This is a genomic window from Bifidobacterium sp. LH_419 (genome assembly GCF_056356955.1).
Genome location: NZ_JBKEVG010000001.1, coordinates 57,672 through 280,522 on the forward strand (window position 1 = coordinate 57,672; position 222,851 = coordinate 280,522).

At 65.2% G+C, this 222,851-nt stretch carries 223 protein-coding genes, 2 tRNA genes, 8 pseudogenes and 1 riboswitch (2 of these 234 cut by a window edge); of the genes and pseudogenes, 114 read left to right on the forward strand and 119 right to left on the reverse strand.

From position 1 onward, the window contains the following. The 12 genes and pseudogenes from AC1AYX_RS00260 to trpE all read left to right on the forward strand — a co-directional run. A protein-coding gene (locus tag AC1AYX_RS00260; RefSeq protein WP_476501621.1) for an AMP-dependent synthetase/ligase crosses the window boundary here: on the forward strand, nt 1-1,383 show its 3' portion. Its footprint begins 714 nt before the window's first position; 1,383 of the gene's 2,097 nt are visible here — the last part of the coding sequence; the start codon falls outside the window, past its left edge; it ends in the stop codon at nt 1,381-1,383. 2 nt (nt 1,384-1,385) lie between these two features. Beyond that, nucleotides 1,386-1,871: a peptide deformylase gene (gene def, locus AC1AYX_RS00265; RefSeq protein ID WP_476501622.1), complete on the forward strand. Its 486-nt coding sequence runs from the start codon at nt 1,386-1,388 to the stop codon at nt 1,869-1,871. A gap of 297 nt (nt 1,872-2,168) precedes the next feature. Further along, complete coding sequence (rpsB, locus tag AC1AYX_RS00270) at nt 2,169-2,981, forward strand: 30S ribosomal protein S2 (RefSeq protein WP_476501623.1); 813 nt, start codon at nt 2,169-2,171, stop codon at nt 2,979-2,981. 131 nt (nt 2,982-3,112) lie between these two features. After that, entirely contained in the window at nt 3,113-3,964 is an 852-nt protein-coding gene (gene tsf, locus AC1AYX_RS00275; RefSeq protein ID WP_476501624.1) for a translation elongation factor Ts, read from the forward strand. A 166-nt stretch (nt 3,965-4,130) separates the two neighbouring features. Continuing rightward, complete coding sequence (yddG, locus tag AC1AYX_RS00280; RefSeq protein WP_476501625.1) at nt 4,131-5,066, forward strand: aromatic amino acid DMT transporter YddG; 936 nt, start codon at nt 4,131-4,133, stop codon at nt 5,064-5,066. A 164-nt stretch (nt 5,067-5,230) separates the two neighbouring features. Next, on the forward strand, nt 5,231-5,980 hold the full coding sequence (gene pyrH, locus AC1AYX_RS00285) for a UMP kinase (protein ID WP_476501626.1): 750 nt from the start codon (nt 5,231-5,233) through the stop codon (nt 5,978-5,980). Nucleotides 5,981-6,064: 84 nt separating this feature from the next. Beyond that, nucleotides 6,065-6,619: a ribosome recycling factor gene (gene frr / locus AC1AYX_RS00290; RefSeq protein ID WP_476501627.1), complete on the forward strand. Its 555-nt coding sequence runs from the start codon at nt 6,065-6,067 to the stop codon at nt 6,617-6,619. A 16-nt stretch (nt 6,620-6,635) separates the two neighbouring features. Further along, a complete protein-coding gene (locus tag AC1AYX_RS00295) occupies nt 6,636-7,622 on the forward strand; it encodes a phosphatidate cytidylyltransferase (protein ID WP_476501628.1) in 987 nt (328 codons plus the stop codon). A gap of 157 nt (nt 7,623-7,779) precedes the next feature. Next, nucleotides 7,780-8,982, forward strand: a complete 1,203-nt coding sequence (rlmN, locus tag AC1AYX_RS00300) for a dual-specificity RNA methyltransferase RlmN (protein ID WP_476501629.1) — start codon at nt 7,780-7,782, stop codon at nt 8,980-8,982. Between the two features lie 82 nt (nt 8,983-9,064). Next, on the forward strand, nt 9,065-9,835 hold the full coding sequence (hisF, locus tag AC1AYX_RS00305; RefSeq protein WP_101623070.1) for an imidazole glycerol phosphate synthase subunit HisF: 771 nt from the start codon (nt 9,065-9,067) through the stop codon (nt 9,833-9,835). A 52-nt stretch (nt 9,836-9,887) separates the two neighbouring features. Next, nucleotides 9,888-10,280 (forward strand): annotated as a pseudogene (hisI, locus tag AC1AYX_RS00310) (phosphoribosyl-AMP cyclohydrolase); the annotation flags it as partial. A gap of 74 nt (nt 10,281-10,354) precedes the next feature. Then, the gene (gene trpE, locus AC1AYX_RS00315) at nt 10,355-11,914 is read left to right on the forward strand and encodes an anthranilate synthase component I (RefSeq protein WP_476501630.1); all 1,560 of its coding nucleotides are present in this window, start codon (nt 10,355-10,357) and stop codon (nt 11,912-11,914) included. Between the two features lie 66 nt (nt 11,915-11,980). Here trpE and AC1AYX_RS00320 read toward each other — a convergent pair whose 3' ends face one another. After that, a complete protein-coding gene (locus AC1AYX_RS00320) occupies nt 11,981-12,964 on the reverse strand; it encodes a cobalt transporter (protein WP_476501631.1) in 984 nt (327 codons plus the stop codon). 235 nt (nt 12,965-13,199) lie between these two features. Here AC1AYX_RS00320 and AC1AYX_RS00325 point away from each other — a divergent pair, with 235 nt between their 5' ends. Further along, on the forward strand, nt 13,200-13,967 hold the full coding sequence (locus tag AC1AYX_RS00325; RefSeq protein WP_476501632.1) for a DUF1287 domain-containing protein: 768 nt from the start codon (nt 13,200-13,202) through the stop codon (nt 13,965-13,967). A gap of 41 nt (nt 13,968-14,008) precedes the next feature. On the opposite strand, the gene AC1AYX_RS00330 is transcribed toward AC1AYX_RS00325, so the two are convergent. Then, on the reverse strand, nt 14,009-15,403 hold the full coding sequence (locus AC1AYX_RS00330; protein WP_476501633.1) for an MATE family efflux transporter: 1,395 nt from the start codon (nt 15,401-15,403) through the stop codon (nt 14,009-14,011). 66 nt (nt 15,404-15,469) lie between these two features. Continuing rightward, a complete protein-coding gene (locus AC1AYX_RS00335; RefSeq protein ID WP_476501634.1) occupies nt 15,470-16,087 on the reverse strand; it encodes an isochorismatase family protein in 618 nt (205 codons plus the stop codon). A gap of 157 nt (nt 16,088-16,244) precedes the next feature. On the opposite strand from AC1AYX_RS00335, the gene AC1AYX_RS00340 reads away from it, so the two are divergent. Then, nucleotides 16,245-17,549 carry an MDR family MFS transporter gene (locus AC1AYX_RS00340; protein ID WP_476501635.1) on the forward strand — a complete coding sequence of 435 codons (1,305 nt, stop codon included), beginning with the start codon at nt 16,245-16,247 and terminating at the stop codon, nt 17,547-17,549. A 56-nt stretch (nt 17,550-17,605) separates the two neighbouring features. On the opposite strand, the pseudogene mscL reads toward AC1AYX_RS00340, so the two are convergent. Further along, nucleotides 17,606-18,022: pseudogene (mscL, locus tag AC1AYX_RS00345) on the reverse strand (large conductance mechanosensitive channel protein MscL); the annotation flags it as partial. Nucleotides 18,023-18,252: 230 nt separating this feature from the next. On the opposite strand from mscL, the gene AC1AYX_RS00350 reads away from it, so the two are divergent. Then, entirely contained in the window at nt 18,253-19,833 is a 1,581-nt protein-coding gene (locus AC1AYX_RS00350; protein ID WP_476501636.1) for a S10 family peptidase, read from the forward strand. 127 nt (nt 19,834-19,960) lie between these two features. On the opposite strand, the gene AC1AYX_RS00355 is transcribed toward AC1AYX_RS00350, so the two are convergent. Together AC1AYX_RS00355 and AC1AYX_RS00360 are read right to left on the reverse strand one after the other, a co-directional pair. Further along, complete coding sequence (locus AC1AYX_RS00355; protein WP_476501637.1) at nt 19,961-22,495, reverse strand: FtsX-like permease family protein; 2,535 nt, start codon at nt 22,493-22,495, stop codon at nt 19,961-19,963. Continuing rightward, a complete protein-coding gene (locus AC1AYX_RS00360) occupies nt 22,492-23,337 on the reverse strand; it encodes an ABC transporter ATP-binding protein (protein WP_476501638.1) in 846 nt (281 codons plus the stop codon). The genes AC1AYX_RS00355 and AC1AYX_RS00360 overlap by 4 nt, the downstream gene beginning before the upstream one ends. 242 nt (nt 23,338-23,579) lie before the next feature. Between AC1AYX_RS00360 and AC1AYX_RS00365 the strand changes: the two genes are divergently transcribed. The 9 genes from AC1AYX_RS00365 to AC1AYX_RS00405 all read left to right on the forward strand — a co-directional run bounded on the left by AC1AYX_RS00365 (nt 23,580) and on the right by AC1AYX_RS00405 (nt 30,079). Beyond that, nucleotides 23,580-24,770 (forward strand): sensor histidine kinase, encoded by a 1,191-nt coding sequence (locus AC1AYX_RS00365; RefSeq protein ID WP_476501639.1) that lies wholly within the window; start codon nt 23,580-23,582, stop codon nt 24,768-24,770. Nucleotides 24,771-24,805: 35 nt separating this feature from the next. Beyond that, entirely contained in the window at nt 24,806-25,486 is a 681-nt protein-coding gene (locus AC1AYX_RS00370) for a response regulator (RefSeq protein WP_476502014.1), read from the forward strand. Between the two features lie 293 nt (nt 25,487-25,779). Further along, a complete protein-coding gene (locus tag AC1AYX_RS00375; RefSeq protein ID WP_476501640.1) occupies nt 25,780-26,181 on the forward strand; it encodes a helix-turn-helix domain-containing protein in 402 nt (133 codons plus the stop codon). A 20-nt stretch (nt 26,182-26,201) separates the two neighbouring features. Beyond that, nucleotides 26,202-26,765: a VapC50 family PIN domain-containing toxin gene (locus AC1AYX_RS00380; protein ID WP_476501641.1), complete on the forward strand. Its 564-nt coding sequence runs from the start codon at nt 26,202-26,204 to the stop codon at nt 26,763-26,765. 106 nt (nt 26,766-26,871) lie between these two features. Next, a complete protein-coding gene (locus AC1AYX_RS00385; RefSeq protein ID WP_476501642.1) occupies nt 26,872-28,098 on the forward strand; it encodes a sensor histidine kinase in 1,227 nt (408 codons plus the stop codon). After that, nucleotides 28,098-28,493, forward strand: a complete 396-nt coding sequence (locus tag AC1AYX_RS00390) for a response regulator (RefSeq protein WP_476502015.1) — start codon at nt 28,098-28,100, stop codon at nt 28,491-28,493. The genes AC1AYX_RS00385 and AC1AYX_RS00390 overlap by 1 nt, the downstream gene beginning before the upstream one ends. Next, nucleotides 28,490-28,786 carry a helix-turn-helix domain-containing protein gene (locus AC1AYX_RS00395; protein ID WP_476501643.1) on the forward strand — a complete coding sequence of 99 codons (297 nt, stop codon included), beginning with the start codon at nt 28,490-28,492 and terminating at the stop codon, nt 28,784-28,786. Before AC1AYX_RS00390 ends, AC1AYX_RS00395 begins: the two co-directional genes overlap by 4 nt. Nucleotides 28,787-28,883: 97 nt before the next feature. Further along, nucleotides 28,884-29,834: an ABC transporter ATP-binding protein gene (locus tag AC1AYX_RS00400; RefSeq protein WP_051922874.1), complete on the forward strand. Its 951-nt coding sequence runs from the start codon at nt 28,884-28,886 to the stop codon at nt 29,832-29,834. Then, nucleotides 29,831-30,079, forward strand: coding sequence for a hypothetical protein (locus AC1AYX_RS00405; RefSeq protein ID WP_476501644.1), 249 nt, complete (start codon nt 29,831-29,833; stop codon nt 30,077-30,079). The genes AC1AYX_RS00400 and AC1AYX_RS00405 overlap by 4 nt, the downstream gene beginning before the upstream one ends. A 47-nt stretch (nt 30,080-30,126) precedes the next feature. Here the strand turns inward: AC1AYX_RS00405 and AC1AYX_RS00410 are convergent, their stop codons facing one another. The 10 genes from AC1AYX_RS00410 to AC1AYX_RS00455 form a co-directional block, all read right to left on the reverse strand. Further along, nucleotides 30,127-30,798: a response regulator transcription factor gene (locus AC1AYX_RS00410; protein ID WP_476501645.1), complete on the reverse strand. Its 672-nt coding sequence runs from the start codon at nt 30,796-30,798 to the stop codon at nt 30,127-30,129. A gap of 2 nt (nt 30,799-30,800) precedes the next feature. Beyond that, on the reverse strand, nt 30,801-32,030 hold the full coding sequence (locus AC1AYX_RS00415) for a sensor histidine kinase (protein WP_476501646.1): 1,230 nt from the start codon (nt 32,028-32,030) through the stop codon (nt 30,801-30,803). Between the two features lie 38 nt (nt 32,031-32,068). After that, nucleotides 32,069-32,332 (reverse strand): hypothetical protein, encoded by a 264-nt coding sequence (locus AC1AYX_RS00420; protein ID WP_476501647.1) that lies wholly within the window; start codon nt 32,330-32,332, stop codon nt 32,069-32,071. A 1-nt stretch (nt 32,333) separates the two neighbouring features. After that, nucleotides 32,334-33,737 (reverse strand): FtsX-like permease family protein, encoded by a 1,404-nt coding sequence (locus AC1AYX_RS00425; RefSeq protein ID WP_476501648.1) that lies wholly within the window; start codon nt 33,735-33,737, stop codon nt 32,334-32,336. Between the two features lie 13 nt (nt 33,738-33,750). Then, nucleotides 33,751-34,512, reverse strand: coding sequence for an ABC transporter ATP-binding protein (locus AC1AYX_RS00430; RefSeq protein WP_476502016.1), 762 nt, complete (start codon nt 34,510-34,512; stop codon nt 33,751-33,753). A gap of 776 nt (nt 34,513-35,288) precedes the next feature. After that, nucleotides 35,289-35,600 (reverse strand): HepT-like ribonuclease domain-containing protein, encoded by a 312-nt coding sequence (locus tag AC1AYX_RS00435; RefSeq protein WP_476501649.1) that lies wholly within the window; start codon nt 35,598-35,600, stop codon nt 35,289-35,291. 37 nt (nt 35,601-35,637) lie between these two features. After that, nucleotides 35,638-35,961: a nucleotidyltransferase family protein gene (locus tag AC1AYX_RS00440; protein ID WP_476501650.1), complete on the reverse strand. Its 324-nt coding sequence runs from the start codon at nt 35,959-35,961 to the stop codon at nt 35,638-35,640. Nucleotides 35,962-35,966: 5 nt separating this feature from the next. Next, nucleotides 35,967-36,623, reverse strand: coding sequence for a cytochrome C oxidase subunit IV (locus AC1AYX_RS00445; RefSeq protein WP_476501651.1), 657 nt, complete (start codon nt 36,621-36,623; stop codon nt 35,967-35,969). Next, the gene (locus AC1AYX_RS00450) at nt 36,620-37,348 is read right to left on the reverse strand and encodes a hypothetical protein (protein WP_476501652.1); all 729 of its coding nucleotides are present in this window, start codon (nt 37,346-37,348) and stop codon (nt 36,620-36,622) included. Before AC1AYX_RS00450 ends, AC1AYX_RS00445 begins: the two co-directional genes overlap by 4 nt. Further along, nucleotides 37,345-38,010, reverse strand: a complete 666-nt coding sequence (locus AC1AYX_RS00455) for an ABC transporter ATP-binding protein (RefSeq protein ID WP_476501653.1) — start codon at nt 38,008-38,010, stop codon at nt 37,345-37,347. The genes AC1AYX_RS00450 and AC1AYX_RS00455 overlap by 4 nt, the downstream gene beginning before the upstream one ends. Before the next feature lie 370 nt (nt 38,011-38,380). On the opposite strand from AC1AYX_RS00455, the gene AC1AYX_RS00460 reads away from it, so the two are divergent. The 11 genes and pseudogenes from AC1AYX_RS00460 to AC1AYX_RS00510 all read left to right on the forward strand — a co-directional run bounded on the left by AC1AYX_RS00460 (nt 38,381) and on the right by AC1AYX_RS00510 (nt 46,308). After that, nucleotides 38,381-39,415 (forward strand): ATP-binding cassette domain-containing protein, encoded by a 1,035-nt coding sequence (locus AC1AYX_RS00460; RefSeq protein WP_476501654.1) that lies wholly within the window; start codon nt 38,381-38,383, stop codon nt 39,413-39,415. A gap of 158 nt (nt 39,416-39,573) precedes the next feature. Then, on the forward strand, nt 39,574-40,503 hold the full coding sequence (locus AC1AYX_RS00465; RefSeq protein WP_476501655.1) for a hypothetical protein: 930 nt from the start codon (nt 39,574-39,576) through the stop codon (nt 40,501-40,503). Nucleotides 40,504-40,523: 20 nt separating this feature from the next. Then, nucleotides 40,524-40,955 (forward strand): annotated as a pseudogene (locus tag AC1AYX_RS00470) (pyridoxamine 5'-phosphate oxidase family protein); the annotation flags it as partial. A 3-nt stretch (nt 40,956-40,958) separates the two neighbouring features. Beyond that, the gene (locus tag AC1AYX_RS00475; RefSeq protein ID WP_476501656.1) at nt 40,959-41,408 is read left to right on the forward strand and encodes an ASCH domain-containing protein; all 450 of its coding nucleotides are present in this window, start codon (nt 40,959-40,961) and stop codon (nt 41,406-41,408) included. Between the two features lie 137 nt (nt 41,409-41,545). Then, a complete protein-coding gene (locus AC1AYX_RS00480) occupies nt 41,546-42,196 on the forward strand; it encodes a GNAT family N-acetyltransferase (protein ID WP_476501657.1) in 651 nt (216 codons plus the stop codon). A gap of 94 nt (nt 42,197-42,290) precedes the next feature. After that, a complete protein-coding gene (locus tag AC1AYX_RS00485) occupies nt 42,291-42,551 on the forward strand; it encodes a type II toxin-antitoxin system RelB/DinJ family antitoxin (protein ID WP_476501658.1) in 261 nt (86 codons plus the stop codon). After that, on the forward strand, nt 42,544-42,825 hold the full coding sequence (locus tag AC1AYX_RS00490) for a type II toxin-antitoxin system YafQ family toxin (RefSeq protein ID WP_476501659.1): 282 nt from the start codon (nt 42,544-42,546) through the stop codon (nt 42,823-42,825). The genes AC1AYX_RS00485 and AC1AYX_RS00490 overlap by 8 nt, the downstream gene beginning before the upstream one ends. 66 nt (nt 42,826-42,891) lie before the next feature. After that, entirely contained in the window at nt 42,892-43,608 is a 717-nt protein-coding gene (locus AC1AYX_RS00495) for a LuxR C-terminal-related transcriptional regulator (RefSeq protein ID WP_476501660.1), read from the forward strand. Further along, the gene (locus AC1AYX_RS00500) at nt 43,587-44,822 is read left to right on the forward strand and encodes a sensor histidine kinase (protein ID WP_476501661.1); all 1,236 of its coding nucleotides are present in this window, start codon (nt 43,587-43,589) and stop codon (nt 44,820-44,822) included. The genes AC1AYX_RS00495 and AC1AYX_RS00500 overlap by 22 nt, the downstream gene beginning before the upstream one ends. 183 nt (nt 44,823-45,005) lie before the next feature. Next, nucleotides 45,006-45,836, forward strand: coding sequence for an EamA family transporter (locus tag AC1AYX_RS00505; RefSeq protein WP_476502017.1), 831 nt, complete (start codon nt 45,006-45,008; stop codon nt 45,834-45,836). Between the two features lie 70 nt (nt 45,837-45,906). Beyond that, nucleotides 45,907-46,308 (forward strand): SdpI family protein, encoded by a 402-nt coding sequence (locus AC1AYX_RS00510; RefSeq protein ID WP_476501662.1) that lies wholly within the window; start codon nt 45,907-45,909, stop codon nt 46,306-46,308. Nucleotides 46,309-46,387: 79 nt separating this feature from the next. Here the strand turns inward: AC1AYX_RS00510 and AC1AYX_RS00515 are convergent, their stop codons facing one another. Continuing rightward, nucleotides 46,388-47,596 carry a histidine kinase gene (locus AC1AYX_RS00515; RefSeq protein ID WP_476501663.1) on the reverse strand — a complete coding sequence of 403 codons (1,209 nt, stop codon included), beginning with the start codon at nt 47,594-47,596 and terminating at the stop codon, nt 46,388-46,390. Continuing rightward, nucleotides 47,572-48,279, reverse strand: a complete 708-nt coding sequence (locus AC1AYX_RS00520) for a response regulator (protein ID WP_476501664.1) — start codon at nt 48,277-48,279, stop codon at nt 47,572-47,574. The genes AC1AYX_RS00515 and AC1AYX_RS00520 overlap by 25 nt, the downstream gene beginning before the upstream one ends. A gap of 167 nt (nt 48,280-48,446) precedes the next feature. Between AC1AYX_RS00520 and AC1AYX_RS00525 the strand changes: the two genes are divergently transcribed. The 4 genes from AC1AYX_RS00525 to AC1AYX_RS00540 all read left to right on the forward strand — a co-directional run bounded on the left by AC1AYX_RS00525 (nt 48,447) and on the right by AC1AYX_RS00540 (nt 49,978). Next, nucleotides 48,447-48,677 carry a hypothetical protein gene (locus tag AC1AYX_RS00525; protein WP_476501665.1) on the forward strand — a complete coding sequence of 77 codons (231 nt, stop codon included), beginning with the start codon at nt 48,447-48,449 and terminating at the stop codon, nt 48,675-48,677. Between the two features lie 4 nt (nt 48,678-48,681). Further along, entirely contained in the window at nt 48,682-49,023 is a 342-nt protein-coding gene (locus AC1AYX_RS00530; protein WP_476501666.1) for a hypothetical protein, read from the forward strand. Nucleotides 49,024-49,153: 130 nt separating this feature from the next. Further along, on the forward strand, nt 49,154-49,453 hold the full coding sequence (locus tag AC1AYX_RS00535; protein WP_476501667.1) for a DUF2316 family protein: 300 nt from the start codon (nt 49,154-49,156) through the stop codon (nt 49,451-49,453). A gap of 33 nt (nt 49,454-49,486) precedes the next feature. Then, entirely contained in the window at nt 49,487-49,978 is a 492-nt protein-coding gene (locus AC1AYX_RS00540; RefSeq protein WP_476501668.1) for an N-acetyltransferase family protein, read from the forward strand. Between the two features lie 18 nt (nt 49,979-49,996). On the opposite strand, the gene AC1AYX_RS00545 is transcribed toward AC1AYX_RS00540, so the two are convergent. The 3 genes from AC1AYX_RS00545 to AC1AYX_RS00555 all read right to left on the reverse strand — a co-directional run bounded on the left by AC1AYX_RS00545 (nt 49,997) and on the right by AC1AYX_RS00555 (nt 52,866). Further along, complete coding sequence (locus AC1AYX_RS00545) at nt 49,997-51,352, reverse strand: MFS transporter (RefSeq protein ID WP_476501669.1); 1,356 nt, start codon at nt 51,350-51,352, stop codon at nt 49,997-49,999. A gap of 326 nt (nt 51,353-51,678) precedes the next feature. Beyond that, the gene (locus AC1AYX_RS00550; RefSeq protein ID WP_476501670.1) at nt 51,679-52,044 is read right to left on the reverse strand and encodes a YccF domain-containing protein; all 366 of its coding nucleotides are present in this window, start codon (nt 52,042-52,044) and stop codon (nt 51,679-51,681) included. A 123-nt stretch (nt 52,045-52,167) separates the two neighbouring features. Next, nucleotides 52,168-52,866 carry an SOS response-associated peptidase gene (locus tag AC1AYX_RS00555; RefSeq protein ID WP_476501671.1) on the reverse strand — a complete coding sequence of 233 codons (699 nt, stop codon included), beginning with the start codon at nt 52,864-52,866 and terminating at the stop codon, nt 52,168-52,170. A gap of 84 nt (nt 52,867-52,950) precedes the next feature. Here AC1AYX_RS00555 and AC1AYX_RS00560 point away from each other — a divergent pair, with 84 nt between their 5' ends. Next, a complete protein-coding gene (locus AC1AYX_RS00560) occupies nt 52,951-53,712 on the forward strand; it encodes a TetR/AcrR family transcriptional regulator (RefSeq protein ID WP_476501672.1) in 762 nt (253 codons plus the stop codon). A 453-nt stretch (nt 53,713-54,165) separates the two neighbouring features. On the opposite strand, the gene AC1AYX_RS00565 is transcribed toward AC1AYX_RS00560, so the two are convergent. Both AC1AYX_RS00565 and AC1AYX_RS00570 read right to left on the reverse strand, forming a co-directional pair. Then, a complete protein-coding gene (locus tag AC1AYX_RS00565; RefSeq protein ID WP_476501673.1) occupies nt 54,166-55,125 on the reverse strand; it encodes an aldo/keto reductase in 960 nt (319 codons plus the stop codon). Between the two features lie 143 nt (nt 55,126-55,268). Then, nucleotides 55,269-55,685, reverse strand: coding sequence for a peptide deformylase (locus AC1AYX_RS00570; RefSeq protein WP_476501674.1), 417 nt, complete (start codon nt 55,683-55,685; stop codon nt 55,269-55,271). 157 nt (nt 55,686-55,842) lie between these two features. Between AC1AYX_RS00570 and AC1AYX_RS00575 the strand changes: the two genes are divergently transcribed. From AC1AYX_RS00575 to AC1AYX_RS00585, 3 genes are all read left to right on the forward strand, one after another. Next, nucleotides 55,843-56,841 (forward strand): hypothetical protein, encoded by a 999-nt coding sequence (locus AC1AYX_RS00575; protein WP_476501675.1) that lies wholly within the window; start codon nt 55,843-55,845, stop codon nt 56,839-56,841. 54 nt (nt 56,842-56,895) lie between these two features. Further along, nucleotides 56,896-57,303, forward strand: coding sequence for a VOC family protein (locus AC1AYX_RS00580; protein ID WP_476501676.1), 408 nt, complete (start codon nt 56,896-56,898; stop codon nt 57,301-57,303). 75 nt (nt 57,304-57,378) lie between these two features. Next, nucleotides 57,379-58,239 (forward strand): deoxyribonuclease IV, encoded by an 861-nt coding sequence (locus AC1AYX_RS00585; RefSeq protein WP_476501677.1) that lies wholly within the window; start codon nt 57,379-57,381, stop codon nt 58,237-58,239. 69 nt (nt 58,240-58,308) lie between these two features. Here AC1AYX_RS00585 and AC1AYX_RS00590 read toward each other — a convergent pair whose 3' ends face one another. Further along, on the reverse strand, nt 58,309-58,593 hold the full coding sequence (locus AC1AYX_RS00590; RefSeq protein WP_476501678.1) for a hypothetical protein: 285 nt from the start codon (nt 58,591-58,593) through the stop codon (nt 58,309-58,311). Nucleotides 58,594-58,798: 205 nt separating this feature from the next. Between AC1AYX_RS00590 and AC1AYX_RS00595 the strand changes: the two genes are divergently transcribed. After that, the gene (locus AC1AYX_RS00595; RefSeq protein WP_476501679.1) at nt 58,799-59,413 is read left to right on the forward strand and encodes an NAD(P)H-dependent oxidoreductase; all 615 of its coding nucleotides are present in this window, start codon (nt 58,799-58,801) and stop codon (nt 59,411-59,413) included. 69 nt (nt 59,414-59,482) lie between these two features. Here AC1AYX_RS00595 and AC1AYX_RS00600 read toward each other — a convergent pair whose 3' ends face one another. Further along, the gene (locus AC1AYX_RS00600) at nt 59,483-61,009 is read right to left on the reverse strand and encodes a sensor histidine kinase (RefSeq protein ID WP_476501680.1); all 1,527 of its coding nucleotides are present in this window, start codon (nt 61,007-61,009) and stop codon (nt 59,483-59,485) included. Continuing rightward, nucleotides 61,006-61,677, reverse strand: a complete 672-nt coding sequence (locus AC1AYX_RS00605) for a response regulator transcription factor (protein ID WP_476501681.1) — start codon at nt 61,675-61,677, stop codon at nt 61,006-61,008. The genes AC1AYX_RS00600 and AC1AYX_RS00605 overlap by 4 nt, the downstream gene beginning before the upstream one ends. Nucleotides 61,678-61,817: 140 nt before the next feature. Between AC1AYX_RS00605 and AC1AYX_RS00610 the strand changes: the two genes are divergently transcribed. The 18 genes from AC1AYX_RS00610 to AC1AYX_RS00695 all read left to right on the forward strand — a co-directional run bounded on the left by AC1AYX_RS00610 (nt 61,818) and on the right by AC1AYX_RS00695 (nt 77,458). Next, entirely contained in the window at nt 61,818-62,636 is an 819-nt protein-coding gene (locus AC1AYX_RS00610) for a hypothetical protein (RefSeq protein ID WP_476501682.1), read from the forward strand. A gap of 169 nt (nt 62,637-62,805) precedes the next feature. Then, nucleotides 62,806-63,639: a hypothetical protein gene (locus AC1AYX_RS00615; protein ID WP_476501683.1), complete on the forward strand. Its 834-nt coding sequence runs from the start codon at nt 62,806-62,808 to the stop codon at nt 63,637-63,639. A 59-nt stretch (nt 63,640-63,698) separates the two neighbouring features. Beyond that, complete coding sequence (locus AC1AYX_RS00620; RefSeq protein WP_476501684.1) at nt 63,699-64,829, forward strand: peptidoglycan-binding protein; 1,131 nt, start codon at nt 63,699-63,701, stop codon at nt 64,827-64,829. Beyond that, a complete protein-coding gene (locus tag AC1AYX_RS00625; protein ID WP_476501685.1) occupies nt 64,826-65,587 on the forward strand; it encodes an ABC transporter ATP-binding protein in 762 nt (253 codons plus the stop codon). Before AC1AYX_RS00620 ends, AC1AYX_RS00625 begins: the two co-directional genes overlap by 4 nt. Then, nucleotides 65,584-66,801, forward strand: coding sequence for an ABC transporter permease (locus AC1AYX_RS00630; protein WP_476501686.1), 1,218 nt, complete (start codon nt 65,584-65,586; stop codon nt 66,799-66,801). The genes AC1AYX_RS00625 and AC1AYX_RS00630 overlap by 4 nt, the downstream gene beginning before the upstream one ends. A gap of 160 nt (nt 66,802-66,961) precedes the next feature. Beyond that, the gene (locus AC1AYX_RS00635) at nt 66,962-69,049 is read left to right on the forward strand and encodes a bifunctional indole-3-glycerol phosphate synthase/tryptophan synthase subunit beta (RefSeq protein WP_476501687.1); all 2,088 of its coding nucleotides are present in this window, start codon (nt 66,962-66,964) and stop codon (nt 69,047-69,049) included. A gap of 39 nt (nt 69,050-69,088) precedes the next feature. After that, entirely contained in the window at nt 69,089-69,961 is an 873-nt protein-coding gene (trpA, locus tag AC1AYX_RS00640; RefSeq protein ID WP_476501688.1) for a tryptophan synthase subunit alpha, read from the forward strand. Nucleotides 69,962-70,030: 69 nt separating this feature from the next. Next, a complete protein-coding gene (lgt, locus tag AC1AYX_RS00645; protein ID WP_476501689.1) occupies nt 70,031-70,972 on the forward strand; it encodes a prolipoprotein diacylglyceryl transferase in 942 nt (313 codons plus the stop codon). A gap of 75 nt (nt 70,973-71,047) precedes the next feature. Beyond that, entirely contained in the window at nt 71,048-71,716 is a 669-nt protein-coding gene (gene rpe, locus AC1AYX_RS00650; RefSeq protein WP_476501690.1) for a ribulose-phosphate 3-epimerase, read from the forward strand. A gap of 68 nt (nt 71,717-71,784) precedes the next feature. Further along, nucleotides 71,785-72,048, forward strand: coding sequence for a phosphoribosyl-ATP diphosphatase (locus AC1AYX_RS00655; protein ID WP_034528235.1), 264 nt, complete (start codon nt 71,785-71,787; stop codon nt 72,046-72,048). Between the two features lie 58 nt (nt 72,049-72,106). After that, nucleotides 72,107-72,958, forward strand: a complete 852-nt coding sequence (gene hisG / locus AC1AYX_RS00660) for an ATP phosphoribosyltransferase (RefSeq protein WP_476501691.1) — start codon at nt 72,107-72,109, stop codon at nt 72,956-72,958. A 61-nt stretch (nt 72,959-73,019) separates the two neighbouring features. Next, nucleotides 73,020-73,670: a CDP-alcohol phosphatidyltransferase family protein gene (locus AC1AYX_RS00665; protein WP_476501692.1), complete on the forward strand. Its 651-nt coding sequence runs from the start codon at nt 73,020-73,022 to the stop codon at nt 73,668-73,670. Next, nucleotides 73,667-74,656 carry a DUF881 domain-containing protein gene (locus AC1AYX_RS00670; protein WP_476501693.1) on the forward strand — a complete coding sequence of 330 codons (990 nt, stop codon included), beginning with the start codon at nt 73,667-73,669 and terminating at the stop codon, nt 74,654-74,656. The genes AC1AYX_RS00665 and AC1AYX_RS00670 overlap by 4 nt, the downstream gene beginning before the upstream one ends. Next, nucleotides 74,656-74,988 (forward strand): small basic family protein, encoded by a 333-nt coding sequence (locus tag AC1AYX_RS00675; RefSeq protein ID WP_101623019.1) that lies wholly within the window; start codon nt 74,656-74,658, stop codon nt 74,986-74,988. The genes AC1AYX_RS00670 and AC1AYX_RS00675 overlap by 1 nt, the downstream gene beginning before the upstream one ends. A gap of 1 nt (nt 74,989) precedes the next feature. After that, the gene (locus AC1AYX_RS00680; protein WP_476501694.1) at nt 74,990-75,835 is read left to right on the forward strand and encodes a DUF881 domain-containing protein; all 846 of its coding nucleotides are present in this window, start codon (nt 74,990-74,992) and stop codon (nt 75,833-75,835) included. A 6-nt stretch (nt 75,836-75,841) separates the two neighbouring features. Beyond that, nucleotides 75,842-76,279 (forward strand): FHA domain-containing protein, encoded by a 438-nt coding sequence (locus AC1AYX_RS00685; protein ID WP_476501695.1) that lies wholly within the window; start codon nt 75,842-75,844, stop codon nt 76,277-76,279. Between the two features lie 51 nt (nt 76,280-76,330). Then, on the forward strand, nt 76,331-76,981 hold the full coding sequence (locus tag AC1AYX_RS00690) for a MerR family transcriptional regulator (protein ID WP_476501696.1): 651 nt from the start codon (nt 76,331-76,333) through the stop codon (nt 76,979-76,981). A gap of 105 nt (nt 76,982-77,086) precedes the next feature. Next, the gene (locus AC1AYX_RS00695; protein ID WP_476501697.1) at nt 77,087-77,458 is read left to right on the forward strand and encodes a hypothetical protein; all 372 of its coding nucleotides are present in this window, start codon (nt 77,087-77,089) and stop codon (nt 77,456-77,458) included. A 337-nt stretch (nt 77,459-77,795) separates the two neighbouring features. Here the strand turns inward: AC1AYX_RS00695 and AC1AYX_RS00700 are convergent, their stop codons facing one another. The 10 genes and pseudogenes from AC1AYX_RS00700 to AC1AYX_RS00745 all read right to left on the reverse strand — a co-directional run bounded on the left by AC1AYX_RS00700 (nt 77,796) and on the right by AC1AYX_RS00745 (nt 87,779). Further along, on the reverse strand, nt 77,796-78,515 hold the full coding sequence (locus AC1AYX_RS00700) for an HAD hydrolase-like protein (RefSeq protein WP_476501698.1): 720 nt from the start codon (nt 78,513-78,515) through the stop codon (nt 77,796-77,798). A 106-nt stretch (nt 78,516-78,621) separates the two neighbouring features. Next, complete coding sequence (locus AC1AYX_RS00705; RefSeq protein WP_034528258.1) at nt 78,622-78,966, reverse strand: RNA polymerase-binding protein RbpA; 345 nt, start codon at nt 78,964-78,966, stop codon at nt 78,622-78,624. 126 nt (nt 78,967-79,092) lie between these two features. After that, a complete protein-coding gene (locus AC1AYX_RS00710) occupies nt 79,093-81,702 on the reverse strand; it encodes a DEAD/DEAH box helicase (protein WP_476502018.1) in 2,610 nt (869 codons plus the stop codon). A gap of 8 nt (nt 81,703-81,710) precedes the next feature. Further along, nucleotides 81,711-82,025, reverse strand: coding sequence for a hypothetical protein (locus AC1AYX_RS00715; protein WP_476501699.1), 315 nt, complete (start codon nt 82,023-82,025; stop codon nt 81,711-81,713). A gap of 47 nt (nt 82,026-82,072) precedes the next feature. Next, a pseudogene (locus AC1AYX_RS00720) lies at nt 82,073-83,155 on the reverse strand (helix-turn-helix transcriptional regulator); the annotation flags it as partial. 119 nt (nt 83,156-83,274) lie between these two features. Further along, nucleotides 83,275-83,989 (reverse strand): annotated as a pseudogene (locus AC1AYX_RS00725) (helix-turn-helix transcriptional regulator); the annotation flags it as partial. A gap of 125 nt (nt 83,990-84,114) precedes the next feature. Continuing rightward, entirely contained in the window at nt 84,115-85,509 is a 1,395-nt protein-coding gene (locus AC1AYX_RS00730; protein WP_476502019.1) for a UTP--glucose-1-phosphate uridylyltransferase, read from the reverse strand. A gap of 214 nt (nt 85,510-85,723) precedes the next feature. Beyond that, nucleotides 85,724-86,278 carry a PLD nuclease N-terminal domain-containing protein gene (locus AC1AYX_RS00735; protein WP_476501700.1) on the reverse strand — a complete coding sequence of 185 codons (555 nt, stop codon included), beginning with the start codon at nt 86,276-86,278 and terminating at the stop codon, nt 85,724-85,726. Between the two features lie 673 nt (nt 86,279-86,951). Continuing rightward, a complete protein-coding gene (locus AC1AYX_RS00740) occupies nt 86,952-87,296 on the reverse strand; it encodes an alpha/beta fold hydrolase (protein ID WP_476501701.1) in 345 nt (114 codons plus the stop codon). 60 nt (nt 87,297-87,356) lie between these two features. Further along, complete coding sequence (locus tag AC1AYX_RS00745; protein WP_476501702.1) at nt 87,357-87,779, reverse strand: alpha/beta fold hydrolase; 423 nt, start codon at nt 87,777-87,779, stop codon at nt 87,357-87,359. 420 nt (nt 87,780-88,199) lie between these two features. On the opposite strand from AC1AYX_RS00745, the gene AC1AYX_RS00750 reads away from it, so the two are divergent. The 4 genes from AC1AYX_RS00750 to AC1AYX_RS00765 are packed head-to-tail and all read left to right on the forward strand — an operon-like array spanning nt 88,200 to nt 90,017. After that, nucleotides 88,200-88,613, forward strand: a complete 414-nt coding sequence (locus tag AC1AYX_RS00750; protein ID WP_476501703.1) for a hypothetical protein — start codon at nt 88,200-88,202, stop codon at nt 88,611-88,613. Beyond that, nucleotides 88,606-88,737, forward strand: coding sequence for a hypothetical protein (locus AC1AYX_RS00755; RefSeq protein WP_476501704.1), 132 nt, complete (start codon nt 88,606-88,608; stop codon nt 88,735-88,737). The genes AC1AYX_RS00750 and AC1AYX_RS00755 overlap by 8 nt, the downstream gene beginning before the upstream one ends. Further along, entirely contained in the window at nt 88,734-89,489 is a 756-nt protein-coding gene (locus tag AC1AYX_RS00760) for a hypothetical protein (protein ID WP_476501705.1), read from the forward strand. Before AC1AYX_RS00755 ends, AC1AYX_RS00760 begins: the two co-directional genes overlap by 4 nt. Before the next feature lie 48 nt (nt 89,490-89,537). After that, on the forward strand, nt 89,538-90,017 hold the full coding sequence (locus tag AC1AYX_RS00765) for a hypothetical protein (protein ID WP_476501706.1): 480 nt from the start codon (nt 89,538-89,540) through the stop codon (nt 90,015-90,017). A gap of 204 nt (nt 90,018-90,221) precedes the next feature. Here AC1AYX_RS00765 and AC1AYX_RS00770 read toward each other — a convergent pair. Both AC1AYX_RS00770 and AC1AYX_RS00775 read right to left on the reverse strand, forming a co-directional pair. Further along, nucleotides 90,222-90,295 (reverse strand) — tRNA-Pro (locus tag AC1AYX_RS00770). A gap of 99 nt (nt 90,296-90,394) precedes the next feature. Continuing rightward, nucleotides 90,395-90,784: a DUF1304 domain-containing protein gene (locus AC1AYX_RS00775; protein WP_476501707.1), complete on the reverse strand. Its 390-nt coding sequence runs from the start codon at nt 90,782-90,784 to the stop codon at nt 90,395-90,397. Between the two features lie 953 nt (nt 90,785-91,737). On the opposite strand from AC1AYX_RS00775, the gene AC1AYX_RS00780 reads away from it, so the two are divergent. Genes AC1AYX_RS00780 through AC1AYX_RS00790 form a run of 3 tightly spaced genes read left to right on the forward strand, consistent with a single transcriptional unit; the run spans nt 91,738 to nt 93,007 of the window. Then, entirely contained in the window at nt 91,738-92,196 is a 459-nt protein-coding gene (locus tag AC1AYX_RS00780) for a hypothetical protein (RefSeq protein ID WP_476501708.1), read from the forward strand. After that, nucleotides 92,186-92,449 carry a hypothetical protein gene (locus tag AC1AYX_RS00785; RefSeq protein WP_476501709.1) on the forward strand — a complete coding sequence of 88 codons (264 nt, stop codon included), beginning with the start codon at nt 92,186-92,188 and terminating at the stop codon, nt 92,447-92,449. The genes AC1AYX_RS00780 and AC1AYX_RS00785 overlap by 11 nt, the downstream gene beginning before the upstream one ends. A 33-nt stretch (nt 92,450-92,482) precedes the next feature. Beyond that, nucleotides 92,483-93,007, forward strand: a complete 525-nt coding sequence (locus AC1AYX_RS00790; protein ID WP_476501710.1) for a hypothetical protein — start codon at nt 92,483-92,485, stop codon at nt 93,005-93,007. Nucleotides 93,008-93,882: 875 nt separating this feature from the next. On the opposite strand, the gene AC1AYX_RS00795 is transcribed toward AC1AYX_RS00790, so the two are convergent. Both AC1AYX_RS00795 and AC1AYX_RS00800 read right to left on the reverse strand, forming a co-directional pair. Continuing rightward, nucleotides 93,883-95,154: an MFS transporter gene (locus tag AC1AYX_RS00795; protein WP_476501711.1), complete on the reverse strand. Its 1,272-nt coding sequence runs from the start codon at nt 95,152-95,154 to the stop codon at nt 93,883-93,885. 177 nt (nt 95,155-95,331) lie between these two features. Then, nucleotides 95,332-95,982, reverse strand: coding sequence for a TetR/AcrR family transcriptional regulator (locus AC1AYX_RS00800; protein WP_476501712.1), 651 nt, complete (start codon nt 95,980-95,982; stop codon nt 95,332-95,334). 181 nt (nt 95,983-96,163) lie between these two features. On the opposite strand from AC1AYX_RS00800, the gene AC1AYX_RS00805 reads away from it, so the two are divergent. Further along, the gene (locus AC1AYX_RS00805) at nt 96,164-96,757 is read left to right on the forward strand and encodes a GAD-like domain-containing protein (protein ID WP_476501713.1); all 594 of its coding nucleotides are present in this window, start codon (nt 96,164-96,166) and stop codon (nt 96,755-96,757) included. 9 nt (nt 96,758-96,766) lie between these two features. Here the strand turns inward: AC1AYX_RS00805 and AC1AYX_RS00810 are convergent, their stop codons facing one another. The 3 genes from AC1AYX_RS00810 to AC1AYX_RS00820 form a co-directional block, all read right to left on the reverse strand. After that, nucleotides 96,767-97,546 carry a class I SAM-dependent methyltransferase gene (locus AC1AYX_RS00810; RefSeq protein WP_476501714.1) on the reverse strand — a complete coding sequence of 260 codons (780 nt, stop codon included), beginning with the start codon at nt 97,544-97,546 and terminating at the stop codon, nt 96,767-96,769. Between the two features lie 131 nt (nt 97,547-97,677). Beyond that, complete coding sequence (gene der / locus AC1AYX_RS00815) at nt 97,678-99,807, reverse strand: bifunctional cytidylate kinase/GTPase Der (RefSeq protein WP_476501715.1); 2,130 nt, start codon at nt 99,805-99,807, stop codon at nt 97,678-97,680. Continuing rightward, the gene (locus AC1AYX_RS00820) at nt 99,804-100,577 is read right to left on the reverse strand and encodes a pseudouridine synthase (RefSeq protein ID WP_101623001.1); all 774 of its coding nucleotides are present in this window, start codon (nt 100,575-100,577) and stop codon (nt 99,804-99,806) included. The genes der and AC1AYX_RS00820 overlap by 4 nt, the downstream gene beginning before the upstream one ends. 149 nt (nt 100,578-100,726) lie before the next feature. On the opposite strand from AC1AYX_RS00820, the gene AC1AYX_RS00825 reads away from it, so the two are divergent. Further along, entirely contained in the window at nt 100,727-101,689 is a 963-nt protein-coding gene (locus AC1AYX_RS00825) for an MIP/aquaporin family protein (RefSeq protein WP_476501716.1), read from the forward strand. Here AC1AYX_RS00825 and AC1AYX_RS00830 read toward each other — a convergent pair. From AC1AYX_RS00830 to holA, 19 genes are all read right to left on the reverse strand, one after another. Further along, complete coding sequence (locus AC1AYX_RS00830; RefSeq protein ID WP_476501717.1) at nt 101,603-101,890, reverse strand: DUF3017 domain-containing protein; 288 nt, start codon at nt 101,888-101,890, stop codon at nt 101,603-101,605. The genes AC1AYX_RS00825 and AC1AYX_RS00830 overlap by 87 nt on opposite strands. 116 nt (nt 101,891-102,006) lie before the next feature. Further along, entirely contained in the window at nt 102,007-103,638 is a 1,632-nt protein-coding gene (purH, locus tag AC1AYX_RS00835; protein ID WP_476501718.1) for a bifunctional phosphoribosylaminoimidazolecarboxamide formyltransferase/IMP cyclohydrolase, read from the reverse strand. Beyond that, entirely contained in the window at nt 103,613-105,166 is a 1,554-nt protein-coding gene (locus AC1AYX_RS00840) for a cell division protein PerM (protein WP_476501719.1), read from the reverse strand. Before AC1AYX_RS00840 ends, purH begins: the two co-directional genes overlap by 26 nt. After that, nucleotides 105,163-106,086 (reverse strand): succinate--CoA ligase subunit alpha, encoded by a 924-nt coding sequence (gene sucD, locus AC1AYX_RS00845; protein WP_476501720.1) that lies wholly within the window; start codon nt 106,084-106,086, stop codon nt 105,163-105,165. Before sucD ends, AC1AYX_RS00840 begins: the two co-directional genes overlap by 4 nt. Before the next feature lies 1 nt (nt 106,087). Then, on the reverse strand, nt 106,088-107,290 hold the full coding sequence (gene sucC / locus AC1AYX_RS00850) for an ADP-forming succinate--CoA ligase subunit beta (protein WP_476501721.1): 1,203 nt from the start codon (nt 107,288-107,290) through the stop codon (nt 106,088-106,090). A 96-nt stretch (nt 107,291-107,386) separates the two neighbouring features. Beyond that, on the reverse strand, nt 107,387-107,968 hold the full coding sequence (locus tag AC1AYX_RS00855; protein WP_476501722.1) for an adenine phosphoribosyltransferase: 582 nt from the start codon (nt 107,966-107,968) through the stop codon (nt 107,387-107,389). A 2-nt stretch (nt 107,969-107,970) separates the two neighbouring features. Beyond that, a complete protein-coding gene (gene yajC, locus AC1AYX_RS00860) occupies nt 107,971-108,375 on the reverse strand; it encodes a preprotein translocase subunit YajC (protein ID WP_476501723.1) in 405 nt (134 codons plus the stop codon). A gap of 48 nt (nt 108,376-108,423) precedes the next feature. Further along, on the reverse strand, nt 108,424-109,506 hold the full coding sequence (ruvB, locus tag AC1AYX_RS00865) for a Holliday junction branch migration DNA helicase RuvB (RefSeq protein WP_476501724.1): 1,083 nt from the start codon (nt 109,504-109,506) through the stop codon (nt 108,424-108,426). A 36-nt stretch (nt 109,507-109,542) separates the two neighbouring features. After that, nucleotides 109,543-110,163, reverse strand: a complete 621-nt coding sequence (gene ruvA, locus AC1AYX_RS00870; protein WP_476501725.1) for a Holliday junction branch migration protein RuvA — start codon at nt 110,161-110,163, stop codon at nt 109,543-109,545. Between the two features lie 80 nt (nt 110,164-110,243). Further along, on the reverse strand, nt 110,244-110,828 hold the full coding sequence (gene ruvC / locus AC1AYX_RS00875) for a crossover junction endodeoxyribonuclease RuvC (RefSeq protein ID WP_034528302.1): 585 nt from the start codon (nt 110,826-110,828) through the stop codon (nt 110,244-110,246). A 7-nt stretch (nt 110,829-110,835) separates the two neighbouring features. Beyond that, nucleotides 110,836-111,591: a YebC/PmpR family DNA-binding transcriptional regulator gene (locus tag AC1AYX_RS00880; protein ID WP_476501726.1), complete on the reverse strand. Its 756-nt coding sequence runs from the start codon at nt 111,589-111,591 to the stop codon at nt 110,836-110,838. Nucleotides 111,592-111,720: 129 nt separating this feature from the next. Beyond that, nucleotides 111,721-113,772: a threonine--tRNA ligase gene (gene thrS, locus AC1AYX_RS00885; protein ID WP_476501727.1), complete on the reverse strand. Its 2,052-nt coding sequence runs from the start codon at nt 113,770-113,772 to the stop codon at nt 111,721-111,723. A 167-nt stretch (nt 113,773-113,939) separates the two neighbouring features. Beyond that, nucleotides 113,940-114,182 (reverse strand): hypothetical protein, encoded by a 243-nt coding sequence (locus tag AC1AYX_RS00890; protein ID WP_476501728.1) that lies wholly within the window; start codon nt 114,180-114,182, stop codon nt 113,940-113,942. A 118-nt stretch (nt 114,183-114,300) separates the two neighbouring features. Next, nucleotides 114,301-114,373 (reverse strand) — tRNA-Asn (locus AC1AYX_RS00895). Between the two features lie 139 nt (nt 114,374-114,512). Continuing rightward, a complete protein-coding gene (tsaD, locus tag AC1AYX_RS00900) occupies nt 114,513-115,556 on the reverse strand; it encodes a tRNA (adenosine(37)-N6)-threonylcarbamoyltransferase complex transferase subunit TsaD (RefSeq protein WP_476501729.1) in 1,044 nt (347 codons plus the stop codon). Then, nucleotides 115,553-116,182 carry a GNAT family N-acetyltransferase gene (locus tag AC1AYX_RS00905; RefSeq protein WP_476501730.1) on the reverse strand — a complete coding sequence of 210 codons (630 nt, stop codon included), beginning with the start codon at nt 116,180-116,182 and terminating at the stop codon, nt 115,553-115,555. The genes tsaD and AC1AYX_RS00905 overlap by 4 nt, the downstream gene beginning before the upstream one ends. Then, nucleotides 116,182-117,012, reverse strand: coding sequence for a tRNA (adenosine(37)-N6)-threonylcarbamoyltransferase complex dimerization subunit type 1 TsaB (tsaB, locus tag AC1AYX_RS00910; protein WP_476501731.1), 831 nt, complete (start codon nt 117,010-117,012; stop codon nt 116,182-116,184). Before tsaB ends, AC1AYX_RS00905 begins: the two co-directional genes overlap by 1 nt. Before the next feature lie 100 nt (nt 117,013-117,112). Beyond that, entirely contained in the window at nt 117,113-117,697 is a 585-nt protein-coding gene (tsaE, locus tag AC1AYX_RS00915; RefSeq protein WP_476502020.1) for a tRNA (adenosine(37)-N6)-threonylcarbamoyltransferase complex ATPase subunit type 1 TsaE, read from the reverse strand. Nucleotides 117,698-117,714: 17 nt separating this feature from the next. Then, on the reverse strand, nt 117,715-118,683 hold the full coding sequence (gene holA, locus AC1AYX_RS00920; RefSeq protein ID WP_476501732.1) for a DNA polymerase III subunit delta: 969 nt from the start codon (nt 118,681-118,683) through the stop codon (nt 117,715-117,717). Nucleotides 118,684-118,761: 78 nt separating this feature from the next. On the opposite strand from holA, the gene AC1AYX_RS00925 reads away from it, so the two are divergent. The 3 genes from AC1AYX_RS00925 to AC1AYX_RS00935 all read left to right on the forward strand — a co-directional run bounded on the left by AC1AYX_RS00925 (nt 118,762) and on the right by AC1AYX_RS00935 (nt 121,667). Next, a complete protein-coding gene (locus tag AC1AYX_RS00925; RefSeq protein ID WP_476501733.1) occupies nt 118,762-119,628 on the forward strand; it encodes a D-hexose-6-phosphate mutarotase in 867 nt (288 codons plus the stop codon). A 102-nt stretch (nt 119,629-119,730) separates the two neighbouring features. Next, the gene (locus AC1AYX_RS00930) at nt 119,731-120,234 is read left to right on the forward strand and encodes a peroxiredoxin (protein ID WP_476501734.1); all 504 of its coding nucleotides are present in this window, start codon (nt 119,731-119,733) and stop codon (nt 120,232-120,234) included. 143 nt (nt 120,235-120,377) lie between these two features. Further along, nucleotides 120,378-121,667 carry an alpha-amylase family protein gene (locus AC1AYX_RS00935; RefSeq protein WP_476501735.1) on the forward strand — a complete coding sequence of 430 codons (1,290 nt, stop codon included), beginning with the start codon at nt 120,378-120,380 and terminating at the stop codon, nt 121,665-121,667. Nucleotides 121,668-121,734: 67 nt separating this feature from the next. On the opposite strand, the gene AC1AYX_RS00940 is transcribed toward AC1AYX_RS00935, so the two are convergent. The 3 genes from AC1AYX_RS00940 to AC1AYX_RS00950 form a co-directional block, all read right to left on the reverse strand. Next, entirely contained in the window at nt 121,735-123,681 is a 1,947-nt protein-coding gene (locus AC1AYX_RS00940) for a DEAD/DEAH box helicase (protein WP_476501736.1), read from the reverse strand. Nucleotides 123,682-123,814: 133 nt separating this feature from the next. Next, nucleotides 123,815-124,522 (reverse strand): SDR family oxidoreductase, encoded by a 708-nt coding sequence (locus AC1AYX_RS00945; RefSeq protein ID WP_476502021.1) that lies wholly within the window; start codon nt 124,520-124,522, stop codon nt 123,815-123,817. Nucleotides 124,523-124,670: 148 nt separating this feature from the next. Then, on the reverse strand, nt 124,671-124,832 hold the full coding sequence (locus AC1AYX_RS00950) for a hypothetical protein (protein WP_476501737.1): 162 nt from the start codon (nt 124,830-124,832) through the stop codon (nt 124,671-124,673). 223 nt (nt 124,833-125,055) lie between these two features. Here AC1AYX_RS00950 and AC1AYX_RS00955 point away from each other — a divergent pair, with 223 nt between their 5' ends. Then, complete coding sequence (locus AC1AYX_RS00955; protein WP_476501738.1) at nt 125,056-126,096, forward strand: AraC family transcriptional regulator; 1,041 nt, start codon at nt 125,056-125,058, stop codon at nt 126,094-126,096. 122 nt (nt 126,097-126,218) lie between these two features. Here AC1AYX_RS00955 and AC1AYX_RS00960 read toward each other — a convergent pair whose 3' ends face one another. The 9 genes from AC1AYX_RS00960 to AC1AYX_RS01000 all read right to left on the reverse strand — a co-directional run bounded on the left by AC1AYX_RS00960 (nt 126,219) and on the right by AC1AYX_RS01000 (nt 135,575). Continuing rightward, nucleotides 126,219-127,520, reverse strand: coding sequence for a uracil-xanthine permease family protein (locus AC1AYX_RS00960; protein WP_476501739.1), 1,302 nt, complete (start codon nt 127,518-127,520; stop codon nt 126,219-126,221). A 111-nt stretch (nt 127,521-127,631) separates the two neighbouring features. Then, nucleotides 127,632-128,462 carry a histidine phosphatase family protein gene (locus AC1AYX_RS00965; protein ID WP_034528342.1) on the reverse strand — a complete coding sequence of 277 codons (831 nt, stop codon included), beginning with the start codon at nt 128,460-128,462 and terminating at the stop codon, nt 127,632-127,634. A 132-nt stretch (nt 128,463-128,594) separates the two neighbouring features. Beyond that, nucleotides 128,595-129,299, reverse strand: a complete 705-nt coding sequence (locus AC1AYX_RS00970) for a L,D-transpeptidase (protein WP_476501740.1) — start codon at nt 129,297-129,299, stop codon at nt 128,595-128,597. A gap of 79 nt (nt 129,300-129,378) precedes the next feature. Then, nucleotides 129,379-130,356, reverse strand: coding sequence for an AEC family transporter (locus AC1AYX_RS00975; RefSeq protein WP_476501741.1), 978 nt, complete (start codon nt 130,354-130,356; stop codon nt 129,379-129,381). A gap of 27 nt (nt 130,357-130,383) precedes the next feature. Further along, on the reverse strand, nt 130,384-130,716 hold the full coding sequence (locus AC1AYX_RS00980) for a branched-chain amino acid transporter permease (RefSeq protein WP_476501742.1): 333 nt from the start codon (nt 130,714-130,716) through the stop codon (nt 130,384-130,386). After that, nucleotides 130,713-131,507 (reverse strand): AzlC family ABC transporter permease, encoded by a 795-nt coding sequence (locus AC1AYX_RS00985; RefSeq protein ID WP_476501743.1) that lies wholly within the window; start codon nt 131,505-131,507, stop codon nt 130,713-130,715. Before AC1AYX_RS00985 ends, AC1AYX_RS00980 begins: the two co-directional genes overlap by 4 nt. A gap of 84 nt (nt 131,508-131,591) precedes the next feature. Further along, nucleotides 131,592-132,140 (reverse strand): TetR/AcrR family transcriptional regulator, encoded by a 549-nt coding sequence (locus AC1AYX_RS00990; protein ID WP_476501744.1) that lies wholly within the window; start codon nt 132,138-132,140, stop codon nt 131,592-131,594. A gap of 241 nt (nt 132,141-132,381) precedes the next feature. Further along, a complete protein-coding gene (locus tag AC1AYX_RS00995; RefSeq protein ID WP_476501745.1) occupies nt 132,382-134,865 on the reverse strand; it encodes an ABC transporter permease in 2,484 nt (827 codons plus the stop codon). A gap of 8 nt (nt 134,866-134,873) precedes the next feature. After that, entirely contained in the window at nt 134,874-135,575 is a 702-nt protein-coding gene (locus AC1AYX_RS01000) for an ABC transporter ATP-binding protein (RefSeq protein ID WP_476501746.1), read from the reverse strand. Between the two features lie 252 nt (nt 135,576-135,827). On the opposite strand from AC1AYX_RS01000, the gene AC1AYX_RS01005 reads away from it, so the two are divergent. From AC1AYX_RS01005 to AC1AYX_RS01015, 3 genes are all read left to right on the forward strand, one after another. Further along, complete coding sequence (locus AC1AYX_RS01005; RefSeq protein ID WP_476501747.1) at nt 135,828-136,427, forward strand: TetR/AcrR family transcriptional regulator; 600 nt, start codon at nt 135,828-135,830, stop codon at nt 136,425-136,427. A gap of 178 nt (nt 136,428-136,605) precedes the next feature. Next, nucleotides 136,606-137,994: an MDR family MFS transporter gene (locus tag AC1AYX_RS01010; protein ID WP_476501748.1), complete on the forward strand. Its 1,389-nt coding sequence runs from the start codon at nt 136,606-136,608 to the stop codon at nt 137,992-137,994. A gap of 83 nt (nt 137,995-138,077) precedes the next feature. Beyond that, complete coding sequence (locus AC1AYX_RS01015) at nt 138,078-138,938, forward strand: LysR family transcriptional regulator (protein WP_476501749.1); 861 nt, start codon at nt 138,078-138,080, stop codon at nt 138,936-138,938. Nucleotides 138,939-138,963: 25 nt separating this feature from the next. Here AC1AYX_RS01015 and AC1AYX_RS01020 read toward each other — a convergent pair. Then, nucleotides 138,964-139,362: pseudogene (locus tag AC1AYX_RS01020) on the reverse strand (cupin domain-containing protein). Nucleotides 139,363-139,485: 123 nt separating this feature from the next. Here AC1AYX_RS01020 and AC1AYX_RS01025 point away from each other — a divergent pair. The 5 genes from AC1AYX_RS01025 to AC1AYX_RS01045 all read left to right on the forward strand — a co-directional run bounded on the left by AC1AYX_RS01025 (nt 139,486) and on the right by AC1AYX_RS01045 (nt 143,768). After that, nucleotides 139,486-140,352 carry a hypothetical protein gene (locus AC1AYX_RS01025; protein WP_476501750.1) on the forward strand — a complete coding sequence of 289 codons (867 nt, stop codon included), beginning with the start codon at nt 139,486-139,488 and terminating at the stop codon, nt 140,350-140,352. Between the two features lie 108 nt (nt 140,353-140,460). Then, nucleotides 140,461-141,045, forward strand: coding sequence for a sugar O-acetyltransferase (locus AC1AYX_RS01030; protein ID WP_476501751.1), 585 nt, complete (start codon nt 140,461-140,463; stop codon nt 141,043-141,045). Nucleotides 141,046-141,118: 73 nt separating this feature from the next. Next, nucleotides 141,119-142,213, forward strand: coding sequence for an aldo/keto reductase (locus AC1AYX_RS01035; protein WP_476501752.1), 1,095 nt, complete (start codon nt 141,119-141,121; stop codon nt 142,211-142,213). Nucleotides 142,214-142,323: 110 nt separating this feature from the next. After that, entirely contained in the window at nt 142,324-142,623 is a 300-nt protein-coding gene (locus AC1AYX_RS01040; protein WP_476501753.1) for a helix-turn-helix domain-containing protein, read from the forward strand. Further along, nucleotides 142,620-143,768: a type II toxin-antitoxin system HipA family toxin gene (locus tag AC1AYX_RS01045; protein WP_476501754.1), complete on the forward strand. Its 1,149-nt coding sequence runs from the start codon at nt 142,620-142,622 to the stop codon at nt 143,766-143,768. Before AC1AYX_RS01040 ends, AC1AYX_RS01045 begins: the two co-directional genes overlap by 4 nt. Nucleotides 143,769-143,774: 6 nt before the next feature. Here AC1AYX_RS01045 and AC1AYX_RS01050 read toward each other — a convergent pair whose 3' ends face one another. Beyond that, the gene (locus AC1AYX_RS01050) at nt 143,775-144,254 is read right to left on the reverse strand and encodes a flavodoxin (protein WP_476501755.1); all 480 of its coding nucleotides are present in this window, start codon (nt 144,252-144,254) and stop codon (nt 143,775-143,777) included. A 142-nt stretch (nt 144,255-144,396) separates the two neighbouring features. On the opposite strand from AC1AYX_RS01050, the gene AC1AYX_RS01055 reads away from it, so the two are divergent. The 4 genes from AC1AYX_RS01055 to AC1AYX_RS01070 all read left to right on the forward strand — a co-directional run bounded on the left by AC1AYX_RS01055 (nt 144,397) and on the right by AC1AYX_RS01070 (nt 147,672). After that, nucleotides 144,397-144,873 carry a GNAT family N-acetyltransferase gene (locus tag AC1AYX_RS01055; protein ID WP_476501756.1) on the forward strand — a complete coding sequence of 159 codons (477 nt, stop codon included), beginning with the start codon at nt 144,397-144,399 and terminating at the stop codon, nt 144,871-144,873. A gap of 97 nt (nt 144,874-144,970) precedes the next feature. Beyond that, nucleotides 144,971-145,495 (forward strand): NAD(P)H-dependent oxidoreductase, encoded by a 525-nt coding sequence (locus AC1AYX_RS01060; protein ID WP_476501757.1) that lies wholly within the window; start codon nt 144,971-144,973, stop codon nt 145,493-145,495. Between the two features lie 114 nt (nt 145,496-145,609). Next, the gene (locus AC1AYX_RS01065; RefSeq protein WP_476501758.1) at nt 145,610-146,305 is read left to right on the forward strand and encodes a LytR/AlgR family response regulator transcription factor; all 696 of its coding nucleotides are present in this window, start codon (nt 145,610-145,612) and stop codon (nt 146,303-146,305) included. Next, a complete protein-coding gene (locus AC1AYX_RS01070) occupies nt 146,302-147,672 on the forward strand; it encodes an ATP-binding protein (protein WP_476501759.1) in 1,371 nt (456 codons plus the stop codon). Before AC1AYX_RS01065 ends, AC1AYX_RS01070 begins: the two co-directional genes overlap by 4 nt. Here the strand turns inward: AC1AYX_RS01070 and AC1AYX_RS01075 are convergent. Next, entirely contained in the window at nt 147,640-149,037 is a 1,398-nt protein-coding gene (locus AC1AYX_RS01075) for an MFS transporter (RefSeq protein WP_476501760.1), read from the reverse strand. The two genes, AC1AYX_RS01070 and AC1AYX_RS01075, sit on opposite strands and share 33 nt — an antisense overlap. A gap of 229 nt (nt 149,038-149,266) precedes the next feature. On the opposite strand from AC1AYX_RS01075, the gene AC1AYX_RS01080 reads away from it, so the two are divergent. Further along, the gene (locus AC1AYX_RS01080) at nt 149,267-149,791 is read left to right on the forward strand and encodes an NAD(P)H-dependent oxidoreductase (RefSeq protein ID WP_476501761.1); all 525 of its coding nucleotides are present in this window, start codon (nt 149,267-149,269) and stop codon (nt 149,789-149,791) included. A 131-nt stretch (nt 149,792-149,922) separates the two neighbouring features. On the opposite strand, the gene AC1AYX_RS01085 is transcribed toward AC1AYX_RS01080, so the two are convergent. Further along, nucleotides 149,923-150,690, reverse strand: a complete 768-nt coding sequence (locus AC1AYX_RS01085) for a potassium channel family protein (RefSeq protein ID WP_476501762.1) — start codon at nt 150,688-150,690, stop codon at nt 149,923-149,925. 112 nt (nt 150,691-150,802) lie between these two features. Here AC1AYX_RS01085 and AC1AYX_RS01090 point away from each other — a divergent pair, with 112 nt between their 5' ends. Further along, nucleotides 150,803-151,477 carry a sugar O-acetyltransferase gene (locus tag AC1AYX_RS01090; RefSeq protein WP_476501763.1) on the forward strand — a complete coding sequence of 225 codons (675 nt, stop codon included), beginning with the start codon at nt 150,803-150,805 and terminating at the stop codon, nt 151,475-151,477. Nucleotides 151,478-151,528: 51 nt separating this feature from the next. Here AC1AYX_RS01090 and AC1AYX_RS01095 read toward each other — a convergent pair whose 3' ends face one another. From AC1AYX_RS01095 to AC1AYX_RS01110, 4 genes are all read right to left on the reverse strand, one after another. Beyond that, nucleotides 151,529-152,197, reverse strand: coding sequence for a GNAT family N-acetyltransferase (locus AC1AYX_RS01095; protein WP_476501764.1), 669 nt, complete (start codon nt 152,195-152,197; stop codon nt 151,529-151,531). A 23-nt stretch (nt 152,198-152,220) separates the two neighbouring features. Further along, entirely contained in the window at nt 152,221-153,552 is a 1,332-nt protein-coding gene (locus tag AC1AYX_RS01100; RefSeq protein WP_476501765.1) for an MFS transporter, read from the reverse strand. Between the two features lie 267 nt (nt 153,553-153,819). Further along, nucleotides 153,820-154,785 carry an L-lactate dehydrogenase gene (locus AC1AYX_RS01105; protein WP_476501766.1) on the reverse strand — a complete coding sequence of 322 codons (966 nt, stop codon included), beginning with the start codon at nt 154,783-154,785 and terminating at the stop codon, nt 153,820-153,822. 53 nt (nt 154,786-154,838) lie between these two features. After that, a complete protein-coding gene (locus AC1AYX_RS01110; RefSeq protein WP_476501767.1) occupies nt 154,839-155,624 on the reverse strand; it encodes a methyltransferase domain-containing protein in 786 nt (261 codons plus the stop codon). A 186-nt stretch (nt 155,625-155,810) separates the two neighbouring features. Between AC1AYX_RS01110 and AC1AYX_RS01115 the strand changes: the two genes are divergently transcribed. Beyond that, entirely contained in the window at nt 155,811-156,359 is a 549-nt protein-coding gene (locus AC1AYX_RS01115; protein WP_476501768.1) for an aminoacyl-tRNA deacylase, read from the forward strand. A gap of 23 nt (nt 156,360-156,382) precedes the next feature. Here AC1AYX_RS01115 and AC1AYX_RS01120 read toward each other — a convergent pair whose 3' ends face one another. After that, nucleotides 156,383-157,657: an MFS transporter gene (locus tag AC1AYX_RS01120; protein ID WP_476501769.1), complete on the reverse strand. Its 1,275-nt coding sequence runs from the start codon at nt 157,655-157,657 to the stop codon at nt 156,383-156,385. 351 nt (nt 157,658-158,008) lie between these two features. Between AC1AYX_RS01120 and AC1AYX_RS01125 the strand changes: the two genes are divergently transcribed. Continuing rightward, the gene (locus tag AC1AYX_RS01125; protein ID WP_476501770.1) at nt 158,009-158,947 is read left to right on the forward strand and encodes a LysR family transcriptional regulator; all 939 of its coding nucleotides are present in this window, start codon (nt 158,009-158,011) and stop codon (nt 158,945-158,947) included. A 60-nt stretch (nt 158,948-159,007) separates the two neighbouring features. Further along, nucleotides 159,008-160,474 (forward strand): serpin family protein, encoded by a 1,467-nt coding sequence (locus tag AC1AYX_RS01130; RefSeq protein WP_476501771.1) that lies wholly within the window; start codon nt 159,008-159,010, stop codon nt 160,472-160,474. 6 nt (nt 160,475-160,480) lie between these two features. Here the strand turns inward: AC1AYX_RS01130 and AC1AYX_RS01135 are convergent, their stop codons facing one another. Both AC1AYX_RS01135 and AC1AYX_RS01140 read right to left on the reverse strand, forming a co-directional pair. Then, complete coding sequence (locus tag AC1AYX_RS01135) at nt 160,481-161,476, reverse strand: sensor histidine kinase (RefSeq protein WP_476501772.1); 996 nt, start codon at nt 161,474-161,476, stop codon at nt 160,481-160,483. Nucleotides 161,477-161,479: 3 nt separating this feature from the next. Next, nucleotides 161,480-162,169, reverse strand: a complete 690-nt coding sequence (locus AC1AYX_RS01140; RefSeq protein WP_476501773.1) for a response regulator transcription factor — start codon at nt 162,167-162,169, stop codon at nt 161,480-161,482. 191 nt (nt 162,170-162,360) lie between these two features. Between AC1AYX_RS01140 and AC1AYX_RS01145 the strand changes: the two genes are divergently transcribed. The 5 genes from AC1AYX_RS01145 (at nt 162,361) to AC1AYX_RS01165 (ending at nt 166,851) form a co-directional block, all read left to right on the forward strand. After that, complete coding sequence (locus AC1AYX_RS01145; RefSeq protein WP_476501774.1) at nt 162,361-163,158, forward strand: ABC transporter ATP-binding protein; 798 nt, start codon at nt 162,361-162,363, stop codon at nt 163,156-163,158. After that, on the forward strand, nt 163,155-163,955 hold the full coding sequence (locus AC1AYX_RS01150) for an ABC transporter permease (protein ID WP_476501775.1): 801 nt from the start codon (nt 163,155-163,157) through the stop codon (nt 163,953-163,955). The genes AC1AYX_RS01145 and AC1AYX_RS01150 overlap by 4 nt, the downstream gene beginning before the upstream one ends. A gap of 189 nt (nt 163,956-164,144) precedes the next feature. Continuing rightward, nucleotides 164,145-165,734, forward strand: coding sequence for a PolC-type DNA polymerase III domain-containing protein (locus tag AC1AYX_RS01155; protein WP_476501776.1), 1,590 nt, complete (start codon nt 164,145-164,147; stop codon nt 165,732-165,734). Nucleotides 165,735-165,868: 134 nt separating this feature from the next. Further along, nucleotides 165,869-165,943: riboswitch (Fluoride riboswitch) on the forward strand. A gap of 60 nt (nt 165,944-166,003) precedes the next feature. Next, nucleotides 166,004-166,477 carry a CrcB family protein gene (locus AC1AYX_RS01160; RefSeq protein WP_476501777.1) on the forward strand — a complete coding sequence of 158 codons (474 nt, stop codon included), beginning with the start codon at nt 166,004-166,006 and terminating at the stop codon, nt 166,475-166,477. A 2-nt stretch (nt 166,478-166,479) separates the two neighbouring features. Beyond that, entirely contained in the window at nt 166,480-166,851 is a 372-nt protein-coding gene (locus tag AC1AYX_RS01165) for a fluoride efflux transporter FluC (RefSeq protein WP_476501778.1), read from the forward strand. A 21-nt stretch (nt 166,852-166,872) separates the two neighbouring features. On the opposite strand, the gene AC1AYX_RS01170 is transcribed toward AC1AYX_RS01165, so the two are convergent. Beyond that, nucleotides 166,873-167,406: a PadR family transcriptional regulator gene (locus AC1AYX_RS01170; RefSeq protein WP_476501779.1), complete on the reverse strand. Its 534-nt coding sequence runs from the start codon at nt 167,404-167,406 to the stop codon at nt 166,873-166,875. Between the two features lie 238 nt (nt 167,407-167,644). Between AC1AYX_RS01170 and AC1AYX_RS01175 the strand changes: the two are divergent. After that, a pseudogene (locus AC1AYX_RS01175) lies at nt 167,645-168,283 on the forward strand (NADPH-dependent F420 reductase); the annotation flags it as partial. A 97-nt stretch (nt 168,284-168,380) separates the two neighbouring features. On the opposite strand, the gene AC1AYX_RS01180 reads toward AC1AYX_RS01175, so the two are convergent. Then, a complete protein-coding gene (locus AC1AYX_RS01180) occupies nt 168,381-168,911 on the reverse strand; it encodes a PadR family transcriptional regulator (RefSeq protein WP_476501780.1) in 531 nt (176 codons plus the stop codon). A 211-nt stretch (nt 168,912-169,122) separates the two neighbouring features. Between AC1AYX_RS01180 and AC1AYX_RS01185 the strand changes: the two genes are divergently transcribed. Continuing rightward, nucleotides 169,123-170,430 (forward strand): MATE family efflux transporter, encoded by a 1,308-nt coding sequence (locus tag AC1AYX_RS01185; protein ID WP_476502022.1) that lies wholly within the window; start codon nt 169,123-169,125, stop codon nt 170,428-170,430. Between the two features lie 39 nt (nt 170,431-170,469). Here AC1AYX_RS01185 and AC1AYX_RS01190 read toward each other — a convergent pair whose 3' ends face one another. The 15 genes from AC1AYX_RS01190 to AC1AYX_RS01260 form a co-directional block, all read right to left on the reverse strand. Then, nucleotides 170,470-170,940: a MerR family transcriptional regulator gene (locus AC1AYX_RS01190; protein ID WP_476501781.1), complete on the reverse strand. Its 471-nt coding sequence runs from the start codon at nt 170,938-170,940 to the stop codon at nt 170,470-170,472. Nucleotides 170,941-171,063: 123 nt separating this feature from the next. After that, entirely contained in the window at nt 171,064-173,625 is a 2,562-nt protein-coding gene (locus AC1AYX_RS01195; protein ID WP_476501782.1) for an excinuclease ABC subunit UvrA, read from the reverse strand. 60 nt (nt 173,626-173,685) lie between these two features. Continuing rightward, nucleotides 173,686-175,404, reverse strand: a complete 1,719-nt coding sequence (locus AC1AYX_RS01200) for a serine/threonine protein kinase (protein ID WP_476501783.1) — start codon at nt 175,402-175,404, stop codon at nt 173,686-173,688. Nucleotides 175,405-175,433: 29 nt separating this feature from the next. Next, nucleotides 175,434-175,883, reverse strand: coding sequence for a helix-turn-helix domain-containing protein (locus AC1AYX_RS01205; protein ID WP_476501784.1), 450 nt, complete (start codon nt 175,881-175,883; stop codon nt 175,434-175,436). Between the two features lie 37 nt (nt 175,884-175,920). Then, nucleotides 175,921-177,420 (reverse strand): hypothetical protein, encoded by a 1,500-nt coding sequence (locus tag AC1AYX_RS01210; RefSeq protein ID WP_476501785.1) that lies wholly within the window; start codon nt 177,418-177,420, stop codon nt 175,921-175,923. Continuing rightward, nucleotides 177,413-178,561: a hypothetical protein gene (locus AC1AYX_RS01215; RefSeq protein ID WP_476501786.1), complete on the reverse strand. Its 1,149-nt coding sequence runs from the start codon at nt 178,559-178,561 to the stop codon at nt 177,413-177,415. The genes AC1AYX_RS01210 and AC1AYX_RS01215 overlap by 8 nt, the downstream gene beginning before the upstream one ends. A 538-nt stretch (nt 178,562-179,099) precedes the next feature. Continuing rightward, nucleotides 179,100-179,663 (reverse strand): helix-turn-helix transcriptional regulator, encoded by a 564-nt coding sequence (locus AC1AYX_RS01220; RefSeq protein ID WP_476501787.1) that lies wholly within the window; start codon nt 179,661-179,663, stop codon nt 179,100-179,102. 137 nt (nt 179,664-179,800) lie between these two features. After that, entirely contained in the window at nt 179,801-180,844 is a 1,044-nt protein-coding gene (locus tag AC1AYX_RS01225) for a zinc-dependent alcohol dehydrogenase family protein (protein ID WP_476501788.1), read from the reverse strand. Nucleotides 180,845-180,987: 143 nt separating this feature from the next. Then, on the reverse strand, nt 180,988-181,671 hold the full coding sequence (locus AC1AYX_RS01230) for an HAD family hydrolase (RefSeq protein WP_476501789.1): 684 nt from the start codon (nt 181,669-181,671) through the stop codon (nt 180,988-180,990). A gap of 15 nt (nt 181,672-181,686) precedes the next feature. Further along, nucleotides 181,687-181,989, reverse strand: coding sequence for a hypothetical protein (locus AC1AYX_RS01235; protein ID WP_476501790.1), 303 nt, complete (start codon nt 181,987-181,989; stop codon nt 181,687-181,689). A gap of 62 nt (nt 181,990-182,051) precedes the next feature. Then, nucleotides 182,052-182,537, reverse strand: coding sequence for a D-aminoacyl-tRNA deacylase (gene dtd, locus AC1AYX_RS01240; protein WP_476501791.1), 486 nt, complete (start codon nt 182,535-182,537; stop codon nt 182,052-182,054). 166 nt (nt 182,538-182,703) lie between these two features. Further along, entirely contained in the window at nt 182,704-183,558 is an 855-nt protein-coding gene (locus AC1AYX_RS01245) for a transporter substrate-binding domain-containing protein (protein ID WP_476501792.1), read from the reverse strand. Between the two features lie 61 nt (nt 183,559-183,619). Continuing rightward, nucleotides 183,620-184,405 (reverse strand): amino acid ABC transporter ATP-binding protein, encoded by a 786-nt coding sequence (locus AC1AYX_RS01250; RefSeq protein WP_476501793.1) that lies wholly within the window; start codon nt 184,403-184,405, stop codon nt 183,620-183,622. Beyond that, nucleotides 184,398-185,132 carry an amino acid ABC transporter permease gene (locus AC1AYX_RS01255; RefSeq protein WP_476501794.1) on the reverse strand — a complete coding sequence of 245 codons (735 nt, stop codon included), beginning with the start codon at nt 185,130-185,132 and terminating at the stop codon, nt 184,398-184,400. The genes AC1AYX_RS01250 and AC1AYX_RS01255 overlap by 8 nt, the downstream gene beginning before the upstream one ends. After that, nucleotides 185,110-185,772 carry an amino acid ABC transporter permease gene (locus AC1AYX_RS01260; RefSeq protein ID WP_476501795.1) on the reverse strand — a complete coding sequence of 221 codons (663 nt, stop codon included), beginning with the start codon at nt 185,770-185,772 and terminating at the stop codon, nt 185,110-185,112. Before AC1AYX_RS01260 ends, AC1AYX_RS01255 begins: the two co-directional genes overlap by 23 nt. A gap of 452 nt (nt 185,773-186,224) precedes the next feature. Here AC1AYX_RS01260 and ychF point away from each other — a divergent pair, with 452 nt between their 5' ends. Both ychF and AC1AYX_RS01270 read left to right on the forward strand, forming a co-directional pair. Beyond that, nucleotides 186,225-187,319 (forward strand): redox-regulated ATPase YchF, encoded by a 1,095-nt coding sequence (ychF, locus tag AC1AYX_RS01265; protein WP_476501796.1) that lies wholly within the window; start codon nt 186,225-186,227, stop codon nt 187,317-187,319. Between the two features lie 375 nt (nt 187,320-187,694). Then, complete coding sequence (locus AC1AYX_RS01270; RefSeq protein ID WP_476501797.1) at nt 187,695-188,441, forward strand: N-acyl homoserine lactonase family protein; 747 nt, start codon at nt 187,695-187,697, stop codon at nt 188,439-188,441. A gap of 11 nt (nt 188,442-188,452) precedes the next feature. Here the strand turns inward: AC1AYX_RS01270 and AC1AYX_RS01275 are convergent, their stop codons facing one another. From AC1AYX_RS01275 to AC1AYX_RS01285, 3 genes are all read right to left on the reverse strand, one after another. Continuing rightward, nucleotides 188,453-189,109, reverse strand: a complete 657-nt coding sequence (locus AC1AYX_RS01275; RefSeq protein WP_163196203.1) for a hypothetical protein — start codon at nt 189,107-189,109, stop codon at nt 188,453-188,455. A 346-nt stretch (nt 189,110-189,455) separates the two neighbouring features. Then, nucleotides 189,456-191,270 (reverse strand): CocE/NonD family hydrolase, encoded by a 1,815-nt coding sequence (locus tag AC1AYX_RS01280; RefSeq protein WP_476501798.1) that lies wholly within the window; start codon nt 191,268-191,270, stop codon nt 189,456-189,458. A gap of 91 nt (nt 191,271-191,361) precedes the next feature. Next, entirely contained in the window at nt 191,362-192,756 is a 1,395-nt protein-coding gene (locus tag AC1AYX_RS01285) for a DHA2 family efflux MFS transporter permease subunit (protein ID WP_476501799.1), read from the reverse strand. Between the two features lie 214 nt (nt 192,757-192,970). Between AC1AYX_RS01285 and AC1AYX_RS01290 the strand changes: the two genes are divergently transcribed. Then, a complete protein-coding gene (locus tag AC1AYX_RS01290) occupies nt 192,971-193,501 on the forward strand; it encodes a TetR/AcrR family transcriptional regulator (RefSeq protein WP_476501800.1) in 531 nt (176 codons plus the stop codon). A 262-nt stretch (nt 193,502-193,763) separates the two neighbouring features. Here the strand turns inward: AC1AYX_RS01290 and AC1AYX_RS01295 are convergent, their stop codons facing one another. Further along, nucleotides 193,764-194,777: an AraC family transcriptional regulator gene (locus AC1AYX_RS01295; protein ID WP_476501801.1), complete on the reverse strand. Its 1,014-nt coding sequence runs from the start codon at nt 194,775-194,777 to the stop codon at nt 193,764-193,766. A gap of 164 nt (nt 194,778-194,941) precedes the next feature. Here AC1AYX_RS01295 and AC1AYX_RS01300 point away from each other — a divergent pair, with 164 nt between their 5' ends. The 5 genes from AC1AYX_RS01300 (at nt 194,942) to AC1AYX_RS01320 (ending at nt 199,823) form a co-directional block, all read left to right on the forward strand. Continuing rightward, entirely contained in the window at nt 194,942-196,165 is a 1,224-nt protein-coding gene (locus AC1AYX_RS01300; protein WP_476501802.1) for an MFS transporter, read from the forward strand. A gap of 53 nt (nt 196,166-196,218) precedes the next feature. Beyond that, a complete protein-coding gene (locus AC1AYX_RS01305; RefSeq protein ID WP_476501803.1) occupies nt 196,219-197,307 on the forward strand; it encodes a glycerol dehydrogenase in 1,089 nt (362 codons plus the stop codon). Nucleotides 197,308-197,784: 477 nt separating this feature from the next. Further along, nucleotides 197,785-198,051, forward strand: a complete 267-nt coding sequence (locus AC1AYX_RS01310; RefSeq protein ID WP_476501804.1) for a DUF4160 domain-containing protein — start codon at nt 197,785-197,787, stop codon at nt 198,049-198,051. 15 nt (nt 198,052-198,066) lie between these two features. After that, nucleotides 198,067-198,378: a DUF2442 domain-containing protein gene (locus AC1AYX_RS01315; protein ID WP_476501805.1), complete on the forward strand. Its 312-nt coding sequence runs from the start codon at nt 198,067-198,069 to the stop codon at nt 198,376-198,378. Between the two features lie 182 nt (nt 198,379-198,560). Continuing rightward, complete coding sequence (locus AC1AYX_RS01320; RefSeq protein WP_476501806.1) at nt 198,561-199,823, forward strand: HipA family kinase; 1,263 nt, start codon at nt 198,561-198,563, stop codon at nt 199,821-199,823. A gap of 168 nt (nt 199,824-199,991) precedes the next feature. Here AC1AYX_RS01320 and AC1AYX_RS01325 read toward each other — a convergent pair whose 3' ends face one another. Beyond that, complete coding sequence (locus AC1AYX_RS01325; protein ID WP_476501807.1) at nt 199,992-200,219, reverse strand: hypothetical protein; 228 nt, start codon at nt 200,217-200,219, stop codon at nt 199,992-199,994. Between the two features lie 184 nt (nt 200,220-200,403). On the opposite strand from AC1AYX_RS01325, the pseudogene AC1AYX_RS01330 reads away from it, so the two are divergent. After that, nucleotides 200,404-201,408 (forward strand): annotated as a pseudogene (locus AC1AYX_RS01330) (zinc-binding dehydrogenase); the annotation flags it as partial. A gap of 77 nt (nt 201,409-201,485) precedes the next feature. Here AC1AYX_RS01330 and AC1AYX_RS01335 read toward each other — a convergent pair. After that, nucleotides 201,486-201,956 carry a hypothetical protein gene (locus AC1AYX_RS01335; protein ID WP_476501808.1) on the reverse strand — a complete coding sequence of 157 codons (471 nt, stop codon included), beginning with the start codon at nt 201,954-201,956 and terminating at the stop codon, nt 201,486-201,488. A gap of 165 nt (nt 201,957-202,121) precedes the next feature. Between AC1AYX_RS01335 and AC1AYX_RS01340 the strand changes: the two genes are divergently transcribed. Continuing rightward, complete coding sequence (locus AC1AYX_RS01340; RefSeq protein WP_034529964.1) at nt 202,122-202,511, forward strand: hypothetical protein; 390 nt, start codon at nt 202,122-202,124, stop codon at nt 202,509-202,511. A 28-nt stretch (nt 202,512-202,539) separates the two neighbouring features. Here AC1AYX_RS01340 and proC read toward each other — a convergent pair whose 3' ends face one another. Together proC and AC1AYX_RS01350 are read right to left on the reverse strand one after the other, a co-directional pair. Next, nucleotides 202,540-203,364, reverse strand: coding sequence for a pyrroline-5-carboxylate reductase (gene proC / locus AC1AYX_RS01345; RefSeq protein ID WP_476501809.1), 825 nt, complete (start codon nt 203,362-203,364; stop codon nt 202,540-202,542). A 73-nt stretch (nt 203,365-203,437) separates the two neighbouring features. Continuing rightward, complete coding sequence (locus AC1AYX_RS01350) at nt 203,438-204,934, reverse strand: alpha/beta fold hydrolase (RefSeq protein WP_476501810.1); 1,497 nt, start codon at nt 204,932-204,934, stop codon at nt 203,438-203,440. 637 nt (nt 204,935-205,571) lie between these two features. On the opposite strand from AC1AYX_RS01350, the gene AC1AYX_RS01355 reads away from it, so the two are divergent. Together AC1AYX_RS01355 and AC1AYX_RS01360 are read left to right on the forward strand one after the other, a co-directional pair. Continuing rightward, on the forward strand, nt 205,572-208,001 hold the full coding sequence (locus AC1AYX_RS01355; protein ID WP_476501811.1) for a sensor histidine kinase: 2,430 nt from the start codon (nt 205,572-205,574) through the stop codon (nt 207,999-208,001). Nucleotides 208,002-208,075: 74 nt separating this feature from the next. Beyond that, nucleotides 208,076-208,852, forward strand: a complete 777-nt coding sequence (locus tag AC1AYX_RS01360) for a response regulator (protein WP_476501812.1) — start codon at nt 208,076-208,078, stop codon at nt 208,850-208,852. A gap of 92 nt (nt 208,853-208,944) precedes the next feature. On the opposite strand, the gene AC1AYX_RS01365 is transcribed toward AC1AYX_RS01360, so the two are convergent. From AC1AYX_RS01365 to AC1AYX_RS01375, 3 genes are all read right to left on the reverse strand, one after another. Further along, nucleotides 208,945-211,608, reverse strand: a complete 2,664-nt coding sequence (locus tag AC1AYX_RS01365) for an ABC transporter permease (RefSeq protein WP_476501813.1) — start codon at nt 211,606-211,608, stop codon at nt 208,945-208,947. Nucleotides 211,609-211,639: 31 nt separating this feature from the next. Next, the gene (locus AC1AYX_RS01370; protein WP_476501814.1) at nt 211,640-212,512 is read right to left on the reverse strand and encodes an ABC transporter ATP-binding protein; all 873 of its coding nucleotides are present in this window, start codon (nt 212,510-212,512) and stop codon (nt 211,640-211,642) included. A gap of 288 nt (nt 212,513-212,800) precedes the next feature. Beyond that, on the reverse strand, nt 212,801-214,114 hold the full coding sequence (locus tag AC1AYX_RS01375; RefSeq protein ID WP_476501815.1) for an O-acetylhomoserine aminocarboxypropyltransferase/cysteine synthase family protein: 1,314 nt from the start codon (nt 214,112-214,114) through the stop codon (nt 212,801-212,803). 368 nt (nt 214,115-214,482) lie between these two features. Here AC1AYX_RS01375 and AC1AYX_RS01380 point away from each other — a divergent pair, with 368 nt between their 5' ends. Further along, nucleotides 214,483-215,355 carry a pyridoxamine kinase gene (locus AC1AYX_RS01380; RefSeq protein WP_476501816.1) on the forward strand — a complete coding sequence of 291 codons (873 nt, stop codon included), beginning with the start codon at nt 214,483-214,485 and terminating at the stop codon, nt 215,353-215,355. Nucleotides 215,356-215,444: 89 nt separating this feature from the next. Here AC1AYX_RS01380 and AC1AYX_RS01385 read toward each other — a convergent pair whose 3' ends face one another. Further along, nucleotides 215,445-216,170 carry a hypothetical protein gene (locus tag AC1AYX_RS01385; protein ID WP_476501817.1) on the reverse strand — a complete coding sequence of 242 codons (726 nt, stop codon included), beginning with the start codon at nt 216,168-216,170 and terminating at the stop codon, nt 215,445-215,447. A gap of 251 nt (nt 216,171-216,421) precedes the next feature. On the opposite strand from AC1AYX_RS01385, the gene AC1AYX_RS01390 reads away from it, so the two are divergent. After that, a complete protein-coding gene (locus AC1AYX_RS01390; protein WP_476501818.1) occupies nt 216,422-217,099 on the forward strand; it encodes a hypothetical protein in 678 nt (225 codons plus the stop codon). 40 nt (nt 217,100-217,139) lie between these two features. On the opposite strand, the gene AC1AYX_RS01395 is transcribed toward AC1AYX_RS01390, so the two are convergent. The 3 genes from AC1AYX_RS01395 to AC1AYX_RS01405 are packed head-to-tail and all read right to left on the reverse strand — an operon-like array spanning nt 217,140 to nt 219,765. Next, a complete protein-coding gene (locus tag AC1AYX_RS01395; protein ID WP_476501819.1) occupies nt 217,140-217,724 on the reverse strand; it encodes a hypothetical protein in 585 nt (194 codons plus the stop codon). Beyond that, a complete protein-coding gene (locus tag AC1AYX_RS01400; RefSeq protein ID WP_476501820.1) occupies nt 217,721-219,061 on the reverse strand; it encodes a hypothetical protein in 1,341 nt (446 codons plus the stop codon). The genes AC1AYX_RS01395 and AC1AYX_RS01400 overlap by 4 nt, the downstream gene beginning before the upstream one ends. Continuing rightward, entirely contained in the window at nt 219,058-219,765 is a 708-nt protein-coding gene (locus AC1AYX_RS01405; RefSeq protein WP_476501821.1) for a response regulator transcription factor, read from the reverse strand. Before AC1AYX_RS01405 ends, AC1AYX_RS01400 begins: the two co-directional genes overlap by 4 nt. Nucleotides 219,766-219,969: 204 nt before the next feature. Between AC1AYX_RS01405 and AC1AYX_RS01410 the strand changes: the two genes are divergently transcribed. Then, nucleotides 219,970-220,311, forward strand: a complete 342-nt coding sequence (locus AC1AYX_RS01410; RefSeq protein WP_476501822.1) for an MGMT family protein — start codon at nt 219,970-219,972, stop codon at nt 220,309-220,311. A gap of 3 nt (nt 220,312-220,314) precedes the next feature. On the opposite strand, the gene AC1AYX_RS01415 is transcribed toward AC1AYX_RS01410, so the two are convergent. Continuing rightward, a complete protein-coding gene (locus AC1AYX_RS01415) occupies nt 220,315-221,766 on the reverse strand; it encodes a DNA-processing protein DprA (RefSeq protein ID WP_476501823.1) in 1,452 nt (483 codons plus the stop codon). Nucleotides 221,767-221,889: 123 nt separating this feature from the next. Then, nucleotides 221,890-222,851, reverse strand: the 3' portion of a protein-coding gene (locus tag AC1AYX_RS01420) for a YifB family Mg chelatase-like AAA ATPase (RefSeq protein ID WP_476501824.1). 589 nt of this gene lie beyond the right edge of the window; the window shows 962 of its 1,551 coding nt (coding positions 590-1,551); its start codon lies off the right edge, out of view; its stop codon occupies nt 221,890-221,892.

The window sequence follows — 222,851 nt, forward strand, 5'->3', positions numbered from 1 at the left end:
TACATCCAGTACGTGGCCATCGGCGGCCACGGCGTCGTCGGCTACATCCCCGGGGCCAAACACCTGCTCGCCGACCTGCGCTCGTTCAAGCCCACCTACCTGCTCGGCGTGCCCCGAGTGTTCGAGAAGGTGTACAACGCCGCCTCGCAGAAGGCCGGCAACGGCATCGCCGGACGCGTGTTCGCCGCCGCCTACCGACACTTCGTCCAGTGGTCGAAGGACACGCAGGCGGGCAAGGCCCATTCGCCGATCGCCCGCATCCAGCACTCGTTCTACATGGGCACGGTGGGCAAGTCGGTGCGTTCCGCCCTCGGCCCCAACCTCGCGTGGCTGGCGTGCGGCGGCGCCCCGCTCAACCCGGACCTCGCGCACTTCTTCAACGGCATGGACGGCATCACGTTCATCCAAGGCTACGGCATGACCGAGACCGCGGCCCCGATGCTCGTCAACTGGCAGGATGCCAACAAGGTCGGTTCCGTCGGCAAGCCCGGCCCCGGCATGGGCGTCAAGCAGGGCGAGGGCGACGAGCTGCTGCTCACCGGCCCGAACGTGTTCCTCGGCTACTACAAGCAGCCCGAGCTCACCGCCGAGACGAAGACCGCCGACGGGTGGATCCGCACCGGCGACCTCGGCACGATCGACGACGACGGCTTCGTGTACATCACGGGACGCAAGAAGGACATCATCATCACCGCCGGCGGCAAGAACGTGAGCCCGGCTCCCATGGAGGAGACCATCGCCACCTGTCCGATCGTCGACCATGCGGTCGTCGTCGGCGACGGCAAGCCGTTCATCTCCGCGCTCATCGAGCTCGACCCGGAGATGACCCGCTCCTGGCTCGCCTCCCAGGGCCTCGACCAAGACGCGCCGATGGCCGAGATCGCGGCGAACGATGCGGTGCGCGCGTTCATCCAGCAGTACGTCGACAAGGCCAACGCGAACGTCTCGCGCGCCGAATCGGTGCGCAAGTTCGCCATCCTCGACGAGGAGTTCAGCCAGGAGGCGGGCACGCTGACGCCGAGCATGAAGGTCGTGCGTCCGAAGGTGCTCAAGCGCTACGAGGACGTGATCGAGCACGAGATCTACACGCCCCGCAACCCCGGCAAGCCGCTGCCCGCCACCGTGCGCATCCTCGACAAGACCACCGAATCGGTCAAGCGCACCGCGGAGACCGTCAAGCAGGCGTCCGAGACCGTCAACACGAAGACGCTGCGCTCCGCCTACGAGCAGGCCAGGGAGAACGTGTCTGATTCGCTTGCTACCGTGTCCGAGAAGATCAAGCGCCAGCCTGACGGCGCGGACGGGAACGACGACGCCGCTTCCCCCGCCGACCAGGCCGACGGCCGCAACGCCACCGACACCACCGACAACGAGGAGAACTAGCCTTGGCAATCCGTGAGATCCGCATCGTCCCCGACCCCGTGCTGCGCACCCCCTGCGACGAAATCCGCGAGATCACGCCCGCCGTGCGCCGACTGGTCGACGATCTGCTCGAGACCGTCGACGATCCGGGGCGCGCGGGCCTGTCCGCCAACCAGATCGGCGTGAGTCTCAGGGCCTTCTCCTACAACATCGACGGCAAGATCGGCTACATCCTCAACCCGGTGCTCGAGGAGACGCGCGGCGAACAGTACGGCGACGAGGGCTGCCTGTCCGTGCCCGGACTGTGGTACAAGACGCGTCGCGCCGATTACGCCCGCGTGCGCGGCATCGACCTCGACGGCAAGGAGATCGTGCTGGAGGGGACCGGGCTCATGGGACGCATGCTCCAGCACGAGACCGACCATCTCGACGGCCACGTCTACCTCGACCGTCTGGAGAAGGAGGAGCGCCGCGCGGCGTTGAGGTACATGCGCGAACACCAGAAGTGAGCCGTGTCCCGCGGGAACGCGGGACGGACGGACATGGAAAAGGCGGCCCGCCGGCGACGATGCGTCGGCGGGCCGCCTTTTCCATGAGGTGTGTTATCTTTGTGCACCGTGCGCCAACCGGCGAGGAGCGGAGTCGCAGCCGTTCCGGACCACCCAATATCGTCAACCGGCGCGCGACGAATTCGCGTCATGTCCGCGACGGCCTGTGTCGGTCGGCCCGAACCCGTGGAGACACGGTCTGGGCTGCACGCAGGTGCGCATGACCAGGCAATAACCGACAAGAAAGGTAGCATCACCATGGCTCAGATCACGATGAGCGAAATGCTGAAGGCAGGTCTGCACTTCGGCCACCAGACCCGTCGTTGGAACCCGAAGATGAAGCAGTTCATCCTCACCCAGCGCAACGGCATCCACATCATCAACCTGTTCAAGTCGCTCGAGATGATCGACAAGGCGTACGACTTCATCAAGACCACCGTCGCCCACAACGGCACCGTGCTCTTCGTCGGCACCAAGAAGCAGGCCCAGGAGGCCATCTCCACCCAGGCCACCCGCGTGAACATGCCGTACGTCTCCGAGCGCTGGCTCGGCGGCATGCTGACCAACTTCCAGACCGTCTCCAAGCGCGTCAACCGCCTCAAGGAGCTCGAGGAGATGGACTTCTCCGACGTGCACGGCTCCGGCCTGACCAAGAAGGAGCTGCTGCTCCTCGAGCGCGAGAAGGACAAGCTGGAGAAGCAGCTCGGCGGCATCCGCAACATGGGCCGCACCCCGTCCGCGATGTTCGTCGTCGACATCAACAAGGAGGCGCTGGCCGTCGAGGAGGCCCACAAGCTGGGCATCCCGGTCGTCGCCATCGTCGACACCAACACCGACCCGGAGTCCGTCGACTACCCGATCCCGGCCAACGACGACGCCATCCGCGGCATCGAGCTGCTGACCAGCCTCATGGCCGACGCCGTCGCCGACGGCCTGCTGGAGCGTTCCGGCAAGGCCGCCAAGGAGGAGGGCGCCTCCGAGCAGCCGATGGCCGCTTGGGAGAAGGAGCTCCTGGAGAACCAGGACGCCACCGCCGCCCCGGCCGCCGAAGGCGAAGCCAAGGCCGAGTGAATCCCCGCTTAAGGATTCGCCGAGCGTGAACCGCGAAGGTTCACCTACCGCTAGGATGGGAGGTGCAACGATGATTGCACCTCCTGTCATAGGGGAACGCAATCGATTTTCATCCCAAGGAGACAAGTTTCATGGCAGCAATTACCGCCGCTCTGATCAAGCAGGTTCGTGAGGACACCGGCGCCGGCATGCTCGACGTCAAGAAGGCCCTGACCGAGGCCGAGGGCGACGTCGCCCGCGCCAAGGAGATCATCCGCGCCAAGGGCATCGCCGCGGCCGGCAAGCGCGAAGGCCGCAAGGCCCAGGAAGGCACCATCGCCTCCAAGGTCGTCGCGGGCGCCGAAGGCGAGACCGGCTACGCGGTCGAGCTGAACTCCGAGACCGACTTCGTGGCCAAGACCCCGAAGTTCGTCGAGTTCGCCGACACCATCCTCGGCTACGCCGTGGCCGCCGACGCGGACAACGCCGACGAGCTGCTGGCCGCCAAGGCCGGCGACGAGACCGTCAAGGAGGCCATCGAGGAGGCCGCCGCCCTGTTCGGCGAGCACGTCAAGGTCGGCCAGTTCGCGAAGATCTCCGGCGAGCACGTCGAGATCTACGCCCACAAGAAGTCCGCCGAGATGCCGCCGAGCATCGTCGCGATGATCGCCACCGACAAGGCCGGCGCCGCCGTCGCACACGAGGCCGCGCTGCAGATCTCCGCGATGGGCGCCAAGTGGCTGACCCGCGAGGACGTCCCGGCCGACGTGGTCGAGTCCGAGCGCCGCGTCGCCACCGAGAAGTCCCTCGCCGAGGGCAAGCCGGAGAAGATCGTCCCGAAGATCGTCGAGGGCCGTCTCAACGCCTTCTTCAAGGAGGTCGTCCTCCTCGAGCAGCCGTTCGTCAAGGATCCGTCCAAGACCGTCGGCAAGCTCTTCGAAGAGGTCGGCGGCAAGGCCCTGGCCTTCGCCCGTGTCGAGGTCGGCAAGGGCGAGGAGGCCTGAGGCCCCCTCCCGTCGGATTCCGTCGGATCGGCCGCTACGGTCCGCTGACGGTCATGCGACACGCTGAATGACGGCGGCCGTGCATCCTGGGTGATGCGCGGCCGCTATCGTATTCCCGGAAAGTCCGCGGACCCGAAGGAACCGGAAGAAACGAGGGGGAACCGATATGGATGCCGACGAGAAACGTCATGGATACGTGCCCGCGACGCGCGCGACCGCCGTGGGACTCCTCGCCATCGCGGTGTGGAGCCTCATGACCGGGCTGGTGCGCGTCGTCGCCGAATCGTTCGGAGCCACGCTCGGCTCGGCGCTCATCTACACGAGCGGCGCCATGCTGCTGCTCGTCTTCCATCGCCCCGCGCCGCTCCACGACTATCCCAGACGCTACCTGGTCGTCGGGGGAGCGCTCTTCGTGTTCTACGAATCCTCCATCTCCCTGTCCATCGGATTGGCGTCCACCGCCGAGCAGTCCGTCGAGGTGAGTCTCGTCAACTACCTGTGGCCCACGCTCATGGTGCTGCTCGCCGCCGCCATCGGCCGGCCGCGACGCAGGGGAGCGGTGCGGCGGGCGCTGCCGGGAGCCGTCGTCGCCACCGCGGGCGTGGCGCTGGCCGTCGGCGGCAACGGCGGGTTGCGTCCCGAAGCGGCGATCGGACATATCATGTCCGATCCGCTGCCGTACCTGCTCGCCTTCCTCGGCGCGTTCGCATGGTCCCTCTACGCGGTGATCACCCCCGCCATGTCCGGCGGGCTGGACGGCACATCGGTCTTCTTCCCCGGGGTCGCGGCCTCCCTGTGGATCATCCACCTCGCATCGGGTGAGGGATTGCCGGCATCGATGCCGGGGCCGCTCGACTGGCTCGCCGTCATCGCCTGCGCCGCCGTCATCGGCGGCGGATACGCGTTCTGGGGGTACGGCATCCTGCACGGGAGCCTCAGGACGCTCGCCGTTGCCTCATACGCGACGCCCGTGCTGTCGGTCGCCGCAAGCTCGCTCATCCTCGGCCTGTCATTGTCCCTGCCGTTCTGGTGCGGCGCGTTGCTCGTCGTCGCCGGTTCGGCGCTCAACCTGATCGCGGAACGGCTGGGCGGCGGACGGTGAACCCCGTGCACCGCCCCCTCGGGACGCTCCCGGCGCATCGCTACACGGTGAGGCCGCACGGTGTCGGGAACGGCGGATAACCTGTCAGATGGTAATTTTCGTGGATGCGCCGCGCGGCGTCGATCCGCCGCACGGCGCATCCGAGAACGAAAGGGTGTAACAGTATGACTGGCAACGAGGCGAAAGACAAGCCGCGCAGGGTGCTGCTCAAGCTGTCCGGCGAGGCGTTCGGCGGCGGCAGGGTCGGCATCGACACCAAGGTGATCCGGCGCATCGCCGAGGAGATCGTCCCCGCGGTCCAGCAGGGCGTGCAGGTCGCCATCGTGACCGGCGGCGGCAACTTCTTCCGCGGCGCCGAACTGCAACAGGCCGGCATCGACCGCTCTCGCGGCGACTACATGGGCATGCTCGGCACCGTGATGAACTGCCTCGCGCTCCAGGACTTCCTCGAGCAGGAGGGCCAGGCCACCCGTGTGCAGACCGCCATCACCATGGGCCAGGTCGCCGAGCCGTACATCCCGCTCAAGGCCATCCGCCATCTGGAGAAGGGTCGCGTGGTCATCTTCGGCGCCGGCGCGGGCATGCCGTACTTCTCCACCGACACCGTCTCCATCCAGCGTTCGCTGGAGATCCACTGCGACGAGGTCCTGATGGGCAAGAACGGCGTCGACGGCGTGTACACCGCCGACCCGCGCAAGCACGCGGACGCCAAGCGCTTCGAGACCCTGAGCTACAACCGCGCCCTGGTCGACAACCTCGCCGTGATGGACGCCTCCGCCCTGTCCATGGCGCGCGACAACAGGAAGCTCATCCGCGTCTTCGGCCTCGAGGAGCCGGGCAACGTGACCCGCGCCCTGCTCGGCGAGGACATCGGCACGCTTGTGTCCACCGCCGAATCGCGCGTGGCGGAATAGCCCGGAACCACGCCGAGACCCTACAATCGGTAGGGAAGCAAACCGTAAACGAACCGTTCGCAGACGAACAGCAAGGAGCACAACATGGCAAACGTCGTCGAGCAGGCCAAGGAGCAGATGGCCAAGACCGTCGAGAACACCAAGGAGAACTTCGCGGGCATCCGCACCGGCCGTGCCAACCCGGCCCTCCTCAATGGCATCGTGGTCGACTACTACGGCGCCCCCACGCCGATCAAGGCCGTCGCCTCCATCGGCGTGCCGGAGCCGCGCACCCTTTCCGTCACCCCGTTCGACGCCTCCCAGGCGGGCGCCGTCGAGAAGGCGATCCGCAACTCCGACCTCGGCGTCAGCCCGAACCGCGACGGCAACGTGATTCGCATCACGATGCCGGAGCTCACCGAGGAACGCCGCAAGGAGTACGTCAAGCTCGCCAAGGCGAAGGCCGAGGACGGCAAGGTCGCGGTGCGCAACATCCGCCGCAAGACCAAGGAAGGCATCGACAAGTCCGTCAAGGACGGCGACATGGGCGAGGACGAGGGCGATCGTCTCCTCAAGGACCTCGACAAGGTCACCAAGTCCGTCACCGACGAGATCGACACCCTGCTGGAGACCAAGCAGAAGGAGATCATGGAGGTCTGAGCCTCCGCACGCCGTTATGGAACGCAACGAACAACTCCACGAAGAGGCCGAAGTCGCACTCGACGAGATCAACAAGAAGACCGGCCGGAACATGCCCCAGGCGGTAGGCACCGCCGTCGTCCTGATCGCCGTCATCCTCGCCGCGATGCTGCTCAGCATCGACCTGTTCGTGGCGTTGATCGTCGTGTTCATGATCCTCGCCCTGTGGGAGCTGCGCGTCGACTTCGCGACCGTCGGGCTGCACATCCCGTTCGTCATGCTGTGCGCGTGCTCGGCGGCGACCCTGTTCGCCACCTACTACGCGCCGCTGCACGTCGTCGCGATGGCGCTGTGCGCGATGGCGTCGATCATGCTCGTCTCCATGACCGCCACCGCCAAGCTGAGCTTCGGCAACCGCCTGTCGCTCGCCGTGGCGGACAAGCTCTCCAACACGGAGGCGGGCGCGCGCCTCGAATCCTCGTTCAACCATGAGGGCGGCGAACAGCACCACTCCCGGCTGAGCCACGTGTCCGTGTCGGTGCTCACCGTGCTGTACATCCCCGTGCTCGCCGCGTGCATCGTCATGCCGCTGACCTTCCACGGGCATCCGGTCGCCCACGCGATTATGCTCGTGTTCCTGCCCGCCCTGTCCGACACCGGCGGCCTGTTCGCCGGCGCATGGCTCGGCAAGCACAAGCTCTCCCCGCGCATCTCGCCGAAGAAGAGCTGGGAGGGACTCGCCGGATCGGTGCTGTTCGCCATGGCGGGCGCGTTCGCCGTCCTGTTCTGCACGTACACGCCGGACGTGTGGGCCGCCATGTGGTGGGTGCCCGTGCTCGAAGGCGTGCTCGTCGGCGTGGTCGGCACGTTCGGCGACCTGTGCGCCTCGATGATCAAGCGAGATCTCGGCATCAAGGACATGGGCCACCTGCTCAAGGGCCACGGCGGCGTGATGGACCGCGTCGACTCCATCCTCATGGCGGCGCCGTTCACCTGCATCCTCCTGTGGTTCACCGGCCTGTGACGCCGTGACGCCGATGACCAGCGGCCGGTGAGGAACCGGACGATCCCCGGGCCGGACAGTCGTGACGATTGTCCGGCCCGTTCCGCGTTTTCGCGGGAGAACCGCGACGAACGACGAACGATGACACGTGATGAACCGTGACGAAAGGAAGCCACCCATGGCCGACCAGAACCCCATCATCGACGGGGACGCCCCCGAGACCGGCATCACGCCGGGAGGCACCACCGGCGCGTTCCGCGACGTGCTGTCCAAGGACCATGCGCGCCGCGGCAAGCCGCCGTTGCACTTCGCCGACATGACGCCCGAACAGCGCGTCGAGACCGCGAAGGGGCTCGGCATGCCGAAGTTCCGCGTCAAGCAGCTCGCCAACCACTACTACGGGCGCTTCGACGTGAACGCCGCCGAATTCACCGACTTCCCGGCCGCCAAACGCGACGAGGCGGCGGCCGCGTTCTTCCCCGAACTCATCCACGAGGTCACCCGCCAGGTGGCGGACGACGGCGCCACCATCAAGACGCTGTGGCGCCTGTTCGACGGCTCCCACATCGAATCGGTGCTCATGCGCTATCCGACGCGCACCACGCTGTGCATCTCCTCCCAGGTCGGCTGCGGCATGGGATGCCCGTTCTGCGCCACCGGCAAGCTCGGACTCACCCGCAACATGTCCGCCGGGGAGATCCTCGAACAGGTGCGCGTCGCCGCGCGCATGATGCGCGACGGCGAGGTCGCCGGAGGCCCCGGGCGCCTGAGCAACATCGTGTTCATGGGCATGGGCGAGCCGATGGGCAACTACCGTTCCGTCCTGTCCGCCGTGCGCCAGATCTCCGCCATGCCGCCCGAGGGCTTCGGCATCTCCGCGCGCAGCATCACCGTCTCCACGGTGGGCGTCGTGCCCGGCATCAGGAAGCTCGCCGCCGAAGGCATCCCGGTGCGTCTCGCCGTCTCCCTGCACGCGCCGAGCGACGAGCTGCGCGACGAGCTCGTGCCGATGAACAAGCGTTTCGACACTACGCAGGTGCTCGACGCCGCGCACGACTACTGGCTGGCCTCCAAGCGCCGCGTCAGCATCGAATACGCGCTGATGCGCGGCATCAACGACCAGGCCGAGCATGCGCGTCTGCTCGCCAAGCGTCTCAACCATTACGGCGACGACTGGGCGCATGTGAACCCGATCCCGCTCAACCCGATCGAAGGCTCCCGCTGGACCGCCTCCAAGCCGGAGGACGAGGCGCGGTTCCTCGAGATCCTGCACGACGCGGGCATCACCGCCACCCTGCGCGACACCCGTGGCCAGGACATCGACGGCGCCTGCGGGCAGCTCGCCGCCAAGACCCGGGAGGCGTTCGAGCGCGCGAAGTGAGACGCCGGCCGCCCGTACGGCGCGCGGCCGGTAGTCTGGGGTGTCGTACAGAAGAAAACCTTGCGAACAGGGGAGTGGAGTTATGTCGCTGGCGGTTCGAGTCATCCCGTGCCTGGACGTCGATGCCGGACGAGTGGTCAAAGGCGTGCATTTCGAGAATCTGAAGGACGCCGGCGATCCGGTGGAGCTCGCCGCCGAATACTACCGGCAGGGCGCCGACGAGCTCACCTTCCTCGATGTGACCGCCTCCAGCTCGCACCGCAACACGATGATTGACGTCGTGTCGCGCACCGCCGAGCAGGTGTTCATCCCCATGACCGTGGGCGGCGGCGTGCGCACCCCGGAGGACGTGGATTCGCTGCTGCGTTGCGGCGCCGACAAGGTGGGCGTCAACACGGCGGCCATCAACGATCCGACGCTCATCAGCCGCGTCGCCGAACGCTTCGGCAACCAGGTGCTGGTCCTGTCCGTCGACGCGCGCCGCGAGAAGGGCGAGCAGCACACGCAGTCCGGTTTCGAAGTCACCACGATGGGAGGCCGCAAGTCCACCGGCATCGACGCGATCTGGTGGGTGAAACGCGCCGAGGAGCTGGGCGCCGGCGAGATCCTCCTCAACTCGATGGACGCCGACGGCACGAAGGAGGGCTTCGACCTCGAGATGATCCGCGCCGTGCGCAAGGAGGTCAAGATCCCGATCATCGCCTCCGGCGGCGCCGGCAAGGTCGAGGACTTCCCGCCGGCCATCGAGGCCGGCGCGAACGCGGTGCTCGCCGCATCGGTCTTCCACTTCGGGCTCATGACCATCGCCGACGTGAAGGCGGAGCTCAAACGCCACGGCTACACGGTGCGCTGAGACACGCGCGGACATGCGCCGGAACACCCAAGGAACCAACGGAAAGACTGCAATGACGGACATCATCTACGACAACACGACCGAACTCGACCCCCGCATCGCCGCGCGGCTCAAGCGCGACGCGAAGGGCCTCGTGGCGGCGGTCATCCAACAGTACGACACGCGTGAAGTGCTCATGGTCGGCTACATGAACGACGAGGCGCTCCGGCGCACGCTCACCACGGGGCGCGTGACCTTCTGGTCGCGATCCCGCCAGGAATACTGGCGCAAGGGCGACACGTCCGGTCACGTGCAGTACGTGAAGGGCGTGTCCCTGGACTGCGACGGCGACGCGCTGCTCGTCGAGGTCGACCAGGTGGGCGCCGCATGCCACACCGGCAAACGCAGCTGCTTCCTCGAAGGCGGACCGCTGCCGGTGGCCGTCGGCCATCGTACGCCGGAACAGGCCGACGGCGCCGACGATTCCAATGGCTCCGACTGCGAAGCACATGCGGACGATAGGGAAACGGAGGCACGGGCATGACCGAGTGCAGCGTCGAACATCTCAACTGGGGCGGCACCTGGCCGAACCGCGAACAGTTCCTCGAACTGGCCGGCGAAGGCTACCGCGTGATTCCGATCGTGCGCCGTCTGCTCGCCGACTCGCTCACCCCGGTCGGCTTCTACGAGCGCCTCGCCGGCGGCCGCACCGGCACGTTCATCCTCGAATCCGCCGAATACGGCGGCTCCTGGAGCCGCTACAGCTTCATCGGCGTGAACTCGATGGCGCAGCTGCGCGCCGACAAGGACGGCAACGCCGACTGGTTGGGCACCGTACCCGCCGGAGTCCCCACGCACGGCGACGTGGTCGAGGTCGCGCACGCCACGCTGAAGACGCTCAAGGCGCCGCGCGTGGAGGGGCTGCCGAACCTCACCTCCGGTCTGGTCGGCACCGTCGGCTGGGACGCGATCCGCCACTGGGAGCCGACGCTGCGCGCCAAGGCCCCGAACGAGACCGGCCAGCCGGAGATGGTGCTCGCCCTCGCCACGGACATCGCCGTCGTCGACCACGTGTCCGGTTCGGTGTGGCTCATCGCCAACGCGGTGAATGTGGACGACAAGCCCACGCGCGCCGACATTGCCTACGACCAGGCCGTCAGGCGGCTTGACCGCATGCAGGAGAACGCGGCCACGCCCACGCCGGGCGAGGCCCGCGTCAGCGCGCTCGACACCAGCGTCAAACAGCCGGAACTGCGTTTCCGCACCCCCAAGGAGGTGTACGAGAAGGCGGTGGAGGCCACGCGGCGGCACATCATCGACGGCGACGTGTTCCAGACGGTCATCTCCCAGCGCCTCGACATCGACTCGCCCGCCGATCCGTTCGACGTGTACCGCGTGCTGCGCACGCTCAACCCAAGCCCGTACATGTACTTCATGGCGTTGACCGACGCCGAGGGCCGCGATTTCAACGTGATCGGCTCCAGCCCGGAGACGCTCATCAAGGTGGACGACGGTCACGCGCTCACCTTCCCGATCGCCGGCTCCCGGCCGCGCGGCAAGACCCCGGAGGAGGACGCGCGCCTCGCCAAGGAGCTGCTCGCCGATCCGAAGGAGCGCAGCGAGCACATCATGCTCGTCGACCTGTCGCGCAACGACCTGAGCAAGGTGTGCAGGCCGGAGACCGTCGAAGTGGTGTCCCTCATGGACATCAAACGGTTCAGCCACATCATGCATATCTGCTCGACCGTCACCGGCGAGGTCAACCCGGACATGACCGCGTTCGACGTGTTCATGTCCGCGTTCCCCGCGGGCACGCTGTCCGGCGCGCCGAAGCCGCGCGCCATCGAGATCATCGACGAGCTGGAGCCCGCCGACCGCGGCATCTACGGCGGCACCGTCGGCTATTTCGACTTCTCCGGCAACATGGACATGGCGATCGCCATCCGCACCGCGTTCCTGCGCGACCATGAGGCGAGCGTGCAGGCCGGCGCCGGGCTGGTGCTCGACTCCGTGCCCGCCAACGAATGGCAGGAGACCCGCAACAAGGCGGAGGCCAGCGTCGAGGCCATCCAGATCGCCGCCCAGTTGCGCGAACTGTAGTCTCCCGGGCTTCTTTCCGGGATTTCCGGCGTTTTTCCGGGATTCGGGCGGGGAACATGGCGAGGGTCACGCGAACGTGACCGTCACCGTGTTCCCCGCCTTCTCGTCGCCGGTCCACGCGGTCGCCGCGCGCGTCCACGTCATGCCGTTCGCGGTGATCGTCGTGACGCCGTAGTGACGTGCGTTGACGACGATCCACGTCGCCGTCTGCCAGACCGCACGACGTGTGTTCCCGTCGCTCAGTCCATTCGGCATGGTGAAGGTGACGGTCGTGGCCGTCGCGCCGTCGCCCGTGGCATTATTCCCGTCCCCGCTTTCGCCGGCGTCATCCGTCGATTTCGATGACGACGATGACGTGACGGACGGATACGCGCCCTGCAGTCCGGCGGTCAATCCGTCCGGATCCGACGACATGACGTCGCCCGGTAGCCTGCACCCCACGCCGGCGGCGACCTCGCCGGTCAACGACTGCGCCCAGGCGCGCGCCAACCCGTCCCATTGCGCGTACGCGTCCGGATAGCCGGACAGCTGCACCGCCTGCGCCGCGTCCTCCACGGGAATCGACTCCCAATCGGACACCTTCACCAGCCCGTCGTAGAACGCATTCGTCGCGTAGGTCTCGTCCATGAGCTGTTCGACCGTGCCCCACCCCTGGCTGGGACGCTGCTGGAAAAGCCCCAGCGAATCACGGTCGCCGTACTCCAGGTTCGTGATCTTCGACTCCTGCATGGCGGTGGCGAGCGCCACCGTGGCCGCGTGGTCGGGCAGTCCGCGCGTCACGCCGATCGCGGTGATGAGGCCCGCGTTGCGCGCCTGTTCGGTGGACAGCACGTAGCTCATCACGCCGTCCGTCTGCTTCGCCATGCAGTATGCGCTCGTGTCCTTCGCAGAGGATGCTGCGTCCCCCAAGCCGGCGAGCCATTGCGCGGAGAGCTTCACGACGCCCACGATCACGGCGGTGACGATGCAGATGGTGGCCACGACGATGATGAGCGCGTGGCGGAGCGCCGTCGAGCCGCGCCGCGCGCCCGGTGCCGTGCGTTTCGTCATATGGGATCGCCCCTTCCGGCTTCCGTGATGTTCTTGTCCGAATCCGTGATGCCGCGTCTCACGTTACCAGTCCGATTGTGGTTGTTCGGCAAGAGAACCCTGGGAACGACCCTGATGGTTGCCCTGAACGAGGTCGGGGGAGGATAATGGGCGGCGAGTGGTTGGTCGGATGTCGTGCAGCGTATGCGGGGAGGTGCCGGTGATGATGGAACAGGACGGTGGACGGCGACGGAGAATGAGGGGAACGCGGTCCCGTCGCGTCGTCGCATGGATCGTGGTGGTCCTGATGGTCGTCGTGCTGGGCGTCGCCGGTTCGATCGCCGTGCGCACACTGACGGGGACGGATTGGCGTTCCGGCGATGCGGCGGGGGAGACGTCGACGGATGCGACGGCTCCGAGCGCCGCCGCCGAAGCGAAGTATCCGAAGGCGGTGAGCCCGGTCGACTACAACGGCAACGGGGTTGACGATTACGCGGACATCGTCGCCGGTGCCCGCAGGGATGCGGAGAACCGGCCCGCCTACGACGACGGCTATTATGAGGGCGGCTATCCGCCGGACGACCGCGGCGCGTGCACCGATCTGGTGTGGCGCGCGTTCAAGACGGCCGGATACGATTTGAAGGCCATGGTGGACGCGGATGTGGCGGCCGATCCGGCGAGCTACGCCGCCGTCGCGCCGAACCCGGATCCGAACATCGACTTCCGTCGCACCGGCGTGCTCGACGTGTTCTTCTCGAAATACGGGGAGAAGCTGACGCTCGACCCGGCCGATCACGCGCAATGGCAGGGCGGCGACGTCGTCGTGTTCCAGAACGTCAAACACATCGGCATCGTCTCGGACAAACGCGACGCGGACGGCACCGCGTTCATCCTGCACAACATGGGCCAGCGGCAGCGTGAGAACGACTATCTCGCGTTCAGGACGCACATGACCGTCACCGGCCACTACCGTTTCGACGCGTCCAAGGTCCCGCAGAGCGTGCTGCGCCAATGGCAGCAGTGACGGTTGCGGTGCGGCGGTCCGCGGGACGAGGATGACCGCGGCTACCTGCCGTTCCGGTCGTACTTCACGCGTAGTTCGGGCAGCATCACGACGAACAGGACGGCCGCCATCACGGCGGTGACGAGGTCGGCGAGCGCCTGCGCGGCGATGACGCCGTCATAGCCGAACAGGCGCTCGCCGGCGACCAGGGTGACGGCGAGGATCAGACCCTGACGGCTGATCGACAGGACGAACGCTCCCAACGCCTTGCCGGTCGACTGGAACGTGCAGGTGGTGACCATGACGATCGCCACGCATACGAGGCTCAGCAGCTGGATGCGCAGCATGCCCGCGCCGAGCGTGACGATCCGTTCGTCGGCGATGAAGAAGCGCATGAGCTGCCGGTCGAAGACGCTCAGCACGACGGTCATGACGAGGGCGAACGAGCAGAGGAACAGGTAAGCGAACCGCATGATGCCGTGCAGTCGGCGCATATTACGCGCCCCGTAGTTGTAGCCGATGAGCGGCTGCGCGCCGAACGCGAATCCGACGAACACGAGCACGGCGATCATGACGACCTTCAGGGCGATGCCCATGGCGGCGACCGTGTCGGTGCCGTAGGGGAGCAGGAACAGGTTGACCATGACCAGGCCGACGCTCTGCGTGAGGTTCGTGATGGCGGAGGGGATGCCGATGGCGAGGATGTTGCGGATCTCGAGCGCGGTGATGTCGAGACGGCGTTTCGCCGTGGCGGCGGCCGCGGTCGCGGTGCCGAACATGAGCCGCGGGTCGATGGACAGGTTGCGGCTGCGTTTCAGCAGGAACCAGACGAAATACGCATCGGTGCAGATGTTGGCGATGACGGTCGCGCCTGCGGAGCCCGCCGCTCCCCAGCCGAGCCCCTGGATGAACAGGGGGTTGAGAATCATGTTGACGACGGTGCCGACGATCGAGCCGATCATGGAGGGGACGGCGTGGCCTTCGGTGCGCAGCAGGTTCGTGGGCGTCATCGAGACGATGATGAACGGCGAGCCGATGATGATGAGCGTGTAGAACTCGGAGGCGTGCGTCCACGTGTCGTCGGTCGCGCCGAGCAGGGTGAGCATCTGCGTGCGGAAGACGAGTCCCAGCACGACGATGACCAGTCCGGTGACGATCGCCCCGTAGAAGCAGAACACGCTCAGACGGCGTCCGTCGTCATACCGTTTCCTGCCGAACAGGCGGGAGACGACGGAGGCGCCGCCGAGGCCGAAGATGTCGCCGAGCGCGATCATCACGGTGAACATGGGCGCGGTCAGGGAGACGCCGGCCACCATGCTCGTGTCTCCGGTGTGCGCCACGAAGTACGTGTCCATCATGTTGTAGACGAGCGTGACGAGCATGCTCAGCACGACGGGCATCGTCAACGCGAAATACGCCTTCGGGATCGGCGCCTTCTCGAACAGTTCGCTATCCACGGATTCCTGCCTTCTCCTCTTTCCCTCGTTTTATGCCACTGCGCCCCGCGTTGTCGGGTCGGCGCGTCACCGGGAGTCTCGCAGGGTGATCCCCGCGGCGGCCATCTCCTTGCGCGCGGCGGCTCCCAGCTCCTCGCTGACCGGCACGGTCAGATCCTCGAACACGGTGACCGGGTAGCCGAGTCCCGCCGCGTCGAGCGCCGTCTCCTTGACGCAATGCGATTCGGCGATGCCGACCACGTCCACCGCTTCGACGCCGGCTTTCCTGAGCGCGTTGGCGAGCGTCAGCCCCTGCTTCTGCGCCGCCTGGACCTCGTCGCGCGACTGGATGCGATCCGTATCGTCCTCGATGCCCTCGAAACCCGAGTAGGCGGCAGCGTACTGGCCCTTCTTGAAATGATGCGCGATGCCGAGTGCGGCGATCGCCGGATGCAGGTCGGCGTTCGGCGTGCCCGCCTTGCCGTGCACCGGCCACGTGTCCACGAAATCCGGATGCTCCGACCAATGATCGCCCGGCTCGATATGCCAGTCCTGCGTGGTCGCGATATACGCGTAGTCGCCGCGATGCGCCTCTACATATGCGGCGATGCGCTTCGCGACCGCGTCGCCTCCCTCGACGCCGAGTTCGCCGCCCTCGCAGAACGTCGGCTGCACGTCCACCACGATCAACGCCCTATCCGCCATGATTGACTCCTTCACTGTCGGTCTCCCCGCCTTGGACGGTGGAGCTGTCCGCATCCACTCTAATGGGCGAACCGGCCACACAGGCGCGCAGTCCATGCATGTGTCCGATTCCGGCGGATGCCGGACGTGTACGAGCATGCTCATAGGATGGTGGCCCATGTGCGAACCCGCGTGTGAGAGGACGGATGAGAGGACGCGCCGCCGCGCCGTCCTCGGCCTGCCGCTGCTGTTCTGGGGCCTGTGGCTGGCCCTGCTGATCCTATGGATGGGCAGGTTCGTCATCTCGTTCATGTCCATGTACCTCGTCAAGGACCTGCACATGGACGCGGGACTCGCCGGCACCATCGTCTCCATGTACGGGTTCGGCGGAATCTTCGGCTGCCTGTTCGGCGGCTCCCTGTCCGACCGGTTCGGCCGCCCGGCCATGATCATCTCCGGAGAGCTCGGCTCGGCGGCGATGCTCGTGCTCCTCTCGTTCATCGACGATCCGACGCTTATGGGCGCGATGCTGCTCGTCTACGGTGCGATCTCCTCCATCCCCACGCCGGCCATCGCCGCGTACATCGCCGACGTGGTGCCGATGCGCGACCAGAAACGCGCATACACGCTGCAGACGTGGGCGGTGAACTTCGGCTTCGCCACAGGACCGATCATCGCGAACCAGCTCGTCAAGATCTCGTACACGCTCATGTTCTACGTGGAGGCCGTCATCCTCGTGGTCGCCACCGGCCTGCTCGCGTTCTTCTTCCACGAGGCGCGCGTGCACACGCCGAAAACCCCGGAAGCCGGCGTCGCCGGGAGCCGCCCCACAGCCGCCGACGGGAAGCGCGGCACGAACGTCTCGATGCTCGGCAACTACCGTCGTGCGCTCGCCGACTGGCCGTTCATGTCGATGGTCGTGCTCATGTTCGCCTACACGATCGCGTACTTCCAGATGACCAGCGGCCTGCCGATCGCGATGACCGGCCTCGGCATGGGCGCGGACCGGTATTCGGTGCTGCTGACCATCAACGGCGCCATGCTGTGCCTGCTGCAGATTCCCGCCATCGCCGTGTTCAACCGGATGAGCAACACGCGCGTCCTCGTGCTCGGCATGCTGATGACGGCGGTCGGATACATGTTCCAGATCGGCGCGACCACATGGCACGCCTTCGCGCTCGCCACCGTCCTGTGGACGTTCGGCGAACTGGGCACGTTCCCGATTGCCGCGACCACCGTCGCGAACCTCGCGCCGGCCGAGGCGCGCGGCACCTACCAGGGCCTGTACAACCTGGTCTGGGCGTTGTCGAACGGGGCGGCGCCGCTGGTCGGCGGATGGATCATCAGCGGATTCGGAAGCCGCGTGCTCTGGATCTGCTGCACGGTGATGTTCCTGCTCGTCGCCGCCGGACTCCACGCCACGAAGGGCGCCCGCGAACGCGCCATCACCCGCAACCTGCGCGCCGCCGACCTGGAAGAGTAGCAGGCGCCGCGTTCCGAATCCTTCTGCGTCTGCGTCGCCACAATCCGGTCCGTGGCGGCCAGCCGGTCGCGAATCTCGGCGAGCAGCGCGACGGCGCGCTCCTCGGGGGAGACCTCGGGCTCCTTCGCCTTCTCGTCCTCCTCCTGCTTGAGCTTCGCCTTGACGAGCATCGCGTCGGTCATGTCACGGAACTTGTTGATCGGCACGAGGATGAAGAAGTACACGGCCACGGCGATGACGAGGAAGTTAAGCAGCGCGCCCAGGATCGCGCCGAGTGAGACGGTCGCTCCGTTGAACGTGAATGCGAGCAGGCCGCTCATGTCCGGTTTGCCGAACACCATCGCGATGAGCGGATTGATGAGACTGTCCACGATCGCGTTCACCACGGAGGTGACCGCGCTGCCCATGACCACGCCCACCGCCATGTCGATCATGTTGCCGCGTGAGATGAACTTCTTGAACCCGTCGATCATGTCCTTCTCCTTCGTGTCGTTCATAGGATCATCCACGCGATTATCCCGATTTCGGCGGACTTCGGGCAATCGTCCCCGACAATGCTCAACATGGTGATCATCGCAAACGACAGAACAATATCAACAACGTGTTGATTAGTGAAATGTCCGGATCGACGCTCCCCACGCACGTATAGTGGACGATGAAACGAACACGATGACGGGGCATCCGCCGAGGGAAGGAAGACATCATGGCTGATACGGCTGACGACAAGCAAGGCGGCGACGCGACGAATCAGCAGGCACCGGCGGCGACGCAGGCGAGATTGCCGGAACCATATGAGAAGACCACACGCCACGTCATCGACATCGACGGACGCACGCTCCATTACGCGGCGACCGTCGGCACGCTGCACATCGACACGCCCAAGGTGAAGCCGGCGGCAAGCGTCTTCTTCACCGCGTTCGCACTGCTCGGCGACGACGGGGAACCCGACGCCACCCGTCCGGTCACCTACATCTTCAACGGCGGCCCCGGATCTTCCACCACGTTCCTGCTCATGGGGTCGATCGCGCCGAAACGCATCGACGTGCCGGATGCGGCACCGGTACCCGCCGCGCCGTACCGTCTCGAAGACAACCCGTACACGCTGCTGCCGGCCTCCGACCTGGTGTTCATCGACGCTCCCGGCGCCGGATTCTCCGAAATCATCGACAAGGCGAAGCCGGAACTGTGGTCGGTGGACGGCGACGTCGCCGGGTTCAGCGCGTTCATCCGCGCCTATTCGAGCAAATGCCATCGTTGGAACTCGCCGAAGTACGTGCTCGGCGAATCGTACGGCACCACGCGCGGCGCGGCCCTCGCATACCGGCTCCAGCAGGACGGGGTCGCGTTGAACGGGATCACGCTGATCTCCAACATCCTCGACTACGCGTACACACTCGACACGTCCGACCAGTTCTACATCGGCTATTTCCCGACCTACGCATCCGTCGCCGAATATCATGGCCGCGCCGCGACGGAGACGGAATCCGCCGATCATCTGCAGGAGTCGCGCGCGTTCGCGAACGGCCCGTTGCGCCTCGCCCTCGCCGCCGGATCCTCGCTGGACGACTCGGTCAAACGCCGCGTCGCCGAGCGGTACGCCGAACTGACCGGTCTGGACGCGAAATACGTCTACGATTCCGACCTGCGCGTCGTGGACATGCGGTTCCGCAAAGAGCTGCTGCGCAACGAGGGGAAAATCGTCGGCCGTTACGACGGACGCGTGGCCGGCTACGACCTCGATCGAATGAACGACGAGGAGACGTTCGTCGTGGACGACGCGTTCCTCGACCCCGCGTATTCGAGCCTCGCCAACGCGTACCTGCGCGACGAACTCGGCTGGGACCGCACACCCGAACGCGTCGGATTCGCCGACTTCGACTGGAACGCCACCGAACCGGGCAAGGGCTGGACCTGGTGGCACAGGCAGCCGGACATGACCAAATCCTCATGGGGGCAGAACATCCCGTTCCCGAACGTCGTACCCGACCTGGCCGCCGCGATCGCCCACCAGCCCACGCTGAAGGTACTCATCGGCAACGGCGTCTACGACCTGTGCACGCCGTTCGGCCAGACCGAATACGACATCGACCATCTCGGCCTGCCGAAACCGCTGCGCGGCAACGTCGCGTTCACGTACTATCCGGCCGGTCACATGCTGTACTCGTCCAAGCCGAGCCTCGCGAAGTTCGCCGACGATCTGAAACGCTTCTACGCGACCGATGTCGCCGGACTGCAGGCCATCGACGAACGTCCCGCCTTGCCCGCGCCGGACATCCGACTGTAGGGGGCACGGCGTTCATCACCATCGGCGTCGGACCAGCGTCAGCAGACCTTCCACATCCAGTTATGTGAGACATAGGGAAGAGGGAGATGGCACCGTAATCACGGTTCCATCTCCTTTACTTATTCTTTCAGCTGGTGAGGCCTTGTGCGGGTTGTATTCGGATGGCGTTGCGCGCGGGGATGGCCGCGGCGAGGAACGCCGCGATGAGAATGACAGGGAGGAGCACGCCGATCTGCGTCCACGGCAGTCGTGTGGTGAATTGGCCGGTCATGCCGCCGATCTGTGCTTTGACACCGGCGATGCCGAGCGGCAGTCCGACGAGCAGTCCGACAATGGTGCCGATGATGGTCAGGGTCAGCGCTTCGATGGCGATTTCCGTGCGGATGACGCCGCGTCTGGTGCCGAGCGCGCGCAGCATGCTGATCTCGTTGGTTCGTTCGATGACGGACAGCGCGAGCTGGTTGGCGAGCCCGGTCAGGCTGATGATGACGGTGATGGCGAGCATCGCGTAGGAGAGCATGAGCAGCATGTTGAGCACGTTGAGGATGTCGTTGCTTTCGGCGATGCCGCCGCCGACCGTGGCGTTCGGATCGGCCACGGCCAGCCGGTTGACCTGGCCGGCGAGCTTGGCGCGGTCGATGCCGGGTCTGGCTTTGAACCAGATCATGCTTGTCTTCAATGCCGGTTCGATGGTGGCGGCGTGCGGCAGTGCGGCGAGTTGGCCGTCGGTGATGATGATCGCGAGTCTCGGCGATTCGGTGAGCTGCGAGGCGTGTGCCCTGACCGTGACGGGAACACCGGCGACGGTGAGCGTGAGTGTGTCTCCCTCCTTGATGCCGATGGTGCTCATGTAGCGCGGGTGGACGAGCGCGACCGGCACGCCGTTCTCCTCTCTGGCGCGCCACTGGTCGTCCTTGGTGAAGACTGCGGCGGCCTTGTCGGGGATGACGTCGAGTACTTGGGGTGTGGTCTTCGCTCCGTCCGGCGTGTGGTCGATGGCGATGGTGCGTATCGGGTAGGAGCCTCGCGCGTCGGTGATTTCATTGGCATGCTGCAGGACCTTGTCGAAGAGCGCATTGCCGTCCGGCGTGTAGAGGGCGGCGCTGACCGGGTAGCGGTGGTCAAGGTCGGCGTTGATGGTGGCGGTTCCGGTGGCCGCGGCCGAGGAGAGCGCGGCGATTAGGCTGATGCCGAACGCGACCGCGGTGACGGTGCCGCCCGCGCGTCGCGCGTTCGCCGTCAGACTCGATGCGGCCAGTCTGCCCGCCAATCCGCAGACGGATAAGACCGCACCGATGACGGGCATGAGCATCGCGACGAGTCCGGGCAGGGCAAGCACGAGACCGAGCGCCAAAGCAAGACCACCGGCCAACGCGATGGGCATGTGGAACCCGGCCGCACCGACCCATAGCAGCGCGACGCCGGCGATCGCGCACACTGCACCGAACACGATGCACGGAACACTGCCGTTATACGTCTTGCCATCCGCCGTCACATCGTCGTTGCCGTCTCCGGACTGCGCGGCTCCGTCCAATGCCTGGATGGGTGGGATGCGCGTGGCGTGGCGTACGGTCGTCCACGCGGTCAATACCGTGGCCAGAATGGTCAGCAGTAGCGTTCCCGCCAGCAGGAGCGGGTTGGCGGCGAACCCGCCGAACGCCTGACCCATCACCGTCATGGCCGCGTAACCGCCGCCCACGCCGATCAGGGCGCCGATGAACGTGCCGGCTATGGCGGTGATCAGCGCTTCGGACAATACCAGCGACCGGATGTTCGCGCGTCTGGCTCCGATCAGACGCAGCATGGCGATGTCCCGCGTGCGTTGCGCAATCAACGTCCGGTAGGTGCTGGAAATCACCATCATCGCGGCACACAGGGCGATGACGGCGAACACCGCCATAATCACGGTCAATTGCGTGCTGCCGCCGGCCATCATCGCCGACGCCTGACGGATCATCTCCACGCCCGTGACCGCCGTGACACCATCCACCTTGGCCGCCGTCGCAAGACGTTGGGTGACCGAATCGATGTCGGAGGGGTCGTTGAGCTTGACGAACAGCTCACCCGGCGTCATGTCACCGAAGTACGACGGATCGGCGTAGATCGCGTAGTCGGTGCCGGTCATCGGCTTGAACCGCACATCATTGATGCCGCTGACCGTCACCGCATGCTTCGTGCCGTCGGACGATTTCAACGTGACCGTGCCGCCGACCCGCACACCGAGCTTGTCGGCCGTATCCTGCGAGACGACGATCTGGTCGGCGGACCGCGGCCAGTCGCCGGACTCCAGTCCAAACCAGCGCAGGGACGGGTCGCGGGAGACGGAATACACGTTCGCCGTGCCACGCGCATCCGCGCCGTACGCGGTGACCGTGGCCGCATAATACGGGGCCGTCGCCTTCACCTTGCCGTTGACACGCGCCTCGGCAAGCACGTCCTCGGCCCACGAGGTCTTCAATGATTTCACTTCGGCGTCGCCGGGATCGATGATGACGTCCACGGGCTTCAACGGCGCTGCCGTGACCGTGGCCATGCTTGCGGTGGACGTGCCCTGGAACACGACCGTGCCCGCCAGCATCCCCGCCGACAACACCACCGCCAACAGGACGGCGAGCAGCCGGGACGGGGAATGCCTGATTTGTGCCCACACCACCCGGATCATCGCGCACCGTCCTTTCGGGGGACGACATCCGACCACCCTCCGTCGCCTGTGGCGACACCTCCCGCCGGCGGGAGGAAAGAACCAGCGTCCTGTTCGAGCACGCGCACCACGTCGGCGGCCGTCGGATGTGCGATGTCCGCCGCGATTAGTCCGTCACGTACCACGAGCGCCCGGTCGGCGTAGGCGGCGGCGTTCGGATCATGTGTGACCATCACGATCGTCTGCCCGCGCCGCGACGCCATATCCCGCAAAATCACCAGCAACTGGCGCGACGACTTCACATCCAGAGCGCCGGTCGGCTCGTCCGCGAACACCACCGCGGGATTCCCGGCCAGCGCGCGGGCGACCGCCACGCGCTGCCGTTGCCCGCCGCTCATCTCCTGAGGCTTGTGATCAAGCCGATTCTCGATGCCCAGCTCGCGCGCGATCCCGCGTATGGCCTGACGGTCGGGCTGTCTGCCGCGCAGCGTGAACGGCAGCTCGATGTTCTGCTCCGCCGTCAGATACGGCAGCAGGTTGAAATCCTGGAAGATGAACCCGATCCGGTCGCGCCGCAGATCGGACAACGCGTCATCCGACAACGTCGAAATATCCACGCCATCGACAATCACCCGCCCCGAAGTCGGCGTATCCAAACCCGCCAGCAGATGCAATAACGTGGTCTTGCCCGACCCCGACGGGCCCACGATCGCCGTGAACCTGCCCTTCTCGAACCGGGCCGTGATGTCCGCCACCGCGACCGTCTCGGCCACGCCGGAACCGTACGTCTTGCGCACGTCAATCGCCTCGACCGCCGCCGGATGCACGGTCATGCCGCCGTCTGTTCCTGCTATGCCTGTCATGCCAGCTCCTTCCTATGTTCCACGGATGATTCGATCGCCGATGCGCCGAACCTTCCGCTCACACAACCAACTTATGGGGATGGAATCGTGCGGGGTATCATCCGGAAGAACCAATCCGCATCCGACCGGTATCGAAGTATGAATGGACCGGTACCTAGGTATGAGTTCTCTGGAACGAGGAGAGTGGGAATCATCATTGCGAATCATGTCATCGGCCAACTGATACGGGTAACGTCGTTGGTATGAAGGTTCGTGCAGAGGATACGGTCGCCTTGTTCGGCGTGCTGTTGTGCATGCTGTTCGGTGCGGCGGGCATGGGCGATTGGGCATGGGCGAGCGTGGCCGTCGCCTCCATCGTGTTCGTGCGACGGCGGTTCACCGTATTCGCCGTATCGGCGACCGTCGTCCCCGCCGCATATACGACCATCTACGGCTCGTTCACGTTGATCGGCCAGCTCATGGCGGTGGTATCCGTGTTTCTGTGCGGGACAGGTCGGGTGAGGCGTTGCCGGCTGGTCGGCTTGACGTCGTGTCTGTTGCCCGTCGTCGCGCTCGGCCTGCATCTGGCGATCGTTCGTTCCTCGGATTGGACGATGCCCGTGGCAGGACTATTCGCGGGCAGTCTGATGCTGTCCGCATGGCAGGCGGGCCGGCTCAACCGTGCCAAGGATATGCGGCTTGAGGCGGAGAAAGAACGCCGGATCATGGCCGAACGCGACAGCGACATGCGTGCGCGGCTGGCCGTATTGGAGGAACGCATGCGCATCAGCCACGAGATGCACGACATCCTCGCCCACACGCTCACCGGCATCACCGTCCAAGCCGAAAGCGGCAGAACAACCACCGCCGATTCCGCAGCGCGCACAGTGTTCGCGGACATCTCCCAAGCCTCGCGCGAAGCCGTCGCCGATTTGCGGGCCCTACTATCCGACATTACGAGAGAAGACCGTTTGCCGGAACCCACGCTCGACCAGTTCGACGCTCTCATCGCCGGATATCGGAAGCAAGGACTGATCATTGACCTGCATCAGGAGGGCGTGAAGACGTCGTGTCTGCCGACGGGACTGTCCCACGCCGTATACCGTGTGGCCGAGGAATGTCTGACCAACGCGCTGCGCTACGCACAACCTCGCTGCGTCGATCTGTCCCTGACCATCACCGGCGATGCGATTCGACTGCACTGCGAAAACCCGTATGCGTCTCTTTCTTGCGCATCGACGTCACCGAATACCACCAAATGGCGACGGCGCGGACACGGTCTTGACGGCATCCGGTGGAGGTGCGAGCAATATGACGGTCACGCCAGCATCAGCATGACGGGTGGGCTCTGTTCAATCGATGCTGTCTGGCCGCTGTCCCATCAGAGAGAACCGGTGGCGGCGGCATTGAACGAGACGGGCGACGGACACCGTCAAGAAGGACGGCGGCAATGACGGAAAACGCACACCGGATGCAGCCCATTCGCGTGATGCTGGTCGACAACCAGTCGCTGATACTCAGCGGGTTCACGCGCATCATCGACGCACAGCCCGACATGACCGTCATCGCCACGGCCGCGGACGGCGAAACCGCGATACGCACGGCCCGCCAATCCAAACCGGACGTGATCCTCATGGACGTGCGCATGCCCGGACTTGACGGCATCCAAGCTGCACGCATCATCATTCACGATCTGCCGGAAACGCGCGTCATCGGCCTGACTTCATACGACACCGACGCCTACGCCATCGGCATGCTCGATGCCGGAGCCAGCGGATTCCTCCTCAAAAACAGCAGTTCGGAACAGTTCATAGACGCCATACGTGCCGCCGCCTCGGGCAACACCGTCATGGACACCGCCACCATGAACCGTCTCAGCCAACGGCTCGCCACCGGTTCCGTCCAGACGCAGTCGGCGATGACGACATTCGCAGACAACGGTGAGACGCCAGTCGGAAGGAACGACGACGATCTTCCCGATTTCACCAGCCGGGAACATGACATCCTCGCCCGCATCGTCCAAGGCGACTCCAACGAGCAGATCGCCGCGAGCCTGGGCATCAGCGTATCCACCGTCAAAACCCACATCGGCAGCATCCTCAGGAAAACCGGCCAAACCAACCGCGTCCGCCTCATCGTCTGGGCTGCGCGGCACCTTCGTGGAATGTGAAAAAAGAGAACCCCCAGTGCATCACGGCTGAGTCGAAGACCGTCCGGAGAGGCCCATTGGGGGAATTCGTGATGCATGATAGTAAGCCATAGTCCGATAGTCAATGCGGCGGAGGTTCAGGGTTGGGTTCGCTTGTTCACTGTATTGGTTGCTTTTTCTCTGCTCTTCCTCGTACTGATAGTGGAATCTCATCGTTGTTTTCGCATGTCGACTGCGGTGTCTGATATGTCCGATATTGCCGAAATGTCTGATCTGGAGTAGGCTGAGTGTAAGGCTTCAGGAAAGGACTCGCCATGACCACATTCGAGGCAATCCCCATTTCCCAGATCGGCAAAGGATCCGCATACATCACTACGGGCGACGGCAAGGCATACCCGTTGGATGCGGAGGAGCTGCGTCGCGCGTTCGCGGCCATCGTGCACGGCGATTCTGCCGAGATGATCACCACCGGTGAGGCCGCTCAGATTCTCGGCGTATCGGCGAAGACCGTCGCTCGCATACTTGACGCTGGAGAGATTCCGTTCGTGCGCTACGGCGCGAAAGGCAACCGTATGGTTTCCCGAGCGCAGGTCGTCGCCTACCACGACAAGTCGGGATCCCACGGCCATGAGGCATTGGAGACCATGCGCGAGGCCGCTAGCCAAGGTGGATTGGACGACATCGACTACTCGGCCTATCTGGCTCGTTACAGCTGAAACGAGAGGGATTTGAGTTGGTGGTCGCTTTTCTCGATGCGAACATCTTCCCGCACACCTGGCTGACGGATGTGCTGCTCACGTTTGCCGACCATCACTTGTTCGACCCCGAATACTCCGACGACGTGCTTGAAGAAGCCCGCCGGGCGTTCGTCGACGACCTCGGCAAAGATTCTGCTTGGGTCGACCGCTATCTGTCCGCCATCCGCAATGTCAAGCCGTATTATCTTGTCTCTCCCATTCCGGAACTGACCGGTGAGGTCGTGTTGCCGGACGCTGATGATCGGCATGTGGCGGCCGCCGCCTATAACGGCGATGCGGACGTGATTGTCACCTTCAATCTGAAGGACTTCCCCGCGAACCAACTCGCCAAGATCGGATTATCCGCCCGCCACCCCGACGAGTTTCTGATCGGCGTCGCCGAGGCGTATCCCGAACGCGCGGTCAAGGCCATGACCGAACTGGTCGCATCGAAAAAGCATCCGCCGCGCACCATGCAGGAAGAACTGGAACGGCTCGAACATTCCGGCATGCCGGGATTCGCCCGTATCATGCGCAGGTTGATGAGTGGGCAACCCGCTTAATTCAGGATTCGACTTCTATGTCACATGCCAACGCTTCGTTCCGCCATGAATGGGATTGTATTGTTGTGCATCTACCGTGTTGTCCGTGGACTTGAAGACAAATCCGATGAACAGTGTTTCGACCAAGACTTTCCATGCTCTCTGGCTCGATGCGCTCGTGACGGGCGTTATGCTGTTGTGTGATTTGCCGTTCGTGTTGCCGTGGTTTTCTTTTGGTGTTCCGTTGAAGGGTGTTGTCGGGTTGGTGTGCGCGGTTGGGATGTGCGCACCGTGGTTGGCGAGACGGCGTTTCCCGCTGGGGTCGTTTTTGGTCTCGTTGGGATTCGCTATCGTTCAAGTGCTGTTTGTTTCGCTTCCGGTTCCCGGTTCGGATGTGCCCTTCAATATGTTCGATGGTGTGGTGACGCCGTTGCCGTCATCGGTGATGGTGGTGTTCGGCGTGTATAACGTGGCGAGTCGTAGTCGCTGGCTGCAGGCGTTGATCGCCGCGTTGCTGGCGCTTGGCTTCGTGGGGGTCGTGGCGGCGTGGCAGGTGCGTGCCGGCTGGGTGTCACGCGATGCGGTGATGCTGGCGGTGATCCTGGTCGGCTGGGTGTGGGGTTGGGGTCTGCTGGTCGGTTCCTTGCGCGAACGCAATCGGCGGTTGGAACGTGAGCGGGATATGCGTGTGCGGCTGGCTGTCATCGGAGAGCGTACGCGCATTGCACGTGAGATTCATGATGCGGTCTCGCATTCGTTGGTGTCGATGACGGTGATGGCGGAAGCCGCAGGTCGTCTGGTCGATTCGGACCCTGCGAAGGCCGGGAAGGTGATGAGCATGGTGAGCGGTACGGGGCGGGCGGCCACGGCCGACATTCGCCGGGTGCTGACCGTGCTGCGCGACGACGATACGAGTGCCGACGATTCGACTCAGCCGAGTCTTGTGAATCTGGATGCTCTCGTCGCCCGGACCCGCGCGGGTGGCGTCGATGTGGAATTGACGGTGCGCGGCGAACGTCGCACTCTGCCTACCGGATTGGATGCCGCGGCGTATCGCATCGTGCAGGAGTCGTTGACGAACGCGGTCAAGCATGGCGGCCCGTCGTTGACCCGCATCGAGGTGACGTCGGATTACGGCGGGGATGCCCTGACCATCCATGTGGATGACGACGGCGCCGGGCCGAAGTCGCATCATGACGGCGGTTTCACCGATGGCGGTCGAGGTCTGATCGGCATGCGGGAACGGGTTGATGCCTATGACGGCACGCTGCGGTTCGGACCGGGCCCTCGGGGCGGGTTCGAGGTGGTCGCCGTGCTGCCGTTCGACGATGCGCATGACGGGGAGATGAAGTGATGGCGATTCGCGTATTGATTGTTGATGACCAGCCGATGTTCCGCATGGGATTGCAGCTGCTGTTGGAGACCGTCGATGGCATTGACGTGGCCGGTGAGTCCGAGGACGGCGGTGCGGCGTTGGCGTTTCTGGGATCCATGCCGGTGGATGTGGTGTTGATGGACGTGCGCATGCCCGTGATGGACGGTGTGGAGGCGACCCGGCGAATCCGCGCGGAATTCAAGGACGACGCGCCTCGTGTGCTGATGCTGACCACGTTCGCGTTGGACGAGTATGTGATCGACGCGCTGGAGGCCGGGGCATCGGGATTCCTGCTCAAGGACGCACCATTGGACGAGCTCGTCTCGGCGATACGGCACGTCGAGGCCGGTGACGCGGTCGTTCCCCACGCATGACCGCGCGTCTGCTGGGGCATTTCCTTTCGAACGGGAGCACGAAGGACAATGCCGGCAACAGGGACGTCACGGGTGCGGTGGCGGCGTTCGACCTGACCGACCGGGAGGCGGAGGTGTTTCGTCTGATCGGCTTGGGATTGTCGAACGGGCAGATCGCCGACCGTCTGCGTATCGCCGAGAACACGGTGCGCGTGCATGTGCGGCATGTGCTGGACAAGACCGGCTCATGCAACCGTGTCCAGGCCGCGGTGTTGGCCTACCGCATCGGCCTTGTCTCCGCCGACGACCGGTGATGGCGACTCGACTAGTCCGAAACGACTAGCGGCACCGGACGCGAATAGTCCATCCGGCCAATGGCGGGGGCGGCGGATCCCGGGAATCATGGATGCCATGAGCAACCAACGACAATCCCGGCAAGGGTATCCATCCGACGCGATGGTGTCCACCCATCATCTGACGAAGCGCTACGGCGATCGCACGGTCGTCGACGATCTGAACCTGCTCGTGCCGCGCGGCAGTGTGTACGGGTTCCTCGGCCCGAACGGTTCGGGCAAATCCACCACGATGAAGATGCTCCTGTCCTTGGTCCAACCCACCGGAGGCGACATCATCATCGACAGGCGGCCCATGAACCGCAGGACCCGGGGCGAGCAGTTGACGCATATCGGCTCGCTGATTGAATCGCCTCCCGGATACGGGCACCTGACCGGCGAGGAGAACATGCGCATCGTCCAACGCCTGCTCTCGCTGAGCGACCGTCAGATCGACGCGGCCGTGCACGCGGTGCGCATGGAAAGCCAGATGGACAAGCTCGTACGCAACTACTCGCTGGGCATGAAGCAACGCCTCGGCATCGCCATGGCACTCGCACGCTCGCCGCAACTGCTGATACTGGACGAGCCGACCAACGGGCTGGATCCGGCAGGCATCGAGGAGATCCGTGAACTGCTCGCCCGCCTGCGCGATCAGGGCGTCACGGTGATCGTATCAAGCCACCTGCTCGGCGAGATCGACAGGACCTGCGACACACTCGGCATCCTGTCACGAGGGCGTCTCCTGTTCCAAGGCACGCGCTCCCAACTGTTCTCCAAGGCCACACCCGACCTGCTCGTCGAAACCGACGACCCGGCGAAGGCGAAGGCCCTGCTGGAATCACGCGGCTACACCGGACTCGCCCTCGAAGACCGGGCACTGGCCGTACCGGGCGTCGGCTCTCACGACACGACTGCCGATATCATCGCATGGTTCGTGAGCCAGGGCCTACGCATCTTCATGGTGCGCCGCCGCGAACAAAGCCTGGAGGACATCTTCATGCGTTTGACGGGAGCGGGAAGCCTATGAGACACGCAACCCCGGGTGCGGCCACGCCCGATGCCGACACCGCGGCCCCGCAGTCCAGGAACGAAGGCATGCTGCGCCGGGCCATCATGATGGGCTCCGCCGCCAGCCGCATCGGCACCTCGTTCCCGGTCGATCCCGTCACGCCCGCCACCATGTGCATCAGCATCGGCACATCCATCGGCCTGACCCTCATCATCATCGCCATCGCCTCCCTCATACTGGAGAAACGAGACATCTATGTCTAACGGCATGGGCCTTCGCCTTTACCTCAGGATTTACGGTGACGAAAAAACTACAACCCTCCGGCCTTGTACCAGCTGACGGCAATCTGAGTGCGATCCCTGAGCCCGAGGGTCGTAAGGATGCGGCTGACTGCGCGTTTGACCGAATTGGATTCGATGACGAGTCTTCCGGCGATCTCCTCATTGCTGAGTCCTTCGGCAATGAGTGAGCAAATCTCACGTTGACGCGGGGTGAGCATGTCGAATGACGCGCGCAATTCCTGTTGCCGTCGGTCTCCCGTGGGATGGGGGAGGCCTCGTTCCAGCACCTGTCTGGTGATACGTGGGGTGAGGATCGCATCGCCGCTGGCGATGGAGCGAATCGCTTCCACCAGTGCGCGTTTGGTGACGTCCTTCAGTAGGAATCCGCTGGCTCCTGCGTCGAGTCCGCCGAAAGCATAGTCGTCTTCGTCGTAGGTGGTGAGGATGAGGATTCTGATGGTGGGCCAGTGCTTGGTGATGTGTCGGGTTGCTTCGATGCCGTCCATGCCGGGCATGCGCACGTCCATGAGAATCACGTCGGGCAATGGCCGGTGATCGGCATCCAACTGGTTGAGCGTGTCGATGGCGGCTTGCCCGTTCTCCGCCGACTTGATGACGGTGATGCCGGTCACGTCGTCGAGCATGAGCTGGAAGCCGAGTCGTGCCAGTCTCTGGTCGTCCACGAGCATCACACGGATCATGGTCAGATCTGCCTTTCAGTCTGCCGTTCCCCGGTCGGGGGAATGACCGCTTTGACCTGCCAGTCGGTGCCATCTATTGGCCCATAGGCGAATACACCGCCGGTGTCTTGCACACGCCGTGACAGTCTGGCCAGTCCGGTGCCGTTATCGGACGTGGCGGTTGGCGTCGCGCCGTCGGCTCCGTCGTTGCTGACGGTGACGGTGACCCCATTCCGAGGCTGGTGGTTCCATGAGACGTTGAGATGCGTGACGTGCCTGCCATGTCGGATGGCGTTGGTGATGGCCTCTCGGGTCACGTCGAAACAGAGATTCGCCTGCGATCCGTCGTCGGCGCGGATGCCGGTTTCGGTGAATACGGTAATGATGCCGAGCGTGCGGGCGTGTGCGAGGATCGGGCGGATGTCGTCCCACGAACGCATGCTCCGGGAGCCCGGTTCGGAGGAATCCTCGTTTTCGGCGGTCGTGTCGGTTTCGGTCAGTGCGCGCACGGCCTTGCGTGTGTCCTCCAGGCTTTCCCGTGCGATCTCGTTGATGCCTTTCAGAGCCTCCTCCACGCGCGGGTCGCCGGTCTTGCCGGTCAATCCTTCGGATAAAGCGATGATCGCGGTCAACCCGTGCCCCACGCTGTCGTGCAGCTGGCCGGCGATGCGCGAACGATGCACCGCGGCGTCACGCTGCTTGATGGCGGTCTGCGCGCGCCGATGTTCCAAGCCGGCGGCGGCCGTGGCGTTCCTGGCTTGGGCCATGCCGCGGCGCGCCAGGGCGATCGCGCCGGCGAGGGCGAGCAGGAGGATGCGGCCGGGCCATTCGCCGAGGAACCGGCTGGCGGGCCATGACATGAACGTCGCCAAGGTCACGGCCAACGTCGTCGCGAGGGACCCGATGTACATGCGGCGTTCCCCGGCCGTGCGCATGAACGCGTAGAATGCCACGACCAGCTGGACCAGCAGGATCGAGTCCGCATGCCAGAAGGACAGCGTCAAGGTCAGGATGAGCTGCGACGCCAACGTGGCGGACGGGGCACGGTAGCGGAACACCAATGTCAGACATGACAGGCACAGGGCTAGCAACAGCATCACGAATCCGCCGGTCTGCTTGGCGAGCGTGTACATCGGGTCCAACGGGGCGCCGATCATGCGCTCCCACGTGAGCATCGCGCCCTCGACCGCGAGCACACATAATGGCATGGCTATGGCAGTGACCCTGCCGACATTCACCGTTTGCCGTTCCATATGATCCACTGTGCCACCTCGTCGGGTCATCGGCATGTTCACTGGGCGAGACAGTCCGCGCCGGGCATCAGGCAGCCGAGCATCGTGACCGAACCGGTGAACAACACAGTGAATACGATGATGATGGCCAGCCATACGAACGGCGAGAACAGCGCCCCGATCCATGCGACGACACGGCCGCCATGCTCCCATCCGTGCCCGTCGCGGCCGATGATCCACGCAATCAGCACGCCGGGCAGAGACAGGAACAGGCCGAGCAGCAGGAAGCCGATAACCGAATCGTTGTGTTGGTGTGATTGCATGTCAACGGCTCCTGATCGCGTCTGCCACGCTACGACGCAGCGCGGGGCGAATCTGCATGTACTGGATGAGGAACAACGCCAGCCAGCAGGCCGCTCCCGCGCCGATCACACCGACCCACGGGATCTCGGCCACCGGAACGCCGACGAGCGTGATGGAGCGTGTGGCGAGCACGAGCGAGCTGACGACCACCGGGATGAGCGCGAGGACGACCGCGCCGGCGGCCAGTTGCAGGCTCTGCCACAGGATCATGCGCGTCACCCGGCGCGGCGACATGCCGATGCTGCGCAGCAGCGCCTGGTCGGCAACCATGCCACGGTTCGACAACGTGATGACGGCCAGGCTCGTGGTCAGGGACACGATGCACAGCATCGCGATCATCAGCAGCGAGTCCGTGTAGTTCAGGCTCGTCGGATGGCCGCCCAGGGCCAGTATCCGCCCGTAGGACCGCGCGCAGGTCAGCAGGGTCGCGGACAATCCCAGGGCCAGTGCGAGCGGGGCGATGGTGTTCATGCTGGACACGGTCTTCGCCTTGGCGGCGCGGGCCGCGAGCACGCCGGTCGCCGACCCGCACAGGCGGCATATGACGCGTCCCGCGTCCAGCAGGATCGGGACCAGCACGCCGGCGAGGACGTACATGCCGAACGACGCGATGATCCCGGCCCATAATGCGCCGTTGAACGTCTGGCCGGCCTCCTGGCCGAACGCTTGGGCGCGCGGCATGCCCATGCCGGAGAACGCCAATACCAATGCCACCGCCATGACGGTCAATCCGAGCGCCCAACGCGCCCAATACCGCCATCCACGCCGCCCGACCGGTACGTCCTTGCCGCGGATCGCCTCGATGGGACGGACCTTCGCCGCGCGTATCGAGGGCACGAACGCGCCCAGCATGCACGTGGCCACGCCCAACAGCAGCGAGCCGAGCCATGCCGTCGCGGACGGTGTGAACGCGGGAGGGACGAACGAGCCGAGCCCGCCGGCGAAGCTCTCTGCGGCCATCGCGTCGAACTCGGGGACCGCGAGCAGGCTGGCCGGCATCGCGATCAGCGAGCCGATCAGCGAGCCAGTGAGGCTCGCCACGCCCACGAGCATCCACATGCCCGCGCGCACCTGGCTCGGGCTGGCGCCCATGAGACGCCATTGCGCGAACGTGCCGCGGATGCGGTCAACCGTGGCCGAACCGACCACCGTCAGCGAGAAGAACGCAAGCAACGCCACCACGACATAGATCGTGACCGACACCATGGTGAACTCGGCCGGATCCAAACCCGCCAGCCGGGCGGCCGACGCGAATGACGGCGACGAGGTCCACACGAACTGGTTCATGCACACGCCCACCAGCGTGGTCACCACCGCGACCACCATGATCGTGGGCACCCAACCCGCGAGATTGTCACGGAACACGCGAAGCACATACCTATCCACGGCGAGCCTCCTGACCGTGCTGCGGCATGGCAGGCTCGAACGTGCGGCGCATGCCCTCGACGATCTGCCCGGCGGTCAGCCTGCCTGCCACGTGGGTGATCCCGCCGTCGCGCAGGAAGACCACGCGATCGGCTAGGGCGGCGGCGTCCGTGTCATGTGTGACCATGACCACGCTGGAACCCGAACCCGCCAGCTCGCGCAGCACCTGCAGCACGAGCCCGCTGTTCGCGGTGTCGAGCGCGCCGGTGGGCTCGTCGGCGAACACCACCGACGGACGCAAGAGCAGGGCCCGGCACAGGGCCACGCGCTGCTGCTCTCCACCGGACAGGGCGCTCACCACGGTCCTCGCCCTCCGGCGCAGGCCGAACCGGGACAGCAGCTGCGTGACATGCACGTAGTCGGCCTTGCGATGGGCGAGCGAGAGCGGCAGCATCACGTTCTCCTCGACCGTCAGATACGGCACGAGGTTGTACTGCTGGAACACGAAACCGATATGCCCGCGGATGAACCGCGAACGACGTTCCTCGTCCAACGCGTAGATGTCGGTGCCGCCGATGACGACCCGGCCCGAGTCGGGCCTGTCCAAACCTGACAACACGTACAACAGAGAGGTCTTGCCCGCTCCCGAAGGCCCGACGATCGCCGTCAACCCGGCACCGGGAATATCCAACGAGACATCGTTGAGAATCACACTCGGACTGGAACCATCAGCGGAAACCACACGCTTGACCAGCCCACGCGCCTGAACCGGCATCGACTTGACCGGTCGAAGACCGTCATCTCGTTGCCAATGGCTTGTTGCAATGGGAGTATTCGGATTTTGGATTGCCACGACAGCCTCTTTCCATAAAGGTTGATCACGTCGTTTCCGACGTATGACTCATACCTTCATGGAAAAGAACACGGAAGTCGAGAGACAAACAAAATCTGTCATCTTAGGGTGACAAACCCCACCGATGACACTCCCGAAAAAAGAGAACCCCCAGTGCATCACGGCTCAGTCGAAGACCGTCCGGAGAGGCCCTTTGGGGGATTTCATGGAATATGATAATGATTCAGGGTTAAGTAAAGAAACGTGGGTCTTAAATCCGGGGTGAGGCTTACTGTGGGTTCGCGTGTCGTGGTGCGATTAACGGTTCGGGTGTTGATCCGGCCGGGTGCTTGACTTTTCGGGTTGACTTGTTCCATCTGCAGAGACGAATCGGCGAGAGCGAGGAAGTGCCCGGTGTGCGGCGGACCGATGGGCAGAAGGTACTCACGAAGGCCGGGCACGTCGATGGAGGTACGACGCGTGTCGGCTGAGCTTTGCTATGAATCGGGAGGATGCGCTCGTCTGGAGGAGTCTCGCTCGTTCATCGCGTGAGTCACGGGCGAGGAATCCATGGACGAGACGGTTTCGACGTCAGGAGGGGTTTGGGTACCATTCTCAGGGACCCCGGCCAAACCAACCGTGTACGCCTCATCGTCTGGGCCGCACGGCATTTTCGGGGAGTGTGAGTCTTCCCTTATGGGCATACGTAAAATGCTTATTCAAGCCAAAGTCTTTCGATAGGCATGCAATGCGTCAATGACTGGCGGAAAATCAAACATGACCGTGTCATACAACACATCCCAGTCAACTTCGCCGTATTCATGAACGATGACATTGCGTAGACCGCGTAGCTCTTTCCATGGAACGTTCTTTACCGCATCAAGCACGGACTCCGAAAGCCGGGCGGCGCATTCCTGCGCCTGTTCGATTTCCTTTGCCGCCGAATTGCGGTCTCTACGGCTCAAGGCTAATTCTTCGGCCTGATTGAATCGGGACACATCCTCATGCGCATATTCAAGATGCTCGATCAATTCGTCCGGCAGGAGCGCATCACGTTCTCGATTATGCTCACATGATCCTTGTCAAATCGTTTTTGATGGCGTCATAGAATCGTTTCCCCGACGCAGTGTGCTGCGCGTTGAACAGTAATGTGCGCATGGACAGCAGTGATACCGGAGCGCCGAGAGCGGATTCCAAATCATCCTTGAGCGACAGAATCGTTCCCGCCGTGGCCCGTTGCCCTTCGTTCAGCCGATAGACGAGATCGACATCGGAAAGAGCGCTGTTGTCCCCGCGAGCAACGGAACCATAGACATACATCTCTCCCACCCCATGGTTCGGGGCGGTTTTCCGTGCGGCGTCTCGCACTTGGCCCAGGGAAAGAACACTCATATCCCTTATGATACATAGTTCCTAATCGTATTGGGAGCCTCGCGTATCACCGCCTTGAGCAGCAGCCATGCGCTTATCGCGGCGACGGTGACGCCGACCGGAATCACATAACCGGCGAATCTCGCCCCCTGCAGTGCCCATGTGGTCGGTATGACGGCGTACAGCATCGGCGCGTCCTCGAATATGCCGGAGCTCACCGTAAGCCCGGCGACGATGAAGAAGGCGACGACGTTCCAGGCGACGAGGGGACTGGCCCAGAGTCGCAGGGCGAAGCATGCAAGGGAAAGAACGACGGCGGCGAACGCAAGCATCACAACGGTATGCGGTGAGAGAGGCCGCTCATTGACGGCAAATCCGATGGCGAATCCATACAGCAAAGTCAGGCAGACGTTGACCACGACGCCGAGCGACAGCGACTCCAAGGTAAAGCGAAGCAGAAGCCGATCGTGGATGCTGAAGGAACGATACGAAGAGGGCACCCTCGCATGGGAGAAGACGAGACCGGCCGTGGCTATGGGAAGCGCCATCACCATCGCCGACTGCACCACCGCGCCCGTGTTCCCGTAACGGAAGAAAAGCAGCGGGAGAAAAAGCACGGCCATGAAGGCGAGCGTCGACCAGCGAATCAGCGACACGCGCTCGATACGGATCAGGGATTTCATTTCTTATCCGCTCCTTTGCAACGGAACCAGCTCAACAGGACATAGGCGACCATGAGCGCCACAATCGGGACGACGACCATCACGGGGCCGATAGGCGATCGGCTCGCCGTTTCCGCCGGCGACATCACGGTGCCGTTCAGGTTCAACCCGACGGTTCGCAGGGCGTTCGCGACGTAGGGCGTCGCATAATCGGGAAGGTCTCCCGGCAGAAGAACCCAGACATAGCAAAGGACGCCCGAGACGATTCCGGCGATTTTGGGATCGGTGATGATCTCGATGATCGAGTAGATCAGGGAAGTCGCAAGGCTCTGCAGCACGACGAAGCACAGGACGGTGGCCAGATGCGGGTGCATTCCGGTACCCGTCAGGATCATGATGGCGTCGAAGCACAAGACGCTCAGCAGGTTCACGGCGGTCAGGATCAGAGCCCGGAACATGGCCCTGAGCGAGCACGGCGTCCACGCGCAATACACGTGGCGGGGCAGGCCCCCATGGTGCGCTTTCGCGACCCTGTCATCGCATGCGAAGAGCAACGTGAGACAAATCAGCGGCTGGGTGCCGGTGAAATAGATGCAATATCCTCCGGTTATCGGGGTTCCGTTCGCCGCGCCTGAGATCCACGCGCCCAGCAGAAGGGACGCTACCACACCGAACGCCGCGGCGAGGAAATACCATGCATTCCAGTAATAGGCGACCAACGCGCGAATGGGAGAAATGGCGCTCACGACTCATGCCTCCCGTAATACAGATTCGCGAGGTTCACCCCGGTCAGATTCGCGACCTGCACGGCCCGGCCATGTCGGATCATGATGCATTCGTCCGGGACTCCCTGGATCTCATGGAGCAGATGCGTTGAGATGACGACGCAGTTCCCCTTATCCCGATAGGCGCGAAGCGTTTCGGACAAGGAGGCGATGCCATCGGGGTCCAAGCCGTTCTGCGGCTCGTCAAGGAACAGGAATCTCGGATGCGGTACGAGGGAGAGGCACAGCTCCAGACGCTCCTTCATGCCCGTCGAATAGTCTTTCGCCTTCCGCCCATGCGCCGCGCGGTCGATGCCGACAGCGTCCAACGCCGTCTCCGGATTCACGTCCAGACCCCAGAACGCGGAGGCCACCTCGACGTTTCGTCTGCCGCTCAGATAGGGGAAGAAACTGGGGTGGTCTATCGCCGCGGACATCTCGTTGATATTCGTCCCAGTGTACGTGACGTTCCCGCTCACGGGCTTGATTCGTCCGAGCAGCGTCTTCATCAGCGTGGTCTTGCCCGCGCCGTTCGCCCCGAGCAGGCAGATGATCCTGCCCGTACGTAATTGCAGGTTGATGTCGCTGACGATCGGGGAGTTCCTGTATCCGATTGAGAGATTCGTCGCCGATATAGCTGGCATGATCCACCTTCCATGAGAAGCGTCCCCGGAGGTCAAGGCCAAGGCTGTCTTGTCTCCACGGGCCGCGCGTCACACGACGCTGCCGACTGTTTGCATCCATGGTCTTCCCGGCCACGCGGGATTTCCATCGGTCACAAGGATGAATACGCATCTCATCCTTGAGGATGAGGTTCCGTGTCCGTTGGAGATAAGCGGGAACGCGATGCGGTTCGGTGAGGTGGGAGACACATGGATTGACGATTCGGCGAGGCGCGTCAATCCGCGGTAGGCTGGAAATCATCCGCTCGGCATCCAAGGAAGGAGCGCAATGATCGAGATACAGGGGCTCACCAAATCATTCGGAGGGGCACGCGGCGGAGGGGCTCGCGGTATGCAGGCAGGGCGCGGTGGAACGGTACCCGGCTCGGCTGCCCGGCGTGGTGCGGCAGGCGGCGCGCGCAAAGCCATCGACCACGTCACCTTCACCGCCGAAGACGGCAAAGTCACCGGATTCCTTGGGCCGAATGGAGCCGGAAAATCCACCACAATGCGCGCCGCTCTCGGCCTGATTCGCCCCGACGAAGGCAGTGCGCTCATCGACGGACGGCCCATCGAACGCATCGAGGCGCCGATGAGAGTCGTCGGAGCCGTACTCGACGCCAAATCGGCCCATCCCGGACGATCCGCCTACGCGCACCTGCGTGCGCTCGCTCTCACCAACGGCATCGGTCGCAAACGCGTCGATGAGATCATCGACATGACTGGACTCGCCGCGGTGAGGCAACGTCCCGCCGGGCAGTTCTCGCTTGGCATGAGTCAGCGTCTGTCCATCGCGGCGGCGCTCCTCGGCGACCCTCACAATCTCGTCCTCGATGAACCCGTCAACGGTCTCGATCCCGAAGGCGTCAAATGGGTGCGCGAACTGTGCCGGTACTACGCTTCACAGGGGCGGGCCGTGCTGCTCAGCTCCCATCTCATGAGCGAAGTGGCCCTCACGGCCGACGATCTCGTCATCATCGGACAGGGGCGCATCCTCGAAACCACCACCGTGAACGCGTTCGTCGCCGAACATTCGCGGCATTCGATTCGCGTCGTCACCCCGGATCCGGCCAAGCTGTACGCCATCTTCGCGCATGCGGCCGGTGTGAGCGTGATGCCTGCGGCGCGTGCCGCAGGCGACCCGGAGGAAGGGCAGGCGTTCCGCATCGTCGGCGCCGACCTCAAAGCCACGGCCGACGTGTTCGCACGCGCCGGACTCGTCATCTACCAGTTCCTCGAGGAGCGCGCCTCGCTCGAGGAGGCGTACATGGCGTTGACGCATACCGCGGTCGAATACGCGTCGACGGTACCGGACGGGAGAAACGTCGCCATAGAGAATCGTCCGCAAGGGAATATGCCGAACCGTCCGCAGGAGGTGACGCGATGAGCAGGGGAGCGCACGCGTCGAAAGGACGCGGACGGCCGGGGACACGGTCGGACAGGCGAACCGTCGGACAGGCGGGACGGGACGGTGCGCGCCTCGCTCGCGCATCCACGCGGACCGGCGGCGTGCGAGTCGGTGGTGCACGCCTCAACGCATGGGGCGTGTTCCGCAGCGAAATCGTCAAAGCGTTGAGCATTCGGTCCACCATCGTGCTGCTCGTCCTCAACCTCGTGCTGCTGCCGGGCGGCGCCGCGCTGTCCGCATGGTCGATGACGCTCATCGCCGGCATGGATCCCGGCACCGGCAAGGCGCTCGCGCATCCGGTGGAATTGCCCGCGAGCCTCATGTGGTCGTCGGTGGGCGGCTTCACCGTCACCTGCATGATCGTCACCGGCATCCTCGGCGTCATGACCGTCACCAGCGAGTACACGACCCGCACCGTGCAGATGTCGTTCGTCGCCGATCCGCATCGTGTGCTGTTCATGAACGCGAAGGCCGCCGTGACCGCGGCGTTGTCGTTCCTGTCCGCGCTGGCGGGGTTGCTGCTGTCGTGGGGTGTCGCGTACGCACTGTTCGCCACATCGGCCGGTGGCGTGGGAACGTTGGATGATTCCGAGCGTCTGCTGCCGTGGGTCACCGTGCTTGGCGGCGCGTGCGTGCTGGCGGTCACGGCCGTCATGGCGTTGGGCTTGGGCGGGTTGTGCCGTTCCACGGTGGGTGGCGTGTTCGCGCTCATCGGCATCGTCATGATCGCGCCTTCGGTATTGTCTCTGGTTTCGCTCGCCGGCGACCGGTTCGCGTGGATCAAGTCCGTCGCGGCGTGCCTGCCCAGTCAGGCGGCGACGACGTTCCTGACCGGTGGCGTCGATGTTACGGGCGCGACGGTCGCGCTGATGGGTGCCACTGGTGGTGGGGCCGTGGGCGCCGGCTCGGGTTCTGGCGGTTCATCCGCGGCTGACACGGTTGCCTCGGTCGCGACCTCGGGCGGCTTCGACCCGACCTGGTGGCAGTCCGGTCTGATGCTGCTCGCCTGGGCGGTGGTCCTCTATGCGATCGGTGTCCTTGTGGTGCGTCGCGCCGATGTGAAATAGGGGTGCGAATCGCGATTCGCGGCCGTCTCGTCCTGTGGATGCATTCGGCCGTGCGCGGGCGCAAGATCGATGCGATCCGCGCCGCCGGCAACCGTCTGCCGGTCGCATTCTCCATGCGCACGGACTGCGGGATCGTCGCGGGACGCATGGCGTGCGGCTGGGGTGAATCGTTCAAATCGATCGTGGGCGAAGGCGTCGCCTCCATCGTCGACGATCTCGACTCGCGCCGACACGGGCTGCGGTCGCTGATGGCGCATCAGGCGCACATGCCGCATGTGGAGTTCACCGACGCGCAGGTGAGAAGCGTCACGGTATGGAGAATCGAATCGGAGCATTTCACCGCCAAAGTGAGATCCAAACCCGTCGCGGCGCAGAGCGGACACGGTAGGCATGGCGTTGTCGCTCCCGACTACGCCGCGGGTGACAACGCCATCGGTGATGCTACGGTCTGAACCATGCCGATGATCGAACACAGTGATGCCGAATCCATCGCGCGGCTGCCGGAGGCGGAATTCGGCTTTCCCGGCCCGGAGCGCGACCGTCTCGTCGCGCTCATTCTCTCCGGGGCGAAGACCGCCACGGCCGCGCTGCTGATGGACTATGCGGAGGACGACGAACCGTTGCCGCACGTTGGCGACCGTTCCGCGCTGGTGGATTCCGCCGATCGTCCCGTGGCCGTATTGGAGACCACGGAGGTCGAGACCGTCCCGCTGGGAAGCGTCACCGACCGGCAGGCCATCGACGAAGGCGAGGGCGACGTCACCGTCGCGCAATGGCGTCGCACGCACGAATCCTTCTGGAATTCGGAGGAATACCGCGGCTGGTTCGCCGACCCGGATTTCGTCGTGGACGACGGCACCATGGTCGTGCTGGAGCATTTCACGGTGACGGAGCGACTGCGGTGATCGTCGCCGATTCATGCGCGATGCGGCGTGCATATGCCGGCGTGACTCGCGCGTGTGCGGTAGGGTGAACGCGTCCGACGGACCCGTATCGGATTCATGCCGGACGCATACATATGATGGGTGATGAGAGGTGCATCATGGACAGAATCGAGACCGAACGGCTGACGCTGCGACCGTGGAGGGTCGACGACGCGGCCGAGGCCGCCTCGCTGTTCCGGTACGCCTCGGACCCGGAGGTCGGGCTGCGTTGCGGATGGCCGCCGCACACCAGCGTCGAAGACAGCATGAACGACATCAGGAATATCCTCGCCGTCGAGAACAACTGGGCCATCACCATCAAGGACGACAGCGAAGCCGCGGACAACGAAACCGAAGCCGATGCGCCGGTGGGCAGCATCGTGCTCAAACCTGTCAGCCACTACACCGCCGACGTCGTCACAGGCAATCCGGAACTCGAAGCCCGCTATGGCCGGTACCTGGGCGATGAGGCGCTGGAGCTCGGCTACTGGATCGGACGCCCGTTCTGGGGCAGGGGATACATGCCCGAGGCGTTGCGCGCGGTGCTCGAATACGCGTTCGGCACGTTGCGCGTGGACGCCGTATGGGGAGGCCATTACACGCAGAACCCGCAGTCCGGCCGCGTGATGTCCAAGTGCGGACTGCACGTCGTCGGCGAATCGAAGCAGGACTACTATCCGCTCATCGACCGCCGGTACGACGGCGTCTACCGCATCATCACTGCCGACGAATGGAAAAGTGTGCGAAATAGCGCGCGAAATGCTCGATGAGCAGACGAAACCGATGCAATGTCTGTCACATCCGTATGACATTCGAATGTGTTACAATGTTAGTACATTGGCACGTTGTGATTGGGGGTGTGTGATGACGGATACCGCGACGATCAGTTTCAGAACCGATCCGCAGGTCAAGCGGCAGGCGAAGGCCCTTTATGAATCGATGGGGTTGGATCTGTCCACTGCATTGAACATGTTCCTTCGGCAATCCATCACCGATAACGGAATGCCATTCCGCGCGACAAGGGAGAATCCGGTCAACGCTGAGGCTCGTCGTCAAGCCGATGCGCGTGAAGGGGCGGCGTTCGACTCCGTGGATGCGTTGATGAAGGATCTGATGGATGCTTAGAACTGTTTTCCGCACCACGCAGTTCAAGAAGGATTTCAAGGCGGTCATCAAGAAGCACTACGACGTTGATAAGATGCGCGCCGCCGTTAAGGCTCTGATGGCAGAGGATCGCGATTTGCTCGCGACCAAGTACCGCGATCATGCGCTGGTGAACAATTGGAAAGGCTACCGGGAGATTCATATCGAAGGCGACTGGCTCCTCATCTACCGTATCGACCGTGATGAACTCCAACTGGTGCTTACCCGCACCGGCTCGCATGACCAGCTGTACTAGTGGGAATCTGCCGCGCGCCGTTTCGGCGTGACGGAACGGCACGCGGGCGTTGTAGTGTGGTGGACCATGTACGACGGGAAACGGTTCGATCTGGCGATGGTGGACAATGATCCGCTGACGCTCGGGATGATGACGCTGCTGATCAGACGGGATCTTCCCGAAGCCAAGGTGATCTGGACGTGCCGTCGTGGCCGGGACGCCGTCGCCCGTTGCCTGTCCGCCGGTTCCCGGCCGGACGTGCTGCTGGTGGACATGTCGTTGGAGGGGATGGACGGTGTCGAGGTATGTCGGCGAATCCGTGAGAAGACGACCGACGTCGCGCTGATCGGCATCACGTCGTTCTCGCTGGAGCATTACGCCGCCGACGCGTTGGCCGCGGGCGCGCAATGCGTGATGGACAAGGCGCGGGTGAAGGAGATCTGCGATGCGGCGGTCGCGTTGGCCAACGGCCGTATGCCGCAGACCCGGTACGTGCCCGATCCGGCGGCCGCCCGGTCTCATGCGCCGCTCGTCGCGTGCGATGGGACCGTCGCCGATGGCGGTTCCATCGCGGGTTCGGGTTTGGGCTCAGGCGTGTCCGCGTCCGTTGCCGTGGTGGCGTTGACGGAGCGTGAACGCGAGGTCATGCGTCTGTGCGCGCAGGGCAGGAGCTCGCGCGAGATCGGCGAACTGCTGCATGTGGGGGAGTCGTCGGTGAAGACGTATGTGATGCGCGCGGCAAGGAAGCTGGGTGCGAGGAATCGGACGCAGGCGGTGGCCGAATGGCTGATGCTGCAGAATTAGTCCGCCGCGCGGGTGAGCGTGTCCGCGCCGCCGGCGTGGGGCCGGTCATGTGGTGCGTCGTGCTGTTGTCCGCCGGCTTGACGGTGTTGGAGATGGTCGAGTATCCCGCGCAGCTCGTGGCCACCACGACGCTGACGGTCATGCACATCCTGTGTCTGCTGGCGTTGCCGTTCCGCCCGTTGCCATTGAGCATGGCGGTCGCCGTCACGTATATGGCGTGCGCCTTCCTGCCGGATATGGGCGGGGCGAGCCTGTTCTACGGCATGTGGGTCGCGTTGGCGGCGATCGGCCGGTACGGGCGGTCGCGATGGTGGTGGCTGCTGCCGCCGTCGATCGCCGCGGTGCGTTGGATGGTCGCGGCGCGCGCCGGTATCCCGTTCGGTGATTACGCGATATTGCTGGTGTCGTTCTTCGTCGTGTATGCGTTCGGCCGTGCGATGTCATGGCGGGCGACGGCCGTGCAGGCGGAACAGAACCGGCTGCGTTACGAGCGGGAACGCGACCGGGTGGAGGCGATGCGCCGCGACGAGCGGGCGGCGAGCCGGATCCATGACGCGGTGACGAACGATCTCGCGTACATGGCCATGCGATTGGATTACGAACGCTCACGTGCGACGGACGACGAGCATGCCGAGCTGTTCGACGACCTGTACCGGCATACGATCGGCACGCTCGGCGAGGTGCGCACGGTCATCGACATGCTCGACGGGAATGGCGGCGACGGGACCGGCGTCGAAGACGATGATGGTCGCGCCGGACAGTGCAACGACAGTGATTCCGCGGCGGCCACGTTCCCCGCACGTGTCCGCGACGTGTTGGACCGGAACGACCGGCTTCTGGCGCGACTCGGCTTCACTGGCGATTCGACGATGATCGACGACCTGCCGGAAGACGAGTCGACGGATGCGGACGATGCCACCCGCGAACGGGAGACCGCTCTCATCGGTCTGCTTCGCGAGCTGTACACTAACATCGCCGTGCATGGCGACCCGTCCGGCGCATACCGGGTGGTCGTGCGCCGCAATGACGACGGCCTGTCCGCCGATCAGATCAACGACATCGCCAGGCATCCGCCGTTGCCGGACAAGCCGCGCTCAGGAAAAGGACTGGCCCTGCATCGCGCGCGGTTCAATGCTCTCGGAGGTTCGATCGTCACTTCCGCCGAAGACGGCACGTGGATCCTGCACGCCGTCCTGCCGTCATGTCGTCCATAGTCGACGTGGCATGTCTTCCGTGTCTTCGTCGGCCGTATCATGGCAACGCGTTGGGTGATAAGGATATCGGCATGATTCGCCGTGCTCCGACGGCTGATTGTGGCCGGCGTGGCGGGATGCCTGTCTTCGGGGGAGTCGAGAGTGGGGAAACGTCGGATATCGCGTTCTGAACGCGGTCGTGTGATGGCCGCGGCGGGCATGGTGATGATCGGTTCGTTGGGCATCCAGATGTCATCATCGCTGTCGGCCTCGTTGTTCGATGCCCTCGGGCCGATTCCGGTCAGTTCGATGCGCATGCTCGTCGCCGCGCTCGCCATGCTCGCGCTCATCCGGCCGAAGCTGGCCGGCCGGTCGAAAGGCGAATGGCTGGGCATCGCGGCCTACGGACTCGCGATGGCGGCGATGAACATCTGCCTGTACTCGGCCATCGACCGCATCCCGATGGGTGTGGCCGTCACCTTGGAATTCCTCGGCCCCTGCGTGGTCTCCCTCGCCGGCTCCCATCATTGGCGCGAAGGCCTGTGCGCGGTGGTCGCGCTGGTGGGCGTGGGCTTGATCTCGTTCACACCGGGCGGCTACTTCAACCCTTCCGGCTACCTGTTCGCATTGGGGTCGGCCGTCTGCTTCGGCCTATATACGCTGTTCGCCGACAAGGTCGGCAAGACGGGCACCGGATTGGACGGGCTCGCCCTGTCGGTCACGGTCGCCGCGCTCGCCACCCTGCCGATATCCGTCAGCCACGCCACGCATGCGACGCCCTCCCAATGGGGCATCATCGTCGCGTCGGCAGTGCTGGGCGTGGCGATTCCCTACACGATGGACACGCTGTCCGGGCGCATCACGTCGGCACGCGTGGTCGGCACGTTGTTCTCCATCGACCCGGCCATGAGCGTCGTCATCGCCGCGCTGATCCTGCGCCAGACCATCACGCCCACAGCCATGCTCGGCGTCATCGTCGTCTCCGTCGCCGGCGCCCTGCTCGTATGGGCGTCCGGCGGTTCAACGGAACGATGATCGTCGCGCCGGTGACGTGAGTGCGGGAGAGCGTATCATTCGCGGGTGAACGTAGGAAAGGATTGGGAACATGCTTCTGGGATTGATTGTTATTTTCCTGTTGACGGCCCGGTGGTGCTTCTCCACGTACCGGTCCGCGAAAGACGGCCGATTGGAGCGGAACTATCAGGTCGGCATCAAGACCCGTTGGACGATCGCCTCGGATGAGACATGGGAATACGTGCACCGCAAGTACGCGTTCGTGTTTCTCGGATGCGGTGTTCTGATTGCGCTGATGACAGTGGAAGTGGCGGTCGGCGTCATCGCGACCCGCGACATCAATAACATGGACATGATTTGGTGGTGGATACTCCTCGCCCTTGCCATCATCCTTGTCATGTGGCTTGTCATATGCGGAGTCATCGCGAATCTCGATGCCAAAAACCATTACCTGGATGGTGTATCGGAATCAGGGAAGGACCATGAGCCGTGATTGGCCTGCGAAGACCTTGTTGCGGGAATAAGCTGACCCACGGCGAGCTGGTCTCTGTCTGATTCTCGGCGGCTGCCGGTCATGTTTCTTGTGTTGTATCTGGTATGGCGGCATCCAGTTGCCAGTGCCCGGCTTGTGCGTGTGTTTCGAAAGTGCCGCCGGCCGTTTCGATGATGGTGCGGTAGCGGTCGAGTCCGCTGCCCATTCCAAGTTTCTCGTCATGTTCGGCGGTGGTGTCGCTGACTGAGATGCGGATTCCGTCGTTCATATCGAAGCTGATGGAGACCGCATACCACTCGACCGGGTCGGCATGCCTGGCGATGTTCGCGTACAGTTCGGTCAGCAATCCCGTGAGCAGTCGCATCATGTCGGGGGAGAGCGGGTGACGGAGTTCGCCGAGCAGGTTGTCGCCGGTGAATCCGAGCGATTCGAGTTTCGTCTCCTCGCCGTCGATCAGGGATTGCAGTTCTCCTTGTTGTACGGTGACGGAATCGTCGGCCGGAAGCGGTGTTGGTGTTCCGTCTCGCGCTTCCGACACTCCCGACTGTAGGTGCTGCGATTCACGTTCCTCGAGTGATTCGATGACCTCATGCGTATGGGTCATGGCGCGATTGGCCGCGTCGCGTAGTTCCCGGAGCTGTTGCCGGTATTCGTGTTCGCTGTTGGGCATGCCATTGGTTTCGGCGTGGTCGATGCGCAGGATGAGGTAGGCGAGGTCATTGCTGATGGTGTCGTGCAGGTCGCGGGCCGTGTCCTCGCGTTCCTGCTGGCGGCGCAGCAGATATGAGTCGTGGTCACGCTGTCGCATCATGTGCAGCAACAGACCGGTCAGTAGTGGGAAGCAGTAGAACGCGAGGTTTTGCAGCGTAGCCACCAGCTGACGGCCACTTCCGGGTTCGACGCCGAACGTGGTGGAGATGAGCAGCATTCCGGTGGCAATTGCACCCGACCATGTGTCCAGATAGGCGAGGAACCCGGTGCAGGTGATGATGATGGCAAGTGGTGTGATCATCGGCATCGCCAGCATGAGCATCTCCCCGGCCACAAGCGCCGCCCAGAGAAACCATTGCGGGCGGAACATGCCGCCGATCAGACCAGCGAGCATCGCCAGAACCAATACAAGATGCTGCACGCTCGTCGTTGAGGAAGCATCTGTCGTGGCCCGGGCCATGTATTCCGCGATGAGGGCCGCAGTCAGCAGCACACATGTCGCCGAGATGACCGGATGGTCGTTGCCCGGACCAATTCGTCCGGCAATCCGGTCTATAGCAGATCGTATCGGGCGCATGCCTCAAGCACCTCCTTGCGGCTGGTCACGCCGAGCTTGCCGGCCGCGCGATGCACGTACGTGAATACGCTGCCTTTGGCGATGCCGAGTCGTTGCGCGATCTCGTCGGTGGTGAGCCGTTTCGCGTACAGGCGCAGGATGTCCTTCTCGCGGGCGGACAGCGAATCCTTCATGTCCTCGGACATCCGCGCCGGCACCGTGTCGGACAGCATCGTGTGAGCCGACGTCGCGTCCCGGAACCCGGTCGCGGCCTGTGCGGCGGTCGGCGAGCCATGAGCCGCCTGCCGTATCGCTTCGGTGATGTCGGTTTTGAGCCGTTCTTTGGCGAACAATCCCTGCGCGCCGGCCGCAATCGCTTCATCCCGGTAGACGTCCGTCGAATACGAGGTGACACAGATGACGCCCACTTCGCTCGTTCTGCGTCGGATGCGCCGGCACACGTCCGCGCCGGTGACGCCGCCCAACGCCATATCCAGCACAAGCACATCCGGTCTGGTACGTGTGTTGTGACAGTGCTCGATCGCCACGGCGGGCGACCCGGTGGCCCACATAATGCGGAAATCCCTTGACATGGCCGAGATCATCGCGCACATCGCGTCCAACGCGAACGGATCGTTGTCCAATACGCCGATGCGAATCGTGCCCGTCGCACCTGTCGTGTCCGGCTCGTTCCCAAGTCCCATGACGTCCACTGTACCGCCGCCAGACTATGGCCTTCCGGCGCGAAACGGCGGCATCGATGATGTCATGCGGTCGCTTGACGTGACGTTGCGGAGGCGATGCGCAGCGGTGTGTAATAGTAATAGCCGGATCACTATGGACAACGGCTCGAAGAAGAGAGGTGATCGCCATGAAGAAGCCCACAGATAACAGGTCGGCGCATGGACGCAATGCCGGACGGCCGGTCGTCATACTGCTGTTCGCATCCATAACGCTGCAGGCTCTCGCATTCGCGGTATCGGAAGATGCCATCAGATTGCTTTGTCGCGCCGTTGGAGTGACGTTGCTCGTCATTGCGCTGTTTTTCGCTTTGAACAATGCGGGATCGCAAGACGGTCCAGAAACTCCGGATACGAGGTGACGCAATGGGATCGGTATTCACCATCATCGACATGCTGCCCGCATACGGATTGCTGTGCTATCTGCTGGTCGCTATATGCATCGTCATCGCGTTCCGGGCCATGATTAGGATAGAGGGCGAGCGCCGTCGATTGCGCGTGGCGGTGGTCGCGCTGCTGGCCGGTTCGGCGTTCGTCGCATTGCTCGCCTACGCGACGTATGCCATCGCGGCGCCATACGCGCAGCTGGACGTGGTCGACTTCTACCACACCTACCGGCCCGTCGTCCCACTCTTCCTCACGGGCCTGTTCTGTGTGCAGGCCGTGTCCGGCGTCGCCGCGGCGACCGGCTGGCGGCGTGGGCGGTGAGGCCGGCAGACGTTCCTGATACCGGTCTCATATCGAATGGTCCCATGCGATTCTCCGATGGGCGAACCACATCCACGGCGGTAGACTCTATGCAGTCGGCATTGTGGCATCAGCAAAGGGGGAGCACGATATGTCATTGACCACCGCACAGCGTGAGGCGACCATCCGCGAATTCCGCGAGAACATAGCTTTGCTCGGCTTGACCGTCGACGGGATCGGCGTCGATTTCGGAGTCGACGGCGAAACCGTCCGACGCATCATCGACCTCGAGTCAGGCGTGCTGGAATATCCGTGGATCGTACGCCGCTACCTACTCGACAAGGCCTCGGCCGCCGGCATCCGCCCGGTGCCGTTCACCGCCCTGCGCGGCGACCCGCACGACTACTGGTTCCTCGACGACCGGATCATCGACGCGAACCTGCTCGACTGACACGAAACACAACCAACGCGACGAAGGGAACCGATGACAATCCGCATAACGCCGATCGAACCACGATGGTTCAAGGAGAAGGCGCAGGTGCAGTCCCGCACATGGCGCGAACTCAACCAAGGGCGCATCCCGCAGGACATCGTGGACGCCATCACCCCGCAGTTCGCGCTGAAACTCACCCAAGCCCACGCCGAAGACCCCGGACAGGCCACGCTGGTGGCGCTCGCGGACGGTCATGTAATCGGGTTCGCGGAGCTGCTGCGCACACCCCGGCCGCCGATCGACCGTCCTGACGCGGCGGAACTGGCTTCGCTGTACGTGCTGGAATCCTGGCATCGACATGGTGTCGGACGCATGCTGGTCGAAGCCGGCAAACAGGCCGTCGGCAACGACCGTCTCGCGCTATGGGTGTTCAGATTCAACGACAACGCGCGCGGCTTCTACCGGCACATCGGCTTCCACGAGACCGGACTGACCCAGACCGAGGATCTGGGCCCCGAACTCGAGATGGCCAACTACCGGTAGAAGCGGCGGATCTTCCGACTACAACTCGACCTGCTCCCATAGCGCGGGCAACGGGATACGCCGCGTCGGAGTGAGGCAGGCGAGCAGCAGTCCGGTGGCGGCGCATAGGACGACGAGCAGCATGACCGCGCGGAAACCGAATCCCGGCGTCTGCAGCAGCCATCCGACCAACGCGGGCGCCAACGCGCCCGGCACGCCGACCGTCGTCTCGAACACGGTGGACACCCTGCCCTGCATGTCATCCGGCGTGCGCCCGAAGATGAACCCGAGCTCGCCCGCGTTCAACGCCGGGAACAGCACCGATGCCACGGCCATGCACGTGACCGCCGCGGCATACGAGTCGGTGAACACGAGCGGCAGCATAGCCGCCGTGAACACGGCGAACGTGAGGATGATGAGCCGGCCGGTCGGCACATGCTCGACCAGCCATCCGGCGGCGAACGAGCCAATCAGCGCGGCGACTCCGGTGGCGGTGCCGACGAGTCCGATGAGCGCCGCGTCCGTGCCGCGTTCCGCCAGCATGATCTGCACGCCGATGATGCTTCCGTAGCAGGCGACGTTCATGACCGCGCCCTGCGCGATCGCCGCGAGCACGGTCCTGCGGGTCAGCGTCCACTGCCAGCCGTCGACGAACTGGGAGAGGAACGACGGCTTGTCGACGTCCGGAGAGGAAGGGATGTCGGCCCCGTCGGTTCCGTCGCCGTTTCGTTCCGGCAACGCCAGCGAGGCGAACACGGATGTCAGGTACAGCAGTGCGGAGGCAAGGAACGGCATCCATCCGGCGATTCGATACAGGAGCCCGCCGATCGCGCCTCCGGACAGTTCGACGCATGACTCGCGCGCCTCGCGGATGGCCTGCGCCTTCGCGAACCGGTCCATCGGCACCAGGGATTTGAGCATCGCGTCGTTCGACGGTCCGAGCAGTCCGTTCACCACCGCGAACAGGACGACCGCCACGGCGAACGTCGTCGCGCGCATAGTCCCGGTGGCGAGCATGACCGTCACCGCGGCGGACAGGGCGGTGCCGATCAGGCCGAGCATGATCATCAGCCGTCGCCGGTCGTGACGGTCGGCGAGCGCCCCGCCGACGGACATGAGCGTCAGCCCGATCGCCGATTCGATGGTGACGAGCAGGCCGGCGACGAACGGCGAGCCGGACAGGGCGAGTCCGAGCAAGGGTATGACGAACGTGCGCAGGCTGACGGCGACCACGTCGGCGGTGTCGGCGGCGAACCAGCGGCGGTATGCGGGGAGCCGCCAGAGCGGGCGGGTGCGTTGCGACGTTTCGGTCGCGGGTACGGCTCCAGTGGTCGCGTTGGGAGGGGAATCGGGGGATTGCGTGTGGATCGGGTTCGGGTGGTCGTCGGCGTTCATGATGGGCCTCGTTTCATGATGCGCCATGATCGGTGCGCGGTCCGCCACTCGTCACCGGTGACGATCGACGGACTGTGTGGTGGATGCTGCGCACCGTTCATGGACGGCGTTCGGAAAGTTCGCATAAAGACGCGTCACGGCCGTATGGTCGCCGGTCGTGACACCGTGATGTGGAAGGCGGGTGGGGACCCGGTTCTCAGCTGTATGCGAAGGATTCCAGAACGACGTACATGCGAGGCTCCTTTGGCTCGACTAATGTTCCGATTTTCCATCCATGATAGTCGACGGTCATGCCGCGCCCCGCCGAGGCGGGGCGGACGGATGGGTCACAGGTCCTGGATCTGCGCGCCGAACGGCCAGAGGGCGAGCTTGGCCATCTTGAACGATTGGATGCCGAACGGGATGCCGATGATGGTCACGCAGTTGGCGAGCCCGGCGATCACGTAGCCGATCGCCATCCAGATTCCGGCGAGCACCACCCAGACGATGTTGGCGAGCGTGGAGCCGAATCCGCCGCCGTAGCGCACGGTTTTGCCGAACGGGGTGAGCGTGAGCCCGGCCATCTTGAACGCCTGGAGTCCCAACGGGATGCCGACGATCGTGATGCACAGTGCCAGACCGATCACCGCCCATCCGAACGCGATGGCGAGCCCGCCGAGCACCAGCCACAGGATATTGCCGATCAGCCTCATGTTCTCTTCACTCCTTCACGTATGGATTCCATGTGCCGCGATCATCCCATTGTCCCATCGCGCGGCGCCGCCTGCCATCGGGGGATTCCCTGATTCCTCCCTGAACGGCTCTCCATCCGGCGTTCAGAACAGCCGGATCGGTTCGACGTGTTCGACCGGCGCGATGAGACGCCGGCCGTCGCCGTCCGCCGGCAACGGCGCGACCTCATGGAACCGCAGCCGGCACGACAGTTCCGTCCCCCGCTCCCGCAACGTGCCGGTCAGACGCGCGCCGTCGATCGTGCGGTCCAGCCATGCCGCGGTCATGTCGTCCGGCACGAGCAGCGGCATGCGGTCGTGCACGCTCGCCGGCCCGTCCACGGCGGGGCAGGTGACGATCGTGGCGGTCAGCCGCCACGGCGAGGCGTCGGAGGCGCGCCACCACGAGTACAGTCCGGCCATCGCCAACGGCTCGTCGCCGTCCGCATGGAAGTAGAACGGGCGTTTGCCCTTCCACTCGTAGTAGCCGCTCGCGGGGATGACGCAGCGCATGGAACGCGTCGATTCGGCGAACGTGGGTTTGGCGTGGATGGATTCGACGCGCGCGTTGTACGTGGGGTAGGGGAGCGTTTTGCTCCGGCTCCACCGGGGTACGAGCGTCCAGTACGCGCCGGTCAGGTGCCGGCGCGCGTCGCGTCCCTGCGCGACGACGCCGATGGCCCGTGTGGGCGCGATGTTGTACGAGGGTCGCGGCAGCCGGTCGCGTCTGATGTCGTCGCTGCCGACGTCGAGCCACCGGGCGACCGCATCCCAATCCAGGTCAAGCGCGAACCTTCTGCACATGCGGTTCAGTCTACGCGCGTCCATCCGTTCGCGGGTACCATGGTGATGTCCGATGGGAGATGCGCGGGATACGAGGAGGAAGCCATGTCCGTTGACGCGAGGAAGAACGACGGCGCGATGCCGCGTCGGAAGTCCGCAGTCGCATCGTCGGACGCGCCCACCCTGTTCGACGTGGAGGACGAGAAGGACCGGACGAGCCGCCGCGGCGTCTCGGTGAAGGCGACCGTGGCACGCGCCCGCTGGCAGCGGCGCAAGAAGATCGCCACGCGCGCGACGATCCGCGAGACCGCGTTGCGCCTGTTCGACGAATACGGCTACGACAAGGTCACCACGCAGCGCATCGCCGACGAGGCGGGCATGTCCGCGATCACCCTGTTCCGGTATTTCCCGTCCAAGGAGGATCTCGTCCTAGGATTCCCGACGGACGGCGAGCCGTTCGCCGACCTGCGTCGGGAGATCAAGGAACGGAAGGGCGGATCCCCGATCGGGTTCGTCCGGCGTATGGTACCGCAGGTGCTCGGCGGACTCGAACCTTCACAGTTGGAGGAACTGGCGCGCCGGCTGCGCATCGTGCGTTCCGACGAGGGACTGCGCGTCGCGTTGTACGCGCGCATACCGCAGTGGGCGGACGCCGTCGCGGCGCTGTGGGGGAGCGACGACGCCGTTGCCGGCGGCGGCGCGCGCGTCGCTTTCCCCGTGCGCCTGTCCGTCTCGCTCATCATCGACTGCATCATCGAATCCCTGCTGGAATGGTCGCGGCGATGCGACGATGGCACCGGCGACGCGGATGTCGTCGACGTGCTCGTCGACGTCGTCTCCGAGGCGATGGAGACACTGTCGCACTGACCCGCCTTCGCGGTTCGCTGCCATTCGGACCGAATGGCTGTCGGCAAGCGCGCGTTTCCGTGCCGAATATTCAAATGATAGTGACTACATTATGAATTAAAACGGCGGAATACAGCCGTTTTCCCGGCTAGTTCGAAGTGTTTGCCGAAGACTGTTTTCTTCCATATGAAAGACGCATACATATGGAAGAAAACAGCCTTGCCATTCATAAGAAATATGCTTTCATATGAATACTCGGAGTGGGGAAGAGCCATGCCGACTCAAACGCATGGACGTTCGGTGGGACGCTTCGTTGCGTCCCACCGATGTGTCGGCCCCGCTTTTTCGATGCCCGGAATGAGAAAGGCGGGTCGTCTTCCGGCCGCATTCGTCATGCGATGTTCGGAAGGCGACCCGCCTTGGCGGTACCTGGTAGTCGTCCCGCCTCATCGTGAGGTCGGGATTTTGGCGACATCACTTCGTGAACGGTTCGGACGCCTTGTCGAGCGCGGCGATCTCATCGGCCGCAAGGTCGAGGTCCACGGAGGCGAGGAGCGCGGGCAGCTGTTCGGGCGTACGCGCCGAGGCGATCGGGCCGGTGACCTGCGGGCGGTGGCGCAGCCAGGCGAGCGCGACCGTGGCGATCGCCACGCCGTGGGCTTTGGCGACCTCGTCCAACGCGTCGATCAGCGCGAAGCCTTCGGCGGTGAGATAGCCGGCGACCATGCCCTGGCGTTCCTTGCCCTCCGCGTCCGCTGCGGAACGGTATTTGCCGGTGAGGAACCCGGCGGCCAGCGAGAAGTAGGGGAACACGGCGAGGTTCTCTTGTGCGGCGAGGGGTGCGAGCGTGCGTTCGTAGTCGCCGCGCGTGACGAGGTTGTAGTGCGGTTCCAGCGCGACCGGCAGCGCGTAGCCGTGTTCGCGCGCGATGCGGAGCCATTCCCCGATGCGGTCCGCCGTGTAGTTGGACAGGCCGATCGCGCGGATCTTGCCCGCCTTGACGAGCTCGTCGAATGCGGCCGCCGTCTCCTCGAGCGGCGTCGTCTTATCGTCGAAGTGCGCGTAGTACAGGTCGATCTCGTCGACGCCGAGGCGCAGCAGCGACTCGTTGGCCGCGGCGATTACGTTGTCGTGCGAGAGGCCCTGGTACTGCGGGTGCTCGCTGACCTTCGTGGCGATGACCACCTTGTCGCGGTTGCCGCGCACGGCGAGCCAACGTCCGAGGATGATCTCGGATTCGCCGCCCGCGTTGCCCGGCGCCCACGCCGAGTACACGTCGGCCGTGTCGATGAAGTTGCCTCCGGCCTCCACGTATTCGTCGAGCACCCTGCGGCTGGTCGTTTCGTTGCTCGTCCAGCCGAACGTGTTGCCGCCCAGCACGAGCGGGAACACGTCCAGGTCGCTGTTCCCCACTTTCACGCGTTTGTCCGTCATGGTCCAGACCATCCTTTTCGTGTCGTCGCCGCGGTCCCTTCGCCGCCGGCGTTCCTCATCATTATGTCGCCGACATGATGCGGCCATGCGGCGGACGCTATAGGCATAATCCATGGCCGGTTGCCCGTTCCCGGCACATGCCGTCAGATGAGGATGCCGTCGCAGTGGTCGATCTCGTGCTGGATGATTTCGGCGGTGAATCCGTCGAACGTCGCGGTCGCCTCGCGCCAGCGTCGCGTGCGGTACGTGACGGTGATGCGCTCGTAGCGGACCGCCCGCCGCACGCCCTTGAGGGACAGGCACCCCTCCTCGGTCTCGTATCGGCCGGACTTCTCGACGATGACCGGGTTGAGCATCATCATGTTCCGGCCGGTCGTCTCGTCATGGAACACGATGATCCGCTTGGCGACGCCGATCATGTTCGCGGCCATGCCGACGCACGAGTCCGCGTGCGCGGCCAACGTGTCCATGAGGTCGGCCGCCACCGGCAGGTCGTCCTCCGTCGCCTCGTCGGACGGTTGCCGCAGGAACGCCTCGGAGGTCATGATCGCCCGTTCCATGATGCTTCCCTTCTTCTCGCCCGTGGTGAACGCTCCGATTGTATCGGCTTCCCGGGTACATGCCGCGTTGCGCGGCGGGAAGCGGGACGGCGTGACCGCGGCTATCATGTTCGGAGAGTCCCGATGATGTCCCACAGATCCGAAAGGCTGGTCCCGCATGCCGGTTTCCTATGAGGAGGCGTTGTTCCACTCGTATTTCGCGTGGCTGATGCCCGACGAGACGATCGTTCAGGGGGATACGGATCAGTTGGACGGCCAGGAGCTCGACATGTACTTCCCCGACCGGAAGGCCGCGTTCGAGATCGGCTCCTGGGGCCTGCACAGCCGGACGCAGGACAAGGACACGCGCAAACGCCGCAAGGCGAAACGACGCGACATCCGACTGGTCACCCTGTTCACCGACCGCGACCGCGCCACCATGCCCAAGGCCGACGGGGAGCCGCTCATGGTCGCGCCCTGCCCGAACAGTCCCAGCATCATCTGGGCCGCGACCTCGATTCGATGGACGAGCGGCCGCAAGGGACGCATCACCCGCACCCGGTTCCTCCAGATCGCCGAACCGGTGTGCGAGGCGCTCGACTTCACGTACAAGCCGGTTCCCGAAGACCAATGGCCCACGATGCGCGACGAGGCGGCCTGCGCCTGCGAGACGCTGAAACTCAGATCCGCCGCGGACGGCAAGCCCGCTCCCGGCAAGCGGGCCGCGGACCCGACGGCGCAACCGGCTGCATCCGCATCGTCGCAGGAGCTCGCCACGGCGGACGGGACCGTCAAGGAACTCCGCGCGCAGCAGGCCGCCGACCTGCCGACGATCGGACGGGTCTGCGAATCCCTGCACCGCGACTGGGTGCTTGTCTTCGCCACCATCGCCGGACTGCCCAACGAGGCGAGAACCGACTATGCGCGCCGGCTCGTCGCCGACATCTTCCCCACGGCGATCGGATACGCGAAATGGCCGCAACCCGTGCAAAGCCGGTTCCAGGCGCTCGGCCAGCGCGCACTGGACGCCATCGCCACGCAGCCGGGCGACACCGACGCGGAACGCACGCTCGCCGTCGTCGCAGCCCTCCAACAGGCGTACCGCCAGTGCCGGGAGCACGCGAGGACCGCATCCCTGGCGATGGGCTCCGCGGCCGCCGCATACCGGCTCGGCTGAACCGGGGGAGCGCGGACGGAACGCACGCCACGCCGCCCGCGCTACAGTGGAGGCATGCTCGACCATCTGACGCTCAAGGTACGCGACATCGACCGCAGCATCGCCTTCTACACGCAGGCGCTCGCCCCGCTCGGCTACATCGTCAAAGCCCACCACGAACCCACGCTCGGATTCGGCGTCGACGACGGCACCCCGCATTCCGACTTCTACCTGTCGCCCGCCGACGAACCGGACACGGCGCGGCAGCCGTGCCCGGTCACCCACATCGCGTTCCTCGCCCCCGACAAGGCCGCCGTGTGCGCGTTCCACGCGCGGGCGCTCGCCGCCGGAGGCCGCGACAACGGCGCCCCCGGCCCGCGCCCCTACCATCCCGGATACTATTCCGCGTTCGTCCTCGACCCGGACGGCAACAACATCGAAGCCGTCACCGACTGGTCCGGCTGGTACGGCGAAGATCGATGACACCCGGGGACAAGCGGGACGAAACCCGCCCGACAGCAAGACGGCCACACGCAACACCACACGAAAGGCGACATCATGACGGGACTGCTCATCGGATCGCACCTGTCCACCGCGGGCGGATGGGACAAGCTCATCGAACGCTCACACGCGGAGCACGGCACCACGTTCGCGTTCTTCCCACGCTCCCCATACTGCAGACGGTCGAAGGCCCTCGACCCGGACGGGGCGGCCGCGTTCGGCGCGCGACTGGCCGCGGAACACTACGGGCCGCTCGTCGTCCACGCGCCCTACGTGTACAACCTCGCCGGCAAGGACCCGGCCAAACGGGTGTTCGCCATCGACGCGCTCGCCGAGGACATGCGCCTGCTCGCGCCCATCCGCGAAACCGGACAGGAGACCTACCTCAACATCCACCCCGGCTCCCACGTGGGACAGGGCGCGGAAACCGGATGCCGGCTGATCGCCGAAGCCCTCGACCGCGTGTCCGAACAGGCGGACGGCACGGGCATCACGATCCTGTTGGAGACCATGGCCGGCAAAGGCACCGAATGCGGACGCAGCTTCGAGGAACTCTCCTCCATCATCGACCGGCTCGACGACCCCACGCGCATAGGCGTCACATTCGACACCTGCCACGTGTTCGACGCCGGCTACGACCTCGTCGACGACTACGACGGCGTGATCCGCCGACTGGACGACGTCATCGGACTCGACAAGGTCAAAGCCATCCACGCGAACGACTCCATATACGGCCTCGCCTCCCACAAGGACCGGCACGCCAACATCGGCGACGGCAAGCTCGGACTGCCGTTCTTCACCCGCCTCGTCAACGACCCGCGCATGAACACGCTGCCGATGATTCTCGAAACCAAGGAGACCACACCCGACACGCACCGCGAGGAGATCGCCCTGCTGCGCGGACTGCGGGAGAACTGACAAGCGGGGGAGAGCCGGCCGACGGCGCGGCACGACAACAGCGACGCACGCCGCCAGCCGGCCACGATATCATCCGACCGCCGCCACATCCCGCAGACCGTCGGTGAACTCCCGGGCCCAACGCTCCGCCTCACCAAGCTCACGGAACGAACGATGATGCACCATCGCCCCGCCCACGATCAACGCACCCGGCGTGGTCTCCCTACGCGACGGAAGCATGCCCTCCGGCACCGTGACGGCCACATCATAATCAAGATGCGGCGTCAGCCGGGTGATCCGGACGCGCACGCCCTCCGGAACATCCGTCGCACGCGAATCATGATCGAACGTCGAATCGACAGCGATGAATCTCATACGAACACTCTCCTGGACAAACAAACAGTCGCCGGAACCCCCAGCAGACGGAACAATGACGGCGACAACCAATGCTTCGAAACGGCTTCCATAGCCGTGGGAACTACTATCCAACACCCGCATGCTACACGACCGCCCCACAAGAAGTCAACCGACGGCCACGCCGCCCGCCCCATCCAGTCCGGCATGGCGGGACAATGGAACCATGAACACAACCACCACACGCACTGCACTCATCATCACATCCAACCCCGAACACCACAGCCTCACCAACGCCGCCGGCAAAGCCTTCGCCGAAGGATTCCGCGCACACGGCGGCGAAACCCGCATCCTCGACCTGTACGACACCGGATTCAACCCCGTCTACACCAGCGCCGACCGCGCCCACTACCTCGGCAAAGCCGACACGCCCGAAGACGTCGCCGCCATCCAGACCCGACTCGCCCAAGCCGACGTGATCACACTCGTCTTCCCCATCTACTGGTACACCATGCCCGCCATGATCAAAGGCCTCTTCGACCGCGTCATCTGCCGCGGATTCGCCTACAACGCCGACGGCACGCCCGGCGCGCTCGCCGGCAAGACGGTGCGCGTCATCATGCTCACCGGCGGCCCGGAATCCTGGTACGAGTCCGACGGGATCGGCGAGGCGTTGGACAACCAGATCCGCCGCCAGACGTTCATGAAGTACTGCGGCGTGAAGGACGTCGAGATCGTCTACGTCGATAACCTCTCGATGGGCGACGACGACCCCGCCAAGCGCGAAGCCGCGGCCAAGCAGCTCGACGGGATCAGGGAGCTCGGCGCCTCGCTCGCCTGAGACGTCTCCATCGGGCACGGGCGGCGTTCCGGCGTCTCCGCCAAGGGTGGGGGGGAGACGCCGGAACGCCTATGCCACGGGAATCCCGACGATTCCGGCGAGGAAACGGTCGGCTCCCTCCCGTTCCTCCCGCGACAGGCGCAGCGTCACGCCCATCGCCTCGCATGCGGCGTCGGCGATGGACAGGCCGAGTCCCACGCCGGAGACGGCGCTGATGCGGGAGTTCACGCCGCGATGGAACGGCTGGACGAGTTCGGTCAGATTGTCGGGCAGTCGCTCCCCGGTGGTGTTGCCGATCGTCAGGAGGAGCCGGTCCTCCTCGCGGTCGAGCGTCACGTCGATCGAGCCTTCGGGGTCCGTGTTGTGCATGACGGCGTTGCGGATGAGATTGTCGACGGCGAGCCGCATCAATGTCGGGTCCGTCTTCGCCGCGACATCGTCATGCCCGCCCGTGTCGATGGTGACGGCGATGCCGCGTGCGGCGATCTCCGCGTCCATGTCCGCCAGGGCGTCTCTCACGCAGGCGGCGACGTCCGTCGACCCGTCCGTGGCGCTGCCGGCATCCGCGGTACCGTTGCCTTCGAGCTTGCCGTATGCGCCGCTTTGGATGCGTGAGAGCGTCAGCAGCGCGTCGACCAGTTCGGCGCCGCGCCGGTTGGCGGCGAGCGCACGACGTACGGAAGGTTCCACGTCGGCGGGGAAACGCCCTTGCGCGAGGGGCGCGTCGAGGTTCGTCTCGACGGCGGCGATGGGCGTGCGCAGCTCGTGCGACGCGTTCGACACGAACCGGCGTTCCGCTTCGGATGCGGCCTGGATGCGGTCGAGCATCCCGTTGATGGAATCGCCGAGCCGGGCGACCTCGTCGTCGTGTGCGCTCCGTTTCGCCGCATCCCCGCGTCCCACGTCGATGCGCGTGCCGAGGTCGGAGGGGTCGAGCGCGGCGGTCTGGTCGCTGATGGATTGCAGACGTTTCGCCATGCGCGAGGTGACGATCCAGATGACGAGGATGCTGATCGCGCCGAATGCGACGAAGATGATGGCGGCGCTGATGCGCAGCCCGTTGGCGATGGTGTTCTGGTTCCATACGGAGACGCCGTAGGGCGTGCGGATGGTGAACGACCCGTCGCCACCCCAGTCGACGCGGTACGGTTCGCCGTTGATCTGCCCGCTGGCGCTTCCCTCGCCCTTCCCGTCGCTCGAGGAGCCGAGGAAGTCGGGGGCGTTCCCGCCCGTGGAACGGTGCGATCGGCTCCATGTGTCGGGATCGGGGTCCGTGGACCAGCCCTGGGCCGACAGATAGTCGTCGTTGTTCGACGACGATTCGTTCGAGCCATTCCCATTCCCGTTCCGGCCGTTTTCATAGGTGATGGTCATCGCGTAGGAGAACATGCCGTTGACGACGAACATCTGTACGATGGTGGCCGATCCGAGGGCGATGAGGAACACGAGGCCGATGGCGAGCGTGAGCTTCGCGCGGAACGTTCTGGGACGGATACGGTCGAGCACCCCTCTGAAGCATGTGGCGACGCGACGCCGGACGCCGGGTCTTCCGCCGGAGCCGGCGACGGGGGTCGTCCTATCGGTTTCGCCGGTCATGCGAGCCGGTATCCTTCGCCGCGGGTGGAGACGATCAGGTCACGGCCGCCGAGTTTGCGCCGCAGCGAGTATACGGTGGTCTTGACCGCGTCGGAGGGTTCTCCCGTGCCGTCGCCGTCCCAGACGTTCCGGTAGAGTTCGTCCACGCCCACGTAGCCGCCGTCGGCGCGCATGAGCTCCAGGAGCACGCCGTACTCCTTGGGCGTGAGCCTGACGAGCGTGCGCCCGTGGTCGCGGAACACGAGCCGTCGCGTCGAATCAAGGGTCAGATTGCCGCGCGTCAGGACCGCCTGTACGGCGAGCCCTTTGCCGGTCCGACGCTGCAGGGCGCGGATGCGGGCGAGCAGCTCCGGGTAGGCGAACGGTTTGGTCAGATAGTCGTCGGCACCCAAATCGAGCCCGCTGACCCGATCGCCGATCTCGGCGGCGGCCGTGAGCATGATCACGGCGACGGGGATGCGGTTCGCGGCGATCGTCGCCATGACCGCGTCGCCGGACAGGACCGGCAGATCCCGGTCAAGCAGCACGATGTCGACATCCGTGTCGGCGAGCGCCGACAGCGCCTCCACTCCGGTCGAAGCCACATCGGTCGCATACCCTTCGTATCGCAGCGCATCATCCAACGCGGCCGCCAGCTCACGGTCGTCCTCGACGATCAGTATCCGCATCCCCGTCTCCTTCCTGTCCCAGGACGGACGTCGTACCCGTCATTATCCTCCCCGAACCAAGGTAAGACGAAAGTGAGAGCGTCGACCACCCGGACGTCACCGCGGACGGTGTTTGATGGATGGTGAAGGAGGGCCGCATCATGGCACGCATAACCGCAGCTTCCACCGGCAAGCCGGGAACGGCCGTACGGCTCGCCGCGGTCATGGCGGCGACGCTGATGACGCTGCCGCTCATGTCCTGCACGGCACCATACGCGCATCCCACCACGGACGACGCCGACGCGACGGATGTTTCGGCGCAAGCCGGCTCCGACGGCACGACCGACACGTATCCGATCCCCACCATCACGCGCCGGTTCGTCGCATGCCTCGTCTCGAAAGGATTCGATGCGCGCGTCGTGGGGGAGCGCAACGACCAGGTCGCCCTGCTGGAGATTGACGCGGCCGGCAACCCCAAACAGCACAAGCTCATCGACGACGGTGACGGCGTCGTCACACGGGATTGGACCACCGATCCGAACCTGTACCCGAACATCACGTCGACAGGCACCATCAGCAACGCCGTCACCGGCGACGATTTCCCGTACATCATCGCCGACGGCGCCGTTGACCTGGCCGGCTCGCCGTACGCGTCCAGACAGGGTGACTACGCGGCGTGCGAACACGCCAACCCCGACTTCGCCCAAGGCGTGGCCTCCACAGGCATTGACGACTCCCACGCCAGCAGGAAGGACAAGGACGCGGCACTCGCATTCGCCCGGAAAGCCCGGGCCAAAGGCTTCACCTGGGTCGCCGACCCGACCGGCGACGAACCCCTGCGCATCATCATCCCCGACACCGTGCCCGAAACCGACGTGCGCCGCTTCTTCAAGGAATGCCCCGCCGACGGAGCACCCGTCATCTTCAGCTGGACCGGCGACTACCCATACGACACCAATGCGGTCCAACAAGGACGATGACCCCGTCCGGTCCGCCGGAACCATCAAACCCGACGGGACGATGAACACGGTAATCCGAAAGTGAGCCGACTCCACACGGACACTCCACGCGTCGCACGCTTGGATGGAGACACGGCAACCACACAGGGGAATGGGACACGCCATCCCCAAGATGACCAAGGAGGACGCTATGACCAGCATCCAACCAATCCTCGCAGCCAGCCGACACATCTTCGCACTGACCGCGGCAGCCGGATTCTGCCTCGCCGCGCTCGCCGGCTGCGCCACACCATCTGTCGCCGGCACGAATGGCGACGACGCGGATTCGGCCGGCACAACCGCACTCGAAACCGATGCCACCGCCAAACGATTCGTCGCCTGCCTCACCGGCAAAGGCTTCGACGCCCAAGTCGCCGCCGGCCCCGTCACCCCCGGCGCCGACGGCAAGGCCAAACGCCCCACCACCAAAAACATGGCCGAACTGCGCATGATCGACCAATCCGGCAACCCCATCCAAGCCAACGCCGACGGCACCAACGTCGACACCAACGACACAAGCCAGCAGCTCTACACCAACGCCATGTACATCAGTCTCGAAGACAACGCCGTCTGGGTGGCGTTCAAGGACTCCACCGCGCTCGCCGGCACACCATACGAGCCGAAACGCTCCGACTACTCTGACTGCGAGAAAAATAACCCCGATTTCAGCCAACCCGCGCAGGACCTCGCCACACCCCAGACCATCTCCGAAGACGACAAACGCGCCGCACTTCACTACGCCCGGAAAGCCCGGGCCAAAGGCTTCACCTGGGTCGCCGACCCGACCGGCGACGAACCCACCACGATTCTCATCCCCAAAACCGTCGGAGAGAACGAACTCAGACGCTTTCTCAAGGAATGCCCCGTAGGCGACGCCCACATCGCCTACGGCTTCGACGGCACGCCCGAAGAATTCGGCTACGACTACACGAAGACGATGAGCGAAATCGACGGCTCCGCCACCTCATCCGTCACGGCCCAATAGACGTACAAACCCCGACCCCGGCCGGAAGAACCGGGAACATGCAACGAAAGAGGCCCGACATGACACGAACCGCAACGAGGAGGACCAGAAGAATCCGCCGTGCCATCACGGGCATCGCGGCACTCGCCGTCGCCGTGGGGCTGGCCGTGGCGTGCGTGGTGGTCAAACCGTGGACGTTCGTCGGGCATACGACCGGCATCGGACGCGCGGCGTCGGCCGCGAAGGTCGATGTGACCACGCTGCGCACCCAGCCGGTCGTCAAGGGCGTCCTCGACGCCGAGACCCGACTGGGAGGGACCCTGCAGTACGACGCGTCATCCGACTTCCAGCCGGCCACCGGCGTCATCACCCGACTGCCCACGCCCGGCACCGAAATCGCCACCGGGCAGCAGGTGTACGAGATGAACGGCACACCCGTGCCGCTCTTCCACGGCGAGCGGCCCTTCTGGCGTACGCTCCAGGTGGATGCGCCGGACGGCCCGGACGTGACCCAGCTCGAACAGAACCTCGCGGAACTCGGATTCTTCGCCGGAACCATCGACGGCCACTTCGACTGGCTGACCCGTGAGGCTGTCCGCCAATGGCAGCGTTCGCTCGGCCTGGCCGGCGACGCCGCCAACGGCGTGTTCGAGCCCTCCTCCGTGGTGCTGGCGCCATCGGCGCCGATCCGCGTCAAGACCGTGACCGCGAGACTCGGAGACAGGGACGCCAGCCCCGGCAGCTACACGGGTACGGCCCTGCACGTGGAGGCCACGCTGACCTCCACGCAGGCCGCCACCTTCAAGGCCGGCGACAAGGTGCAGGTCATCATGCCGGACAACACGACCATCGACACCACGCTTACGGCGGTCGACCAGGGCGGCCAATCCACGGGCAAGGACGGGCAGGTCACCCCGCCCTCCGCGCGCGTCGACTTCCCCGACCAGACCCAGGTGGCGCGCTTTGGCACGACATCGGTGCAACTCATCATCCCGAATACGGCGGATTCCAGGCAGGCGGGCTCCGGCGAATCGCTGATCGTGCCGGTGACCGCGATCATCGCATCCGCGGGCAACACGTACGCGGTCGAAGTGGTGCGCGGAGACACGGTCACGCGCATCCCCGTCGAAATCGGGCTGGTCGCGAACGCGCGGGTCCAGCTGACGAAGGCCGACGGGCTCGAAGCCGGCGACAAGGTGGTGGTGTCATGACGGGCAGCGGAACGGTACGGCCATCGACCATGCCGGCGCCGCTCCTCACCTTGGAGCGGGCGACGAAAAGCCATCCCGGACGGGACGGCGAACCATTGGAGATCCTGCACGAGACATCCCTCTCCATCGGTCACGGGGAGCGCATCGCGATCGTGGGGCCGTCCGGTTCGGGCAAATCGACGCTCCTGTCGCTGCTCGGCACGCTCGACATGCCCACCAGCGGCACGTTGCGCTACGACGGCGACGACGTGGCCGCGATGGGGGAACGGAGACGCAGCATGCTGCGGGCCGCGCGAATCGGCTTCGTATTCCAACAGTTCCACCTCATCCCGACGGTCTCCGCGCTGGAGAACGTGACGACGGGACTCCAATACACACCCACGCCCCGCGCAACGCGCAAGGCACTCGCGATCGAGGCCCTGGAACGCGTCGGACTGAAGGAACGCCTCCACCATCGCCCATCACAGCTCTCCGGCGGCGAACAGCAGCGCGTGGCCATCGCCCGCGCCCTCGCCAAACGGCCGGACATCATCTTCGCCGACGAACCCACCGGCGCACTCGACACCGCCACAGGACACGCGGTCATCGACCTGCTGCTCGAAGCGGCGGACGACGGGGCGAGCCTCGTGATCGTCACGCACGATCCCGACATCGCGACCCGTTTCCCGCGCCGCCTCCACATCCAGGACGGCAACGTACGGGACGACACCCCACAAGACGACTCCATGACGGGACCGACGGAAAGGGAACGACCATGAACGACCGCACCCGGTCCACGCGGCCAATCGGCACTCGCATCATGGACCTCCTGCACACGGCATGGATCGGCGCGACCGGACGGACATCACGTACGACGCTCGCCACACTGGGCATCGCGCTCGGCGTCGCCGCATACGTGGCGCTGTCCGGCATCGCCGCATCAAACCAGGCGGCGCTGCTCGCACGACTCGACGCGCTCGGCGCGAACCTGCAGGTGATCACGCCGGGACAGGACGCCGCACGACAGCCGATCCCATTGCCTCAATACGCGCCGAAGACCATCGCCCGCCAACCACAGGTCGAACAGGTCGGCGTCTTCGACACCCCACCGGAGAACGCCCGGATCTTCAAGAACGAATTCGTACCCAAATCCAACGGCAACGCGCTGGCGTTATCCGTCATGAGACCAGGCGCCCTCGACGCCCTCGGCGCCTCCCTCGCACAAGGCCACGGCATCGACACGGACAACGAGAACCTGCCCGTCACGATCCTCGGCTCCGAAGCCGCCTACCGCCTCGGCGTGACCACGACCGGAGACCGCATCCTCATCGACGACGCATGGTACGGCGTCATCGGCATCCTCGACCCGATGCCGCAAGCGCAACACCTCGACTCATCCGTGATCATCGGATCGAAATACGCGAAAACCCACTACCCGGACCAAACGCAAACCATCAGCCGAATCAGCGCCATCTACGTACGCACGAAACCCGGCGACGCGGAGACGCTGCGCCGCATGATCGCCCACGCGGCGAACCTCACCGGAACCGGCGTGACCGTCAACGCGGCCGCCGACCTATCCGAAGCCCGCAACGCCACCGACGACTCACTGACCGCACTGGGACTCATGATCGGCGCGATCGCACTCGCCATGGGAGGAATGAGCATCGCCAACATGATGATCGTCACCGTGATGGAACGCCGCGGCGAAATCGGACTGCGCCGCGCACTCGGCGCGACCCCCGGCGCCATCCGCATGCAATTCCTCACCGAAGCGGCACTGCTCTCCACACTCGGCGGATTCGCCGGCGTCCTGCTCGGCGCAGGAACGGCGATAGGCGTCGCACTATCCACACGACAACCAATCGCACTGGACTGGACATCCCTGCCGACGGCATGGTGCGCCGCCATCCTCGTCGGCGCGCTCGCCGGCATCCATCCAGCTTCCCGAGCGGCGCGGTTCACCCCTACGGCGGCGTTGCGCGGCGACTGACGGCGACGGCATCACGGAGCCGCGGCGGCGCGGCGGTACGCCGGTGCGGGGGAGCCGGAATGCGTCCCCCATGCCCGGAATGTAGGACGCGCGCGCCGGTTGCGGACATGGTTGGCCTATGGTGGCGCATGGTCAGACTTCAGACATTCAAGGGAGGACCATGTCGGTACTGGACGAATTGGTGGCGGGCGCGCTGGAGGACCAGCAGGCCCGTGAGCGCACCGTGTCGTTGGAGGACGTGAGGAAGGCCGCGCTGGCGGCCCCGGCCCCGATCGACGCGAAACGATGGCTCAAGCGCGCCGACGGCATCCCCGTGATCGCCGAGATCAAGCGCGCCTCCCCGTCCAAGGGCCACCTGAGCGACATCCCCGACCCGGCCGCGCTGGCACGCGAATACGAGCGGGGCGGCGCGAGCGCCATCTCCGTGCTCACCGAGGGCCGTCGCTTCCTCGGATCCCTCGACGATCTCGACAAGGTGCGCGCCGCCGTGCACATCCCGGTGCTGCGCAAGGACTTCATCGTCACCGACTACCAGATCCTCGAGGCGCGCGCGCACGGCGCCGACCTGGTGCTGCTCATCGTCGCCGCGTTGGACGACGCGAAGCTGAGGCACCTGCTCGACCTGGCGCACGAGCTGGGCATGACCGTGCTCGTCGAGACGCACACGCGCGAGGAGATCGAGCGCGCCATCGCCGCCGGCGCGAAGGTCATCGGCATCAACGCGCGCAACCTGAAGAACCTCAGGGTCGACGTCAACAAGTACGCCGAACTGGCCGACGACCTGCCCCACGACGTGATCCGAGTCGCCGAATCCGGCGTGTTCGGCGCGGTCGAGGTCGAGGACTATGGCCGGGCCGGCGCCGACGCGGTGCTGGTCGGCGAGGGCGTCGCCACGGCGGACGACCATGAACTTGCGGTTGAACGACTAGTGAAGGCAGGAGCAAGAGTGAAAGCATCAGAAACCACCCCATTGAGCGAACACCACGGCCCGTACTGGGGCCAGTTCGGCGGCCGATACGTGCCCGAGGCGCTCATCACCGCGCTCGACGAGCTGGAGCGCGTCTACGACGAGGCCAAGAAGGACCCCGAATTCCACAAGGAGTTCATGACGCTGCAGCAGCGCTATGTGGGCCGTCCCTCGCCGCTGACCGAAGCGCCGCGCTTCGCGGAGCTCATCCGCGAGAAGACCGGACTCGACGCCCGCGTCTTCCTCAAGCGCGAGGACCTCAACCACACCGGCGCGCACAAGATCAACAACGCGCTCGGCCAGGCGCTGCTCGTCAAGCGCATGGGCAAGACCCGCGTGATCGCGGAGACCGGCGCCGGCCAGCACGGCGTCGCCACCGCCACCGTGTGCGCGATGCTCGGTCTCAAGTGCCGCATCTACATGGGTCAGATCGACGCCCGCCGCCAGGCCCTCAACGTGGCGCGCATGCGCATGCTCGGCGCCGAGGTCGTCGAGGTCACGCTCGGCGACAAGATCCTCAAGGACGCCATCAACGAGGCGTTGCGCGACTGGGTCACCAACGTCAAGGACACGCACTACCTGCTCGGCACGGTCGCGGGCCCGCATCCGTTCCCCGAGATGGTGCGCGACTTCCAGAAGATCATCGGCGAGGAGGCCAAGCAGCAGCTCAAGGACTGGTACGGCATCGACCATCCGGACGCGGTGTGCGCGTGCGTGGGTGGCGGCTCCAATGCCATCGGCGTGATGAACGCGTTCCTCGACGACGAACGCGTCAACCTGTACGGCTACGAGGCCGGCGGCAACGGCCCCGAATCCGGCAGGCACGCCATCCGCTTCGCCCCTGGCACCGGCCAGCTCGGCATGTTCCAGGGTGCCAAGAGCTACCTGCTGGAGACCGACGAGGGCCAGACGCTCGACACGTACTCCATCTCCGCCGGCCTCGACTATGCGTCCGTCGGCCCCGAGCACGCGTGGCTCAAGGACATCGGCCGCGTCAACTACTCGTGGGCCACCGACGAGGAGGCGATGAACGCGTTCCGCGACCTGAGCCAGACCGAAGGCATCATTCCCGCCATCGAAAGCTCGCACGCGGTCGCCGGCTCCTTCAAGGCCGCCGCCGACCTCAAGGCGAAGGGCTACGACAAGGCCGTGATGATCATCAACATCTCCGGCCGAGGCGACAAGGACATGGCCACCGCCGGCAAGTGGTTCGGCTACCTGACCGACGACCAGGCCGCCGCGCTCGAAGTGACCGGCGCGCACGGGAACACGGTCGCCTGAACGGCGACGGATGCACAGCATCAGGAGGAGATTTTCGATATGACAAACGCAGCAACCACGCCCTCCGGCCAGCCGCTGGGCATCAGCCACCGGCCCAGCCCCACCGAGGCCATGTTCGCGAAGTTCAAGGCCGAGGACAAGCCGGCCTTCATCGGCTACCTGCCGTACGGCTTCCCGGACCCCGAGGTCTCGCTCGACGCCTTCCGCACGATGGTCGAGCACGGCGTCGACGCGGTCGAGATCGGCCTGCCGTACTCCGACCCGGTCATGGACGGCCCGGTCATCCAGGCCGCGTCCTCCATCGCCCTGAACAACGGCGAGACCATCCGACGCGTCTTCGAGGCCGTGGAGACCGTGGCCAACGCCGGCGGCGTGCCGCTCATCATGAGCTACTGGAACCTCATCTACCACTACGGCATCGAGAAGTTCGCCCGCGACTTCGAGAACGCGGGCGGCGCCGGCCTCATCACCCCGGACCTCATCCCGGACGAGGCGGGGGAGTGGATTGAGGCGTCCGACCGTCACGGGCTCGACCGTATCTTCCTCGTGTCGCCCGACTCCGCCGACGAGCGTCTCGAAGTCGTCGCGAGGAACGCGCGTGGCTTCGTCTACGCGGCCGCCCGCATGGGCGTCACCGGCGAACGCGCGAGCATCGACGCGTCCCCCGAGACGCTCGTCGCGCGCACCCGCAAGGCGGGCGCGAAGAACGTGTGCGTCGGCATCGGCGTGTCCACCGCCGAACAGGGCGCGAAGGTCGGCTCCTACGCGGACGGCGTGATCGTCGGCTCGGCACTTGTGCACACGCTGCTCGCCGACGACAACCGTTCGCCGCGCGACACCGCCGAAGGCCTGAAGCTGCTCGCCGCTAAGAGCGAGGAGCTCGCCGCGGGCATCCACGGGGCGCGCGCCTGACGTCCGCCGTTCCGCACGGGCGCGTCGGATCCACGGCGCGCCCGTCGTAGGATGAGAGCGATGAAACCCATGAATCTCGCATACATTCCCTCACCGACGTTCTCGAAGTTCCAGATCGGACCGGTGACCATCCGCATGTACGCGGTGTGCATCCTCATCGGCGTGTGCTTCGCCGTGTGGATCCTCACCCGCCGTTGGAAGCGCGTGGGCGGTACCTTCGACCAAGTGCTCGACACCACGCTCGTCGCCGTGCCCTCGGGGCTCGTCGGCGCGCGCCTGTACCACTGCATCACCACGCCGTCCGCATACTTCCCGCCCACCGGCAGCCTCGTCAATATCCTCAAGGTGTGGGAGGGCGGCATGGCCATCTTCGGCGGCATCGGCGTGGGCGCGCTGGCCGCGTTCCTCTGGTGCCGCCACAAGCGCTACCCGTTCGCCCTGCTCGCCGACTGCCTCGCCCCGGGGCTTCTCGTTGCGCAGGCCATCGGCCGTCTCGGCAACTGGTTCAACCAGGAGCTGTTCGGCTGGCCCACCACCCTGCCGTGGGGACTGAAGCTCAACGATTCGGCGGACGCGATCGGCAGCACCGAAGTGTGCTACCAGGGGACCGCATGCCCTTCCGGCACGCTGTTCCACCCCACGTTCCTGTACGAGATGATCTGGAATCTCATCGGGGCCGCGCTCATCGTATGGATCGGACGCAGGTTCGCCGACCGGCTCAAGGCCGGCCAGCAGTTTGCCATGTACATGATCTGGTACGGCCTCGGCCGCACATGGATCGAGAACGTGCGCATCAACTACTCCACCGTGATCCTGGGCCTCAGGACCAACGTGTGGACCGCCATCCTCGTCTTCCTCGCCGGATGCGTCCTGTTCGCCGCGCTGCACCGCGTCGGACGGGAGACGTCGACGCTCGCCGCCCGTCTCACCGCGGTCACCGCGGACGAACTCGAACGGCAGCGCCAGACCGAGGAACGTTCCGAAGACGAACGCACGAGGAACGACGACTGAACATCCGCCCCGTCCGGCGGCGCAACGCTCCCGGACGCCGGCCATAGTCCCATTTGATGGATAAGGTATGGAACCATGAAGAAGATTGAAATCGCCCCCAGCATCCTGTCCGCCGACTTCTGCAACCTTGAGCGCGACCTCAAGGCGATCGCCAACGCGGACCTCGTCCACGTCGATGTGATGGACCATCACTTCGTCCCGAATCTGACGCTCGGCGAGCCGATCGTCAAGCGCATCTGCGAGGTCACCGATTTGCCGGTCGACGTGCACCTCATGATTGAGGACCCGGACCGCTGGGCCCCCGAATACGCGCGTCTCGGCGCCTCCTCCGTGTCCTTCCACATGGGCGCCACCCACGCCCCGGTCCGTCTCGCCCGCCAGTTGCGCGACATGGGCTGCAAGGCCTGCTTCGCCGTCCGTCCCGCCGAGCCGGTCGAGCCGATCTTCGACATCCTCGACGAGTTCGACATGATTCTCATCATGACCGTCGAGCCCGGCTTCGGCGGCCAGAAGTTCCTCGACAACCAGATGTCCAAGGTCCGTCGCCTGCGTGACGAGATCACCCGCCGCGGCCTCGACACCAAGATCCAGGTGGACGGCGGCGTCAGCCCGAAGACCGCGCACATCGTGGCCGAGGCCGGAGCCGACGTGCTCGTGGCCGGCTCCGCCGTGTACGGCGCCGACGACCGCGCGGCCGCCATCGACTCCATCCGCGAGAAGGCCGCAGCCGCGTACCGCGACTGAGCGTCGACACGCACGGTTTTCCCGCGGGATTCCATATTCCGAAACCAAGAAGAAAGCATCACAGACACATGAAGACGTTCGAATCGCTGTTCGCCGAACTGAGCGAGAAGGCCAAGACCCGTCCGGAAGGCTCCCTGACCGTCGATGAGCTCGACAAGGGCACTCACTTCATCGGCAAGAAGATCGTCGAGGAGGCCTCCGAGACCTGGATTGCCGCCGAATACGAGGGCGCGGACCGCACCGCCGAGGAGATGAGCCAGCTGCTCTACCACGTGCAGGTCATGATGATCAAGCACGGTCTGAGCCTCGAGGACGTCTACAAGCACCTGTGACTGTTTCTGCGGCGCGGGCGATATAGCCCGCGCCGCATCCATGACTAAGGGGAAAACCATGCTGAGAATCGCCGTGCCCAACAAGGGCATGCTGTCCGAACCCGCCTGGAACATGCTGGCGGAGGCGGGCTACCGTCTGCGCACCAACTCGCGTCAGCTCGTCGTCGAGGATCCGGACAACGACATCGAACTGTTCTACCTGCGTCCGCTCGACATCGCCGTGTACGTGGGCCGCGGCACCATCGACTGCGGCATCACCGGCCAGGACCTGCTCAAGAACTCCGGCACCGCCGCGCTCGAGCACATGCCGCTCGGCTTCGGAGCCTCCACGTTCCGCTTCGCCGCGCCGAACGGATCCTCCTTCTCCAAGCTGGAGGACATCGACGGCAAGCGCGTCGCCACCTCCTTCGACAAGCTCGTGCACGACTACCTCGTCGACCACGGCATCAACGCGGAGACCATCCATCTGGACGGCGCCGTCGAATCGTCCGTGCAGCTGGGCGTCGCCGACCTCATCGCCGACGTCGTGTCCACCGGCACCACGCTGAGGAACGCCGGCCTGCGCATCTTCGCCGACCCGATCATGCACTCCGAGGCGTGCCTCATCCGCTCGCCGCGACTGGACGAGAAGGACGAGCGCCTGACCATCCTGAGCCGTCGTCTCGAAGGCGTGATCACCGCGCAGCGCTACGTGCTCATGGACTACGACATCCCCGTGTCCAAGGTCGCCGCCGCCATCGACGTGACCCCCGGCTTCGAAAGCCCCACCATTTCGCCGTTGCACGATAAGCAGTGGAACGCGGTGCGCGTCATGGTGCCCAAGGCGAAGGTCAACCAGCTCATGGACAAGCTGTACGACGTGGGCGCGCGCGGCATCATCGTGACCGCGCTGACCGCGTCGCGCATCTGACCCACGCGGGCGACGACGCCATAATCCCCATACGACCAGAGGCAAACGAAACACCGACAGCATGACCGAACGCAACACCAAGTCGACCTACAGCCCGGAACCGCGCGACATCTATCTCACGATTCCGAACCTGCTCAGCCTGTTCAGGATCATCTCGATTCCGTTCATCGCATGGCTGATGTCGAACCACGAAATGGTGAACGCCCTGATCGTGCTGGCGGTCTCCTCACTCTCCGACGGATTGGACGGCATCCTCGCCCGCAGACTCAATCAGGTGAGCAAGATCGGCCAGATTCTCGATCCTCTGGCCGACCGCTTGCTCATTCTCTGCTCGATCATCGCGCTCGGCGTCGCCGGTATCATCCCATGGTGGATGCTCATCGTCATCGGCATACGCGACCTGTTCATGGCCATCCAGGTGCTGTGGCTCGCGCAATACGGTTATGGCCCGCTGCCCGTGCATTTCGTCGGCAAGACCGGCACCGCATTGCTCATGATGGCGATCGTCTCGCTCACCATCGCCGACCTCGGCACCGGGTCGCTGTTCCGTCTGCTGCATCTGGCGGCGCTGGCCACCGGCATCTGGGGCGTCGCCATGTACTGGCTCGCCGGGTACATCTACTTCCGCCAGGGAGTCACCGTGCTGCGCCAGGAGCTGCCGCAACGGCATGAGCAGCGAGAGCGCGAACGGCGTGAGAAGGCCCGCGCATGAGCGTGGACGAGCCGGTGCCGGCATCATATCCAGCGGGGAGAGGAACGGACGGAGCGCCGACAAGGCGTCGTCGTTCGGCATTCTCCCACGCGTACGGGGGACTCCTATCCCACCATACCGCCCAGGCAACGGCTCCGCTGAGCGAGCGGGAACGCCGCCGACGCATCCGCCAGGACGATTCCTTGAGACTCATCGACGATCTGACCAACCGTCCGCTCGACCCGATCTATCTCGATTCGAACCTCGCCACCCACCGCGAATCGCCGATGATGATGTGGGTGACGCGCGTGGTCTGCTTCATCGTCTGCATCGGCGTCGGATTCCTCGGCAGCCTGTTCGTGCAGCAGCTCCATTCCGATCCGCGCAAGGCGGTGAGGGCGTCGCTCGCCGCCGAACTCGAATCCTCGCAGAAGAACGTCGGCAAGCTCACCGGCGAGGTGAACACGCTGCGCGGCCAGATCGAACGGCAATCGAAACGTCTCGACGTCGCCGGCTCCACGCAGACCGTGTTGGACGACGAGATGGCCAGCGGCCAGGTGAAGGTGACCGGCGAGGGCGTCACGCTCACCGTATCCAACCCGATCGCCGCCTCCAATGGCTCCACGAACGGCGCCACGCCGCGTGAATCCTCCGGCGGGCATCTGCGCGTCGTCACCGACGCCGACCTGCAGCAGCTCGTCTCCCTGCTCTGGCAGTCCGGTGCCGAGGCGATCGCGGTGAACGGGCATCGGCTCGGCATCCAGACCTCGATCCGCACCGCCGGCGGCACGATCCTCATCGGATTGGACGCGGTCGACAGCCCGTACCGCATCGAGGCCATCGGGGACAGGACCGCGCTGTCCCAGGTCGCCGATCCCGACAGGCTTGGGACCCTGTATGACGCCTACAAGGACGCCGGCATCACCCTGCAGATGAAACAGTCGAAGTCGATTACACTGGAAGCGGCCGTAGTCGGAGACATCAGCTACGCGAGGAAGGCGAAGTAATGGCAGCAGTGCTCGGACTGATCATCGGCGTGGTGATCGGCGTGTTCGTCCAACCGGACATTCCCGTATGGATACAGCCGTATCTGCCGATCATGGTGGTGGCGGCGCTTGACGCGCTGCTCGGCGCCGCGCGCGCCTATTTCGAGCGCCGCTTCTCCGATCGCGTGTTCATCATTTCGTTCTTCGCGAACGTCATCACCGCCACGCTGCTCGTCCTGCTCGGCAACCAGCTCGGCGTCGGCTCGCAGCTGCAGACCGCCGTCATCGTCGTGCTCGGCATCCGCATCTTCTCCAACGTGTCCGCCATCCGACGGTTCATCTTCCGAGGCTGACATGGCGAGACGAAGCAGGAAACCCGCACGGAACGGCGGGAACATCATCGGCGAGATGAAGGCGCGCGACGCCGCCGAGAAACGCAACGATTCGTTGGAGACCGGATCGTTCCCCCAGGTCGGCAAACGTCGGGACGGCAAACGTGAGCTCGGCGGGGCCGGACTGAAGACCAAACTCGCCTCGACGCTGCTCGTCGTGCTCATGTGCGCCCTCCTCGGCTTCGGCTACATGACGCAGATCAACAACACGCAGTCCACCTACGAGACGATGAGCGAGGACGAGCTCGTACGCCTCATCAACGAGACCAGCACGCAGGCCACGAACCTCGAACAGCGCAAGAACGAACTCACCAGCCAGCTCACCAGCCTCAAGGCCGCCGCCGACCAACGCGACCAGGCCGAGAAGATCGCCAAGCAGAACGAAGAGACCAGCGGCATCATCTCCGGTAGGCTGCCCGCGCAGGGGCAGGGCGTGATCATCCGCATCACCAAGGGCACGAAGCAGAGCATCGACGCAGCCACGCTGTTCACCCTCATCGAGGAGCTGCGCAACGCCGGCGCCGAAGTCATCTCCATCGGAGACGTGCGCGTCGTCACCTCCACCTCGATCGTCAAAGGCGACGATGGCAAGCTGCAGTGCGACGGCGTCACGCTCGACACGCCGTATGTGGTGCGTGCCATCGGCAATCCGGGGGACCTGCAGAACGCGGTGAACATCGCGGGCGGCATCGGCTCCAGACTCAAGGTCATGTACGGTTCACGCGTCACCGTCGAACAATCCGACGACGTCGTCATCAACGCCGTGCGCGGCGAAAAGCAATATAAGTACGCAAGGACGGTAGAATAGGAAACCATGACAGAACCAATTCCCAGCGCAGGCGAGACGACCATCATCGGTCTGCCCGCAATCACCATTCCCGTAACCGCGACCGGCGACCGTCCGCTCACCACGGAGGATCTCGACACCATCGCCCGACTGTCGGAGGGCACGGCGCTGCTGATCTCCACGCGAGGCGCGGTGTCCGGCTCCCGTTACCTGCTCGATGAGGACGAGGTGACGGTGGGGCGCGACCCGCGTGCCGACATCCTGCTCGACGACTCCACGGTCTCGCGTTCACACGCCGTGTTCCGTCGCACCGGGGGAGTGTTCACCGTCGTGGACGCCGGTTCCCTGAACGGCACGTACGTGAACCGCCAGCGTGTCGACCAGGCCACGTTGAAGAACGGCGACGAGATCATGATCGGCAAGTTCCGTCTCGTCTTCTTCACGAAGTCGGCCGTCATCTCCTGACGATGGTCCACAGGGCGTAGCCGGGCACGGGAACAAGCGAGGGGAGTGACGATGGACGAGGATGATCGTCGGCTTCATCTGCACGTGCGACTCGAGGATCGTACCGATCTCAATGAGGACGCCGTACAGGGGGAACTGTTCGCCACTCCCGACGACGAGGACATCATGCGCGGCTACCGTGGCTCCATCGCATCCAAGATCGCCGGCATCACCTACCGTCAGCTCGATTATTGGGCGCGCAAGCAGATTCTGGAACCGTCGATTACGCCATCGCACGGTTCCGGATCACGCCGTCTCTACTCGTTCAAGGACGTCGTCATCCTCGCCGTGTCCAAGCGTCTGCTCGACGCCGGCGTGAACCTGCAGAACGTGACCACGGCGATCAGCTTCCTCACGCAGCGTTCCGTCGGCCAGCTCGAGCACATCACCATCATGTGCGACGGTCAGCACGTGCACGAATGCACCACCAGCGAGCAGATGCTCGACCTGCTGCAAAGCGGCAAGGCGGTGTTCGCGGTATCGGTCGGATCGCTGTGGCACCAGATCAGAGTGGCGTTGGAAGGGGAGGACTACGTCGATCTGACGAAGGCCCCGGCCAAACGCTCCACCGGTCGCCCCATCGATGATCTGACCGCTGCGCGCATGCGTAGGAAGATCCAGGAGCGGCGTCTCCAGCGGGAGCAGGAGTCCGCGCGGCGCTGAAGCCGTCGTATACGTAGTGGAGAATCAATCTGGCATGACTACGTTATGTCAGATTCGTTGTATTTCGGAGCCGATACCCGGTATTACGACATTCAGGGGGGCCTCATGGTGGACATCCTTCCAGCGGCGCTGTGGTGCGTCGACGTGGTGCTTTCGCTCAACATCATCGTGATCTGCCTGCGTCGAGGCGGCCTGCTGAAACGGTATGCGGGCGGCGTGGCACGGGTGAGCTGGCCGGTGACGATCGCGCATGTGGCATCGGCGCTGTTGGGGTTGACGCCGTATCTTGCGTTCACCTGGTTCGCCGATGGCGGATTCGATCCGGACGTACGTGATTTCTACGTCAGGTACGGTTGGCCGTCCGCAGCCGTGGTGATCCTGCTGATTCTCGTGCAGCTCGTATGCCTGTACCTGCAGGCGAGACGCGCGATGATGAGCGAGATGGATGCGCGGCTGCACCGCGCGAAGCGGAAGTGATCGGGGGAGCGTCCGACGGGGGCGACAATTGGGGATTGCGGCATGAATGTCGGATGATGAGGCATGCCGGGGTACACGCGTACATTGCTAATCTGACATAACGTACATTATCGGATAATTGAGGATAGATATATTGCGGTGCCTTCGCAGGCACGCGCGCCCGCATATACGCCACGCATGCCGCCTGTCGCACCCGTGGTCCCCGTTTCGCCTTTGTCGTTTCCCTATTCGCATCGCGCTGATTGTGATTTACGGCACTACATAAAACGGCGTGCGTGAATATTCAACCGAATATACAGTCGAGTGAATATTCACGCACGCCGTCCGAATAATGAACTTACTTCGCGAAGTACTCGTTCACTGCGTCTCGCAATTCGGACACGTGGTCGATGATGCGGTAGCATCCATGTTCGGCCAGCTCGCCGGGTTCGGCGTAGCCCCAGCCGCAGCCCAGGCAATCGAGCCCGCACGCCTTGGCGCCGTCCGCATCGGTCCAACGATCGCCGACCATCAGCGCACGGTCGCCCGCGGCGGCGTCGAAACCGATGTTCTCGAAGCAGTACCGGATGACCTGGTCCTTGTTGATGCGCGAGCTGTCCTTGCTGGCGCCGTAGATGCCGGACACCAGCGGCGTGACGCCGAAGCGTTCGCAGATCGGCTTGGCCTGGTACTCGGGCTTGCAGGTGGCGACAGCGAGATAGTACCCGTCCTCGTCGCGCAGCTTGATGAGCTGCTCGGCGATGCCGTCGAATAGCTTGTTGACGTAGCATCCGGAGACTTTCTCCCCCGGGTTGTTCGGATCGTCGAACACCTGCTTGTTGCCGTAGTAGTCGCGGTAGGTCTCCACGGCGAAGTCGAGCCTGTCGTCGGGCACGTGGTTGAGCGTGAGCGACGTGCTGATGGCCGGGCCGACGAAGCGATGCAGTGTCTCGTCGTCGGGCACCGCCATGCCCAGCGCCTTGAACGTCTCCGTGACGGCGGCGAGGATGCCGGGTGCGGAATCGGTAAGCGTGCCGTCCAGATCGAGCAGGACCACGTTCTTCGGATGTTCGGCCATTGGTGCCGCTCCCCCTTTGTCGTGCGTAATGATGGTGTTGCCTTTGACTACGTATTATGCCCGGTCGAGTTGACCGGGCATGAAGTTCAGGTGTCGTTCACCTGCATCACTCGTAGTCGGGAATCCAACCTTCGCGATGCATCTTGAGACGCTTCTCCAGAAGCTCCTTGAGCTCCTCCTCGCTGCGGCGTTCGAGCAGCATGTCCCAGTGGGTGCGGGTGGGCTTGGCGATTTCGTTGGCGGAGGCGTCCTCGCCTTCACGGTGGGCGGTGGAACCGCAACGGCACTCCCACTCGTCGGGAATCTCCGCGCCTTCCGCGAACGGCAGGATCGTGCGATGCCCGTTCGGGCAGACGTAGGCGACTTCCTCACGTGCGGCGAAATCGACGTTGCTGTCGGATTCCAGCGATTTCGCACCGATGCTCATACCACGCAGACTGCGTTCGGCCATAGTACGGGTTCCTCCTTGTTTTTCGACATATCCACATTACGCAACAGTTCGGACGTGGCGGTTATTCCATGCCCATCGCGACACCGCGTACATCGCGGGCCGGGCGCATGGCACCGGTCGTACCCGTCAGTCGACGCCCGAGTACGCGACGACGCCGCGGTTGACCATATCCGCCGCGAGACGCGCCCGATGCGCGAGATCGGCGTGCCCCGTACCGATGTACGGTTCGGCGGACGCGATCTGGTGCAGGATGTCCACCAGACGTTTCGCGTTGCGAACGAAATCGCCGCCGGTGAGTTCGGTGCCGTGCAGCACGTCGGCGAGGTCACGGCCGTCCGCCCACTCATACATGACGTCCAGGATTCCGGCGTCGACATCGGGCAGCGGGTCGAGTCCATGATCCTCGCACGACATGTCGATTTGGTCGCGCAACGCCTTGAGCTCGCCCGCCGCGACGGCGATCGGACCATGGATGGACCCGGGATAGTACCGTGGTTCTCCCCCGCCGCCGCGTCTGGCCTCGTAGACCAGCGAGGAGAGGACCGCGGCGAGTCCCGCGGGTGGCAGCAGGTCCAGCGCGCCGGTGAGGATCGCCTGGGCGAGCACCACGTCGAGTTCGCTGTACAGGTGACGCAGCAGCTGGCCGCTTTCGGTAAGTCTCAAATCGCGACCATGCGTCGAACCGGCGTCGACCTCCTCGAGATAGCCGAGCCCGGTGAGGATGTCGCAGATGCGGTCGAACTGGCGTGCGACCGAACCGGTGCGTGAGTCGTACCGTTCCCTGACGCGTTTCAGCTCGCGCATCTCGCGCATCCAACGATGCCCCCATTTGAGGTGCTGCTGCAGGTCGGGGCACTCCCGGCACGGGTGATGCTGATCGGCCTTGCGCAGTTCGCCGATACGGCGGTCGAGATCACGGAACGCCTCGGACCGCTCCTCATCGGAGCGGAACACGGTCCGCTTCAGCCGGTTGCGTTCGGTCTTCTCCAAATCGCTCAGTCGCATGCGCAGATTCATGAATCCGCGGAAGTCCCCATGGTCGCAGGCGAACGCCTTCTCATACCCTTCGATGGCGTGTTCGAGCGTGTCCATCTGCGATTCCAGCTGCCACGCGGAGGCGTTCGCCTCCCACTGCGCGAACGAATGGTCAAGCGTCACGCGCGAGGTCTCGTAGTCGCTGGAGTTCAGAAGATTCACCGCCATGTTGAACGTGGCCTTGAAGCTGGAGTGCAGCGGATAGACGCGCTTGCTGGACAGCGCGGCCGCCGTGGCCGGCACGAACCCGTGATGGTCGACGACGATGGCATGGCCGATGGTGTCGATGCCGCGTCGTCCCGCACGGCCGGTCAACTGGGTGAACTCCCCCGGCGTCAGCGCGACGTGGCCGGTGCCGTTGAACTTCTCCAGCTTCTCCACGACGACGCAGCGGGCCGGCATGTTGATGCCCAGGGCCAGCGTCTCCGTGGCGAACACCATCTTGACGAGCCCCTCCTCGAAGAGCCGTTCGACGATTTGGCGGAACAGGGCGATCATGCCCGCATGATGCGAGGCGAAGCCCTCTTCGAGCGCGAACCGGAACCGGGAGAAGCCCAGCGCCTTGAGATCGGCCTGGGAGAGCTGCCCCTCCACCATTTCGTCCACGATGTGGCGGATGCGGTGCATCTCCTCTTCGGTGGTGAGCTCCAGACCGGCGTTGATGCACTGTTCGACCGCCTGATCGCAGCCGTTGCGGGAGAAGATGAAGTAGATGCCCGGCAGCATGTCGAGATAGTTGAGCTCGTCCACGACCGCCCAACGTCGCGGCACGTGGCGTTCCGGCTTGCGCGCGGGCGCGCCGTTCCGGCCGCGTCCACCGCGTGGATCCCCCCGGCGACCGTGCCTGCGCGGGCGTTCCTCGCCTTGGCGTCGCGCCGCGATGCGGTCGAACTGGTCGAGTCTGTTGGCGAGTTCCGAGTTGAGTTTGGGGGTCTGGTCGCCGTCGCCTCCGCGACGGTACAGGTCGATGATCTCGGGTTCGGTGCGGTCGTCCTTCTGCACGATCACATGCTGTTCCAGCGGCACGGGCCTTTTCTCGGATACGACGAGTTCGGTCTCGCCACGCACCGAGGAGATCCACTGGCTGAAATCCTCCACGTTGGACACCGTCGCGGACAACGCCACGATGCGTACCCGCTCCGGCAGGTGGATGATGACCTCCTCCCACACGGGACCGCGGAACCGGTCGGCGAGGTAATGGACCTCGTCGAGGATGACGTAGCGGAGCGCGTCGAGCGTCGTCGAATGCTCGTACAGCATGTTGCGCAGGACCTCGGTGGTCATCACCACGATGTCCGCTTCCGAGTTGATGGAGGTGTCGCCGGTGAGCAGGCCGACGCGATCCGCGCCGTAGACGTCGACGAGGTCATGGTATTTCTGGTTGCTCAGCGCCTTGATCGGCGTGGTGTAGAACGCCTTGACGTTATGCTCCTGAGCGAGGAAGACGGCGAAATCCGCAACGACGGTCTTGCCGGCTCCGGTGGGTGCGGCCACGAGCACGTTGCGGCCGGCTTCGAGGGCTTCGTTCGCCTGCTTCTGGAAATCGTCCAGTTCGAACGGCAACGTGCCGGCGAACCGTGCGGCGATCCCCGCCTGCCGCTGTTGCCGCTTACGGAACGCCGCGTATCGGGCGGAGGGCGATGATGCCCGTCCGGCGTCGTCGTTGCGGCTGACGTGGTTCGTATGGTGCTTCGAGGCCATGATCGTGTCTACAGAGCGTCCTTCCATCGCTTCCATGCCTGCACATGACGGTCACGCGTCGCCTGACGGCGCGCGATGACTTCGGCGTGGGCGTTCTCATACCGTTCGGCCGCGACCTGCAACGGCTGGGTGAAGATGGGCTTATCGTCTTCGGAGGAGATTTCGACCGGCTCTCCCATGGCGGCCAGCCGATCGGTCACCTGCTCCCCCGTGCGCGAGATGGTACGCAGGGCGGCCATGCCATGACGGAATGCATAGACGCCGCCGATGACGATCATCGCGAGCATGAACAACACCAGCAACAGCCAAACCCACCAAGGCATGGTGACTCCTTCCTCCGTCACGCCGTCATAGCGGCATAGCGTCCGCTTCAGACCGTGTCGCCGTCATGCGTGACGACGCTCAGCTCCCTCTGCGCACGCGCGATGATCATCGAGCGAAGCGTCTCCGGGGCCACGGCCACGATATGGCGTGCATGCGCGATGCAGAACGCCACGAACCATGAATCCGAGGATACGATGAGGTCGACCTTCTCGCCGTCGCCGTAGGGCTCCACGGTGGCACCGGGAAGGTTCTGCACGAATCCGGAGTCCTTGGCATCGGTGATGAACGTGGCGGCGGTGCCGTTGTCGAAACTCCACTTGCGCAGCTCGCTCAACGGCATCTCCGGAATGTCGAGCGCCGTGGTCGGTTCGACCAGCTTGGCCTGCTCGATGCGGGCGATGCGCAGCACCTGCCATGTGCGGGGCTTCCCGTTCGCCCTGTTGACGGCCGGGTTCCTGAGCACCAGGTTGAGTTTGTCCTCCGGGGCGGCCTTGGACACGTCCGTCCAGACGGCCACGTAGTACACGCCTTCATCCACGTAGATCTTGACCGGTGCGACCAGCCGTCGGCGCGTGTTGCCGGCGCCGTCCGTGTAGGTCATGTCCAGCAGCGAACCCGAGTTGATGGCGCGCTTGACGGTGCCGAAGTTATGGGGTTCGAGCTCGTACCCGGTCAGGCTCAGCCATGGCGTCTGCCCCGGCTTGACGTGCTGATGCAGACGATGGTAGAGGTTCTCGGCCTGGGCACGCTGATCGTCCGGGAGCAGCGGCGAATGCGCGAGATAGCTGACCGATGCGGTCAGCATGCTCAGATACTGCGGCGAAATGCCCGCAAGACGTTCCAGACCGAGCGAGTTCGTGGCGGAGACGATGCCCTCGGCGTCCAGCAGGGACCAATCGATGTCGAAGAACTGGCTGCCCGCCATTTCGCCGTCATCGGAGACCGTGGTGAGCGTGTTGATGTCCTTGTGGATCACGTTCACGGACTTCTTGAGCTCCTCGGGCGTCTTCGCCTTGCCGATGAACCGGATGGCCAGCTCCTCGAGCGAGAACTCCTCGCCGAGATGGGCGGAGAGGAACAGCATGAGCCTCAGACGGCGGTCCACCTCGCTGCCGGTCTGGAACGAGGCCTTCTTGCCGTGGGACTTGCCGTTCTCCTTCTCATCGGGATCGGCCGCATCCGAGCTCTCCCGGGAACCCGCCGCGATGGAGCCGTCGCGCATCACATCCTCGACGGAACGCATGTCCTCCGCGGCCTTGAGACGGCGGTGGAACGCGTCCGCGGCCTCCTGCGGGCTCACGATGGAGGCTCCCGGATGCTCCAGCACATACATCGCCAAATCATCGGAATCGGTGTACGCGACGTTGATGTGCTCGCCGTCCACGTCGATGGTGGCGGCGAAGCGACGGGAGTCGATGACCTTCACCAGCGCGTCCGGGATGGTCTGCGTGCCGAGGCCCGGGGCGATCGAATCGAGTCCGAGGCCGGGAATCGGGGTCTGCGGCACGCGTGGAGCCGTGCGCGAGGCGTGGGCGTTGCCGGACTGCTGCTCGTGGTCGCTCGACATGGACATGGAGCGGGCGAGATAGTTGGCCGCCGCGAGCACCGACATGTCCTCCGGCTCGAACCTCAGACGAATCCGAGGTTCGTCGCCGAGCTGGAGACGATACGAGGCGAAGTCCTGCCCCTCCGATTTGGAGGAGTATTCGGGCTGCCGGGACTCGATGGCGATGCCCATGGCGGCCAGCTTCGCACGGTCGCGTTGGAACTGCTTCGCGAATGCCGCCTTCGCCGCCTGATCGGCCAACTCGCCGTACGAGTCGGCATACGCCTTCACGCGCTGTGCGATCTGACGTGAGGTGAGCCATTGCGGGAACGCGGATGACAACACGGCCAACACATCAAGCTCATGCTTGCCCCACTTGTCGGAAAAACGCCGCCTCCCGGTGCTACCCTCTGCCATTAGTCCTCACGTATCGTTAAGGTTAAATCTCAACTGCGCCTCGTGAGCGCAACCTCCATCTATATTACGGTGTTTTTTCCGGAGTCGTCGGCTTTTCGCCAAAATTGGCTCCGTTTTTTGTGTTTTTAGATCCAGTCGTCGGGTTCGATGCCCTGCGGACCCACGTATTCGCCGTTCGGTACGTAGCGGGCTTCGCCCTTGTCCTCGAGCTTCGCGTCGGCGAACATGATGATGTCCCTGCCGAACGTCCAGTCGCCCTCGATGGTCACCGAATTGGCGGCGGCGAGGGACGGCACGTTGTACGGGAAGCGCTCGTCGAAGTCGTGGATGTTCTTGTAGTAGCGCGGGTCGAGCGTGACGTTCGGGAAGATGTAGTTGCCGTCTTCCATCTCATACGTATCCGTCAGGTGGAATCGGTCGGATCGCATGATGAACAGGTCGTCGGTGGTCTTGACCGGCAGGAAGCGCATGCGGTCGACCTGCACGCAGATGGCGCCGTCGAACAGGCCGATGGCGGCACCCATGGCAGTCTCCAGCTGCAGGACGGGCGTCGTCGACGAATCCGTCGGGTCGACGGTCTTGTGGTTGAGGATCACCGGAAGCGGCAGTACGCCGTCATGCTCGGCCAGCATCGCCTTCAGCGCGTTGACGCGCACCCAGATCGAATTGGTGTTGAAGTACGGGTGCTTGTCGATGTTCTGTGCGTCCTTCTTGTCCTCGGGACGCACCTGGCTCATCTCGCGCAGCATGAGACGGCCGGTCTTGCGGTCGCGGACGATGTGGCCGCCCTTGCGGTCGGCCTCGGTGCGGCGGGCCACCTCGACCATGAACGGCGCGCCCGAATCCTCGAAGTACTGCGCCAGCGTGCGGGACGGGCGGGCGCCGAGATTGTCGGAGTTCGAGATGAACAGGTATTCGAAGCCGTGCTCCTCCAGCTTGTCGAGCAGGCCGGACTCCCAGATGGTGGAGTACAGGTCGCCGTGTCCCGGCGGGCACCATTCGAGATCCGGGTTCTGCGGGAACGAGACCGGCTCGCCGGTGGCCAGGTCGATCTTCGGCTCCACATGCTGCACGATCTCCATCGGGATGTCCTCCTGATGGAACTTGCGGTTGTGGTGCAGCACCTTCATCGTGTCCGCCGAAGTGCGGAAGGAGTTCATCAGGGTGAGCGGCAGCTCGACGTCCAGACGGTTGCGTGCGGTGAGCACCTGACCGAGGATGATGTCGATGAAGCGCATCTGCTTGGCCTTGTGGCGGCGCACGGGCAGCAGCGACTTCGCGCAGTCGAGGCCCATCGACGTGCCGAGGCCGCCGTTGAGCTTGAGGAACGCGGTCTTGGCGAAGGCCCCGACGGCCTTGTCGTGATCGATCGTGTCGTAGATGTCGTGGAAGCTCGGGACGCCGGTGAGAGGCTCGACGTCGGACTCCTGAATCCAGGTGGCTCCCTCGTCGTTGCGCCACACATCGTACAGATGCCTGAACTGGCTGATGGCCATTTCGCTCATGCCGTGATCGCGCATCTTCGCGGCGGACTTATCGAAAACGTCTGACAACTATCTCTCCTTTACGACTATTCGATAGACGACCAGTGTACCGGATATTGGAAGAACGCCATCGTCATGCCGGAAAACATGGCGTGTAGAAATGGTGAACGATAGGATGAAATCGGCGGAAACAAGCGCTTTCACACGCCGCTTCCGCCTGATGCTCGCGAATCAAGCCCTCGGGACGACGTCATATCGCCGCGGCGGCGAGGACCCCGGCGGCGGAGCTCGCCGACAGTCCCACGACGATGATCACGATGATGAAGATGATGTACAGGACGACGAGCGCGGCCGACAGGATGACCGACACGAGCGCGCCCTTGCCCGCTTTCGCCGCGTCCAACGGGCGCGTGTCCTTCCAGACCAGCCAAAGGATGAGACCGGCGACGGGGACGAAGAATCCCAAAACCGCCCATCCGAACGAACCGCTGTCAGCGGGATCCGGGTAGATGGGTCGGGGGTAGCCGTAGGGTGCCCCATACGGCGGCGCAGGCTGCTGGGCGTACGGGTACGCCATCTGCGGCTGGGGCTGTTGTGCCGCGTATCCGTATCCGGGCTGTCCGGATACGGATTGCTGAGGGTGCTCCCCCGTCGTCGTGTAGGATTGCCGTTCGGCGTCGGGCGGAATGTACGACTGCTGCGTGTACGCGTCGTATGCGCCCCGTTCCACGGTGGAGGACCCGGACTGCGGAATCTCTGTTTCAGGCTGCTGCGCCTGAGGTGCTGTCTGGTTCGGCTCTGACATGGCAGACTCCCTTCGTTTGTCCAAGGATATTCCCTGCACCGCGGATGATGCAAGAGCCCGGAGGACGATGGCGGCGTGTTGCGTGACGACACGCCCGCGATATGAGGCGTGTCGGTGGCGGGCCCCACCTTGGCCTATAACCTCCATCGTTCCAAGAGAGAGCGGGTGACATGTCGTGGAATACAAAAAGTCCGGAATCATTGAGATTCCGGACCGTCTGGTCGGACCAGCGGGATTTGAACCCGCGACCCCTTGCTGGTTTGAAAGGTCGTTTCGCTGGTTTCCGCAAGCTTCGTCAGTTGCGTTTCGTTGCAATGACGCCGTTCTAGTGGCTTTCGTGAGATTCTTTTGGTAGGTGTTATTCCACAGGGCATGTCGATGCATAGTGTGATGAGCATGTTTGACGAGGTGGGCAGGCTTGGTGTCGGATGGGCGGATGTCGAGTCGAAGAGAGACGACGAGGTATATACGATGCTGTTCCCCGGGCGGCGCCGACCGTAGCCAGCGCCGCCCGTGAACCCGAATCATTGGCCGCCCCCTTATGCCGGTGCCACCCCGAACGCTTAGAGGAGGTCGCGGTACACCAGAACGGCATCGACCAAGGCTGGGCTTCCGAGTCCGTTGAAGCCTTCCACGCTACCGCCGTCGGCCCTGCTCTTCCGGGTGCGTGCCCCTACAATCCCGCCAGGAACCTCTCGATCGCGGCGTTGACGTCGTCGGGGGCGTCGACGTTCGAGTTATGCCCCGCACCTGCGACCCAATGCAGCGACAGTCCGTCACGCTCGCTCCACAGGCGGTTCAACCGCTCGGCTTCGCCGGCAGCGTCCTTCTTGCCGCACACGAGCAGAGTGGGGCATTCGGGTCTGAAATTCCGGGGAGCATCGATTGCGTCGGCCAGCATGCGATAGCCATGCTCGGAAAGGTCTATGAACTCCCGGCGGCCGTATGGCTCGAGCATACGGGCCATCGATTGCCGCGCCTTCACGCTCACGGCCGTGGAACGGGCGGTGAGCGCCATTAGCGACCTGCCGGGGAACAACGCCAGCCACGGTCGCATGCGTGCGAGCATCCACGTCTCTCATCGCTCGTAATAGCTGCGGGCGAGCGGAGCGGAGTCGATGAGAACGATGCCGGCCGCTCGTCCCGGGAAGTCCGCCGCAAAGATCTGAGCCACGTAGCCGCCGAGGGATTGTCCCACGATCACAGCGTGGTCGATGCCCTCCTTATCGAGGATGCCGGCAACTGTGCACGCAAGGTCCTCCATCGAGAAGTCGAGCGGGTAGGGCCGGGAAAGCCCGTGGGCGGGCGCATCCCACGCGATGCACGCCCGGTGCTTAGAGAAATACGCCACCTGTGCATCAAAGAGCGTGTGGTCGGCGGTGAGTCCGGGAAGGAACATCAAGCAGATAGCCTCGTCCTTGCGCTGGTCGCCCGTGACCCAGTAGCGCACCGTGCCAGAGCCCGTCTCATACGAACTTTCCATGTTCAGCTTTCCCTTCACACTTTATGCCGTTAACGTACAACGAGGGGCCTTCTCGCGTGATGGCAATCCGAACAAGCCTATTTGGGCGAGACTGCCGCCTTGGTAGCGCGATTTCCCGCTTATACCGTGAGGGGCAGCGTCCCACAATCATTGTGTCTTCTCAAGACGATTCCAAAAGTCAGGCGTTTTGCCAAGCGTTTCAGCTACGCCAAAACGCCCAGACGGAGCCTTTCTTAGTAAGATTCCGGGGCTCTCATATCGACTTCGCGTACTTCGCCATAAATGACCGCGATGTCGTTGAGGTTGATGCTATCGGATTCCAATCGGCGTGAGGCCGTTCAAACCGCCCAGGTGGCGGATGGCGGAACGTTGGAACCCGAATATCCGTCTGTCGGACGAAGAGGTCCGACTGTTCACCCGACTTTGGAGGCGACCATTATGAGCATCATCCACCCCAAGCGCCATGCGAAGCCCCGGCCGCGCGTCATTCCTGTGCCGGAAGAGACCGCGCACCACCGTTTGCGCCGCGTCTACCCGGCGGCCGTCCAGTTCCTTCGCCAGCCCGCCGTGACGAGCGGGTTCGGCACCGCGGCCGGCGAGACGCGCGAATGCACGTGCGGCTACAAGACCCGCAGCTCCCAGCAGTTCCTCAACCATCTCGAAGAGAAAGCCGTCATCATGCCCGTAGCATCCTTCCAAGCGCCCCGCCCGTTGATGACCCATCGTCTCGTGGACACCGCCAAACGGGGCAAGGTGTTCATCTGCTCGTGCGGCCACGACTTCACCAGCCTGAGCCTCATGCAGGAGCACATCCGCTACGCCGACCGGATCGAGGTGGACGACCATGAGTGAGCCGCATCTCATCGTCACCGAGTACGACGGCCGGTTCCACTGGTGGTGCTCATGTGGATACGACACCGGCAGCCGCGTCCAACTCCACCAGCATCTCGACAACGTGAAAGGGGCACGGCCATGACCCGATACTGCGCGAACCATGACGGCAACCATGCGGGCCGGCTCAACGTGTGCGCCTCGTGCGCCCGGAAGTTCCGCGAGGCGTTGGACTCGATAGCCGTGGATACGCCCGCCCCGCTGCTGATCGCCGCACGCCAGGCCGGCACCGGCGGCAACGACCGTACGGGAGTGCGCAGCAGGTCGGCGCACGCGCCGCTGCTCATCCGCGAACAGGCGTGGGGACTCTACTGCCAAGCGGAGGAACTGGCACGGCTCGCCGCGCTCCAGTGCGGGTGCCCACCGGCCGCGAGACGAACGGCCAGCGTGCCCGAACTCGTGCGAGGCATCCTCAAGGACGACAAACCACTGCTCGCGGCATCGGACGCACGCGAATGGTGGAGGGACATCGTGGACATGGCCGGCAAGGTGAACCGCATGGTGGATCCACCGGCCACGCGGGTGGCGTTCGGCGCGTGCCCGTTCTGCAAGCACGGCGTCGTATGGGGAGCGCCACGAGACCACATGGGCGAATGCCGTTCCTGCGGCGCGCAGGTGAACCGCACCTACGTCGCCGACCGACTGCTTGACAAGCTTGCCGAATCCGAGAAGAAGGGCACCCCGAAGCAGCTGAGCCGTGAATGCGCCAAGGCCGGCATCCGTTTGCCGGCATCGACCATTCGCACGTGGATCCACCAGAAACGCCTCACGCCTGACCAACACGGCCACGTCACGTTGAGCGGCATCGTGCCGTTGCTGCGGCGGAGAGCCGGCTGAAACGACAGCACGGCCCCGTTCTCCACGATGGGAGAGCGGGGCCGTAGCATGAACAATATGGAAGAAGCGAAGCAGCGGCAGCGCGGCGAACTGTTCTCATGGTGCTTGGTCGCGAACGTCGTGGACGAACACGAGGTCGGTCAGGACCATCACATCGAGCATGGCACGAGAATCTTCAGCCCCGGCACGAAGGTGTACGTGTCGTCGTGGTGGGACAACAGCACGAAGGATGACGGAGGCGTGCTGTATGTCATCGGCAAGGCCCGCAAACAGTGGCGGCTCGTCGCCGCATACATCGCCCGCGACAAGCTGACGAACTTCCGTGTCAAGAAGGTGTTCGATCCGAAGGCGCTTCGCCGCATGACGCAGGACGAGCACCAGAACCGGCCGAGGCCGGCCCAGTTCACCCGATGGTGGGGCAAGGACGAGGAGGCCCACAGACGGGTCAAGGAAAAGGCCGCCTATTACAATCAGGACATCTACTCGGTCAGGCAACGCGAGAGGCACCCCTCGACAAAAACCGTGTGAAGAAACTGTGGTGTAGGGTTCGCGTCGGATAAACGCCGGTCTCGCGGCCGTGGGGCGACATGCCGTCGATATGAGGCGTGTCGGGGTAGGGGTGTGTCCCGTTGTGTCCCGAATTGTGTCCGTAGTTGTGTCCAAGAGGGAAGGAACACGGCGTGTCGCAGGATACAAAAAAGCCCGGAATCGTTGAAATTCCGGACTAAACCGTCGGACCAGCGGGATTTGAACCCGCGACCCCTTGACCCCCAGTCAAGTGCGCTACCAAACTGCGCTATGGTCCGATGTCGCATTTGCAACAGTCGAATAATTTACCAGATGGTTCTGGAAACGCAAATCGGCGTGTCTTATTCGTGTCGAGCCAACCGGAACAGTCGGATTCGTCAGAACAGGATGGCAGCACCCATAAGCAGTAAAGCGATCGCGGGGAATGCGAATTGCTTGATCGCAGCACCTCGCTTGTCAGGACTGCCGATGGACAATACCAGAGCTGCGAGGACCATGGACGAGGTCCCGGCGGTTATCAGAGTCACTCCTGCGATGTGGTATCCGGACAGCGACAATGCTGATCCCACTATGGCCATGATGCCGAGGAACAGATTGTAGAAGCCCTGATTGTACGCCATCTCCTTCGTGGCCTCGGCCTCTTGGATGGATCGAATGGAGAAAATCTCCATCGTCTTCGGTTCCGTCCAACGGAACGATTCCAGAATAAAGATGACGACATGGAGCAATCCTGCAAGAATCGCGAAGATACAGGCGGCGACAAGCATGTGAACGGTCCTTTCAGAGCAACGGTGAATGAGCGGAGCGCCCTGAATCGCCGATGAAGGAGGCGTATTCAGGATTCGGGATACATACCCTACCTTCACACGATATCCCTGCATGAGACTCAGCGAAAGCATAGCCACATAAGCAATTGAACGCCTTGTCTGCTTGTTGGCGCCCTAGTGATGGCGGGACATCGACAAGCGGAGTGCTTGGAAGGATGGGGTGACCCCATGGCTTCTTCCTTTCACCGTGGGATTTCCCTATCCGCAACACGGCGAAGTCCTCATGGGCAAGCTGCGAAGCAACTCCAATCCGCCCGAGACACTCGTCGGCCGGCTTTGGGCCCCTTCAGTGTCACAGCGCCGTGCCCTCCCTGGAATTTTGCCTCAAACGGGCTGCCGGATATACTGATGCCGTCTTGGTTTCTCTATGCGAACCCTTCTTGGTTCAAAGAGTGAGAAATCAATGGAGCGGATTCCTACCTGGGTTAGGTCACTGGTGTCTGGGCCGCTCGCTTCTCTACTCGCCCCTATAGGAGCTTGGTGTGAGAATTATTGGCGGGGACCTTGTGCGGCTGGTTTTCAATTAGCCAAGTGATGTCCCCGTCATTCACTCGAAGCGAGTCGGGAGATTGGGTGACTAGTAGGCCTGGATGACAAAAGCAAATCGTCAGTCACGATGGAAGTCGAGGATGCCGAGTTCGCTGAGGAGGCTGTCTGACGTGGTCCGGCACTCGTCATCGGCATGTGTATGAAGTATGTGGATTGTTCAAACCGTGGAGCCGCCAGCCGCAATTAGGTAAGACCATGACGAACGTGACCCACGACTCTTCTCTAGCGCATTGAAGTAGCCGTTGGACGTCGCCTCGTTCGGCGCCGAGCACATCAACGGGGGTCGCCGATGATGACATGCCAGCGGTCGGGGCGTTGATGAAGATGGGGCATAAGCAGTATCCGTGCAACCTTACCGCATTGTCTGCCGCCGGAATGTCGCCGACGCGTGGATGGACTCGAACGGCAGCCACCATAAGTCCACCCGGAAGTACTCCAACGAGGCGACAATCAAGGCGATGCGCGAATACCAGCCCGTCGACTACCAGCAGCACGGATACTCCAACGGCAAGATTCCCGGCTACTATCCCGACGACATCAAGGACGGCGAACTCAGGTTCCTGCGCATGGACGACATGCAGCCTACCGGCTCGCTGCTCGAAGGCGGCCGGCCGAGCTTCAAGGGCGCGCCCGCCTACGCGAAACCATGGGTCGCCGATCCCGCCACCGTGCGAAGCTGGAGCGAGTGGAAACTCCAACGAACCCACCGCGACGACACCGCATGGCGGCGGCACTCCAGCGAGTACGACAACTGGGCCGAATCCACGCCACCGAGTCAAGGAGGACAAGCACATGGCCGATAAAGTCACCAGCTACCATCAGGCGAGACAGATTGTCGAACAGGCCAACGGCGGCATCCCCACCGCAGCGGAAGGCCGGGAGGATGCCGAGTACTATCACGTGCCCGCGGATTCCGATTTCGCGATGATAGACGGCTGCGACTGGTACGTGAACAAGAAGACCGGCAAGGCCGAACGTCTCTACAGCTCACCGCTCATGCCCACCGGCGCCACCAACATGCACAGCCGTGATATGGCGCTCGTACGGGATTGCTAACAGGGTCCTTGCCTATGTCGTATCATCTCTATCATGAGTTCATCTAAGAGTGTGCTGCCCTATCCCGAATCCTCAACACGCGACCTTGTAGAAGATTTAGGGGAAGAGCTGCATCTCAATGCAGATTTTTGCCGAATACATATTCGGAGATTCAGTTGGACGCCGCTTCTTCTTTTGCTAGCAATTATTTTTATAGCGCTCGGTGCTTTCCATAAACAAGGTTTCTTTTACGAGCTTTTTATTGCATTAGGAGGATTTTTTCTAGGTTGCGCTATGCCTCGTCTTGAGCGGTTAAAGCTGTGGGGAAATTCCGTTAATAACACGCTTAATAACGGCCAAGGGTCTATCGGAATTTTTACAGCTATGTGGGTGAATACTCCCATGGGGGACCATTCTGGAATGTGGTTCCTTGATAAGCGTGTAGGCGCTGGGAAATTACGCAAAATGTGGATGAAGTTTCGGTTTCCACACATTGCCAGAACTTGGCGCAAGTTCTTCAGACCTGGCAGGCGTCCACCGTTGCCCGCACCGCTTCCGTTCGGGGCGGATCCCTCATAGGAAAAATACCAAACCGCATACATATGTGGAGGAAAAAGCGAATCCTTTATCAGGTATCACGCTATCTATATGAATTAAATCCTACTCAACAGACTTTGGACTATCTCATCGATTACGCTGATTATTATCGATGCCAACTTCGTCGGGAAAAAATCAGCAGAGGTGTTATTCAGTTCCCTGATGAGTGACAGGGGAAGTACGCGTCTAATTCGCCTATTAGCCATCATGGATGTTCCGTGATGGCTTTTCTTATGCCCGGATTCGGGCGGGAGGAGGCCATATGGCCGAAGACAACAACGTCCCGAACACCGAAGACAAGCAATCGGGCTCGCCGCCGGAGGACGTCGACTGGAAGGCACAATACGAGTCTGAGCTCGAATGGGCGAAATCGCGGCGAGGCAAGGCCGAGGCGAACAAGTCGGCCGCGGACGAGCTGGCCGTGCTGAAGGAATCCCAGCTGTCGGAAACGCAGAAGCTGGAGACCCGCACCGAGAAGGAGCTCAACGACCTGAAGACCGCCCAGCAACGGCTCACGTGGCGCGACGAAGCCGCGAAGAAGACCGGCGTGCCGGTCGGATCTGCTGCGCGGCGAGACAGCCGAGGAGATCAACGCGCACGCCCAGGCCATCAAGACCTACATGGCTACGCAGGCCAAACCTTCGGCGGGGAAGGTCATGAATCCGAACGTCGGCCTGCTCAAGCAGCTGTTCGGTGGCAAGTAAGCAGAGGGTCGCGGGTTCAAATCCCGCTAGTCCGACTAGAAAGCCCGGAATTTCAACGATTCCGGGCTTTTTGTTTCTTCGCTTGGGATGTGATTTATGCATTTATTCGCGATGCGAAGGCCATCCCGCAATCGTCGTGGATGGGCGCCCACCCTAGAACCGCTGGGCCACGTGCGCGACCAGCGGCAGCATCGCGACAGCCAGAACGAGCGTCATCGCCAGGACCGCTCCCGCCGGGTAGACGTTGTACGCCCAGCCGTACGCAATCTGTCCGAGGGGTTGCGCGCACATGCTCGCGGAGAGCGCGAGCGACATCACCTTGCCGGTCATGCCCTCGGGGCAGTCCATCTGGATCGCCGGCACGGCGATGAGATTCGCGAGGGTGATGGCGACCATGGTTCCGCAGGTGCTTGCCGTGAGCACTGTGAGGCGCACTCCCCCGCCTGCGGGAAGCGTCATGACGAGCGTCTGGGGCAGGATGGTGAGCGAGAACGCGGCGATCGACGTCGGGAATCGCCGCATGGCAAGCGACTTCGCGATTCTCCCGCCGACGAGCGCTCCGAGCAGACCGGATGCGCCCACGAGACCGTATGCAAGACCATACGCCGTGGAGCCGAAGCCCAGTACGGTCCGCACCATGTAGGGGAAGCCGACCTCCGCATAGCCCGTCACCAAAAAGTTGAGCGCTGCGCAGATCAACACCAGGTGCAGCACATGAGGGCGTTCGCGGGTGAGGAAACGTCCGGCCGCGCGCAGGTCGTCGAGTGCGGTGACGTGTCCATCATCACCGCGCTCAGGCGCGCCAAGCTGGATGAAGCACTCCACGACGGCGGCCGTGCCGAACCCCGCGATGGTGATGCCCATCATGGGCACCACGCCCACCGCCGCGTAGAGCACGCCGCCAAGCACGGCCGGCACGAGCATGCTCGTCTGGTTCACCACGTTGACCACGGCCATTGCACGACGCATCACGTCTTCACCGTGGGAGCGGAACATCTGCGGCAGCGCCGCCTGCACCGTGGGCGTCTCCATGGCGTCGAGCACAGCGAGCACCACCTGCATCACGGCTATCGCCGCCAGATTGAAGCCGATGACCAAGAAGATTACCGTGCAGGCGATCACCGTCACGGCGGAGAGCGCATCGAGCATCACCATGACGGTCCTGCGGTTCGTGCGGTCCGCCACAACACCGCCGAGGGGCGAGAGCAGGATCGTAGGCAGGATGCTCGCGGTGAGGATGGAGGCGAACGCCGCCGCCGATCCGGTCTCGTCAAGCACCCACATGGACATGGCGAATCGCAACATGAGGTTGGCGAAAAGCGATATGCCGAGACCCGCGACAAGCAGGCGGAAGTCGCGTACGCGAAGAGGGTCCGCGACTTGTCCTCTTTGCGGTTGGGTTGTGTGTCCGGATGCGTTCGTCATCGTGGATTCCTTTCCGTTGACTGTTGATTGGTTACGGCCGTATATTCAAACCGACCGTCGGTCTGTTATGGTGATGAAAATGTCACCAACGTATAAGAACGTGGGAGTGTCCCGCCACTTGAGGCGGCAGGGTGTGCGAGATGGCACACTCGGGTACGCCGCCTACGCGGACACCGACTACTCCCCTTCCGGCGCCAGGGCCGTGAGGCCCTTGACCGCCCGCGGGATAAGCGTCTCGTCGAACACCGGCACGCCGATGGCGTCGAGCATCGTGGCGAGGCAGCGGATGCGGCGTTCCATGTCGGCGTGATCGGCGGGATAGAAGCAGGGCATGAGCCAGTAGTTGCCGAGGAGCGAGAGCAACTGCGCCGCCTCCTCGGGATACGTCGTGGGAATGGAGCCGTCCTGCACGCCCATGTCGATGAGCGTGCGGAAGGATTCCGGCAATCTTGTCGACCAGAAGCGCATGTTCGCCGTAAAGAACGCGGGGTCCTTGAGCAAGGCCAATTGGGAGCGGACAAGGTCCAGATGGTCGGGGGCGTCCACGGCGGAGACGATGAGCATACGCAACTTCTCAAGCGCGCTCATATCCTTGCGTCCGATGAGTTCCTGAAGGAGGCGCGCGGTGGCGGCCCACTCGTCGGCGTTCAGCTGGTCGAGGATCGCCTCCTTCGACTTGAAATGATGGTAGAGCCCGCCCTTGGACAGTCCCAGGTCATTCAGGATGTCTTGGATGGACGTCTTCTCGTAGCCTTTTTCGGCGAAGAGCCTACGGGCGGAATCGAGGATTCGCCGTTCGGTCTCCTCGGGATGTGCATTGCGTGCCATGTGGTCCTCCTTCCGTTCGCTGTCTCCGACAGTATACAGACCGTCGGTCGGTCTGTCAAATAGGTCGGCCTGAAGATCGTCCGGCAGCGACTCGCATGTCGTAACCTCTCTTCGCGGGAGTCTCTAATATGGGAAACGGAGCTGCTTGAACTGCGGCCAGTCGCACGGCGAAAGGACGCCCATGATCGATCCGGATGACCGGAGCTGTTTCGATGATTTTGTGCCGTTCCGCCCGATGCCTCCAAGCTCGTACGAGCGGTGGCATGACAGACTGCCGCCCCAAATCGTCGATGTATGGGAACGATGGGGTCTCGGCACTTTCTGCGACGGATACCTTCGCGTCGTCAATCCCGATGATTGGACCGGGTTACTGGTCCGTCTGTATCACCTGCCATGGAAGAGCCAGGTACCGATTCCCATCTTCGCGACCGCATTCGGCGATCTGATCGTGTTGGAGGCGCGGGACTCGGTGGCGACGCTCCAGTTCCGCAACAGCATCTTCCGATCATCCGCGCTCAAGTATTATCTGGCGGATATCCCCGATGAGTACTTCCGTCGGGATGTATTGGGCATCCGGGGGTATAAGACGGCAAGAAGACGACTGCCGATACCGAAGTACGGCGACTGCTATGCATATGATCCCCTTGTCTGCCAAGGCGGACCCGAACGCGCCGATCATTTGAGAATCAGCAACATGCGCGCCTATCTCAAGGAGATGATCGCGGTCGGCTACCAGCTCAACGAGAACAACATCCGCTTCGTCCAACTCGATTGAAGAATCGGATCAGGGACGCACGTATTCACTGGCCACCATGCAGACGGTGTCGTCGGTCAGTACACCGTCGACCGTCCGCCGGTCGAACAGTCCATCCACCCATGTCCGGTACTCCTCGTACCCCGCTTCGTCCGGCAGCGGGCTGTGCGAGTGCGAGTCCATGTAGGCATGCCATGCGTCACGCGTGTAGCGGATCGGATTGGGGAACGAACGGACTTCGGGATTGTGGAAGAACATGGCCGTCGTGTCCTCGAAATGCCGGATGCTGCCCGTGATGACGTCACCGTGCCCGTCATGCCGGTCCGGTCGCATCGCCGAGTCAAACGACGTGACGTTGTACAGCGAGACCAGCAGGTATCGTCCGTCGCGTGCGATGCGACGGCATTCCGCGGCGAAAGCGTCCGGATCGAACCAGTGGAGCGCCTGTGCGACGGTAATCACATCCACGCTGTGCGGCGGCAGTCCGGTGGCATCGGCGGAACCGGCGACGACCGTCACGCCGGCGAGTCCGTGCGTGCGGTCCGTCAGTTCGGCGCGCATGTCGGCATCCGGTTCGACGGCGTATACGGGCATTCCCAGCTCCGTCAGCGCGACCGTGAGCTTGCCTGTGCCGGCGCCGATGTCCGCGATGACGTGAGCGCCACGGTTATCGGGGCTATCGGCGTCGTCGGCCGCCGACGTGGATTCCCGTCGGATCAGTCCGCCGATATGCCGGATGGCCGTTTCGGGATAGCCGGGTCTCCCCGCCGCATACGCCTGTGCCTTGCCATGAAATCTTGTCTTCCCCATGCCGCATAGCATAGGCGTCCGGACGCACGTCATCGGTGGAAGGGACGGATACCGAAATCGCCGTTTCCGGTGATGACGCATAGCCATCACCGGAAACGGCGATCATCGGGTCGATGCGAATCGTAATCCGCCTACTTGCGCTTCTTCTTCTCGCGGATGTTCACCGAGATCTGAATCGGCGAACCCTCGAAGCCGAACTCCTCGCGCAGCGAACGCTCGATGTAGCGACGGTAGCCATGCTCGAGGAAGCCGGTCGCGAAGATCACGAAACGCGGCGGACGCGTCGAAGCCTGCGTAGCGAACAGGATGCGCGGCTGCTTGCCGCCACGCAGCGGATGCGGGTGGGCGGACTGCAGCTGGCCGAGGAACGCGTTGAGCTTGCCGGTCGGCACGCGCTTGTCCCACGATTCCAGCGCCTCGCGCATCGCCTTGGCGAGACGGTTCGTGTGCCAGCCGGTCTTCGCCGACAGGTTCACGCGCTGCGCCCAGGTGACGCGGTCGAACTCGGTGACCCACAGGCGTTCGAGACGCTGCTTGTCGAACTCGTCCATCGCATCCCACTTGTTGAACACGAGCACGATGGCGCGGCCCGCGTCCACGGCGGAGCTCATCACCTTGAGGTCCTGGTCGGAGATCGGCACGGACGCGTCGAACAGCACGAGCGCCAGCTCGGAGCGTTCGATCGCCGCCTGCGTACGCAGCGACGAATAGTATTCCGCGCCTTTGAGCTTGTGCTGGCGGCGTTTGATGCCGGCCGTGTCGATGAACAGCCAGTCCTCGCCGTCGATGTCGATGACCTCGTCGACCGGATCGCGCGTGGTGCCGGCCAGATCGTTGACGACCGTGCGCTCCTCGCGGGCCAGTTGGTTGAGCAGCGACGACTTGCCCACGTTCGGGCGTCCCACGAGCGCCACGCGGCGCAGGCCGGACGGCGTGAGATAGCCGGACGTCTTCTCCGCCTTGCGCAGCGAGTCGAGCGCCGCGTCGAGCAGATCGCCCACTCCCCTGCCGTGCATCGCGGAGATCGCATACGGCTCGCCGAGTCCCAGCTTCCAGAATTCGGCGGCGAGATACTCGCTTTCGCGGTCGTCGACCTTGTTCACGGCGAGCGTGACCGGCTTGCCGGAGGCGCGCAGCATCTTCACGATGCGCTCGTCCGTATCGGTCATGCCGACCTGGCCGTCGACGACGAGCACGACCGCATCGGCGAGGTTCACGGCGACCTCGGCCTGCGAGGCGATGGCGGAGTCGATGCCTTCGACGTCCACCTCCCAGCCGCCCGTGTCGACGAGCTTGAAATCGGTGCCGGACCATTCCGCGTCATAGCTCACGCGGTCGCGAGTCACGCCGGGAGTGTCCTCCACGACGGCGACGCGACGGCCGAGGATGCGGTTGACGAGCGACGACTTGCCGACGTTCGGGCGTCCCACGACGGCCAGTACGCCCACCTGCTTCGGACCAGGCCTGCCGGACGTCTCGCCGGCGCCGCGGCCCTCGATCAGCGCCTCGTCGCCCTCGTCCAGCTCGTAGCCTTCGAGGTTCGCGGCGTAGCGCGCGTACTCCTGCTCCTCGATGGCCTCGTCGACGAGCCCGATCAGCGTGTCGAGCGTGTGCGCGAAATCCATGTCGGAATTGTCGATGGTGACGACGCCGTCCGCGGCGGTCGTGAAGTTCGTGACCCGAGCGTCCATGCGGTCGCGTGCGGCTACGTCCTCCGCACCCACGCCGCCGGCCGCCTGGCCGGTGCGGCGCGCCTGGCGCACCTCCTCGCGGGCGGTGAGCAGCACGCGCACCTCCGCGTCCGGGGCGACCACGGTCGTGATGTCGCGACCCTCCGCGACGATGCCGAGCCCGCCGGAGAACGACTCCTTGTCCGCCTCGCGCGCGATGTACGCGCGTTGGGCGGCGATGAGCACGTTGCGCACCGGGATGATGTTCGACACCTTGGACACGTGCGTGGAGACCTCGGAGGAGCGGATCGCCTCGGAGATGTCCACGCCGTCGGCGGTCACGGCCGGCGCGTCCGGATCGACGGAGATGTCGAAATGGTCACCGGTGAAGAACTCGCCCACCGCCTCGGTGACGACGCGTTCATCCACCTGCTCCGCGTCGAGGTCGATGCCCTGCTTGAGGCACCACCACGCGCAGGCGCGGTACATGGCGCCCGTGTCGAGGTAGGCGAAACCGTAGTACTTGGCCAGCGCCTTCGACGTCGACGACTTGCCGACGCCGGCGGGCCCGTCGATGGCGACGCGGATCACAGGCCCACCGCCTTCGACAGGGAACGGACCTCGGTCTGGCTGAGCACGCGGTAGGAACCGGACTTGAGCTCGCCCAGCTTGATCGGGCCGATCTGCGTGCGCACGAGACGCTTGACCGGGAAGCCGATCGAACCGAAGATGCGTCGCACGATGCGGTTCTTGCCGGAGTGCAGCACGACCTTGACGATCGTGGCGTCGCGCTTCTGGTCGATGATCGCGCAGTGGTCGAGCTTGATCCAGCCGTCGTCCAGCTGCACGCCGGTCTTGACGAGACGGCGGCACACGGTGCCGGACAGCTTGCCCTCGACCGTGGCGATGTAGGTCTTCTCGACCTCGTACTTGGGGTGCATGACGTGCTGGCTCAGCTCGCCGTCGTTCGTCATGAGGATGAGACCCTCGGAATCGTAGTCGAGACGTCCCATGTGGAAGATGCGTTCGTACTTGTCGCCGACGATGTCGGCCAGCGTGTAGCGGCCCTTCGGATCGTCCATGGCGGAGAGCACGCGGCGCGGCTTGTTGAGCGCGAGCGTGACGTGGTTCGGGTTGATGCGCACGCGCGATCCGTCGACGCGGACCTGCTGGCGCGACATGTCGACGCGGGTGCCGAGCTCGGTGACGAGTTCGCCGTCCACTTCGACGCGTCCTTCGGTGATCATCTCCTCGCACTTGCGGCGGGAACCGAATCCGGCCTGGGCGAGGATCTTCTGCAGTCGGATTCCTTCGTTGTTGCTTTCATGCGCTTTCATGGCGCGGGAATATGCGTTTGGCATCGTTCTCCCAACGTGGCCTAGGGGTATTTCCAACCTGAATATGATACCGTACCCCCCGGATACGGCCCGATGTGCTACTGCTAGACTGTCAGTGCTCCGACGGGCCGCGCCCCCGGAACAACTCCGAACAAGAATCGAAGGAAACACACATGACATCTGAAGAGAACATCACGAAGGAACAGCCGTGGCCGCTTCGCGTGGGGGCCGAGCTGGTCGGCACCTTCCTGATCTGCTTCGCCATCTACGTGTTCAGCACGTTCGGCTCCATCGTCTTCCAGCTGAACCTCGCCTACATCGCGCTCGGCACGGGTCTTGTCTACGCGGCCGCCGTGCTCGCGCTCGGCGGAGTCTCCGGCGGCCAGTTCAATCCGGCGGTGACGGTCGCGGCCATGGTCACCGGCCGCACGAAGCTCGTGGACGGCATCCTTTACATCGTCTTCCAGGTGATTGGCGCCACGCTCGCGGGCATGCTCGTCAAGTTCCTGCTGCCCACCTCCGAGAACGTCACGCTGGCCCAGTGGCTGACCACCACCGTCAACGGCTTCGACAAGGGTTCCGTCGCCTACAGCACGCTCACCCAGTATGGTCTCAACTTCTCCATCACCCAGGCGATCGCCGTCGAGCTCGTCGCCGGTCTGCTCATCGTGGGTGCCGCCATGGCGACCTACGGCACGAAGCGCTACGCGCTGGCCACCGGCGTGTCCTACGCGGTGGGTGCCGCCGTCGCCTTCCCGGTCACCGGCGCCGCGCTGAACCCGGCGCGCGCCACCGGCATCGCGCTGTTCGCCCAGAACCAGAAGCTTCAGGTCGAGCCGCTCAGCCAGCTGTGGGTGTTCTGGATCTGCCCGGTGCTTGCCGCTGCGCTCGTCGCGCTCGTGATGGTGCTCCAGCAGATGATCGTCGCCCCGAAGGCGAAGGGCGACGACCCCGCCCAGCTCACCGAATACAACGAGGCCGCCGACTCCGCGCAGGAGGCGCAGGAGACGACGGCCGATGAGGACGGCGAGGCGGACGACGCCGCGGTGTCACAGGGTGATGCCGTACACGCTGAAGTAGGTGGCGAGCAGTCCGACGCCAAGGCAGATGCCGATGAAGGAGTCGAACGCGACTGACCGCACCTTCCAAGGGCTTCGTTCGCGCATGATGAGACGGATGAGCCCGGTCACGATGGCCGTCACGGAGATCAACACCGTGGCGGCCATCGTGTATCCGAGGACCGCGAGCACGCCGGAAGCGATCACCAGCGCGGCGACGATCCACTCGAACCACGGCTTGCCCTCATGGGCTTCGGAGACGAAGGGATGGTTTTTCATGCCTGTACCTCAGTGCGTTTGTCTGGTTTGCGTGCGTTTGCGGTTTGCGATATCCATGCCGACGGGGCCGGCCGTGCTTCCCTCCGAAGAGGAGCACGGCCGGCCCCGTTCGTCGATCAGTGGAAGAAGTGGCGGGTGCCGGTCAGGTACATGGTCACGCCGGCCTTCTTCGCGGCCTCGATGACCTCCTCGTCGCGGATGGAGCCGCCGGGCTGCACGATGGCCTTCACACCGGCGTTCATCAGCGTCTCGGCACCGTCCGCAAACGGGAAGAACGCGTCGGACGCGGCCACGGAACCGGTGGCGCGGTCGGCGCCGTCCGCCAGCGTGTTGGCACGTTCGACGGCCAGATGGCAGGAGTCGACGCGGTTGACCTGGCCCATGCCGATGCCGACGGTCGCCTGATCGTGGGCGAGCAGGATCGCGTTGGACTTGACGCAGCGGATGGCGCGCCAGGCGAACACGAGATCCTTGAGCGTGTCGGCGTCGGCCGGCTCGCCGGAGACGAGCTTCCACGCGTCCGGATCGTCGCCGGTGGCGTTGATGAGGTCCATGTCCTGCACGAGCAGGCCGCCGTCGATCTGGCGGAACTGCGTGTGACCCTTCGGCGGCTCGGCCACCTTGAGGATGCGCAGGTTCTTCTTCTTGGTCTTCAGCAGCTCGAGCGCCGCGTCCTCGTAGGCGGGGGCGACGATCACCTCGGTGAAGATCGGACGCACGCTCTCCGCCATCTCCAGGGTGACGGTCGTGTTGCAGGCGATGACGCCGCCGTACGCGCTCACCGGGTCGCAGGCGTGGGCCTTGCGGTGCGCCTCGGCCGCGGTGGCGCCGATGGCGAGGCCGCACGGATTGTTGTGCTTGACGACGGCCACGGCGATGGACGGGGCGAGATCCCACACGGCGCGCCATGCGGCGTCCGCGTCCACGTAGTTGTTGTAGCTCATCGGCTTGCCGCCGAGCTGTTCGGCGTGGGCGAAGCCGGTCTGGTCGAGCGGGTCGAGGTAGAGCGCGGCCTGCTGGTGCGAGTTCTCGCCGTAGCGCAGCGTGTGCGAGCGGTCCCAGGTGCGGGTGAACGCGGCCGGGAACTTCGCATCGTCGACCGGCTGGCCCTCGTCGTCATGATCGGTCTCGTCGATGGTGGCGGGCTTCGGCCAGTGCTTCGCGGTCCACTCGTTGATCGTCGCGTCGTAGGCGGCGGTGTGCGCGAACGCCTTGCCGGCCAGCCAGCGACGCTCCTCGAGGCTGAAGCCCTCGCCGTTCTCCACGCGGGCGGCGACGAGCGCGTAATCGGCCGGATCGGTGACGATAGCGACGGTGGCGCTGTTCTTCGCCGCACCGCGCACCATGGACGGGCCGCCGATGTCGATCTTCTCGATGGTGGCCGCCTCATCGGCGCCGGAGCGCACGGTGTCGGCGAACGGGTACAGGTTGACGACGACCAGGTCGAACGGCTTGATGCCGAACTTCTCCAGCTGGGCGGCGTGGTCCGGGTTGGTCATGTCGGCGAGGATGCCGGCGTGGATGTGCGGGTCGAGGGTCTTGACGCGGCCGTCGAGGCACTCGGGGAATCCGGTGACCTCGCTCACTTCGGTGACGGGCACGCCGAGTTCGGAGAGACGCTTCGCGGTCGAGCCGGTGGACACCACTTCGGTGCCGGCCTTGACGAAGGCCTCGGCGAGCACTTCGATGCCTTCCTTGTGGAAGACGGAGACCAGCGCCCGCTTAATCGGACGATTCGTTGTTGTCATCGGATTCCTCCTTGGTTGGTTGGTCAAGCTTGTCTGATCGTACGGTGCGCGGTGCGCGCCGCACGGCGATGGTGCGTTCGAACGTCTCCGAACGCACGGCACGCTCGGAACGGACGGAACGGGGTTTCACGCTTCCGCGTTCGTGCTCCCGAGTGGCGTCGTTCCCATCGGCGGGGTTCCCGGCGTCCGGGGTGTCGGCGGAATCCTCGCCGTCGTCCGTGGACGCCGGGACATGGTCCGCCGGTTCGGCCGCGACGGCAGCGGCATTCGCGATCCGTGCCGCATGGCGTTCGACAATCCAGTGTATCCCGTAGATGGCGGACAACACCACCGCCACGGCAAGCCACGCCGCTGCGAATCCGAATGTGATCGAACGCGCGACGAGCAGGGTGGACGGCAGGATATCGACGCCCACGTGGGACAGCCGGTGCGCGCCGAGCGCGCCGTCGGACAAGGCGAAGCAGGCGCACCATGCGCCGACCGTCACAGCTCCCGCAACGACCAGGACGGCCAGATGGCCGGCCATGGTGACGACGATCCGCTTCATGGCATCGGAGCCGTCGGCGGGTTTCACCGGACGGACCCGCATCGGCCCCGGCACGAGCATGGCGAGGAGCGCGATGACGCCTGCGGACGCCGGAATCAGGCATTGCAGGGCGATGCGGATGCGGTCGTCCGCGATCGGCTCGGGCATGAGACCGAACACCGGCAGCGGCGGCAGACCCGCCGACTGGCCCACCCACATGGTGAACGATCCGAGTTCGCCGATATGGAAACCGGCTCCGGCGAACCAGGACAACGCCCACACGACGAGATTGGGCAGCCATGCGAGGGATGCGATGGTGGTGAGGACGCGTGAGCCGTTCTCCATGCCGTCGTATTCGAACAGGGCGGTCATGGCGCTCCACCCGCGCACGATCCATACGACCGTGACGATGAAGGCGGCCACGAGCAGCACGACGGCCAGCATGCCGGTGACGACCCGGCCGAGCGCCGCCATACGGCGCACCTGCGGCGAAAGCCGTTCGTTCAGTCGTCTCCGGACGGTCGATGCGGCGGACGAGACGGGAACGGCGGCGAACGCGTAGCCGACCGTCCACACGCAGGCCGTCTTCATGGCTATCACCGCGGGCGCGTCATGCAGCTCCATGTTCGTGCCACCGGAGAACACCAGGTTGAGCGCGATCCATACGGCCAGACCGCCCAACCATCCCAGCGCCCCCGCATCAGCCCGTGACGCGCACTGCGCGATCAGCGCGATGAGCATCACGGTGAGCAGCAGAGGCATGACCCCCACGACGATGGGGCCGGACGTGAAGCCGGTTCCCTGGCTGAGCAGCACTATGGTCTCGGTCAGGGGCAATGCCGAGGAGGGCAGGCTCTCGCCGCCCTCCTCCATGGATATGACCAGCAGCATCAGCGCGATGAAGCAGCCGAGCGATATGGCGTACAGGGCCATCGCGCCCAGCGCGGCGAGAACGCCCTTGAGCAGCGCGGAGATGCGGGCCGATGTTACGGGATTGTTCACCGCTCGAGACCCGCAAGCACCTCACGCATGATGTCGGCGGCCTGGCCGGGCGTGCGCCCGACGCGGATGCCGACCGCCTCCAGTGCTTCCTTCTTGTCCTTCGCGGTGCCCTTGCCTCCGGAGACGATGGCGCCGGCGTGGCCCATCTGCTTGCCCTCGGGGGCGGTGAAGCCGGCGATGTAGGCGACGACCGGCTTGGTCATGTGCTCGGAGGCCCACTGGGCGGCGTCCTGTTCGGCGCTGCCGCCGATCTCGCCGATCATCATCACGGCCTTCGTGTTCGGATCCGCTTCGAACGCCTGCAGCGCCTCGAGCAGCGTGGTGCCAACAATCGGGTCGCCGCCGGCGCCGAGGCACGCGGTGAAGCCGATGTCGCTCAGCTCGCCCATCAGCTGGTAGGTGAGCGTGCCGGACTTGGAGACGAGACCCAGCGGGCCGCGTCCGACGATGCCGTCGGGGATGATGCCGAGGTTCACGCCGTGCGTCTCCTCGGAGGAGGCGAGCGTCATGAGGCCCGGGCAGTTCGGGCCGACGATGCGCACGCCGTGGCGCAGCGCGAGTTCGACGAAGTAGGCGGAATCCGCGACCGGAATGCCTTCGGTGATCACGACGATGAGCTCGATGCCCGCCTCGATTGCCTCGACGACCGCGGCCTTGGCGAAACGCGGCGGGACGAACACGACCGACGCCTTGGCACCGGTGGCCTCACGCGCCTCGGCGCAGGAGCCGTAGACGTGGATGGTGGCATCCTCGCCGTCGCGCGCGGCCGGGAAGGTGACATCGAGACCGGCCTTACGGGCGTTGACGCCGCCGACGATGTTGGTGCCGGCCTTGAGCATGCGCGCGGTGTGCGTCATGCCCTGGTGGCCGGTCATGCCCTGCACGATGACGGGGGCGTCGTCTTCGATGAAGAGCGTCATATCAGTTGGCCTCCTTGGCTGCGATAGCGTCGGCCGCGATGCGGGCGGCCTGATGCGCCGCCTCCTCCATCGTCTCGGCGACGTGCACGTTCGGGTTGTTGGATTCGGCGAGGATGGCAAGGCCCTCGGCCGCCGCGTTGCCGTCGAAGCGGACGACGATCGGCTTGGTGCCGCCAAGCGTGTCGATCGCCTCGAGGATGCCCTTGGCGACCTGCTCGCAGGAGGTGATGCCGCCGTAGACGTTGATGAACACGGATTCGACCTGCGGGTCGGAGACGACGATCTCGAGGCTGGCAGCCATGACCTCGGCCGAGGCTCCGCCGCCGATGTCGAGGAAGTTGGCGGGCTTGATGCCGGTGCCCTGCTCCTCGCCGGCGCCGGAGACGGCGTCGAGGGAGCTCATGACGAGGCCCGCGCCGTTGCCGATCACGCCGACCTGGCCGTTGAGATGCACGTAGTGCAGGCCATGGTCCTTGGCGCGACGCTCGAACTCGTCGTTGGCGAGCGGGTCGGCGAAACGCTTCCAGCCGTCGTGGCGGAAGGCGGCGTTGTCGTCGAGGGAGATCTTCGCGTCGAGCGCGCACAGGCTCTTCGAGGATTCGTCGTCCGGATCGCCGATCTTGGCGAGCGGGTTGATCTCGACGAGCGTCGCGTCGTTCTCCTTGAAGCACTTCCACATCTTGAGCAGGATCTGCGCGGCCTGGTCGACGTCCGCATGGTAGAAGCCGATGCTTTCGGCCATCTTCGTGGCGGCCTCGAGATCGAAGTCGTCGAGTGCCTCGATGTGCAGGCGCTTCACCGCCTCCGGATGCTCCTTGGCGATCTCCTCGACCTCGGTGCCGCCGTTGGCGGTGGCGAGCACGTCGTAGTCGCGGGAGGTACGGTCCACGGAGATGGACACGTAGTACTCGTGGAGGATGTTCTTGCCCTCGGCCACGAGCACGCCGTTCACCTTGTGCTTGTGGATGGTCATCGGCAGGATGTCCTCCGCCTCGAGAATCGCCTCGTCGCGGGTCTTGGCGAGCTTGACGCCGCCGGCCTGGCCGCGATGGCCGATCTTGACCTGCGCCTTGACGACGCAGGGGTAGCCGAGCTGTTCGGCGGCTTCGGCTACTTCATGGGAGTTCTGCGCGTAGACGGCCTTCGGGGTGGGGATGCCCTGCTCCTCGAGCAGCTGTCGCGCCTGGTATTCGTAAAGATCCATGGCTCTTCCGTGTGCTTGTGACTTGTTGACTATTGACATGGCCGCCACCATGCCCATGATGGGCTGTGGTGGCGGCCGAAAACCGTTGCGCCGGAATCAGGCCGGCATGGAGATGAGCGTCGACGTGGGGACGTCGCCGAGCTTGTCGAGCCCGTCAAGGCCTTCGAGACCCATGACGAAGCCGAATCCGGCGATCGTGCCGCCCGCCTTCTCGATGAGGTCGGCGCCGGCCTTCGCCGTGCCGCCGGTCGCGATCAGGTCGTCGACGATGAGCACGCGCTCCCCCGGCTTGACGGCGGTCGTCTCGATCTCGACGCTGGCCGTGCCGTATTCGAGGTCATAGGATTCGCCGATGGTCTCCGGCGGGAGCTTGCCCGCCTTGCGGATGGCGATGAAGCCCTTGCCGAGATGATGGGCGAGAGAGGGGCCGAACAGGAATCCACGGGATTCAAGACCGGCGATCGCGTCGAACGAATCGGCCGGGACCGGCAGCGCGGCTTCGAGCGCACGCAGCAGGATGTCAAGGCCGCGCGGGTCGGCGAGTACCGGCATGAAGTCGCGGAAGATGATGCCTTCCTTCGGGAACCCGGGGACGGAACGGATCAGGGACACGAGGTATGCGGCGTCCTCGGCTCCCACCTTCTCCAGATCGCGGATCGTGATGTCGCTGCCGGTCATGGTCACTCGGCCTTCTTCGCGTCGGCGTTGTTCTGTTCGACGGACGTGTCGACGTCCACCTGGGCCTCGCCGTCGGCGGCGTCCTCGTCCTTGGGGAGCGAGTTGCCGTTCTCATCCACCTCGTCGTCGGAGATGAAGGCGGGGCGCTCGTACTCCTTGGCGATGCCGCTGTAGGAGAAGCGCAGCAGGGAGCCCTCGGAGTCGATGACGATCTCCTCGTACTGCTCGTCCACGGAGACGACCTTGCCGATGATCTGGCCGATGGTGATGACCTCGGTGCCGGGCTTGAGGTTGGCGCGGAAGTCCTTGACCTGCTGCTGGCGTTCCTTGTTCTTCTTGGACTGGAACCACATCATGCCGCCCATGACCACGACGAGCACGACGATGAAAAGCATATTGGGATCCATTGAGGGGAATTCCTTCCGATCGGAAACGACTAGTCCAACTTCTGAAGTTTAGAAAAGCTTGTTGACAACGTCCTCTTTCGGCCGTATGCCGAGATGGCCCCACGCCTTGAGCGTGGCCACACGGCCCTTCGGCGTACGCACCAGGAACCCCTCGCGCACGAGATACGGCTCGCATACGGTCTCCACGGTCTCCGACTCCTCGCCCACCATGGCGGCCAGGGTGTTGAGTCCCACCGGCCCGCCGTTGAAGTTGCGCACGATGGCGTTGAGCACGGCGATGTCGAGACGGTCCAACCCCTCGGCGTCGATCTGGTAGAGGGCCAGCGCCTCCTTGACGTCGTCCGGCCCCGCCGACGGCAGGTCGTGGACGATCACCCAGTCGCGCACGCGGCGCAGCAGACGGTTCGCGATACGCGGCGTGCCGCGGGAACGCAGGGCGAGCTGATGGGCCGCCCCCTCCTCCAACGCGAGGCCGAGCACCAAGGCCGAGCGCTCGACGAGCTTCTCCAGCTCATCGACGGGATAGAAGTCGAGATGCGCGGTGAAGCCGAAACGCGCGCGCAACGGCGAGGGCAGCATGCCTTCGCGCGTGGTCGCGCCGATCATCGTGAAACGGGGCAGGGTGAGCGGAATCGAGGATGCGCCGGGGCCCTTGCCGACCATCACGTCGACGCGGAAATCCTCCATCGCGATGTACAGCAGTTCCTCGGCGGCGCGCGGCAGACGATGCACCTCGTCGACGAACAGCACCTCCCCCGCGTCGAGGGAGCTCAGGATGGAGGCGAGATCGCCGGCATGCTGGATGGCGGGACCCGATGTGATGCGGATCGGCACGCCGAGCTCGTTGGCGACGATCATCGCCAGAGTGGTCTTGCCGAGACCTGGAGGGCCGGCGAGCAGGATATGGTCCGGCGGCACCTCGCGCTTGCGCGCGGCGTCGAGGAACAGCTGGAGCTGCGCCTTGAGCCGCGGCTGGCCGATGAAACCGTCGAGGACGTGCGGTCGCAGCTCCTCGTCGCTGACCGGCTCGTTGCCGACCGGCTGGGAGGAGACCATGCGCAGCGACTCCTCGTTCGCCCCGATGTTCTCGTTGCCTTCGGCCACCGAGCCGCTGATGTAGGGTTCGTTCATCCGTTCACCTCCGGTCCTTCGTCAGGCGTCTTCCTGTCAGATGCCGCGGTCCAGGGAGTTCAGCGCGAGCTTGAGCACGCGCGGCACGTCCCCGACGGCGAGAGGCGTGGCGATGCCGTTGGCCTCGCACGCCTCCCGCACGGCGTGTTCGGCGTCCTGCTGGCGCCAGCCGAGCGAGATGAGTCCCTCGACGACCTGCAGCGCGCCCTTGTCCTCGGGCTTGGCGGTGGTGACGGCCGCCCCGGATTCGATGTCTTCGAGATTGATCGACCCTTTGAGTTCGAGGATGATCTTCTGCGCGCCCTTCTTGCCGAGCCCCGGAGCCTTGGCGAGGGCGGTGGCGTCGTTGTCGGCCACGGCCTTGGCGAGCTGGTTCGGGTTCAACGTGGAGAGCAGCGACAGGGCGACCTTCGGGCCGATGCCGGAGACCTTGAGCAGCTGCAGGAACGTGCGTTTCGCCGCGGGCTCGAGGAACCCGTACAGGGTGATGGCGTCCTGAGAGACGTTGAGATACGTGTAGACGCACGTCTCCGCGCCGCCGTGGACGCGTGACAGGTCGGCGGCGGGCATGCGCACCTCGTAGCCGACTCCCCCGACCTCGATGAGCGCGGACGAGGCGTCGACCGTCTCCACCACACCTTTCAGCGAACCGATCACGGCGACTCCTTTCGAACAGCTGTTCGACAGTGTACACCATCATGCGGCGTTTCGCGAAGTCGCATGGCGGTGTGGTCGCGTCACATGCCGCGGTCGGCGTTGAACCGGCGTTTCGTCGCCTTCTTGGATGCCTCCGCCCATTGGCGTTGCGCCGGGGTGAGATGTTCCTCGCGTTCGCCGCCCTGCAGCGCGCCGGCCGGGCGCAGGGCGTGGCAGATCGCCAGCGCCAGCGCGTCGGCGGCGTCGGCCGGCGTCGGCATCGTGTTGAGGTTGAGGATGCGCGTCACCATGCGCTCGATCTGAATCTTCTGCGCGTGGCCGTTGCCGGTGATGGCGAGCTTCGCCTCGGTCGGCGTATGCAGGGCCACGGGGATGTTGCGCTGGGCGGCAGCGAGCATGGCGAGCCCCGCCGCCTGTGCGGTGCCGAGCACCGTGTTGCGGTTCGACTGGGCGAACACGCGCTCGATGGACACGGTGTCGGGCGCGTACGTCTCGATCTTCTCGACCAGGCCGTTGTAGATGGCGAGCAGGCGCAGGTCCTGCGACACGTCCGGCGAGGAGCGCACGACGTCCACGTGGATAAACGAAAGCCGGCGGTGGGCGCCGGCTTCGATCACGCCGACCCCGCAGCGCGTGAGCCCGGGGTCGACGCCAAGGATGATCACGTGCGGACTACTCCTCGTCGAGCTGGGCCATGACCTCGTCAGAGGCGGTCCAGTTGGAGTAGATGTTCTGCACGTCGTCGAGGTCATCGAGCTTGTCGATGAGGTTGGAGACCTTGCGGGCGTCCTCGAGGGAGAGCTCGACCTCGTTCTTCGGGGCCATGACCAAGTCGGCGGAATCGTACTCGAAACCGGCGTCGACCAGGGCCTGGCGCACGGTGTGCACGTCGGACGGGTCGGTGATGACGGTGAAGACCTCGCCGTCATCCTGGACGTCCTCGGCACCGGCCTCGGCAGCGGCCTCGAACAGCTTGTCGAAGTCCACGCCCTCGGACGGGACCACAATCTGGCCCTTGCGCTCGAAGTTGAAGGACACGGAGCCGGAGGTGGCCAGGGAACCGTTGCCCTTGGTCAGGGTGGAACGGACCTCGGCGGCCGCGCGGTTGCGGTTGTCGGTCAGGCACTCGATGATGAGGCCAACGCCGGCGGGGGCGTAGCCCTCGTAGACGATGTCCTCGTAGTTGGCGCCGCCGGCCTCTTCACCGGAGCCGCGCTTGACGGCGCGCTTGATGTTGTCGGCGGGCATGGAGGCCTTCTTGGCCTTGTAGATGGCGTCGTACAGGGACGGGTTGCCATCCGGGTCGCCGCCGCCCATGCGGGCCGCGATCTCGATGTTCTTGATGAGCTTGGCGAAGAGCTTGCCGCGCTTGGCGTCGATGGCGGCCTTCTTGTGCTTGGTGGTCGCCCACTTGGAATGACCTGACATAATGCTCCTAGCAGGTTATGAGACGGATATCTGACAAACGAAACGATTGTATGGCGTTAAGCCGACAACGCGGGCCGGCCGGGACGTGGCGTCCGCATCCCGGCCGGCCCACTGAGGATCAGCGGCGGATCACTCGGCGTCGACGGGCTCGTCGGCCACGGCGGCCTTGAAGTCGTCGGCGGAGTTGACCTGGACGCGCTTGGCGATCACCTTGAGGATCTGGGCGCGCGCCTCGTCGACCGGGACGCCGTTGAGCTGGCTGCCGTCGCGGAAACGGAAGCTCACCGCGTTGTTGTTCATGTCCTCCTCGCCGACGATGAGGATGAACGGCACCTTGGACTTGGAGGCGTTGCGGATCTTCTTGCCGAAACGATCGTCGGAGTAGTCGATCTCGCAGCGGACCATTTCGTCCTCGAGGCTCTTGACGAAGCCGGCGAGGTGCGGGGCGAACTCGTCGGCGACGGGCACACCGAGCACCTGCACCGGGGCGAGCCACGCCGGGAACGCGCCCGCGTAGTGCTCGAGCAGCACGGCGAAGAAGCGCTCGATGGAGCCGAACAGCGCGCGGTGGATCATCACCGGACGCTGGTGCGTGCCGTCCTTCGCGATGTACTCGAGCTTGAAGCGCTCGGGCAGGTTGAAGTCGAGCTGGATGGTCGACACCTGCCAGGTGCGGCCGATTGCGTCACGCGCCTGCACGGAAATCTTCGGGCCGTAGAACGCGGCGCCGCCCGGATCGGCCACGAGGTTGAGGTGGGACGCCTCGGCGACTTCGCGCAGCGTGTTGGTCGCCTCCTCCCAGATCTCGTCGGAGCCGACGTACTTGTCCGGATCCTTGGTGGACAGCTCCAGGTAGAAGTCGGACAGGCCGAAGTCCTTGAGCAGGTTGAGCACGAAGGTGAGCAGGCTGGTCAGCTCGTCCTTCATCTGCTCGCGGGTGCAGTAGATGTGGGAGTCGTCCTGGGTGAGGCCGCGCACACGGGTCAGGCCGTGGACCTCGCCGGACTTCTCGTAGCGGTACACGGTGCCGAACTCGAAGAGGCGCAGCGGAAGCTCGCGGTAGGAGCGCTGGCGCGACTTGAAGATCAGGTTGTGCATCGGGCAGTTCATCGGCTTGAGGTAGTAGTCGGCGCCCGGCTTGGTGATGTTGCCGTCCGCGTCGCGCTCCTCGTCGAGGTGCATCGGCGGGTACATGCCGTCCTTGTACCAGTGCAGGTGGCCGGAGGTCTCGTACAGGCCGCCCTTGGTGATGTGCGGGGTCTGCACGAAGCTGTAGTGGTGCTTGCGGTGCATCTCGCGGGAGTAGTCCTCCATCGCGTTGATGACGGCGGCGCCCTTCGGGTGGAACACGGCGAGGCCCGGTCCGATCTCCTCCGGGAAGGAGAACAGGTCCATTTCGGCGCCGAGCTTGCGGTGGTCGCGCTTGGCGGCCTCCTCGAGACGCGTCTGGTAGGCCTTGAGGTCCTCCTTGGTGGCCCAGGCGGTGCCGTAGATGCGCTGCATGGTCGGGTTCTTCTCGCTGCCGCGCCAGTAGGCGGCGGCGGAACGTTCGATCTTGAACGCCTTGATGAAGCGGGTGTTCGGCAGGTGCGGTCCGCGGCACAGGTCCTTCCACACGACGTTGCCGTCACGGTCGACGTTGTCGTAGAAGCTGAGCTCCTTGCCGGAGATCTCGGTGGCGGTGGACGGGTCGAGGTGCGCTTCCTTGTCCTGGATCAGCTCGATCTTGAACGGCTGGTCGGCCTCCTCGGCGAGGGCCTCCTCCTCGCTCACGACGCGACGGCGGAAGGACTGGGACGACTTGATGATGCGCTGCATGTGCTTTTCGATCTGCTTGAGATCGTCCGGCGTGAACGGCTGATCGACCTGGAAGTCGTAGTAGAAGCCGTCCTTGATGATCGGGCCGACGCCGAGCTTGGCGTTCGGGAACAGTTCCTGCACCGCCTGGGCCATGACGTGCGTGGCGGAGTGGCGCATGATGCCGAGGCCGTCCTCGGAGTCGAGCGCGACGGACTCGACGGCGTCGCCGTCGTTGAGCGGCGTGTACAGGTCACGCAGTTCGCCGTTGAGACGCACGGCGATGATGTTCTTGTCGTCCGCGAAGAGTTCGACGCCGGTGGTGGTTGCTTCCACCTCCTTCGCTTCGCCGTTGACTGTGATGGAGATGGAGCTTTGCGCCATGATGGTGTCCTTTGCTATCTGGGTCCGCGTTACCAATGTGCAGGCCTGGACGTGTAATCAACAGTTGCACACTGTAGGGCGGCTCGGCGACATGCGCAAGCCGCGTTCACCAGACGAACGCATAGGTGAACCGAAGCCGTATGGAAGGTGTATGCGGGCCGACGTCGTCAGGCGCGCTGCACGAGCCACTGGGCCGCGGTCTTCTTCGAGGGGAACACGCCCTGGGCTCCGTTGGCGCCGTCCGCCAGCCACATGCGTTTCAGGCCGACGGTCTGCTTGCGCACGGTTCCGGCTCCGCTTCCGTTGTGGAGCACGGCGAACACGCCTCGTTCGATTCTCAGTATCCTCACGTCCATGATGACGGCCTCCTCGCCGTGATCGTTCCCGTTCGTCTTCGATGGTACCGTCATCCCGGCCGCCGCCGTGGCTGACGCGCCGAATCCGTTGCGCCAAGGTCGCGGCTACGTTGTCACCCCGGTTTCGACATGCAGAAAGCCTCAGGCATGAACCTGAGGCTTTCCGTCAAAGCTCCTGCGACTGGGCTTGAACCAGTGACCGTCCGATTAACAGTCGGATGCTCTGCCAACTGAGCTACGCAGGAATATTCAATTATCAACCACTCCCAGTCACAACCGGGCGCGTTCGCAACGAGTGATGAATATACGCGCCGGTCTCCGATAACGCAACTCGGCGTGTCGCGCTACGCGGCATCGAAGACCGGCACGCGCCATCAGCAAGGTCTACATCACCACCTTGGTCAGCGGCATGGCCGAATCGATGGCGAAATCGGGCGCGCTGGGCGCGACCCCGGCCTCGACGAGGTTCACGCCCAGCATCGCGACCATCGCGCCGTTGTCGGTGCACAGCTTCAGTTCCGGGATACGCACTTCGACGCCGTTGGAGCGCCCGTATTCAAGCAGTTTCGCCCTGAGCTGCGAGTTGGCGGAGAATCCGCCGCCCACGATCAGCGTGTCGGAATCGTACTGGCGGCAGCCGCGCATCGCTTTCTTCGCGAGCACGGTGGCCACCGAGTCGGCGAGCGAGGCGCACACGTCATCGACGGGGATTTCGCGCCCGGCGGCCTGCTCCCCCTCCACCCAGCGGGCGACGGCGGTCTTCACGCCGGAGAAGCTGAAGTCGTACGGGTGCTTCGCGCCGGCCTTGCCCTGCGTGAGCCCCTGCGGCACGCGGATCGCATGCGGGTCGCCGTGTTGCGCGTGCCGGTCGATGTGCGGGCCTCCCGGGTAGGGGAAGCCGAGCAGGCGCGCCACCTTGTCGAAGCACTCCCCCGCCGCGTCGTCCAACGTGGTGCCGACCACGTCGATGTGCCGTGCCACGTCCTCGACGTGCAGCAGCGACGTGTGCCCGCCGGAGACGATGAGGGCGAGCGTGTCCTTGGGGAACGGTCCGAACTGGAGCTGGGTGACGGCGATGTGCCCGATCACGTGGTTGATGCCGTACAGCGGTTTGCCGCTCGCCCATGCGAGTGCCTTCGCGCCGGAGACGCCGACGGCGAGGCATCCGGCGAGTCCGGGGCCCGCGGACACGGCGATTGCGTCCACATCGGCGAGTTCGAGGCCGGCATCGGCCAGCGCCTTGGACACGCACGGCACGAACGCTTCGGCGTGCGCGCGCGAGGCGATCTCGGGGATGACGCCGCCGTAGCGCGCGTGCTCCTCCATCGAGGAGGCGACCACGTTGGAGCGCAGCGTGCGCCCCTGGACGATGGCGGCCGCTGTCTCGTCGCAAGTGGATTCGATGCCCAGTACGATCGGTTCGCTCATCGCGTCTTCTCCGTTTCTCCGTTCATGTCCGTTCCGTCCGTCGTCGTATTCGTCGCGTCCGCCTCGCTCACCTCGCGGCTCGTCGCTCCCGCGAATCCGACGACGCGCGGGCTCAGTTCCAGCGCCATCACGTACGCGTCGATGCCTTCCGGCTGGTAGTAGCGTCTGCGCAGGCCGATGCGTTCGAATCCGAACCGCCGGTACAGCGCGATGGCGGGCTCGTTGTTCACGGCGACTTCGAGCAGCATGCGCCGAGCGCCCTGTTCACGCGCGTGGCCGATCAGCCAAGTGAGCATGCGCGCGGCGAGTCCACGGCGCTGGTAGCGTCGGCCGACGCCGACGTCCATGATCTCCGCGTCCTCGCCGTCGTACCAGTATCCGGCGAATCCGCGCACGATGCCCGGCACGCAGCCGTCGGGGCCCGGCACATGGCCTTCCCCCCTGTCTCCGCATTCACCGTCGCCCTGTTCGCGTTCGCAGTCGAACACGTAGACACGTGCGGGGGCGTCGAGCTCCTGCCGTACCGCGTTCTCGCTCCACGCGTGGTTGCCGAACAACTCGACCTCCAACGCGCGTACGGCGGCGACGGCGGTCTCACGGTCGAGGTCGTCCAGTGCGACGAGCATCAGTCCTTCCTCCCCGCTCCCTCATGGCCGAGCACGTGCTTGAGCGGCGCCGGCACCTCGGCGTCCGGCCGGCGCAGATACAGCGGTTCGACGGGTGCCTGCGGGTCGCGCGCATGCGCGAGCGTCGCGTCGGTCGCGAAGATCTCGACGCCCTGCCGTCCCTGGTCGAACACGGATTCGTCGGTCACGTCGCCGAGATGGTCGATGCCGCGCAGCGCGTCGGCGTATTTCGCCGCGCCATGGCCGACGACGTCGACGACGATCTCGCCGTCCGTCGTCGCCGCGACCTCGCGTACGGCGGCGTTTACGCGGTCGGCGATTGATGGCGGATAGTCGATGTCCATGGCGATGAGCTCGCGGACCGCGGTTCCGGTGTTCCCGTTGTCGCCGGTCTTGCCGGTTCCATCGCCGTCGAGCCGGCTCGCATACAGCGCGAAGTAGAGTTGCTTGCGGCGTGCGTCGTTCACGGCGAGCGTGAGCACGTGACGCGTCTTCGGATTGCCGAGCGTGCCGGCCTCGCCACGCCGGATGAGGTTCCACTGCGCCTGCGGTGCGAGCACATCATGGCCGATGAGTTCCGCGCCGGTGGCGAACGCCAGCGCCTTGGCGGCGACGATGCCGGCGCGCAGTCCGGTGAACGGCGCGGGACCGGTGCCGACGATCACCGTGTCGATGTCGTGCGGCGCGTATCCGGCTTCGTCGACCGCGCGCGCGATGTTCACCTGCAGTCGTTCGACGTGGGTGCGCGAGTCGGTCTCGACGATCGGCTCATGCCCTGTGACGCCTACGGTGGAGCCGTATGACGTGTCGATCACCAATGTGCAGCCCAATGCATCCTCCCGACGTGTGCTCGTGATTCCTCCGACATGATTCTTCGGACCTGTAGTCAGACCTGTAGAGAGTGTACACCGCCGCGTGCGGGCCGCCCGCTCAGAGCGTGAACCCGCTCCAGCGCGCGCCGACCGGCACCAGCGTGACGATGCGCGTGCCGTCGCTGGTGAGTTCGCCGTCGGCGTCCACGGCACCGGACGCGACGCCGGAACCGGTTTCCGACAGCGGGCGCGCGATGTGGATTTCGAGCCGTTCCGGCGCGAGCGCGGCGGCCATCTGCTCGCCCCATTCCATGAGCACGACCGTATCGTCGCTGGTGTCTTCGAGCTCCTCGTCAAGTCCCAGCGATTCGAGTTCGTCGAGCAGACGGTTCACGGCCGCCTGTCCGGGCGCGTAGTCGGCGCCGCCGAGACGGTATGCGTCGACATGCACGAGATGCGCGGGGCTCCCGTCGGCGAACCGTCCGTCGAGTTCACGGGCGATGGTGAACGTCGGCGAGACGATCGGCTCACCGATGCCGAGCCCTTCGCCGAATCCCTGCGCGAGCGTCGTCTTGCCGGCGCCAAGCGGACCGGACAGGAGCAGCACGTCGCCGCCACGTACGCGCGCCGCGATACGGCGTCCCAATGCACGCATGTCGTCGCCCGTAGGCGCCTCGATGACGATCGTCCCGTCGCCCCGCATCCCGTTTCGCTCCCCGCTCATGCCCGTCCTTTCGTCGCGATCGTCTCGATGCTGCGCTCCAGCGCATACATGGGGTCTCCCCCGTTGGTCTTGCACTCCTCGTCGGCCCAGGCGAGCGTGCGGATGCACGCGGCCATGCCGGCGGACGTCCAGCCGCCGAGTTTCACGTATTTGCGCGCCCACGGGGACATGCCGAGTTCGGCGGCGCTGATCCTGCCCGTGTTGAACGCGGACACCTTCGCCACGGCCCTGAGCTTCGACGCCAACGCGCCGATGAGCGCGACCGGTTCGACGCCCTGTTCCACGGCGGAGCGCATCTTGACGATCGCGTCGGCCGTGTTGCCCGCCATGGCGGCGTCGGCCACGTTGAATCCGGTGACCTGCGCGTTGGCGGTCAGATACTGGTTGACCCGGTCCAGTCCGATCGGATCGTCGTCGAAATCGAAGCACAGTTGCCCGCACATGGCGGTGAGTTCGCCGATGCTGCCGCCGAGCACGTCGACGAGCTGCTGGGCGGCGATCGGCTCGACTCGTCTGCCCTGTTTCTCGAAGCATTGCAGCACGTAGTTGAGTTTCGCGTCCGGCTTCTTCAGGTCGGGTACCTCGACCTTGCGCGCGCCGGCGCGGACGAGCCGATCGAGCAGACGCTTGCCCTTGTTGCCGCCCTCGTGCCGGCAGATGACGATGCTGGAGCTGTCCGGGTCGGCGGCCGCCTGCTTGCAGTAGTCGACGATGCTGTCGCCGAGTTTCTCGTCCGCGGATTGCAGGTCGTCGACGCGCACGACGGCCACGTCGGCGAGCAGGGAGGGGCTGACGGCCTCGTCGAAGGCGTAGCGGTCCGCCGTGGCCGCGTCGAGTTCGACGAGTTCCGCGTCCGGTCGGCGTTTCAGCGCCGCGTCGCATTGTTCGCGCACGGTTTCGCCGTTGAGATACGGGTCTCCCCCGTACACCACGATGACCGGTGCCTTGCCTGCCTGTCTTGCCATGCTCCCCATCACCCCACATCCGCTGGACAACTGGCATAATGGAACGGACCCGCCCATCATCTGTGGTTTGGAGGAAACATGGGTTCTGCATCGTTCACGATCCGCGATCTCGTCAACGCCGACGGTTCCGCTTCGATCAGCGATTACGGCGCGCACGTGCTGCGTTGGGCGCCTCAAGGACAGTCGGACGTGGTCTGGCGTCCGCGTGCGATCCATCTGCATGAGGGGAAGGCGATCCGCGGCGGCGTGCCGGTCATCTTCCCATGGTTCAATTCCGGATTCGATCCGGCCAACGATGCCGCGAAGACGCCCAAGCACGGGTTCGCGCGGTCGAGCTTCTGGCATCCGGTGGACGGTTCGATCACTGATCGTCACGCCGAGTATGCGCTCGACTCCGACGAAATCGACGACGCGACGCTCGCGCAGTTCGTCGGCAACGACGCCCCGCGCTTCCACGCGTCCTACACGGTGGACGCCGGCGAGTCGATCACGATGGCGCTGACGGTGACGAACGACGGCGACGCCGCGTTCTCCTACGAGGCGGCGCTGCACACGTATCTGGCGGTGGACGACGTGACGCGCGCCCGCGTCGTCGGCCTGGACGGCGCGGATTATCTGGACACGACGCTGCCCGGCTTCCCGGTGCGCACGCAGTCGGGCGACGTGGCGTTCGACGGCACGATGGTCGACCGCATCTATCTGACGGATGCGCCGCTCGAACTGCATGACGACGCGGCCGGCCGCACGATCCTGATCTCCTCGCGAGGAGCGACGGCGACGGTCGTGTGGAATCCGGGCGAGGAGGCCGGCAACGCGATCGGCGACCTGGAGGCCGGCGAATGGCGCGGATTCGCCTGCGTGGAGGCCGCCGCGAACCGCGACCGCATGATCACGCTCCACCCCGGCGAATCCCACACCCTCTCCCAGACCCTCGCCGTAAAGTAGCTCCGCCCTCGGCTCCCCTTGCTAGGGGAGCTGTCGGCAATGCCGACTGAGGGGTAGTCCCGCTGAAACACGACAATTCACACAACGAAGGGGAAAGACAATATGCCAACCGAAACCGAACCGTTGCCATCCCGTCTCGAGACCGGTCAACCGGCTCCGGACTTCACACTTCCCGCGGTGAATCCGGACGGCGACGAGACCACCGTCACCCTGTCCGGACTCACCTCACAAGGGGACAAGGTGCTGCTCTACTTCTATCCGGCGGCGATGACGCCCGGATGCACCACCGAGGCCTGCGACTTCCGCGACAACATGGCGCGACTCGGTTCGCTCGGCTACACGGTACTCGGCGTCTCGAAGGATCCGCTCGCCAAACTGCAGCGGTTCCGCGAACGCGATCACCTGTCGTTCCCGCTGCTGAGCGACCCGGACCTGACGGTGCACAAACTGTACGCCGCCTACGGGGAGAAGAAGCTGTACGGCAAGACGCACGTGGGTGTGATCCGCTCCACGTTCGCCATCGACGCGGACGGCACGATCACGCTCGCCCGCTACAACGTGCGTGCCAAAGGCCACGTGGACTCGCTGCTGAAGCGGCTCGGCTGATTCCTGGGGCCGTGGAACCGACTCCGCGTCCGACCTGCTATCGACGCGGCGCGTCCTGCGCGCGCATCATTCTAAACGTGAGAAAATAGACACGGTGTCAACGCGGATGGGTGGTGCCGTCCGCATCGGACAGGAGGTGCCTGATGGTTGCGAACAAGGCGAACGAACTGCCGGACTGGGTGCGTTACGGAGTGTTCTGGCAGGTGTATCCGCTTGGATTCTGCGGCGCGGACATCCGCCCGCAGGGCCCGCGCGAATTCCACGGCCGGGGGCTCGACGCGCTGATTCCCTGGCTGCCGTACATGCGCGACCTGGGCGCGTCAGGTCTGCTGCTCGGCCCCATCTTCGAATCCGCCACGCACGGCTACGACACGCTCGACCACATGCACGTCGACGTGCGGCTCGGCGGCGACGCGGCGTTCGACCGGCTCGCCGAAGCCTGCCACGGCATGGGCATGTCCATCATTCTCGACGGCGTCTTCAACCACGTGTCGCGCCGCCACCCGGCCGTCCAGGCAGCGCTCGACGAGGCCTCCGGCACGCTCTCCCCCGCCGGGAACCCCTGGCATGGACTCGTCAAGACCGCGACCGGCGCAAACGGGGAGCCGGTGCTCGACGTGTTCGAAGGCCACGGCGACCTCGTCGACCTCGACCACGGCAGCGACGAGACGGTCACCTACGTGACGCGTGTGATGAACCATTGGCTCGACCGCGGCGCATCCGGCTGGCGGCTCGACGCCGCCTACGCGGTGCCGAGCGGATTCTGGGCGAAGGTGCTGCCGCAGATGAAGGCCGCGCACCCGTATACGTGGATCTTCGGCGAGGTAATCCACGGCGACTACCCGCGCATCGCGGTGGAATCCACGATGGATTCGATCACGCAGTACGAGCTGTGGAAGTCGATCCGTCACGCGCTCGAAACCGACAACTTCTTCGAACTCGACTGGAACCTCACCCGGCACAACGCGTTCCTCGACACGTTCATCCCACAGACGTTCATCGGCAACCACGACGTGACCCGCATCGCCTCCGAGATCGGGCCGAAGAAGGCCGCGCTCGCATTGGCGGTGCTGATGACGGTCGGCGGCGTGCCCAGCATCTACTACGGCGATGAGCAAGGGTACGTGGGCGTCAAGGAGCAGCGGTTCGGCGGCGACGACGACGTGCGGCCCAAATTCCCGGACTCGCCGGAGCAGCTGTCGAAGCTCGGCGAGCCCGTGTACCGCCTGCACCAGGCGCTGATCGCGCTGCGCCGCCGCAACCCGTGGCTGCAGGACGCGCGCGTCGAGAAGGACGTGCTCGAGAACAAGCGCTACGTGTACCGGGCGGTCGCCGCAGACGGGCACACGCACATCCGCGTGGAGTTGAGCGTCGAGGACGAGCCGACGTTCACGATTTCCGATGCGGATGGGCGTGTGGCGTACCGGTATTAGCGCCGGGTGCACCCCCTCAGACGGCTTCGCCGCCGGCTCCCCCTTCAGGGGGAGCATAAGGAGGGGATCAGCGGGTGCGGAAGGGGATGGTCTTGCGCTTGGAGTGGCGGCGGCGCGGGCCGTCCGTGGAACCGTATTTGGCGATCATGCGGCGGTCGTGGCGCTTCGCGGCCTCACCGCGCTCGTCCTGCACGACGCGGTTCTCGTCCCTGCGGTGGATGCGCTTGCCTCCGTTGCCGCCCTTCGAGCTGCGGTCCGAACGTGTGTCGTCGCGGTAGCCGCCCCGCTTGGAGCGATGCGAATCTCCGGTCTCGAAACGGCGGTCGCGACGTTCCGCCTCGGCGTCGCGCATGCCGGCGCGTCGCTCGGCACGGTTCTTCCGCCCGGCCGGCTGCTCGCGTCGGTTGCGGCCGCGCTCGTCACGGGAGGAACGTCGCGTCGAACGGTCCGCGCGGCGGTCGTCGCGACCACCATGGCCGCCACGACGGTTCCGGCGCGAATCGTCGCCGTCGTCCGCGAACGAATCGTCGAATCCGGTCTCGTCGACCGCATCGAAGTCGTCGACGAACGTGATGTTCGCGGGCGTGCGCGACTTGCCGGCTCCGCCGTCGCCTCGCCTGCCGTTCCCGCGCTTGCCTCCCTGGGTGCTGTCGTCCTTGCGCGCCTTGCGGTCCTTGCGCTTGCGCGGATTGCCGGCGGGCTGCGTGTCGTCGAGGTTCCAATCCTTGACGATCGGGGCGCGCTCCCCCACGAGCTCCTGCACTTCCGGCGAATCATGGCGCACGGCGATCGGCTTCACGTCGATGCCGGCGGCCTTGAGCATGCGCTTCGCCTCGCGGCGCTGGAACGGGAGCACGAGCGTCACCACGTCGCCCGTATGGCCGGCGCGCGCGGTGCGGCCGGAACGGTGCACGAACGATTTCGGATCGTCCGGCGGGTCGATCTGCACGACGAGCTCCACGTCGCTCACGTCGATGCCGCGCGCCGCCACGTCGGTGGCGACCAGCACGTTCACGTCACCATCCTCGAACGCGGCGAGATTGCGGTCACGCTGGTTCTGATTGAGGTTGCCGTGCAGCTGCGCGGCGGGCACGCCGCTGTTCGTCAGGCTCTTCGCGAGCTTCTTCGCCTGGAACTTGGTGCGCGTGAACAGGATGCGCTTGCCGGTTCCGGCGGCCAGCTGGCGCACCACCTCGAACTTGTCGTCCTTCGCCACCTCGAACACGTGCTGGGTCATCGTGTCGACCACGGCGGCCGGCTCGTCCACGCTGTGCGTCTTCGGCTCACGCAGGAACTCGCGCACCAGACCGTCGACGCCGTGGTCGAGCGTCGCGGAGAACAGCATGTGCTGCGCGTCGGGACGGATCTGGCCGAGGATGCGGCGCACCGGCGGCAGGAAGCCCATGTCCGCCATCTCGTCCGCCTCGTCCATGACGATGACGCGCACGTCGGACAGGGTGAGCAGCTTCTGGCGCAGCAGGTCCTCGAGACGACCCGGGCAAGCGACGACGATGTCCGCGCCGGACTTGAGGTCGCGTACCTGACGGTTCTGCTTGACGCCGCCGTACACGGTGGTCGTGGTCATGCCCATCATGCGGGCAAGCGGTTCGAGCACGTCGTTGATCTGGTTGGCGAGCTCGCGCGTCGGCGCGAGCACAAGCCCGTGCGGATGCGGCAGGAAGCCGCGCTCCTCGCGTTCGGCGAGACGCTCGCGGCGGATGAACTTGACGTTGCGGCGGAATTCGGACATCGCCATGCCCGGCTCCCACGCGGCCTCGCACAGGCGCGCGGCGAGCGGGATGCAGAAGGCGAGCGTCTTGCCCGAGCCGGTGCGGCCACGGCCGAGGATGTCACGGCCGGCGAGGGAATCGGGAAGGGTGTCCTCCTGGATGGGGAACGCCTCGGTCTTGCCGTCCGCGTCGAGCACACGGCACAACGGCTCGGGGACGCCGAGTTCGAAGAAGGTCTTGGCGCGCGTCTCGACGACGGGCGCGGAGAAGGTTGTATCTGGCACAACGGCCTTTCATGTCATATGGATCATGCGCGGTTTGCGCAAACCATACGACAGTAGCGTAAGGCCGATACTTTGCGTGCGGCGTCGCACGCAAGGCATCGGCCTTACGGTCCGATCAATCACTCCATGTGGGTCACACGTAGTTGCGTTCGATGAGGATGTCGGAGACGGTGAGGTTCGCGTCGTTGACGAGGTTGAACAGGATCACGCCGGCGAGCTGGGCCGGGTCCATGAACGTGTGCTGCTTCTCCTCGGACACGTAGTCGTGGCTGTCGCGGTAGAACGCGGTGTCGATGCCGCCCGGGTAGACGCCCACGATCTTCACGCTCGTGCCCTTGTAGGCGGCCTTGAGGCTCTGCGTGTAGCCCTTCTCGCCCCACTTGGTCGCGCAGTAGACGGATTCGTTGGCGTTGCCGCGCGTGGCGGCGGTGCTCATCACGTTCGCGATCTTGAGATCGGCCTCTCCATCCGCCTTGAGCGTGGCGACCGACCACAGGATCATGCCTTTGAGACCCTTGAGGCACTTGTCGACGTCGGCGGCCTCGTAGGCGGTGGGCGTCTTGAACGAGGGCTGCCCGGCGTTGTTGATGAGCAGGTCGACGTGGCCGAGTCCGGCGATCTCGGCGATGGAGGCGTTCACGAACGCCTCGTCGGACACGTCGCCGACGAACGCCTTGTAGGATTCGGCGCCGAACTCCCCTTCGAGTTCGGCCTGGCGCTCGGCGTTGAAGTCGACGCCCGCCACGAACCAGCCTTCGGCGATGAGCTGCCTGGCCAGCTCGTAGCCGAGACCGAGCGCGCTGCCGGTGACGATCGCGATGTTCTTCCCGTTCGATTGCATTGCCATATCCGGTTCTCCCTCACGAGGATGGGTTCTTGGGTCATGGTTCAGGCTATCGAACCGTTCCGACGCGGTTTCGCGTTTCGCCCGGCGGCACGCCCTCCCGGTCGCGTTCCGGCGTGCCATAGGTGGCCCTGGGACCGATGAATCATGCCATCTGCGCGACGTTCTTCGGGTACCAGATGACCAGCCAGTCGTCCTCGTACGGGACGGCGAGGCGTTCCGCCATCCATTCGCGGCAGGCGGCGAAGAAGCGCGTGAGCATGGAGACGGCCTTGACGTTCATTTCGGTGTCGATGATGGTACGCATGGAAATCACTCCTTTGGTTCCGACAGGCCGGGATATGGCGTAATCGTCCACATCCCGGCGAGTCGCATTCCTTTTTCCGTTCTTCCACTGCAGTGCGAAGATGCCTTAAGCATAAGGCTCCGGAACACGCCGCCACGACGCCGCCATCGCGTCAACGGCGATGATAATATCAAAATCGTATATACGATGAATCCGGCACGACGGCCGGAGATGGAGGCGTTCCATGGCGACGGTGACGAAACGGATCACGGTGTTCTCCGACATGTCGGAACGCATCCACTACAACATCCCCGAGCTGCCGATCTACGCGCATTGCGACCCGATCTCCGCGTTCGCCGACTACCGATGCCCCTGCCACTGGCATCGGGACCTCGAATTCATCCGCGTGGTCAGCGGCACGCTCCACTATTTCGTCAACGGGCGGACGGTGGTCATGCACCCCGGGGACGGATTGGTGATCAATTCCAGCCGGCTCCACTACTCCTTCTCCCCCGAACACAAGGAGGCGTGGTTCTCCTGCGCGGTCATCGGACCGGAACTGTTCGAGAACCTGACCACGGCGACGAGCGCACGATGCTCGCGCGCGTTCGCCCAGCACATGGACGACTGTCTCCTGCTGTCGCCCGACGTGCCATGGCAGCGCGACGTGCTGATGGGCATCGAGGAGGTCGTGCGCCTCATGCCGGGCGGCGGCAGGCGCGACGCGCGGACGCGTGGCGCCCTCGCGGCCAGCACCGGTGCGACGGCGTCGTCTTCGGCGGGCATGCGACCCGCGTCGTCGTCGGACTCCTCAGAGGCGCCATCTCCCGGCGACCGCGACGTGCACGACGGCGACCCGTTGCCCGCCGTCGCGGCGGCGATCCGCATCTGCGACGCCGTTCTCGACCGGTTCTCCCCCGCCGAGAACGCCGACGACGCCGTGAACGACGACGCCGACCAACGTGACCGTCTGGCCGTACTCAACATGATCGGCGTCATCCAGCAGCGGTTCGCCACGCCGCTGGGGCTGAACGATATCGCCGCGGCGGGCGGGGTGAGCCGCAGCCAATGCTGCATCCTGTTCCGCAGGCATGTCGGACGCACTCCCGGAGAATGTCTCACCGACCGTCGTCTGGAGGAGGCGAAAAGCATGCTGTCCGGCACGGACGCCTCGGTGGCGGAGACGGCGCGCGCCTGCGGGTTCTCCTCGTCGAGCTACTTCATCAGTGTCTTCCGCAGAAGCTTCGGTATGACCCCCAACGCCTATCGCAACGCCCGCGCCTAGGACGACGAATCCCCATGGTGCGGTAAGGGGGATTCCCTGTTTCGGCGGAATTCCGCCGAAACGCCCTACCGCACCATGGGGATTTCACCGCACCATGGGAGATGATGGAGGAGATGCCGGGATTACAGGATGTCGGGGTCGTCCTTCTCGATGGTGCCGGTCCTCTTGCCGACGGCCTTGAGACCATGGTAGGCGACGAGGATCACGATCGTGCCGATCGCGATGCCGTTGAACGAGATGCCGTTCACGGTGAACGCGAACTGGCCGATCGCGATGATCATCGTGATGGCGGCGACCATGATGTTGAGCGGCTTGTCGAAGTTGACCTTGTTCTCCACCCAGATGCGGATGCCGATCATGCCGATCATGCCGTAGAGCAGCGTGGTGACGCCGCCGAGCACGCCGGCGGGGATCGTGTTGATGACGGCGCCGAACTTCGGGCACAGCGACAGGATCAGCGCGAAGGCGGCGGCGCACCAGTAGGCGGCGGTCGAATACACCTTGGTGGCGGCCATCACGCCGATGTTCTCGCCGTACGTGGTGGTGCCGGAGCCGCCGCCGAAACCGGCGAGCGTGGTGCCGAGACCGTCGGCGAGCAGGGCGGTGCCCATCTGGTCGTCGTAGTCGCGGCCGGTCATCTGCGCCACGGACTTGACATGGCCGACGTTCTCGGCGACGAGCACGAGCACGACCGGCAGGAACATCGGCAGGATCGTGAGGTCGGCCTGCGGCATGTGGAACTTCGGCAGGCCCACCCATGCGGCGTCGGCGATGGCGGAGAAGTCCACCTGGCCGCGGAAGCACGCGTACGCGTAGCCGACGATCACGCCGAGCAGGATGTTGAGACGGCCAAGCAGGCCCTTGAACAGCACGGCGATGAGCAGCACGGCGAGCAACGTCACGATGGCCGTGTCGGGCGCCTTCTGGAAGTTGGCCCACACGCTGGGCGCGAGGTTGAAGCCGATGATCGCGACGATGGCGCCGTTGACGACCGGCGGCATGATGATGTCGATCCACTTGGCGCCAGCGTAGTGCACGGCGATGCCGATCAGGGCGAGCAGGATACCGGTCGTCATGATGCCGAAGCTGGCGACGGCGATGCCCTTGTGCGCGGTGGTGACGGCGGTGATCGGCGCGATGAAGCCGAAGCTGGAACCCAGGTAGCTGGGCAGCACGTTCCTGTTGATGAGCAGGAACAATGCGGTCGACATGGCGGTGAAGAACAGCGTGGTGGACGGGTCGAATCCGGTGAGGATCGGCACGAGGAACGTGGCGCCGAACATGGCGATCACATGCTGCGCGCCGATGCCCGCGGTGCGCGTCCAGGTCAAGCGCTCATCGGGTTCGACGACCTCGCCGGGCGCGAGCGTCTTGCCGTCGCCGTGCAGTTTCCACTGGAAGATGTTGCCTTTGGGCTCGCTCATAAGTGGCTCTCCTTAGCTTCTCTCTTGCGGGGCATACCCCGTCCCCGCGATTCGAAGCCATTGTAGCCGCCCTATGCGTCGGCGCGTCGGCACCTCGGTACGCCACCGGCGTCACTTGCCGTAGTAGTCGAGCAGATGCGGGTCGACGGCGTGCACCACGTCCACCAGGTCGCCGTTCGAGAGGTACGGGCGCTTGAACTCGCGCCACGGGTCCACCTTCACCTCCCATTTGCCGGTCTCCTCGTTGAGGACGGGCCGGGCGGTCTGCTCCCAGTGCATGCGCTTGGAGGTGCGTCCGGTCTCCGGATCGCGGCGCGTGTAGTGCAGGCACGTGCAGTTGGTGATCGCCCAGTCAGGCGAGGCGGCGCGGTGCAGGAACTCCTCGTCCGAGAGGTCCTCCAGCGTGAGCATGAGCGCGAGCATGAAGTCGCCGTGCGTGACCATGACCACGCTGCCCAGGTCGGATTTGCGCGACAGGGAGCTGAGCACGTTGTGCACGCGGTCCTCGGCCACGTCGGCCACGGATTCGCCCGCCGGCGGACGCCAGTACAGCGGATCCGTGTTCTTGAACATCCAGTTGCGCGCGTAGTTGGTCTTGAACTCGTCCTTGGTGATCGTGTTGATCTCGCCCCAGGAGCGTTCGCGGATGACGCGGTTCTCCTCCCATTTCGCCTTGGGCAGGGCCATCGTGGCGGCGGTTTCGCGCGTGCGCACGTACGGGGAGACGAGATAACGGTCGAACAGCTGCTGCTGGCCGACGAGCCAGCGGCCGATGCAGTCGGCCTGCTTGCGCCCCGTGCCGGTCAGTCGCCAGGAGCGGTCGGGCACGGTCACGTTGTCCTGCGTGTACAGCGAATTGTCGCCCCGGTCCCCCGCCTGGACGATGATGTTCGCCTCGGATTCGCCGTGTCGGATCACATAGAGGTCAAGCGGCATGCTCATGGGCGTCTCCTTTCGTCGTGTCGTCGTCGAATGCGTTCCGGACCCACCGGAACATGCGGATTTCCAGCATAATCGAAAACGCCGCCGTGCGTATGACCGTCATACGCACGGCGGCGGAAGTTCACCGAGAATTCAGGCGATGGTGACGGGCGTACCGTCGGGCAGCTGCTCGTACAGCCATTTCGCGTCGGCGATGCTGAGCCGCACGCAACCGTGCGAGGCAGGTCGGCCGAGCTTCGCCCCCTCGTCCGGCAGATAATCGCCGAAATTCTCGCCAGTGGGTACCGTGTGGAACAGGTAGGGGCCGTAGAACCGCACCCAGTAGTCGGCGCCCATGCCTTCGGACGCGTTGAAGAAGTGCGGGCCGCGCGCGTCCACCGTGTAGGTGCCGTGCGGCGTGGAATCGTCCATGCCGGTGCTGGTGACCATCGTGTAGATGGTCTGCCCGTTGGACTTGACGTAGGCTCTCTGCGCGGCGAGGTCCACGTCCACGCTGATGCCGGTGTACTGGGCGAGATCGGGCTGGACGCCGCCGGTGGGGTTCGTCCAGCGGGCGCGCTGCTCCTCGGATTCGCGCTGTTTGGCGAGCGTCTCGTTGACCTTCGGTACCGTCCTGCGTCGCAGGGACTTCTCGGCGATGTCCTCCACCTGCACGGACGCACCCGCGCCGGACGAAGCGGCGATCACGGCGTCGCGCTCGGCGGCGCGGGCCTGCCATAGGGCAATGGTGCCGCACAATGCGATGGCCAGCATGGCGCACAGCAGCATCTCCCCGAGGAGCAGCCAGTCGGTGCGCCTGCGATGCAGACCGACGTATGGCGAACGACGTCCGGTCATATGCACCCCCTAATCCAAGATGAACGAAGCCTTGGCCTCCCCTTGATGGTATCCGACAGTTCCGACGCGGTAACGGGTTTCAGAACACGAGGAACGAGACCGCGGTGAGCGTGAACAGGCTGGCGACGGTGGTGACGAGCACCATGCCGATCGCGTATTCGGGTTGGTTGTGTTCTCGTTCGGCGAACATGACCATGGTGCTCATGGTCGGCAGGCCCGAGACGAGGGTCATCATATGCACCATGTCCGGGTTGACGGCGCCGAGGCCGAGCATCGGCGGCACGGTGGTGAGCAGCGCATAGAAGCCGACGGGGACGAGCAGCATCTTGACGACGATGCCCACGTACAGTTCGTATTTCCCGAGGATGCCCGTCCAGTCGCGGATGGCGAACAGACCGCCCAGATACACCATGGACAGGGGCGAGGCGGTGGAGCCGAGCGTCTTCAACGGGGTGAGCACGACGTCGGGGATGGTCACGCCGGCGAGGATCAGCGCGACGGCGAGCACCACGGCGATGAGCGCGGGGCTGACGAGCGGCGTGAGACGGTCGAGCCAGCCGTGTGCGGGGCGTTCGTCGGCGATGGACTGCCGGTCGTCGACCTTCTTGCACGTCCATACGCCGTACGTCCACAGGAGGAACTGGTCGACGATGGACATGAGCGCGAAGTAGAGCGCTCCCCTGCCGGGGAACAGGGCGAGGATGAGCGGCAGGCCGATGAACCCGGCGTTGCCGAACGCGAAGCAGCCGCGGAACATGCGTCCGCGTTCGCGCTTCAATCGCAGCACGTAGGAGAGCAGGGTGAACAGGCCGATGAGCAGCGCGTACATGACGAGCGTCATCGCGATGATCGCGTCGGAGCCGATGAGGTCGGCACGCGTCGTGCCGGACACGGCGTTCGAGAAGACGAGCAGCGGGATGCCCGCCTTGAGGATGAACGCGCAGATGCCGTCCAGCGCGGTCTCGCCGAGCACCTTGGATTTGACGCAGATATAGCCGACGACCATCATCACGGCCATGCCGATCATCTGGCCGAGCACGATGCCGAACTGCTGCACGGATTATCCCCTTCCCTACGGAAATCCTCAGAACACGAGCTGGACGAGCAGCATGTAGACGATGGTGCCGCCGGCGATGGAGAGCAGCATGCTGCGCCGCCACAGATGCAATGCGACGATCACGAGGCATGCGATGAGTTCGGGCACGCCGTGGCTGCCGGTCAGGATGGGCGTGTTGCGCAGCGAGTAGACGACGAGCAGGCCGGTCATCGCATAGGGCAGCACCTTGCCGAAGTATTCGATGAGGCGCGGCGGCTGCTTCGACTCGGGGAACACGAGGAACGGCAGGAACCGGGTGAGCATCGTGCCCGCCGCCACCACGGCGACGGTGATCACCCCCTGGATCACGGTCATCGTCATCGCGTCGTCTCCTTTTCTTCCTCATTGCCTTCGTCGTTTGCCGCCACGGCGGCATCCTCGGCATCGTCATCATGCAGGTCGTCAAGCCGCGGGCGCAGCAGGACGAACAGCACAATCATCGCGATCAGCGAGGGGATCATGAAGTCGTCCGGACCGAACGCGACGAGGCAGGCGAGGGACGCGAGCACGCCGACGACCGCGCTGACGCGGCCGCGGCGGCCTGTGCCGGCGCCGAGCCACTGGTCGAGGAAGACGACGAGGAACAGCGCGGTGAGCACGAATTCGAGGCCGTCCGTGTCGAACGGCAGATTCGAGCCGATCACGCCGCCGAGCGTCGCGCCCGCCACCCAGTACGCCTGGTTGAGCACGGTGACCCAGAGGTAGAACCAGCCGCGGTCCACCCCTTCGGGAACCTGTGTCGAAGAGTTGATGGCGAACGTCTCGTCACACATGCCGAAGATCAGGTATGGGCGTTTCCAGCCGAGTCCGCGGAACCGTCCGAGCATGGACAGGCCGTAGAACAGGTGGCGCGCGTTGACCATGAGCGCGAGCAGGAACGCGGCCACGGGGTTGAACGCGGAGAGCAGCAGGTTCACGGTGACGAATTCCATCGAACCGGCGAAGATGAACGCGCTCATGCACATCGGCCAGACGAACGAGAATCCCTTCGTGCCCATGAGCATGCCGTACGAGCATCCGAGGAACAGGAATCCGAGCGCAATCGGCACGGTGAGCGGGAACGCCGCCTTCAACGCCTTGAGGCGCATGCCGCGCCGCTCCTCCCGTGTCATGCCGCGTCTCTCCTCGTCTCTCTTTTCCGGATTGATTGCGGCGGACATGCTATCACGCATCGGACGCGGCGTGACGGCGGGCGTTCATTTTGGGACGGCGCGGCGGATCGCCTCGCGGACGGCGGCCGCGTCCAGCGTGCCGTCACCGAGCGCCCGGTGCAGGGTCAGCCCCTCGATGAGCGAATCGAGGATCGCGGCGGTCGGCTTGTCGAAGAACCGTTCCAGCTGTGCGCGGCTGGCGGCCATCCAGCGTTCGGTGATGTCACGGTAGGCGGGGTCTCGGGCGGCAATCGTGTACAGCTCCATATTGATGACGAGGTCGCGCTGCGTGCTCACCAGATCGGTCTCGATATGCCGGGCGACGGCCTCGCATGCCCCGGCTTCGTCCGTCGCCTCGTCCATACGCGAGGCGAACGAGGCGATGCAACGGTCCGCGTACCGGTCGAACGCCTGATGCAGCAGATCGGCCATGCCGTCGAAATGGTAGGTCATCGATCCGAGCGGCACGTTCGCGGCGGCGGCGATGACGCGGTGCGACGCACCCGCCACCCCTTTGGCCGCGATGACGTCGAGGCACGCCTCGATGATGCGGTCCTTGCGTTCCGGGTCGAAGCGGCGGGTCGACTCCCCCATGGCGCACCTCCTCGCTGTCGTGATGTCCGATCGTGATATCGATGTCGTCATCCAGCATACACGCCGTAATGTACGTTCGTACATACTGTTGCGTACACTCGTACACAACGCCGACGGCTTCCGTATTCCCGCCGACGGCGCACCTTGTCTCAACACGCGTGTGGGCCCCGCATCCTTGCCGCAGGATGCGGGGCCCACACACATTGCGCGCGCGAATACGCGAATCGGATCGTCGCCCGCGTCACTCGGGGCTCTTCAACGCGCCGACCATGTCGATGCGGTCGAGCGCATGGTTCGTGGCGCGGCTCACCAGCAGCGTGAACAGGAACGCCAACACGGCCGCCGCCGCATAGCAGTACCACAGCACGTTGGGCACGATGTTCATGCCGGGCAGATCGAGCCGGCTCACGAGGAAGCCGAGCAGCCCGCGGCCGCACGGCAGACCGATCGCGATGCCGATGGCGGCGAGCAGCAGCATCTCCTTGTTCACGTAGCCGTGCACCTCGCCGCGGCGGAAGCCGAGCACCTTGATGGTGGCGAGTTCTCGTTCGCGTTCGGAGATGTTCGTGGAGGCGAGCGTGTACAGCACGACGACGGCGAGGATCGCGGCCATGGCGACGATGAAGCCGATCATCGCGAAGAAGATGGCGAAGCTCTTCACGAAGTCGCGCTCCTGCTTCGCCGAACTCGTCACGGACAGGTAGTCGCTCTGCGAGGCGAGCCGGTCGGCGAACGCGATCTGCGCGTTATCGTCGCCCTTCACGTTGACGAGGTCGGCGTTGGGCGCATAATCGGCGTCGAACGCCTTCTCATAGGCGGATTGCATCATGAACACGACGTTGCCGGTGTAGTACTGCGCGATCACGAACACGGGCAGTCCGGCGGTGTTCGCCATAGCGTCGGTCACGTCGACCTCGGAACCTTCGACAAGCGAGAGCTTCTTCGCGGCGTTCGCGGTGACGATGATGCCGCCGCCGGTCAGGTCGTCGCCATCCGCGCTGTACAGTTCGATCGGCGTGCCGGACGGCGTCTGGATGTTGATATGCCCGTCGGTCGATTCGCCGTCCTGGATGACCATGAGCTGCGCGGTGAGCTTCGCGTCATGGTCGCCGGCGTCCGCGTCCGGGGAGGCCAGGGTGACGGAGCCGAGCTGCAACGGCAGCGCGGATTCCACATCCTCGTCCTTGTCGAGCGCCTGCTGTGCCTTGTCGTGATCGGCGGCGGAAGTCACGGCCATCACGTCGTAGACGGAGATCTCGCCATGCTGGCGCGGCATGAGCGTCAGCGCGGAGGAGCCCATGCCGAAGCCTGCGGTCATGAGCGCGGTGCATCCGAGCACGCCGATGATGACCATGAGCGCGCGCGACTTGTAGCGGAACAGGTTGCGGGCGGTCACCTTGTCCAGGAATCCCAGATGGTTCCAGATGAATCCGATGCGCTGCAGCATGATCGTCCTGCCGGCTTTCGGCGCCTTGGGGCGCATGAGCTCAGCGGGCTCCAGCCGCAACGACCCCGTGCAGGCGGCCATCGCCGCGCCGGTGATGACGACGACGAACAGGAGCACACCGCCGACGGCGAGCCGCCAATCGACGAGCAGCGGATAATGCGGCAGCAGATACAGGTTCGCCAGCATCTTCCGCGTGAACACGAACGGCAGTCCGATGAGTCCCAGCAGGTCGCCGAGCACGCCGCCCAGCAGGCAGGCCGCGGCCGAGTAGACGAGGAATTTGAGCATGATCTCGCGACGGCCGTAGCCGAGCGCCTTGTACGTGCCGATGAGCTGACGGTCCTCCTCCACCATGCGCGTGATGGCCGTCAGACTCACCAGCAGCGCGATGACGAGGAACAGCACGGGGAACAACGTGCCGAGGCGGGAGATCATCTCGCTTTGCGTCTTCACGTCCTCATAGCTGGTGACGGCGCTGCGGTCGTTGACGATCCATTTCACACCCGAAGGCGCAGCATGCCCGATGGCGGTCTTCGCGGCGTCGACCTTGTCCAGATAGTCGTCGTCATACGTGTTCAGCGCTTTCGCGCCGGTGACGGTGACGACGGCGGACGTGTACGGCATGGCGTCACTCACGACCGCGTCCCCGCTGACGAACATCGGGTGGACGGTCTTCGAGGCGGTCACGAGGGCGAGCGGTCCGGAGGGGTTCACGATGTCGTTCGGGTCGATGACGACGCCGACGATCCGGTACGCGCCGTCGTCGAACACGGCGGGCGTGCGGGTCGCGGCGGCCGTCGCCGTCGCTGAACCGTCGGCGGAGAACGTCACCGTGTCGCCGACCTGCTTGCCGGAGTCATCGAGGTACTGCCGGGTGACGGCGATCTCGTGGCCGGCCTTCGGCAGGCGCCCCTCGCTCAGGTACGGGTCGTCGATGCCGCGGTCGTCGAGAGTCGAGACGGTGGCCGCGGCGCGCTTGCCGTCGATCTTCGTCGTGACGCTTTGCGAACGGATGCCCGCCGCGTCGGCGACGCCGTCCGCCTTGCGCAGCGCGGCGATGTCGGCGTCGTCGAATCCGCGCGTGGAGACGACGGATATGTCGTGCATGCCGGTCGCGTCGAAGAAGTCGTCGAGGCCGGCGCGGATGTCCTTGCCGACGGTGTTGAGACCGCCGAGCATCATCACGCCGACCGCCACGATGATTGCGATGGCGGCGAACCGTCGTCCGTTGCCGGCGATCGTGCGCCACGCGTCCTTCCAGAGTGCGGTTCTACGCAACGGCCCACCTACCATTCGATGTCGGCGATGGGCGTCGGATGCTCGTTCACGGCGATCTCGGTGACCTTGCCGGAACGGAAGCGGATCAGACGGTCGCCCATCGGCGCGAGCGCGGAGTTGTGGGTGACGAGCGCGACGGTGATGCCGCGCTGGCGGCAGGAGTCCTGCAGCAGCTGGAGCACTTCCTTGCCGGTGTTGTAGTCGAGCGCGCCGGTCGGCTCGTCGCACAGCAGCAGCTTCGGGTTCTTGGCGAGGGCGCGCGCGATGGACACGCGCTGCTGCTCGCCGCCGGAAAGCTGCGCGGGGAAGTTGTTGAGACGCTCCCCCAACCCCACCTTCTCCAAGGTTTCGCGGGCGTCGAGCGCGTCGGGGCAGATCTGCGAGGCGAGCTCCACGTTCTCGAGGGCCGTGAGGTTGGGTACGAGGTTGTAGAACTGGAACACGAAGCCTACGTCGAAGCGGCGGTAGTCGGTCAGTTCGGCATCGGACGCCTTCGTGACGTCGCGATCCCCCAGCCTGACGCTGCCGGACGTGGCGCGGTCCATGCCGCCGAGGATGTTCAACGCCGTGGATTTGCCGGCGCCGGACGCGCCGAGAATCACGGCCAGTTCGCCCTGCTCGATGTCGAAGGTCGCATGGTCGAGGGCCAACACGGCGGATTCGCCGCTGCCGTACTGACGGACCACGTCATGAAATTCAAGGAAGCTCATCGTTTTTCACCTCTCTGGTCGGCACCGGTGCTGTCTTCCATTGTTCACCGGGCACCTGAGAGCGTAACCCATCACGGCGTAGGGTTAAATCCCCATATCCCGATACAGTGTGGGGTTAACGGAGACAGGAGCCGTGCCAGGCAAGCGCGGAATCGTCTCGGATCGGGTTTCCGGCATGAATCCGTGCCGGACAACCGCGTAACAGCACAGAATCAGCCTGTCCGGCAAATAATGGCGACAAGGAGGGGATATATGGCACGACCGAAGGCCACCGAACGATCGGCGCCGGAAAAGATGCAGGAGGCGTTCTGGACGCTGTTGGAGAAGAAGCCGTACGCGCAGATCACCATCAGCGACATCACGCGCGAAAGCGGGCTGAACCGCAGCGCGTTCTACTACCACTACGCCAACATCCCCGAACTCGCCGACGACGCGATCGCCGCGATCTACGAGGAGCCGGGCGTGACCGGATTCATCGCGCACATCATCCGGCAGGACGGCGATATCAGTATGCTGCGCGACTACGCGCTGGAGTTCGTCGGCTCGCCCGAACATCTCGCAAGCATCCGCCATCTGGCGCTCATCGCCGGACCGCACGGCTCCACGGGACTGGCCGCGCAGCTCAAGACATACGTCGGCGGCGTATGGCTGTCCGTGCTCGGGCTGGACGAGTCGCGGCTCAATCCCGGGCAGCGGGTCGTGCTGGAGTTCGCGACGAGCGGCATCCTCGGCGTGCTCGGCAAGGCGCGGACGCTGTTCACGCCGGAAAGCGTCGCATGGCTCGCGGACTCCGCCCTGCCGGACACCATCGCCCAGCTCATCAACTCGCTGAAGGACGATCATCGGAACTGACGGGATCGGCGACGCCAATGGAATGCGACGAATCCGACGCATGTCCCGCGCGACGGTACACTAAGGCTGTCACGCCGGCAGGGGCTACGGCGTCGCGCATCCACGTTTCCCGCGCGGCGACGACCGAAATCAGCCGGATCCGTTTTCCGACAGATTCGAGGTTCCCATGGATTCCGTCATGCCCGGACGCACGCCGTCGAAACGTTCCATCATCCCGATCATCGTGATGATGGTCGGCAGCTTCACCGCCATCCTCAACCAGACGCTGATGACCTCCGCCCTGCCGCATCTCATGCGCGAGTTCGGGGTGACGAGCAACACGGCGCAATGGCTGAGCACCGGATTTATGCTCACCAACGGCATCATGATCCCGGTCACCGCGTTCCTCATCCAGAAGTTCACGACGCGTCAGCTGTTCTTCTACGCGATCGGCATGTTCCTGTTCGGCACGCTCGTGTGCACGTTCGCTCCCGGGTTCTGGGTGCTGCTCGCCGGCCGCGTGCTGCAGGCGACCGGCGCGGGCATCCTCATGCCGCTCCTGCAGACCGTGCTGTTCATCACGTTCCCGCCGGAGAAGCGCGGCGCGGCGATGGGCTGGTTCGGCCTGGTCATCGCGTTCGCTCCGGCCCTGGGCCCCACCCTGTCCGGCCTCATCATCGACTTCCTGCCGTGGCGCTTCCTGTTCGTGCCGCTGATCGTCATCGCCGTCGTCGTGCTCGCCGCCGCGATTCCGACCGTGAGGAACGTGACCACGCGCACCGATCCGACCATCGACGTGTTCTCGATCGCCTTGTCGACGCTCGGATTCGGCGGCCTGCTGCTCGGGTTCAGCCTCGCCGGCCAAGAGGGCTGGACGTCGCCGCAGACGCTTGGCCCGCTCGCCGTGGGCACGGTCGCCCTGTGCGCGTTCATCCACCGCCAGCTGCATCTGGCGCGGCCCATGCTCGACTTCCGCGTGTTCGCCAAGCCGATGTTCGCCCTGTCGATGCTCGTCATCGTGCTCGTGTTCGTCACGTTCATCTCGACGATGAACATCCTGCCCATGTTCATCCAGGATTCGCTGGGGATGACCGCGTTGCAGTCCGGCCTGCTGCTCATGGGCGGCGGCGTGGCCGAAGGCGTGTTCAACCCGGTCGCCGGCAGGCTCTTCGACCGCGTGGGCATCCACCGCATCGCGCCGCCCGCGATCGCCGTGGTCGCCGTCGCCGCGTTCGCGCTCTCCCGCATGGATGCGGATACGCCCGCATGGTGGCCGGCCGTGTTCTTCACGCTGATGATGGCGGGCGTCGCGTTCTGCCTGATGCCGTTGACCACCACCGCGCTCAACCAGCTGACCGGCCCGATGCTGCCGCACGGCACGGCGATGAACAATACGCTGCGCCAGACATGCGCGGCGATCGGCATCGCCGTCAACTTCACCATCATGACCACGAACACGCGCCCCGCATCCGTCGCCGGCTCCGCGGCCGTGGGTCTCGCGCACGGCGTGGACGCGGTGTTCGTCACGGCGACCGTCGTGGCGTGCCTGGCGTTCGTGTTGTCGCTGTTCGTGCGCGACCGGCGCTGAACCGCAGCCGCCCGTGGCACCTCTACAATTGGTGGCATCACGGACGAATCCCGGAACGAATCCCCATACCGGAGGGCGGAACCATGGAACTGCGCGTGCTGAAATACTTCCTCGCGGTGGCCGAGGAGGGCAACATCACGTGGGCGGCGCAATTGCTGCGCATCTCCCAGCCGACGTTGTCGCGCCAGTTGAAACAGTTGGAGGAGGAGTTGGGCGTCACGCTGTTCGAACGCGGGCCGCATGCGATCACGCTCACCGAGGAGGGACGCCTGCTGCGCGACCGCGCGCAGACCATCGTCTCGTTGGCGGACAAGACCGAGGTCGATCTGAAGCGTTCCGCAGGTGAGCTGGCTGGTGACATCACGGCCGGGTGCGGCGAAGTGGGCGGCATGTCGTATCTGGCGCGGCGCATGGCCGAATTCCGTAAAGCCCACCCGGCGGTGCGGTTCCATGTGGTCAGCACGACGGCCGACGTGATCCAGGACCAGCTCGAACAGGGACTCATGGATTTCGGCCTCCTCGCCGACCCGGTGGACACCGAACGCTACGAATACCTGCATACGGGCATCAGCGACCATTGGGCGGCGATGGTACCCGACGGGCATCCATTGCAGACCCGCGAATCATTGACACCGTCCGATCTCGTCGGCGAACCGCTGCTGCTGCCGTCGCGCGAACCAGTGCGACGCGTGGTGATGCACTGGTTCGGCTCCCTTGCTTCGAAAACGGTCATCGCCGGCACGTGCAATCTGCCGGCGAACGGCGCGGCGATGGCGGCGAACGGGTTGGGCCTGTACCTGTGTCTCGACTACGGCGCCTCGTATCCGGGCGTGCGCGCTGTGCCGCTCACGCCCATGTTCGAAAGCAGCTCCGTGCTCGTGTGGAAGAAACAGGGCGTCTCCTCCCCCGCGGCCGGCGCGTTCGCCCGATTCCTGCGCACATGACGGCGCATGACGGAGATGTGCTGGCTCAGGCGAGGTTGCGGTACGTCTCCTCGTCGACCGGTTCAAGCCATTCGTTGCTCGCGCCCTCCTTCTTCGGCATGATGGCGACATGCGCGAACGCCTCGTTCGGGGAGGCGCCGTGCCAGTGCTTGGTCTCCGGCGGGATATAGGCCACGTCGCCGGGCTTGAGCTCGACCGGCTTCTGGCCTTCGATCTGGTAGTAGCCGCGGCCGCCCACGGCGAGCAGGACCTGGCACACGCCGTGGTGGATGTGTCAGTGGTTCGTGCAGCCCGCCTCGAACGTCACGTTCGCGACGTTCACCTGACCGTCGCCGGCGAGCGGCGCGAGGTAGCTCTGGCCTTCGAAGTACTGCGCGTATGCGTCGTTCGGCTCCCCCATCGGGAAGGCGCTCGGGTTCTCCATGATGTTTCGTCCTTTCGTGTCTTTCTTTCTTGCCGTTATCGATGTCCATTACACGCCCGCCATCGCATTCCCGCCAATAGCGTCACCTCATACACGGCCATGCCTCGGGCGTATGGTGGAGGCATGCGCATCATCGAACGATTCTGCCGGGGCAAGCACGCCGACCAGTCGTTGAACGAGGACAGTCTCGTCGTCACGGAGGATTTCGCCGCCGTGGTGGACGGGGTGACGGGCAAGAGTCTGCGGCATCTGTGGAAGCCGAGCGGCGGCGTGGTCGCGAAGGACCTGCTGGCGAGCGCTATCGCGGGTTTGCCCGGTGGTGCTTCGATGCGTGAGGCGCAGCGGATTCTTGATGGTTGTCTGCGTGATGAGTATGCGGGGTTCGCGGCCGTGCATGGTGATGTGTCCTCGTCCTCAGGCGACGTGTCTTCGCGCGTGTTCGAGGTGGAGCCGTGGGAGCGTCTTCAGGCGAATGCCGTGGTCTATAGCGTGTTTCGGCGTGAGGTGTGGTTGTTCGGTGATTGTCAGGTCATGGTGGATGGGGTGCGGACGCCGACGTTGAAGCGTGTGGATGAGTTGCTTGGGGAGTTGCGTTCGTTCGCCGCGCGGGCGTTGGCGTTGCGGGCGGATGCTGCCGGACGTGAGGATGCGCCGGTTTCGGCCGATCCGGCGCGTGACATGATCATGCCGTTTCTGCGGTTGCAGTCGGAGTTCGCTAATCGGCGTGGGGAGTATGGGTATTTCGTGTTCGATGGGTTTACGGATCCGGAGTATCCGATTCGTGTCGTGCCGGTGGAGCCGGGTGCCGAGGTGGTGCTTGCGTCGGATGGGTATCCGTTGCTGCGCTCCACGTTGGCGGGGTCGGAGGCGGAGTTGGGGCGTCTGCGTCGTGAGGATCCGGGGCTTGTGCGTGAGTTTCGGAGTACGAAGGGGTTCACGGCGGGGCTGGAATCGTTCGATGACCGCACGTATCTGCGGTTCATCGCGTGACGTGCATCCCGTATAGCCGGCGGGCATGGGGGTGTATCGAACGACACTATTGGCTGGTTCTTTCCGGCAGCGGTTCAATGGGACCGACTTGTGGAAAGGACCGTAATCATGAGTGTCGTCATGGCCGACCCCACAATCGACATCCTCGCCCGAGACAGAGGCGGCGAGCCCGTCGACCCCGCCGAACCGGGGTATGCCGTCATCGGTGCGATCATCACGGAGACGAAGCGTCTGTGCGTGGAACTCAATACGGGCGGCTATCACGAGCCGGGCGAGGTCCATGCGATGTTCGAGCGTATCGTGGGGCATCCGGTTGACCCGTCGTTCCGTCTTAATCCGCCGTTCTACACGGATTTCGGCCGGAACATCGAGGTCGGCAGGGACGTGTTCGTCAACTGGGGGTGCACGCTGATGGATCGCGGCAGCATTTCGATCGGGGACGGTTCGTTCCTGGGACCGAACGTGCAGCTCATCACCATCAACCACATGCGTGACCCGATGCGGCGGGCGACGACCGTCTCGAAGCCGATCCGTATCGGCGCGCACGTGTGGATCGGCGCGGGCGCGATCGTGCTGCAGGATGTGACGATCGGCGACGGCGCGATCGTCGGGGCCGGGGCGGTCGTCACGCATGACGTGCCGGCGGGTGCGATCGTCGCCGGGGTGCCTGCCAGGGTCATCGGACACGTGTGACGTTCCGGTGCCGTGACGTTGCGACGTTGCGGCGGAACATGCGATTAGGGATCATTCAGGAAAGGAAACAATCATGTCCACCAATACAGTCAGGTCCGCTAACGACGACTACGGCGACATCACGCCGGTCGATCTGCCGAAGCGCACGCTCGGCACGGGTTCCGCGGCGTTGGAGGTTTCGGCGATAGGCCTCGGCTGCATGGGGTTCACGATGAGCTGGCCGCCGTTCCTGCCGCACGACGAGTCGATCCGTGTGATTCGCACCGCCTATGAGATGGGCGAACGGCTCTTCGACACGGCCGAGGTGTATGGCCCGTTCACGAACGAGGAGCTGGTGGGCGAGGCGTTGGAGCCGTTCCGTGATGACGTGGTCATCGCCACCAAGTTCGGGTTCGCCCTGCACGGCGGATTCGGCGAAGGCGAGAGCGAGGCGCAATTGGATTCCTCGGGCCGCGTGCAGCAGACCGATTCGCGTCCCGAGACAATCCGCAAGGCCGTCGAAGGGTCGCTGAAGCGTCTGCGCACCGACCACATCGATCTCTACTACCAGCATCGCGTCGATACGAAGGTGCCGATCGAGGATGTGGCCGGCGTGATGGGCGAGCTCATGGCCGAAGGCAAGATCCTGCACTGGGGTCTGTCGGAGGCGGCGCCCGCGACCGTGCGTCGGGCGCATGCGGTGACGCCGGTGACAGCCGTGCAGAACGAGTATTCGATGTGGTGGAGGAAACCCGAGGAGGAACTGATCCCCACGTTGGAGGAGCTGGGCATCGGACTGGTGCCGTTCAGTCCGCTCGGCAAGGCGATGCTGGCCGGACGGTTCACCGCGTCCACGCGCTTCGCCGCCGACGACTATCGCAGCCGCATCCCCCGCTTCTCCCCCGACCATATGGCGCACAACATCGCGATGAGCGACTACGTCGAATCCCTGGCGCGGGCCAAAGGCGTGGCGCCCGCGCAGATCGCGCTCGGCTGGCTGCTCGCGCGGAAGCCGTGGATCGCGCCGATCCCCGGCACCAAGCACGTGGACCGTCTACGTCAGAACCTGGGCGGCGCGGCCGTCACGTTCACGTCCGACGAACTCGCCGCCATCGACCGCACGCTCGACTCCATCACCATCGAGGGCGCCCGTTACCAGCCCACGCAGGAGGCCCTCACCAACCACTGACGGACAGAAAGCGGCCTGCGACCCGGTTGACCGGCACAGACACATATGCAAGTACTACTCATATAGTAGTAAATATGGTATATTTTAACGAATATTGCTAATATGTGAGTATGTTTGATTTGCTGGATGAGCCCATGCCGGGCGACGTGATGGCCGGCGTCGCCGATCGCATGGTCAAACGGCGCAAGGAGCACGGCATGACGCAGGCCGCATTGGCGGAGAAGTCCGGCGTAAGCTTGGGGTCGATCAGGCGGTTCGAGCAATCGCATGAGATCTCCTTCGGCTCGCTGGTGAACATCGCCTTCGCACTGCGTTGCGAACGGGATTTCGACGCGTTGTTCGCACAGCCGTACTATGCGACCATCGACGATGTCACCGCAGCCGCACGACGGAACGGAGGCCGCGCATGACCAACCCATTGCCGGATCTTGACCGGATTCGAGTCACATATGCCGGGGAATCGGTCGGTACGCTCACCATGTCCCCGAACCGTACCCTAGCATTCGCCTACGATCGGACGTGGCTGACGCACGGATTCTCCATCAGCCCGTTGAGCCTGCCACTGCGGGAAGGTGTGTTCGTCGCCAGACGGGACCCGTTGGACGGCATGTTCGGAGTCTTCGACGACAGCATGCCCGACGGCTGGGGCCGTCTGCTCACCGACCGGATGCTGCGCCAACACGGCATCGACCCGTATACGGTCGGCCTGCTGCCACGCCTGTCGATCGTGGGCGCGAGCGGTATGGGCGCGTTGGAATACGAGCCCGTGACGACGATTGACGACGAGCGCGCCAATCCACTCGATCTTGACGCGCTCGCACAGGAGTGCCTGCATCTGCTGAACACCGATTTCTCGGACGACCTCGACCGGCTGTTCGCCCTCGGAGGGTCTTCCGGCGGCGCCCGCCCGAAGATCCTCACCACGATCGACGACGAGGATTGGATCATCAAGTTCCCCTCATCCGTGGATCCACCCGACATCGGGGAGACCGAATACCGCATTTCGAATCTCGCTCGCGAATGTGGCATCACCATGCCGGAGACCCGATTGTTCCCGTCGAAACGCTGCTCCGGATATTTCGGAACCAAGCGGTTCGACCGTGTCCGGCCGGCCGACGGCAACACCCGCAAGGTGCACAAGGTATCGGCCGGCGGACTGTTGGAGACCTCGCATCGCATCGCCAATCTGGATTACGGACTGCTCATGCGGCTGACCATGCGCATGACCGACAGCGCCGAGGAATGCGAACGCATGTACCGGCTCATGTGCTTCAACGTGTTCATCGGCAACCGTGACGACCACGCGAAGAACTTCTCCTACCTGTACGACCGGGAGCACGCCGTCTGGCGGCTCTCCCCCGCCTACGATCTGACCGAGAACCCCGGCATCAACGGCGAGCACACCACGGCGGTCAACGGCAAGGGGCGGGGCATCACGCTCGCCGACCTGGCCGGCATCGGCGTCAAGGCCGGCATCCCGCGCACCCGCTGCCTGTCCATCGCCAAGGACATGCGGAAGCGCATCGCCGGTGCCGGATTCACCGTGCGCGACTGATCAGATTCACAGGCTCAGACCGTCGACCCACTTGGTGAGCTTGGCCTCGCTTTCGGAGGCGGCGACGCGGCGTCCCGGCACCCAGCGGGCGGCGGGCGCGGAATCATGCAGTTGCACACCGTCGGCGCCGCGCGTGCTGGAACCGGAGGTGGCGAACGTCACGATGGTCTTGCCGGACCAATCCTCGCTTTCAAGGAACGTGCGCACCATGCGCGGCGCGGTCTCCCACCACAGCGGGTAGCCGACGAACACCACGTCGTAGGGCTTCACGTCGACCGGTCCGGCGAGCGCCGGTCGCATGTCGCGGTGCGCGTGCTCCACGCTGGAACGGCTGGATGAGTCGCGCCAGTTGACGTCGGCGGCCGTGTACGGCTGTGCCGGCACGATCTCCTTCAGATCCGCCCCGATGGCGTGCGCGAGTCGTTCGGCCACTCCCCGCGTGGTGCCGGTGGCGGAGAAATAGGCGACGAGCATGCGTTTGTTCATGATGGTTCCCTTCCCTCTGAGGACTATGTCCACGCTCCACGAGCCTCGAATATGAAAGGTCCGTGGCTCTACTCCGTATTACACCGCGGCCACACCGCGATGGCCAATAGTGTCGTTCGGTATCCCGTCATGCGTCGCGGGCATGGGTTCGCGTTCCTGGCCGGCCTTTACGATGGCGTGCATGCGGTTGACGGTGAAACGGTTCGAGGAACTGAGCGCGGCGGAGTTGTATGAGATCTACCGGGTGCGCGTGGCGGTGTTCGTGGTGGAGCAGCGGTGCGCCTACCAGGAGGTGGATGAGGCGGACCGGCGCTGCTGGCATGTGTTCCTGCATGACGCCGATGGCATCGCCGCGTATTGCCGTGTGATCGACCCGGGCGTCACGTTCCCCGAGGCGTCGATCGGGCGCGTGCTGGCGACGCGGCGCAGGCAGGGGTTGGGTACGCGGATCGTGCGCGAAGGTCTCAGGGTGGCGCGGGAGCGCATGCACGCGGACGCGGTGCATATCGAGGCGCAGACGTATGCGCGCGGATTGTACGAGGCCCTCGGGTTCACGCAGGTGTCGGACGAGTTCCTCGAGGACGGCATCCCCCACATCGGCATGATGTGGCGGGCGTGACGGCCGGCCATGGCGACCATGGATCGGCCGCGCTTTTCGTCGGGTATCATGCGAGGTGTCGATGCATACCCCTACCGCATACTGCAAGGAGGCTCCGATGAGGACGTTGGTACTGGTGTTCCATCCCGATCTCGAAGGCGCGTCGCGCGCGAACAAGGCGTTGGCCGGGGCGGCGCGCGAACTGCCCGGCGACGCCGTGACCGTGCGCGACGTGTATGCGCTGTACCCGGACGGCGTGATCGACGTGGCCGCCGAGCAGCGGCTTGTCGAGACGCATGACCGCATCGTGCTGCAATTCCCGATGTACTGGTATTCGGCGCCCGCCCTGCTCAAGGAGTGGGAGGACAAGGTGCTCGCGTTCGGATGGGCGTATGGCCCGGGCGGCGAGGCGTTACAGGGTAAGGAGATCGCGGTCGCCACCACGGCGGGCGGCCCGGAATCCGAATACGTGGAGGAGGACGACGGCGCCACGATGCGCGAGGTGCTCTCCCCCTACCGGATGATGGCCCGCTACACGCACGCCGTATGGCGAGACCCGTTCGTCGTCTTCGACTCCATGGAACTGTCCGACGAGGCGTTGGCCGAGGCGGGCCGAAGGTACCAGGCGTTCCTCGCCGACTGACCACCCTGATATCCCCTCGCCCCGGCCACGATCCGCCGCCGTCCCCGTTCCCGCTGGTACGATGATGGGGGAACGGCACCGATAGAGGGAGGAGACGGGATGGCTGCGATCGCCGTGGTCGACGACGACGCCGAGGCGCGCGGACGGCTCGGTGCCTGCATCTCGCGGTTCGCCGGAGAACATGGCCTGGACGTCGCCGTCGCCGGCTTCGCGGACGTCTCCGGGCTGCTGCGTCATGACCATCCGACGTGGGATGCGGTCTTCCTCGGCATCGGCGGGGCCGAAGCGGACGGGGGCGATGCCGCGCACGCCATCCAGGAGGACGATCCGTCGACGGTCATCGTGCTCGTCTCGGATTCGACGCAGCTGACGGTTACGGGACATGCGGCCGACGTGTTGGATTTCGTAGCCGAACCGGTGGATTACCCCGACTTCGCGCTGGTGATGCGCAGGGTGATGCGGCGCATCGGCGGGCGGCGCGCCAAAACCGTGTGCCTGATGTCGGAGGGTGTGCTGAGGCTCGTGCCGATCGGACGCATCTCACTGGTGGAGGCGCGGGAGGACCGTCTTCTCACGTATCACACCGCCGACGGCGACGTCACGGTCAGGGGCACGCTCGCCCAGGCGGAGGAGCTGCTGGCGGAAGGCGGTTTCATCCGTTGCGGCCGCCGGCATCTGATCAACGTGGACGACGTCACCGGCGTCGACGGGAACGAGATCCATGTGGACGGGCATCGCATCGAGGTGAGCATGCCGAAGAGACGGGAGATTCTGAGGGCCGTGGCCGAGTCGATGGGTGGTGCGCTGTGAACGGATGGATGGAGTTCCCCGGACTCGTCACGGTCGAATTGTTGGCCGCGCAGGCGTTGTTCGCGTGGCGCCTGCCGCGCCGCGAGCATGCGCCGCGCCGCGCGTTGTGCGCCGTGGCGGCGATGCTGGCGTTCGGCCTGGCGGTGGCGGGATGTTCGGCGGCCGTGCCGGCCGTGTTCGCGCGTCTGATCGTCGGCGATTATCTGATGTTCGCGGCGTCCTGCGTGGCGCTCGGCGCCGTGGTGCGCTGCGGATGGCGTACGGTCGCGGGGACGGCCCTGTGCGGGTACGTGCTGCGGCAGGGCGTCGCGGCGTTGGCGGGCATGCTGCATCCGGTTCGGATGCTGCTCGCCGGACGGTGGTCCGCCCCGTGGCTCGCCTCATGGGGTGCCGGGGAGGCCATGCGCGTGCTGGTGTTCGTCGCGGCGTACGCCGCGGCCTGGCGATGGTTCGTCCGCCCGCTGGACATGTCGAGGATCGGCCCGTCGTCCGCCGCGTCGACGGCGTTCCTGGCCGCGGCCGTGCCGTTGGCCGCCGTCGGACTGGGCTCCTGCGCGTATGCCGTCAGCCCGGGTTCGGCCGCATGGTTCATGGGTTCCGCCGTCTCCGCGCTCGCTGGCATGATCGTCCTGGCTTTGTTCGGCGAGGTCGTGCGCGATCGGACGCCCGATGACGAGCCGGCGTTCGTACGGCGGATGGACGACATGCGCGCCGACCATTACACGCGGCTCAGGGATGTGCTCGAGACGGCGGACGTCCGCCGCGACGATCTCACACGACAGTTGGCCCGTCTGCGCGTCCCGGGCGCGACGGCATACGATGCGGTCATCGACGAGATCGCCGACGCCGTCGAAGATCGCGACCGCATCGCGGGCACCGGAATCCCGGCGCTGGACGTCGTGCTCGCACAGACGGGCCGCGAGGCGGCGCGCCAAGGCATCCGGTTCACGTATATGGCCGGCGCGGACGGCGTGGCGTGGATGGACGACCGGGACGTCTACTCGCTGTTCGGCAATGCGCTCGACAACGCGGTCGAGGCGGCAGGACGGCTGGACGACCCCGAACGCAAGGTGGTCCGGCTGACCGTCGTGCGCCGCGCCGACCTGGTCAACATCCACGTCTCCAACTACTGCCGGGACATCCGTTTCGACGAGGACGGCACGCCCGTGGCCTCCGGGAACGGCTCCGACGACTCCGACGGCGCTTCGGCGCACGGCTACGGGATCGCCAGCATGCGCATGACCGTCGAACGGCTGGGAGGCGACATGGTCATCGACGCCGACGACGGCGTCTTCGACCTGAACATCCTGCTTCCCGCGCCGCCGGCGGAACGGTCACGCGACGCGCGGCCGGACGACGCGGACTGACGACAGCCCGAGCACGTACCAGGCGACGGGCAGGGTGAGCAGTCCGCCGGCGACGAACACCCATACGATCGGGATCAGGTCGGCGAGCGGCGCGAACACGAGCATGCCGAGCGGCATGCCGAGCGTGGAGAGCATCGTGTCGAGGCCGAAGACACGGCCGGTCATCGACTCGTCGGATTCGGATTGCATGATCGTGCGCATCGGGCCGACGCAGACCGCGGAGGCGACGCCGTTCAGCACGTCGACGACCAGATAGGCGAGCAGGTTCGGCGCGAGGCCGAGACCGACGACGGTGACGCCGACCATGGCGATGCCGAATGCGATCGCACGCATCCGGGCGAGCGCGCCGCCCAGCAGTCTGGGCCCGATCGCGGACATGAGCGCGCCGCCGAGCAGCAGGCCGACGCTCAGGCCCAGTTCGTTGGCGGCGAGCTTGTCGGAGGCGGTCGTGAGGTTCACGAACCCGAGGTTCAGATCCCGCCCATCGTATTCGCGGGTCATGAGCAGCAGCGTCAGGTTCATCGGCGCGACCGACATGAAGCAGGTGAGCGCATCGCCCAACACCGCGCCCTTCAGGTACGGGTGGCGCATCGTATAGGCGAGACCGGCCTTGAGGTCGGCGAACGTGCGGCGCAGCACGATGAGCGGCAGCGGGTCCGCCGTCTCCCCCGACCTCGCCACGGCGGTCGCGTCGCCGCCGGACTCCGCCGGACGGCGCTTCGCCGGCATGCGGATCAGGGCGACGAAGCCGACGCCGATGACCGCGGTCGTCACGTCGACCAGCAGGATCGACCACAGCGGCGCCACGTTGACGAGCACGGCGGCGATCGCCGGCGCCGCGATGCGGTTCGCCGAGTCGATGACGCCGAATATCGAGTTGACGCGCAGCAGCCCCTTCTCCGGGACGATGTCCGGGATGAACGACTGCACGGCGGGCTCCTGGATGCCGCCCCCGGCGGAACGGACGAGCAGCACCACGAAGATCAGCGACAGGCTCGCCCAGCCGGTCGCGAACGCGATGGACAGCACCACGGTGACGGCGGCGATGACGAGGTCGGGCAGGATGATCAGCGCCTTGCGATTGTAGCGGTCGGCCATCGGCCCGCCGAATATGGAGACGAGCGCCTGCGGCAGGACGCCGAACAGCGTGGCCAACAGCATGGCCGAACCGGTGCGCGCCTGCAGGACGATCCACCACCAGATGGCGAACTGGACGACGCTGGAGCCGAGCAACGAGAACGCCTGGCCGGTGAGCAGCAGCGCGGCGCGGCGTATCCACCCGCGTTCGGACCGGTCGGCTGTGTCTTCGGTTGTCGTTGCGATTGTTTCTTCTTCGATTGTTTCTTCCGAAAGATATTGAGACATACGCGGCATATCATGCCCACCGGGTGCGGACATGCCGCAGCTGCGATTGATCAGCCCCTGGCTTCGTCGACCTTATCGGCGGCATAGGCCCGTTCGCCCGCATAGGCCCGTTCGCCTGGAACGTATTCGACCCCCGTCACGGCGTGTCGCGGGCGAACATGGTAGAAAAGACATAGACCTCTCGTTTCGAGATATCGCGAAGCGAGCCATGCCAACAAGGAGACAACATATGAAGAAGACCTTGGTCCTCGTGTTCCACCCGTCCCTGAACGGACAGTCCCACGTCAACAAGGCGCTCGCCGAGGCCGCCGGCGGACTGGACAATGTGACCGTGCGCGACGAATACGCGCTCTACCCGGACGGCGGGATCGACGTGAAGGCCGAGCAGGCAGCGGTCGAGGCCGCCGACCGCGTCGTGTTCCAGTTCCCGCTGTTCTGGTTCTCCTCCCCCGCCCTGCTCAAGGAGTGGGAGGACGAGGTGCTCGAGCACGGCTGGGCGTACGGCTCCGAAGGCCACGCATTCGAAGGCAAGGAGTTCGCCGTCGCCGTCTCCACCGGCTCCCCGGAGTCGAAGTACCAGCCGGAGGGCGACAACAAGTTCACCATCGAACAGGTGCTCGTCCCGTTCGAGGGCACGGCCAACCACATCAACGCCACGTGGGTCAAGCCGTTCGTCACCTTCGCCTCCTTCGGCATCACCGACGAGGCGCTGGCCAAGGCCGTCGCGGACTACAAGGCGTTCCTGGCCAAATAACGTCAATCGAATGATTCCATAGCAAAGAACGGCTCTCATGGTCCGCCCATGAGAGCCGTTTCGCGTCGAGAGGCCGTCGTCCCCAATCCCCAGTCCACGACGGACCGTGTCGCCGCATGGCCGCGACGCATCTACCGGTCGCGCGACGCGAGCTCCTCGCGCAGGGCGGCGACGGCCACGGCGAGCTCGCGCACCTGTTCGCGCAGCGCGCGCAGCTCTTCGGCGGAGTCCGTCGCCGTCACCGTCACATCCGCATTCCCGACTTTCCGGCTTTCCGTTTCGCGCCGGTGCGCCTCGAAGTTGACCTGGTCGACGATCCATGAGGCGAGCGTGGCGGTGACGATGCCGATCAGCGCGATGCCGGCGAACATCAGCGCGACCGCGATGAGCTTGCCTTGGAACGTGACCGGCGACACGTCGCCGTAGCCGACGGTGGTGACGGTGACGAACGCCCACCACAGGGCCGTGCCGAACCTGTCGATCGTCGCGCCGGGAGCCCCGCGCTCCACCGAGTAGACGGCGAGCGCGCCCACGTACATGAGCATGCCGACGGCGCCGAACGCGTAGACGGCGATGCGGCCGCGCACCGCCATGCCGGAGGTGCGGTTGAGCACGTGCAGCACGGTGAGCAGGCGCAGCAGCCGCAACGGGCGCAGCATGGGTAGCGCGATGGTCGCGAGGGCGAACAGGTTGCGCGTGAACCATCGCCACCGGTCTTCGGCGAGCCACAGCGAGACGGCGTAGTCGACGACGAACATGATCCAAATCGCGTTGATGACGGTCTCGCACAGGAGGATGTGCGTGCCGGCGAGAATCTCCCACGAGTAGGCGACGAGGAACATGACGGACAGTACCATCAGCGGCCAGTCCGTCCAATGCTTCCATGCCTTGAGATCCATGCGACGATTCTACCGGTCGGAGCGCCGGTCACATGCCGGAGCCGGCCGGGTGCGCATCGACGCCATATAATGTACGAACGTACATAAAACCGAGCGAAGGAGCTTCAGGGATATGACCAGGGACGCACAGGGCAACGACTACGACGTCACCGCGGATCTTACGCCGGAGGGTCGCGTCGAATGGGACCGCATGGTCTCCGGCGAGGTCTACGAGGACTCCCATCCGGAGATCGAACGCAAGCGCGCGGAGGCGAAGCGGCTGTTCGTCGCCTACAACCGCACCGACTACGAGGATGTGGAACGCCGCCGCGAACTCATGGAGCGATTGTTCGCCTCGGTCGGCGAGGACGTGTTCATCGAACCGAACTTCCGCTGCGAGATGGGCCGCAACATCACGATCGGCTCGCACGCCTACGTCAACTTCGACTGCGTGATGCTCGACAACGCGCCGATCGTGATCGGCGACTACGTGTGGATCGCGCCGATGGTGGGCCTGTTCGCCACCAACCATGCGCTCGATTTCGAGGAGCGCAAGGCGGGGGCCTGCCGGGCGAAGCCGATTCGCATCGAGGACGGAGTATGGCTGGGCGGCCACGTGACCGTGCTCGGCGGCGTGACCATCGGACGTGGTTCGGTGATCGGCGCCGGCTCGGTCGTCACGAAGGACATCCCGGCCGGCGTGGTCGCCGTCGGCAATCCGGCGCGCGTCATCCGCCCGATCACCGAGGCCGACAGGACCGGGTTCTGCGAGCGCATCGCCGCACGCGACGCCGCACGGAACGAGTGACCGACGCGGGCGACGGGTATGGAGGCGACGGCTTCCCGCCACTCGTGTCCCTCATACCTCGCCTTCGTAGAGATAGTACGTGCCGGAAGCGCCGTCCGTATGTTCCCGGCATTCCTCGCGGATGCGGGTCAGTCCGCGATGGTCGTAGAAGCCCACATCGCACGTGGTGTCGGTGAACAGGAAATACCGGCGTGCGCCGTCGGCGTGGAATCGTCCGACCGCATGGTCGAACAACAGGCGTCCCACTCCCCTGCCGCGCGTCCGCTCGTCGACGAGGAACAGCACCACCTCCGCGTCGTAGCGCGTCCTGAGCCCGCGCATCAGCCGTCGGTCGACGGCGATCAGGTCGAGTGCGTCGCGGATGCCGCGTCGGCCGTCCGCCGTGAACGGTAACGGCAGCGATTCACGGATCACGCGTCGGGCGTGACGGTCGAACGGCGTGGACCGCGGACGCGGCATCTTCGCGTCGACGCGCGCCAGGATCACGCCCACGACCCTGTCGCCTCGCACGGCGACGGTCGCGATGGTCGAGCATGACAGGCAGTGGTGCAGGTCGATGGTCGCGAGGCGTCGCGCACAGCGCCCGTCCATCGCGGGGTCGGCGTACCACATGCGGCGCATCATCGCGACGAGCGCCGGACAGTCGTCGTGTCGCAGCGGCCGCAATATCACGCCGGCCGCCGAGGCTGCGGATGCCGCGGAATCTCCGGAATCGTCCATATGCATACGTTCCATTCTCCCATTCACCGGACGCGCGTCTGTCGGAGCACGTACCAGGCGACGGGCAGGGCGAGCAGGCCGCTGGCAATGAACACCCACGCGATTGGGATCAGGTCAGCGAGCGGAGCGAAAACCAGCATGCCGAGCGGCATGCCGAGCGTGGCGAGCGTCGTGTCGAGGCCGAAGACACGGCCGACCATCGATGGATCGGATTCGGATTGCATGACGGTGCGCATCGGCGCGGCGCACATGCCCCAGGCGATGCCGCACAGGATGTTGATGACGAGGTAGGCGAGCAGTCCGGGGGCGAGCCCGAGGCCGACGATTGTGATGCCGACCGCGGCGATCGCGTGCGCGGCCACGCGCATGTTGTCGCGGATGACCTTCACGCCGATGGTGGACATGATGAGGCCGCCGAGCAGCATGCCGGCGCTCCAGCTCAGCTCGTTGGCGGCGAGCTTGTCGGAGGCGGTCGTGAGGTTCACGAACCCGAGGTCCAAGTCCAGCCCATCGTATTCGCGGGTCATGAGCAGGAGCGTCAGGTTCATCGGCGCGACCGCCACGAAACAGGTGAGTGCATCGCCGAGCACCACGCCTTTGAGACGGGGCTGCCGCATCGTGTAGGCGAGGCCGGCCTTGAGGTCGGCGAACGCACGGCGAAGGCCGGAGACGAGCGCGTTGTCCGCCGCGACGCCCGCGACCGGCACCGGTGCCGCGACGGCTCCTCCTCGGCGTTCCGGCACGCGGATGAGCGCGACGAAGCCGACGCCGATGACCGCGGTCGTCACGTCGATGAGCAGGATCGACCATAGGGGCATCACGTTGATGAGCACGGCGGCGATGGCGGGCGCGACGAGCATGTTGGCCGAGTTGATCATGCCGTAGATCGAGTTGACGCGCAGCAGTCCGCCGGCCGGCGTGATGTCGGGGATGAACGATTGGATGGCGGGTGCCTGCACGCCGCCGCCGGCCGAACGGATGAACAGGACGACGAACAGGATGGCCAGGTTCGCCCAACCGTGCGCGAAGGCGAACGACAGCATGACGGTGACGCCGGCGATGATGAGGTCGGGCAGCATGATGAGCGGCTTGCGCCGGTAGCGATCGGCCATCGACCCGCCGAAGATCGACACGAGGGATTGCGGCATGACGCCGAACAGGGTGGCGAGCAGCATGGACCAGCCGCTTTTCTCCTGCAGTACGATCCACCACCAGAGGGCGTACTGCACGATGTTGGAGCCGAGCAGGGAGAACGCCTGTCCGGTGAGCAGCAGGGCGACGCGACGCGTCCAGCCGAGCTCGCGCGGATCGGTCTCCGGCTCGAAGGGCATGGTCGGTTCAAGGGTATCGGGCATACGGGTGTTCCTTCACTTCATCGTTCCGCACGGTCCGTTCGTTCCGTGCCGTGCATGGCATGCGTACGGTCGAACCGGCATGCCGTGCCGACCGTCCGTCGCGGACGGTGCGGCGGCGGCGTGCCGGCCCGCATGTCAGATGAAGCCGGGCGCGTACACCGGGGCGTTGTTGTCCGGCGACGAGGCGCAACACAGGGAACACATGGTTCCAGACGTTAGCCGGATTCGCCGACAACGCCGGTCTACGCTACAGTCGCCCGCATCCGCCTACAGCCGGTCGGCGATGAGACGGCAGTGGTCGCGCACCACGGCGGCGGACCTATGGAACCTCGCGAGCTCCTCGTCGCTCAGGTGCAGGTCGACGAAGTCGCCCACGCCGTCGCCGTCGAGCGCGACGGGCAGGGAGAGGAACACGTCATGCTCGCCGTACTCGTATTCGCCGTCGATGAGCGTGGACACGGATACGACGCCGCGCTCGTTCCACAGAATCATGCGCACGAGCCCCGCGACCGTGGCGGCGATGCCGTAGCTGGTGCCGCCGCGCAGACCCTTGATGTCCAGTCCGCGGCGGCGCGTCTCCTCCTCGATGCCGGCGAGCGTGACGTCCGGATAGCGCGAACGGTTGTCCTCCAGGTACTGCGCGAACGATTTGCCGATGAACGAGACCGTGGACCACGGCACGAACTGGCTGTCGCCGTGTTCGCCGATCACGTAGCCGGAGACGAGACGCGGGTCGAGGCGCGTGGTCTCGCCGATGATCGTCTTCATGCGCGACGTGTCGAGCGCCGCCCCGGAGCCGAGCACCTGCGCGCGCGGCAGTCCGGTGCGTCTCCACGCGAACCAGCTGAGCACGTCGACCGGGTTCGACACCATGATGAGGATGCCGTCGAACCCGGAATCCCTGATATGGCGCAGAATCGGGTCGACGATATCGATGGCGGCGCCGAGCTCCTGCATGCGCGTCTCCCCCGGTTTCGGCTTCGGCCCGGCGGTGACAACGACCACGTCGGCGCGACGGCAGTCCTCCCAGCCGCCCGCGCGGATCGTCACGAACCTGCCGAGGAACTCGGATCCGTCGGCCAGGTCCATGGCCAGTCCCTCGGCCTTCTCCGGATGATGGTTGACGAGCACAAGCTCGTTGCACAACCCTTGTTGGACGATGGCGCTCGCCACCGCCGCACCGACGCTGCCCGCGCCGACGACGACCACGCGGCTCCTGTTCGATGTGACCATGATGCCGGGTTCTCCTTTTCCTCCTGGAATGTCGTGACGATGCCGTTCCCGACTCACCTGACGGCGGTGAAGAAGAACCGGGGGAACGGGAAGATGATGCTGCCGTCGGATCGGGGCGGATATGCCTCGCGCACGCGGGCGAGCACCTCGTGTTCGAAGGCGGCCCGTCCGTGCTCGTCGCGGAGCGCCTGCAGATAGGGGCGCAGTCCGGTGCCGCGGTACCAGTCCATGATGGCCTCGTGCGAGGGCAGGGTGTGCATGTAGGTGGTCGTCCACATGCGGAAACGCGCGGCGTGCGCGTGCAGAAGCTCCCAGTATTCGGGCGGCGTGAGGTTGAAGAACTCGCGGGCCTGCGGGAGCCGGTCCGCGTACGCCGGCGAGTGCACGAGTTCGCCGATGATGCGGTGGATGGGCTCCTCGTAGTTCATCGGCGTCTGCACGGCGAGCGTGCCGCCCTCCTTCAGCAGGCCGAGCATGGCGGGGATGAGGCGCGGGTGGTCGGGCACCCATTGGATGCACGCGTTGGAGAAGACCACGTCGAAGTCGTGGGGCAGGGCGGCGACCTCGTCCGTCTTGGACATGTCGCACAGGGCGAAGTCGATGTCGGGGTGTGCTTCGCGGGCGGCGGCGATCATCTCGGGCGAACTGTCCACGCCGAGGATCGCGGCGTGCGGGTAGCGTTCGCGCAACACGGCGGTGCTGTTGCCCGGTCCGCAGCCGATGTCGATGAGGCGTGTGACCGTCCCGTCGTCCGGCGGCAGCTGCATCGCCAGATCATGTGACGGCTGCGTGCGTTCCGTCCTGAATCGCAGATACTGTTCCGAATCCCATACGACCATGCGATTCACGCTAGCGATGCGGACGCATACGGTCCGCAGATGCGTCCGCATCGCGAACATGACGCGGCCGCATCGGAGATCCCTCCGCCCATCGGCGGATCCTCCTTACGTCGCCGTACGGTTCATGACCGCCGTTGCCGGCCGTTGTAGGATGCCGAAAGAGACTATGCGGAAAAGAGCAGGCATATGAATGGATACGAGCGGATTCGCGGATTCGTGAAGGAACATGCCGATGAGGCGGAGCTCATCAGGCATGAAACGGCGATTGTCGATCTGAAGTCCGGGGCAGAGGTCTTCGACATCAATCGCGCGGCGGCGACGTACATCGTGGAATCGAAGGAAGGCGTGTTCGCCGTGGTCGCGTCGGCCGTCGGCCATCTCAGATGGCGTCCGCTGGGCCGTGCGCTGGGACTGCGGCAGATCCATCTTGCATCGCGGGAATCGGTCCGAAAGCACACAGGATACGACGCGGGCGTCGTAGGGCCGCTGTTCCTCGGCGACGTGCGCATGTTCTTCGATCGGCGACTGCTCGCCCACGATCGTGTGTACTGCGGTGCCGGTGACGCGCATCACACGCTGTCCATCGCCCCTCGGCTCATCATCGCGTGCAACGACATCGCCGGATATTTCGACGGCGCCGAGTTCCTTCCGCATATGCCGGATCCGAAAGAGCTCCGGAACGATATGTACGAACAGATGCTCGACGATTATCTCGCCATGGAGAGGGCGGAGTGACGACCGGGCGCCCCTGCCGTACGTCAGCGGTCGCGCCAGCGCAGGAGTTCGAAGGCGAGGATGAGGGCGAGCAGGAGGGCGGAGGCGAGGAACACGGCGCGCAGGGCCATGGTGAGCGAGGGCAGGAACGTGGCGATGACGCCGAACACGGCCACGCCGACCGCGCCGCCGACCTGACGGAACGTGTTGAACATGGCGGAGGCGATGCCGGCCTGCGCGGGATCGACGCTCTTGAGCACCACGCCCGCAGCCGCCGGCGTGGTGATGGCCGCGCCGAACCCGACGACGCTCAGCCCCGTGGCAATCGCCCATACGGGAATCGGCGACGGGTAGAGAAATTCGAACAGGAATCCGGCGATCATGATCGCGAGCCCCAGCGTGATCGAGAACTTCGATCCGCGTGCGGTGATGATGCGGCCGCCGGCGAGGTTGCCGGCGATGGTGACGAACGCGGACGGCACGAACACGAGTCCCGCGGCGAAGGCGCCCAAGCCGAGCCCGTTCTGCAGGAACAGCGTGCAGATGAACACCATGCCGTACCAGTTGAAGATCATGACGAATCCGATGAGCAGCGCGACCTGCATGCCGCGCACGCGGAACAGATCCAACGGCATCATGGGCGTGCGGACCTTCGCCTGGGAGCGGACGAACGCGACGAGCAGGACCGCGCCGACGGCGACGAGCGTCCATGCGAGTGGCGAGGCGACGCCGAGGGCGCCGATCTCGATGACGCCGGCGATGAGGATGACGAGGCCGGACAATGCGAGCGACTGCCCCACCCAGTCGAACCGCTTGGCGCGCCGAGGCGAGGGCGCGACGCGCGCGCACAGGCCGAGGACCAGCAGGCAGAACGGCACGTTGATTGCGAACACAAGACTCCAGTGGATTGGCGTGAGCAGACCCCCGAGCAGCGGCCCCACGGCCGACGCGCTCGCGCCGCCCGCACCCCACAGGGCGAGCGCCCAGGCGCGCCGCTTCGGATCGGGGCTCGTCTCGTTGATGAGCGACATGGATGCGGGCAGGATCAGCGCGGAGGCGACTCCGAGCAGGCATCGGCCGAAGACGAGCGCGCCCATCGACCATGCGAACGAGCTGAACAGGGACGCGGCGGTGAACAGGGCGGCGCCGCAGACGAACACGCGCTTGGCGCCCCACCGGTCGGCGAGGTTGCCGCATAGGAGAAGGAGCGCGGCAAACAGGAGGCTGTAGCCGTCGACCACCCACTGCTGGACGGCCATGTCGCCGCCGAGGTCTCGGCTGATGGTGGGCAACGCCACGTTGACGATGAGCACGTCCATGCCGACGAGGAACGAGGCGATGGACGCGGCGGCCGTGGCGAACGGTGCAGAACGGGCGATGGCCCGCGTGCGGTCGTCCGCAAGCGCGGGCGACGAAGTCGATGGGGCTGGCGATGAAACGGTCGATGAGGTGGTCGTCGTTCTCTCCTTACGCTATGGATCGGAATGTCATATCGGTTATCGCGTAGGATATGGTACGGCGCGTGGGATGTTGGGAACGTTGGAATGTGAGTGATTATGGTTCATATCGCATGAACCATAGGTTCACGCCCACCCCCTCAGCCGGCTTCGCTGGCAGCTCCCCCTGAAGGGGGCGCAGATGAAACGTCCGGACGGACGGAAAGGACGACGATGTACGACAGGCGCTTGGATGCTATCGTGGCGGCGGCGGAGACGGGCAGTTTCGCGAAGGCGGGACGGCGTCTGCACGTCTCGACGCCGGCGCTCGACAAACAGGTCAACACGTTCGAAACGGAATACGGACTCGCCCTGTTCGTCCGCTCGCACGGCGGCGTCACCCCCACGCCCGCCGGCGAGGAGTTCGTGGAGGGGGCGCGCGACCTGATCCGCCGGTCGGACGAGATCATCCGACGGGCACGGCGGCGCGCCCGGCCGGACACCGTGCCGGTGCGTCTCGGCGTCTCCATGCTGCGGCCGGGCAGACGCATCCTCGACCTGTGGCAGCACGACGCCGGCCACACTCCGAGCATCCGCCTCGAACTCGTCTCCCTGCCGGACAACCGCACGTCCATCACCGACATCATCGCCCGTCTCGGCGAAACGATCGACGTGATCGCCACCGCGTTCGTCCCCGACCATTGGACCGGCGTATGCAACACGCTGGCGTTGTCCTACGAGCCGTTGAGTCTGGCGGTGCCCCTCACCCATGCGCTCGCACGCCGCGCGCGGGTGACGCTCGACGACCTCGCAGGCACGCGCATACGCATGCTGCCGCGCGGCAACGGCACGGACGACGTCGCACGCGACCTGTTCGAACGCGCCGGCGGCATCGAACTGGCCGACATCGACCATTACGATCTGGACGTGTTCAACGAGTGCGCCCGGACCGGCGACCTGCTCGTCTCCAAACCGATGTGGGCCGACGTGCACCCGCAGCTCGTCAACGTGGCCGTGGACTGGCCCGAACCGGTCGGCATGCAGTACGGTCTGCTCTACCCGACCGACCCCACGCCAACCGTCGCCGCGTTCGTGGACCGCATCGCCGAGCTCGCCGGCGTGGAGCGAAACGCATCCGCACGGGAGGCGACGGAAGCGGGTGACGCCCGCTGATACGATGGCGGTATCGCGGGAGGTAACGCGAGCAGCATCGACGGATCGAGGGAGATCGCCATGTCCACGCGAGACCACGACACGACACCATCAACAACCGTCACGACGTCCGCGCCGACCGCGCCGGGCGAAGGCTCGTCACGCACCCCACACACATCCCGGTCCCCGAGCCGCGCGAAACGCGCCCGCATCATCCTCGCCGCACTGCTGGCGGCGATCATCGCGATCGGCGGAGGCGGGACCGTCTGGTGGACGCTGGGAGACGGCGCCCGAACCGTCGCACTCATGCGCAGGAAACCGGCCTCGCCGGCGACGCAGGCCGCGATCGACGCGGTCACCGGATTCGCCTACCGTTCCGCACCCGGATTCCTCGACGCGGCGAACGGCGACGACGACGGCAACGTCAACTACTCCCCCACGTCGATGTGGATGGCGCTCGCGCTCGCCGCGCAAGGTGCCGGCGGCGCGACGCGCACGCAATTGGACGAGGCACTCGGAGCCAAGAGTCTCGGCGACGGGGACTACACGTCGCTGCGCTCGTCGGTCAACGGCCGGTACGACGATGCGCGGTCCGTGATGGACGTGCGCGACTCCGTGTGGGTGGATGGCCGCTACACGCTCAAGGATTCGTTCCGGCGGGCCGCGCAGGAAAGGTTCGACGCCGACGTGGAATCCCTCGCGTTCGACGCGCGCGCCGAGAAGCGCATGTCCGAATGGATCGAGGACAACACCCACGGCATGCTCAAACCGGACATCCGGTTGAACGCCGACACGGTGATGACGATCATCGATACCGTCTACGCGGACGGCCGCTGGAAGACGCCGTTCGAGGAGACGGACACCAAGGATCGGACGTTCCACGGCGCTTCGCGCGAGCGCATGGTGCCGATGATGGCGCATACGTTCGATTCGATGGGCTATGCACAGGCGGCGGACGGCTCATGGCGGCGCGTCTCCATCCCGTTCGACAACGGCGGCGCGCTGACGGTGCTGCTGCCCGCCGAGGGACGGTTCGACGAGTTCTCCTCCGACGCGGCGCGGCTGGAGTGGGCGATGTCGACGTGCTCCGCGCGCGAGACCGGCGGCGATGCGCCCACCTGCAGCGAGAAGGCCGGAACCGATGCCGCGGGAAACGCCGTCCCGGAGGTGACGGCCGCGTCGACAAGCGTGGACCTGAAACTGCCGCGGTTCTCCATCGAAAACGCGTTCTCTCCGGAGAGCGCCGAGAAGACGCTCCGGACGTTGGGCGTGACGGACGCGTTCTCGTCGAATACGGCGGATTTCTCCGGCATGTTGGAGCCGGACGGGCTGCCGGGGAATCCGTTCATCGGCGAGATCATCCAAGGCACGCGCATCGAGGTGAACGAGAAGGGCGCGAAGGCGGCCGCGTTCACGCAGATCCAGGTGGAGGCGTCCGGGGCGCCCATCTCCGACAAGGTCACGTTCGACGTGGATCGGCCGTTCCTCTACGAACTGACCACGCCGGACGGCGTGCCGTTGTTCATCGGCGCGGTGCGCGACCTGTGACGCCCCTCACCGTCCCTCGTCCATGAGCGGCAGGGTGAGGCGCATCGTGGTGCCGGACGGCGACGTGGATTCCACGTCGAGTTCGCCGCCGTACCGGACCGCCACGTCGCGGGCGAGCGCAAGCCCCAGCCCGTAGCCCTGGTGCGCGGTGCCGTCGTCGTCGCGGGCGAACCGGCGGAACAGGCGTTCGGGGTCATCGCCGATGCCGCAGCCGTGGTCGGTGACGCGCACGACGGCCCGTCCGCCGTGCAGGTATCCGGTCGAGACCGTGACCTTCGCGCCGTCGGGCGAGTGGGCGATGGCGTTGTCGAGCACGGCGACGAGGCATCGGGACAGTCCGATCGCGTTGCCGCGCACGATGAGCCGGCCGCGCTCCCCGTCGACGCGCACGTCGAGGCCCACGCCGCGCGTCTCGGCGAGCGGCCGCACCTCCTCGACGGACTGGTCGGCCACGTCGGCGAGCATGACGGGTTTGGCGTTGACGGCGCCGCGCGCGGCGACGAGCAGGTCGGTGATGATGGCGGTCATGCGGTCGACGTCGCCACGCAGGGCGGCGAGCGGCGCGTCGATGTCGCCGCCGTGGGCGCGGCGGAAGTCGATGAGGTCGATGCGTGTGGCGATCACGGCGAGCGGCGTCTTGAGCTCGTGGCTGGCGTCGGCGACGAAGTCCTTCTGGAGTTCGAACGCGCGTTCGAGCGGTTCGACCTCCTTGCGCGCGTAGTACCGGCCGACGACGGCGACGGCGGCGATGACGCCGGCGACGAACAGGAGCGTGAACGCGATGGCCTTCCTCGTGTCGATGACCATCATGCCGGAGCCGAACTGCTGGGTGACGCTCATGGCGTCGGGGTCGAGGCCGCGTTCGGTGAATTCGTGGCGCGAGCCGAGCAGCACGCCGAGCGTGAAGAGGATGCCGCCGATCATGGTGATGGCGGCCATGGCGATGGTCATGCGCAGGCTGATGAGCCGTGCGTGTCCCTTGTCCGATGATGTGATGCCCATCGCTCATCCTTCCGGTGTTCCGATGCGGTAGCCGCGGCCGCGCACGGTGTCGATGATGCGGCGCGTGGTCTTGCCGCGCACGTAGGAGACGTACACGTCGACGGCGCCCAGGTCGCTGCCGGGCGAGAACGCGCCGGCGAGCAGCTCCTCGCGGGTGAACACGTGGTCGGGCGAGGTGGCGAGCATGGCGAGCAGCTTCGTCTCGACGTCGGTGAGCGGCACGGCCCGCCCGTCCGGATTCTCGATGACGTTGGCGTCGGGTTTGAGCAGCCAGTCGCCGACCATCACGCCGTTGGACTGCGCGTGGAAGCCGCGCAGGAGGGCGCGCAGGCGCGCCTCGAGTTCGACGAAGTGGAACGGTTTGGTCAGGTAGTCGTTGGCGCCGGCGTCGAGGCCTTCGACGATGTCGTCGACTTCGGCGAGCGCGGTGAGGATGAGCGCGGGCGTGGTGACGCCGGTGCCGCGCAGCATGCGGATGAGGTCGAGTCCGTCGCCGTCGGGCAGCCGACGGTCGACGATGAGCGCGTCGTAGCGTGCGCCCGCCATGAGCCGGTCCGCCTCGCCGACCGAGCGCGCCCAGTCGATCCGGTAGTCGGCGGCGAGCATCTCGGCGGTCATGGCACCGAGGTCCGGATCGTCCTCGATGAGGAGGACGGCGGGCAGGAGCAGCCGTTCCGGGGATGCGGCCGCCATCGGTCTTGACGCCTCCGGCCCTGGCGTCTCCGGTGTCGCCGTCACGTGCGTCGTCATGTCCATGCGCGTCTCACCTCATGGGGGATCGGGGATTCTCTTACGGTTATATCAGACCGCCGGCCGGCTTAGGAACCGCTAAGAAACGCGGCGGCGGTTGGTCCGGCGGCGCCCGCGGCGTTATCGTGCGCGGTATGCGATGTGATTCCCCTCTTTTCACCGCGGACCGGGTGTCGTGCACGGTGCCGTCGCCGGACGGAGACCGGACGGTCTTCGCTGATCTGTCGTTCGCGATCGGCCGCGGCGAGATCGTCGACTTGGTGGGCCCGTCCGGTTCAGGTAAGAGCAGTCTGCTGACGGCGTTCGCGCGGCTCAACCCGCATGCATCGGGCTCGTTCACGTTGGACGGGCGTGATGCCGGATCGTTCACGCCGCAACGGTGGCGGCGCGAGGTCGCCTACCTGCCGCAGAAGCCGATTCTGCCGGGAGAGACGGTGGCGGACGCGATCCGTCTGCCGTTCACGCTCGCCGTGCGCGCCGACGCGCGGGACGACGGCCGGCGGGGCGGTTTCGTCGACCGGTTCGCCCGCCTGTTCCGCGACGACGCGGCGGCCGCACGGGACATGCTGCCGGACGCGCGCATCCGGGAGACCCTCGACGCGATGGGATGCGGGGACATCGATCTGACGCGGCGGCCGCACGACCTGTCCGGCGGTCAGGCGGCGCGCGTCTCGCTCGCCCGCACCCTGCTGACCGGGCCGCAGGTGCTGCTCGCCGACGAGGTGGACGCCGGACTGGACGACGGGAACGCCGCCAAGGTCGCGTCGATCATGGCGTATGCGGCCGGACGCGGCATGGCGATCGTGCGCATCCGGCACCGGCCGCCGGACGGGCGCGCCTCGCGCGTCGCCACGCTGGCCGGCGGCGCGCTCGCATGGGCGGACGCGGCGGAACGCGCGACGGGAGCGACGGACGGGAAGGAGACGGCATGAGCGGCAACGCGTACGACATCGACATCTGGGGTCTCGCCGTGGCGATGGCGATGGTGGCCGTCGCGGCCGGCGTGAGCGGGCTCATGCGCATGGGCATCGGCCGCTCCCTCCTGTGGTCCGCCTGCCGGGCGCTCCTGCAGCTGTGCGCGATGGGATTCGTCGTCGGCTACGTGATCCGCGCGGACAACGTGTTCCTCGTGTTCGCGACGATCGGCGTGATGCTCGTCGCCGCCGTGCAGATCACCCTGTCGCGCGCCAAAGGCGTGCCGAAGGGGCTCGCCGGCCCGGTGCTGCTGAGCCTGACCATCACGATGCTGCTCATGATCGCGCTCGTCACCGAACTCGTCGTGCGCCCCCACCCGTGGTACGCGCCGCAGCTCGTCGTGCCGTTGACCGGCATGCTGCTCGGCAACACGGTCTCCGCGCTCGCCGTCGGCCTGAGCCGGTTCTACGAGAGCATGGACGAGCGGCGCGACGAGATCGACACGATGCTCGCGCTCGGTGCGACCGCATGGGAGGCGGCGCGGCCGTCCATCGTCTCGTCGATCAGGCTCGGACTGCTGCCGACGATGGCGACGCTTGCCTCCTGCGGCATCGTCACGATCCCGGGCATGATGGCCGGCCAGGTCATCGCCGGCGGCGACCCGTTGGAGGCCGCGAAATACCAGTTCGTCGTGTTCGCGGCCATCGCCGCGCTGACGCTCGTCGCCGACGGGCTCATCATGGCGATGACGTACCGCACCTGCTTCACCGAGGACGACCAGTTCCGCCCGCAGGACATGCGCGGCGTGCGCTGAACGCGGGGATTCTCCACGGGCACGACGGCGGACGACGGAGGCCGGAACCGTCCACGCCACCCGCCGTTTCCCCATTGTTTCCGGCGATTCCCGCATGGGAGCCGCCGTGAGCGCTACCATGGAGATGACGGGACATGGTTCCCGCAGGTATGAATGAGTATGAGTAGCGAAGAAAACAGCAAAGAAACAATGGAAAACAGTGGGCATACGATCGACCGCTCGTGGCTGACCGAGGCGAAGGAAAGCATCAGCCAGTGGTCGTACATCATGTTGAAGGACGCGGACGACAACGACATCGACTGGGATTGGGTGCGTTCGCTCGACCTGGAGCACGGCATCGGCGTGGCCTCCCCCGAGGACTTCGAGGCGGGCGCCGCGTCCAGCGTGCACGATCTGCTCAAGGAGGATCTCGCGATCCGTGACCGGCTCGAAGCCGTCATCGCGAAGATGAGCATGACGTTCATGCGCGACTTCGACCGCAGGATCAAGACCTATGACCTGCCGCGCGCGCTCGCCTACGCGGACCGTCGCCTCAACGACCAGATCGCGCTGCTGCGCGACCGCGGCATCGCCGAAGGCCTGTGGACCGTCGAGGACGAGGACCGCCAGCGCGTCACCGTGCCGGTGCTCACGCCCGCAAGGGAGGGCGTGGTCGTCGACGACATCCAGGACCGCACCGCGGAGATCGTCAACGCGCGCGCCGAACGCCGCAAGGCGGACCGCGCCAAGCGCGAGGCGGCGCGGGCGCACCGCGAGCACGCGCTGTTCGAGGCGGACGAGGTGAGGAACGGCTCCGTCGAGGCGGGCCCGGACGAGTCCGCGCCGATCGAGTCGAGCTCCGACCAGGGCAGCAACGATTATCTCATCGAGGGACAGCCGGTCATCAACGACGACAACCCCGCCGTGCCGACGGTCGAACAGGTGAACCGCGACGAGACCGCCGTGCCCGAGGCGCGCTTCGAGAAGTCGCGCCACCGGGCCGCCGAGCATGTGGCGGCACGCGAGGCCGCACGCCCGAAGGACTATTGGCGCGAGGTGTTCCTGCCGGGCCGCGACGTGGACAAGGTGATGGGCATCGACCTGGAGACGAACGGCACCGAACCGTACCGCGCGTACATCATCGACGTGGGCTTCGAATACATGAACATGAAGTCCCCGCGCCCGGCGGACGCCCCCACCGGCTACGAGTACGACAAGGACTACTACGAGGGCGGCGACGCCTACGACCAGCATCGGTTCTCGTTCGGCGTGACCGACGAGGCGGCGCGCCACGGCAACCCGTTCATCATTCAGCTGACCGGCATCGACATCAAGCAGCGCGTCGGCGCCGGCTATCCGATGTTCGACGAGGACGCCGAGGCGCAGGCCGACCTGCTCAAGCGTCTGACCGCGCAGCCGTTCGTCGCGCATATGGCCACGTTCGAGCACAGCTTCTTCATGCTCAACGTGAAGGGCTATGCGGAGGCGTACCGCAACGGCCACGTGACCATCATCGACACGCTGCCGATGAGCCGCCTGTGGGACGAGGGCTCCATCCCCAGCGAGGAGCATCCCGACGGCGACAACCGCCTCGACGCGTACGCGAAGCGCCAGGGCGCGCTGCGCGAGGACGACGCCGAACGCCATCTCGGTCTCGAGGACACGCACATCATGCTCCTCGCCATGAAGCACCATCTCAAGCAGCTCCAGGCCGAGGCGCGCGGACCGTGGGGCCCGAACGGCAAGGCGGGCGTCGGCGGCAAGCGCATCATCAGCCATCGTCGCCGCTGGAGGCGCTGACCGGGGCCGCGGTTGACGCCAACCGTTGAACGGACACCGTGTCGTCCGTTTTGACCATGCAAAACAGACGACACGGTGTCCGTTTATGGTATTCCCGCGCATATGACGCCGCATTGTCGCGTCGTGGAGTAGTCTGGCACGCAGGCGATGGAACCCGCCGGGAAACCCGTTTTCCGAACCGCATTACCGCTGATAGTTCCTACACGATTTCTCCCTTAGGGGCCGTCGTGTCTTCAGCGGACCGCGGCGGCATCCGGAAAGGCAACGATATGGGTCATCGCATACCCCAGATTCATCCCGACATCCTCGCCGTCGTCTTCGTCGGCGGCACGGTCGGCACCGCATTGCGCTACGCGTTCACACTGATTCCCGCGGCCGGCGACTTCCATACCGGCACCTTGGCCGCGAACCTGCTCGCCTGTCTCCTGTATGCGGGACTGACCGCGTTCCTCGCCGGCTCCACCTCGTTCGCCGCGCGGTTCGGCTCCCGCGGCAGGGAGTACGCGAGCCGCGGGCTCGGCATGGGACTGTGCGGCGGGCTGTCCACGATGTCCACGCTCGCGTTGGAGTGCTTCACCGCGATCCGTTCGGGCGACGCGGGCGTCGGCGTCCTGTATCTCGTCGTGACGTTCGCGCTCGGCATCCTGTGCGCGACCGCCGGCGCATGGGTGGGCGGCCGTCTCGCCACGCACGGCACCGCCGCCGACTCCGCATCCGTCTCCGACGTGCGGAAGGGGGCGTGACGATGGCCATGCTCCTTCCCGTGCTCGTCTGCCTGTTCGGCGGTCTGGGCGCCTCCTGCCGCTACATGCTCGACACGACCGTCAAGACGTATTGGACGCGCGCGTTCCCGATGTCCACGTTCGTCATCAACCTGCTGGCCGGCCTTCTCGCCGGGCTCGTCGCCGCGGCGGCGCTTCGCGGCGGAGTGGACGAGTCGTGGCGGCTGCTGCTCGCCACCGGTTTCCTCGGCGGTTTCTCGACGTTCTCCACCGCGGTCAACGAGACGGTGACGTTGTTCGGCAAGCGCCGCTACCCCACCGCCGCCGGCTATCTGCTGGCGAGCGTCGTCGTCCCGCCGCTCGCCGTGGCCGCCGGGTTCATGCTCGTCGCGTGACGGCCGCCGCGGGCCCGTCGGTCATCCGCGGACGCCGAGCTCGCGTTCCAGCCACGCGCGTTCGGCGTCGATCTCGGCGTCGTGGACGGCGATGACGGCGCGACGGTACCTGTCTTCGACCTCGTCGTTGTCGATGGGGCCTTCGCCGTCGCTGTAGAGGCGGCGCACGTCGGCTTCGGCGAGCGAGTCGAGCCGGCGGCGCAGCACCGCGTTCCTGTCCGCCTCGTCGGGGATGACGGACAGGAACGACATGACGACCGCCCATTTGGTGATGTTGGTGAGCATGTATCCGCTCGTGCCCTTGAGCTCGTCGATGAGCGCCTCACGGCCGGCCGGTTCGAGATGGAATTCGCGCAGACGCCGCCCGTTGACGACCGTATGGGTCTCGCCGATGTACCCGGCCTTGACGAAGCGCCCGGTGACCGCATGCAGCGTGCCGTCGGAGACCGCCTGCATGTAGCCCTGGAGCTGCTCCATCTTCTTACGCAGCCGGTAGCCGCACGCGGGCCCCTCCGAGAGGAATCCCAACGTCATGAGTTCTATCGTGTTCATCATGCCCACCATGATACCTCGCTTCGATATATCTCGAAACGACACGCCGACAGCGAACGCCGGCCGTCATGCCCCGCCGCCGCGGAATTCCGCCGTTCTGCAACATGTCATACATTGATTCGATATATCTCGGCTTGAAATATGCCAATACCTCGAATAGAGTGATGACCAACGCGAGGACGACGGGAACGGCAACCGCACCGCCGCCGGCAGCGACAGCAGAACGCAGACAGCAGCAGACACCACCGAAAGGAAAACCACCATGAGCACCATCACCATCTTCGGCGCGGGCAACATCGGATCCGCCGTGGCCGGCATCGCCGTCAAGGCCGGCGCCTCCGTGCAGGTCATCGACCGCAACCCGGACAAGGCCGCGGCGGCGGCCGACGGCGTCACCGGCGCGAAGTTCGGCGAGGCCGTCACCGGCGACATCGTCGTGCTCGCCCTGCCGTTCCCCGCCTACGAGGAGACGCTCGCCGCCTACGCCGGCCAGTTCGCCGGCAAGACCATCGTCGACGTGTCCAACCCAATCGACTTCACCACCTTCGACCTGGCGCTGCCGGAGGGCGCGAAGTCCGCCGCCGAATGGCTGGCCGGCAAACTGCCCCAGTCCAAGGTCGTCAAGGGCTTCAACACGACCTTCGCCGCGACCCTGGCCACCGGCGTCAACGACGGCGCGCCGACCGTCGTCCAGCTCGCCTCCGACGACGACGCGGCCAAGAAGTCCGTCGCCGCGTTCATCGAGGCCGCGGGACTCAAGACCGTGGACGCGGGCCCGCTCAAGCGCGCCCAGTACCTCGAGGGCTACGGCGCCCTGCAGATCGTCCTCGGCGTGACCGAGCAGACCCCGTGGACCGGCGGCTTCAAGGTCGTCAAGTAAGCGGTCGTCCACGGCGAACGGCTGGGCCCCGACGCGAACCTATCGTGTCGGGGCCCAGCCGTTCGCCGTAAGAGCGTAAGAGCAGGTGAGGGAATCCTCACTCCTCGATGCCGAGCATCGAACGCAGCCATCCGAGCTCAGCCGCGACCTGCGCGTCATGCACGGTGATGAGACCGCGACGGTACGGGTCGTCGATGTGGTCGATCGACAGCGGGTTGCCCGCATCGCAGTAGAAGAAGTGCACGTCGCCGCCGGACAGCAGGTCGTAGCGGCGGCGCAGCACCGCGTCGCGGTCGGCCTTGTCCGGAACGACGGACAGGAAGGTGAGCACGACCCGCCACCGGTTGAAGTCGGTGAGGATGAAGCCGTCCGCGGTCTTCAACGCCTCGACGAGCGCCTCGCGGCCGGCCGGCTCCAACGTGAACAGGTGACGCTGGCGACCGTCGCGCACATCCGTCTGCTCGGAGATGAGACCGGCCTTCGCGAGACGGCCGGTCGCCGGGTAGATGGCGCCGTCGCTGAACCGGCGCATGTCGCCCTGCAGCTGCTCCATCTTCTTGCGCAGTTCGTAGCCGCACATCGTCTTCTCGGACAGGAATCCGAGAATCATCATCTCAATCAGGCTCATACCCTACTTCTCACCTCGTTTCGACATCCCAGCCATGATACCGGCCGGCACGGATGCGCGCCGCCGCGTTCCGCCCGCGGCTGACCCGCTCCACACGTCCGCCATCGGCCGCGGCCGGCGCATGACGGTGGGAACGGGAGTACAGTAGCGTTCCGTGGCTCAGAATCGTGCAGGAATCAAACAGGCATCGGCCGACGCGAAATACCGGCAGATGACGCAAAGCCCCGTCAAACCGCTGATCCTGCGGTTGTGCATCCCGGCGGTCGTATCGAATCTGGTGACCACCGCGTACAACCTCACCGACACGTTCTTCATCGGCCAGTTGGGCACCTCCCAATCGGGCGCGATCGGCATCGCGTTCTCCATCATGACGATCCTGCAGGCGCTCGGATTCTTCTTCGGCAACGGCGCGGGCAACTCGATGAGCCGGGAGCTCGGCAAACGCAACAACGAGCGCGCCTCCAAGCTGCTCGCCATCGGATTCGCGGGCGCCGTGCTCTCCGGACTCGTCGTGACCATCGTCTGCCTCGCCACCTTGCGCCCGCTGGTCGTCGCGCTGGGCTCGACCGCGACCATCGCACCGTACGCGGTCACCTATCTGACGCCCATCCTCGTGGCCGCTCCGTGCGTATGCGGCTCGTTCGCGCTGAACGGCCTGCTGCGCTACCAGGGCCAGTCCGCATTCGGCATGATCGGACTCGTCACCGGCGCGCTGCTCAACTTCCTGCTCGCCCCGTTGTTCATCTTCGTGGCCCATATGGGCATCTTCGGCGCGGGTCTCGCCACCGGCATCTGCCAGACGGTGAGCTTCGTCATCCTCACCGTGATGAGCGCCCGGTTCGGCGTATTGAAGCTGTCGCTGCGCAACTGCCGTCCCGACCCGCTGCTCCTGCGCGAGATCGCGGGCGGCGGTCTCCCCTCGCTGATCCGGCAGGGCGCCGGCTCGATCGCCACCACGTGCGTGAACATCGCCGCCAACCCGTTCGGAGACGCGGCCATCGCCGGCATGGCCATCGTCATGCGCATCATGCTCGGCGCGAACTCGGTCATCATCGGCCTCGGGCAGGGCTTCCAGCCGGTGTGCGGCTACAACTACGGCGCCGGCAAGTTCGCGCGCGTGCGCGAGGCCTACTGGTTCTGCGTGAAGCTCGCCACCGGCGTGCTGCTCGTGCTCGCCGTGGCCATCTGGACGATCGCGCCGCAGCTGGTGGAGATCTTCCGCTCCGATCCGGCCGTGGTCGCGGTGGGCGTCGCGGCCCTGCACTTCCAATGCGTGACGGTCGTGCTCAACGGCGTCAACATGATGGGCAACATGATCTCCCAGACACTGGGCAAGACCGGCATCGCCTCGTTCCTCGCCGTATGCCGCACGGGCCTCTATCTCGCGCCGATCGTGCTCATCCTCCCCCACTTCCTCGGCGTGACCGGCGTGGAGGCCGCCCAGTCCCTGGCGGATATCCTCACGTTCGCGACGACCATCCCGTTCATGCGCCACATCCTCGGCAAGGTGCTGCGCTGAGAGACGGCGATCAGGTCCGCCGCGACGGCGCCAAGCGTCCTACCGGCCGGTCTGCGCCTGCGTCTGGAGGCGCCTGACCTGCGCGATGACGTCGCGATGCTCGTCGAGCAGCGCCTGCGCATCATCGTCCCGGCCTTCCGCGACGGCCCGCCAGTAGAGGGTCTTCAACGAGACGTACGCCTGCTGCATGCGGATGGCTTCGGCGCGCGCGGCGAGCCGCAGCGCCTGCGCGTCGAGCAGTTCGATCTGGCGTTCCGCTCCCGCCGCGCCGTCCTGCGCGTTGCGCAGGTATTCGCGCATCGATTCGAGCGGCATGCCCGTGGCGGACAGGCATGCGATCGTCGTGAGCCGGGTCAGGTCGTCGTCCGAATAGGCGCGATGCCCGGACGGGTCGCGGGCGATCGGCGGGATGATGCCGATCTGCTCGTAGTAGCGCAACGTGGATTCCGGCAGTCCGGAGGCGAGCGACGCCTCGCGGATCGTATGCCAGGTGGTGGTGTTCAGACTCATACCACCCATCGAAACACCATGGTCCTGCGGTGTCCAATACCCGTATCTGATCGCCGACCATGCCCGACATGCATGTTACGGAACATTGCCTCCGATTCCGCTGACGACCGACGGCACCCGCACCTACCGCAGGTACCGGCCCGTCACGCTGTCCGGGTTCGCGGCGACGGCTTCCGGCGTGCCGGTGGCGACGATGCGGCCGCCGGCCTCGCCGCCGCTGGGGCCCATGTCGATGATCCAGTCGGCGTTGGCGATCATGTCGAGATCGTGTTCGATGACGACGACGGTCGCCCCGCCCTGCACGAGCCGGTCGAACACGTCGAGCAGCACGCGCACATCCAACGGGTGCAGGCCGATGGTCGGCTCGTCGAACACGAACACGGCGTCCGATTGGACGCGCCCCATCTCGCCGGCGAGCTTCAACCGCTGCGCCTCGCCCCCGGACAGGGCGGGCGTCGGCTCCCCCAACGTGAGATAGCCGAGTCCCAGATCATGCAGCGTCTCCAACCGCGCATGCACCTTGCGCATGTCTCCGGTCGCCTCCAGCGCCTCGTCGACGCTCATCGCCATCAATTGCGGCAGGGTGAGCGCGCGCCCGTCCTTCGACACGCGGTGGATCGCGCCGGCGGCGGGCGCGTAGCGCGACCCTCGGCAGTCGGGGCAGTCGATGCTCACGTCGGGCAGGAACTGCACGTCGAGCGAGATCGACCCGGTGCCGTCGCAGGTGGGGCAGCGCAGCCGTCCCGTGTTGTAGGAGAAGTCGCCGGCCTTCCAGCCGCCTTGCTTCGCCTCGTCGGTGCGGGCGAACGCGCGGCGCAGGTCGTCGTGGATTCCCGCGTACGTGGCGACGGTGGAGCGCACGTTCGCGCCGATCGGCGTCGCGTCGATGAGGTTCGCACGCCGGATGCCGTCCGCCGCGATCGCACGCACGTGCGCGGGCATCGCGGTGTCTTCCGCGTTCGCCCGCAGCGCGGGGATCAACGATTCGAGCACCATTGTCGTCTTGCCCGAGCCGGACACGCCCGTCACCACGGTGAGACGCCCGCGCGGCACGTCCACGACCAGAGGTTTCACCGTGTGCAGCGGCCCGGTCTCCATGTGGATCGCGCCCGCCTCGAACATTCGGTCCGCGTCAAGGCGCGCACGCACCCGTTCCGGACCGGTCTCGGCGAGGAACGGCGCGATGCGACTGCCCCGCTCCCCCATGGCCGCCACGTCGGCGACCGTGCCCTGCGCAATCACGTGGCCGCCGGCCGCGCCCGCGACCGGGCCCATCTCGATGAGATGGTCGCACGCCTTGAGCACGCGCACGTCATGGTCGACGACGACCACGGTGTTGCCGTCCGCCACGAGGTCGCGCATCACGCCGATCAACCCGTCCACGTTCGCCGGGTGCAGGCCGATCGAAGGCTCATCGAGCACGTACAGCACGCCGGTGGTCCGGTTGCGTACGGCGCGCGCCAGTTGGACGCGCTGCCGTTCGCCGGTGGACAAGGTGGAACCTGCACGGTCGAGCGCGAGATAGCCGAGGCCGAGCTCCAGCAGGCGTCTGGCCACGTCGAGGAACGATTCGGCGATGTTCGTCGCCATCGGACGCATCGCCTCGGGCAGAGTGGCGGGCACGCCGCGCACCCAGGCGACCGCCTCGTCCAAGGTCATGGCGCTCGCCTGGGCGAGATCCAGCCCGCGCACGCGCGGCGCACGGGCGGCCTCACTCAATCGCGTGCCGCCGCAGTCCCGGCACGGCTTCTCCTCGAGGAACCGCGCGACGCGTTTCAGTCCCTTCTCGTCCTTGGCCTTGGCGAGCGCGTTCTCGACCGTGTACACGGCGTTGTAGTAGGTGAAGTCGAGTTCGGCGAAGTCGTCGCTTTTCTTCGACCGGTAGAGGATGTGCTTCTTGACGGCGGGCCCGTGGTATACGATGTCGCGTTCCTTGTCGGTGAGTTCGCGGAATGGCACGTCGGTGCGCACGCCCATCGCCCGGCATACGTCCTTCATCAGGTCCCACATGAGCGACCCCCATGGGGCGACGGCGCCTTCGTCGATGGTCTTCGACTCGTCGGGCACGAGCGAGGCGAGGTTCACTTCGCGCATGACGCCGGTGCCGGAGCAGGTGGGGCATGCGCCCGCCGAGTTGAAGGCGAGGGATTCGGCGCCGGGCCCGAAGAACGTCTTGCCGCAGTTCGCGCAGCGGATGGGCAGTTCGGCGGCCACGTCGAGCGTGGGTTCGTGGCGCGCCCCGCAGTGCGGGCATACGTGCGCGCCGCAGCGGGAGAACAGGAGGCGCAGGCTGTTGAGCAGTTCGCTCATCGTGCCGAACGTGGAGCGCACTCCCGGTACGGCGGGCCGCTGGTGGAGGGCGAGCGCGGCGGGTACGTGGCGCACGTCGTCGACCTGCGCGCGCGTCGCCTGGGTGAGCCGCCGGCGCGTGTATGTGGACAGGGCCTCCAGGTAGCGGCGTGAGCCTTCCGCATAAAGCACGCCCAATGCGAGCGAGCTTTTGCCCGATCCGGAGACGCCGGCCACGCCGGTGAGCGCGTCCAACGGCACGTCCACGTCGATGTGCTTGAGGTTGTGCACGTGCGCGCCGCGCACTTCGATCGCGGTCGGCGTGTGGCGCTTCCCCGCGTCTTCCGGCCTTTTGCCCCGTTCTTCCGTACGCTCCAGATCATGCTCATCCGTCATGCGGCCCATTGTAGATGCCGTACGTCTGTTGTCGTCGTGCTCCAGTTCGTATCGCATGCGTCACGCGGTGTGCGCGTGGATCTCGTATGATGCGTATGCGGGCAGGTCGTAGGTCTCGATGGAGAACGCGCGGCTCTTCCCCGTCGCCGGTTTGGCGATGTACTCGTTGCGTCCGAAGATGATCGTTCCGGTCTTGTCGCGCAGGACGAGCGTCACGATGATGTCGTCCGTGTACACGCCTTTGCCGTTGTCGTCGTCGCGGTCGGTCGTCACTTCGCCGCCGAACGTGACGCCGTCGAGGTCGGTCTTGCGTTCCTGCACGTCGTGCACGCTGTACGATTCGGTTCCTCCCGTGTCGAGCAGGTCGTCGGAGGATGGCGTCTCGACGGTGAACTCGACGGTCGCGGGTTTCTCCCCGTCGCCGCTCTGCCCGCTGAAGTACGCGGTCTCGCCGGCGAAGACGAGCGGGAAGACGGGCGTGTCGGAGAACATGACGGAGCCGTCGGCGGCGCGACCGGTGACGGTGACTCTCGGGAATTGGACGGCGTGCGTCGTATCCGTGTTGCGCAGGGCGAGCGCGTATTCCACGTATCCGCTTTCGGCCGACCAGCCGGATTCGACCAGTTCGAGCGGATTATGGTCCACGGCGTCCGTGCCGCCGGCCGTGTCACCGGTCGCATCGTGGGAACCGTTCGCGCCATCCGCGCCGTTGCCGGAGGATGTCCCGTCACCGCCCGTCAAAGGCCGCGACGTCGTCGATGACGCGGATGACGCGGCGTTCCCGGTGTCGGCGAGGCGCAGCGCCGCGTATCCGACGCCGGCGGCGAGCAGGAGCGCGACGAGACCGACCGCCGTCCACGCGACGATGCGGCGGGAGGCGGATGCGCGGCGCATGGCACCGGTCGGCGCGGACGCGCCAACGGTGCCGTCGCCGGCGAGCGCCGACGTAGAGACCGCGGGCGACGCCGCTGCGGAAGGCGCCTTGCCTTCCGTGCCGTGTTCCGCTCGTTCCAAAGCGTCACGCAACTCCTGCACGGACTGCATGCGCGCGCTTGGCTCGAACGCGCACGCCTTGGCGACGACGGCGCGCGACGCGGGCGACGCCGCCGTGGCGTCGGCGAGCGTGAGCCCGTACGCCGTCGCGTCGGACGGGCTCACGCCGGTGAGCATGAAGCCGAGCACGCGTCCGATCGCGTACACGTCGGTGCGGGCGTCGGTGGGCGCGAACCCGTATTGTTCGGGAGCGGCGTACCCCCATGTGCCGAGCGTGGTCGTGTCGCGTGCGCGCGCCGTCGCGTCGCCTGTGGCGGCACCGACGTGTTCGCGGGCGATGCCGAAGTCGATGAGGTGCACGCCGTCCGTGGCGATGATGATGTTCGCGGGCGTCACGTCGCGGTGGATGATGCCGTGCGCGTGGAGTTCGCCGACCGCCTCGCACAGTTGGACGGCGATGCGCGTCGCCTCGGATGCGTCCAGCCGGCCTTTCCCGGTGACGTGCCGTTCGAGCGTAACGCCGGGCACGTAGTCGTAGACGACCACGAACCGGTCGGGCAGCTCGTAGGTCGCCTCGACGCGGGGCAGGCGCGGCGACGTGCAGTCGGCGAGCGTGGACCAGAGGCGTCGGCGGGCGAGACGCAGCGGGATCTTCTTGCGTACGAACGGTCCGGCGCCGTCCAACGTCACGAGTTCGGTGACGCCGGACGGCCCGTCGGCGAGCGTGCGTTCGACGCGGTAGGCGTCGTCCAGTCCCATGGCGTGCAGGGTCTGCGTGTCGTCCATATGATCGCTCCAGTCGCTCCCGTTCCCGCTCAGTCCCGCGGCGTGAGCGTCGGCTCGTCGAACCGGTAGAGTTCGTCGTCGGTGGCGGCGAGGCCGAGGCCGTTCTCCACGCACCAGATGACGATCGCGTCGCGGCGTTGCCGGCACCACAGTTCCGATACGCCGGCGAGACGCAGCAGACGTTGCGTCTCGCGCAGGTCGCAGCCGAGGCCGAACGCGAGCCGGATCGCGTGGTCGCGACCGGGGCGGCTTTTGCCGGAGAACACGTCGTAGACGACGGTGGGGTTGATGCCGGAGGCGCGCGCCACGTCGGCGCGTTTGCGGCCGTGGCGGTCCAGCAGGAACTTCAGGTAGTCGACGAGCCGGTAGTCGCGTGGGCGTTCCTCGTCGAGGTACGCGTCGATGCTGCCGCTGGCGAGCAGACGGTCCAGCAGTTCCTCGGTGAGCCGCCGCTCCCCTCCCGTTGCGTTCATTGCCATGTCTCCTTGTATCGTTCCGCATCGCTCTTCCCTGACATCACATCAGGAAGAAGTCGTCGATCTCCGATTCGTCGTGCAGGATCTCCTCCTCGGATACGCCCGTGGCCCTCGCCAGCTCGATTGATCCCTCGAACCGCAGCCGCACGTTCACGTCAAGGTCGAACGCGTAGCGCTGCAGGTCGCCGAGCTTTCGGTATTCGGCCATCAGTCGTCGCAGAGCGCGGGCGTGACGCTCGTCAAGGTCGGCGATGAACGAGTCCATCCGCGCCTGATAGTCGTCCAGCAGCGCGCGCTCGCGTCTGTTCAGCACGTCCTTGCCGAGCCGAAGCGCGGTCGAGACCGCGATCGATCCGATCAGGGCGCCTACGACCGGAACGGGGATGACCGCCTGCCCGACCGCCGCGCCGACGGCGGCACCGGTCGCGTCGATGGCGTTCATCGTCACGAGGTTGAGGAATCCGTCGTCGTCGATCTCCCCGGACCTGAGTCTGATGGCCGCGTCAATCAGTCCGAAGGTCCCCGCAGCGATGGCGCCGGCGCTGGGGGCGGACAGCCGGCACACGTTGGTCAGGCCGTACACCGCGTAGCCGGAGACGCCTCCCTTGAGCGCGCCTTCGGCGGTCGTGAGCCCGCACGCCTTCCAGTCGTCGGCGGTGAACTGCCAGACCTCCCTGCCTTCCCTGTGACGTTCGTAGATGAACATGCCGAGGTTCACGCCGCCCTGCATGGCGGCTGCCACGCCGGCGGCCTTATGGGCCTCGCCGAGGTTCGGGCGGGCCTTGTCCTGGGCGGCCGCGCGTCGTTCGTCGGCGTCCTCCCGGATCCGCTCCTTGCGTTCCGCGGCCCTCCGGTCGAGGTTCTCGGCCTCCTGCGCGAACGTCCGGTCGATCGCGCCTTTCTGCACCTGGCCGTAGTCGAGTTTCGACGGACGCATCCACTCGTCCCACGGCACGCCGCGACGTTCGCTCTCGTCTTCGATCAGTCTGCGGATGCCCTCGACCGTGCGGTCGCTCAGCCGCTGGCCGTCGAGGAGCACCTCCTTGTCTCCGTTCATGATGGACCGATACGCCGCCACATGGTCCTTGGAGAACATCATGTCCATCTGCGGGTAGCGTGCGGCGGCCTCGATCTCATGACGCAGGTTCGCATAGAACTTCATCTGCACGGCGCGACCGTCGACCAGCAGATCGGCCGGGCCGTTGTCGTTCAGCAGGACCGTCGACTCGGTCAATCCGTCGAGTGCCCGTCGGGCGTTGGCGATGCCGGTCTCGGCGAATTCGGCGATGAACCCGTGCAACCCTCTGTCGCCGCCGCGGTTCGCGTCGATGACCTGTTCCGCCACGTCCGCCTTGGCGGCATCGATATGGCGCAGCGCCTCGGCGAGCCGGCCGTCCATGACCTTGAGTGAATCGTTCTCCTGCGCCAGGATCTCCCCCAACGACGCCGCCAGCTCGGACAGGCGCATCCGGTTCAGCCAGTCGACGTATGCCGCGATGCCCTGTCCGACGTTGAGGTCGACGATCCTGCGGTCAATCATCGAGCTTCAGCTCCTTGTTGATAAGCTGCGCGAGGGTCAGCGTCGCGTTGACGAGCAATCCGGCCCGCATCTTCTCGTCCTTGGTGAACCGGCTGTAGTCGGTGCCGGTCACCGCCTTGTTGGCCTGTTCCACCCCGTCGATCTGGGTCCGTGTCGTATCGGCCAGGGCCTTGACCTCGGCGTTCATCCCATCGAACCGGCGGATCATCTTCTCCACGCCTTGACGCTCGCCGACCAGCTTGTCCGCCGCTTCCTTGTTCTTCTGGCTCGCGAAGATGCCCGAACCCACCGCCGCGGCGCCGGCCACGCCGGCGATGGTCCAGCCCACGGGACCTGCAAGAGCCAGGAGAGCCGTGCCGGCGGACATGCCGCCGCCTCCCGCGGCCAACGCGCCACCGCCGAGCCAGGCCAATGCGGCGCTGTTCGCCGCCGCGCCGGACAGCGCGGAGATCGCGGTCCCGGTCGAGGCGACGCCGAACGTGGTGGCCACGCCCATCGCGGCGGTCGGGCCCATCGTCGCCACCGCCAGTCCCAGGGCGCCGAGTGTGGCGCCGGCTCCCGCACCGCCCTCGGCGGCCTTGGCCTGGTGCTCGGCCTGTCTGATCTCCTGTTCCTTGTTCTCGAAGGTCTCCACTTCGACGGCGATCTTCTTCAGGTCGACGGCGAACTCCTTCGGCGTGTTCGCCAGCTGGTTGATGTGCTGCTCGACGTATTTGACGTGCACGATCGCGAGTCTGCGCAGGTCGTACAGGGCCTTGGTGTTGTCGGACAACTTCTCCGCGGTCTTCTCGTAGCGTTCCACCGTATGGTTGTAGTCGTCCACGGCCTGCTGCCTCAGACGCGAGTTGAACAAATCGACGCTGTCGATGCCGCCTTTGACGCCTTGGGCGAGTTTCTGCGTGTCCTGGGAGGCCTTTCCGGCGGTCTCGCCGATGGCCTTCCCCGCCGCGCCGGCTGCCTTGCCGACGCCATCGCCGAGATTCGCCGCGACCTTCATCGCATCGCCGGCCGCCTTGCCGACCCCGTCGCCGACGGACTTCGCCGCCTGACCTACCTGATTCCCCGCATCCTGTGCGATCTTCCCCGCTTTGCCGGCAAGATCGCCGATCCCTTTGCCGAGATTGCCGAATAGATTGGCCATCGTCTGGTTTCCTTTCCTCGTCGTCGTTGCCGTGTCTTCCATCCTATCGGCCGGGTCGGCCGTCCGTAGGACCGCCACGACATGTCCCGGATCTTCTCGCCGCCGATTCAGTCGACGACTGAGGGATGCCGCTCATCCGGTCGCAATGATGGATGAGCGGCGTGATCTCGTCTTCCCGGCGGAATCCACACCTCCCATAAAAAGCCATTTTAATGACATAACGCTAATTTGATTACATTTCCACATTGGATTACATTGAAAAGGGCGCACAATGGCATGTCATGCGCACGGGAAGGAAAGGCAACCATGAGCGAACGTTGGAGAACCGCCATTACGGTCGGTTTGACAGTGACGGTCGCCGGGCTCACCGCATCCGTCATCACCATGCTGTTGCTGGAGCGGAATCACCGGGCCTGACGGCACGGCACGACCCGTCGGACCGGCTCATCGCCCATCTCCAAGCGATGACGCACCGGCAGGACGGCCAGTAATCGCGAACGTACCTCGGCTTATTGAGGAAATACGAGGAGACGGCGTTTCAGCGTTTGCCGAGACCGCCGTCGGGGAACATGAGGAACGTGAGCGCGCCCGCCGCGGCGCCGCTGGCGAGCGCGCCGGTCACGACGGTGAGGATGCGCATGGCGGCACCGGGCGTCACGTGCACGTTCTTCGCCGCGGCACGTGACGTCGTCGCGTCGCCGGATGCGATGCGCGAGCGCGCCGCGTCCGGCGACGGCGCGCGTCCGGCGTTGTCCGGAATGTCGTCGCCGTCCGTCGTTTTGTCATTGACCGTCGTCTCGCCGTTCGTCGCGTCATCGCCGTCCGCCTCGCCGCGCAGCGGCTCGTCGACGAGCGTGGTGATGACGCGGGCGAGGTCGCGGTTGTCGTGTTCGGCGATCTCCGCGTTGAACACGGTGCGCAGGGCGAGGTATTGGAGTTTGCTCATCGGCGTTTTGCCGGTCTCGAGGTTGGAGACGGTCTGTCTGGCCACGCCGAGTTCGTCGGCGAGCTCCTGCGTGGTCCATCCGGCGACCTTGCGTATGATCGACAGGTTCTCCTGGAACTTGCCGATCCATCGGCGTTCGATTTCGGGTACCGCCATGACGTGTTCTCCTTCCGCGCTGCCACCCATCATACGCAATGGCCGCGTGCCGCCCCGGTTCGGTGGGGCGGCACGCGGCCATTCGCGTTTCGGTCGGCTCCGGCCGTGGCGTTCGGGTCGGCCGGGACTTTGGCGCGTCAGAAGCGGATGAGCGACTTGATGACCTTGCGCTGGTCCATCGCCTCGTACGCCTCCTGGATGTGGTCGAGGTCGTAGACGCCGGTGAACACGCGGCCGGGGTCGATCCCGTGGTTCACGACCGCGTCGAGCAGACCGGACTCGAGGTCGTAGTGGCGCACGGGCGCAGGGCCGCCCTTGATGCCGATGTTGCCGTAGAACGTGCCTTCGGCGCTGATCTCGACGTCGTGCGGGAGGCCGACGCGGCCGATGACGGCGCCGCGGCGGGCGAGGCCGATGGCCGTGTCGAACGACTGCTTGGAGCCGACGCATTCGAGCACCGCGTCCGCGCCGTAGCCGCCGGTCATCGAGAGCACCTTGTCGACGGCGGCCTGGTCGCGTTCGGCGACGACGTCGGTCGCGCCGAATTCGCGGGCGAGGGCGGCGCGGTCCTCGTGGCGGCTCATCGCGATGATGCGCGTCGCGCCGAGCATCCTCGCGGAGAGGACGCCGCACAGGCCGACGGCGCCGTCGCCCATGACGACGGCCGTGTCGCCGGGCTTGACCTCGGCGGAGACGGCGGCATGATAGCCGGTGGACATCACGTCGGCGATGGTCAGGAGCGAGGCGAGCGTCTCGTCGTCATAGTCCTCCGGGGAGCCGGGGACCTTGACGCACGTGCCGTCCGCTTCGGGCACGCGCACGTATTCGGCCTGGCTGGCGCCGAAGTAGCCGCCGTGCGGGCACACGGACTCGAAGCCGGCCTCGCACACCGGGCATTTGCCGCAGCTGTACGGGAACGGCAGCACGACGAAGTCGCCGGGCGCGACGGTCGTGACGGACGCGCCCACCTGTTCGACCACGCCGATCGCCTCATGGCCGATCTGGCTGTTTTCGGGATGCGGGGAGAGCCCGCGGAAATACCACAGGTCGGAGCCGCACACGCAGGCGCGCACCACGCGCACCAGGGCGTCCGTGTCCTGTTCGACGCGCGCCTTCGGCACCTCGCGCACGGCCATCTCGCCGGGCTTCACGAAGATCGCGGCCTTCATCGTCTCGCTCATGATCGTCTCCTTCATCATCATCGTCGTTCGATTCGCGACTTCACATCGTGTCGACGGCTCCCACCGTACGCACCTGAAGCGCTTGAAGGGCAAGCCGCGACACGCCGTCGCGGGCTCCTCGCCGGATCGGCCGGATCGGCCGATCATTTCACCCGCGTGATGGCGTCCCCCTTGACCATGAACCCCTTGCGCGCCATGTCGATCATCGGCTGGTCGAACGCGCTGTCCGTGTAGAACTCGTCGATGACGGCGTCCGCGCCCAGCACCTCGCGCAGACGCTTCGGCTTGTTCGTGTTGAAGTTGAGGTACGTGACCTCGAAGGTCGCGGGGTCGATGGTGGAGGCGATGAGACGCCTGACGCCGAGTCTGCGGCACGCCTCCCCCACGGTCACGTCGAACGAGGCGGTGAGGATCACGTCATCGGGCCGCGGCTCGTACCACGGCTTGATCTTGCGCATGTTGCGGTCCCAGAACGCGCTGACCAGCGACCTCAGTCCGCCGGTCAGGTCGTCGGCGCCGACCACCGAGGCGTCGGCGGCGAGGATGTCGTTGCCGAGCCCGGCCTTCGCCGCGTCGTTCAGGGCGCTCACGCGCAACGCGTCGACGCCCTTCGACGTGGACAGGTCGTGGAGGTATTTGCGCGCCACATCGCCCACGCCACGCTCCATCTGCTCGAGCGTGGCACGCCCCAGCTTGTATTTGGCGGCGTAGCGCAGCACGGGGGCGAGATGGCGGAACACCTTCACGTCGTAGCGTGCGCTGAACAGGTAGAGGTCGAACAGGCTCTCCCCGTCGTAGATGGTCCCATCGAAATCGAAGACCCGCATGCGCTTCCCCTCACCTCACCGGCCGAGACCGGTCGTCACCTGCTGCTCGACGCGGTCGTACGCCTGGGAGAGCAGCATGTTGCCGGGCACGGTGGTCAGCAGGAACGCGAGCACGGCGGCGATGACCGACGCGATGATGCCTTTGATGAGCCTGACGACGATCCTGAAGACCACGTAGGCGATGGCCGCGCCGATGGCGACGGTCAGGCACGTGCGCACCTCGGCGGGCAGGCTCCCGTACCACACGGCGATGCGGTCGAAGACGGACAGGTCGAGACCGTTGAGGTCGACGTCGGTCAGGTCGATGGCTGGGAACATGGGTTTCCTTTCGAATGTCTGATGGATGGCGTGGACGGACCGGGCGGTCCGGACGCGGCCGGTCACGCCTTGTGCGGCATGTCCGTCTCGGTGTCGATGACGATGGTGACCGGCCCGTCGTTGACGAGGCCGACGCGCATGTGCGCGCCGAAACGGCCCTCGCGCACCGGAACGCCGCCGGAACGCAGCGCCTCGTTGAAGCGGATCCACATGAGGTCCGCGTGTTCGGGCCTGCCGGCCTTGATGAAGCTGGGACGGTTGCCCTTGTGCACGTCCGCGTAGAGGGTGAACTGGGAGATGGACAGGATCGCGCCGCCGACGTCCTGGATGGAGCGGTTCATCTTGCCATGTTCGTCCTCGAAGACGCGCAGATTCAATACCTTATGGGCGAGCCAGGCGATCTCGGCGTCGCCGTCCGCGTCGGACACGCCGACGAGGATCATGTAGCCGTGGCCGATCTGCTGCGGCTCGAACGTGGGGTCGACGGTCCCGAGCTCGTTGACCACGTCGACGCTCGCCTGGGAGACTTTCTGGATGACGATTCGCATGCCCCCGATTATGCCACGTGTTTGTTCGCCGGAACCTTGCGACGGGCTGGGAGCCGGTCGGCGTGGACGGCCTTGCGGATATGCGAAAGGCGGAAGGCCCGGTCTCGGACCGGAGCCTTCCGCCTTGTTCATGCGATCTTCGACGCCGATGCGTCACTCAATCGCGTCACTTGATGATGACGTCCTCGGGCTTGATGTCGGAGGTGAAGCTCGGGGCGAGCTCGCTCTCGTACGCCTTCTCGAAGAAGCCGTCGTCGGTGAGGGTCTTGATCTCCTTGTTGGTCCAGTCGAGCAGGCTCTTGTTGCCCTTCTTCACGGCCGGCGCGATCGTGGACTCGTCGCCCAGGGTCTTGATGCCGACGGTGTAGCCCGGGTTGTCCTTGGCCCACGCGTACAGGTACGTGTTGTCGTCGGCGAGGGCGGCGACGCGGCCGTCCTTGAACGCCTGGAACTGCTGGGTCTTGGAGTCGAACTTCTGCAGGTTCACGTCCGGGTAGTTCTGGGTGAAGTAGGTCTCGGCGGTCGTGCCCTTGGTCACGGCCAGGTCCTTGCCCTTGAGGTCGTCGGCGCTGGTGATCTTCGCGCTCGTCGGGGAGACGACGCCGATGGAGACCTTCATGTACGGGCTGGCGAAGTCGACGACCTGCTTGCGCTCGTCGGTGACGGTAAAGTTGGCGAGCACGAGGTCGACCTTGTCGGACTTCAGGGAGTCGACGCGGCCGTCCGCGTTGACCTGCACCCACTCGACCTTCACGCCCAGGTCCTTGGCGACCTGGTTGCCGAGCGCCACGTCGTAGCCGGCGCGGGTGCCGTCGTTCTTCACGTAGCCGTACGGCGGCAGGTCGCCGAACGTGGCGATGCGGATCTTGCCGGCCTTCTTGATCTGCTCGACGGTCTGGCCCTGCTGGCCGGACGCGGACGAACCGCCGGCCGCCGGGTCGGGGCCGTTGCCGCACGCGGCGACGGAGATCAGCGTGGCCGCGGCGAGCACGCCGGCGGCGATCTTCTTCAGGTTGAACATGATGGTTCTCCTCTCTCTTGGATTGATGACAGGTTGGAAGTATCGGGGGTGTCGGCGCTCGTCACTCGTCGCCGACGGGCGACATGCTGTCGAGGAAGTTCCTCGCGCGGTCGGTCTCCGGGTTGGTGAAGAAGTCGGCACCGGACTGGCGTTCGAGAATCACGCCGTTCTCGAGGAACATGACGGTGTCCGCCACGCGGCGGGCGAACTCCATCTCATGCGTGACGACGATCATCGTCATATGGCGCTTGGCGAGGCGCAGCATGAGCTCGAGGACCTCGCGCACCATCTCCGGGTCAAGCGAAGCGGTGACCTCGTCGAACAGCATGAGCTCGGGGTTCATGGCGAGCGCGCGCACGATGGCGATGCGCTGCTTCTGGCCTCCGGACAGTTCGCGCGGGTACGCGTTCTTGTATTCGGACAGCTGCACGTCCGCGAGGAGCTTGTCCATCTGCTCGTCGACCTCGGCCTTGGGGCGCTTCTGCACCTTGGTGGGGCCGAGCTCGATGTTCTTCGCGACCGTGAGGTTCGGGAACAGGTCGTAGCTCTGGAACACCATGCCGATCTCGTTGCGCAGGCGACGCCACGCCTTCTCGTTGTTGTTCGGCACGACCTCGCCCTTGAAGCGGATCTCGCCGCCCTGGATGGTCTCCAGACCGTTGAGGCAGCGGATCAGCGTGGACTTGCCGGAACCGGACGGGCCGAGCAGGACGAGCACCTGGCCGCGCTTCACGTCGAAGCTCACGTCCTTGAGCACCTCATAGTCGCCGTAGGATTTGCGCAGATGGCGCACGGACAGCAGCGGCTCCTCGCCCGTGGCGGTGGTTTCGTTGTCGGCTTCAGCCATTGTTACGCTCCTTGGCTCGCTTCTCCAGGACCTTGGCGATCATCGCCAGCGGCCAGCAGATGATGAAATACAGGAAGAAGATGAATCCGTACACCCAGAAGGCGGCGTCCGGATGGGTCATGCGGTTCGCCTCCATGATCTGCTGGCCGACGGTGATCACGTCGATGACGCTGATGAGCAGCAGCAGCGACGTGGTCATGATGACGCGGGCGGCCAGGTTGATGGTGGCGGGCACCATAAGGTTGATGGACTGCGGGATGCGCACGTACCACAGGATCTGCAGCCCGTTCATGCCGAGCGCCTTGCCCGCGTCGACCTGGTGGTCGGACACGGAGATGAGGGCGCCGCGCACGATGTCGCTGATCTCCGCCGCCACCCACAGGCCGAAGGCGACCACGGCGACGGTCACGCCGTCCACCTGCACGCCGAGTTCGCGCGGCAGGATGTAGTAGGACAGGAACAGGATGACCAGCGTGGGCACGATGCGGAAGAACTCGAGGTAGAGGCGCAGGACGGCGCGCAGGACCGGGTTGTGCAGGATGCGCAGCGCGCCGAGCACGATGCCCAGCGGGATGCCGACGAGGAGCGCGAGGCCCGCCACCGTCACCGAGGTGCCGAGGCCGGACAGCAGTCGCGTGAGGTTGTCCCCCGTGAAGATGACGCTCGCACCGGAGGCCGCGGTGACGTACGCGGCGCCCGCGGCGTCAGTTATCGCCAAAGGTTCCACGACGGACCCTCCTTTCGATGAGCGTGAGGATGACGGACAGCGGGATCAGGATGATCGCGTAGGCGACGACCAGCATGAGCAGGTACTCGTCGCTGCGGTAGTACATGCCGATCAGGTCGCGCGCCGTGTTGGTGAGCTCCGGCACGGCGATCACCGTGAACACGGACGTCTCCTTGACCATGAAGATCACGTTCGCGGCGACGGCGGGCACGCTGCGCGTCAGTCCCTGCGGGAGGGTGACGTGGCGGATCATCTGCAGCGGCGACAGGCCGAGGGCGCGCGCCGATTCGTTCTGCACGCGCGGAATGCCGGTGAAGCCGCCTTCGAACGCGCCGCACATGTAGGCGGATCCCAGGATGGACATGCCGACGACCGCGCAGGTCTCGGCGCTCCACTTGACGCCGATGGACGGCAGTCCGTAGTACAGGAAGAACAGCTGGATGAGCAGCGGGGTGTTGCGGAACAGCTCCTGGAACACGGTGCTGATCTGGGCGAGGACGGGCACGCGGTATTCGCGCAGCAGGGCGAGCACGAGCCCGAGCAGCGTGGCGAGCACGACGCTGACGGCGGAGAGCCTGAGCGTCAGGACGAACGCCTTCTCGAACAATGGAAGCGCCTGTTGGATGACTTCCCAGCTCACTGCCGCCCTCCTTCCCTGGTCTTGGTTTGCATGGATGTCATGGTCATGTGTGGTTCGCTGGTGTGCGATTCTCTCTTGCGGTTCGTTTCTTCTCTTGTCTCGGTTCCGCAGGGCCGATTCATTCGTTACCCATAAGAATAATGGGGAACGAACGCGCCGATTCTACCAAATATGAAACATTTTCAATCATTATCTCACAATCAAAACTGTCCCACATACTGTCGGAACAATCACGACAAGCTAGCACGACCTCAGGAAAAGCAATGTTTCCAACGAAAACCGGACGACGAACCGAACATCGCGGCCGACGACGGACATGACGCACTCGACCGTCGTTATGAAGTCTGCTTATACCCCGCTATCGGATAGTCCGAAGTGAATCATGGACACGGCGGCACGGGCGGCGTCTCAGACCTCCCGGCGTTGTCGCTTTCGCCCTTAGACTGGAGGGCATGTCTCTAACTATCGGAATCGTCGGACTGCCGAACGTCGGCAAGTCCACCATGTTCAACGCACTGACCCGCAACAACGTGCTCGCCGAGAACTACCCGTTCGCCACCATCGAGCCGAACACGGGCGTCGTGCCGCTGCCGGACGACCGCCTGCCGGTGCTCGCCAAGCTGGTGCACACGGAGAAGATCGTGCCCGCCACCGTGACGTTCGTCGACATCGCCGGCATCGTCAAGGGCGCCTCCGAAGGCGAGGGCCTCGGCAACAAGTTCCTCGCGAACATCCGCGAGGCCGACGCGATCTGCGAGGTCGTGCGCGCCTTCGAGGACGACGACATCGTCCACGTCAACGGCAAGGTAGATCCGGCCGACGACATCGACACCATCAACACCGAGCTGATCCTCGCCGACCTGCAGACCATCGAGAACGCGCTGCCCAAGCTGGAGAAGGACCTCAGGGGCAAGAAGATCGAGCCCGAATACATGGAGGCCGTCAAGCAGGCCAAGACCATCCTCGAAGGCGGCGAGACGCTCGACAAGGCGGCGCGCGAAGGCCGCTTCGACAAGGACTCCGTCTACGACCTGCACCTGATGACCGCCAAACCGTTCATCTACGTGTTCAACGTGGACGACAACGAGCTCGCCAACGACGAGCTCAAGGCGAAGCTCGCCGCGTCCGTCGCCCCCGCGCCCGCCGTGTTCCTCAACGCCCAGTTCGAGGCCGATCTGACCGAGCTCGACGAGGCGGACGCCCGCGAGATGCTCGAGGACGCTGGTCTCAAGGAGTCCGGCCTCGACCAGCTGGCCCGCGTCGGCTTCGACGTGCTCGGCCTGCAGACGTTCCTGACCGCGGGCGAAAAGGAGGTGCGCGCCTGGCAGATCCACAAGGGCTTCACCGCCCCGCAGGCCGCCGGCGTGATCCACACCGACTTCGAAAAGGGCTTCATCAAGGCCGACATCGTCTCCTACGACGACTTCGTCGCCGCCGACGGCTCGATGGCCGTCATCAAGGAGGAGGGCAAGCTCCGCCAGGAAGGTCGCGACTACGTCATGCAGGACGGCGACATCGTCGAGTTCAAGTTCAATGTGAGCAAGTAATCGCGACAGCGATTGCCGCGTAGCGTCGAGGGCCTTGGAATCCAAGCGGTTCCAAGGCCCTCGTCAAATGGGGAGCGCTGGCCGTTGCGGCGTGGTCTGTGTTGGGAACGGTGCATCGCCGGGGTCTGCGCCCGGTGTGACGGACGATTGGATCGGAGAGAAAGCCACAGGTGCCAATCGTGGACATAATCGCGTTTTGTGTAGCGCGAAACGAAGCCTCTCCATCACACGGCGTTCTGTAATGGAGCCATGACCAACAACAGTGCCAACAACTCAGCAATCTCCATTCAGGTTATGGTGGCCGGCCGTGTTCGTGTCTCACCGGATCTGCCTTTCGGCAACGGGTGCGGACTGGTCCGCGGTTCGGGTTTTTTCGTGCCCGCGTCCAAGCGCATATGGCTGCCCGTGTGCGCGTTCCTCGTCACCACGCCGCACGGCCGTATCCTGTTCGACACCGGCTGGGGCCGGGACATGAGCCCGGACGGCGTCTACGACCGTGGGGCGCAGATCCGCTCTCTCGGCTCATGGTCCCTGTACCGGGTCAACCAGGGTGTAGTGGGTACGGGGATGACCGTGCCTGAGCAACTGGCCGCGCAGGGCCTGTCCCCGGCTGATCTCGACGTGGTGGCGATCTCCCATCTCGATTGCGACCACGCGAATGGACTGCGCGGCGTGAGGAACGCCCGGCGCATCATGATATCCAGGGACGAGATGCGGTGCGCCACGCGGTTCCCGAACAGCCTCGTGCGCTTCAATGCCTCGTGGTGGAGGGGAATCGACCTCGACCTGTACGACTGGAACGACCATGAGGGCCCCGCCGGACGATCCTACGACCTGTTCGGCGACCGCAGCGTGCAGCTCATCAACATCCCCGGCCACACCGACGGTCAGGTGGCCATGAAGATCACGGCGCCGTCGGGCCGGTACGTACTGCTGTTCGCCGACGGCGGCTACGCCACGCGATCATGGAGGGACATGGTTACGTCAGGCATCGTCTACGACCGTCACGCGCAGCGCTCCTCGCTCGAATGGATACGCGAGCAGAGCCTGTCGCCGCTATGCGTGCGGTCGATCGCCTGCCACGACACGGCGAATCGTCCCGAGACGATCCTGCTGAGCTGAAACGGCGCACGTCACGGCACGATCAGTGCGTCCAGCGCGCCGAACACCGTGTTGACGATTCCGTCCACTCCCTGCTCGTGTACCTTGGATGGGTCGTGCAGCCAGAACGTGGTGGCCGACACCATCGATGAGGCGACGATCTCCAGAATCAACTCGCGGTTGACGGTGGGACGGCGCGGACCTTCCGCCCGTGACGCCTCACCGCCGTCGGTCATCCGCAGTCTGCATTGCCGCTTGATGGCGTCCTTCCATCGTTCAATGAACCGAACGTCGGGCGCCGAGACGAGCAGCGCGTGGAACGCATCCTCGTTGGCCCGGATGTAGTCCAGCGTGGGCATGAGCGTGACGCGCGCTGCTCCGTGCGCATCCCCGCCATCGGCATCCCTGACGGTCAGCGGCTCGTTCAGCTCCTCGAGGTCCCTCACCAGTCGACGTTCCAACGTCTCGAGCACCTCGCCAACGTGGTGGTAGTGCGCATAGAACGTGCTGCGCGCCACGAACGCTTTCGCGCATAGCGTCTTGACCGATGGCAGCTCGACGCGTCCCGCCGGGCCGGATGGATCGGCGCCTTCGTTGAGCAGATCGATGAGCGCGCGCTCGATGGCAGACTCGACGTCGTCCCGCGGCTTAGACGCAACGGGCGGCGGATCGGCATGTGAGGTCTCCATGTCTCAACTCATATCCGCCATTCCGGACAGGCGACCCCATCGCCGAGGGCGCCAACACCAAGGGTGATAAGGCGTTGTTCATCCGGCGTGCATCCCGACTCGTGGGGTTTCGCGTGGTCTTACTCAGGAATACCGGTACATTGCCATCAGACTCGCTGTCGCGGCGGATGACTGAGATCAATGCGTGGAAACGAGCGACTGTTGCAGAAGGGCAAGCCGGTCGAGTTCAAGTTCTCCCCAACGTCTAAGAAGTGATTGCTTCATAGCGCAAAGGGCCTTGGAATTCCAGTGATTCCAAGGCCCTTGGTTTTCCGTCATGCGGAGCTTTTCAGAGTTTGATCCGATGTCACGGTTTCACGATCGGCATGAGCAGGACGCTGTCGTAGACGCCGCCCGTATGCACGGTGTGCCTGCCCTGATTGACGGTGGGCAGCTGTGCGTCCGGCGCCTCGTCGCTGGCGCGGGCCTCGGCCACCGGACCGCAAGCGTGTCCGCCGATTTCCAGCACCAAGGTCTCTCCTTCATGCAGGAGCATATCGGTCGGCCACAATCCCAGATCGACCTGCACCGGTACGAACGGGGTGACCGGCTGCGGGTTCGTGTAGGTCATGTACGGCTCGGTCGGCGTCGATCGCTTCGTGTCGAGTTCGCGGTGCGATGCGCGCAGTCGGCCGTTGGGGCCAACGTAGATCGGTCCGCCGGGCAGCTGCTTGCCCTTCGGCGTGAGGGCTATCATCATGCGCAGTTTCTTCTCCAAGCCGGGGAAGACCACGTGGTACAGCACTTTGCCCTTCGCATCCTTCTTGTACAGCTGGGCGAACAGATCCATGTCGTCGCCGGCGTCGGTGCTCATCCATAGGCGGGCATTGAGCGGCCCGTGGATTTCCATGTCCCGGGGAATCCGGTATTCGAAACGCGCGACGGCGTTCATGTCACGGCTGACGGCATCGTATTCGGCGCTGGATTCCAGTGCGGCCTGCTGCTCGTTCATGGTGCCGTCCGAGGCGTCCAGGTGCAGTTCCATCGTTTCGGTCCGTACGCAGGGGTAGTCGTCGGCCGTGGAGAACAGGTTGTGTTTGGCCCCCACGTCAAGCCGTGAATAGCGTACGCGCGGCGTCTGCTCCCAGCCGTTGTCGATGCCCTTGAGATAGTGATCGAAGAAGCGACGCAGGTCGTCGCAGTTCTCCCGGGTGTCGAGGTCGCCCCATTCGTGGGTGTCGTGGATGCGCAGCCATTTGTCCTTCGATCCGAGTCGTTTGAATCCGGAGAGTGTGCTGCGGGTGTGGATCGGATGCGTCCAGCTGGCCACCACATAGGCGGGGACGGTGACGTGTTCGAGATCGGGGATCTTGTCGGTCCAGTAGTCGTCCACGAGCGGGTGCTGTTCGAGCATGCCGGTCACATCCTCGAATCGGCTCTGCCCGTACAGGAATCCGACGATGTCGATGTCGTGGAACGTGCCGTTGGGGATGCCGCCACGGCACACCACGTCGCGGTATTCGTCGGTGAGGCCCTCCCACGGGGCGATCGCGGCCAGATGGGCCGGTTTGGCGGCTGCGGCGGCCCATTGGATCATGGCGAGCTGTGAATTGCCCATCATGCATACCTTGCCGGTGCACCAGTCCTGGCTCGCGATGTATTCGATGGTGTCATGCACGTCCCGTCCGGCCTGGGTGCCCATGAAGTACATGTCGCCGCCGGAGTGACCGATGCCCCGCTCGTCCACCACGCAGATCGCATATCCATACCTGCACCAGTATGCCGGATCTGGCGATTCGAAGCGTTGCAGACCGGATACCTGATCCTTGGGGAACCCGGTGCTGGTCACATCGTAGTTGGCGTTGAACGGGCCTCCGCGCTTGCTGTAGGGCGAATAGACGAGAATGACCGGGGTGCGGGTGTCGCCCTGCCTGCGCCATAGGTCACCGTAGATGACCGTGCCGTCGCGCAGCTCGATCGGGATGTCCTCCAGACATTCGATGTCAATCGGCAGCTTCATGGCTCCCTTGGCGTTGACGCTCCCCTCCCGGTAGAGGACGGTTCGCGTCTCCAATGGAGGAATCGGAGGTTTGGCCTGATTCAGTGGGTTCGCCGGTTTGAACAGGATGTCGCTTCCGTTGATGTCAAGCAACGGTGCGTTGCTGTTGGTGGTATCGGTCATGGTGTTCCTTTCTGTGATGGGATTTGTAATGGAGGACAGCTGATGTGATTCGGTTGGCGTGTGTCCTTTTGGACGACTGTCCGAATATTTCCTATTCGACGATGGTGTCGGTTTCGCGGTCACGGATGAAGATCGCGATGAATGCCGCCAGCGCCAGCAGAATCGCCGCGGCGGCGATGAACGCGATTTTGTCGCCGTAGTATGCCGCTTCGAGTTCCGTGGCCGTGGGCGCGATCACGGAGGATAGCGCGGAGAACGATATGATCAGCGCGACCATGAAGGAATTGCTGATCTGGTTTGAGGTCTGGGCGGCGGCATTCGCATGACGCACGAGAGCATTGCTCAACGAATTGATGCCCCATGTGTTGCAGGGCGTGATGATCAACTGCACGCCTACCGAGCACAGGGCGTAGGCGATGGCGACGACCGGCATGCTGGTGTCCATCGGCATCGTGGCAAGCAGTGCGATGCCGGCGAGGGTGCACATACTGCCTGCCCGAGCCGGGACATGCACGCCGAACCGGTCGTACAGTTTGCCGGATACCAGTGCCATCGCCGCGCTGAGCAGAGCGCCGGGCAACACGACGAGTCCGCTCATCACGGCGGATTCGCCTCTGACGATCTGAACGAACAGGGGCAGCACGGTGCCGATGCCGAGATACACGCCCTGCGTGAGTGCGATGACGGCGACGGAACTGGAAAACCTGCGGGAACGGAATACGCGCATGTCAAGCATGGGCTGCTCAAGCCTGAACTGGCGAACGACGAACAACGCGATGAGAACGGCGCCGATCACGATGAGGAAGATGATGACGGCGGTATTGTCGGCCGATGCGAACGTCGACAAGCCGTACAGTATGCACAGCAGTCCGATTGACGACAATGCCACGGACAAGGCGTCGAACGGCGTCCGAGTGGCCGTCTCCTTGGTCTCAAGCACCACCATTGCGACGCAGAGAATGATGATGCCGAGTACGCCGACGATAAGGAACAGCGCATGCCAGCCGACGGAATCGATCAACAGACCGGACACCGTCGGACCGATCGCCGGCGCGAATCCCACCAATAAGCCGATCAGACCCATGGCCGTCCCGCGTCGTTCGCGAGGGAAGATGAGTACGATCTCGGTCATCACCATGGGCAGCAGAATTCCGGTACATGCCGCCTGGCAGACGCGGCCGACGAGCAGGACTGCGAAATTCGGCCCCCACGCGGCCAGCAGGCTTCCTGCGGAGAATATGCCCATCGCGGCGACGAACAGGCGCTTGGTCGAAAAACGTCCGAGCAGGTATGCCGACAGTGGGATGATCAACGCTTCGACCAGCGAATACGCGCTCGACAGCCACTGAGCCGTGGTCGCGTCGATGCTGAAGTCCTCCATGATGGACGGCAACGCCGGAGACAGAAACGACAGGTCGAGAATGGCGAGCACCGTGCCCGTCAACAGTACGATGACCGTAATGCGTTGTTTTCGGGTCAATCCCATAGGAACAGGTTCCTTTCCGTCGAAGGTCCGGCGCTGATTTCGGCCGTACCGCTGCAATTTGACCGTGGTTGGTTATTGGTCTAATGTCTATTTAGCGACCAAAGTTGTATATCTTCAACCGACGGAAATCGTCGCAGGGAGCATATGCGACCGATGGACGAAAATGTCGCTTATCGACACCGCCCACATGGATACGAAAACGAAGGGACCGCGCATGGCGGAGGATCTACGTATTGTCAAAACCCGAAAGGCGATCCGTGAGGCCTTCCTGGCATTGCGACGCACCCAACCGCTGGAGCGGGTCAGGGTGCGCGACATCTGCGCGGAGGCCCTGATCAACAAGTCGACGTTCTATCATCACTACACCGACGTGTTCGACCTGTCGGACCAACTTGAGGACATGGTCCTTGATGAATGCTTCGAGGCGTTTCCGTACAAGGACAAGCTGCTCACCGACCCTTTGATCTTCCTCGGAAACGTGCCGGCGGCCATGAACACGAGAAAAGACGCCATAGACATACTGTTTCGCGGCAGACAGGACGTGCTGTACGACAAGATAGAACGACATCTGCGGCAGTTCTATCTGACGGAAGACACCACCGAGGAAGAGGACATCCTCCTCACCTTCGTCATCGGAGGGGCGATGTACGCCATGCGCGCGCTCGCGGCCGAAGGGCCGTACAGCAGGGAATCCGTCACCGAGGTCTCGGCCCGCATCATCGGCAGGCTCGTGCAACGGGAGTGAGGCCCGCCTGTCGGCGGCCGACGCAAGTCTCTCCGTCCCGAACTGCTACCGAACATGATTGGTTTTCTGCCACAGTGAGGCGAAAAGGTCGAGTTCAAGTTCAATGTGAGCAAGTAATCGCGACAGCGATTGCCGCGTAGCGTCGAGGGCCTTGGAATTCCCGTGATTCCAAGGCCCTTATTTGTGTATTTGTATGTTGAGGTTGGCTTTGCTGCCGTTCGCTGCGAATGGCGGAGCAGTTGCCGGCCACTGCTCTGCGTCCTCATGTTGCCAGCTCTCGATCTCGCCACTGGCGTGGGGTGGCGTCCATGTGCCGTCGGAACACATAACTGAAATAGGCGGGTGACGAGAAGCCGCATGCCTGTGAAATCTCCTTGATGGACATGGTTCCCTCGGACAGCAACTCGCGGGCCTTGCCAAGGCGATAGTCGGTCAGGTAGTCGATCGGCGTCTGTCCGGCATATGTGCGGAACAGTTCGCAGCAAACGCGACGGCCGACCATACCGGCTCGCGCGATGTCGTCAAGGGTGATCTTTTGTGATGCGTTGGCGCGGATGAAGGCCATCATAAGCAGGAAAGATCTGAACTCAGGCCCCGGATTGTTTGCCGCGGCATGTGCCGATGAAGGAGTTGGATATTCCGAGGTCCTTTGGTCCACCGTCTTGGGTTCGGCGGCAATGGTTCCTTCGTTGATTCTTTCCAACGCCAGAAAGCACAAGTGCGCAGACTGGGCGACTGCCGGCAGTACCGTCAGCGCATCGCCTGTCTCCTGTTGCCTTTCGCACCGGGACAACAGTCGCTCGAGCTCGTCGATGCCGAACAGCAATGTGCGGTCCCGTTCGCAGGTTGAGTCGAGTACGACGTAATCAGGATTGTCGTCGCCCATGCGCTTCAGCATGGCGGCCGCCATCGGCGCGTACATCGCGCCTAGCAGTGATGCGTCGATCACCGCCGAGACGAATCCGGCATCGTCGCCGTCGTCGCATACCAGATAGTGCATGCGACGCGAGTTGATGAAGATGCCTTCGCCTGCATGCAACGGAATGAGCGCGCCGTTGACGAATACGCGTGGATGGCCGTTGAGAACATGGATGAATTCCAGGTCGCGATGCCAATGGCACGCCATGCGGAAGCCATAGCGACGCATGTCGTCACGTCTCGCGTACATCGGCAATCCCGGCAGATTGTAGTGCGGAGTTTCCGAAAGATCGGAGAAAATGGTCAGAGGATTGGAACTCTTCGGAAAGGTCTGATCAATCGTTCGCTTGGCAGTCATTGTTGTCACGATTTCCATAGTAATGGAAACTATAGTGATGGTTCGTCTCGTATCTCATCAAGTTTGTATCGCTATCATAACAGTAGTTTCTAGGTGAGTGATGTGAACATATCGATAGTCATGTTCACCTTATTTCGATAGTTAATCATGCCATTCAGGAAAGGATGCTCATAGTGGATGCCACGAGGACGCGAAGTGGATCCCGGTTCTTCACGGTGCCGGTCGTCACGCTTATCGCATTGGCGTTTTTGCTGGGACTGAGCGAGTTCATCGTGGTTGGCGTCATGCAGCCGATTGCTTCGGACATTCGCGTTTCGTTGGCGGCCATCGGTTCATTGGTCTCCGCCTTCGCGCTCGTATACGCGCCGATGACTCCAATCGGAGCGGCCGTATCCGCGAAATTCAATCGTTTCCATGCCTTGATGGCGATGACGGGCATCTTCTTGGCCGGCAATGTCCTGTGCGCCTTTGCCCTGAATTATCCAATGCTGCTGGTGGGGCGCATCGTCATCGCCGCGGTGAGCGGACCGCTCGTGGCCGTGCCCATGACGTTCGCACCGGATCTGGTCGGCGCATCTGATCGGCCCCGGTTCATGTCCTGGATCTTCTCCGGCATCTCCATCGCCGCGGTCTTCGGCGTGCCGATCGGTACATTCATCGCACAACGGTTCGGCTGGCGATGGTCATTCCATCTGATCAATCTGCTGACCGTGATGGTCATCATATCGATGCTGCGCTGCCTGCCACGCGCCTCATATACAACCGGAGCCACGCGTTTCCTACCACAATTCCGTCTCTTTACCGACGTGCGGGTCTGGTACGGCATGCTTGCGGTCGTTTTTGGGGCGGCGGCGACGTATTCCTTTTACACATATCTTTCCCCCATCCTCACCGAGGAAATCGGCGTCCCCGAGCGGTACCTGAGTCTTGCGTTGACCGCGATCGGTCTTGCGGCGTTGTGGTCCAATTTGTACAGCGGCAAGTTGGCGGCTCGTGGCACCGGCTCGCAGCCGATCATCGGTCTGATCCCGCTGTACCTGTTGCAGGCTGTCTGCCTGGCCGTGCTGCCGTTCGCAAGTATGGTTCCGGCGCTCGGGGCCGTGGATCTGCTCGCACTGGCCTGTCTCATGTACCTGCAGAATTCGCCGTCGCAGGTACTGCATACCGCCATCGCTGTCGAGCGGTTCCCCTCGTCCATGACATTGGCCTCTTCGATGAACGCTATGGCATTCAACATCGGCATAACCTTGGGGTCCACCATCAGCGGACTGGCCATGACGCATCTGGGACTGCGTTGGCTCGGCCTCTTCGGCGCGGTGCTGGCACTGGGTTCGGTCGGCGTGCTGATGCTGCTCAAGCGCGCGGAATCACGCGGCGTCGCATGCTAACTTCGACTGCTGTTTCAACAACACTCAACCCAACAATGAAGTAAGGAGTAACCATGAGAACAGTGCTGTGCTCGCCCGGCAGCTACATCCAACAGGAGGGTGCTCTGGGCTCGCTCGCCTCGGAATACGTGGAACTCGGTTCAGCAGGCGCGTATCTGATCGTCGACCCGTTCATCGACCGGATGTACCACGATCGAATCACTTCGAGTTTCGATGCCTCGAACACTCCATATCATTACGAGGCGTTCGACGGTGAATGCTCGATGACCGAGGTCCACCGTCATCAGAAACTGCTGGACAAATGCGATGTGGTGCTCGGTATCGGCGGCGGCAAGTCGCTCGACACGGCCAAGGCCGTGGCGCATTTCGCCGAGCTGCCGGTCATCATCGTGCCGACGGCCGCGTCTTCGGACGCGCCATGCTCGCGGCTTTCGGTGTTGTACACCGACGAGGGACAATTCGACCGGTACCTGCCATTGCCCAAGAATCCGGACAAGGTGATCATGGACACGGACGTCATCGCCAAGGCGCCTGCCAGACTCCTGACGGCCGGTTTCGGTGACGCCTACGCCACCTATTTCGAAGCTCTTGCCTGCATCAAATCGAACGCGGTCACCATGGCCGGTGGCCATGCCACCAACGCCGCCGAAGCGATGGCGCGCCTGTGCCACGATCTGCTCATCGCCGACGGCGTGAAGGCCTTGGCGTCAGCGCGTAAGGGTCTGCGCACGCGCGCCTTGGAACAGGTGGTCGAGGCGAACACGCTGCTCAGCGGCATTGGTTTCGAGTCGAGCGGACTGGCGGCGGCGCACGCCGTGCATAACGGCCTGACCGCGCTGGAAGGCACGCATACATATCTGCACGGAGAAAAAGTAGCATACGGCACTCTCGCGCAGTTCGTACTGGAGGATCGGCCGATGACAGACTTCGAGGAGGCGTTCGGCTTCTTCCGAGCGGTCGGTTTACCAACCACCTTGGCCGACATCGGCATCGCAGATGCTACGGACGCCGACCTTCTGCGCGTGGGCAAACTGGCCTGCTCACCGGACGACACGATGGGCAACATGCCGTTCGAGGTCACTCCGTCCGACGTGGCCACCGCCCTGCGTGCAGTGGACTCGCTCGACGCCGTAGTCGGATAGTGGGACTTGTCCGTATGAACGGCCTGTTGCTGGAGAAACAGCCTGATGTCGTATAGCGACATCGTCGAGTTCAAGTTCTCCCCAGCGGCTAAGAAGTGAGTGTTCCATAGTGTCGATGGCCTTGGAATCCCAGTGATTCCAAGGCCCTCGACTGTACTGCAGATAGCTATTGTCGTATGGGGGGGATCGCGTCGTGATGGACTCGGTGCATTGCATACCTGATTGGGGGCGGATATGACAGGTTACGTATTATGTCTGTATAGGGCTCCACTGCTCTAAGGCTTTCGCAGACTTCATCGGCGCCTCCGAAAATGGAAGAGCCTTCCGGATTGCGCGCTGTAAGGAGGCGTGGAAGGCTGCTGTTAACAATGAGTCAACCATCTGGTCCTGACCGGGGATGATGACAATGGCCTTATTGTGGGAATATACTCGAGCCAGACCCTTTCTTCATGTGAGATGTTGGATTGGAGGTGCGGTATGCCGGAGTTGAGTCGGTTCTTCGGGATCATCGTTCGCATGATGTATCAGGATGAGAGCGAGCATCACAAGCCGCACGTCCATGTGTACTACGGCGACTTTAAGGCGTCCATCGCCATCGATGGCGAACTGTTGGCTGGTTCTCTTCCCGCCAAGCAATACAAACTAGTGGTGGCATGGCTCGTGTTACATGAGGATGAGCTGTACAAGGCTTGGAACGAGGCTGTGTCCGGACGTCCGTTCGACCGTATCAAGCCGCTTTCGTGAGGAGAGGAGCCCGTCATGTTTGAAGTGAACGGCATTCTGTATGCGGATGAACCCGCTCGGGAACTGGAGGTCCGGTCGGCACGCGTCACGGATGACCATGTCATGTTGGTGACGTTCTCCACGGGTGAGACGCGTCTATGCGATTTTACTGAGATGTATGAAGATGTTCCCGTTTTCGCCCCGCTGCGGGATGAAAAGACGTTCGAGGACTTCCGAATCGATCGTGGCATCCTGACGTGGTGTGATGGAGACATCGACATCTCTCCCACATATTTGTACGAGCACTCATATGAATACGCCATTCACGGCGAACTGGTTTCGGCCTGATGCCGTATAGCGACTTCGTCGAGTTCAAGTTCTCCCCAACGTCTAAGAAGTGATTGCCGGGTAGCGCTGAGGGCCTTGGAATTCCAGCGATTCCAAGGCCCTCGTCTATACTGTATTCAGTCGTCGCCGCACCAGATCGTGTTGAGATGGGTTTGGTGTGTATCTGATCGGGAGGAGCGAATATGACCAGTTACATGTTGCGTCTGTATGACGTTCCGCTGCTCCAGTTCGATGCTTCGTATGGTGCGGGCCTGTTGGCGGGCAAGGTCGAGGCCCGTATCCGTTGGTTCGACGAGTCGAAGCGGACGCTGCTCCCGTTCCCGTTGGCTCCGGAACCGGATGACGCGAAGCTCACTACTTGGCTGGAGCGACGGACCATTCCGAAGAACCGTGAGTTCGCGGCCCAGATTCTCGCGCAGGCCGGGTTGAACATCGCGGATACGCTGGGCATCATCGACCTGTGCAAGGGACTGTCGGTCAACGATTCGTTCTGGGTCGAGCGGGATGATGAGGATCTGAAGTTCGCAGATATCAATCTGTATGACAATCCGTTGGATGAGACGCTCGCCATCGTGGCGTATACGGGGTACACGTCGAGTGAGAAGCATGCGATCGGTCTGTCGAGCGAGTGGACGACGGACGGGCAGTTCCCGAAGGCGTGGCGGCATACGGGAAGCGGTCTGGAATTATGGAAGGCCGGTTCCGAGGGTTATGCGAACGCCGGGTTGGAACCGTATTCCGAGTATCTTGCCTCGCAGCTGGCACGCAAGATCGGCGTGAACGCGGTAGATTACCGTATCGCCCGTTGGAAAGGCAAACTAGCATCGGTGTGCCCTTCCATGAACTCGAAGGATGTGTCGTTCGTGCCGTTCTACGCGGCCACACAGCTCGCCTCGTTCCCTGAGGTTCTCGCCGCCGCCCGTGCCGTGTCTGTGGAGTCGTTCGAGGCGATGCGCACGATGCTGGTGTTTGACGCGCTCATCGTCAACCAGGACCGGCACGCCAACAACCATGGCTTCCTGCGCGATAACTCCACCGGTCGTATCCTCGGCCCGGCACCTTTGTTCGACCACAACATGTCACTGTTCAAGAACGATATGCGCTCCGATTGGGAACGTGGCGCGTGGACGCCGAAAGTGTTGGAGGAACGTCAGCCGTCGAACTCGCGCATGACGTTCCGCAATCAGTGCGAGTCCATCATGGGAGTGGCACAGCATGAGATGCTGCGCAAAGCATTGAACGTCACTTTGGAGAACGATTCGGCATACCCGCTTGAGGACGGCCGCATCGAAGCATTGAACGAGTACCTGCACGCCGCGGCCCGAACGCTGCTTGACATCCCCGTGGTGGACGAGTCGAAGCTCGCCACCCAGCTCGACGCGTTGCAGCCCGCCATCGAACATGCGCCCGTGATTCGCAATAACAGTCTGCTTGAGGAAGAATAATCGGTCGAGTTCAAGTTCCCCCCAACGTCTAAGAAGTGATTGCTTCATAGCGTCGAGGGCCTTGGGATTCCGGCGATTCCAAGCCCTCGTCTCATATATTGCGACCAACCGCCATCGTGTGGGGTCGCGTCGCAGGAAATTCGACGTGAGCTGGCAGACGATGGCGTGCTATGCCGCCGTCACGGCACGTAGCTCATCCAGGAACGCGGTGGCCGCCGGGGTGAGGGGCTGCTTGTTTCTCCATGCACCGGCCGGTCTCGTATGCACCGGCGGGTCGAGTAGGCGGAATGTCAGCCCCGATTCCCATGACGTGTCGACCGGTTTGGCGTGGCCGATTACGCAGGCATAGCTTTCCTGCATGACCGTGATGAAATGACGCAACGTTTTGAGTTCCATGCGAGTCCCATGCGAGCTTCCCGGTTTTGAAAACGAAAATATATGCATTAATTCTATCTATTGAGATAGAAAAATCATATTTGTAATGCATTGCGCATGGGCATATCGTGGCGTCAGCGTCCGACGGAGACGATGAACTTGTTCGTCAACTCATTGCATCGGTTCCGATCCAAAGGAGAACATCATGACAAACAGCATGAAGGCCGCGGTATTCGCCGAACCCGGACGGATGGATGTGCGGGAAGTCACCAGGCCGACGATCGAAAAGCCGGACGACGCGATTATCCGCGTGGTCAAGGCCTGCGTATGCGGCTCTGACCTGTGGTGGTTCCGTGGCATTTCGCAGCGCCGGCACGGTTCCCTCACTGGGCATAAGGCCATCGGCATCGTCGACGAGATCGGCGGCGACGTACACACGCTCAGGCCCGGCGCCCTCGTGGTCGTGCCGTTCACGCATGGCTGCGGGCATTGCGCCGCCTGCCGCGCCGGGTTCGAGGCGAACTGCATGAACGCCGAACCGGGTGGCAATGCCGGCTATCAGGCCGAATACCTGCGTGCCGCCAAGGCCGACACCGCACTGGTGAAGGTTCCCGGCAACCCGAAATCGTACGATGATGCGACGCTCAATTCGCTGCTCACTCTGGCCGACGTGATGGCCACCGGCTATCATGCGGCGGTCTCGGCCGAGGTCAGGCCCGGAGATACGGCCGTGGTGTTCGGAGACGGCGCCGTGGGCCTGTCCGGCGTACTGTTCGCCCGCATGCGCGGGGCCTCGCGCATCATCGCGATGAGACGGCACGAGGACCGCGCGGCCATTGCCCGCCGGTTCGGAGCGACCGACATCGTGCCTGAACGGGGCGATGCCGCCGTGGCGCGCGTGATGGAGCTGACCGACGGCGACGGTGCGGACGCGGTGCTCGAATGCGTCGGCTCGGCCCAGTCCGTCGAAACCGCCGTGCGCGTGGGGCGCCCCGGCTCCACGGTCGGACGCGTGGGTGTGCCGCATGACGCGCACATCGACATGGACGCCCTGTTCTGGCGCAACATCGGGCTGAGGGGCGGCCCCGCGTCGGTCGCCACGTATGATCGCGAGGTGCTGCTGCCCGCCGTGCTGTCCGGCATGATCAATCCCGGTCGCATGTTCACCGGCGCGTTCGACCTTGATCACGTCCAAGACGCCTACGAGGCATCACGAACAACTCGCCACCACCACTATTCCCCTGTTATGAGAGTGTGGCGGCTCCTACGACACGGAGGGGCCGTCGGTCACTGCTTCTGCATTCTGATGGTGGCGGTCACGCCCTGCATCGTCATCGGGAAACTCAGTTCCTTCGACGAATCCGTGTAGGTGAACGTCTTCGTCTCGTCGCCCGATGCAAGCAACGCGGTCTGCGTCTGGTCGTGGTCATTCGCGGAATCCCACTTCCAGTCCCCCGACTCGGTGGGCGCGGCATAGCTTCCGGCCCAGAACAGGGCGGTCGTGTCCGGCATGATGTATTCGACCTTGATCGCATCGGATGTGACCGTGGCCTGCATGTACGTGTCGTCGCTGTTCGAGTTCGTCTGTTTCCAGGTGCCGGTCAGATCGGCCGGCTTCGGTTTCGGCGCTTCCCGGGTCTTCGTCTTCGATGACGAATCCGCCTTTGCCGGCGCGTTCGCGGCCGCATCCGAGTCGCCGCATGCGGCAAGTCCGGTGAGCAGCGCGATGGCGGCGACGGCCGCGATGATCCTCTTCATGGTTCTCTCCTTTGAACATCCTCGTATCCTCGTCGACGAGGAGGCATCCCGTCATCATACGGCAACGGCGATCGGGAACATGCCGAAACATCGCCGGATCAATCGTCTTCCGATTCCCGAAGGGCGGCAGGCATCCGGCGCGTCACGCGACTACAGTGGCACGGTATGGCGGATACGGTACGTGTGATCTTCGAATTTCCCGACGAGGAGGCGGCGCACGCGTGGCTCGACGCGCTCGCGCTGCTCGGATCGGGGACGCCGACTCCCCTGATCGACGGCGCCACCGTGACGGGCACGAAACGCAACGGCCCGCAGCTGGCCAAGTGGCTGACCGCGAATCCGGGGTGGCATCGCGTCGCCACGCCGGCGAACCGCGCGGCGGCGTTGAAGGCCGCGTACAAGATCAACCGGGGCGACCGCCGCGGTTTCGAATCGGGCGAGTTCGAGGCGCGCGCCCGGCTGGTCGACGGGGCGTGGATCGTCGAGGCGCGCCTCATCCCGAAACGGCGCAGGGCGGCAACGCCCGAAGGCATGTCGCCGCTGTTCGGGGAATAGCCGATCGACGAACGATTCGGCCGCTCCCCTACGCCATGATCGCGTCGACGCCGTCGATGACGGCGCCGCGGAACCCGTCCTTCTCCAGCTTTGCGACGCCACGGATCGTGGTGCCGCCGGGCGAGCAGACCGCGTCCTTCATCACGCCTGGATGATCGCCGGTGGCCATGTAGAGCGCTCCCACGCCTTCGACCATCTTCGCGGCGAGCCGGTAGGCGGTGGCGCGTTGCAGACCGTAGGCGACGCCGGCGTCGCCGAGCGCCTCGATGTACATGTCGGTGAACGCGGGGGCGCAGCCGGCGACGACCATCGCGATGGTCATGTGCGCGGTGTCGACGCGTTCGATGAGGCTGATCGGCGAGAACAGCGCCTCGAACGTCGCCGTCTCGTCCTCGGTCAGCGTGTTCGCGGTTTCGGTGACGAGCACGCCCTTGCCGACGGCCATCGGCGTGTTCGGGATCGTGCACTGGACGTGCACGTCCACGCCGGCCTCGCCATCGGTACCGCCGGCGAACAGGTTCCGGTACTTCTCCAGATCCCAGCCGGCGGCGATGGACACGACGATCCTGCCGGGCTTGGCGAGCTCCTTGGCGAGCGGCCCCACGACCTCCTCGATCTGGTACGGCTTGACGGCGACGACGACCACGTCGGCCGCGACGGCGACCTCGAGCGCGTTGTGCAGCGGGCGTGCGCCCAGTTCGGCCGTGGTCCGCTCCAGCTTGTCCCAGTGGGCGGCGCAGGCGACGATCTGGCCGCCGCGCACCACGCCCGCGTCGACGAGCCCCCGCGCGATGGCCTGCGCCATGTTGCCGTAGCCGATGAATCCGATGGTGATGCCGTTCAGATCGGTCATGTCTGTTCGTAGCCTTTCCCTAGGTGTCGTGCTATCCGCACGCCATCATAACGCCGCCGATGTTTCGGGGAAATCAGAACAGCTCCGCGAGGTCTCCCCTGTTCAGCGCCTCGTCCCACAGGCGGCGGAACACGACCGGACCATGCAGACCGTCATGTTCGAACTCGTTCGTCGTCCAGTAGTGGCTGTTGCCGACGCGCGACAGCGTGTCGAGCTGGAGACCGGAATCGACGTACATGTCATCGAAGTAGACGGCGGCCTGGAGCGGCACTTCATTGCGGGCGAGCTGCGCCTCGTCGTAGATACGGCCGAAGCGCGTGTCCTCCATGAGCACGTCCATCGCCGCCTTGAACGGGCGCAGCGACGCCTCCTGCTCGAACATCCACGGGAACATCGCCTCGCCGGTGAACGTGAGCGGCCGCTCCCCCGCGTCGAACTCGGGATGCGCATCACGTACGCGCTGCGCCGCCCAGTGGATCGGCCGCTCCAATTCGCCGTTCGCGTAGATGAACTCCTGCAACGGCCAGTAGAGCGGGCGCGACGAGGTGGCGTTCATCACCTTGGTGAGGAACTCGTCGGACAACGTCGCGCCGCCGTCGGCCGGCGTGGAGCCGTCGCCATCGGCGAACGCGTCGTCGAGGATCCAGTGGACGCGTTCGAAGCTCGGCTTCATGCCGAAGTCGGAGCCGAGGCATTGCAGCCGTTCGACGGTGAGCGGGTCGCCATTGGGCAGCAGCGGGAATCCATGCGCGGCCATGCCGGCGATCACGCCGAGTCGGCGCCCGAGCCCGTCGGCCGCCAGCGTCTCCGGCACGGTGTCGGCGAGATGCGCGGTGAAGTCCCGCACGTCGTCGACGGTGGGCAGCATGTCGGCGAGCGCGGCGACGCGTTCGCGGTCCTGCGGGTAGCGTTCGTAGAATTGCCGGGTCTTACGCGCCATGCGCGGGAACGTGTGTTCGTAGACTTCGGTGGCGTCGGCGGGCACGTGCGGGATGCCGCCGGTGGTGAAGCTCACGGTCACGCCCTGCGGGTACAGGGACAGGTACGTGAGGGTGAGGAATCCGCCGTAGCTCTGCCCCAACGTCACCCATGCGCGTCCGCCGAATTCGGTGCGGCGCAGGTGTTCGAAGTCGCGCACGATGGAGTCGGCGAGGAACTTCTTGAGGTAGTCGGCCTGTTCGCGTGCGGCGGCGGCCGCGGATCCGGCGCCGTCGCCGTCATGCGCGGCGGCGATGCGTGCCATCGTGTGCGTGTCGACGCGGTTGGAGCGGCCGGTGCCGCGCTGGTCGGGCAGGATGACGCGGAAATGCTTCGTGGCCTCTTCGATCCAGCCGTCGCTGGTCGGGTTCAGCAGGCGCGGGCCGGCGCCGCCGGGGCCGCCTTGCAGGAAGACGAGCAACGGCAGGTCGTCGTGGATGTGCTCGGGCGTGGTGACGACGCGGTAGAAGAGTCTGATGCTCTCCCCGTCGAAGCCTTTGCCGGGTTCGTGGCCGGTCCAGTCGAGCGGCACGTCGATGGCATGGTCTTCGATGTGCAGTCCGGGCACGTAGTATTCGTTGAGCAGCGTCATGCGCGAGCGTCCTTTCCGATGTCCACCATGGTCGGAACGGCCCGGCGGAATTCCTCCACCCATTCCACGTGTGTGGGCGGACAATATTCTGACGTCATTCAGACGGCATTCCGGCGGCGCGCTTCCCGCTTGCGGCATCATGCGACGTCTGGCGTCCTCTGCACTGCCGGTATCGTTCGTGCATGGTTCGACACCGTTCCTGCATGGTTTCCGATCGCTTGTGCATGGTTCGGAGCATAGCCTGCATGGTTTGCCGCCATTACTGTAGAGCCGGAGCCCCTACCTGTGCGCCGCCCTCGGGTAGACGGCCGGATTCTCCGATGCCGCTCGATGCCATATCGGCCATTTTCCGCGGCTCCGCATGGTCGTCGCCCCCGTTGCAACCTATCTTTTCGGCACCACACCATGCAGGTTCGGCCGAAAAACCTACAGGTTCGTCCTCGAACCGTACACAACCATTGCCACACCATACAGGTAGTCTCCCGGACCGTGCAGGTTCGCCCCTGAACCATGCAGATCACGCCTCGACGACCATGCATCCTATGTATCCCATCGTGCGCCTCCCGCCCCGGCTCATCCTCAGGCATGATGGCAGGGGAACCATCCCCGCGATAGCCTTGGGTGTATGGGTGTTGTGATGGGACGGATCGTGGCATGGGGCCGCTCGCATGTGCTGGTCGTGGATGCGTTGCTCATGTTGGCGATGGCGGCATTCTGCCTGCTGCTGGCGAGCGACACCGATCCGGGCACCGTCCCGGCGCTGTTGTTCCCCACGACCATGCGCGCCATGCGTCTATGGTCGATCATCATCCTCATACCGGCGGCGATGCGACGGTGGCGGCCCGAGATGGCCTCTTGGCTGTTCGTCGCGCTGTGCGTGGCCCATCTCGTGTTCGGCCCCGCGGTCACGTACGCCGATCTCGTTTCCCTGCTGATGCTGTATTCGGCGCTGCTGTACGGCGATCCGCGCCATACGCTGCGTTTCGTCGTCGCCGCGTTCTCGATGGGCGCGCTCGTCTCCGGCGTCTGGGCGTTTGCGTTCAATCTGGGGCCGATGTTCGATGGGGCCGATGGGCCGCCGACGAGGATGGCCATACCGGCCATGCCGACGTGCCGTTCGTCGACCAGCGGCGTGTTCGGCGCACAATCGGCGAGCTGCGCCGGAAGGATCGCGATTGACGCGGGGCTCCTGTTCCTGCTCGTTTCGATATGTCTGGTCAGCGTGATCATCATGGCGTTCTGGCAACGCGCGCGGGCGGCCACGCTCAGGGCCATTCGCGAGCGCAACGAGTCGATCGCCGCGCGCGAGGTCGAGGAGACGCGCATCGCGCGGTTGGCGGAACGTGCGCGCATCGCCCGCGACATGCACGACGTGGTGGCGCATACCCTGTCGACGATCATCGTCCAGTCGGATGGGGGACGGTACGCCGGCGCGCACGATCTCGCCGTGGCGAAACGTACGATGACGACGATTCGCCGCGAGGCGGCGCACGCCCAGCGCGACATGCACCGGCTGTTCGACGTGTTCGGCGGATCGGCCGGCACCGGCTACGCGGACATCCCCGACCTGTTCGACGGCCATCCGCCGGTCGCGCGTCATGTGGACGGCGACGCGCGCCCCGATCGTCTCTCCCCCGATGCGGATACCGCCGTGTTCCGTCTCGTACAGGAATCGCTGTCCAACGTGCGCAAGCATGCGGGTGACGGCGCCCGTGTGACGATGGACGAGACCTGGGGTTCGGACGCGTTGGAAATCGTCATCCATGATGACGGTATGGGAGCGTCCTCCGCCGTCGACGGGCATGCGCCCGGATATGGTCTGGTCGGCATGCGCGAGCGCATCGTCGCGACGGGAGGCGACGTCGAAGCAGGACCGTCGCCCGTAGGCGGGTTCACGGTCGCCGCGACGGTTCCGCTGCAGCCTGACCGTCGGCCCGTCCGCGTGGATTCCGACGACTCCGCGAGGCCCGACGACGCCGTGCCGGCGGCCCTGTCGAAGCTGCATGCCGATCTGGCGTCGTTGCGCTCCCGTCTGTCCGGCATCGACGTGGACGCCGATGGCGTCGTATCCGGCGGCGCGGCGGGCATGACGCGCATCGGACGGGTGGCGTGGTGGACCGAACGGCACTACCTGTTCATGGACACGCTGACCGCGGCGCTGCTGACGCTCATGTTCCATACCGCGACGTTCAACGATTCGGGGCTGTCCTCCGCCACGTTCGCCTCGCTGCCGGCGAGGCGTGCGATCGCCGTGGCGGTGACGGCGTTCCTGCTCGCGCCATACGCGTTCCGTCGCCGGTTCCCGGAGTCGGCCGCTCTGGCGATGGCCGTCATGTCCGCCGTGGAATTGCTGTTCGCCCCCTCGATGCTCGCCGTGAACGTGTTCGCGTTGGCGTCGGTGTATTCGGCGGTGTTGTATGGGCGCGACAAGGCCTGGCGCTGGGTGTTGTGTTGCGCGGCGTTCGATTCGTGGCTGTTCGGGGCGCGGGTCGTGGCCGGACGGGACGGCTATGATTCGCTTGTTCATGCGCTGCTGCGGGGCGACGGCGGCGAACCGGCATGGGAGGTGGCGTTCGGCGGGCTGCTGGTCGGCGGTGTGATGCTGCTGCTGTGCCTGGCGAGCATGGCGATGGCCGCGTGGCGTCGTTCGAGCGGATCCGACGTGTTGGTGCTGCGTCAGCGCGAGGAGGCGCTGCGCGCCGAGGAGGATCGGCGGAAGGTGCTTGCGGCGAATATGGAACGCGAACGCATCGGCGCCGCCATGCGTTCCGAGGTCGCGGCGACGCTCGGCACGGTCATCGGCCGCGCCGACGAAGGATTGGCGATGCTCGATGGGACGCCCGCACCCTCGCCGGAACGCATCGCCGCATCGTTCTCCGGCATCGGCGCGCAGGGGCGTGAGGCGTTGGCGCACATGCGCGGGCTGCTCGCCGTGCTGCGCGAGACCGGGTTCAGCGATGCGACGCACGAGCACGCCGAAACGGGTATGCTGCTCACCCCGATGGCGCCGTTGGACGACCAATTGGGCAAGCGGGCTGACGATCGCGTCCGGAATCGGCCCGATTGATTCCACTGATTCAGGGAAGAATCAGGGACCGAAACCGCCCGCCGGATTCCGGACACCGGGTAGGGTGGTTCGGTATGAGTGGGAACGACAGGATTCGAGTGGTCATCGCCGACGATCAGGAGCTGGTGAGGGCCGGGTTCGCCATGGTCATCGGCTCACAGCCGGACATGGACGTGGTCGGGCAGGCCGGCGACGGCGGCCGGGCCGTGGCATTGGCCGAAGGGCTGCACCCCGATGTGGTGCTGATGGACGTGCGCATGCCCGGCATGGACGGCATCGAGGCCACACGCCGCATCATCGGCGCCGATGCCGGTACGTCGGGCGCCGACGACGCGGCTCCACGGGAACATGCGACGCACGTGGTCATCCTCACGACGTTCGACCTGGACGAATACGTGATGGCGGCGATCGACGCCGGCGCCTCCGGCTTCCTGCTGAAGGACGCGGAGCCGGAGATGCTGCTCAATTCGATCCGCACCGTGTACCGCGGCGATGCGGTCATCGCGCCGTCCGCGACGAAGCGGCTCATCGAGAGGATGTTCGCGGACGGGCACGCGTCCCGGCCGGCGGACGGCTCCGCGGCGACCGGCTCCCCGACGCCCGACACCTCCGACGGCCGCGACGCCGATGCGCGCCCCGTCTACACCGATCCGGAGCTGGAACTGCTCACCGACCGTGAACGCGAGGTCCTCGTCGAGGTCGCGCACGGTCTGAGCAATCAGGAAATCGCCGACAAGCTGTTCATCAGCCTGCCGACCGTGAAGACGCACGTGGCGCACATCCTCGCCAAGATCAACGCGCGCGACCGCGTGCAGGCGGTGGTGTTCGCCTATGACAACCGGCTGGTGTGAGCGGATCGGCGACGGAACAGAAAGAACGACGGACCGCCGGACGGCATGGTCCATGGCCATGGACCATGCCGTCCGGCGGTTCCGGTTTTCCGTCAGGCTTCGGCGAGCGCCTCGACGGGCGGGGTGCTCGCGGCGCGGCGCGCGGGCAGGAGACTGGCCAGGAGGGCGGCGAGCGCGGAGACGGCGAGGACTGCGCCGTTGGTCTTCCATTCGAAGGGCATGGCGACGGTGCCGTAGAGACTGAACACCATGGTTGAGCCGAGCCAGCCGAACAGGGTGCCGAGCGCCACGCCGGCCACGCCGGAGACGAGCGACAGCAGGAGCGCTTCGACGGCGAGGGACCGGCGCAGTTGGCCGCGGGTCATGCCGATGGCGCGCAAAGTGGCGGATTCGCGGGTGCGTTCGATGACGGACAGGCTGAGCGTGTTGGCCACGCCGATGAGGGCGATGAGCACGGCGACGGCGATGAGTCCGACGAGCAGGGCCATCATGGCGTCGATGCTGGTGTCCCACATATCGCGTTCGGCGATGGGGCCGGCGACGCTGGCGTCGGGGATGGAGCCCAGGGCTTCGCGCACGCCGTCGATGACGCCGGCGACGCCGTTGTGGTTGGCGTCGGGGTCGACGGTCATGAGGAGGATGCGCCCCTGTTCGGTCAGGTCGCCGTCGGCGAAGTGGCTGGCAGCGACGAAGGCGACGGCGTCGTGGTCGGAGGAGACGCGCCGATAATCGGCCTGGACGACGGTGAGATCGAGTCCGGACGCGCCCGCGGCGCCGGCGGAACCGGCATCGGTGGCGAAATCGGTCGTGTGGGTGCGGCCGAAGTCGATATCGGCGCCGCTCAAGGCGTGACGCGGCATGAGGGCGTCATGGTCGTTCAGGGTGACGCCGGTCAGGTCGGCGTGCATGACCTTCGCGAGATCGTCGAGGTCGGGGATGCCGACGATGAGGACGTCGATGCCGTGTCCCTGGTCGTCGGTGACGTGACGCAGGGCGGTCGGCGCGTCGAGGACTCGTCCGACGCCCTCGACGCGGCGCACCTGTCGGCTCTGCTCCTCGGTCATGCCGGTGCCCGTGGCGATCATGTCGACGCTGTAGCGGGTGGCGAGCGCGTCGGCCATGGTGGTCTTGGCGCTGGCGGCACCGGTGGCGATGGCGGAGACGAGGGTGACGCCGATGAGGAGGGCGGCGCCGGTGGAGGCGACCCTGCGCGGGTTCTTCTGGATGTTGGCGTGGGCGATGGCGGCGCTGGGACCGGTCGTGGCGGCGAGGGCGCCGGCGCCGCGCATGAGGGCGGGCATCCAGCGGACGGCGGAGACGACGAGCGCGATGAACGTGAGCGCGCATCCTCCCATGGCGGCGAGCAGGACGGCGGGATAATGGTCGGTGGCGAGGGATTCGTGTCCGATGACGGACAGGTGCGTCTGCCAGACGCCGAACGCGCATGATGCTATGCCGACGGCGAGCATGAGGATGGAGAGGACGGTGCGCGCGTGCCCGCGATGTGCGGTTTCGGTCAGTTCGATGGGACGCAGCGCCTCGAGCGGCGTGACGGCGGTGGCGGCGCGTGCGGGGCCGAGGGACGCGATGACGGTCATGACCATGCCGAAGGCGACGGGTACGGCGATGACGGGCCAGGTGACGATGAGGCGCATGGGCGCGCCGGTGGTCTTCATGACGCCGGTGGCGCACAGCAGTGCCATGAGTCCGATGCCGAGCGCGACGCCGAGCAGCGAGGCGATGAGGCCGAGGATTCCGGCTTCGCAGAGGACGGAGGCGTACAGTTGGCGGCGGTCGGCGCCGATGGTGCGCAGCAGGGCGAGGATGCGCCGGCGCTGGGCGACGAGCACCTGGAACGTGTTGGCGATGACGAGCGCGGCGACGAGCAGGGCGAGTACGCCGAAGCTCATGAGGAACGTGGTGACGACGCTGGTGCCGTTGGCGCTGAGGGATTCCACGGCGAGCCGGTCGGCTTCGTCGCGGTCCACGAGCCGGCTGTATCGGGGCAGGAGACGCCTGATGGCGGCCGTGTCCGCTTGGGAGTCGAGGTCGAGGTAGACGGATGTGGCGGCGACCTGATCGAAGTCGGTGACGCCGTTGGCATAGGCCATGAGGTCGTCGGAGAGGATGGAGGCGCCGCCGTCGTACGCGTAGGCGCCGTTGGGGTCGTCGGTCAGCCCCGTCACGCGCGCTTCGACGCCATTGGCGAGGTCCCGGCTTTCGTCGGTGTTTCCGACGTTGTTTCCGGCGGCGTTCGCACGGGGGACGACCCGCACCGTGTCGCCCACGTGCAGATCGAGTTGTCCGGCGACGCGTTCCGGCAGGGCGATCCCGTGGCCGCCGACGGGCCGCTCGCCGCGTGTGACGGTCACGGGCAGCAGGCTCGTCTCGCCCGTGTTGATGGCATGGCTGGTGGCATGGCGGGCGCCGCTGGACAGCCCGATGTCGGCGGCGGTGACGGCGCGCGCGCCTTCGACGCCTGCGACGGCGCGCATGCGGTCGAGATGGTAGTCGGCCACGGTGCGCGAATACGCCTCGTCGGTCTGCTTGTCGGTGGGATGTTCGGGCAGGTCGGTCAGGACCATCGCGTCCGCTCCGGCGTAGATGGCGGTCTGCTGGCGGATGAGGGAGTCGTTCATGGCGTTGCCGAACAGGAACGTGGAGGCGATGAACGCGGTGCCGATGAGCACGGCGACGCCTGCGGGGATGAGCATGCGGGCGGTTTTGCGCATGAGGTTCACGGTGATGCGGAACATGGGTCGTCCTTGCTTGCGTGGATTGGTTCGGTCAGTGGGCGTGACGGTAGGAGCCGGCACGGTGCGCGCCGGCGTGGGCGGCGGCATGGGTGTCCCGGGCCGCGTGGGACCGCCGCGGCGGTGCCGGCGGTTCGGTGGACGCCGACCGTTCTTCGGCGGCGAGCGCGGCCCGTCGTTCCGTCATGAGCAGCTGGTTCATGCGGTCGGCGGTGGGATGGGTTTCGTCGGCGACGATGCGACCGTCGGCGAACACGATGGCGCGGTCGGCGTATGAGGCGGCGACGGCGTCGTGCGTAACCATGACGATGGTCTGTCCGAGCTCGTCGACGGATCGCCTGAGGAATGCGAGCGTTTCGGCGCTCGACACGGAGTCGAGGTTGCCGGTGGGTTCGTCGGCGAACACGAGGGATGGTCTGGTGATGAGCGCGCGGGCGATGGCGACGCGCTGCCGCTGGCCTCCGGACAGTTCATTCGGCCGATGGTCCAGGCGTCGTCCGAGCCCCAGCGTCCCGACGAGCAGATCGAACCATGCGCGGTCCGGTTTGGCGCCGGCGAGCGTCAACGGCATGAGGATGTTCTGTTCGGCGGTGAACATCGGCAGCAGGTTGAAGCTTTGGAAGATGAATCCGATGCGGTCGCGGCGCAGCAGGGTGAGCTGCCGGTCGTTCATGCGAGTCAGATCGCGGCCTTCGAAGATGACGTGGCCGGAGGTCGCCGAGTCGAGTCCGGCGAGCGTGTGCATGAGCGTGGATTTGCCGGAGCCGGACGGCCCCATGATTGCGGTGAACCGCCCCTTCCCGAAGCTCACGTCCACGCCGCGCAGCGCGTGCACGACGTTGTCGCCTTCGCCGTAGTCCTTGGTCAGTCGAATCGCCTGGATGGCGGGGGTCGCCGTCTCGTCCATGTCGTTGCTCCCATAGTCGGGCCGGACCCGTCGTCCGGCGTATGGTCCCCACGATATGGGCGTTCCCCCGCGCGCCCCATCGTGCGCGGGAGTGATTCGCGATGGCCGGCATCATCCTCGAGGATGATGCCGAAAACGAACGGGGGCGGCGGACGACGTGGAACCGTCGTCCGCCGCCCCTTGTCGGGCCGATCGCCCGGGAGCCTTCCCCTATTCCGGGATCCCGCCGTCACGCCGCCGCGTCATGACCCACGGCGACGCCCCTTCGACGTGGGGATCCCACCGGGTTCACTTGGCGAGACCGGAGGCGCGCAACGCCTCGAAGCCGCCCTTGAGGTCGTCGAGGATGTCCTCGATGTTCTCCAGGCCGACGGACAGGCGGATGGTGCCCTGGTGGATGCCCTGGTCCTCGAGCTCCTCCACGGTCTCCTGGGAGTGCGTGGTGGAGGCCGGGTGGATGACGAGGGACTTGGAGTCGCCGACGTTGGCCAGCAGGCTGAACAGGTGCAGGTTGTCGATGAAGACGCGCGCCGCGTCCTTGCCGCCCTTGATGTCGAAGGTGAAGATGGAGCCGGCACCGTTCGGGAAGTACTTCTTGTACAGCTCGTGGTCGCGGCGGCCCTCGATGGACGGATGCGAGACGGACTCGACCTCGGGCACGGTCTGCAGGTACTCGACGACCTTGAGCGCGTTCTCGACGTGGCGTTCGACGCGCAGCGACAGGGATTCGGTGCCCTGCAGCAGCAGGAACGCGGCGAACGGGGACAGCAGCGCGCCGGTGTCGCGCAGCAGGATGGCGCGGATGCGGGTGGTGAACGCGGCCGGTCCGAGGGCCTCGAAGAAGTTCAGGCCGTGGTAGGACGGGTCCGGCTCGGTGAGGGTCGGGAACTTGCCCGGGACCTCGGCCCAGTCGAACTTGCCGCCCTCGACGACGGTGCCGCCCAGTGCGGTGCCGTGGCCGTTGATGAACTTGGTCGCGGACTCGATGACCACGTCGGCGCCGTGATCGAGCGGTCGGAACAGGAACGGGGTGGCGAAGGTGTTGTCGACGAACACCGGCAGATGGTGTTTGTGGGCGATCTCCGAGATGGCCTCGAAGTTCGGCAGGTCGGCGTTCGGGTTGCCGAAGGTCTCGAAGTAGACGAGCTTCGTGTTCTCCTGGATGGCGTCCTCGAAGTTCTGCGGGTCCTCCGGGTCGACGAAGGTGGTGGTGATGCCGTCGCGCGGCAGCGTGTGCTTGAGCAGGTTGAAGGTGCCGCCGTAGATGTTCTTGGAGGAGACGATGTGGTCGCCGGTCTGCGTGATGTTGCGCACCGCGTATTCGACGGCCGCGGCGCCGGAGGCGACGGCGATGCCGGAGGTGCCGCCCTCGAGGGCGGTGATGCGCTCGGTGAACACGGCCTCGGTGGTGTTGGTCAGTCGGGCGTAGATGTTGCCCGGGTCGGCGAGGCCGAAGCGCGCCTCGGCGTGGTCGAAGTTGTGGAAGACGTAGGAGGCGGTCGCGTAGATCGGCACGGCGCGGGCGTCGGTGGCCGGATCGGCGTTCTCCTGACCCGCGTGCAGCTGCAGCGTCTCGAAGTGGTAGTTCTTGTTCTCGGCCATGATGTGTGCTCCTTGTCGGTTGGTCTCGAGGTGTTGGTTATGACGGTACGACCCCTGCCCCGCGCGCCGCAAGCCCGACGTTATCGGGGTTGCCTATAGGGGCTTATCATCCGTTGGCATCATTGGCGTCGCCGGGGATGGGCCGGGGCGGATCCGCCGTCGGAAACCCCCGCGACACGCCGGATGGCCGCCGCGCGCCGCGTCCTCGCGCCGGAGCCGCGCACCCCGGCACGTCTCGCTATGCGGCCGTGCGCGGCGCGGGGACGTGAACCGGTTCGTGAATCGGACTACGCTCGGCGGTGATGATTGTCGCGGCGCCGCGCGCATGCGTCGACGCCGCACGTTCCGATGATTGGAGTGAAAGACCCATGACCGACGTCACCCTCTACGACCGCGACCCCCTGTACATCCCGCGCGTGGCCGCCGTGCACGACATGTGCGGTTACGGCAAGTGCTCGCTGACCGCCGCCATCCCGATCCTGTCCGCCGCCGGATGCGACGTGTGCCCGGTGCCGACCGCGTTGTTCTCCGCGCACACGCGCTACGAGGTGTTCACCTTCCATGACACGACGGAGATCCTGCCCGGCTACCTTGACGCGTGGCGCAAGGAGAACGTGGACCTGGACGGCGTGTACTCCGGTTTCCTCGGCTCCGCCGAGCAGGTGGCGCTGATCCAGCGCCTGTACCGCGAGTACCCGAAGGCGCTGCGCCTGGTCGATCCGGTGATGGGCGACGCGGGCCAGATGTACCCGACGTACACGCCGGAGCTGTGCGAGGCGATGGGCGCGCTGGCGGACGGCGCCGACGTGCTCATGCCGAACCTGACGGAGGCGTCGATCCTCACGAAGCGCGACTACCCCGGCCAGGATCTGGATGACGCGGCCGTCACCGACCTGCTGGACGCGCTGCTGAAGCTCGGCGCGAAGAACGTGGTGCTGAAGGGCATCGACCATGGCGACGGCAGGATCGTCAACTACGTGGCGAGCGCGGAGACCGGCGCGGAGAACAAGATCGAGCTCGCGCACGAGAAGCTGCCGTACATGATCCACGGCACGGGCGACGCGTTCGCCTCCGCACTGTGCGGCGCGGTGCTGGCCGGCCGCGGTCTCGCCGAGTCGGCGAGGATCGCCGGCGAGTTCGTGCGCCATGCGATGGAGAGCACCCGCCACCAGCCGAACTTCGAGGAACGCGGCGTGAGCTTCGAGCTGAACCTCGGCGAGCTCACCGGTCTGGTGAAGTGACGTTCCGTCCGTGACGGCGGGAGGGGCGTGGGGCGTCGCGGCTCCACGCCCCTCCTCCGTTTCATGCGCGTCCCGCGCATATCGCATCGTCACTGGTGCAATGGGTCGGTCTCGCACAGGTAGAACTGGTGCCCTTTCTGCGTGTTCTGACCGTATTTGAAATCCGGGTTCGGCTTGTCGTCGATCTGTTCGAAGTATTCGCCGAAGAACTCCTGGTACCGTCGGTTGGCCTCCATGGTCTGCTCGTCGCTGGGTTGCGCGACGGCGCTCACGGTCATCGTATCGATGTACTCGTCCTCGTCCAACGGCCCCGGCAGCAGATCGTGCTTGACGTAGCACCGGTAGCTGGCCCGGGCCAGGGCCTCGGCGTCGAGGTTGTCGGGATTGTCGCGCATCTGCTGGTAGATGGACTGCACGTTCCAGAAATCGGTCTTCTTCGCGCAGTCCTCCTGCACGTCGAGAATCTCCTGGTCGGAGAGACTGCCCCGCACCTGCCGCACCTCGGTTTCGTTGCCGACCAGACCGTAGGGCGCGAGACATTGCTGCTGCGCGGCGAGGATCTCGTTCCATTCGGCGTCGGTCACCTGGCAGTCCTCCAGAATGCGTTTGGCGAGTTCCGTCTTCGCGTTCCCGTATTCCCGTTTGAACTCGTCGGCGTATGGACCGGAGAAATCCGGAGCCTTGCAGGCGACGGCGGTGGATTGTGCGGCGTCGCCGTTCGACGCGGTGCCCGACTGCGAACCGCAAGCCGCGCAGGACGCAAGCAGGGATACGGATACCAGCAGTGCAAGCGCATGACGGACATCGTGTTGCATATGCCCTTTGTCTATTCCCCGACCGACCATGATGACCTCCTCGTTCGTTTCCAGCATAGGCATGGGCGCCCGGAAACCATCGCATTGCCGTAGTCGCAGGGATTACAGCCAACAATGCGGAATCGAAGCGGCGGACGTACCGTGGAACCATCGGCAGGCGATGATGCTCTGCTTATGCGATGGCCAGGCCGGTAATGGCGCCGAGGCCATACATGACGGAGGCATCCGCTCGAACGATAAGGAGCATCACCATGAAGCGCGTACTGGCACATCGTATAACCGTATTGGCATTGACCGCCGCCATGCTATGCTTCTCCGCCGCATGCGACGGACCGTCTTCGGACACCATCGCCCAGCCGGAAGGCGAGCCCACGTTTTCGGGCCCTTGGGCCGAGGATTTCAGCCGGAGCTACAATCAGGCCCGCGAATCCGGCAATACGTTCGCGCAGGACGTGCTGCGCGACGAGCGGATCACCGAGGCGGAGGCCACGGAGACGGCGAACCGATTCCGATCATGCATGGCGGATGCCGGATTCGTATACGACTATGTGAACCCGGATGGCTCCGCCCAAATGCAGGTCGGCGACATGGGCGACGACGATCAACGGCGGCTCCATGAGCGCAGCGTCGTCTGCGGCAGACAGTCGGGCCAGGATTTCATCACACCCCTGTATAACGCGTTGGTCCAGGATCCGGACGGCGAACTGCGCAACCGTACACCGGAGGAGATACGACGTGATCTGGCGGCGTGCCTCGTGCGCAAGGGCGCGGTCGGCCCGGAGTTCACCGCGGACGACGTCCCGATCGTCGACGAGGACGGCGAGGAGTACCGTCTGCTGGGCGAACAGTTCACCAATCCCGGCGGCAGATACTACAGCGAGCGGAACTCCGAGATCTGGATCCAATGCAACGACGATCCACGCAGGTAGGCCGGCGCGATTGCGGCTGGAACGCCGACATCGCGCTCGTTCATCGCGGTTCCTTCGCCGGCTGTCCGGAGGCTTGGATGCCGGCTAACGGTTCCAGCCATCGGTAGTCGGATTCGGTGCGGCATTGGTCGATGACGGCCGATCGCCGCAGGCCGTCCATCGAACCCCGGACCGGTACGACGCTCTCGCCGATGGGTTCGCCGTCGTCGTCCGTGATCGTCTTGGCCTGCATCCCATAGACGGACAGGCACGCGTTGTAGGCCTTGCGCACTTCGGCGAGTTCGTCCGGCGTCACCACGCCGTCTTCGAGTATGCTTCGCCCGAGTTCGGTGTGCAGGTTGTTCCATGCGTCGAGCGCCTCGTACTTGTGTGGACCGGTGAATTCGGGGTGGTCGCTGCCCGTGGCCAACGTGCGGCTGGTTCCGTCGCGCGCGTCGGCCGCCACGCCGCTCCACGGCTGCGGAAGCGATGCGGCCAGCGGCACGGCTATGGCGATGCATGCGACGAGGAACGTGACGGCCGTCAGCATGCGACGATGCGGACGATCGAGGCCGGCGACGAGGCTGTGAAGCCGTGTCCGATGGGCGCGCCTGCGTGGTCGGTCGTCGCCGTGGGGCCCGGTCATGATGCACGCTCCTGGTGGCGTGCCGGACCTGGGCGCATGGGGATGCGGGCGTACAGTATCCAGTCGCCGTCTTCGGCCGTGGTGTTGAGTTCGCCTCCCATCCCCCGGATGATGCGCCGGTGCAGGGCAAGTCCGCTGCCATGCGGTCTGGGCGCGGCCGGCATGCCGTCACCGGCGCGTCGCGCGGCATCGCCGTGCGAGGCGATCGGATTGGTCTCCATGATCTCGACGGCGTTTCCGCCGAAGGTGATGACGCAGCGGTATTCGCCCGCATCCGGACTCATGTGCCGGGTGATGTTCGCCGCGATCTCGCCGATGAGGTCGGCCGCGGCCGTCAGCGACTCCGCGGAGCAATCGTCGTCCGTTTCGCCGCGCAGGTCGAACCGGCCATGGAAGCCGAGACGCGCGAGTCTGGCTTCGGCCGCCTGCGCGGCGGTCGATACGTCCTCCCGCCGGCGGGAGACGGCGCGAGGCGCCGGAGGGATCCCGCCGTCCGGCGAAGCGTGACGTTCCGGCGCCTCCGATGCCGCCGGAACCTGCCGCCCATCGCCATCGGAGGATGACGGCCGCTCGAGCAGATCGATCACATGGTGAATCTCGTCGAGCACGGACAGCGCCTGGTCGTTGACGAACCGCCAGTCGGCGCGTTCGCCCGCATGCTCCCCGTCATCGCCGATGCGCCGCAGCTCGCGTTGCGCGGTCAACGCGATGTAGGAGAGCCCGCCGGACGCCGAATCGTGGATGCGCGAGGCGAGCCGCGTGTTGCGCTGCAACGTGTCGAGCTCCCATTGCCGGCGTTCCAGGGCCACGGCCCGTTCGCGCATCTCGTCGCGCTGCCGGCGCCATCGGAACGACATGCCGCCCATCGCGGCGAGCGTGAACATGCCGATGTAGTTGACCATGCCGATCCATGTGGCGGACAGCGCGTTGAACGTGTTCAAGGCGACCGGCACGCATTCGGCGATGGTCACCGTGAGCAGCGCGCCGACGGCCACGGGGATGGCGCTGTCGTATCCGATGACCGCGAGCGCCAGATACGCGGCCCACAGCGGGTTCGGCCCGGACAGGTCGAGGACGAACAGCCGCGCCACCACGGTCGCGATGATGAGCCAACCCGAGATCCGCGGGAGGAACGGCGAGAGCACGATGGCGACGACGGAGATCCCGGAGAACAGGAAGTTCAACGGGTAGACCGGCGGGATCGCCGCCCATTCGATCAGCGTGGCGGCGAGGGTGAACGCGGCGATGGCGATGCGGAACCAATGCGCGCGCAGCCAATGGAACGGACGGGACGGCACGCCGCCGGGGTCCGCGTCCCTCTCCGGCACGGCGTTCATCGTTCGTCTTCCGCCGAGCCGGTCCACAGGGCGACGGCCTGGCCGCGTGTGGAGACGCCGAGCTTGTGGATGGCGCGCGTCAGGTAGGTTTTGGCGGTGGAGACGCCCACCTGCATGTCGGCGGCGATCCGGATCGTGTCGAGGCCGCGCGAGCACAGGTTCATGGCTTCGGCCTCCCGGTCCGACAGGAGGAAGCGGCGTGGCATGCGGCTTCCGGCGAGGCGAGCGTGCGCGGCGGCGGCCGTCTCGAACGTGGCGTCCGTCGCGCCGGACGGCCATGTGCCGCCGGCGGCGAGCGTGCGGATCGCCTCGACGATCGGCGTTTCGACGGCTTTGGGCACGATGCCCTGCGCGCCGGCTTCGGCGGCTTTGGACGCGTAGACGGCGAGCGAGAACGAGGTGACGGCGAGGATGGCGACGCGCGCGGTCTTCACGCGGATGGCGCGGCAGACGGCGGGACCGGACAGTTCGTCCATGCTCATGTCCGTCAGGAGCACGTTCGGCGCGGTGTCCGGGGCGAGGCATCGGGCGAGCGCGTCGCGTCCGGATGTGGTCTTCCAGATGACGCGCGCCTCGCCCATGAGTTCGGTGATCGTGCGTTCAAGGAAGGCGAGCGCGAACGGGTCGTTGTCGAGCAGTCCGATGGTGACGATGGGACGCGCGTCGTGCGCGGGTGCGGCTGTCGCCCGGTCGTCGGCGTTCATGGTGCTTCCCTCCCCGGGCTTCTTCCGGTCGCGCGTCGGTGCGCGACGTTCCGGCCCTTGTTTTCACGGTAGCACCGGACGCGCCGCGGCGACGGCATTGTCGTCGTCCGTCGGATGACGGCTGGTCGTGTTTCGTCCTGTCGCGGCCCGACCTCTGCGATGCTTCACCGGCGGCGATGCCTCACCGGCCGTAGACTGGAGGGCATGGGTTCCGTTTCGTTCAATGAGCGCGTGTACGCGGTGGTGCGCCGCATCCCGCGCGGCATGGTCGCCACGTATGGGCAGGTGGCGGCGTTGGCGGGCGCGCCGCGCAACGCGCGCATGGTCGGCTACGCGCTGCACGCCAATCCTGAGCCGGGCGTGATTCCCTGCCATCGCGTCGTGTTCCGCGATGGTTCGCTCGCGCCCGGGTTCGCGTTCGGCGGTCCGGACGAGCAGCGCGCCCTGCTCGAGGATGAGGGCGTCGTGTTCGTCCCGCCGGCGGCGAAGCCGGCGGGAGATCCCGGATGGAGGGTCGATCTCGACCGATGCCAGTGGCGGGAGTAGCCGTCAGGCCGCCGTTCCTCGGACCAGTCGCACCTCCCCCTGTTCGCGGCGGATGAGGCCGAGCGCCTCCAGTTCGCCCAGGTCGGCGAGCAGCCGCGGCATGCCGGCGTCCGGATCATCCTCACGAAGCCGTTCCAGCAGTGCGTCCGGTGTGACGGGCACGTGCCGTCGCCTGCATGAGCGGATGGCCGTCAGTACGGCCTGTTGCGATGCGGCGAGCGCATCCTCCCGTTCCGCGGCCGTGTCGCCGTCGGCTGCGGTTTCCTCTCCCGCATCGCCCGCGGGTCCGGGCGTCCTGTCGTCGTTCCCGTCTCCGTCCGTGCCGTCGTCCCCTGTCGTTCCCGATATCCGCCACGGCTCCTCCCCCAGCTCGGGCTTGTGCGCCGGGTGGACGAGCTCGTCGATCTCCTCGACGGAGGCGAGCAGCATGGCCTGATGGTCGGCGATGATACGGTTGCATCCGGCGTTGTGCGGCATGGTGATGGGGCCGGGCACGGCGATCACCTCCCGGTTGAGGTCGTTCGCCCAGTTGGCGGTGCTGAGCGCCCCCGACCTCAGTCTCGCCTGTGCGACGACGACGGTGGAGGCGAGCGCCGCGATGATCCGGTTGCGCAGCAGGAACCGTCGCGCCTCGGGGATGGTGCCCGGGCAGAGTTCGCTGATGAGCGCACCGCCCTGTCCGACCATCCGTTCGAACAGCGGCAGGTTCGTGGAGGGGCCAATGTGGTTGAGCCCGCCCGCGAACACGGCGACGGTGCGTCCGACGCCGCTCGCGTCGCCGACGCCGTCCATGGCGGCGAGCGCGCCCCAATGGGCGGCCGCGTCGGTGCCGAGCGCCCCGCCGGAGACGATGAGATGGCCGGCCGCCGCGACGCGTGTCGCGGTCTCGCGCGCCACGGTGCGCCCGTAGTCGGTGGCGCCGCGCGAACCGACCACGGCGACCGGTTTCGCGCAGCTGGTGAGCGCGCGCACGTCGCCGACGCCCCACAGGCAGAGGGGCGACGCCCAGTCGCGGCGTGTGGACAGATCCTGCAGCTGGTGCGGCCAGTATGGGCTGGCCGGGCCGATGATCCATTGCGCGCCGTCCATCGTGAACCAACCGGCGAGATGCTCCCAGTCGAGGGTGGGCAGGGTGTCGAGGCGCGCATGCCATCCGGCGAGCGCCTTGTGGAACGCGCGCATGCCCTGCGGCGTGACCCTACCGCCCCATCTGGCCAGGCCGACGGCGAACACGTGGTCGAGTCCGCTCCTCGCCGCCCCCGCCGCCGCGCCGGCGTTGCCGGGTCTCGACCCGATGATGAGCCTCAGCGCCTCCGTCCCGCTGCCCGCCCCTTTGATGGTGGCGTACATGATCGCGTCCGCCCCGTCGAGGCAGTAGGTGAGCGTGGCACGTGCCAGCGTCTCCCGGTCGGGCGGCGGGTAGCGCCGCGTCGTCAAGGAATATGGTGTCTCCATGGCCGTGTCCTTCCATTGATCCCATGGTTTCCATGGAATCCGTGTAATACGTGTGATTCGTCGGTTGTGTTGCGATGCCGTCCATTGCCGGCTCCTTTCCGTAGGCGCCCCGCGCGGGAACGCTCATATCAGCCGCGTGCGCAGCGCGATGCCCTGCAGGGTCTCCTCGCGGCCGGGGGACGTCCGTCCGGCCAGGTCGGCGAGCGTCCAGGCGAGGCGCAGCGCCCGGTCCGCGCCCCTCAGACTCAGCCGTTGCGTCTCCAGCGCGCGGTTGACCGGTTCGAGCGCCTGCGGGGAGACGTGCTCGCGCATCCACGTGCCGGACGCCTGCGCGTTGCAGGTCCACCCGTGGGCCCGGTAGCGTTCGGCGGCGACGCGACGCGCCTGGACGACGCGACGCCGTATCCGCGCGCTGGTCGGCCCGGTCTCGTAGCGTTCCCCGCCGATGATGCGCGGCACGGGCGGCACCTCCACCTGGATGTCGATGCGGTCGAGGATCGGCCCGGAGAGCCTGCCGAAGTAGCGTTGCCGTTCCTTGTGCGTGCACACGCAGCGCTCCCCCGTGCCGTAGCTCATGCCGCACGGGCAGCCGTTCGCCGCCATGACGAGCTGGAACGCGGCGGGATAGTAGGCGGTGCCTTTGGAACGGGACAACGCCACGTACCCGGATTCCAACGGCTCCCTCAACGTCTGCAACGCACGCGCCGAGAATTCGGGCGCCTCGTCCATGAACAGGACGCCGCGGTGGGCGCGCGTGATCGCCCCGGGTTCGGCCAATCCACTGCCGCCGCCCACCAGCGCCGCCGTGGAGGACGTATGGTGCGGAGCCTCGAACGGCGGCACGTCGCTGATGCCATAGGCGTTGAGCGTGCCGCACAGGGAGCGGATGGACGCCACCTCCAACTGTTCGGCGTCGGTCAGCGGGCACATGATGCCGGGCATGCGCGAGGCGAGCATCGTCTTGCCCGACCCGGGCGGCCCGACCATGATCATGTGGTGTCCGCCGGCTGCCGCCACCTCCAACGCCCATTTCGCCTGCTCCTGCCCGACCACGTCGGCCATGTCGCCGATCCTCGCCCACGCCG

Excerpts from the sequence above, each read along its gene's own strand:
- rpsB (WP_476501623.1), top strand. The coding sequence starts at position 2,169 with ATGGCTCAGATCACGATGAGCGAAATGCTGAAGGCAGGTCTGCACTTC.
- tsf (WP_476501624.1), top strand. The coding sequence starts at position 3,113 with ATGGCAGCAATTACCGCCGCTCTGATCAAGCAGGTTCGTGAGGACACC.
- yddG (WP_476501625.1), top strand. The coding sequence starts at position 4,131 with ATGGATGCCGACGAGAAACGTCATGGATACGTGCCCGCGACGCGCGCG.
- pyrH (WP_476501626.1), top strand. The coding sequence starts at position 5,231 with ATGACTGGCAACGAGGCGAAAGACAAGCCGCGCAGGGTGCTGCTCAAG.
- frr (WP_476501627.1), top strand. The coding sequence starts at position 6,065 with ATGGCAAACGTCGTCGAGCAGGCCAAGGAGCAGATGGCCAAGACCGTC.
- AC1AYX_RS00295 (WP_476501628.1), top strand. The coding sequence starts at position 6,636 with ATGGAACGCAACGAACAACTCCACGAAGAGGCCGAAGTCGCACTCGAC.
- rlmN (WP_476501629.1), top strand. The coding sequence starts at position 7,780 with ATGGCCGACCAGAACCCCATCATCGACGGGGACGCCCCCGAGACCGGC.
- hisF (WP_101623070.1), top strand. The coding sequence starts at position 9,065 with ATGTCGCTGGCGGTTCGAGTCATCCCGTGCCTGGACGTCGATGCCGGA.
- trpE (WP_476501630.1), top strand. The coding sequence starts at position 10,355 with ATGACCGAGTGCAGCGTCGAACATCTCAACTGGGGCGGCACCTGGCCG.
- AC1AYX_RS00320 (WP_476501631.1), bottom strand. The coding sequence starts at position 12,964 with ATGACGAAACGCACGGCACCGGGCGCGCGGCGCGGCTCGACGGCGCTC.
- AC1AYX_RS00325 (WP_476501632.1), top strand. The coding sequence starts at position 13,200 with ATGAGGGGAACGCGGTCCCGTCGCGTCGTCGCATGGATCGTGGTGGTC.
- AC1AYX_RS00335 (WP_476501634.1), bottom strand. The coding sequence starts at position 16,087 with ATGGCGGATAGGGCGTTGATCGTGGTGGACGTGCAGCCGACGTTCTGC.
- AC1AYX_RS00340 (WP_476501635.1), top strand. The coding sequence starts at position 16,245 with ATGTGCGAACCCGCGTGTGAGAGGACGGATGAGAGGACGCGCCGCCGC.
- AC1AYX_RS00350 (WP_476501636.1), top strand. The coding sequence starts at position 18,253 with ATGGCTGATACGGCTGACGACAAGCAAGGCGGCGACGCGACGAATCAG.
- AC1AYX_RS00355 (WP_476501637.1), bottom strand. The coding sequence starts at position 22,495 with ATGATCCGGGTGGTGTGGGCACAAATCAGGCATTCCCCGTCCCGGCTG.
- AC1AYX_RS00360 (WP_476501638.1), bottom strand. The coding sequence starts at position 23,337 with ATGACAGGCATAGCAGGAACAGACGGCGGCATGACCGTGCATCCGGCG.
- AC1AYX_RS00365 (WP_476501639.1), top strand. The coding sequence starts at position 23,580 with ATGAAGGTTCGTGCAGAGGATACGGTCGCCTTGTTCGGCGTGCTGTTG.
- AC1AYX_RS00370 (WP_476502014.1), top strand. The coding sequence starts at position 24,806 with ATGCTGGTCGACAACCAGTCGCTGATACTCAGCGGGTTCACGCGCATC.
- AC1AYX_RS00375 (WP_476501640.1), top strand. The coding sequence starts at position 25,780 with ATGACCACATTCGAGGCAATCCCCATTTCCCAGATCGGCAAAGGATCC.
- AC1AYX_RS00385 (WP_476501642.1), top strand. The coding sequence starts at position 26,872 with ATGAACAGTGTTTCGACCAAGACTTTCCATGCTCTCTGGCTCGATGCG.
- AC1AYX_RS00390 (WP_476502015.1), top strand. The coding sequence starts at position 28,098 with ATGGCGATTCGCGTATTGATTGTTGATGACCAGCCGATGTTCCGCATG.
- AC1AYX_RS00395 (WP_476501643.1), top strand. The coding sequence starts at position 28,490 with ATGACCGCGCGTCTGCTGGGGCATTTCCTTTCGAACGGGAGCACGAAG.
- AC1AYX_RS00400 (WP_051922874.1), top strand. The coding sequence starts at position 28,884 with ATGAGCAACCAACGACAATCCCGGCAAGGGTATCCATCCGACGCGATG.
- AC1AYX_RS00405 (WP_476501644.1), top strand. The coding sequence starts at position 29,831 with ATGAGACACGCAACCCCGGGTGCGGCCACGCCCGATGCCGACACCGCG.
- AC1AYX_RS00410 (WP_476501645.1), bottom strand. The coding sequence starts at position 30,798 with ATGATCCGTGTGATGCTCGTGGACGACCAGAGACTGGCACGACTCGGC.
- AC1AYX_RS00415 (WP_476501646.1), bottom strand. The coding sequence starts at position 32,030 with ATGGAACGGCAAACGGTGAATGTCGGCAGGGTCACTGCCATAGCCATG.
- AC1AYX_RS00420 (WP_476501647.1), bottom strand. The coding sequence starts at position 32,332 with ATGCAATCACACCAACACAACGATTCGGTTATCGGCTTCCTGCTGCTC.
- AC1AYX_RS00430 (WP_476502016.1), bottom strand. The coding sequence starts at position 34,512 with ATGCCGGTTCAGGCGCGTGGGCTGGTCAAGCGTGTGGTTTCCGCTGAT.
- AC1AYX_RS00440 (WP_476501650.1), bottom strand. The coding sequence starts at position 35,961 with ATGAGTGTTCTTTCCCTGGGCCAAGTGCGAGACGCCGCACGGAAAACC.
- AC1AYX_RS00445 (WP_476501651.1), bottom strand. The coding sequence starts at position 36,623 with ATGAAATCCCTGATCCGTATCGAGCGCGTGTCGCTGATTCGCTGGTCG.
- AC1AYX_RS00455 (WP_476501653.1), bottom strand. The coding sequence starts at position 38,010 with ATGCCAGCTATATCGGCGACGAATCTCTCAATCGGATACAGGAACTCC.
- AC1AYX_RS00460 (WP_476501654.1), top strand. The coding sequence starts at position 38,381 with ATGCAGGCAGGGCGCGGTGGAACGGTACCCGGCTCGGCTGCCCGGCGT.
- AC1AYX_RS00475 (WP_476501656.1), top strand. The coding sequence starts at position 40,959 with ATGCCGATGATCGAACACAGTGATGCCGAATCCATCGCGCGGCTGCCG.
- AC1AYX_RS00480 (WP_476501657.1), top strand. The coding sequence starts at position 41,546 with ATGGACAGAATCGAGACCGAACGGCTGACGCTGCGACCGTGGAGGGTC.
- AC1AYX_RS00485 (WP_476501658.1), top strand. The coding sequence starts at position 42,291 with ATGACGGATACCGCGACGATCAGTTTCAGAACCGATCCGCAGGTCAAG.
- AC1AYX_RS00490 (WP_476501659.1), top strand. The coding sequence starts at position 42,544 with ATGCTTAGAACTGTTTTCCGCACCACGCAGTTCAAGAAGGATTTCAAG.
- AC1AYX_RS00495 (WP_476501660.1), top strand. The coding sequence starts at position 42,892 with ATGTACGACGGGAAACGGTTCGATCTGGCGATGGTGGACAATGATCCG.
- AC1AYX_RS00500 (WP_476501661.1), top strand. The coding sequence starts at position 43,587 with ATGGCTGATGCTGCAGAATTAGTCCGCCGCGCGGGTGAGCGTGTCCGC.
- AC1AYX_RS00505 (WP_476502017.1), top strand. The coding sequence starts at position 45,006 with ATGGCCGCGGCGGGCATGGTGATGATCGGTTCGTTGGGCATCCAGATG.
- AC1AYX_RS00510 (WP_476501662.1), top strand. The coding sequence starts at position 45,907 with ATGCTTCTGGGATTGATTGTTATTTTCCTGTTGACGGCCCGGTGGTGC.
- AC1AYX_RS00515 (WP_476501663.1), bottom strand. The coding sequence starts at position 47,596 with ATGCGCCCGATACGATCTGCTATAGACCGGATTGCCGGACGAATTGGT.
- AC1AYX_RS00520 (WP_476501664.1), bottom strand. The coding sequence starts at position 48,279 with ATGGGACTTGGGAACGAGCCGGACACGACAGGTGCGACGGGCACGATT.
- AC1AYX_RS00525 (WP_476501665.1), top strand. The coding sequence starts at position 48,447 with ATGAAGAAGCCCACAGATAACAGGTCGGCGCATGGACGCAATGCCGGA.
- AC1AYX_RS00530 (WP_476501666.1), top strand. The coding sequence starts at position 48,682 with ATGGGATCGGTATTCACCATCATCGACATGCTGCCCGCATACGGATTG.
- AC1AYX_RS00535 (WP_476501667.1), top strand. The coding sequence starts at position 49,154 with ATGTCATTGACCACCGCACAGCGTGAGGCGACCATCCGCGAATTCCGC.
- AC1AYX_RS00540 (WP_476501668.1), top strand. The coding sequence starts at position 49,487 with ATGACAATCCGCATAACGCCGATCGAACCACGATGGTTCAAGGAGAAG.
- AC1AYX_RS00545 (WP_476501669.1), bottom strand. The coding sequence starts at position 51,352 with ATGAACGCCGACGACCACCCGAACCCGATCCACACGCAATCCCCCGAT.
- AC1AYX_RS00550 (WP_476501670.1), bottom strand. The coding sequence starts at position 52,044 with ATGAGGCTGATCGGCAATATCCTGTGGCTGGTGCTCGGCGGGCTCGCC.
- AC1AYX_RS00555 (WP_476501671.1), bottom strand. The coding sequence starts at position 52,866 with ATGTGCAGAAGGTTCGCGCTTGACCTGGATTGGGATGCGGTCGCCCGG.
- AC1AYX_RS00560 (WP_476501672.1), top strand. The coding sequence starts at position 52,951 with ATGTCCGTTGACGCGAGGAAGAACGACGGCGCGATGCCGCGTCGGAAG.
- AC1AYX_RS00565 (WP_476501673.1), bottom strand. The coding sequence starts at position 55,125 with ATGACGGACAAACGCGTGAAAGTGGGGAACAGCGACCTGGACGTGTTC.
- AC1AYX_RS00570 (WP_476501674.1), bottom strand. The coding sequence starts at position 55,685 with ATGGAACGGGCGATCATGACCTCCGAGGCGTTCCTGCGGCAACCGTCC.
- AC1AYX_RS00575 (WP_476501675.1), top strand. The coding sequence starts at position 55,843 with ATGCCGGTTTCCTATGAGGAGGCGTTGTTCCACTCGTATTTCGCGTGG.
- AC1AYX_RS00580 (WP_476501676.1), top strand. The coding sequence starts at position 56,896 with ATGCTCGACCATCTGACGCTCAAGGTACGCGACATCGACCGCAGCATC.
- AC1AYX_RS00585 (WP_476501677.1), top strand. The coding sequence starts at position 57,379 with ATGACGGGACTGCTCATCGGATCGCACCTGTCCACCGCGGGCGGATGG.
- AC1AYX_RS00590 (WP_476501678.1), bottom strand. The coding sequence starts at position 58,593 with ATGAGATTCATCGCTGTCGATTCGACGTTCGATCATGATTCGCGTGCG.
- AC1AYX_RS00595 (WP_476501679.1), top strand. The coding sequence starts at position 58,799 with ATGAACACAACCACCACACGCACTGCACTCATCATCACATCCAACCCC.
- AC1AYX_RS00600 (WP_476501680.1), bottom strand. The coding sequence starts at position 61,009 with ATGACCGGCGAAACCGATAGGACGACCCCCGTCGCCGGCTCCGGCGGA.
- AC1AYX_RS00605 (WP_476501681.1), bottom strand. The coding sequence starts at position 61,677 with ATGCGGATACTGATCGTCGAGGACGACCGTGAGCTGGCGGCCGCGTTG.
- AC1AYX_RS00610 (WP_476501682.1), top strand. The coding sequence starts at position 61,818 with ATGGCACGCATAACCGCAGCTTCCACCGGCAAGCCGGGAACGGCCGTA.
- AC1AYX_RS00615 (WP_476501683.1), top strand. The coding sequence starts at position 62,806 with ATGACCAGCATCCAACCAATCCTCGCAGCCAGCCGACACATCTTCGCA.
- AC1AYX_RS00620 (WP_476501684.1), top strand. The coding sequence starts at position 63,699 with ATGACACGAACCGCAACGAGGAGGACCAGAAGAATCCGCCGTGCCATC.
- AC1AYX_RS00625 (WP_476501685.1), top strand. The coding sequence starts at position 64,826 with ATGACGGGCAGCGGAACGGTACGGCCATCGACCATGCCGGCGCCGCTC.
- AC1AYX_RS00630 (WP_476501686.1), top strand. The coding sequence starts at position 65,584 with ATGAACGACCGCACCCGGTCCACGCGGCCAATCGGCACTCGCATCATG.
- AC1AYX_RS00635 (WP_476501687.1), top strand. The coding sequence starts at position 66,962 with ATGTCGGTACTGGACGAATTGGTGGCGGGCGCGCTGGAGGACCAGCAG.
- trpA (WP_476501688.1), top strand. The coding sequence starts at position 69,089 with ATGACAAACGCAGCAACCACGCCCTCCGGCCAGCCGCTGGGCATCAGC.
- lgt (WP_476501689.1), top strand. The coding sequence starts at position 70,031 with ATGAATCTCGCATACATTCCCTCACCGACGTTCTCGAAGTTCCAGATC.
- rpe (WP_476501690.1), top strand. The coding sequence starts at position 71,048 with ATGAAGAAGATTGAAATCGCCCCCAGCATCCTGTCCGCCGACTTCTGC.
- AC1AYX_RS00655 (WP_034528235.1), top strand. The coding sequence starts at position 71,785 with ATGAAGACGTTCGAATCGCTGTTCGCCGAACTGAGCGAGAAGGCCAAG.
- hisG (WP_476501691.1), top strand. The coding sequence starts at position 72,107 with ATGCTGAGAATCGCCGTGCCCAACAAGGGCATGCTGTCCGAACCCGCC.
- AC1AYX_RS00665 (WP_476501692.1), top strand. The coding sequence starts at position 73,020 with ATGACCGAACGCAACACCAAGTCGACCTACAGCCCGGAACCGCGCGAC.
- AC1AYX_RS00670 (WP_476501693.1), top strand. The coding sequence starts at position 73,667 with ATGAGCGTGGACGAGCCGGTGCCGGCATCATATCCAGCGGGGAGAGGA.
- AC1AYX_RS00675 (WP_101623019.1), top strand. The coding sequence starts at position 74,656 with ATGGCAGCAGTGCTCGGACTGATCATCGGCGTGGTGATCGGCGTGTTC.
- AC1AYX_RS00680 (WP_476501694.1), top strand. The coding sequence starts at position 74,990 with ATGGCGAGACGAAGCAGGAAACCCGCACGGAACGGCGGGAACATCATC.
- AC1AYX_RS00685 (WP_476501695.1), top strand. The coding sequence starts at position 75,842 with ATGACAGAACCAATTCCCAGCGCAGGCGAGACGACCATCATCGGTCTG.
- AC1AYX_RS00690 (WP_476501696.1), top strand. The coding sequence starts at position 76,331 with ATGGACGAGGATGATCGTCGGCTTCATCTGCACGTGCGACTCGAGGAT.
- AC1AYX_RS00695 (WP_476501697.1), top strand. The coding sequence starts at position 77,087 with ATGGTGGACATCCTTCCAGCGGCGCTGTGGTGCGTCGACGTGGTGCTT.
- AC1AYX_RS00700 (WP_476501698.1), bottom strand. The coding sequence starts at position 78,515 with ATGGCCGAACATCCGAAGAACGTGGTCCTGCTCGATCTGGACGGCACG.
- AC1AYX_RS00705 (WP_034528258.1), bottom strand. The coding sequence starts at position 78,966 with ATGGCCGAACGCAGTCTGCGTGGTATGAGCATCGGTGCGAAATCGCTG.
- AC1AYX_RS00710 (WP_476502018.1), bottom strand. The coding sequence starts at position 81,702 with ATGGCCTCGAAGCACCATACGAACCACGTCAGCCGCAACGACGACGCC.
- AC1AYX_RS00715 (WP_476501699.1), bottom strand. The coding sequence starts at position 82,025 with ATGCCTTGGTGGGTTTGGCTGTTGCTGGTGTTGTTCATGCTCGCGATG.
- AC1AYX_RS00730 (WP_476502019.1), bottom strand. The coding sequence starts at position 85,509 with ATGCGCGATCACGGCATGAGCGAAATGGCCATCAGCCAGTTCAGGCAT.
- AC1AYX_RS00735 (WP_476501700.1), bottom strand. The coding sequence starts at position 86,278 with ATGTCAGAGCCGAACCAGACAGCACCTCAGGCGCAGCAGCCTGAAACA.
- AC1AYX_RS00740 (WP_476501701.1), bottom strand. The coding sequence starts at position 87,296 with ATGGCGCTCACCGCCCGTTCCACGGCCGTGAGCGTGAAGGCGCGGCAA.
- AC1AYX_RS00750 (WP_476501703.1), top strand. The coding sequence starts at position 88,200 with ATGAGCATCATCCACCCCAAGCGCCATGCGAAGCCCCGGCCGCGCGTC.
- AC1AYX_RS00755 (WP_476501704.1), top strand. The coding sequence starts at position 88,606 with ATGAGTGAGCCGCATCTCATCGTCACCGAGTACGACGGCCGGTTCCAC.
- AC1AYX_RS00760 (WP_476501705.1), top strand. The coding sequence starts at position 88,734 with ATGACCCGATACTGCGCGAACCATGACGGCAACCATGCGGGCCGGCTC.
- AC1AYX_RS00765 (WP_476501706.1), top strand. The coding sequence starts at position 89,538 with ATGAACAATATGGAAGAAGCGAAGCAGCGGCAGCGCGGCGAACTGTTC.
- AC1AYX_RS00775 (WP_476501707.1), bottom strand. The coding sequence starts at position 90,784 with ATGCTTGTCGCCGCCTGTATCTTCGCGATTCTTGCAGGATTGCTCCAT.
- AC1AYX_RS00785 (WP_476501709.1), top strand. The coding sequence starts at position 92,186 with ATGGCCGATAAAGTCACCAGCTACCATCAGGCGAGACAGATTGTCGAA.
- AC1AYX_RS00790 (WP_476501710.1), top strand. The coding sequence starts at position 92,483 with ATGAGTTCATCTAAGAGTGTGCTGCCCTATCCCGAATCCTCAACACGC.
- AC1AYX_RS00795 (WP_476501711.1), bottom strand. The coding sequence starts at position 95,154 with ATGACGAACGCATCCGGACACACAACCCAACCGCAAAGAGGACAAGTC.
- AC1AYX_RS00800 (WP_476501712.1), bottom strand. The coding sequence starts at position 95,982 with ATGGCACGCAATGCACATCCCGAGGAGACCGAACGGCGAATCCTCGAT.
- AC1AYX_RS00805 (WP_476501713.1), top strand. The coding sequence starts at position 96,164 with ATGATCGATCCGGATGACCGGAGCTGTTTCGATGATTTTGTGCCGTTC.
- AC1AYX_RS00810 (WP_476501714.1), bottom strand. The coding sequence starts at position 97,546 with ATGGGGAAGACAAGATTTCATGGCAAGGCACAGGCGTATGCGGCGGGG.
- AC1AYX_RS00820 (WP_101623001.1), bottom strand. The coding sequence starts at position 100,577 with ATGCCAAACGCATATTCCCGCGCCATGAAAGCGCATGAAAGCAACAAC.
- AC1AYX_RS00825 (WP_476501716.1), top strand. The coding sequence starts at position 100,727 with ATGACATCTGAAGAGAACATCACGAAGGAACAGCCGTGGCCGCTTCGC.
- AC1AYX_RS00830 (WP_476501717.1), bottom strand. The coding sequence starts at position 101,890 with ATGAAAAACCATCCCTTCGTCTCCGAAGCCCATGAGGGCAAGCCGTGG.
- purH (WP_476501718.1), bottom strand. The coding sequence starts at position 103,638 with ATGACAACAACGAATCGTCCGATTAAGCGGGCGCTGGTCTCCGTCTTC.
- sucD (WP_476501720.1), bottom strand. The coding sequence starts at position 106,086 with ATGACGCTCTTCATCGAAGACGACGCCCCCGTCATCGTGCAGGGCATG.
- sucC (WP_476501721.1), bottom strand. The coding sequence starts at position 107,290 with ATGGATCTTTACGAATACCAGGCGCGACAGCTGCTCGAGGAGCAGGGC.
- AC1AYX_RS00855 (WP_476501722.1), bottom strand. The coding sequence starts at position 107,968 with ATGACCGGCAGCGACATCACGATCCGCGATCTGGAGAAGGTGGGAGCC.
- yajC (WP_476501723.1), bottom strand. The coding sequence starts at position 108,375 with ATGGATCCCAATATGCTTTTCATCGTCGTGCTCGTCGTGGTCATGGGC.
- ruvB (WP_476501724.1), bottom strand. The coding sequence starts at position 109,506 with ATGAACGAACCCTACATCAGCGGCTCGGTGGCCGAAGGCAACGAGAAC.
- AC1AYX_RS00880 (WP_476501726.1), bottom strand. The coding sequence starts at position 111,591 with ATGTCAGGTCATTCCAAGTGGGCGACCACCAAGCACAAGAAGGCCGCC.
- thrS (WP_476501727.1), bottom strand. The coding sequence starts at position 113,772 with ATGGCGCAAAGCTCCATCTCCATCACAGTCAACGGCGAAGCGAAGGAG.
- AC1AYX_RS00890 (WP_476501728.1), bottom strand. The coding sequence starts at position 114,182 with ATGACGGTACCATCGAAGACGAACGGGAACGATCACGGCGAGGAGGCC.
- tsaD (WP_476501729.1), bottom strand. The coding sequence starts at position 115,556 with ATGAGCGAACCGATCGTACTGGGCATCGAATCCACTTGCGACGAGACA.
- AC1AYX_RS00905 (WP_476501730.1), bottom strand. The coding sequence starts at position 116,182 with ATGCTCGTCGCACTGGACGACCTCGACCGTGAGACCGCCGTCGCCGCC.
- tsaE (WP_476502020.1), bottom strand. The coding sequence starts at position 117,697 with ATGCGGGGCGACGGGACGATCGTCATCGAGGCGCCTACGGGCGACGAC.
- holA (WP_476501732.1), bottom strand. The coding sequence starts at position 118,683 with ATGGCAAGACAGGCAGGCAAGGCACCGGTCATCGTGGTGTACGGGGGA.
- AC1AYX_RS00925 (WP_476501733.1), top strand. The coding sequence starts at position 118,762 with ATGGGTTCTGCATCGTTCACGATCCGCGATCTCGTCAACGCCGACGGT.
- AC1AYX_RS00930 (WP_476501734.1), top strand. The coding sequence starts at position 119,731 with ATGCCAACCGAAACCGAACCGTTGCCATCCCGTCTCGAGACCGGTCAA.
- AC1AYX_RS00935 (WP_476501735.1), top strand. The coding sequence starts at position 120,378 with ATGGTTGCGAACAAGGCGAACGAACTGCCGGACTGGGTGCGTTACGGA.
- AC1AYX_RS00945 (WP_476502021.1), bottom strand. The coding sequence starts at position 124,522 with ATGCAATCGAACGGGAAGAACATCGCGATCGTCACCGGCAGCGCGCTC.
- AC1AYX_RS00950 (WP_476501737.1), bottom strand. The coding sequence starts at position 124,832 with ATGCGTACCATCATCGACACCGAAATGAACGTCAAGGCCGTCTCCATG.
- AC1AYX_RS00955 (WP_476501738.1), top strand. The coding sequence starts at position 125,056 with ATGGCGACGGTGACGAAACGGATCACGGTGTTCTCCGACATGTCGGAA.
- AC1AYX_RS00960 (WP_476501739.1), bottom strand. The coding sequence starts at position 127,520 with ATGAGCGAGCCCAAAGGCAACATCTTCCAGTGGAAACTGCACGGCGAC.
- AC1AYX_RS00965 (WP_034528342.1), bottom strand. The coding sequence starts at position 128,462 with ATGAGCATGCCGCTTGACCTCTATGTGATCCGACACGGCGAATCCGAG.
- AC1AYX_RS00970 (WP_476501740.1), bottom strand. The coding sequence starts at position 129,299 with ATGACCGGACGTCGTTCGCCATACGTCGGTCTGCATCGCAGGCGCACC.
- AC1AYX_RS00980 (WP_476501742.1), bottom strand. The coding sequence starts at position 130,716 with ATGACGATGACCGTGATCCAGGGGGTGATCACCGTCGCCGTGGTGGCG.
- AC1AYX_RS00985 (WP_476501743.1), bottom strand. The coding sequence starts at position 131,507 with ATGACACGGGAGGAGCGGCGCGGCATGCGCCTCAAGGCGTTGAAGGCG.
- AC1AYX_RS00990 (WP_476501744.1), bottom strand. The coding sequence starts at position 132,140 with ATGGGGGAGTCGACCCGCCGCTTCGACCCGGAACGCAAGGACCGCATC.
- AC1AYX_RS01000 (WP_476501746.1), bottom strand. The coding sequence starts at position 135,575 with ATGAGCTTCCTTGAATTTCATGACGTGGTCCGTCAGTACGGCAGCGGC.
- AC1AYX_RS01005 (WP_476501747.1), top strand. The coding sequence starts at position 135,828 with ATGGCACGACCGAAGGCCACCGAACGATCGGCGCCGGAAAAGATGCAG.
- AC1AYX_RS01010 (WP_476501748.1), top strand. The coding sequence starts at position 136,606 with ATGCCCGGACGCACGCCGTCGAAACGTTCCATCATCCCGATCATCGTG.
- AC1AYX_RS01015 (WP_476501749.1), top strand. The coding sequence starts at position 138,078 with ATGGAACTGCGCGTGCTGAAATACTTCCTCGCGGTGGCCGAGGAGGGC.
- AC1AYX_RS01025 (WP_476501750.1), top strand. The coding sequence starts at position 139,486 with ATGCGCATCATCGAACGATTCTGCCGGGGCAAGCACGCCGACCAGTCG.
- AC1AYX_RS01030 (WP_476501751.1), top strand. The coding sequence starts at position 140,461 with ATGAGTGTCGTCATGGCCGACCCCACAATCGACATCCTCGCCCGAGAC.
- AC1AYX_RS01035 (WP_476501752.1), top strand. The coding sequence starts at position 141,119 with ATGTCCACCAATACAGTCAGGTCCGCTAACGACGACTACGGCGACATC.
- AC1AYX_RS01040 (WP_476501753.1), top strand. The coding sequence starts at position 142,324 with ATGTTTGATTTGCTGGATGAGCCCATGCCGGGCGACGTGATGGCCGGC.
- AC1AYX_RS01045 (WP_476501754.1), top strand. The coding sequence starts at position 142,620 with ATGACCAACCCATTGCCGGATCTTGACCGGATTCGAGTCACATATGCC.
- AC1AYX_RS01050 (WP_476501755.1), bottom strand. The coding sequence starts at position 144,254 with ATGAACAAACGCATGCTCGTCGCCTATTTCTCCGCCACCGGCACCACG.
- AC1AYX_RS01055 (WP_476501756.1), top strand. The coding sequence starts at position 144,397 with ATGGGTTCGCGTTCCTGGCCGGCCTTTACGATGGCGTGCATGCGGTTG.
- AC1AYX_RS01060 (WP_476501757.1), top strand. The coding sequence starts at position 144,971 with ATGAGGACGTTGGTACTGGTGTTCCATCCCGATCTCGAAGGCGCGTCG.
- AC1AYX_RS01075 (WP_476501760.1), bottom strand. The coding sequence starts at position 149,037 with ATGTCTCAATATCTTTCGGAAGAAACAATCGAAGAAGAAACAATCGCA.
- AC1AYX_RS01080 (WP_476501761.1), top strand. The coding sequence starts at position 149,267 with ATGAAGAAGACCTTGGTCCTCGTGTTCCACCCGTCCCTGAACGGACAG.
- AC1AYX_RS01085 (WP_476501762.1), bottom strand. The coding sequence starts at position 150,690 with ATGGATCTCAAGGCATGGAAGCATTGGACGGACTGGCCGCTGATGGTA.
- AC1AYX_RS01090 (WP_476501763.1), top strand. The coding sequence starts at position 150,803 with ATGACCAGGGACGCACAGGGCAACGACTACGACGTCACCGCGGATCTT.
- AC1AYX_RS01095 (WP_476501764.1), bottom strand. The coding sequence starts at position 152,197 with ATGGACGATTCCGGAGATTCCGCGGCATCCGCAGCCTCGGCGGCCGGC.
- AC1AYX_RS01100 (WP_476501765.1), bottom strand. The coding sequence starts at position 153,552 with ATGCCCGATACCCTTGAACCGACCATGCCCTTCGAGCCGGAGACCGAT.
- AC1AYX_RS01105 (WP_476501766.1), bottom strand. The coding sequence starts at position 154,785 with ATGGTCACATCGAACAGGAGCCGCGTGGTCGTCGTCGGCGCGGGCAGC.
- AC1AYX_RS01110 (WP_476501767.1), bottom strand. The coding sequence starts at position 155,624 with ATGGTCGTATGGGATTCGGAACAGTATCTGCGATTCAGGACGGAACGC.
- AC1AYX_RS01115 (WP_476501768.1), top strand. The coding sequence starts at position 155,811 with ATGAATGGATACGAGCGGATTCGCGGATTCGTGAAGGAACATGCCGAT.
- AC1AYX_RS01120 (WP_476501769.1), bottom strand. The coding sequence starts at position 157,657 with ATGGACGTGCTCATCGTCAACGTGGCGTTGCCCACCATCAGCCGAGAC.
- AC1AYX_RS01125 (WP_476501770.1), top strand. The coding sequence starts at position 158,009 with ATGTACGACAGGCGCTTGGATGCTATCGTGGCGGCGGCGGAGACGGGC.
- AC1AYX_RS01130 (WP_476501771.1), top strand. The coding sequence starts at position 159,008 with ATGTCCACGCGAGACCACGACACGACACCATCAACAACCGTCACGACG.
- AC1AYX_RS01135 (WP_476501772.1), bottom strand. The coding sequence starts at position 161,476 with ATGGGCATCACATCATCGGACAAGGGACACGCACGGCTCATCAGCCTG.
- AC1AYX_RS01140 (WP_476501773.1), bottom strand. The coding sequence starts at position 162,169 with ATGGCGGCCGCATCCCCGGAACGGCTGCTCCTGCCCGCCGTCCTCCTC.
- AC1AYX_RS01145 (WP_476501774.1), top strand. The coding sequence starts at position 162,361 with ATGCGATGTGATTCCCCTCTTTTCACCGCGGACCGGGTGTCGTGCACG.
- AC1AYX_RS01150 (WP_476501775.1), top strand. The coding sequence starts at position 163,155 with ATGAGCGGCAACGCGTACGACATCGACATCTGGGGTCTCGCCGTGGCG.
- AC1AYX_RS01155 (WP_476501776.1), top strand. The coding sequence starts at position 164,145 with ATGGAAAACAGTGGGCATACGATCGACCGCTCGTGGCTGACCGAGGCG.
- AC1AYX_RS01160 (WP_476501777.1), top strand. The coding sequence starts at position 166,004 with ATGGGTCATCGCATACCCCAGATTCATCCCGACATCCTCGCCGTCGTC.
- AC1AYX_RS01165 (WP_476501778.1), top strand. The coding sequence starts at position 166,480 with ATGGCCATGCTCCTTCCCGTGCTCGTCTGCCTGTTCGGCGGTCTGGGC.
- AC1AYX_RS01170 (WP_476501779.1), bottom strand. The coding sequence starts at position 167,406 with ATGATGAACACGATAGAACTCATGACGTTGGGATTCCTCTCGGAGGGG.
- AC1AYX_RS01180 (WP_476501780.1), bottom strand. The coding sequence starts at position 168,911 with ATGAGCCTGATTGAGATGATGATTCTCGGATTCCTGTCCGAGAAGACG.
- AC1AYX_RS01185 (WP_476502022.1), top strand. The coding sequence starts at position 169,123 with ATGACGCAAAGCCCCGTCAAACCGCTGATCCTGCGGTTGTGCATCCCG.
- AC1AYX_RS01190 (WP_476501781.1), bottom strand. The coding sequence starts at position 170,940 with ATGAGTCTGAACACCACCACCTGGCATACGATCCGCGAGGCGTCGCTC.
- AC1AYX_RS01195 (WP_476501782.1), bottom strand. The coding sequence starts at position 173,625 with ATGACGGATGAGCATGATCTGGAGCGTACGGAAGAACGGGGCAAAAGG.
- AC1AYX_RS01200 (WP_476501783.1), bottom strand. The coding sequence starts at position 175,404 with ATGGACGACACGCAGACCCTGCACGCCATGGGACTGGACGACGCCTAC.
- AC1AYX_RS01205 (WP_476501784.1), bottom strand. The coding sequence starts at position 175,883 with ATGGCAATGAACGCAACGGGAGGGGAGCGGCGGCTCACCGAGGAACTG.
- AC1AYX_RS01210 (WP_476501785.1), bottom strand. The coding sequence starts at position 177,420 with ATGATTGACCGCAGGATCGTCGACCTCAACGTCGGACAGGGCATCGCG.
- AC1AYX_RS01215 (WP_476501786.1), bottom strand. The coding sequence starts at position 178,561 with ATGGCCAATCTATTCGGCAATCTCGGCAAAGGGATCGGCGATCTTGCC.
- AC1AYX_RS01220 (WP_476501787.1), bottom strand. The coding sequence starts at position 179,663 with ATGGCGGTACCCGAAATCGAACGCCGATGGATCGGCAAGTTCCAGGAG.
- AC1AYX_RS01225 (WP_476501788.1), bottom strand. The coding sequence starts at position 180,844 with ATGAGCGAGACGATGAAGGCCGCGATCTTCGTGAAGCCCGGCGAGATG.
- AC1AYX_RS01230 (WP_476501789.1), bottom strand. The coding sequence starts at position 181,671 with ATGCGGGTCTTCGATTTCGATGGGACCATCTACGACGGGGAGAGCCTG.
- AC1AYX_RS01235 (WP_476501790.1), bottom strand. The coding sequence starts at position 181,989 with ATGTTCCCAGCCATCGACCTGACCGACGTCGACCTCAACGGTCTCGAC.
- dtd (WP_476501791.1), bottom strand. The coding sequence starts at position 182,537 with ATGCGAATCGTCATCCAGAAAGTCTCCCAGGCGAGCGTCGACGTGGTC.
- AC1AYX_RS01245 (WP_476501792.1), bottom strand. The coding sequence starts at position 183,558 with ATGTTCAACCTGAAGAAGATCGCCGCCGGCGTGCTCGCCGCGGCCACG.
- AC1AYX_RS01250 (WP_476501793.1), bottom strand. The coding sequence starts at position 184,405 with ATGGCTGAAGCCGACAACGAAACCACCGCCACGGGCGAGGAGCCGCTG.
- ychF (WP_476501796.1), top strand. The coding sequence starts at position 186,225 with ATGTCTCTAACTATCGGAATCGTCGGACTGCCGAACGTCGGCAAGTCC.
- AC1AYX_RS01275 (WP_163196203.1), bottom strand. The coding sequence starts at position 189,109 with ATGGAGACCTCACATGCCGATCCGCCGCCCGTTGCGTCTAAGCCGCGG.
- AC1AYX_RS01280 (WP_476501798.1), bottom strand. The coding sequence starts at position 191,270 with ATGACCGATACCACCAACAGCAACGCACCGTTGCTTGACATCAACGGA.
- AC1AYX_RS01285 (WP_476501799.1), bottom strand. The coding sequence starts at position 192,756 with ATGGGATTGACCCGAAAACAACGCATTACGGTCATCGTACTGTTGACG.
- AC1AYX_RS01290 (WP_476501800.1), top strand. The coding sequence starts at position 192,971 with ATGGCGGAGGATCTACGTATTGTCAAAACCCGAAAGGCGATCCGTGAG.
- AC1AYX_RS01295 (WP_476501801.1), bottom strand. The coding sequence starts at position 194,777 with ATGACTGCCAAGCGAACGATTGATCAGACCTTTCCGAAGAGTTCCAAT.
- AC1AYX_RS01300 (WP_476501802.1), top strand. The coding sequence starts at position 194,942 with ATGCTCATAGTGGATGCCACGAGGACGCGAAGTGGATCCCGGTTCTTC.
- AC1AYX_RS01305 (WP_476501803.1), top strand. The coding sequence starts at position 196,219 with ATGAGAACAGTGCTGTGCTCGCCCGGCAGCTACATCCAACAGGAGGGT.
- AC1AYX_RS01310 (WP_476501804.1), top strand. The coding sequence starts at position 197,785 with ATGCCGGAGTTGAGTCGGTTCTTCGGGATCATCGTTCGCATGATGTAT.
- AC1AYX_RS01315 (WP_476501805.1), top strand. The coding sequence starts at position 198,067 with ATGTTTGAAGTGAACGGCATTCTGTATGCGGATGAACCCGCTCGGGAA.
- AC1AYX_RS01320 (WP_476501806.1), top strand. The coding sequence starts at position 198,561 with ATGACCAGTTACATGTTGCGTCTGTATGACGTTCCGCTGCTCCAGTTC.
- AC1AYX_RS01325 (WP_476501807.1), bottom strand. The coding sequence starts at position 200,219 with ATGGAACTCAAAACGTTGCGTCATTTCATCACGGTCATGCAGGAAAGC.
- AC1AYX_RS01335 (WP_476501808.1), bottom strand. The coding sequence starts at position 201,956 with ATGAAGAGGATCATCGCGGCCGTCGCCGCCATCGCGCTGCTCACCGGA.
- AC1AYX_RS01340 (WP_034529964.1), top strand. The coding sequence starts at position 202,122 with ATGGCGGATACGGTACGTGTGATCTTCGAATTTCCCGACGAGGAGGCG.
- proC (WP_476501809.1), bottom strand. The coding sequence starts at position 203,364 with ATGACCGATCTGAACGGCATCACCATCGGATTCATCGGCTACGGCAAC.
- AC1AYX_RS01350 (WP_476501810.1), bottom strand. The coding sequence starts at position 204,934 with ATGACGCTGCTCAACGAATACTACGTGCCCGGACTGCACATCGAAGAC.
- AC1AYX_RS01355 (WP_476501811.1), top strand. The coding sequence starts at position 205,572 with ATGGGACGGATCGTGGCATGGGGCCGCTCGCATGTGCTGGTCGTGGAT.
- AC1AYX_RS01360 (WP_476501812.1), top strand. The coding sequence starts at position 208,076 with ATGAGTGGGAACGACAGGATTCGAGTGGTCATCGCCGACGATCAGGAG.
- AC1AYX_RS01365 (WP_476501813.1), bottom strand. The coding sequence starts at position 211,608 with ATGTTCCGCATCACCGTGAACCTCATGCGCAAAACCGCCCGCATGCTC.
- AC1AYX_RS01370 (WP_476501814.1), bottom strand. The coding sequence starts at position 212,512 with ATGGACGAGACGGCGACCCCCGCCATCCAGGCGATTCGACTGACCAAG.
- AC1AYX_RS01375 (WP_476501815.1), bottom strand. The coding sequence starts at position 214,114 with ATGGCCGAGAACAAGAACTACCACTTCGAGACGCTGCAGCTGCACGCG.
- AC1AYX_RS01380 (WP_476501816.1), top strand. The coding sequence starts at position 214,483 with ATGACCGACGTCACCCTCTACGACCGCGACCCCCTGTACATCCCGCGC.
- AC1AYX_RS01385 (WP_476501817.1), bottom strand. The coding sequence starts at position 216,170 with ATGCAACACGATGTCCGTCATGCGCTTGCACTGCTGGTATCCGTATCC.
- AC1AYX_RS01390 (WP_476501818.1), top strand. The coding sequence starts at position 216,422 with ATGAAGCGCGTACTGGCACATCGTATAACCGTATTGGCATTGACCGCC.
- AC1AYX_RS01395 (WP_476501819.1), bottom strand. The coding sequence starts at position 217,724 with ATGACCGGGCCCCACGGCGACGACCGACCACGCAGGCGCGCCCATCGG.
- AC1AYX_RS01400 (WP_476501820.1), bottom strand. The coding sequence starts at position 219,061 with ATGAACGCCGTGCCGGAGAGGGACGCGGACCCCGGCGGCGTGCCGTCC.
- AC1AYX_RS01405 (WP_476501821.1), bottom strand. The coding sequence starts at position 219,765 with ATGAACGCCGACGACCGGGCGACAGCCGCACCCGCGCACGACGCGCGT.
- AC1AYX_RS01410 (WP_476501822.1), top strand. The coding sequence starts at position 219,970 with ATGGGTTCCGTTTCGTTCAATGAGCGCGTGTACGCGGTGGTGCGCCGC.
- AC1AYX_RS01415 (WP_476501823.1), bottom strand. The coding sequence starts at position 221,766 with ATGGAGACACCATATTCCTTGACGACGCGGCGCTACCCGCCGCCCGAC.